The sequence below is a fragment of the Gelidibacter mesophilus DSM 14095 genome (assembly GCF_000423005.1).
Taxonomy (GTDB): domain Bacteria; phylum Bacteroidota; class Bacteroidia; order Flavobacteriales; family Flavobacteriaceae; genus Gelidibacter; species Gelidibacter mesophilus.
Genome location: NZ_AUHD01000004.1, coordinates 230687 through 447419 on the forward strand (window position 1 = coordinate 230687; position 216733 = coordinate 447419).

Annotated in this window: 181 protein-coding genes, 2 other RNA genes and 3 pseudogenes (1 of these 186 only partly in view); 85 read left to right on the forward strand and 101 right to left on the reverse strand. The window is 36.9% G+C overall.

All coding sequences use genetic code 11. From position 1 onward, the window contains the following. Positions 1 to 426, forward strand: the 3' portion of a protein-coding gene (locus G525_RS0104405; protein ID WP_035478991.1) for a glycoside hydrolase 5 family protein. It extends 912 nt beyond the left edge of the window; 426 of the gene's 1338 nt are visible here — the last part of the coding sequence; the start codon falls outside the window, past its left edge; its stop codon occupies positions 424 to 426. Between the two features lie 89 nt (positions 427 to 515). Here G525_RS0104405 and G525_RS20230 read toward each other — a convergent pair whose 3' ends face one another. From G525_RS20230 to G525_RS0104440, 8 genes are all read right to left on the reverse strand, one after another. Then, entirely contained in the window at positions 516 to 1649 is a 1134-nt protein-coding gene (locus tag G525_RS20230; RefSeq protein WP_051209792.1) for a TolB family protein, read from the reverse strand. A 65-nt stretch (positions 1650 to 1714) separates the two neighbouring features. After that, positions 1715 to 1966: a hypothetical protein gene (locus G525_RS21625; RefSeq protein ID WP_051209794.1), complete on the reverse strand. Its 252-nt coding sequence runs from the start codon at positions 1964 to 1966 to the stop codon at positions 1715 to 1717. Positions 1967 to 1993: 27 nt separating this feature from the next. Next, positions 1994 to 4240, reverse strand: a complete 2247-nt coding sequence (gene bglX, locus G525_RS0104415; RefSeq protein WP_245577732.1) for a beta-glucosidase BglX — start codon at positions 4238 to 4240, stop codon at positions 1994 to 1996. A 60-nt stretch (positions 4241 to 4300) separates the two neighbouring features. Beyond that, positions 4301 to 5668, reverse strand: coding sequence for a sialate O-acetylesterase (locus G525_RS0104420; RefSeq protein ID WP_027125078.1), 1368 nt, complete (start codon positions 5666 to 5668; stop codon positions 4301 to 4303). A gap of 3 nt (positions 5669 to 5671) precedes the next feature. Continuing rightward, positions 5672 to 6667 (reverse strand): L-glyceraldehyde 3-phosphate reductase, encoded by a 996-nt coding sequence (gene mgrA, locus G525_RS0104425; RefSeq protein WP_027125079.1) that lies wholly within the window; start codon positions 6665 to 6667, stop codon positions 5672 to 5674. Positions 6668 to 6669: 2 nt separating this feature from the next. Next, complete coding sequence (locus G525_RS20235; RefSeq protein WP_084647703.1) at positions 6670 to 7764, reverse strand: SGNH/GDSL hydrolase family protein; 1095 nt, start codon at positions 7762 to 7764, stop codon at positions 6670 to 6672. Positions 7765 to 7794: 30 nt separating this feature from the next. Then, positions 7795 to 8676: an AraC family transcriptional regulator gene (locus G525_RS0104435; RefSeq protein ID WP_027125080.1), complete on the reverse strand. Its 882-nt coding sequence runs from the start codon at positions 8674 to 8676 to the stop codon at positions 7795 to 7797. A gap of 17 nt (positions 8677 to 8693) precedes the next feature. Then, a complete protein-coding gene (locus tag G525_RS0104440) occupies positions 8694 to 9710 on the reverse strand; it encodes a glycoside hydrolase family 5 protein (protein ID WP_211222906.1) in 1017 nt (338 codons plus the stop codon). Between the two features lie 1224 nt (positions 9711 to 10934). Between G525_RS0104440 and G525_RS22000 the strand changes: the two are divergent. Further along, positions 10935 to 12048 (forward strand): annotated as a pseudogene (locus G525_RS22000) (IS4 family transposase). A gap of 665 nt (positions 12049 to 12713) precedes the next feature. On the opposite strand, the gene G525_RS22490 reads toward G525_RS22000, so the two are convergent. From G525_RS22490 to G525_RS0104510, 11 genes are all read right to left on the reverse strand, one after another. Continuing rightward, entirely contained in the window at positions 12714 to 13022 is a 309-nt protein-coding gene (locus G525_RS22490; protein WP_211222917.1) for a DUF2961 domain-containing protein, read from the reverse strand. Next, positions 12949 to 13866 (reverse strand): glycoside hydrolase family 172 protein, encoded by a 918-nt coding sequence (locus G525_RS20240; RefSeq protein WP_211222907.1) that lies wholly within the window; start codon positions 13864 to 13866, stop codon positions 12949 to 12951. The genes G525_RS22490 and G525_RS20240 overlap by 74 nt, the downstream gene beginning before the upstream one ends. A 137-nt stretch (positions 13867 to 14003) precedes the next feature. Beyond that, on the reverse strand, positions 14004 to 15005 hold the full coding sequence (locus G525_RS0104470) for a glycoside hydrolase family 43 protein (RefSeq protein ID WP_027125085.1): 1002 nt from the start codon (positions 15003 to 15005) through the stop codon (positions 14004 to 14006). A 15-nt stretch (positions 15006 to 15020) separates the two neighbouring features. Continuing rightward, positions 15021 to 16088 carry a glycoside hydrolase family 43 protein gene (locus G525_RS20245; RefSeq protein ID WP_051209798.1) on the reverse strand — a complete coding sequence of 356 codons (1068 nt, stop codon included), beginning with the start codon at positions 16086 to 16088 and terminating at the stop codon, positions 15021 to 15023. Between the two features lie 71 nt (positions 16089 to 16159). Beyond that, positions 16160 to 17344: an aldose epimerase family protein gene (locus tag G525_RS0104480; RefSeq protein ID WP_027125086.1), complete on the reverse strand. Its 1185-nt coding sequence runs from the start codon at positions 17342 to 17344 to the stop codon at positions 16160 to 16162. Positions 17345 to 17392: 48 nt separating this feature from the next. Continuing rightward, positions 17393 to 18427, reverse strand: a complete 1035-nt coding sequence (locus tag G525_RS0104485; RefSeq protein WP_157491882.1) for a glycoside hydrolase family 43 protein — start codon at positions 18425 to 18427, stop codon at positions 17393 to 17395. Positions 18428 to 18444: 17 nt separating this feature from the next. Further along, positions 18445 to 20250: a glycoside hydrolase family 2 protein gene (locus tag G525_RS0104490; RefSeq protein ID WP_027125088.1), complete on the reverse strand. Its 1806-nt coding sequence runs from the start codon at positions 20248 to 20250 to the stop codon at positions 18445 to 18447. A gap of 86 nt (positions 20251 to 20336) precedes the next feature. Continuing rightward, a complete protein-coding gene (locus G525_RS0104495) occupies positions 20337 to 21383 on the reverse strand; it encodes a glycoside hydrolase family 43 protein (protein WP_245577726.1) in 1047 nt (348 codons plus the stop codon). Between the two features lie 49 nt (positions 21384 to 21432). Next, positions 21433 to 22617 carry a cellulase family glycosylhydrolase gene (locus G525_RS0104500; protein WP_051209800.1) on the reverse strand — a complete coding sequence of 395 codons (1185 nt, stop codon included), beginning with the start codon at positions 22615 to 22617 and terminating at the stop codon, positions 21433 to 21435. 65 nt (positions 22618 to 22682) lie between these two features. Continuing rightward, complete coding sequence (locus G525_RS0104505) at positions 22683 to 24209, reverse strand: RagB/SusD family nutrient uptake outer membrane protein (protein WP_027125091.1); 1527 nt, start codon at positions 24207 to 24209, stop codon at positions 22683 to 22685. 20 nt (positions 24210 to 24229) lie between these two features. Beyond that, a complete protein-coding gene (locus tag G525_RS0104510; RefSeq protein ID WP_027125092.1) occupies positions 24230 to 27241 on the reverse strand; it encodes a SusC/RagA family TonB-linked outer membrane protein in 3012 nt (1003 codons plus the stop codon). 225 nt (positions 27242 to 27466) lie between these two features. Between G525_RS0104510 and G525_RS0104520 the strand changes: the two genes are divergently transcribed. Continuing rightward, the gene (locus G525_RS0104520) at positions 27467 to 31435 is read left to right on the forward strand and encodes a hybrid sensor histidine kinase/response regulator transcription factor (protein WP_027125093.1); all 3969 of its coding nucleotides are present in this window, start codon (positions 27467 to 27469) and stop codon (positions 31433 to 31435) included. 273 nt (positions 31436 to 31708) lie between these two features. On the opposite strand, the gene G525_RS0104525 is transcribed toward G525_RS0104520, so the two are convergent. Continuing rightward, on the reverse strand, positions 31709 to 32398 hold the full coding sequence (locus G525_RS0104525; RefSeq protein WP_027125094.1) for an SGNH/GDSL hydrolase family protein: 690 nt from the start codon (positions 32396 to 32398) through the stop codon (positions 31709 to 31711). A gap of 372 nt (positions 32399 to 32770) precedes the next feature. Further along, positions 32771 to 33043: an exodeoxyribonuclease VII large subunit gene (locus G525_RS22630; RefSeq protein ID WP_245577734.1), complete on the reverse strand. Its 273-nt coding sequence runs from the start codon at positions 33041 to 33043 to the stop codon at positions 32771 to 32773. Positions 33044 to 33309: 266 nt separating this feature from the next. Here G525_RS22630 and G525_RS0104535 point away from each other — a divergent pair, with 266 nt between their 5' ends. From G525_RS0104535 to G525_RS0104565, 6 genes are all read left to right on the forward strand, one after another. Then, the gene (locus G525_RS0104535; protein ID WP_027125096.1) at positions 33310 to 36390 is read left to right on the forward strand and encodes a SusC/RagA family TonB-linked outer membrane protein; all 3081 of its coding nucleotides are present in this window, start codon (positions 33310 to 33312) and stop codon (positions 36388 to 36390) included. A gap of 10 nt (positions 36391 to 36400) precedes the next feature. Further along, positions 36401 to 38020 (forward strand): RagB/SusD family nutrient uptake outer membrane protein, encoded by a 1620-nt coding sequence (locus G525_RS0104540; RefSeq protein ID WP_027125097.1) that lies wholly within the window; start codon positions 36401 to 36403, stop codon positions 38018 to 38020. An 11-nt stretch (positions 38021 to 38031) separates the two neighbouring features. Continuing rightward, complete coding sequence (locus G525_RS0104545) at positions 38032 to 38835, forward strand: discoidin domain-containing protein (RefSeq protein WP_027125098.1); 804 nt, start codon at positions 38032 to 38034, stop codon at positions 38833 to 38835. 242 nt (positions 38836 to 39077) lie between these two features. Further along, positions 39078 to 40058, forward strand: coding sequence for a glycoside hydrolase family 43 protein (locus G525_RS0104550; RefSeq protein ID WP_027125099.1), 981 nt, complete (start codon positions 39078 to 39080; stop codon positions 40056 to 40058). 36 nt (positions 40059 to 40094) lie between these two features. Then, positions 40095 to 42389, forward strand: a complete 2295-nt coding sequence (locus G525_RS0104555; protein WP_027125100.1) for a GH92 family glycosyl hydrolase — start codon at positions 40095 to 40097, stop codon at positions 42387 to 42389. 571 nt (positions 42390 to 42960) lie between these two features. After that, a complete protein-coding gene (locus G525_RS0104565; protein WP_027125102.1) occupies positions 42961 to 45306 on the forward strand; it encodes a GH92 family glycosyl hydrolase in 2346 nt (781 codons plus the stop codon). Between the two features lie 253 nt (positions 45307 to 45559). Here G525_RS0104565 and G525_RS0104570 read toward each other — a convergent pair whose 3' ends face one another. The 9 genes from G525_RS0104570 to G525_RS0104615 all read right to left on the reverse strand — a co-directional run bounded on the left by G525_RS0104570 (position 45560) and on the right by G525_RS0104615 (position 57673). Further along, positions 45560 to 46384, reverse strand: a complete 825-nt coding sequence (locus tag G525_RS0104570; protein WP_342662731.1) for an alpha/beta hydrolase — start codon at positions 46382 to 46384, stop codon at positions 45560 to 45562. Between the two features lie 30 nt (positions 46385 to 46414). Continuing rightward, positions 46415 to 48589 (reverse strand): GH92 family glycosyl hydrolase, encoded by a 2175-nt coding sequence (locus G525_RS0104575; protein WP_027125104.1) that lies wholly within the window; start codon positions 48587 to 48589, stop codon positions 46415 to 46417. 97 nt (positions 48590 to 48686) lie between these two features. Further along, complete coding sequence (locus G525_RS0104580) at positions 48687 to 50111, reverse strand: glycoside hydrolase family 125 protein (RefSeq protein ID WP_027125105.1); 1425 nt, start codon at positions 50109 to 50111, stop codon at positions 48687 to 48689. 452 nt (positions 50112 to 50563) lie between these two features. Further along, positions 50564 to 51586: a LacI family DNA-binding transcriptional regulator gene (locus tag G525_RS0104585; protein ID WP_027125106.1), complete on the reverse strand. Its 1023-nt coding sequence runs from the start codon at positions 51584 to 51586 to the stop codon at positions 50564 to 50566. An 810-nt stretch (positions 51587 to 52396) separates the two neighbouring features. After that, entirely contained in the window at positions 52397 to 53083 is a 687-nt protein-coding gene (locus G525_RS0104590; RefSeq protein ID WP_035478995.1) for an ABC transporter ATP-binding protein, read from the reverse strand. Continuing rightward, positions 53080 to 54624, reverse strand: a complete 1545-nt coding sequence (locus G525_RS0104595) for an ABC transporter permease/substrate-binding protein (RefSeq protein WP_027125108.1) — start codon at positions 54622 to 54624, stop codon at positions 53080 to 53082. Before G525_RS0104595 ends, G525_RS0104590 begins: the two co-directional genes overlap by 4 nt. A 1080-nt stretch (positions 54625 to 55704) precedes the next feature. Further along, complete coding sequence (locus tag G525_RS0104605) at positions 55705 to 56163, reverse strand: TspO/MBR family protein (RefSeq protein WP_027125109.1); 459 nt, start codon at positions 56161 to 56163, stop codon at positions 55705 to 55707. A 42-nt stretch (positions 56164 to 56205) separates the two neighbouring features. Next, complete coding sequence (locus tag G525_RS0104610; protein WP_027125110.1) at positions 56206 to 56430, reverse strand: hypothetical protein; 225 nt, start codon at positions 56428 to 56430, stop codon at positions 56206 to 56208. Positions 56431 to 56968: 538 nt separating this feature from the next. Next, the gene (locus G525_RS0104615) at positions 56969 to 57673 is read right to left on the reverse strand and encodes a hypothetical protein (protein ID WP_027125111.1); all 705 of its coding nucleotides are present in this window, start codon (positions 57671 to 57673) and stop codon (positions 56969 to 56971) included. A gap of 1134 nt (positions 57674 to 58807) precedes the next feature. On the opposite strand from G525_RS0104615, the gene G525_RS0104630 reads away from it, so the two are divergent. Beyond that, a complete protein-coding gene (locus G525_RS0104630; protein ID WP_027125112.1) occupies positions 58808 to 59362 on the forward strand; it encodes a DUF7010 family protein in 555 nt (184 codons plus the stop codon). 166 nt (positions 59363 to 59528) lie between these two features. Here G525_RS0104630 and G525_RS0104635 read toward each other — a convergent pair whose 3' ends face one another. Both G525_RS0104635 and G525_RS20255 read right to left on the reverse strand, forming a co-directional pair. Further along, positions 59529 to 59867: a hypothetical protein gene (locus G525_RS0104635; protein ID WP_027125113.1), complete on the reverse strand. Its 339-nt coding sequence runs from the start codon at positions 59865 to 59867 to the stop codon at positions 59529 to 59531. 416 nt (positions 59868 to 60283) lie between these two features. Further along, positions 60284 to 60697 carry a hypothetical protein gene (locus tag G525_RS20255; RefSeq protein ID WP_051209801.1) on the reverse strand — a complete coding sequence of 138 codons (414 nt, stop codon included), beginning with the start codon at positions 60695 to 60697 and terminating at the stop codon, positions 60284 to 60286. A gap of 406 nt (positions 60698 to 61103) precedes the next feature. Between G525_RS20255 and rpe the strand changes: the two genes are divergently transcribed. From rpe to pgi, 13 genes are all read left to right on the forward strand, one after another. Next, entirely contained in the window at positions 61104 to 61754 is a 651-nt protein-coding gene (gene rpe, locus G525_RS0104645; RefSeq protein ID WP_027125114.1) for a ribulose-phosphate 3-epimerase, read from the forward strand. 147 nt (positions 61755 to 61901) lie between these two features. Beyond that, on the forward strand, positions 61902 to 62930 hold the full coding sequence (locus G525_RS0104650; protein WP_035478998.1) for a class I fructose-bisphosphate aldolase: 1029 nt from the start codon (positions 61902 to 61904) through the stop codon (positions 62928 to 62930). A gap of 91 nt (positions 62931 to 63021) precedes the next feature. After that, on the forward strand, positions 63022 to 63333 hold the full coding sequence (locus G525_RS0104655) for a hypothetical protein (protein ID WP_035478999.1): 312 nt from the start codon (positions 63022 to 63024) through the stop codon (positions 63331 to 63333). Between the two features lie 219 nt (positions 63334 to 63552). Next, positions 63553 to 64845: an NAD(P)/FAD-dependent oxidoreductase gene (locus G525_RS20260; RefSeq protein WP_035479002.1), complete on the forward strand. Its 1293-nt coding sequence runs from the start codon at positions 63553 to 63555 to the stop codon at positions 64843 to 64845. Positions 64846 to 64858: 13 nt separating this feature from the next. Next, positions 64859 to 66868, forward strand: a complete 2010-nt coding sequence (gene tkt, locus G525_RS0104665) for a transketolase (protein WP_027125117.1) — start codon at positions 64859 to 64861, stop codon at positions 66866 to 66868. A gap of 212 nt (positions 66869 to 67080) precedes the next feature. Continuing rightward, entirely contained in the window at positions 67081 to 67548 is a 468-nt protein-coding gene (locus tag G525_RS0104670) for an RpiB/LacA/LacB family sugar-phosphate isomerase (protein WP_027125118.1), read from the forward strand. 332 nt (positions 67549 to 67880) lie between these two features. After that, positions 67881 to 68972 carry a transaldolase gene (gene tal / locus G525_RS0104680; protein ID WP_027125119.1) on the forward strand — a complete coding sequence of 364 codons (1092 nt, stop codon included), beginning with the start codon at positions 67881 to 67883 and terminating at the stop codon, positions 68970 to 68972. Positions 68973 to 68976: 4 nt separating this feature from the next. Continuing rightward, complete coding sequence (locus G525_RS22495) at positions 68977 to 69132, forward strand: hypothetical protein (protein ID WP_211222908.1); 156 nt, start codon at positions 68977 to 68979, stop codon at positions 69130 to 69132. A 3-nt stretch (positions 69133 to 69135) separates the two neighbouring features. Further along, on the forward strand, positions 69136 to 69597 hold the full coding sequence (locus tag G525_RS20265; RefSeq protein WP_211222909.1) for an HAD-IA family hydrolase: 462 nt from the start codon (positions 69136 to 69138) through the stop codon (positions 69595 to 69597). Between the two features lie 2 nt (positions 69598 to 69599). Beyond that, positions 69600 to 71024 carry an NADP-dependent phosphogluconate dehydrogenase gene (gndA, locus tag G525_RS0104690; RefSeq protein WP_211222910.1) on the forward strand — a complete coding sequence of 475 codons (1425 nt, stop codon included), beginning with the start codon at positions 69600 to 69602 and terminating at the stop codon, positions 71022 to 71024. 17 nt (positions 71025 to 71041) lie between these two features. After that, on the forward strand, positions 71042 to 72565 hold the full coding sequence (gene zwf / locus G525_RS0104695; RefSeq protein WP_027125121.1) for a glucose-6-phosphate dehydrogenase: 1524 nt from the start codon (positions 71042 to 71044) through the stop codon (positions 72563 to 72565). A 2-nt stretch (positions 72566 to 72567) separates the two neighbouring features. After that, positions 72568 to 73290: a 6-phosphogluconolactonase gene (gene pgl / locus G525_RS0104700; RefSeq protein ID WP_027125122.1), complete on the forward strand. Its 723-nt coding sequence runs from the start codon at positions 72568 to 72570 to the stop codon at positions 73288 to 73290. An 82-nt stretch (positions 73291 to 73372) separates the two neighbouring features. Further along, positions 73373 to 75025 carry a glucose-6-phosphate isomerase gene (gene pgi / locus G525_RS0104705; protein WP_027125123.1) on the forward strand — a complete coding sequence of 551 codons (1653 nt, stop codon included), beginning with the start codon at positions 73373 to 73375 and terminating at the stop codon, positions 75023 to 75025. A gap of 73 nt (positions 75026 to 75098) precedes the next feature. Here pgi and G525_RS0104710 read toward each other — a convergent pair whose 3' ends face one another. From G525_RS0104710 to G525_RS0104720, 3 genes are read right to left on the reverse strand one after another with little or no spacing between them, the layout of a single operon-like run. Then, positions 75099 to 76181 (reverse strand): glycoside hydrolase family 130 protein, encoded by a 1083-nt coding sequence (locus tag G525_RS0104710; RefSeq protein ID WP_027125124.1) that lies wholly within the window; start codon positions 76179 to 76181, stop codon positions 75099 to 75101. A 2-nt stretch (positions 76182 to 76183) separates the two neighbouring features. Next, on the reverse strand, positions 76184 to 76945 hold the full coding sequence (locus G525_RS0104715; protein ID WP_027125125.1) for an HAD-IIB family hydrolase: 762 nt from the start codon (positions 76943 to 76945) through the stop codon (positions 76184 to 76186). Then, positions 76942 to 77952, reverse strand: coding sequence for a type I phosphomannose isomerase catalytic subunit (locus G525_RS0104720; RefSeq protein ID WP_211222911.1), 1011 nt, complete (start codon positions 77950 to 77952; stop codon positions 76942 to 76944). Before G525_RS0104720 ends, G525_RS0104715 begins: the two co-directional genes overlap by 4 nt. A 464-nt stretch (positions 77953 to 78416) precedes the next feature. Here G525_RS0104720 and G525_RS0104730 point away from each other — a divergent pair, with 464 nt between their 5' ends. The 7 genes from G525_RS0104730 to G525_RS0104755 all read left to right on the forward strand — a co-directional run bounded on the left by G525_RS0104730 (position 78417) and on the right by G525_RS0104755 (position 84917). Further along, complete coding sequence (locus tag G525_RS0104730) at positions 78417 to 78977, forward strand: helix-turn-helix domain-containing protein (protein WP_211222912.1); 561 nt, start codon at positions 78417 to 78419, stop codon at positions 78975 to 78977. A gap of 221 nt (positions 78978 to 79198) precedes the next feature. Further along, complete coding sequence (locus tag G525_RS0104735; RefSeq protein ID WP_027125129.1) at positions 79199 to 79537, forward strand: cupin domain-containing protein; 339 nt, start codon at positions 79199 to 79201, stop codon at positions 79535 to 79537. 24 nt (positions 79538 to 79561) lie between these two features. After that, a complete protein-coding gene (locus tag G525_RS22500; RefSeq protein WP_211222913.1) occupies positions 79562 to 79942 on the forward strand; it encodes a PIG-L family deacetylase in 381 nt (126 codons plus the stop codon). Further along, the gene (locus G525_RS22505) at positions 79885 to 80217 is read left to right on the forward strand and encodes a hypothetical protein (protein ID WP_211222914.1); all 333 of its coding nucleotides are present in this window, start codon (positions 79885 to 79887) and stop codon (positions 80215 to 80217) included. The genes G525_RS22500 and G525_RS22505 overlap by 58 nt, the downstream gene beginning before the upstream one ends. Beyond that, on the forward strand, positions 80217 to 81359 hold the full coding sequence (locus G525_RS0104745; RefSeq protein ID WP_027125130.1) for a glycosyltransferase family 4 protein: 1143 nt from the start codon (positions 80217 to 80219) through the stop codon (positions 81357 to 81359). The genes G525_RS22505 and G525_RS0104745 overlap by 1 nt, the downstream gene beginning before the upstream one ends. 7 nt (positions 81360 to 81366) lie before the next feature. Further along, positions 81367 to 82563 carry a glycoside hydrolase 100 family protein gene (locus tag G525_RS0104750; protein ID WP_027125131.1) on the forward strand — a complete coding sequence of 399 codons (1197 nt, stop codon included), beginning with the start codon at positions 81367 to 81369 and terminating at the stop codon, positions 82561 to 82563. Between the two features lie 104 nt (positions 82564 to 82667). Then, complete coding sequence (locus G525_RS0104755) at positions 82668 to 84917, forward strand: glycosyltransferase family 4 protein (RefSeq protein ID WP_027125132.1); 2250 nt, start codon at positions 82668 to 82670, stop codon at positions 84915 to 84917. A gap of 225 nt (positions 84918 to 85142) precedes the next feature. Here G525_RS0104755 and G525_RS20275 read toward each other — a convergent pair whose 3' ends face one another. Further along, positions 85143 to 86321, reverse strand: coding sequence for a glycoside hydrolase family 130 protein (locus G525_RS20275; RefSeq protein ID WP_245577727.1), 1179 nt, complete (start codon positions 86319 to 86321; stop codon positions 85143 to 85145). Beyond that, the gene (locus tag G525_RS22640; protein ID WP_245577728.1) at positions 86312 to 86602 is read right to left on the reverse strand and encodes a hypothetical protein; all 291 of its coding nucleotides are present in this window, start codon (positions 86600 to 86602) and stop codon (positions 86312 to 86314) included. Before G525_RS22640 ends, G525_RS20275 begins: the two co-directional genes overlap by 10 nt. 510 nt (positions 86603 to 87112) lie before the next feature. Here G525_RS22640 and G525_RS0104765 point away from each other — a divergent pair. Continuing rightward, on the forward strand, positions 87113 to 88048 hold the full coding sequence (locus G525_RS0104765) for a transporter (RefSeq protein WP_245577729.1): 936 nt from the start codon (positions 87113 to 87115) through the stop codon (positions 88046 to 88048). Positions 88049 to 88144: 96 nt separating this feature from the next. On the opposite strand, the gene G525_RS0104770 is transcribed toward G525_RS0104765, so the two are convergent. The 5 genes from G525_RS0104770 to kdsB form a co-directional block, all read right to left on the reverse strand. Further along, positions 88145 to 90499: a patatin-like phospholipase family protein gene (locus tag G525_RS0104770; protein WP_035479008.1), complete on the reverse strand. Its 2355-nt coding sequence runs from the start codon at positions 90497 to 90499 to the stop codon at positions 88145 to 88147. Between the two features lie 831 nt (positions 90500 to 91330). Beyond that, positions 91331 to 91879: a 1-acyl-sn-glycerol-3-phosphate acyltransferase gene (locus tag G525_RS0104775; protein ID WP_027125135.1), complete on the reverse strand. Its 549-nt coding sequence runs from the start codon at positions 91877 to 91879 to the stop codon at positions 91331 to 91333. Between the two features lies 1 nt (position 91880). After that, positions 91881 to 92963: an iron-containing alcohol dehydrogenase family protein gene (locus tag G525_RS0104780; protein ID WP_035479012.1), complete on the reverse strand. Its 1083-nt coding sequence runs from the start codon at positions 92961 to 92963 to the stop codon at positions 91881 to 91883. After that, complete coding sequence (locus G525_RS0104785) at positions 92953 to 93687, reverse strand: HAD family hydrolase (protein WP_027125137.1); 735 nt, start codon at positions 93685 to 93687, stop codon at positions 92953 to 92955. Before G525_RS0104785 ends, G525_RS0104780 begins: the two co-directional genes overlap by 11 nt. Continuing rightward, entirely contained in the window at positions 93678 to 94406 is a 729-nt protein-coding gene (gene kdsB / locus G525_RS0104790; RefSeq protein WP_035479014.1) for a 3-deoxy-manno-octulosonate cytidylyltransferase, read from the reverse strand. Before kdsB ends, G525_RS0104785 begins: the two co-directional genes overlap by 10 nt. A 320-nt stretch (positions 94407 to 94726) precedes the next feature. Here kdsB and G525_RS0104795 point away from each other — a divergent pair, with 320 nt between their 5' ends. Continuing rightward, positions 94727 to 95485: a hypothetical protein gene (locus G525_RS0104795; RefSeq protein ID WP_027125139.1), complete on the forward strand. Its 759-nt coding sequence runs from the start codon at positions 94727 to 94729 to the stop codon at positions 95483 to 95485. Between the two features lie 158 nt (positions 95486 to 95643). On the opposite strand, the gene G525_RS0104800 is transcribed toward G525_RS0104795, so the two are convergent. Beyond that, entirely contained in the window at positions 95644 to 97068 is a 1425-nt protein-coding gene (locus G525_RS0104800; RefSeq protein ID WP_027125140.1) for an ATP-dependent DNA helicase, read from the reverse strand. Positions 97069 to 97271: 203 nt separating this feature from the next. On the opposite strand from G525_RS0104800, the gene G525_RS0104805 reads away from it, so the two are divergent. Genes G525_RS0104805 through rsmD form a run of 3 tightly spaced genes read left to right on the forward strand, consistent with a single transcriptional unit; the run spans position 97272 to position 99356 of the window. Further along, the gene (locus G525_RS0104805; protein WP_027125141.1) at positions 97272 to 97997 is read left to right on the forward strand and encodes a hypothetical protein; all 726 of its coding nucleotides are present in this window, start codon (positions 97272 to 97274) and stop codon (positions 97995 to 97997) included. Further along, positions 97948 to 98811, forward strand: coding sequence for a DUF3822 family protein (locus tag G525_RS0104810; protein WP_084647705.1), 864 nt, complete (start codon positions 97948 to 97950; stop codon positions 98809 to 98811). The genes G525_RS0104805 and G525_RS0104810 overlap by 50 nt, the downstream gene beginning before the upstream one ends. Continuing rightward, positions 98811 to 99356, forward strand: a complete 546-nt coding sequence (gene rsmD, locus G525_RS0104815) for a 16S rRNA (guanine(966)-N(2))-methyltransferase RsmD (RefSeq protein WP_027125143.1) — start codon at positions 98811 to 98813, stop codon at positions 99354 to 99356. Before G525_RS0104810 ends, rsmD begins: the two co-directional genes overlap by 1 nt. Positions 99357 to 99674: 318 nt before the next feature. Here the strand turns inward: rsmD and rnpB are convergent. Beyond that, positions 99675 to 100016: RNase P RNA component class A (gene rnpB, locus G525_RS21650), an RNA gene on the reverse strand. Positions 100017 to 100329: 313 nt separating this feature from the next. Here rnpB and dnaX point away from each other — a divergent pair. Genes dnaX through G525_RS0104830 form a run of 3 tightly spaced genes read left to right on the forward strand, consistent with a single transcriptional unit; the run spans position 100330 to position 103307 of the window. Then, positions 100330 to 102060 (forward strand): DNA polymerase III subunit gamma/tau, encoded by a 1731-nt coding sequence (gene dnaX, locus G525_RS0104820; protein WP_027125144.1) that lies wholly within the window; start codon positions 100330 to 100332, stop codon positions 102058 to 102060. A 50-nt stretch (positions 102061 to 102110) separates the two neighbouring features. After that, positions 102111 to 102671, forward strand: coding sequence for a hypothetical protein (locus tag G525_RS0104825; RefSeq protein ID WP_027125145.1), 561 nt, complete (start codon positions 102111 to 102113; stop codon positions 102669 to 102671). A 54-nt stretch (positions 102672 to 102725) separates the two neighbouring features. Beyond that, positions 102726 to 103307, forward strand: coding sequence for a MiaE family protein (locus G525_RS0104830; protein WP_027125146.1), 582 nt, complete (start codon positions 102726 to 102728; stop codon positions 103305 to 103307). Between the two features lie 89 nt (positions 103308 to 103396). Here the strand turns inward: G525_RS0104830 and G525_RS0104835 are convergent, their stop codons facing one another. From G525_RS0104835 to G525_RS0104850, 4 genes are all read right to left on the reverse strand, one after another. Next, the gene (locus G525_RS0104835; protein WP_027125147.1) at positions 103397 to 103924 is read right to left on the reverse strand and encodes an outer membrane beta-barrel protein; all 528 of its coding nucleotides are present in this window, start codon (positions 103922 to 103924) and stop codon (positions 103397 to 103399) included. A 93-nt stretch (positions 103925 to 104017) separates the two neighbouring features. Beyond that, the gene (locus G525_RS0104840; protein WP_027125148.1) at positions 104018 to 104926 is read right to left on the reverse strand and encodes a Ppx/GppA phosphatase family protein; all 909 of its coding nucleotides are present in this window, start codon (positions 104924 to 104926) and stop codon (positions 104018 to 104020) included. 3 nt (positions 104927 to 104929) lie between these two features. Further along, entirely contained in the window at positions 104930 to 106990 is a 2061-nt protein-coding gene (ppk1, locus tag G525_RS0104845) for a polyphosphate kinase 1 (RefSeq protein WP_027125149.1), read from the reverse strand. A gap of 140 nt (positions 106991 to 107130) precedes the next feature. After that, complete coding sequence (locus tag G525_RS0104850) at positions 107131 to 107616, reverse strand: SixA phosphatase family protein (protein WP_027125150.1); 486 nt, start codon at positions 107614 to 107616, stop codon at positions 107131 to 107133. 451 nt (positions 107617 to 108067) lie between these two features. On the opposite strand from G525_RS0104850, the gene G525_RS0104855 reads away from it, so the two are divergent. From G525_RS0104855 to G525_RS0104865, 3 genes are read left to right on the forward strand one after another with little or no spacing between them, the layout of a single operon-like run. Next, positions 108068 to 110965 carry a T9SS type B sorting domain-containing protein gene (locus G525_RS0104855; RefSeq protein WP_027125151.1) on the forward strand — a complete coding sequence of 966 codons (2898 nt, stop codon included), beginning with the start codon at positions 108068 to 108070 and terminating at the stop codon, positions 110963 to 110965. A gap of 10 nt (positions 110966 to 110975) precedes the next feature. After that, positions 110976 to 111893, forward strand: coding sequence for a PorP/SprF family type IX secretion system membrane protein (locus G525_RS0104860; RefSeq protein WP_027125152.1), 918 nt, complete (start codon positions 110976 to 110978; stop codon positions 111891 to 111893). Between the two features lie 11 nt (positions 111894 to 111904). After that, a complete protein-coding gene (locus G525_RS0104865; protein ID WP_027125153.1) occupies positions 111905 to 113812 on the forward strand; it encodes an OmpA family protein in 1908 nt (635 codons plus the stop codon). Between the two features lie 641 nt (positions 113813 to 114453). Here the strand turns inward: G525_RS0104865 and G525_RS0104870 are convergent. Both G525_RS0104870 and pdxH read right to left on the reverse strand, forming a co-directional pair. Then, the gene (locus G525_RS0104870) at positions 114454 to 114948 is read right to left on the reverse strand and encodes a CAP domain-containing protein (protein ID WP_027125154.1); all 495 of its coding nucleotides are present in this window, start codon (positions 114946 to 114948) and stop codon (positions 114454 to 114456) included. A gap of 401 nt (positions 114949 to 115349) precedes the next feature. Continuing rightward, positions 115350 to 115997: a pyridoxamine 5'-phosphate oxidase gene (gene pdxH, locus G525_RS0104875; RefSeq protein ID WP_027125155.1), complete on the reverse strand. Its 648-nt coding sequence runs from the start codon at positions 115995 to 115997 to the stop codon at positions 115350 to 115352. Positions 115998 to 116079: 82 nt separating this feature from the next. Here pdxH and G525_RS0104880 point away from each other — a divergent pair, with 82 nt between their 5' ends. Next, positions 116080 to 116499, forward strand: coding sequence for a hypothetical protein (locus G525_RS0104880; protein ID WP_027125156.1), 420 nt, complete (start codon positions 116080 to 116082; stop codon positions 116497 to 116499). Here the strand turns inward: G525_RS0104880 and G525_RS0104885 are convergent. The 5 genes from G525_RS0104885 to rpsA all read right to left on the reverse strand — a co-directional run bounded on the left by G525_RS0104885 (position 116486) and on the right by rpsA (position 121438). Then, positions 116486 to 117394: a ribonuclease Z gene (locus tag G525_RS0104885; protein WP_027125157.1), complete on the reverse strand. Its 909-nt coding sequence runs from the start codon at positions 117392 to 117394 to the stop codon at positions 116486 to 116488. The two genes, G525_RS0104880 and G525_RS0104885, sit on opposite strands and share 14 nt — an antisense overlap. Positions 117395 to 117448: 54 nt before the next feature. Further along, positions 117449 to 117781, reverse strand: a complete 333-nt coding sequence (locus G525_RS0104890; RefSeq protein WP_027125158.1) for a hypothetical protein — start codon at positions 117779 to 117781, stop codon at positions 117449 to 117451. 11 nt (positions 117782 to 117792) lie between these two features. Beyond that, on the reverse strand, positions 117793 to 118722 hold the full coding sequence (locus G525_RS0104895) for an aspartate carbamoyltransferase catalytic subunit (RefSeq protein WP_027125159.1): 930 nt from the start codon (positions 118720 to 118722) through the stop codon (positions 117793 to 117795). A gap of 133 nt (positions 118723 to 118855) precedes the next feature. After that, positions 118856 to 119395 carry a bifunctional pyr operon transcriptional regulator/uracil phosphoribosyltransferase PyrR gene (gene pyrR, locus G525_RS0104900; RefSeq protein ID WP_027125160.1) on the reverse strand — a complete coding sequence of 180 codons (540 nt, stop codon included), beginning with the start codon at positions 119393 to 119395 and terminating at the stop codon, positions 118856 to 118858. Positions 119396 to 119575: 180 nt separating this feature from the next. Further along, positions 119576 to 121438 (reverse strand): 30S ribosomal protein S1, encoded by a 1863-nt coding sequence (rpsA, locus tag G525_RS0104905; RefSeq protein WP_027125161.1) that lies wholly within the window; start codon positions 121436 to 121438, stop codon positions 119576 to 119578. A gap of 287 nt (positions 121439 to 121725) precedes the next feature. Between rpsA and G525_RS0104910 the strand changes: the two genes are divergently transcribed. Further along, a complete protein-coding gene (locus tag G525_RS0104910) occupies positions 121726 to 122103 on the forward strand; it encodes a LysM peptidoglycan-binding domain-containing protein (protein ID WP_211222915.1) in 378 nt (125 codons plus the stop codon). 195 nt (positions 122104 to 122298) lie between these two features. Here the strand turns inward: G525_RS0104910 and cmk are convergent, their stop codons facing one another. The 3 genes from cmk to lon all read right to left on the reverse strand — a co-directional run bounded on the left by cmk (position 122299) and on the right by lon (position 126611). Further along, the gene (gene cmk, locus G525_RS0104915; RefSeq protein ID WP_027125163.1) at positions 122299 to 122991 is read right to left on the reverse strand and encodes a (d)CMP kinase; all 693 of its coding nucleotides are present in this window, start codon (positions 122989 to 122991) and stop codon (positions 122299 to 122301) included. Positions 122992 to 123024: 33 nt separating this feature from the next. Beyond that, entirely contained in the window at positions 123025 to 124044 is a 1020-nt protein-coding gene (porQ, locus tag G525_RS0104920; protein WP_027125164.1) for a type IX secretion system protein PorQ, read from the reverse strand. Positions 124045 to 124160: 116 nt separating this feature from the next. Beyond that, on the reverse strand, positions 124161 to 126611 hold the full coding sequence (gene lon, locus G525_RS0104925; protein ID WP_027125165.1) for an endopeptidase La: 2451 nt from the start codon (positions 126609 to 126611) through the stop codon (positions 124161 to 124163). A gap of 321 nt (positions 126612 to 126932) precedes the next feature. Here lon and G525_RS20280 point away from each other — a divergent pair, with 321 nt between their 5' ends. The 6 genes from G525_RS20280 to G525_RS0104945 all read left to right on the forward strand — a co-directional run bounded on the left by G525_RS20280 (position 126933) and on the right by G525_RS0104945 (position 129907). After that, on the forward strand, positions 126933 to 127367 hold the full coding sequence (locus G525_RS20280) for an RNA polymerase sigma factor (RefSeq protein WP_425402514.1): 435 nt from the start codon (positions 126933 to 126935) through the stop codon (positions 127365 to 127367). After that, entirely contained in the window at positions 127325 to 127492 is a 168-nt protein-coding gene (locus G525_RS22880; RefSeq protein ID WP_425402515.1) for an RNA polymerase sigma factor, read from the forward strand. Before G525_RS20280 ends, G525_RS22880 begins: the two co-directional genes overlap by 43 nt. 11 nt (positions 127493 to 127503) lie before the next feature. Further along, positions 127504 to 128061 (forward strand): hypothetical protein, encoded by a 558-nt coding sequence (locus G525_RS0104935; protein ID WP_027125166.1) that lies wholly within the window; start codon positions 127504 to 127506, stop codon positions 128059 to 128061. 10 nt (positions 128062 to 128071) lie between these two features. Next, positions 128072 to 128485, forward strand: a complete 414-nt coding sequence (locus tag G525_RS22820) for a hypothetical protein (protein WP_342662733.1) — start codon at positions 128072 to 128074, stop codon at positions 128483 to 128485. An 89-nt stretch (positions 128486 to 128574) separates the two neighbouring features. Then, on the forward strand, positions 128575 to 129150 hold the full coding sequence (locus G525_RS22825; protein WP_342662734.1) for a DUF4097 family beta strand repeat-containing protein: 576 nt from the start codon (positions 128575 to 128577) through the stop codon (positions 129148 to 129150). Positions 129151 to 129193: 43 nt separating this feature from the next. After that, complete coding sequence (locus G525_RS0104945; protein ID WP_027125167.1) at positions 129194 to 129907, forward strand: head GIN domain-containing protein; 714 nt, start codon at positions 129194 to 129196, stop codon at positions 129905 to 129907. A gap of 118 nt (positions 129908 to 130025) precedes the next feature. Here the strand turns inward: G525_RS0104945 and G525_RS0104950 are convergent, their stop codons facing one another. The 4 genes and pseudogenes from G525_RS0104950 to glgB all read right to left on the reverse strand — a co-directional run. Beyond that, positions 130026 to 131402, reverse strand: a complete 1377-nt coding sequence (locus tag G525_RS0104950) for an MFS transporter (protein ID WP_027125168.1) — start codon at positions 131400 to 131402, stop codon at positions 130026 to 130028. Between the two features lie 159 nt (positions 131403 to 131561). Further along, positions 131562 to 132380 carry a M48 family metallopeptidase gene (locus G525_RS0104955; protein WP_027125169.1) on the reverse strand — a complete coding sequence of 273 codons (819 nt, stop codon included), beginning with the start codon at positions 132378 to 132380 and terminating at the stop codon, positions 131562 to 131564. A gap of 103 nt (positions 132381 to 132483) precedes the next feature. Next, complete coding sequence (locus G525_RS0104960) at positions 132484 to 134889, reverse strand: glycoside hydrolase family 31 protein (protein ID WP_027125170.1); 2406 nt, start codon at positions 134887 to 134889, stop codon at positions 132484 to 132486. A 543-nt stretch (positions 134890 to 135432) separates the two neighbouring features. Beyond that, positions 135433 to 137334 (reverse strand): annotated as a pseudogene (gene glgB, locus G525_RS20290) (1,4-alpha-glucan branching protein GlgB); the annotation flags it as partial. A gap of 185 nt (positions 137335 to 137519) precedes the next feature. Here glgB and msrB point away from each other — a divergent pair. From msrB to lpdA, 3 genes are all read left to right on the forward strand, one after another. Then, the gene (msrB, locus tag G525_RS0104970; RefSeq protein ID WP_027125171.1) at positions 137520 to 138008 is read left to right on the forward strand and encodes a peptide-methionine (R)-S-oxide reductase MsrB; all 489 of its coding nucleotides are present in this window, start codon (positions 137520 to 137522) and stop codon (positions 138006 to 138008) included. A gap of 102 nt (positions 138009 to 138110) precedes the next feature. Next, on the forward strand, positions 138111 to 138665 hold the full coding sequence (locus tag G525_RS0104975) for a DUF1572 family protein (RefSeq protein WP_027125172.1): 555 nt from the start codon (positions 138111 to 138113) through the stop codon (positions 138663 to 138665). A gap of 359 nt (positions 138666 to 139024) precedes the next feature. Further along, positions 139025 to 140401, forward strand: coding sequence for a dihydrolipoyl dehydrogenase (gene lpdA / locus G525_RS0104980; RefSeq protein WP_027125173.1), 1377 nt, complete (start codon positions 139025 to 139027; stop codon positions 140399 to 140401). A gap of 117 nt (positions 140402 to 140518) precedes the next feature. On the opposite strand, the gene G525_RS21630 is transcribed toward lpdA, so the two are convergent. The 4 genes from G525_RS21630 to G525_RS0105000 all read right to left on the reverse strand — a co-directional run bounded on the left by G525_RS21630 (position 140519) and on the right by G525_RS0105000 (position 142900). Then, on the reverse strand, positions 140519 to 141007 hold the full coding sequence (locus G525_RS21630) for a porin family protein (RefSeq protein ID WP_027125174.1): 489 nt from the start codon (positions 141005 to 141007) through the stop codon (positions 140519 to 140521). Then, positions 141004 to 141432 (reverse strand): type II 3-dehydroquinate dehydratase, encoded by a 429-nt coding sequence (gene aroQ / locus G525_RS0104990; protein ID WP_027125175.1) that lies wholly within the window; start codon positions 141430 to 141432, stop codon positions 141004 to 141006. The genes G525_RS21630 and aroQ overlap by 4 nt, the downstream gene beginning before the upstream one ends. 81 nt (positions 141433 to 141513) lie before the next feature. After that, positions 141514 to 142125, reverse strand: a complete 612-nt coding sequence (locus G525_RS0104995) for an outer membrane beta-barrel protein (RefSeq protein WP_027125176.1) — start codon at positions 142123 to 142125, stop codon at positions 141514 to 141516. 172 nt (positions 142126 to 142297) lie between these two features. Continuing rightward, the gene (locus G525_RS0105000; protein ID WP_027125177.1) at positions 142298 to 142900 is read right to left on the reverse strand and encodes a porin family protein; all 603 of its coding nucleotides are present in this window, start codon (positions 142898 to 142900) and stop codon (positions 142298 to 142300) included. A gap of 859 nt (positions 142901 to 143759) precedes the next feature. Between G525_RS0105000 and xerD the strand changes: the two genes are divergently transcribed. The 3 genes from xerD to G525_RS20300 all read left to right on the forward strand — a co-directional run bounded on the left by xerD (position 143760) and on the right by G525_RS20300 (position 147418). Next, complete coding sequence (xerD, locus tag G525_RS0105005) at positions 143760 to 144671, forward strand: site-specific tyrosine recombinase XerD (RefSeq protein ID WP_027125178.1); 912 nt, start codon at positions 143760 to 143762, stop codon at positions 144669 to 144671. A 93-nt stretch (positions 144672 to 144764) separates the two neighbouring features. After that, positions 144765 to 145928 (forward strand): sensor histidine kinase, encoded by a 1164-nt coding sequence (locus tag G525_RS0105010; protein WP_035479019.1) that lies wholly within the window; start codon positions 144765 to 144767, stop codon positions 145926 to 145928. A 347-nt stretch (positions 145929 to 146275) separates the two neighbouring features. Next, complete coding sequence (locus G525_RS20300) at positions 146276 to 147418, forward strand: sensor histidine kinase (protein WP_051209802.1); 1143 nt, start codon at positions 146276 to 146278, stop codon at positions 147416 to 147418. Positions 147419 to 147461: 43 nt separating this feature from the next. On the opposite strand, the gene rny is transcribed toward G525_RS20300, so the two are convergent. From rny to G525_RS0105030, 4 genes are all read right to left on the reverse strand, one after another. After that, positions 147462 to 149039, reverse strand: a complete 1578-nt coding sequence (gene rny / locus G525_RS0105020) for a ribonuclease Y (protein ID WP_027125180.1) — start codon at positions 149037 to 149039, stop codon at positions 147462 to 147464. 261 nt (positions 149040 to 149300) lie between these two features. Continuing rightward, a non-coding RNA gene (gene ssrS, locus G525_RS22005) (6S RNA) lies at positions 149301 to 149408 on the reverse strand. Positions 149409 to 149462: 54 nt separating this feature from the next. Next, complete coding sequence (locus tag G525_RS0105025; RefSeq protein ID WP_027125181.1) at positions 149463 to 149756, reverse strand: cell division protein ZapA; 294 nt, start codon at positions 149754 to 149756, stop codon at positions 149463 to 149465. A 17-nt stretch (positions 149757 to 149773) separates the two neighbouring features. After that, positions 149774 to 150064, reverse strand: a complete 291-nt coding sequence (locus G525_RS0105030) for a hypothetical protein (protein WP_027125182.1) — start codon at positions 150062 to 150064, stop codon at positions 149774 to 149776. Positions 150065 to 150407: 343 nt separating this feature from the next. Between G525_RS0105030 and G525_RS0105040 the strand changes: the two genes are divergently transcribed. Together G525_RS0105040 and G525_RS0105045 are read left to right on the forward strand one after the other, a co-directional pair. Continuing rightward, positions 150408 to 152093, forward strand: a complete 1686-nt coding sequence (locus tag G525_RS0105040; RefSeq protein WP_027125183.1) for a M23 family metallopeptidase — start codon at positions 150408 to 150410, stop codon at positions 152091 to 152093. A 42-nt stretch (positions 152094 to 152135) separates the two neighbouring features. Further along, a complete protein-coding gene (locus tag G525_RS0105045; RefSeq protein WP_027125184.1) occupies positions 152136 to 154568 on the forward strand; it encodes a TonB-dependent receptor in 2433 nt (810 codons plus the stop codon). Between the two features lie 175 nt (positions 154569 to 154743). Here G525_RS0105045 and G525_RS21635 read toward each other — a convergent pair whose 3' ends face one another. Genes G525_RS21635 through G525_RS0105055 form a run of 3 tightly spaced genes read right to left on the reverse strand, consistent with a single transcriptional unit; the run spans position 154744 to position 156485 of the window. Next, positions 154744 to 154971 (reverse strand): CHAP domain-containing protein, encoded by a 228-nt coding sequence (locus G525_RS21635; protein WP_051209803.1) that lies wholly within the window; start codon positions 154969 to 154971, stop codon positions 154744 to 154746. Positions 154972 to 154975: 4 nt separating this feature from the next. Continuing rightward, a complete protein-coding gene (locus tag G525_RS21640; RefSeq protein ID WP_051209804.1) occupies positions 154976 to 155329 on the reverse strand; it encodes a hypothetical protein in 354 nt (117 codons plus the stop codon). A 16-nt stretch (positions 155330 to 155345) separates the two neighbouring features. After that, a complete protein-coding gene (locus G525_RS0105055) occupies positions 155346 to 156485 on the reverse strand; it encodes a cysteine desulfurase family protein (RefSeq protein ID WP_027125185.1) in 1140 nt (379 codons plus the stop codon). 152 nt (positions 156486 to 156637) lie between these two features. Between G525_RS0105055 and G525_RS20310 the strand changes: the two genes are divergently transcribed. Further along, positions 156638 to 157564, forward strand: a complete 927-nt coding sequence (locus G525_RS20310; RefSeq protein WP_157491883.1) for a hypothetical protein — start codon at positions 156638 to 156640, stop codon at positions 157562 to 157564. A 195-nt stretch (positions 157565 to 157759) separates the two neighbouring features. Here the strand turns inward: G525_RS20310 and G525_RS0105065 are convergent, their stop codons facing one another. Together G525_RS0105065 and G525_RS0105070 are read right to left on the reverse strand one after the other, a co-directional pair. Further along, entirely contained in the window at positions 157760 to 158320 is a 561-nt protein-coding gene (locus G525_RS0105065; protein WP_027125186.1) for a Smr/MutS family protein, read from the reverse strand. Beyond that, the gene (locus G525_RS0105070) at positions 158317 to 158520 is read right to left on the reverse strand and encodes a hypothetical protein (RefSeq protein ID WP_027125187.1); all 204 of its coding nucleotides are present in this window, start codon (positions 158518 to 158520) and stop codon (positions 158317 to 158319) included. Before G525_RS0105070 ends, G525_RS0105065 begins: the two co-directional genes overlap by 4 nt. Positions 158521 to 158643: 123 nt before the next feature. Here G525_RS0105070 and G525_RS0105075 point away from each other — a divergent pair, with 123 nt between their 5' ends. Further along, complete coding sequence (locus tag G525_RS0105075; protein WP_027125188.1) at positions 158644 to 158943, forward strand: DUF2752 domain-containing protein; 300 nt, start codon at positions 158644 to 158646, stop codon at positions 158941 to 158943. 11 nt (positions 158944 to 158954) lie between these two features. Next, positions 158955 to 159290 carry a CCC motif membrane protein gene (locus tag G525_RS0105080; protein WP_027125189.1) on the forward strand — a complete coding sequence of 112 codons (336 nt, stop codon included), beginning with the start codon at positions 158955 to 158957 and terminating at the stop codon, positions 159288 to 159290. A gap of 67 nt (positions 159291 to 159357) precedes the next feature. On the opposite strand, the gene G525_RS0105085 is transcribed toward G525_RS0105080, so the two are convergent. Both G525_RS0105085 and rocD read right to left on the reverse strand, forming a co-directional pair. Further along, positions 159358 to 159804 carry a DUF5362 family protein gene (locus tag G525_RS0105085; RefSeq protein ID WP_027125190.1) on the reverse strand — a complete coding sequence of 149 codons (447 nt, stop codon included), beginning with the start codon at positions 159802 to 159804 and terminating at the stop codon, positions 159358 to 159360. A gap of 2 nt (positions 159805 to 159806) precedes the next feature. Beyond that, entirely contained in the window at positions 159807 to 161057 is a 1251-nt protein-coding gene (rocD, locus tag G525_RS0105090) for an ornithine--oxo-acid transaminase (protein WP_027125191.1), read from the reverse strand. A 315-nt stretch (positions 161058 to 161372) separates the two neighbouring features. Between rocD and rlmD the strand changes: the two genes are divergently transcribed. The 5 genes from rlmD to G525_RS0105115 all read left to right on the forward strand — a co-directional run bounded on the left by rlmD (position 161373) and on the right by G525_RS0105115 (position 166238). Next, positions 161373 to 162782 (forward strand): 23S rRNA (uracil(1939)-C(5))-methyltransferase RlmD, encoded by a 1410-nt coding sequence (gene rlmD, locus G525_RS0105095; RefSeq protein ID WP_027125192.1) that lies wholly within the window; start codon positions 161373 to 161375, stop codon positions 162780 to 162782. 55 nt (positions 162783 to 162837) lie between these two features. Continuing rightward, positions 162838 to 163374 (forward strand): DUF6452 family protein, encoded by a 537-nt coding sequence (locus G525_RS0105100; RefSeq protein ID WP_027125193.1) that lies wholly within the window; start codon positions 162838 to 162840, stop codon positions 163372 to 163374. Then, positions 163346 to 164092: a DUF6048 family protein gene (locus G525_RS0105105; RefSeq protein ID WP_157491884.1), complete on the forward strand. Its 747-nt coding sequence runs from the start codon at positions 163346 to 163348 to the stop codon at positions 164090 to 164092. Before G525_RS0105100 ends, G525_RS0105105 begins: the two co-directional genes overlap by 29 nt. Before the next feature lie 76 nt (positions 164093 to 164168). Continuing rightward, complete coding sequence (locus G525_RS0105110; RefSeq protein WP_027125195.1) at positions 164169 to 164693, forward strand: DinB family protein; 525 nt, start codon at positions 164169 to 164171, stop codon at positions 164691 to 164693. 51 nt (positions 164694 to 164744) lie between these two features. Next, on the forward strand, positions 164745 to 166238 hold the full coding sequence (locus tag G525_RS0105115; protein WP_027125196.1) for a carboxypeptidase-like regulatory domain-containing protein: 1494 nt from the start codon (positions 164745 to 164747) through the stop codon (positions 166236 to 166238). A gap of 145 nt (positions 166239 to 166383) precedes the next feature. Here G525_RS0105115 and G525_RS0105120 read toward each other — a convergent pair whose 3' ends face one another. Further along, the gene (locus tag G525_RS0105120; protein ID WP_027125197.1) at positions 166384 to 167541 is read right to left on the reverse strand and encodes a THUMP domain-containing class I SAM-dependent RNA methyltransferase; all 1158 of its coding nucleotides are present in this window, start codon (positions 167539 to 167541) and stop codon (positions 166384 to 166386) included. 57 nt (positions 167542 to 167598) lie between these two features. On the opposite strand from G525_RS0105120, the gene G525_RS0105125 reads away from it, so the two are divergent. From G525_RS0105125 to G525_RS0105140, 4 genes are all read left to right on the forward strand, one after another. Continuing rightward, complete coding sequence (locus tag G525_RS0105125; protein WP_027125198.1) at positions 167599 to 168330, forward strand: class I SAM-dependent methyltransferase; 732 nt, start codon at positions 167599 to 167601, stop codon at positions 168328 to 168330. Beyond that, entirely contained in the window at positions 168327 to 169001 is a 675-nt protein-coding gene (locus G525_RS0105130; RefSeq protein WP_027125199.1) for a ZIP family metal transporter, read from the forward strand. Before G525_RS0105125 ends, G525_RS0105130 begins: the two co-directional genes overlap by 4 nt. A gap of 38 nt (positions 169002 to 169039) precedes the next feature. Beyond that, positions 169040 to 169468 carry a DUF4268 domain-containing protein gene (locus G525_RS0105135; RefSeq protein WP_027125200.1) on the forward strand — a complete coding sequence of 143 codons (429 nt, stop codon included), beginning with the start codon at positions 169040 to 169042 and terminating at the stop codon, positions 169466 to 169468. Positions 169469 to 169625: 157 nt separating this feature from the next. Then, a complete protein-coding gene (locus tag G525_RS0105140; protein ID WP_027125201.1) occupies positions 169626 to 170438 on the forward strand; it encodes an amidohydrolase family protein in 813 nt (270 codons plus the stop codon). Positions 170439 to 170444: 6 nt separating this feature from the next. Here G525_RS0105140 and trhA read toward each other — a convergent pair whose 3' ends face one another. Then, positions 170445 to 171071, reverse strand: coding sequence for a PAQR family membrane homeostasis protein TrhA (gene trhA / locus G525_RS0105145; protein WP_027125202.1), 627 nt, complete (start codon positions 171069 to 171071; stop codon positions 170445 to 170447). Further along, positions 171071 to 171748: a DUF4294 domain-containing protein gene (locus G525_RS0105150; protein ID WP_027125203.1), complete on the reverse strand. Its 678-nt coding sequence runs from the start codon at positions 171746 to 171748 to the stop codon at positions 171071 to 171073. Before G525_RS0105150 ends, trhA begins: the two co-directional genes overlap by 1 nt. A gap of 100 nt (positions 171749 to 171848) precedes the next feature. Between G525_RS0105150 and G525_RS0105155 the strand changes: the two genes are divergently transcribed. From G525_RS0105155 to G525_RS0105195, 9 genes are all read left to right on the forward strand, one after another. Beyond that, positions 171849 to 172940 carry a M42 family metallopeptidase gene (locus tag G525_RS0105155; RefSeq protein ID WP_027125204.1) on the forward strand — a complete coding sequence of 364 codons (1092 nt, stop codon included), beginning with the start codon at positions 171849 to 171851 and terminating at the stop codon, positions 172938 to 172940. Then, the gene (locus G525_RS0105160) at positions 172940 to 174103 is read left to right on the forward strand and encodes an aminotransferase class V-fold PLP-dependent enzyme (protein WP_027125205.1); all 1164 of its coding nucleotides are present in this window, start codon (positions 172940 to 172942) and stop codon (positions 174101 to 174103) included. Before G525_RS0105155 ends, G525_RS0105160 begins: the two co-directional genes overlap by 1 nt. Then, positions 174100 to 174657, forward strand: a complete 558-nt coding sequence (locus G525_RS0105165; RefSeq protein WP_035479021.1) for an NUDIX hydrolase — start codon at positions 174100 to 174102, stop codon at positions 174655 to 174657. Before G525_RS0105160 ends, G525_RS0105165 begins: the two co-directional genes overlap by 4 nt. Before the next feature lie 10 nt (positions 174658 to 174667). Beyond that, a complete protein-coding gene (locus G525_RS0105170; RefSeq protein WP_027125207.1) occupies positions 174668 to 175354 on the forward strand; it encodes a PrsW family intramembrane metalloprotease in 687 nt (228 codons plus the stop codon). 51 nt (positions 175355 to 175405) lie between these two features. Further along, a complete protein-coding gene (locus G525_RS0105175; RefSeq protein WP_027125208.1) occupies positions 175406 to 177325 on the forward strand; it encodes a DUF294 nucleotidyltransferase-like domain-containing protein in 1920 nt (639 codons plus the stop codon). After that, positions 177325 to 177993, forward strand: coding sequence for a 3'-5' exonuclease (locus G525_RS0105180; protein ID WP_027125209.1), 669 nt, complete (start codon positions 177325 to 177327; stop codon positions 177991 to 177993). The genes G525_RS0105175 and G525_RS0105180 overlap by 1 nt, the downstream gene beginning before the upstream one ends. 48 nt (positions 177994 to 178041) lie before the next feature. Further along, the gene (locus tag G525_RS0105185; RefSeq protein ID WP_027125210.1) at positions 178042 to 178527 is read left to right on the forward strand and encodes an acyl-CoA carboxylase biotin carboxyl carrier protein subunit; all 486 of its coding nucleotides are present in this window, start codon (positions 178042 to 178044) and stop codon (positions 178525 to 178527) included. A gap of 172 nt (positions 178528 to 178699) precedes the next feature. Continuing rightward, entirely contained in the window at positions 178700 to 180145 is a 1446-nt protein-coding gene (accC, locus tag G525_RS0105190; protein ID WP_027125211.1) for an acetyl-CoA carboxylase biotin carboxylase subunit, read from the forward strand. A 131-nt stretch (positions 180146 to 180276) separates the two neighbouring features. Next, positions 180277 to 181818, forward strand: coding sequence for an acyl-CoA carboxylase subunit beta (locus G525_RS0105195; RefSeq protein ID WP_027125212.1), 1542 nt, complete (start codon positions 180277 to 180279; stop codon positions 181816 to 181818). 190 nt (positions 181819 to 182008) lie between these two features. Here G525_RS0105195 and G525_RS20315 read toward each other — a convergent pair whose 3' ends face one another. The 7 genes from G525_RS20315 to G525_RS0105230 form a co-directional block, all read right to left on the reverse strand. After that, entirely contained in the window at positions 182009 to 182827 is an 819-nt protein-coding gene (locus tag G525_RS20315; RefSeq protein ID WP_051209806.1) for an NYN domain-containing protein, read from the reverse strand. Between the two features lie 181 nt (positions 182828 to 183008). Continuing rightward, complete coding sequence (locus G525_RS0105205; protein WP_027125213.1) at positions 183009 to 183383, reverse strand: hypothetical protein; 375 nt, start codon at positions 183381 to 183383, stop codon at positions 183009 to 183011. Then, a complete protein-coding gene (locus G525_RS0105210; RefSeq protein WP_027125214.1) occupies positions 183383 to 183796 on the reverse strand; it encodes a GreA/GreB family elongation factor in 414 nt (137 codons plus the stop codon). Before G525_RS0105210 ends, G525_RS0105205 begins: the two co-directional genes overlap by 1 nt. 602 nt (positions 183797 to 184398) lie before the next feature. Beyond that, positions 184399 to 185724, reverse strand: a complete 1326-nt coding sequence (locus G525_RS0105215) for a sigma-54-dependent transcriptional regulator (protein ID WP_027125215.1) — start codon at positions 185722 to 185724, stop codon at positions 184399 to 184401. Positions 185725 to 185727: 3 nt separating this feature from the next. Then, on the reverse strand, positions 185728 to 186828 hold the full coding sequence (locus G525_RS0105220; RefSeq protein WP_027125216.1) for a sensor histidine kinase: 1101 nt from the start codon (positions 186826 to 186828) through the stop codon (positions 185728 to 185730). Positions 186829 to 186835: 7 nt separating this feature from the next. Beyond that, positions 186836 to 188743 (reverse strand): acetate--CoA ligase, encoded by a 1908-nt coding sequence (gene acs, locus G525_RS0105225; protein WP_027125217.1) that lies wholly within the window; start codon positions 188741 to 188743, stop codon positions 186836 to 186838. A gap of 155 nt (positions 188744 to 188898) precedes the next feature. Continuing rightward, positions 188899 to 190269 (reverse strand): alanine/glycine:cation symporter family protein, encoded by a 1371-nt coding sequence (locus tag G525_RS0105230; protein WP_027125218.1) that lies wholly within the window; start codon positions 190267 to 190269, stop codon positions 188899 to 188901. A gap of 143 nt (positions 190270 to 190412) precedes the next feature. Between G525_RS0105230 and G525_RS20320 the strand changes: the two genes are divergently transcribed. Further along, positions 190413 to 191537, forward strand: coding sequence for a heparan-alpha-glucosaminide N-acetyltransferase domain-containing protein (locus G525_RS20320; protein ID WP_084647708.1), 1125 nt, complete (start codon positions 190413 to 190415; stop codon positions 191535 to 191537). Here G525_RS20320 and G525_RS0105240 read toward each other — a convergent pair. The 3 genes from G525_RS0105240 to G525_RS0105250 all read right to left on the reverse strand — a co-directional run bounded on the left by G525_RS0105240 (position 191534) and on the right by G525_RS0105250 (position 194447). Beyond that, on the reverse strand, positions 191534 to 192487 hold the full coding sequence (locus G525_RS0105240; protein WP_027125219.1) for a phosphoribosylaminoimidazolesuccinocarboxamide synthase: 954 nt from the start codon (positions 192485 to 192487) through the stop codon (positions 191534 to 191536). The two genes, G525_RS20320 and G525_RS0105240, sit on opposite strands and share 4 nt — an antisense overlap. 277 nt (positions 192488 to 192764) lie before the next feature. Further along, positions 192765 to 193301: a hypothetical protein gene (locus tag G525_RS0105245; protein WP_027125220.1), complete on the reverse strand. Its 537-nt coding sequence runs from the start codon at positions 193299 to 193301 to the stop codon at positions 192765 to 192767. Positions 193302 to 193493: 192 nt separating this feature from the next. Further along, on the reverse strand, positions 193494 to 194447 hold the full coding sequence (locus G525_RS0105250) for a PhoH family protein (protein WP_027125221.1): 954 nt from the start codon (positions 194445 to 194447) through the stop codon (positions 193494 to 193496). Positions 194448 to 194659: 212 nt separating this feature from the next. Between G525_RS0105250 and G525_RS0105255 the strand changes: the two genes are divergently transcribed. The 6 genes from G525_RS0105255 to dnaN all read left to right on the forward strand — a co-directional run bounded on the left by G525_RS0105255 (position 194660) and on the right by dnaN (position 200256). Next, positions 194660 to 195493, forward strand: a complete 834-nt coding sequence (locus tag G525_RS0105255; RefSeq protein ID WP_027125222.1) for an SAM hydrolase/SAM-dependent halogenase family protein — start codon at positions 194660 to 194662, stop codon at positions 195491 to 195493. 118 nt (positions 195494 to 195611) lie between these two features. After that, positions 195612 to 195908, forward strand: a complete 297-nt coding sequence (locus G525_RS0105260; RefSeq protein WP_027125223.1) for a putative quinol monooxygenase — start codon at positions 195612 to 195614, stop codon at positions 195906 to 195908. A gap of 16 nt (positions 195909 to 195924) precedes the next feature. Then, positions 195925 to 196635 carry a gliding motility-associated ABC transporter permease subunit GldF gene (gldF, locus tag G525_RS0105265; protein ID WP_027125224.1) on the forward strand — a complete coding sequence of 237 codons (711 nt, stop codon included), beginning with the start codon at positions 195925 to 195927 and terminating at the stop codon, positions 196633 to 196635. A gap of 64 nt (positions 196636 to 196699) precedes the next feature. Next, positions 196700 to 197131, forward strand: coding sequence for a hypothetical protein (locus G525_RS0105270; RefSeq protein WP_245577730.1), 432 nt, complete (start codon positions 196700 to 196702; stop codon positions 197129 to 197131). Continuing rightward, a complete protein-coding gene (gene gldG, locus G525_RS0105275) occupies positions 197118 to 198788 on the forward strand; it encodes a gliding motility-associated ABC transporter substrate-binding protein GldG (protein ID WP_027125226.1) in 1671 nt (556 codons plus the stop codon). The genes G525_RS0105270 and gldG overlap by 14 nt, the downstream gene beginning before the upstream one ends. Positions 198789 to 199137: 349 nt before the next feature. Continuing rightward, positions 199138 to 200256: a DNA polymerase III subunit beta gene (gene dnaN / locus G525_RS0105280; protein WP_027125227.1), complete on the forward strand. Its 1119-nt coding sequence runs from the start codon at positions 199138 to 199140 to the stop codon at positions 200254 to 200256. Positions 200257 to 200588: 332 nt separating this feature from the next. Here dnaN and G525_RS0105285 read toward each other — a convergent pair whose 3' ends face one another. From G525_RS0105285 to G525_RS0105335, 11 genes and pseudogenes are all read right to left on the reverse strand, one after another. After that, the gene (locus tag G525_RS0105285) at positions 200589 to 200927 is read right to left on the reverse strand and encodes a DUF4870 domain-containing protein (RefSeq protein ID WP_027125228.1); all 339 of its coding nucleotides are present in this window, start codon (positions 200925 to 200927) and stop codon (positions 200589 to 200591) included. A 132-nt stretch (positions 200928 to 201059) separates the two neighbouring features. After that, entirely contained in the window at positions 201060 to 203348 is a 2289-nt protein-coding gene (locus tag G525_RS0105290) for a TonB-dependent receptor family protein (RefSeq protein ID WP_027125229.1), read from the reverse strand. Between the two features lie 6 nt (positions 203349 to 203354). Beyond that, complete coding sequence (locus tag G525_RS0105295; protein ID WP_027125230.1) at positions 203355 to 204647, reverse strand: PQQ-dependent sugar dehydrogenase; 1293 nt, start codon at positions 204645 to 204647, stop codon at positions 203355 to 203357. A 154-nt stretch (positions 204648 to 204801) separates the two neighbouring features. After that, positions 204802 to 205809, reverse strand: coding sequence for a LacI family DNA-binding transcriptional regulator (locus tag G525_RS0105300; RefSeq protein WP_027125231.1), 1008 nt, complete (start codon positions 205807 to 205809; stop codon positions 204802 to 204804). 153 nt (positions 205810 to 205962) lie between these two features. After that, complete coding sequence (locus G525_RS0105305) at positions 205963 to 206724, reverse strand: glycoside hydrolase family 16 protein (protein ID WP_027125232.1); 762 nt, start codon at positions 206722 to 206724, stop codon at positions 205963 to 205965. Further along, entirely contained in the window at positions 206721 to 209021 is a 2301-nt protein-coding gene (bglX, locus tag G525_RS0105310) for a beta-glucosidase BglX (protein WP_027125233.1), read from the reverse strand. Before bglX (G525_RS0105310) ends, G525_RS0105305 begins: the two co-directional genes overlap by 4 nt. Next, on the reverse strand, positions 209022 to 210665 hold the full coding sequence (locus G525_RS0105315) for a glycoside hydrolase family 16 protein (RefSeq protein ID WP_027125234.1): 1644 nt from the start codon (positions 210663 to 210665) through the stop codon (positions 209022 to 209024). Between the two features lie 17 nt (positions 210666 to 210682). Beyond that, the gene (locus G525_RS21645) at positions 210683 to 212758 is read right to left on the reverse strand and encodes a PKD domain-containing protein (protein ID WP_169514427.1); all 2076 of its coding nucleotides are present in this window, start codon (positions 212756 to 212758) and stop codon (positions 210683 to 210685) included. Positions 212759 to 212771: 13 nt separating this feature from the next. Further along, on the reverse strand, positions 212772 to 214271 hold the full coding sequence (locus tag G525_RS0105325; RefSeq protein ID WP_027125235.1) for a RagB/SusD family nutrient uptake outer membrane protein: 1500 nt from the start codon (positions 214269 to 214271) through the stop codon (positions 212772 to 212774). Positions 214272 to 214289: 18 nt separating this feature from the next. Continuing rightward, positions 214290 to 216377: pseudogene (locus G525_RS20330) on the reverse strand (SusC/RagA family TonB-linked outer membrane protein); the annotation flags it as partial. Positions 216378 to 216406: 29 nt separating this feature from the next. After that, positions 216407 to 216733, reverse strand: a 327-nt coding sequence (locus G525_RS0105335; protein ID WP_027125236.1) for a transposase, incomplete at its 5' end; no start/stop codon positions are given.

Sequence of the window (216733 nt, forward strand, 5' to 3'; positions counted from 1 at the left end):
GACATCAATAATGAAGCGGTTAGCACACAAGAATCCATAACGCAAGCCAATCTATATATGAATGAACATATCTTGGTGGCCCAAAGCCTTAAAAAACCAATTGTGATGTCAGAATTTGGGTTCCCTCGTGAAAAGGAGAGCCTTTTTCCTGAGTCTTCCATTGAAAATAGAAACACCTTTTACAAGGCTATATTTGAAAGGATTATAAAGAGCCAACAAAAGAAAACGCCTTTTGCCGGTTTAAATTTTTGGGGGTTCGCAGGCTTTGCCAAAACACATCCTGAAAACGGCAAGTGGTTCCATGGCGATGATTTTAGTGCAGATCCTCCACAAGAACCTCAAGGATTAAATTCTGTATTTGCCTCAGACCTTTCCACCTTATTACTTATAAAAGACACCAATAGTAAATTAATTTTATTTGAGTAGCCAAAAATCCCAGAATTAATTATCTATTCTGGGATTTTTATTTTGGGATTCCCCATTAAAACTGCCCTGTAGTTTTTGATGCTTTCATCTTAATCACTATTGGTTACAAAAGCAATTTGTTTGCTATTGTCATTCCAACTCGGGACATTTATCGTTCCCTGTCCGCCATAAATATAAGCGATTATTTTAGGCTCACCGCCTTGGGCAGGCATGATACGCAGGGTGCAGTGTTGATAAAAAGAATGTTCACCAAAACCTATGGTTGGCGGAAATGAAATAAAAACCACCCATTTACCATCAGGTGAAATGTGTGGAAACCAGTCTTTATAATGGGTATCAAAAGTCAGTTGCTCTGGACTGCCCCCATCTGATTTCATTCGCCATAACTGCATGTTGCCAGTCCGGTTGGAATTAAAATAAATATGTTTGCCATCCGGGGAGAATTCTGAACCATCATCCAAATCTTTAGTATCCGTTAATTGAAATTCCTCTCGCGTTTCAATATTTATTCCGTAAATATCGTATTTACCTTTTCGATAGGCCGTGTAAATCATGGTTTTATTATCCGGAGAAATGCCATGTAAATAGGAAACGCCCACACCATTTTTAGTGATCTTCTTTGGGAATTGATCGCCTTCAGGATTCATTATATAAATGGACGAGTCGCCCTGATCCTCTTGATTGTGATGACTTATGCCCAATAATTTCCCATCAAAGGAAAAAACATGGTCATTATTATTGTTTTGGGCAAAACCAGAAGCAATTTGACGGATCTGCTTATTTTCGAAGCTGTATTTATATAAAAATCCGTTAGAGTTGTAGACAAGTTCTTTACCCTGCTTTATCCAATTAGGGGCTTGTAAAGAATGAACTGAGGAAAACACTAATTTTCGATGCCCGTTTTCGATATCCATAATTTCCATCCGGCTCCCCAAATAATCCACATAGGGCGTAAACTTTTCGGCTGCAGGTTTTATGATCCTCACATTACTAAAAACAATGGTTTCTTTTAAATCAAGAGCTGCATTACATGCATATAACCCAACAAAAACCTCATTATGAAGTTGAACATCCTCAATTTCAATGCTTGTAAAAGGCCTGCCCAATGTTGCAGTGGACAGGCAATAAACGCCCTCTTTTCGTTCCAACTGAATCACATTGGGGGCAAGATCGGTTGAGGTTATTTGCTCAAAAGACGAATCGTCTTCACCTCCATAACTCAAGGTAGTTGATCCATCGCCTTGGATGCAGGCATTGACATGAGGCGAATAGGCGCTTAAACTATGTCTTACACTCCACCCAAACTCAAGGTTTGGACTAGGTCCGTTATTTTCAACCCTGACATGGCTCTTAAAATAAAGTTGCCTTTAATTGCTTTATATAAATAGTGGAATTGATCAGAAGTGGCCAGCAATTCGGCCTGCATTCCTGAAAAGGTATAAAACTGTGCTTCTTGATCATAGGAGGCAAATCCGTAGCTTTCAGGATTCCCAATCGTTATTTGATGCTCAAAGACCCCTAAGTCATTACTATAGACCATGATGAAAGATGTTAAATTCTAGGGAATTCATTTTAATTCAAAATCTGACTCCAACCTCGTGATAGAACTGCCCCCGACAAACACTTTAAAATCCCCAGGTTCTACGATGAATTTTCCGTCATTATTGTAATAACCGAGACTCTCATTGTTAAGCTTGAAGCGGATGCTTTTGGTTTCTCCGGCTTTAAGTTCCACCAATTCAAAGCCTTTAAGCTCTTTAACCGGCCTTGTAATACTTCCTACCAAATCCCTGATGTATAATTGCACAACTTCCTTTCCATCAACGGGGCTCGTGTTTTGGACCTGAACCGAAACAACAATATCTGCTCCGGTTTCAAACGAAGTTCCATCCATTTTCAAATCCGAATACTCAAATGTGGAATAACTCAACCCGTGCCCGAAGGGATACAAAGGTGTCTTTTCCACATCTATAAAGTGAGACCAAAATACATTGCCGTCCTTATCATCTGGTCTGCCCGTGTTTTTAAAATTGTAATAAATAGGTACTTGTCCAACATTCCTTGGGAAGGTCATTGGAAGTTTTCCACTCGGATTGTAATCGCCATATAACACTTGCGCTACCGCATTTCCGGTTTCAGTTCCCAATTGCCAAGCTTCCACAATGGCTGGAATATGGGCATCTGCCCATGAAATAGCTAGTGGACGCCCATTGTTCAAGACTAAGACAACATTGGGATTTACCTTAAAAACCGCTTCCAATAATTCCTGCTGCACCCCTGGCAATTGCAAATTGGTTCGGCTGCGTCCTTCACCTGTTTGGAAACCCTGTTCACCTAAAACCATAACGACAACATCGGCATTTTTTGCAACAGAAATAGCCTCTTCAAATCCGCTTTTGTCGGCGTCATTCACGACAACTTCCTGAATAAATTGTGCTTGGCCAACAAACACATCAGCCCCTTTGGCATACGTGAGTGAATTGCCGGAATAGTTTTGCATGCCTTCTAAAACGGAAACCGCTGTATCATCATCGGAGGCGATTCTCCAACTCCCTAACGGGCTCGATTTATCAGATGCCAAGGCACCAATCAAAGCAATTTTTTGGCCCTCCTTTTTAAGTGGTAATAGATTAGTGTCATTTTTTAATAGCACAATCGATTTTTTGGCCATATCCAATACCGCTTCATGATGTTTTGCATTTCCTATGGTTTCCTTTTCCCGAGCCTCATCACAATATTTGTAAGGATCATCAAACAATCCCAATTCATACTTCACTCTTAAAATTCGTCTGACGGCATCATCCAAAAGGGATTCCTCTACCACCCCATCTTTTACCAATTGCGCCAATGCCTCAATATAAACATTGCCTTCCATGTCCATATCTGATCCTGCTGTGACCGCTTTTTGTGCCGCCTCGCGTTTATCTCTGGCATGCCCCCAATTGATCATTTCATTTATGGACGCCCAATCAGAAACCACAAAACCGTCAAAACCCCATTCGCCTTTCAAAATATCCCTTTGCAAATAAGAACTTCCTGTTACGGGCACGCCATTCAATTCATTGAACGAATTCATGACGGTGCGAACACCGGCATTGACGGCGGCCTTAAAGGGTGGCAACACCACATTATGGAGTGTGGAAGCACCAATATCAACCGTATTATATTCTTTTCCTGATTCTGAAAAGCCATAGGCTGCAAAGTGTTTAGCGCACGCCGCAACGGTATGCACAGCAGATAGATCATCTCCTTGAAAACCATGTACACGGGCTTCAGCTATTCTACTGCCCAAAAAAGCATCTTCACCTGCGCCTTCCATGACGCGCCCCCAACGCGGATCACGCGAAATATCCATCATGGGTCCAAATGTCCAGTTAATCCCGGAGGCCGACGCTTCGGCAGCGGCAACACTAGCCGAATTTTTAATCGCTTCCAAGTCCCAACTTGCGGCTTCTGCCAACGGAATTGGGCTTAAAGTTTTATACCCATGGATGACATCAAAACCGATGATAAGCGGAATACCCAATCGCGTTTCTTCAACAGCAATTTTTTGGACGGCTCTCACTTGTTTTACACCTCTAACAGACAGCATGGAACCCACCCAACCTTTGCGTAAATGTTCATATTTTTTTTCAGCACTTCCACCTTCGGGAGCGGGTCCCGTGACATCCCAAAATCCATTATATTGATTCATTTGGCCTACCTTTTCCTCTACCGTCATTAACTGTAGCAGCGAATCGATTTTAAATTCTATCTCTGGATTGGTGTTTTTCATCATTTCTTGTTTTTGAGCACGAGCAACGGTCATTGTCATTGCCAACAGTATAAGGGATAACAGACCGTATTTTAAAGAGTTCATATGCGTGGGTTTTTATTATTCTGTCGTAAAGCTTGATGCGGGTAAATTGGCACAATTAAACACATTGGATTGTAAGGCATTTCCCCAGGCAAAGCGCACATATTTTGGGGTTTTCACCTTTTTTGAAGATATATGGATTTGTTCATCTTTTAATTTAGCTCTTGCTGGATAAAAAACACGGTCAGCCCCAGCAATTTCAAATAATGACACCTCTGTTTTTAAATAAAGCCCTTCTGAATCTGTAAAATGAAGTATGGCATTTTTACCTTCAAAATCTATAGTGCCAATTTCTGGACTTTCCACCACACCTTCAATGGATTTATAATGCTGTTTTAGAGCCAAATTGGCTAACCTTATGCCTACAGATTTTTTGTCCTTGGGATGAATATCGTCAACCGTAGAGATGTCAGAAATCACAACCAACCCTGTATTCTCCAAAATATGGCACACTTTACGTTGGGCATTTCTGATGTCAACACCTCCAAAATGTTTAAACCCATCATCATACGGGGCAATTTGCACAATATAAAAAGGGAACTCATCTTGCCAAAGCCTTCTCCACGACGTGATCAAAGCAGTAAGTGTTTGGTCATAGACTAACGAACCCACATTGGATTCGCCTTGATGCCAAAGTGCACCAGACATCGAAAAGCCAGACAAAGGATGGATCATGGCGTTATAAGCCTGGCCAGGCTTGGTTGGGCCCCATTTTGAAGGGGACAGCTTTTTTGCAGCACTCTCTAATACGGCATTATTTTGGATGGTATTTTCAGGCACCCATATTTCGGCCGGCGTTCCTCCCCAAGCAGAAACCAGTAATCCAACAGGAATACCTTTAGAGACTTCCTGTAACCGTTTGGCGAAAAAATAGGCTACGGCACTGGAGTTTTTCATTATTTCTGGAGTGCAAACCTCCCAAATGGCTGGTACATTTAATTGGGGAGACGTTGCAGTAAGTTTTGGAACGTTAAAAAATCGAATGTGGGGTTGCGTGGCCTTCTCAACCTCGTCCATGTTTTTTATGCCCCAACTGGCGGACATTTCCATATTGGATTGGCCAGAACAAAGCCATACTTCGCCAATTAAAACATCGTTTATAGTGATTAAATTGTTCCCTTCAATTGTAATGGAATAGGGCCCGCCATAGGTTGGGGTTTTTATCTTGAGTTCCCATTGTGCCAAATTACTGGCTGTTGTTTCATATACCCCCTCACTCCATGAAGGTTGAATCTTAATGGTTTCATTGGGATTTGCCCAACCCCAAAATTTAACCTCTCCATTTTGCTGCAACACCATATGGTCTGAAAAAACAGAAGGAAGCGTCACATTTGCAAAGGAACAATTAGCTATTATAAAAAACAAAAATAACAGAAGTCTAGCCATAATTTAGGTTTTTAAAATCGTTTCAATGGCTTCTAATTCAGACGTTGAAAAGTTTTTATTTTTTAAGGCGTCCAGATTTTCCAACAACTGTTTTTCACTACTTACACCTACCAAAACAGAAGTAATTCGGTCATCTTTTAATAACCAGGCCACAGCCATTTGGGCTAAACTCTGGTTGCGTTCTTTTGCAATAGCATTTAATTTATTAGCCTTTGCTATTGCAGCGTCCGTGACCTGATTTTCTTGTAAAAACCCTGTGCTTTTTGCTGCTCTAGAATCTTCGGGAATGCCTTGGAGATATTTATCGGTTAAAATGCCTTGTTCTAATGGAGAAAAGGGGATGCAACCAATCCCTTCATCTCCCAAAACGTCCAACAACCCATTTTCTACCCACCGGTCCATCATATTATAACGGGGTTGGTGAATTAAGCAGGGTGTGCCTAAGTCTTTTAATATTTTTGAAGCCTTTAAGGTGTCTTCTGCACTATAAGACGAGATCCCAACATACAAAGCCTTCCCCTGCTTTACAATTTGGTCCAAGGTTCCCATACTTTCTTCAAGCGGTGTATCTGGGTCAGGACGGTGATGGTAAAAAATATCAACATAGTCCAAACCCATGCGTTTCAAACTTTGGTCCAAACTGGCCATCAAGTATTTTCTTGAACCTAAATCGCCATAAGGCCCAGGCCACATGCCCCAACCTGCTTTGCTGGAAATTATCAATTCATCTCTGTGGGACGCAAAACTCTGCTTCAGGATTTTACCGAAATTTTCCTCAGCAGAACCCGGGGGAGGTCCGTAATTATTTGCCAAATCAAAGTGCGTGATCCCGTTATTAAAGGCGGTATGTAAAATGTCTTTGACTGTTTCAAACGTGTCGACATGGCCAAAGTTATGCCACAAACCCAATGAGATCTCTGGTAATTTTAAGCCGCTTCTGCCACATCTTCGGTAAGGCATGGTATCATATCTGTGTTCTGATGGTAGATAGTCTTTCATGGTTATTCTTTGTTCAATAAAGTATTAAAAGTGGGCAGTAATTGTTCTGCCATCATGTTGTTTTCTTCGGTGCTTGGATGGTAATTACAACCATTAACATATAAATGGTCAAATTCAAATAGTGTAATCTCCTTGTTTTTATCGGTTTTAAAATACGTTTGCACCTTTTTTAAACAGACTACCAAGGTCTCATTCTTATCCCCTTGAATCATCGGGCTATTCAGTAAAATAATTTTGGTGTCAGGGGAATGCGCATAAATGGTTTCTATAAAACGAATGTAATGCTCTGTATATTCTTCTGGATTAAAAGGTAAACGCGGTTTAAGACCATCGCCTTCAGACAGGTCATTAGTGCCTAAACAAATAGTGGTAATATCAGGATGAAATGAATAATCATAAGGCTTTGACATGTCCGTATTCAAATACAAATTGCCATACACTTGGGGCATAACGGGCTCTTCCAAATGTTCATCATTCCAGTTTCGGTACATTCCAATTCCGGACACTGAACTCAACATAAAGTCGGCGTTTAACAACGTAGCTATCCTTGCACCATAAGACAAATAAGCATTGTGGTGGTCTTGGTATTCGCCTTCATTGCAGGGCATATCGCTAGTGTCTGATAAAGCTGCACAAGTGATGGAATCACCAATAAATTCTACTTTTAAGGATTTTTCCCCTAGCGGGAGCAAAGCTTCGGCATCTATGCCATGAAATATAATCCTATCATTAAAGGCTTCCGTTGCCTTATAAATTCCGATGGTGTTTTGGTTGGAAGCCGGTAGTTTTAAACCTATTTTTTGAATGGAATCCCCTTCAATTTTATAACGTTTTCTATAGGTGCCATTCACCGTAATGACATAATAATTCCTCGCACTGGATGCTGTTTGGAGGTATATATTTAGGGAGTCTCCTTGGACATTAAATTGAACATAGGCCCCTGAACTAATTAAGGCTTTTGTGGAATCTGTTAAGAATTCATACCTGCCAGAGTACTTCAGCAATTCATGGGACGCATTAAAATTATGCAGGGATTGTTTGGTCTCTCTGGAAGTCAATAACATGAGCAAAATAGATAATATACTAAATTTTAACATTGGAAGTATTTGTTTTATTTGACCAACTCATTAAGAGGATTTTACAAATCTTTTTACCGATTTGAATTCTGATTTAAACTTACTTGGCGATGTGTTTTTTAATTTTTTGAAAAGCCGATTAAAATTGGCGATGTTGTTAAATCCGGACTTGTAGGCTATTTCCCCGACTGACATGTCTGTTTCAATAAGCAGCTCTGTGGCCTGACCTATTCTTTTATCGTTCATGTATTCTATAAATGTTTTTCCCGTACGTTTTTTTATAAATCTATTAAATGAGCTTTGGCTCATATTGACCAATGTCGAAATTTCCTTTAATGTAATTTTACGGGAATGGTTTTGTTTTATAAATTCCTGAACCTTTCTTATTCTATCGCTATTTTCATACTCGCTGTCCCTCACTACATTTTGTGATAGCAACCTTTGGCTTTTAGAATCTGCAAGTTCCTCAAGGAGTTTCACAAGTTTAATAAAGTCTGTAACGCCGTTTGTTGAAGTTAATCCTTTTATTCTGGGCAGGAGCTTCATTGCCGTATTTCCATCGAAAAGAATGCCATGTTTCGACTTATGAAACAGATCTTTTATAGGTGCGAAATTTTTTAACGACAATACTCGAGGGTTAAACAAGTCTTCATGAAACTGTATGGTTATTTCGTAAATATTTTCGCTTTTGCACTTATGCGTCTCCCAACCATGTTCCAAATTTGGCCCGACCAAAACCAATTCGATGTCGTCAATTTCTTCCATGGAGGTTCCCACTACACGTCTAACGCCTTTGCCATTAAGAATAAAATTCAGTTCATATTCTGGATGAAAATGAATAGGAAAGTCAAATTTTTGCTTGACTCTATCTATAATCAAAAAAACATCGTCTGATTTTAGTTGTGTTATTTCTCGGTTGATATTTTCGTTCATTTTGTTGACAATTAGCATTAATCATAGCTATAACCCTGCATTTTTTTCTTAAAATAAGTACCATGGCGGGAGGGCTTATAGGTCTCCCAATCTTCGATTAAACGAGGCGCCCACTCGGCATCAAACACCCAAATGACATATGAAATTTCGTGTTCATCAGCGTAATTGGTAATGGCATCGCCGTAAGATTCATCACTGATTACTGGCATGTGTGCCCCCACATCATCAGGGCCACTAAACCCAATTTCCGTAAGGATTACCGGATATGTCTCTTTGACAAAACCCCAATCTGCTGTCCATTGGGCTTCCCAAGGTTTTTCTCTTTTTTGTGGATAGGGATGGCTAACATAGCCAATACCTTCTGCGGCAATAGGGTCATTTAAAACAGGTGTCAAATCATAGGCCCAATTAAAACCGGCAACCAACGGAATTCCTTTACCCCCATTAGCCCGAATAATAGTGATCAGTTCCTCATTTATTGTTTTCCACTGCTCCCAAGTCAGGGTGCCCAAGGTATGGTTAAAAGTGGTGGGCTCGTTAAACAGTTCGTAGAAAGCCACCGTTGTATTATCTCCATATCTTACGGCAATGGTTCTCCAAAAATCATAGGTTTGCTTTAGGCTGGTATCATAAATGTCGTTATGGTACATTTCGGTTCGTAAATTGCCAATGCTATGCCAATCGATGATGATATATAAATCGAGCTCTGATGACCATGTTATCGCTTGGTCCAAAAGGTTTAGATAATTTTCTTTCCCGCGTCGTGTCCAGGCGGACGGATGCACCGGCAACCGAACAATATTGGCGCCCCATTTCTTGATTTCCTCAAAATAAGATTTGTTCCAATGCCCTTGGATTTCCAGTTTGTCCGGATCACTTGTGTTAAGTCCGCGAAAAATAACAGTTTCATTTTGTGCGCTCACAAAATCATTTCCCACGACGGAGATGCGTTGCTGTTCATTTTGAGCAGACATGGTAACGACAACCAAAATACATATACTCCACAAAAAAACCATCCTATTTTTAAAATACATTACTTCCTATTTTTTGACCCTAAGGCAAATTACTGAGACAAGTTATTGGTTTCAAGACAAATCTCGAAATAAAAAGAAGGATTTGATTAAATAGTAAATGAAATTGACAATTTTGTATGATAGCAGATGGACTCACCAATGCCTTAGCACTAAGGATCTGAGTTTTAGGGTACTTTATAATGCTACTTTGCGATCATTGATGGTGTTTAGAATTCCATTCAGCAAACCATTAGCCATTGTTCAGAGTACTAAAACGAACTGAAGTAAAATCAACCAGAAATAACAAAGGAACCAGTTAGACCTAATTTAGGACACGACCTTTTTAAAGTGTTGTATGCAGTCTATAGACAGTCTGGTTAATTGCTCTATTTGGGCATAGTTAAAATTCCCACTACTATCCCTTGTTATAAGTTTAGAACCTATCCCAACACAAGTCACGCCTGCATCAAACCAAGAGGTCAGGCTTTCTTTTGTAGGGGCACCCCCCCCAGTAGGCATGATGCTTGTCCAAGGACACGTAAATTCGGCTATGATAACCAAGTGAAATAGAAATCGTTCGAATATTGTTTTTTCGAAGATTTTGATAAATTTATTCGGATGAAGTACTATAATTCAAAGTAGGTGCGGAATTCGGTGAGTAAACATATATAATCATATACAACTATTTTATTATCAGTACGTTAAAACAAAACAAATAGTCCCTCTTTCTCCGCTAAAACCCTGATAATCAAATGATTACAGGGTTTTTTTATGTGAATTTCCGAAAGAATATAAAGTCAATGGTTCTGAACCCGTTGTCTCCACAACGTTTCCATTAAATCGCACCAAATACCGACATATTCCCGGTTGTTAACTTTTTTACATTAAATCAATCAAATTTAAATAATTTCAAAGATTAGGTGAGGGATTCGGTGCGTAAATTATGAGATGTATTTACTCACCGAATCGCGCTTAATATCAATTAAGAAATTATCGATTTCATTTGTAACTGGAAAAATAAATTGCGTTCAGCTTAATCATTAATGGCATTAAAACTTGAATAAATTAATATAAGCTTTTGGTGATGACATTTAAGAACAAGAGAACCAAGAATTATTGCTGCTGGTCCCAATAACAATATATGTATATGCAAATATTATTGTTAGTTTCACTACCATCCGAAAGTCTAAAATAAAAAGTGCCTGAGAATCCCTTATTTTTGTTTTGCGAAAAAAAAATAATTTTATGGGACTTTTCAGGCGAAACAAAAATAGTAAAAAACCAGTTATTCTACAAATTATTGACCTTCTTCCTCGATGGATGATTGAGTCTTGTGCTAAAACGCACAAGTCAGACAAGGGGTTTAGTAAATACAAGACTTACGACCAATTTGCTGCTTTAACTTACGGACAGCTAAATAAATGTTACACATTAAACGATATTTCCACTGGGATCGGGGTTAGTGAGACTTTTATTGCGGATTTAGGCTTAACTCAAAGTCCAGCAAGATCTACGATGAGTGATAGCCATAAAAAACGGGATTGGAAAGTATTTGAATCCTTGTACCACAAGATCTTAAATCATTATGAGTGGGTTTTGAAAAATGAATCTCAACGCCGTATTATTGCCGAAATTAAAGACCAGACCATAAAACTGATTGATAGCACCACGATCAGTCTATGTTTAAACATGTTTGATTGGGCAAAGTTTCGGACAGCAAAAGATGGATTAAAAATACATACCTGTTGGGATGACAATTTGCAGATTCCAGACCTGGCCAACATAACCGAAGCCAAAACACATGACCGTTATGGTATTGGTCAGTTGGTCTTTAAAAAAGGGACAATAGTTGTTGAAGATAGGGGCTATTTTGATTTTTCCTTAATGCTCACACGTATTCGTGCCGAAAATATTTCGTTACTCGAATCAAGATAACGAGCACCAATTAAGATTAGTACATGTTTACAGGCAAGATGAAAACAAGGTTATTGAAATAATAACCAATAATTTAGAATGGTCGGCCAGGACCATAGCTGACCTCTACAAAAAGAGATGGGACATAGAATTATTTTTCAAGGCAATGGAACAAAATCTACAAATAAAAACATTCTTAGGCACAAGTGAAAATGCGGTTAAACCGTAAATTTACATTGCTCTGATAAGTTATCTATTAATAGAATTGATTAATAAAACAATAGCAAAGAAGACCAAGTCCTTCTCTAGTTTGGTTGAAAAAATCAGAATCTGCCTAGTTTATTATCTAAGTCTAGATTATGTGTGCAATGAAATTGGAAATGGAGCTAAAAGAATAAGATCAGAACCGAAATTAGAATTCAGTTCTGACTTATTTTCAGCATAATTGAGTAATAACAATCTGTTTATAGGGGATGCCAATTGTTATTTGTGTTTTTGTCAAAACTTTCGGATAGCAATGATAAAAACTTATTGATTAATTAAAACATGCAATATCTCCAGCTAATTAGAGCAATTCTCACTACTTAATCATCCCGGTAAATGTTCGCGAAGAAGAAGAATAGGCACTAATAATTAACATACTTACTGCAAAAATTGATAAGCTTATAGAGGTGCGGAATTCGGTGCGTATAAACATCATCAGAATATTAAAGCTCTAATAATCCAATTGTTACGAAATAGAAGAAGTCCTTTTTTCATGGCTGAAATCGTTATTAAATGACGACAAAATTCAATAAACATTATGTTTTTATACTTTTTAAATTTTCTTCTACACCAATTAAAAGGTGTATAATTACAAATTAATGATACTAAATTCGGTGCGTAAATATTCAAATTTATTTCTCACCAATTGGCCTAGTTAGATTTAAAAGCAGTCCAAATAAGGTTAACATTAGAAAAATTAACTAGTTCATTATTAGTCATCATGCCAAATTTGTCATTTTCAAAGCTTGATGTGTTATTTAACATCTTTTTTGTATCTTACTTTCAGGTTACAATCATGAAAAAATCACAGTACAAAATTAAAACTTGCCTCATCCTTTAAATTTATTAGTTTACTTCTAAATCATTTTTTGAAGGTAATTTAGGAAATGTTGTATGAGGCTCAGTTTGATACCAATAGGCCACTGAACTGATATCCGATTTTTGCTGAAGGTAACGACCGTCACTTCTCCAACCCAAGTCTTGAATGCTTACCTTCAATTCTTTATTAAACCTTATAGGATCCTGAACATGCCACCTATACATTCCGAAACGTTGCTGTGAATTATAAAGCCCGTCCGGCTCAACAATTTGGTGGAGTCCTGCATAAGCTGTAGAATAACTCTCGTATTTTTTTCTTTTTATTTTCGAAATTATAGGATCCTAAAAAATAATCTTCGGTTCCTGTGCCTATAATGGTTGGAAATTTCTTGTCGCCTTCCATAAAGAATTTAATTTCTCCTTCGCCCCACCAACCTTTATTATTTACTTGCCACGCCATAAAGGTCCCGACGTACTGACCTTTTCCTTTTATACCATCAACCAAGGTATGCATAGCACCTTCAGTAGGATTGCTTCTTCTAAATTGGGCATGAAAGTAAGCAGCATCATCTGGGACAGAAAGTAGGCTATAATCTATTTGATAATAGAGAAACATTTCATGTGAGTCTATATTCTCCATTGTAATTCTACATTTTTTTCGAAAAGGCATTGGCCAGTATGAATTAAATGCACTTCCAGGGTTTACAGTTACTGGCAACGAATTTACAGGCGCATATTCTCCCCAACCCATTCCAAAAAAATCACCAACTGGTACTTCAATGGACGGCTCCTTTTCATCATCCCAATACATCCGAAGTATTGAAAAACGCCAATTTCCGGTTGGCGTCATCCAAATATGTTGGATAACTCCACTACCGTCAATTTCGGCCAAAGTAAAGGTTTGTCCAGCTTCTATTTTAACGGATGGGCTCACTTTCCACCCCTGTCCAAGTTCTCTTGCCGCATGACTACCCGTTCCATTTCCTAAATCAGCCATGCCGCCTTTTCCAACTTCTCCAGTAATGTTTTCGGGACTAATAGATCTAGTTTTAGCATCTGAAAGCAAGAAAATATTACTCAAATTAGGATTTAAACCACTATCACTTTGTGATTTTTGAGCGGTTGCTACCGAAAAGGCACAAAACCACAGAATACTCATAATAAAAGTTGATTTTTGCATAATATCTATTTTAAACAATTTAAATTTTTTGCCAAAGATTTATCCATTTGTATTATATCAGCATAAGCTATGGTTCCCCTACTATTCATATCGTCGAGATTTGAGAATCAAATTAGAACGCGATAAATCACAAAAACTCAGAACTTCAAAAAACGAAAAGATTTATTTCCAACTTCCAATTTATCGTGTTGGCTTTTTACATCCTTTTTAAACTCGATATCTAAAATTACAGTCTTTCTAGGATTTACCTTTTCGTTAGATAAATGTGTGTGCAGAACATATTGTAACCGACCATTTTTATTAAAAAAAATGTCACCATGACCGGTACCATTTTCTGACACTCTGTTTTTATGAAGAATTGGGTTAAATTTTGATTTTTCCCAAGGACCAAATGGACTTTTAGCTGTAGCGTAACCAACGGCATAATAAGGGTTTCTAAAGTCATTGGCCGAATAAATCAAATAATACAGCTCCTTATGTTTCAACACAGTTGGTCCTTCAACAACTGGCCAATTAGTAGCTGCAGTATTCTCCCAATTTAAATTTGCGGCAATGCATTCTTTTAAAGTTTCTTGTTTAATCTGAAGCAGGTCATCTTCCAGTTCTGCAACAAAAATGCGATTACCTTCCGTTAACCGTACGTGATATAAATATTTTTTCCCATCCGTATCAAAAAAGATAAACGGGTCAATTTGTTTAACATTAGCTTCTATAGGCTCTTTTTCAATACTTTTAAAAGGCCCCAAAAGATTATCACTTGTGGCCATTGCTATTTTTTCATCGGCAGTGTATGCCATGTAGAACTTATCACGATATTTGAACACTTGAGGTGCCCAAAATCCCTTTGTCCCAAAAGCATCTCCTCTTTGCAATGCCAATCCGTTGGACTTACCTATCGGACCATTCCATTTTTTTAAATCTTTGGAAGTATACACAATAAACCCCTCTCCAATGTCCTTCAGTGCCGCATCCGCTGTGCCATATAAGTAGTAGACTTCGTTGTGATAAAAGATTGTTGGATCAGCCAAATATATTTGATCTCGGTCTAAACTATGGTTTATATAACTAAATTGTTGTTCATTTATGGTACTACAACTAGTGGTTATACACAACACTAAAATTATATTTAAAACTTTCATATTAATCTTATTATGCTATCGTGTTATTGGGGCAACCTTAACATCTGTTGATGGTGAGTTCATCTCTATTTGTGGCCACCCATTTTTATAGATGATTTTATCCAGTAACATCACCCTTCCTTTGTTTTTGTTATTTACATCTATAGCGTGATAGAACATCCATTCCTGTTTAGCTGCATCTTTTATTATAGAATTATGTCCCGGCGCTATCCATGAATTATTTTTTTCCAAGATCACATTAGTTGGATTTCCTGTAACTTGTTTATGGCTCTCATAAGGTCCTGTTGCATGTTTAGAACGCGCGATCATGACTGCATAATGAGCACTATGCCCACAGCAATTATCTCCAGAATAATACATGTAATAATATCCGGATTCATTTGTAATAAAAACCCCTTCAATCAGATTTTCATAATTTTCAGGATCTCCACTCGTCAAGGGATGTATCAACTCTTTTGGTGATGAGCCTTCCTTAAAGGTCATGAGATCTTCGGCTAATTCTTGTACTTTTATCGCTTCAAAACCAGAACCCCAGAATAAAAATTTTTGATTATTATTGATATCATCCACCGCCATTGGATCAATATTAACAAATCCATCACCGCATAACAAGGGGGTCCCTTTATCAATAAATGGACCTTCAGGTGACTTTGAAGTTGCCACTCCTAAACATTTCCCCATAGTTTCATTATTCTCTCCAGAATAATATAAAAAGTATGTCTGTAACTTGTCATCATAAAGTACATCAGGTGCCCAAAAGTCTTTATATGCCCATGACGGTTTTTCCGGTAATGCATCACCTATAAACTCCCAATCAATTAAGTTTTTAGATCTTATTACTTGAATGTGAATGGCGTTACCATTCACCTTTGAATTTGTACCGTATCCGTAGTAAAAACCACCTGCAGCTTTGATAATTGTAGGATCCGGAAAATTTTGGTTGAAAACCGGATTTTTATAGGTACTTTGAATATTCTGTGTATCTAAAAGCTTATTTTTCTTAACTCCTTCAACTTGAGAATAACATCCTTGCACGGCGAAACCCCATAAAAATAATGTCAAACCATACAGTCCTAATTTCATTTTATTAAAATTTTAGGCATTTTCAGAATTTTATTATCTGTTTTGAACGACATCTATTGATGATCTTTATTCTACTTATTAATTGAAAATTTATAGACAGAAACTGTGTGATAGGTATCCTTTGGACTCAACATGATGGATGGAAACTGGGGATGATTGGGCGCGTCTGGAAAATGTTGCGTTTCTAATGCAAAGGCCGTTCTATAATCATCCTTGGCTCCAGATTTAAATGTATTTTTACTTTGCATAAAATTACCACTATAAAACTGGATTCCAGGCTCCTCAGTATAGACTTCCATTTTAATTTGCGACCTATCTCCGGTAATGGAACCTACATAATTCATCCCATTTTCCTTCGTACCCTTAAGCACAAAATTATGATCATATCCTTGACCGTTGGTTAATTGTTGGTTTATAGTTTCAATTCGGTCACCAATGGTATGCGGTGTGGTAAAATCGAAGGGCGTTCCTTTTACACTTTCTAACTTTCCTGTAGGAATCAAACCCGAATCTACCGGTGTGTATTTATCTGCATTGAATTGCACCACATGGTTTAAAATGGTGCCACTGCCCTCTCCATTCAAATTAAAAAACGCATGGTTTGTCAAATTAACAGGCGTAATTTCATCCGTTGTAGCCTCATATTCTATTTTAAGACCTTGGTCTGAAGTTGCATTATAAGTAACTTTAACCTTTAAATTCCCAGGAAATCCCATTTCCATATCCTGCGACGTATAGGTCAACTCTAATGTATGAGCATCAGTTTTTTCTGCATTCCATACAACATTATGGAATCCATCTGGTCCACCATGAAGCGTATTGTCTCCATTATTAGTAGGAATGTTATATTCTTTACCATTTAAAGTAAATTTACCTTTTGCAATGCGATTTCCAACTCTTCCTATGATTGCTCCAAAATAAGGTTCAGTCGATTCTTTGAACTTTTTGGCACTATCCAGTCCCACCACGACATCTGTAGAATTTCCATTTATATCATTTACCCATAACCCGACAATGCGTCCCCCATAATTGGTTATAGCCACTTTAATCCCGTCATTAGATATCCAGAACAATTTTGCTTCCTTTCCATCAATAGTTGAATTGAAGTATTGTTCATCCAGATTGTATGGTGCCGCTTCATTCTCACTTGTATTAGGTTCTGTTTTGAAGGTCGCTTTATCATTAGCAGCCTCTTTACAAGACAATTGAAAAAACAAAACAATAGTCAAAAGCATAAGAAATTTATTTTTTTTCATAACACTATAGTTAACATATTTGCACAAAAATTATAGAGCCCTGTTTTTTTATTCTGCAGGTATGTCCAATAATACCCCTTCCTTAGCTGGAATTCCAATTACAGGGAAGCCGTTTTCATCCCAACTAATCTTTTGCATTCGAGGCGATCTTTTCTCTCCACATCCATCACATGGATTCGAATTATCATGATATAATATCCAATCTTCTTCACCATTTGGTGATTTAAAAAATGAATTATGCCCAGGGGCAAAAACTTGGTTGGATTTAGATTGTTGAAATATTGGTTCTTTAGACTTTACCCATGAATCAGCATCTAATAAGGAGGTTCCCTCAAAGCTCAGAATACCCAAACTGTAATGATCTGTCCAACATCCGCTGGCAGAAAAAACTATAAAGATGCGATCTTTGTGTTCTAAAAACTGGGGACCTTCATTAACATTTACTTGGGGTGGATTTATGTCATCATGCAATGAGCCATGCAATTCCCAGGGATAGGTTGGTTTTGAAATTAATACGCGGTCCCCTTCAATTTCCAATGGGTTTTTCATTTTGGCAATGTATATATTTTGTTGACCATTTACGTCTCCTTCCCAACCTGACCAAATCATATAAAGTTGATTTTTATACGAAAACACATTGCCATCAATTGCCCATTTATCTGTTTCTGCCGCAATCTTACCTTTAAACTCAAAGGTACCTTTAAATGGGTCTTCTGAATTATTCTCTAAAACATACATTCGATGTGTATCATTATTACCATCATCTGCAGCAAAATATACATACCATTTATTGTTTATAAAATGAAATTCTGGAGCCCAAATATCATGGGAATACATGGTTCCTTTTGGAGCGGTCCATACCGTTTTTCTTTCTGCGTTTTTTAAATCAGCCAAGTTTTTTGTCTTCCACAGAACTAATTTATTTTGCATGGTATGGGTGTAGTAATAATAACCGTCGTGATAGGTACTATATGGATCAGCTCCTGAACTCAATATGGGATTACTGAATTGTTTTTGTGCTGATACAAATGAAATACCTACAACTAATAAATTTATACTTAAAATCCAAGCTCTGATTTTCATGTTTTTAAAATTAAGTCTTATTTAATTATACCAATAACTTCCTGATTTACCTTTTTCACTTTATCAATGTCCATTTTATCAACTTTTCTATCATAAGTCATAAAACCATTGACCTCACCCTCCACATCTGTCGTTTGTGTATAAACAGCTGCAGAAAACCCAACTTGTACCAACTTTTTTAGTTTATTGGCATATTTAACGTACTCTGAAGTAGTTTCTTCAGAATTTTTAAATTTTATATATCCCCAATTACCATCCTTATTCCATAAGTGTCCTTCTAAAGGCAGCCCAATGCCACCGTATTCGCCTAGAACAGTGACTCTATTCGCATCATACAAATACAGATTTGGTTCCGGATAATTATGTAAATCCAAAATGTCTCCAGTTTGGAAATGGTTACCACCACTTGCAGAATTTATAAGTCTACTAGGGTCATAAGCTTGGGTCCATTCTGTAATTTCCTCTGTTTTAAACTGACCCCAAGCTTCGTTAAATGGCACCCAAACTACAATACTCGGGTATGAATATAAATAGTCAATAATTTCCCTCCATTCCTTTCTATAAATAGCTTCAGATTTTACTGTGCGAACCAATTCGTTTCCGTTAAAATAATTATGCATTTGCCAAATGGGTTGTGTATCTCCACTTGGCATGTCTTGCCAAACTAGTATCCCAAGTTGATCACAATGCGTGTACCACCGTGCAGGTTCTACTTTAACATGTTTTCTGATCATATTAAACCCCAGCTCCTTTGTTTTAATGATATCGTATTTTAAGGCTTCATCCGTAGGGGCAGTATATAAACCATCTGGCCACCAGCCCTGATCGAGTGGTCCAAAATGGAAATAATCTTTATTATTCAACTGCATTCTGACAATTCCGTTTTCATCTCTTTTTTTAGAGATTTTTCTCATAGCAAAATAACTTTTAATGATATCGGAAGTTTTCCCATTGCTCACGATTTTCACTGTGCTGTTGTATAAGATAGGATTTTCGGGAGTCCATAATTTTGCGTCGGGTATTGGGATTTCTAACTTTTGGCCAACTGCAGCTTTCACGGTGGCAATTGTGGTGTTATTATCAAACACCTCCACCTCCAAAATATCGCCGTAAGCTGCTCCTTCAATCTGAGTTTCTAAGGTAAAAATACCCAAATCAATATCTGTAGTAGTTTTAAGATTGGTGACATATTTTTTGCTGACGGGCTCCAACCAAACAGTTTGCCATATGCCAGTTACCGGCGTATAATAGATCCCTTCTGGTTTTTTTACTTGTTTACCTCTTGGTTGTGGACCTTCATTTGTGGGGTCCCAGACCTTAACTATTAATTTTTGATTTTTATCTGTAATATAGGGTGTGATATCAAAAGAGAAAGGTGTATAGCCACCTTCATGGTGTCCAATTTTAACTCCGTTCAACCAAATCTCTGATCTCCAATCTACAGCACCAAAATGCAAAAGCACATTTTTACCACGCCAATTTGATGGAATGCTAAAATCGGTTTCATACCACAGTTCATTTTCCTCACCCACTTCTTTCATCACTCCCGATAAGCTCGATTCCACTGCAAACGGAACTAAGATTTTTCCATCATAAGATTTCGGCTTGGTTTGCCCTGCTTTTTGGATGGCGTAATTCCACAAACCATTTAGATTTTTCCAGTCATCGCGAACCATTATGGGGCGTGGATATTCTTGTAACACATTGTTTGGATCGAGGTTTTCGCCCCATTTTGTTTTAAGTTTATCCCCTTGTGGTTTCCATTGTGCGAAAGCGCCAATTCCTATTAAACTAATAAATACTACGAGTATATTTTTTTTCATAACTGTAATTTTAAGATCTCTAAAAAAATTCAAATTATCGAGAATTTAAAATTCTCGATAATTTGAAAAGCTAACTAACTCAAAATCTATTTCTTAGTTGTTGTTTCTTTTGTAATGCCAAATTTATTTACCAAATTGTCGTATTCTATTTTTGAGATTGTAATCATACACCCATGACGCACTTTTTCAGGCAAACTGTATTTATCCCAATCGCTATAAAAAGTATATCCTGATGCCTGGTACCAAGGTCCGTCTATATTATCTGCAATGGATAAACCATAAGAGACTCCAGGGTACTGTTCATAATACATATACCAAATCTTATCATTTGGAGAGGGAATCAACATTGGTGCCTCTCTAAAATTGGGACTGATTGGATCACCAGGCAGAGAATATGGTCCTAAAAGCGACGGTGCTTTTGAAATACGAATAGTTTTTCCTGTGGTCCAATACAAGGTTGGGTAAGTTTCATCCTTAATCACTGCATAATATGACTCTCCTACTTTTCTTATAAAAACATCAATGGTCCCCATGTCCCAATCAAACAAACGTTGAGGGGTTTCGTCAAATGATTTTAAATCATCAGATAAGACATATAATGTTCTTTGACTTGCCCAATAACGTTCAGGATCTTCTTTTGTTCCTTCCTTATGTGGCGTATGCCAGGTCATTATGAATTTTGACGAGTCTTCATCATAATACAATTTAGGTGCTCCAATTCTTTGTAAAGCTTCGCTATACCCAGGGGTACTTTTTAAATTTGGAGTGTAAACCGAATGCAGCTTCCAATTTATAAGATCTTTGGAGACCCAGATATTGATATCTGGCGACCCATCGTCGGTGTTACCCGCAATATAATAATCGCCATTAGGACCTTTGCAAATATCTGGGTGCCCTTTATACTCTTCGAATACCCGCTTTCCATTATTTAAAATTTCCCAATGTAACCCATCTAAGCTCACGGAGTAATATAGTTTTCCATAATCTCCGTGCATCATATGCGCAAATAAATAGGCTTCATTTATTGGTGATTCATCATTTGTTATTTGACCAGGCGGATCAGGCTGCTGCGGGTGCATACACAATGTAATGCACAATAAAAACATTACTAATAAATCTTGTTTTTTCATCATTAATAAATTTTCATACCACTTGGGTAGTGTATTCTTATATTATTACTTCTTATTTTGAGTTTCCTTCAGAAATTATATTTTTTATAAATTCAGTTTCTTCAGTGTTATAAGGTGTACCATCTTCTCTAAAAATATCATGAAACCATAGTTTAGGTTCGGCTGTATAAGTTTTTGTCCAACTATCCCAAGGGTATTTAGTCTGTGTTTTGCCATCTACAAAGCCCCAATTATACATTGCAATTTTGTGCTTTTTTGCAATTGGCAAAAATCCTTGGAAAGTACTTCCATTTGGACGTGCCATATATTCAGTACATAAAATTGGCTTGTTGTAGCGCTTCAACTCATTAATCCGATTCAAAAAATCTTCAGGCTTGTCATAATTATGAAACGAAATCACGTCTGATTGGCTCAGCTGCAATTTGAAGATTGGCTTCATCGTATCGTGATTACTCCAATCGCCAGCCCACACACCTGATGTCAATGGTTGTGAAGGGTTAGCTTCTCTAGCCCAGATAAACGTTTTCTCTAATAACTTATAAACCAAATCCACCTTATTAGGAAGCGACACCTTTTCATAGGAAGGTCCTGTCATATTATCTGGCTCGTTCCAAACATCCCAGCCCAGAATGCGATGGTCATCCTTAAATCGTGAAATAGTTTCCTTAACATATTTCTCTAAACGTGGCTCCTGTTTCTCATCTTGCAACGCTATTTGTCCTGGACTTTGAACCCACCCAGAATTATGAACATGAGGCTTAGGTTCTCGTTGCTTTCCTGTCTCTGGAAAAGGATCCCAGCAAGAATCAAATAGTACAAACAAAATATTGATATTATGTTTATCTGCAATCTGTAAAAAGGTCTCCATTCGTTCAAACAAGCCCTCTGGATCTTCTTTATGCAGTAAATCATGTAAATAAACACGCATTGTATTCATTCCCAAGCTTTCTGCCCAACCTAATTCTTCATCAATACGAGATGGGTTGAACGTATCAGCTTGCCACATTTCTAGTTGATTAATGGCTGTGCTTGGAGAATAATTAGCGCCAACCAACCATGGTAGCTTATCATACCATTCATTAGCTTCTGCAGAAGTCCATATGCTTCTGTTGACAAGGGCAGTATCTTCGGGCTCTTTATTAATTTCAGCGGCTTCTTTTTTTGAATTCGTATTGATACAACCGAAAAACAAACTAGCTAGGAATATAATTATGATATAACTATTTTTATTTATCATTATTAAAAATATTTAATTGTTTTGAAGAGTTTTCATCAGGTATAAACCTATTTAGATCACCTGTGTTAATATTCTGGATGTTGGTTCAAATTTGGATTATTCTCTACATCGACTTGAGGGATTGGCAATCGATGGTGCTTGCCCACTATGAAATTATTAAAATCGGGATCTCTTTCAGCTATTTTATCCACCTTGGTTTGATTATCCAAGTCTCCCCATCGTTTTAGGTCGCCCCAACGCACACTTTCTCCAGCGAGTTCTAAAACTCTTTCAATTTTCAAACGTTCCAAAAATTTATCTTTATCATTACCTATTTCTGGATAAGCAATGGATAGAGGCACCATATTGGCTCTTTCTCTAACCATATCAACATATTGATATGCCTCAGAAGTTTTGCCTTGTTCGTTTAAGACTTCAGCATATCGAAGTAAGATATCTGCGTATCTTATGAGGCGGTAATTTACTTGAGAAAAGTAGTCTTCATTATCTCGATAATAATCCCTTGCTCCTTTTCTAAACCAAGACTCTTTATCTCCCCATTGCCAATCTCTATTGTACACCTTATCTCCAAAGTCCTTATACAAGTCTGGGTAAAATAAGGTAGCTCTTAAACGAGAATCAATACCACCATTTTTGTCCTTTTCATTTTTAAAGGCATCCACTAACCAAAATCTTGCTCTTCCATCAGACCATCCAATTCCATTAGGGGCAAAAAATTGTGGTCGATTGGTAGATACGGCTGCGTCCGTACTTTCGCCAGTACCACCTTTTCTTTGATCGCCGTATTGAATTTCAAATACTGATTCACTGTTATTTTCATTAATATCCGTAAAATTATCTTTGTAATTATCAACCAAACTATATTTCGCGCCCTCTCCGGTAACTAAGAAATCTAGAGCTGTTTTAGCTTCATCCCATTTACGTTGTTGCATATATGTTTTAGCGAGCATGGCTTTGGCAGCCCCTTTATCTGGTCGACCAACATCGTTTGCCCCCCATGTTAGCGGTAAATCTGGAAACGCTTCATTTAAATCTTTCTCAATTTGTACCCAAACTTCTGATAGGGTGTTCTGTTGTGGTTTATCAAGCGGATCCGATGGTTCTAAAATAATTGGCACATCTTCCCATAAGAGAGCGGCGTAGTAATAATAAAATGCTCTGAAAAACTTAGCCTGTGCAATAATTGCTTTTTTATCGGCTTCATTTTGAAAATCAATATCCGGAACATTGGAGAGCACTTGATTACATCTAAAAATGGCTTTATAGGTATCCCTCCAAGTATTAACGTTACCTTCCCAAAAGTTATAATTTATATAATTAAAACGGGTCCAATCTGCCAATTCAATCCACGGACTATCACTATAGCCTTCATCAGAGGTTAAGTCTAGGCGAAAATACATCCATCGCGCCCAAGTTCCTTCTTTATAAAACATAGCGTAAATTGAATTTACACCTTGTTGCGCATCACTTTCAGTTGCCCAAAATTGGTCTGTGGTGAGAGCATTTGGGCTCGAAAGATCTAAGTCGTCGTGACAAGAAACTGTCCAAAATAAACTTATAACGACCGTCAGTACTATTGATATTTTTTTCATGATCTTATTTTAAATTTTTCTTAAAAACTAAATTCAACACCCAATGTATAGGTCTTCAGATTAGGAAATGCATCAATATCAGCTCCTCGTTGAAAAATATTGCCATTACTGAACTCAGGATCCAATCCGGTATACTTTGTAAAAGTTATTATGTTCTGGGCTGAGAAAGATAATCGAGCTCGGCTAAAGCCGATTTTTTCCATCAATTCTGTGGGAAGATTATAGCCAAAACCAATATATTTTAGTCGAATGAAACTCCCATCTTCTAAAAATCGATCACTATCTCCACGCGCATTAAGTGTTGTACCTCTTACTATTCTAGGGAAATCAGTATTAGGATTTTCTGGGGTCCATGGTCTTATTCCGGATCGGTAATTACTATCATCGTCAAAACGATCGACCACACTTCTAAAACCATTATAAACAGTCGCACCATGCGATGCAATCCAGTTCATGGAAAAATCAAAATTTTTATATTCTGCACCAAAATTGAAGCCCATTTCAAACTCTGGCCATGGACTACTTACAACTTCCTTATCTTCATTATTAATTTCCCCATCATCATTGATATCCTTGAAACGAATGTCTCCTGGCTGTGCGTTAGGCATAATGACAGATCCATCAGAACTTTTATAATCTAATATTTCCTGCTGGCTTTGAAATAACCCATCGGTTTGCAATACATACCACATCCCTACAGGCTGACCAGCTTCAGTTTTTGTGTTTCCTGAGAACGTGTCATTTTGATTATTACCTAATGAAATCAATTTATTATTCAACTTGGTAAAATTCAATGATGTATTGAAAGAAAAATCTCCATAGGATTTTCTATAAGACAAATCAAATTCAAAACCTCTATTCTCGATGGTAGCTGCGTTAGCAATAGGGTTTCCACCGTCATTCCCAGTAGTAAGTAATAACGGAAACCCGAATAATACATCTTCAGTTCGTGCAATGAAATAATCGGCAGCCAAGGTCAAGGAATTATCAAATAATCCTAAGTCAATCCCAATGTTAGTCTGTTTTAAACGTTCCCAAGTTAAATTAGGGTTAGATAAACGGACTTGTGTTGCAGATGGATATAAATCTTGACTGTTCCCTAATACAATAGCACCAAAGGTGTTTATAAATCCCTGCGATTCATAAGGACCTATATTACCACTACCTAATTCGCCATAGCTGGCTCGAAATTTCAAATCACTAATTGCCTCAACATTAAAGAATGATTCATTGCTAATTCTCCAACCTAAGGACACTGATGGGAAATTGCTCCATTTGTGATCATCACTGAAACGTGATGAACCATCCCTTCTTATTACAGCGTTCAGCAAATAACGATCATCATAATTATATTCCAAACGGGCCAAGTATGATATTAAACTGGATTCCTCTCTAAATCCTCCAACTTGCGGTTCAGAACCGCTATCTAAAACATCATAATATTCACCGGTTCCTGGATTAATCAATAGACCACGTTTTTGACCCCAGATTTGTTCATAAAAATCAGATTGATAAGTTTGTCCAACTAAAGCAGTTACATTATGATTACCAAATTCCTTTTTAAAATTTAAGGTGTTTTCTATAAGAATCAATTCATATCTTCCTTTATTTTGAAACGTTGAGCTATTGTCGTATGGTTGATTTAAAGTCCAATTGCCTAGTTTTCTTAAATTTTTATGGGTATCAAAACTCGAATTATAACCAAAATTGAATCGGTAGGTCAGCCAAGGACGAAACTCTAATTCAGACCATAGGTTGCCTCTAATTCTAAAGTTTTTGTTTTCGGTATCATTAAAATCCGCCAAAGCCAATGGATTCGTTCCAAAAGTATTTGCTACTCCTTGCTCACCATAACCATAACCTCCAGGATTTCTATCATCATAGACAGGAATTGTAGGAAATAGTCGGTACACATCTATTATTGGTGCGCCTGACATTTCATCCGTAACAGAATTGCTTATTGCTAGATTTTGTCCAATACTAAAAATCCCCTTTTTACCACTCGTATTTACTCGGAAAGAGATTCTATCAAACTCGGTCGAAACCACTGTTCCTTTATTACCAAAATAATTCCCCGACATAAAGTAACTAGAGTTCTCACCACCACCAGCAAAACTCACGTTATAGTCGCGTATGAGACCAGTATCGAAAACTTCATCTTGCCAATCTGTGTTGACATTCAAATTCAGTTTCGGTCTTTCTCTATTTCCATTATCATAAGCTTGAAATTGAAATTTCGCAAACTCATCAGTTTCCATTAAATTATATCGCGGCATACTGGTCACACTTGTTTTAGCAGAGACCGCAATTTGCAAAGGACCTTGTTTTCCTTGTTTGGTGGTGATTATAATCACACCATTTGCTGCCCTGGAACCATAAATAGCCGCAGCGGAGGCATCTTTTAAAACCTGAATAGACTCAATGTCGTTTGGATTAAAATCTCTATTAGCTGTAGTTATCAAACCGTCAATAACATATAGAGGATTCGCATTTTGAAGATTCTTCAAACCTCTGATTTCTATATTTGCTTCTTGTCCAGGACGACCGCCACCTCTGACCTTAACCCCTGTAACTAACCCTTGTAAGCCTTCGGCAATTGTGGTCACTTGTCGTTTTTGAATTTCTTCAGATTTCACCGTAGATATGGCTCCGGTTAAGTCCTTTCTTAATTGAGATCCATATCCGACCACGACGACCTCGTCAAGAGCAGCCAAATCTTCTTCTAAGGATATTGTTAAGTTGGTTTGACCATTTATCGGGACTTCGACCGATTTAAAACCCAGAAAACTTATTTGTAAGATCGCGTTTGATGGAGCGTTAAGGCTAAAATTTCCATCAATATCAGCTTCGGTTCCAATTGTTGTACCTTTTACCAAGATGCTGGTAAAAGGAATAGCACTTCCGTCATTAGCTGAAATAACTTTACCTTGTACAGTAATTTCATTTTGCGCAATAATTCCCTGTACAAATAACATACTACAGAACAATAAAATCAGTTCCTTTTTGAGTAAATTTTTAATTAGTGTCTTCATTTATTTTATTTTAAGGAATAATTTTGAGGATATAATTTGCTCTAAGAGCATATATCAAAGTAGCACATTTAAAATTATAGGATATATCCTTTTTTGTTTCAAAATATGCCGTAAATGTTGCAAAAATGTTAAAATTTATGAATAACCACCATAATTGCAACATTTTATATACTTATGACACAAAATGTATATTGTCGTTTGTGAAAATATTAATAGTTTCCCCTTATGAATTATTCCTTTACCAAAATTGTTTTGTACCTCCTTCTTTATTCCAATTTAACTTTTGGACAGGATTACTATTTTAAACATTATAAGGTAGAAAACGGGCTATCCAATAGTACTGTCCTTACCTCAACTGAAGATGAAGATGGATTTATGTGGTTTGGAACAAAGGACGGCTTGAACCGGTTTGATGGATATCGCTTTAAAGTTTATCGCAATGATCCTAAAAACCCTAATACTTTAGGCAGCAATTTTATTTCAGCCATGCATCAATATAGAGGAGCGCTATGGATAGGGACAGATAAAGGTTTATTTAAGTATCAAAAGGAATTTGATAATTTCATTCCGGTCAATGAAAAAATCAACGGTAGAATTGGTCCCATCCATAATGATGATGACGGTAATTTATGGTATGTTTCTGATCTTTCATTATACAAATACGATGTGGAAAAGAACAAGATTACTGCTTTCAACGAACAAAATTCATTTGAAACTGGTGCAATTACCACTACAGAGGATGGTGAGTTATGGGCATCTTCTTTTAATAAAATATATCGATATTCCAAAAGCGCTTCTTACTTTGAACCGATGGCATTAGAATTTTATGCAGCCAAAAGTCCATTGTTTATAATTACAACTATTTATGCATTAGACAACTCTACAATTTTAATTGGCACACAAGATCATGGCATTCTTTCGTATGACATACATAGAAAAACAGTTAGTCAACTCTCTATCAACACAACAGAACCGTTGCATGTTAGACAGTTCCAAAGGAGAGGGCTCCATGAGTTATGGATAGCATCGGAAATAGGCGTCATTATATATAATACGGCAACAAAAGAAACCGTTCATCTTCGTAAAAACTTTGATGATCCTTATTCTATTTCTGATAATGCCAGTTACTCAATAACTGTGGATAATACTAACGGCATATGGATTGGAACTTATTTTGGGGGTGTTAACTACTATCAACCGCAGTATACTCAGTTTAAAAAATACTTCCAAAAAAACAATGGCAATAGTATCAAAGGTGGAGCTGTTCGTGAAATTCACAAGGATGATTTTGGAAACATTTGGATTGGCACTGAAGACGCTGGAATAAATAAATACAATCCAAAAACAAATACGTTCACCAATTATACCGTTGATGGAACGAGAGATGGCTTATCTTACTATAATATTCACGGATTATTACCGAGAAAGAACGAACTATGGATAGGTACGTTTGAACATGGTCTAAATGTAATGGATATCCATACTGGTAAGATTGTCAAAAAATTCTCAATAGGAGCCCAAAGTGGGAATCTTAAAAGTAATTTTATTTTCAATTTTTATGAACTGCAAAATGGAAGGTTAATTGTCTTAACCTCTCGTGGAATATATTGGTATAATGAGGAAGAGGAATTGTTCTTTCCTTTAGATGGTTTTCCCGAAACTTTACATTATACTACTTTTCTGGAAGATTCGAATGGGGTTTATTGGGCAGGAACGTATCGCAGCGGACTCTATCAATTTAATCCTAAAACAAATAAACAAACAATATTCACCTATAATTCAAAGGTTTCGGAAAGCATAAGTAACAACTCAATAAATTCAATTTTTGAGAGTAATGCCCATATCATTCTAATAACGACAGAGAATGGTATCAATCTATTTGATAGGAAAACAAAAACGTTCAAAAAATTAAGTACAGAGATTGGACTTCCAAGTAATGTAAGCTATTCTATATTACAAGATAATAAAAACCAATTATGGATAACTACTTCCAAAGGATTAGTGAGATTTGAACCAAAGGATAGTAGCATAAAAGTGTTCACAACAGATAACGGTTTATTAAGCGATCAATTCAATTATAATTCAGCTTTTAAAGATACTGATGGTACTATGTACTTCGGAAACTTGGATGGAATGATTAGTTTTAATCCAGAAGAATTTACAACGTACAATTATGATACCCCGATATTTATTACTGGTTTACAGATTAACAATAATGATGTAAATGTCGGCTCTCAGGATTCTCCGTTGGACACCTCCATTGTTCTCACTAAAAACATTGAGCTTAAAAATAAAAATTCATCCTTTAACATTGAATTCGCTTCCTTATGTTATACAGCTCCTGAACTTACCGAGTATTGGTATAAACTTGAACCTAATAATGAAGACTGGATATTTTTGAACCACAACAATAAAGTGTTCTTCACAGAACTTCCAACTGGGAGATACTCTTTCAAAGTTAAGTCTTTAGATTCCAACGGAGTCTGGAGTAAGGAAGCCTCATTAGGAATTCGTATTCTTCCCCCCTTTTGGGCAAGTATTTATGCTTATTTTGCTTATTTCCTCATTTTTATGCTAGGTAGTTATATTTTGTTACGCTTTTATCATCACAAAAATGAACAGAAAAACTTACTCAATTTAGCTAGATTAAACAACGAAAAAGAAAAGGAAATCTATCAGGCGAAAATTGAATTTTTCACCAATATTGCACATGAAATTCGCACCCCCTTAACCCTAATAAAGCTCCCTTTAGATAATCTCCTCAAGAAGCAGTACACTTCGGCTGACATTCCTAAGGACCTTTCTATCATGGAGAAAAACACATCTCGTTTAATACATTTGGTAAACGAATTACTGGATTTTAGAAAGGCAGAAATGGAAGGGGTTAAACTTACGTTCATAGAAACCAACATTTCAAATTTAGTGCGAAACCTTAACACAAGGTTTAGTCAGAAAATAGAAGAAAATTGTTTAGAAATCACTTTAGATCTCGGTGATAATGATATTTACGCTTTTGTAGACAAGGAGACGTTAAGAAAAATTTTTGGTAATATTTTTGGCAACGCTGTGAAGTATGCAAAATCAAAAGTAATTGTAAGATTATTTCAAGATGAGATCAATTTTTATTTTACGGTCAAAAACGACGGAAATATTATCCCGGAACATTTACAGGATAAAATATTCGAACCCTTTTTCAGAATAATCAATGAAAAAAGCAGTATGGGAACAGGTATCGGTTTACCTTTATCACTTTCCTTAACAGAGCTACATAATGGCACTTTGGTTTTAGACAAATCAGATAAAACTTTAAACAGCTTCATTCTGACCTTACCAATACACCAAGAAAATGAATTCCACTCGTTTACAAATATTACTGACACACAAGAAGAGAAAACATCTAATGATATTGAAACTAGAGTAATTAAATCACAAATTTTGGTTGTTGAAGATAACAAGGAACTACTCAATCTTATTTGTAAAGAATTAAGCATTGATTTTAAAGTTTATAAAGCGTTAAATGGTGAAGAAGCTCTCAGCATAATTCAAAATAAAAATATTCACTTGGTGATTAGTGATATTACTATGCCCATCATGGATGGTATCACTTTATGTGAGAGACTCAAAACCAATATCGAAACCAGTCATATTCCGGTTATTTTACTCACCGCGAAAAGCACGCTGCAATCTAAAATATCTGGACTCGAATCGGGAGCAGATGCCTATATTTTCAAACCCTTTTCCATGGAACATGTGAAAGCACAAGTTGAAAATCTACTTTCTAATAGGAAAAATGTATTAAACTATTATTCAAGCTCTCCGCTAAGCTATTTGAAAAGTTTTGCGCATAACAAGTCAAACCAAGATTTTATTAACAAGTTGGATGCCATTATCTATGAAAATATTGAAGACACGAATCTCAGCGTTGAGTCTTTAGCCGAGATAATGAATATGAGCAGATCAACACTGTACAGAAAAATAAAAGACATTTCTGATTTAAGTCCAAATGAATTAATTAATACGGCACGACTTAAAAAAGCCATTGAATTATTAAACAATAACGAATATAAAGTTTATGAAATAGCCGAAATTGTAGGCTATAAGTCACAATCCAGTTTTGTCAGAAATTTCCAAAAGCAATTTGATATGACTCCATCTAAATTTAAAAACTCAGAGAATACATCGTCAATTATATAATAATTTGCCTCTTGGTTCAACTCTTGGTTGGTACGTATTAGAACGATATACCTGCGTAGGCAACATGATGAAACAGTGGTGTGACACCTCTCTTTTACGATTTATGGTCAGGATTCCTCGTTAACTGATGAAACAGTGGTGTGACACCTCTCTTTTACGATTTATGGTCAGGATTCCTCGTTAACAACGAAAGCTAGCAAGATGATAATTTTAAGATCCTTGCTTACAATGGGATTTCAAAAGTAAACGATTAACGCCACTACCTGTAAACAGCTATTTATTTTCTAGCGACTTCCTAATTCCCTCCTCAATAAGCGGCTCCATAATTAAATAACCATTTATATTTGGATGAATGCCGTCGTCACCTAATTCATCTTTCAGACCATTCGAACTGTTTGCCATGGGCGTAAAATAATCAACATAAACAATGTCATGATCATTGGCGTACTTTTTTATTAACGCATTTAATCTGACGACTTTTCCGGCAGGCTCCAATCCTTGTCTCCAAGGAAATTCAAAAGCTGGCAGAACAGAACATAAGACTACTTTTATGTTGTTTGCTTTCGCCAATTCAGCCATTGAAATTACATTATTAATAATCATTTTGATTGTAGAGGGTCCAGTGTTTTCAGCAATGTCATTCGTTCCTGCCAAAATAACCACCGCTACTGGATTCAAATCGATTACATCCTGCCTAAAGCGCAATAGCATTTGCGGGGTTGTTTGTCCTCCAATACCTCTATTGATGTAAGCATTATTCATAAAAAACTCGGGATGTTTTTTTCCCCATCCCTCGGTAATGGAATTACCCATAAAAACAATACGATGTTCATCTAGTTTGGGAGATGTTAATGCTGCATTTTCATTTTGGTATCTTTTTAAATTAGGCCAATCCTGTGCCTGAGATGTTGCAGTAACAATGCACAACAAAATTATGCTAAGAGAGCGTTTGTAAACTATCATAATTTTATATTCTTAATTTAAAAATGTTTTAGAATTTATGATTAATATTTCAAAAAATGATAATACAATCGCTATTATTTTATTACAATTCCTCTTGTTACTACTCTACGCCTCTCCTATACCCCCCACTTCCAAAATTAAAAAGTTATATTATTTTAAACAAGAAGACGGATAGCGCGTGGATAAAATATACTGGTTGTGGCAATGTAGAGCCTATCGGAAGGTAAGTACGGAACGGACATAAAGGGTATTGAGCGGAACTGGAAGCTCTTGTGATTGAACGAGATTTATTCTCTGTACAATCTATAACTGTAGTATCTGTTTCTTGACCAATTCCAGTAAATACAGCACTTTGCATTTGGTTGACTTGTTTTAATATTCCATAAGAATTAAAAACATCCAATCCATCTTTGAACCGCCTCCTCGAATTATAACAACGCAATCATACTTTTTGTGGTTTATTGTTTTAAGGCTATTAATAATGTCATTTTTACCTGTACTGTCCTGAACGGATTTTGAACAAACATCAATAATTAATTTATAACCATATTGATTTTTTAAAGTATTTATAACAAAATCTTGATAGCCTGCTGTATCCCTAGAAGCAATGAGCGCAATCTTTTTAATGACCAGAGGAATAGGCACCAACTTATTAAATTCGATAACTCCATACTTAACTTAAGATAAAGATCCTATAAAAATGATGTGCATTATTTGAATTTGGGAATTTTTAAAAAGGTCTTCATTCCATTTATGACTAACCAAAAAATTTCTTTAGACCATAAACTTAACTAACTCTTCATAATAAATTCTTAAAATTATTAACAAATTATTTGTGTAAACTAAATCGTTTTACTAGTTTAGGTTTTAAATTAACAAAGTGTTAACTCAAATAAAACATTTTAAGATTAATGAAAAAACAACTACCCTCAAAATGGATAAATTTGAATGACTTCATTTTTATCAAGCTTAAAATTGAAAAACGGCAGCTGACTCAAATACTTTTTCTACTTCTGTTGTGCCTGTGTTATCAATCTAACGCATTTGCATTATACCAGCAGGATGATCGTATAATTATTACTGGAATCGTAAAAACTGCTGATGACCTGCCCATTCTCGGGGCCAATGTAGTAGAGAAAAACACTCAAAATGGTACTACCACCGACTTTGACGGGAATTTTAGTCTTAGCGTTGCTTCAAAAAATTCTATATTAATGGTTTCCTACATCGGATTTAAAACAACAGAGGTTACTGTTGGCTCAAATACGTCAATTAACATAATTCTTGAAGAAGACGCACAAAGCTTGGATGAAGTGGTGCTTATTGGGTATGGTACCCAACAAAGAAAGGCAGTGTCTACAGCAGTGGCCAAAGTGGATGAAGAAGATTTTAATCAAGGGGTGGTGACAAATGCCATGGAACTAATTCAAGGTAAAGTTGCAGGTCTACAAATCACACGAGCTGGTGGCAACAACCCCAACTCTGGTGTATCCATCCAACTTAGAGGGGTTACATCCATTTCAGGTACGGGTTCGCCTTTAATTGTAATTGATGGTATTCCAGGTGGAAATTTGGATTTGCTACAGCAAAACGATATTGAATCGTTTGACGTACTTAAAGATGGGGCTGCGGCCGCCATTTATGGAACTAGGGGTACAAACGGTGTTATTTTGATAACGACCAAAAAGGGTATAAAAGGGCAAAATACATTTAACTATTCCACTTATCTCGCACGTGATTATGTAAATAGCAGACCAGACTTTTTGACTGCCGAAGAATTTCGTGCTCTTATCGCTGAAGGAAAAATTGGTGCTACTAATGATTTAGGAGCATCTACTGATATTTTTGATGAGTTGGTCAATAAATCTAACTTGACACAATATCATAATTTTGTAGCATCAGGCGGATCGGAATCCAGTAGTTTTAGAGCCTCTTTATATTATAGAAATGCCGAAGGTATTGCTTTGGAAAATGGACGTGAAGAATTTGGAATTCGTGGAAGTTTTAATTCCAGGGGATTAAACGATAGATTGACGTTTGCTTCCAGTGTTGCCGTAAACATTAACGATGCAAACCTTTTAGGTGGGGGACAATTTGGTATTGTTACCGACTGGAACCCTACGGCACCTATAATGGCCCCTTTTAGTAACAAAGAAGGAGAACTTCAAAACCCAGGACGGAACGGTTTTTATCAACCTGAAAATGGCTATAATCCCTTTTCAGAATATGCATTCCGCGAGAGTCAAAGAAAACAGTTAACTTTTTCTGGAGATGTAAAACTCGGATATGAGTTTATACCTGGCATGATCGGTTCAATATTTGCTTCCTACCAAAGAAATTCTTGGGACGATAGGGTTTATAGATCAACAAAAGATTGGAATCAACGATTTGAAAGTGAATACAAAGGAACGGGCTACGCTTTCAAAGGAAATCATTTAGATTTTACACAAACTATTGAACCTACCTTAAACTATTCCATAGCATTTGAAAAAAGTACCTTCGAACTTTTAGGGGGTTATAGCTACCAGTATGCTACAGAAGAAACTTACTCTATAGATATGAGCGGTTTTACTGGAGATGGCTTTAAAGATTGGAATTTAGGTGCAGGAAATGCCCGTACCGATATTACCCTTCCACGACCAAATGCTTCCAGTTTTAAACAAGATAACACTCTTATTGCTTATTTCACACGTCTTAGCTATAGTTATAATGACCGGTATTTTATCCAGGCCTCCATCAGGCATGAGGGTTCTTCAAAGTTTGGAAAGAATAATAAATGGGCAAATTTTCCTGCAATTTCCGGAGCATGGGCTATTTCTGACGAAACATTCATGGAAAATGTCACTTTTGTAAATAATCTCAAGATTAGACTTGGTTATGGGGTAACGGGTAACCAAGGTATTCCAAACTATCAGTCTATTGTAACTTTGGGTACAGGGGGCAAATATCCTGTTTTTCCAGAAGGAAGTAGTGGGGCCGTTTACTATCAAACTTATGGTCCCGTGAAAAACCCGAATCCCGATCTTAAATGGGAAACTAAAAAAGAATTTAATATCGGACTTGATTTTGGGTTATTTTCAAACAGATTAACTGGTGCCTTAGATATATACTCCAGAAAAACAGAAGACCTTCTTTTAAATTACGATGTGCCTCAGCCTCCATTTGTTCAACCCAGAATTTTTACCAATGTGGGCAATATCAGCAACAACGGAGTGGAGTTAGCATTAACTTATCGAGTGATCAACAACGACAATTTCTCATGGACTGCTGATTTTACTGGAAGCTATCAACAAAATGAATTGACAAAATTATCCAATCAAGTATTTAAGGTTACTGATATTCGGGGAGGTAACATCGGAAACCCAGGAAACTTGGGAGACGCCATTATTAACAAAGAAGGCGGTCCTATCGGAAACTTTGTTGGGAAACGCTTTGCAGGTTTTACCGTAGATGGCAAATGGTTGTTTCACAAAGCGGATGGCAGCATTGGTCGCGTGAGTGATATGGTCGATGCGGACAAAGCTATAATTGGTAATGGTTTGCCTAAATACTATGCGTCATTGACCAACACTTTTCAATACAAAGGTTTTGATTTAACGATTTTCTTAAGAGGAAAGTTCAAATACGATATTTTGAATACTGTGGATATATTTTATGGCAACCCTTTTACTTTGCCAGGGAACATACTTACATCGGCAGTAGGTCAGTATAGTGAAATTAATGAAGCAGCCCAATATTCAGATTATTACCTTGAAAATGGTGACTTTATAAAATTGGACAACGTAACTCTAGGGTATAATTTTAAGATGTCACAGAAAAGCCCATTTACTGGAATACGAATTTTTGCCAGTGGGAGAAACTTGGCAACCTTCACTGGCTACACCGGTAGAGACCCTGAAGTTCAGGACACTGGATTATATCCAGGCATAGATGATAGAAATTTTTATCCTCGTACCATAACTGTTACCGCAGGACTTAATATTAATTTTTAATTTTAATATAATGAAAAAGATAAATTTTATAAAAATTCATGTTCTTTTAGTACTGCTATTTAGTTTTGCATGTTCAGATTTAGAAGAAACAACCTATTCTGAATTATCAGCCAGCAACTTTTATAAAACTGAATTGGAACTGATACAAGCAAATTTAAGACCTTTTACCCACATGCAAGCCTGGTTGGCTTGGTCTGGACAAAGCGCCTACTATTATCATAGTGAACTTTCTGCCGATCAAACCGCCTGGCCACAAAAAGGAAGGCATGCTTATGACAATGGAGATCATATCCGTCAACATTACCACACTTGGACAGCTGATGAGAGTCGTTTAAACAACACGTGGGGCCTTATGTGGACCGGATTAGGATTTGTTAACTCTGCTATAGAGAACATTGAAGCTGTTGATCCTGCATCCATAGGGGTGACCCCAGAAAGATTAGCATCTATTGTTGCAGAGGCTAAAGTACTAAGAGCTTTCCATTACATGAAAATTATGGATATGTGGGGCAATGTCCCTATAGTTACAGAAGTTGGTATTCCTACCAACCCGGTTACGGCGACTCGGAATGAAGTTTTTGATTTTATTGAAAAGGAACTCCTTGAAAATGTTGAAAAACTACAACCTTTATCCCCGGAACTTATTGGCCGAATGTCGAGAGCTGTAGGATATTCTATGATGTCAGAATTATATTTGAACGCTGAAATATGGTCTGGTACCCCACGATGGGATGATGCAATTAAATATGCCGATAAAGTTATATCCGGTGAAGGTGGTTCTTTAACTGGTACTATGATATTGGATCAGGATCCTTTAGGACCTTATAATAACACCAACGATACCTCTCCAGAAAATATTTTTCAATTTCCATTTAGTAAAGTTAACGATTTTGGTTATGACTGGAGATCGTTTTACATGGGCTTTTCAAATATGAAAGCCGCCTTGAATGTCGATTTTTCCGGGAATAATGCATTCGTTGTGATTCCTACCGCATTTGATGCGTACAAAGAAAATGATATCCGTAAACAAGAATGGTTTTTATTTGGTCCGCAATATAAATTCGGCACTGATATTCCTATTTTGGGTTCTGAAGAGTATAACGGTAAACCTTTTATTTATGTGAATAACATTCGTAAAAACACACAAGGAGAGACCGGTGAAGGATCTATGACCAATGGGGAAGAAAACAGTGGCGCACGATTCCACAAATACCGATCTGGAGGAATAGATGATCCAAACTATTTAGAAGGTGATTACGTGGTTTACAGGTTAACTGAGCTACTATTCAATAAAGCGGAGGCATTAATGCGTAAAAACGGCGGTGCACCAAATCAAGAGGCCGTAGAATTGATCAATCAAAGTAAAGTACGTTATTTTTCAGAGGAAGATTGGCCTACGGAAATGTACACTATTACTACCCTTACTATGGATGAATTATTAGCGGAACGAGGTCGAGAATTTATTTTTGAAGGAAAAAGACGAATGGACCTAATTCGTTTTGGAAAATTTACTACAGGTACTTGGTGGGATTTTCAAGGAAACGGAGATAAAACAAGAACGCTCTACCCCATCCCTACCAGACAATTACAAGCGAACCCAAATCTTGTTCAAAACCCTGAATATAACTAAAAATATAAATTATGAAAACATATTTTTTTAAATTAAGAAACCTAACCGTATTGGCTATTCTTATTTCCTTCTTTTCATGTGATGGAAGACGTGATTTCCCGGACTTGCTAGAAACAGGAGTTAATCTTGATAAATATGATATCATTCTTTTGGTATCAGGACAAACCCAAGAAGTGAGAGCTACTTTTGTTCCCGATATAAATCCCAACAAGGAATATACTTGGGAAGTTGAAAATCCTAGTGTAGCCACATTAGTGGTTAATCCAGACCAATCGGTTTCATTAACTGCAACGGGTTCAGGTGAAACCATTTTACGGATTACATCTAAAGACAATAATTCTGTAACCGCAACCGCTCCCTTAAAAGTAATTTCAGCAGCTCCACTTGATATTACATCACAAGCTGCAATTACCGTTAATAAGGAAAATGGCAGTGGACCAAGTGGAAATGAAGGATCTCCTAAATTGGTGGATGGCGATATCAACACCAAATATTTAGCCGGTTATTCCGCACCGTTTTGGATCAATTTAGAATTTCCACAGCCGGTAGTGGCAGGTTATTATGCTCTAACTTCAGGCAATGATGCCCCAGACCGGGATCCGAAAAATTGGGAAATACAAGGTTCACTGGATGGCGAATCCTGGGAAACTTTGGACACCAGAACGGATTACCATTTTACTGACCGAAAGCAAACACGTGAATTCTACTTTTCTAACAATACTGCTTATACACATTATAGGTTTGACATTAAAAGTAACAATGGCGGGGGTCTGTTTCAAATGCAGGAATGGCGTTTGTTCAATTTGCCTGATTAAAGCTATATTCTCAAGGTTAAACAGGCCTTAAAATAAGGCCTGTTTTTATTAAAAATTTATTTTAATAAAAAAGCTATGTAGGACAGAAATATTTAAAATATTTTTTTAGCGCCATCATCAGATTATAATTATTAAACTACCTAAGACCAAATTATTTAGGGTTTGTTTTACTAACTATTGTGGAAGTTGACTAAATCGTTTTACTTAATTTATTGTTATCTTTAGTTCAAAATTATAACAAAATGAAAAAATCATTTATCGTCTTAATATTGACAAGTGTATTATGTTCTTGTGCCAGTACCAAAAAAAGCAGTAAACTCGCAGGCAACCCTATATTCCCTGGATGGTACGCAGACCCAGAAGGAATCATTTTTAACACCTATTGGATATTTCCGACCTATTCTGCAGCATATGAAAAACAAGTGTTTTTCGATGCATTTTCATCGAAAGATCTAACACATTGGAAAAAACACGAAAAAATTCTGGATACCTCCGCTATAAAATGGGCGCACAAAGCGATGTGGGCGCCGTCTATCATTAAAAAAGCAGATAAATATTTCTTGTTCTTCGGGGCAAATGATATTCAGTCTGACAACGAAATTGGTGGTATCGGCGTTGCAGTTGCGTACCGACCAGAAGGGCCCTATAAAGACCATTTAGGCAAACCTCTTATTGATAAATTCCATAATGGAGCACAACCCATTGATCAATTTGTTTTTAAGGATGTCGATGGCCAACACTATCTTTTTTATGGTGGCTGGAAACATTGCAATATTGCCAAACTAAACGATGATTTCTCTGGTTTCATCCCCTTTGAAGATGGGGTGAATTTTAAGGAAATTACGCCTGAAAACTATGTAGAAGGGCCTTTTATGTTTATTAAAGATGGAAAGTATTACTTCATGTGGTCCGAAGGCGGGTGGACGGGTCCAGACTATAGTGTATCCTATGCAATTGCAAATTCTCCCTTTGGACCTTTTAAACGAATGGGCAAAATCTTACAACAAGATTCTAGTATCGCCAATGGTGCAGGTCATCATTCTGTAATACATAAAAAAGATACTAATGATTATTATATCGTTTACCATAGAAGGCCATTATCGGATGGTACAACTAGAGACTCCAGGGAAACATGTATTGATAGGATGTATTTTAACGAAGACGGTACTATAAAGCCAGTAATTATGACCACAGAAGGCGTAGCATCAAATAAATTAAAATAGTTTAAATAAAACTTATCATAACCTTATAAAATACTCATGAAAAAAAGAATCCCAACTTTTATAGTTCTTATTGCAAGTTTACACTTTTCCATAGCCCAAACCCAACAATTAGCTCAGGTTGAGACTCCAGTAGACTGGGTAAACCCTCTAATGGGAACAGATTCTGATCCTGGCCTATCCAACGGAAATACCTATCCCTTAATAGCCATGCCATGGGGAATGAATTTTTGGACCCCTCAAACTGGTGACATGGGCAATGGATGGACTTACACCTATAACGCCCATAAAATAAAAGGCTTTAAACAAACCCATCAGCCGTCCCCTTGGATGAACGATTATGGACAATTCTCCATAATGCCCGTAACTGGAAAACTGCGTTTTAAGCAAGACGAACGTCAAAGTTGGTTTTCCCATAAAGCGGAAACGGTGACCCCCTATTACTATAGTGTTTATTTGGCAGATCATGATATTACAACAGAGATAACACCTACCGAAAGGGCCGCAAGGTTCCGGTTTACATTTCCAGAAACTGATGAAGCATCCATAGTTGTGGATGCTTTTGATAGAGGATCAAACGTAAAGATCATACCAGAGGAACAAAAAATCATAGGTTACACAACGCGGAATAGTGGCGGTGTTCCCAAGAATTTCAAGAATTATTTTGTCATTGAATTTGATATTCCTTTTGAAATTTCAAAAACCTATCACGATAGTATCCTAACCAATGCCTTAGAATCCACATCAAACCACGCCGGAGCCGTCATTGGTTTCAAAACACAAAAGGGACAGGTTGTGAATGCCCGAGTTGCCTCCTCTTTTATAAGTCACGAACAGGCGGAACGGAACTTAAAAGAGCTTGGAAACGATGATTTTGACCAATTAAAGCAAAAAGGAAAAGAAATATGGAATAAAGAATTGAGCAAAATAGAAATTGAGGGCGCTACCCCAAGCCAAATAGCTACTTTTTACTCCTGTTTGTACCGTTCATTGTTGTTCCCAAGAAAATTTTTTGAATATGATGCTTCTGGAGAAGTGGTTCATTATAGTCCATACAATGGTGAAGTACGCAAAGGCTATATGTTTACGGACACCGGATTCTGGGATACCTTTCGTTCTCTTTTCCCTTTTCTTAACTTAATGTATCCAACACTAAATGCCCAAATGCAAGAAGGACTTTCCAATGCTTATGATGAAAGTGGCTGGCTACCCGAATGGGCAAGCCCTGGTTTACGTAATATTATGGTTGGGAATAACTCAGCATCCGTGGTTGCCGATGCCTATTTAAAAAGCAATGGTGCTTATAAATATGATATAGAAAATTTATATAAGGCCTTAATCAACGGCGCTAACAACGAAGGTCCCTTGACCGCTGTTGGAAGAGCTGGGGCACCCTACTATATTAAATTAGGTTATGTGCCTTTCGATGTAGGTATTAATGAAACCGCTGCACGGACTCTAGAATATGCCTATAACGATTTTACTATTTATCAATTGGCAAAAGCTTTAAAAAAACCAAAAAAAGAAATTGAACTCTACAAAAAACGAAGTTTAAATTACAAGAACCTCTTTGACCCAGAGCACAAATTAATGCGCGGTAAAGATAGTTCAGGCGCATGGCGCACCCCTTTTAGCCCTTTCGATTGGGGTGGCGATTTTACCGAAGGCAACAGTTGGCATTATTCATGGTCCGTTTTTCACGACATGCAAGGTTTGATTGATCTAATGGGTGGCAAAGAAGCGTTTGTAAATCAATTAGATGAAGTCTTTGCACTCCCTCCTATTTTTGGAGATAAATATTACGGTGGGGTTATCCACGAAATACGTGAGATGCAAATTGCAAATATGGGACAGTACGCCCACGGCAACCAGCCCATCCAACACATGACGTATTTATATGATTACGCTGGTGCACCTTGGAAAACCCAATATTGGGTACGCGAAACCATGGACCGAATGTACACTCCTAATGCGGATGGCTATTGTGGTGATGAAGATAACGGACAAACCTCCGCGTGGTATGTATTCTCTGCTATGGGATTCTATCCCGTTGCACCTGCTACAGACCAGTATGTTATTGGAGCCCCCTTATTTAAGAAGACTACCGTTCATCTTGAAAACGGTAAAAAAGTCATCATCACAGCTGACGATAACAATGCCCAAAATCGCTACATAGATGGCATGACATTAAATGGTAAAAACTATTCAAAAAACTGGTTGAGCCATAAAGAACTGATGAAAGGCGCTGTTCTGGATTTTAAGATGTCCAACAAACCAAATAAAACCAGAGGGGTTTCCAAAGAGGATGTGCCTTATTCCCTTTCAAATGAATAGGAAATATTTATAAGAACCTTATGGATCCTGTGTTCCTTCTCTATTTTAAGAACAAAGGTTTTTATCATTTAAAATTAGTCTAACAGTGGTTTCTGTAACGCTCGATTGGCTGCCTGGTTTTGCTATTCGAAATAAATAAGTTGGTCTCCAATCTAGATATGACGCGATATACCTAAAAAGATGAAGTTAGGATCCACAGTTAATGAACAGAGCTTTAGAAAATACGACCAGAATTCTTTCGGTCCAGTAATAAAGTTAAAAGAACTCGTGAAAGATTACGAAGAGAGGAAAAGGAAGATTTATACTTTAGCAATATTAGCACTATCCAAACACTATACTGTTGCGAATCAAATCCTTCAAAAATAGTATACACGGGCATTAATTTAAGATCAATATAGAATCTAAATTATTACTGTTGTATAGGACATTTTTCGGTGGCTATAATGATCCAAATAACCATAATTCAAATAATGCTGACAACAATTTATTTTAGGAAAATAAAAGGGGGAAAAAAGCCATGGCTACTGCTCTGACTTCAATGCAGTATAGAATTAACCATAAATTATTTTATATGAAAAAATATATTTTTAAAACAGCCATTGCCCTCATAACTCTAGTTTTTTTTGATTGTAAAAACAACAGGACAAAAGAAACCCTTCCCAATAAAGAATTGAAGGACTTTGCCCAATATGTGGATCCTATGATTGGCACCGCCAAAATGGGCCATACTTACCCTGGTGCAACAGTTCCTTTTGGAAGTGTCCAATTAAGCCCCGATACAGATACCATTCCTTATGCAGTTAATGGTCGGTATAACCCAGAAGTTTATAAATATTGTGCTGGTTATCAGTATGAGGATAGTACTATAGTGGGTTTTAGCCATACCCATTTTAGCGGTACGGGACATTCCGATTTGGGCGATTTCCTGATTATGCCCACTACAGGAGATTTAAAATTAAACCCTGGAACGGAACAGGATCCAGATAGCGGGTACCGTTCCAAATTCTCCCACGCAGATGAAAGCGCATCTCCGGGCTATTACAGTGTAGTGCTAAAAGATTATGGCATCAAAGCTGAAATGACCGCTACCACTCGAGTGGGCATGCACCAATATACGTTCCAAGAAACCGACAACCCTCATGTTGTTTTCGATCTAATGCATGGCATTTATAATTATGATGAGAAAAACGTGTGGACTTTCGTTAGGGTAGAAAATGACACTTTGGTGACTGGCTACCGACAAACCCATGGCTGGGCAAGAACCAGAACTGTTTATTTTGCCATGTCCTTTAGTAAACCCATAACCAATTATGGATCTGCCAACTACGACAAAAAAACATACCACGGGTTTTGGCGTCGCTTTGATCAAGCAGATAATTTCCCTGAAATCGCGGGCGAAAAAATCAAGATGTATTTTGATTTCGATTTGAATAAAGACCAAAAACTCAACATCAAATTTGCAATTTCCCCGGTCAGTTCAGCCGGAGCACTTCAAAATATGAAAGAGGAAATTCCACATTGGGATTTTGAAGAAGTTAAAAACAATGCTCGATCACGTTGGAACACCGAACTTAACAAAATAGCCATTACTTCTGAGGACGATGAAGAAAAAATAAATTTCTATACCGCCATGTACCATGCCTTTTTAGGTCCAACGGTTTATATGGACACTGATAATAAATATAGAGGTTTGGACATGAACATTCACCCTGCGGAGGATTTCACAAATTACACCAGTTTTTCACTTTGGGACACCTATAGAGCGCTGCATCCCCTATTCAATATTTTACAACCTGAAAGAAATGCAAATATGATTAAATCAATGATAGCCCATCAAAAGCAAAGTGTGCACCACATGTTGCCAATTTGGTCACATTATGCCAATGAAAACTGGTGTATGATTGGATACCATAGTGTCTCCGTAATTGCAGATGCCATAGTTAAAGGCAATGTGGATTTTGATACAGAAGCCGCCTTAAATGCCTGTGTCCAAACCGCACGCACCCGCTATTTTGACGGTATTGGTTATTATATGGATATGGGCTATGTTCCTGAAGATAAAGATGGGTCCTCGGTGTCAAAAACCTTGGAATACGCCTATGACGACTGGGCCATTGCGCAAGCTGCCAAAAAGCTGGGGAAAAATGCTATTTATGAGGAATTTATAAGACGATCTGAAAATTACAAAAACGTTTATGATGCCAAATCAGGATTTATGCGCCCCCGATTAAGTGATGGTAGTTTCAAACCGGATTTTGATGCCTTAAATACCCATGGCCAAGGTTTTATTGAAGGAAATTCATGGAATTACAGTTTGTACGTGCCACATGATCCCGCAAGCATGATTGCTATGATGGGTGGAAAGGAACAATTTACCATGCGTTTAGATTCTTTATTTACCATGGAACTGCCTGACAAATATTTTGAGAATACAGAAGATATAACGCGTGAAGGTCTTATTGGAAATTATGTCCATGGCAATGAGCCATCCCACCATGTAGCCTATTTGTATAATTGGACAGACACTCCTTGGAAAACCCAAGATAAAATTAGAATGATCTTGGATTCCAAATATAAGACGGGAGCGGATGGCTTAAGTGGAAATGATGATTTTGGGCAAATGAGCGCTTGGTATATATTCAGTTCCTTAGGTTTTTATCCTGTAGCTCCAGGTTCAGTGGACTATTCCCTGGGAAGCCCTGCCATTTCCAATGCGGTCATAAATCTCGATAATGGAAATAGTTTTGAAGTGGTTGTTAAAAACCAATCACCTCAGAATGTATACGTGCAGAAAGTTGAACTGAACGGCAAGCCTTTGGCCAGGCCTCTCATAACCCATGGCGCTATAATGTCCGGAGGAAACTTAACATTTCACATGAGTAATAGACCTAATTTTGAATTATACCAAAACAATTAAACCTTATGTTAAAATGTAAAAATGGCCTTATGTAATGGATTTAAGGATCGACGTTTTGGGATATCGATAGGGATTATTTCCAGTTACAGAAAAGACCACTTAAACGGACGAATTGGCCTCTAAATTCCTATAGTACGGAACTCGATGGCATCATCAAAGTGGATACCCACACCAATTTCAACAACCGTTCCCCTTGAATTCAAAAAAATACAGTGTACCGAATGATGGATTCAAAGCTTTGAGGCGCTCAAGATTAATTTTTTATTTCACTGTGACTTCGAACAAAGTTCAGTAATAATGGATAAGCAGGTTCGGCCATGTTATGACCATAACCCTCCATTTCATTCAATTTAATATCTTGATGACCAGAGACTTTCATCATCCTATAGAAATAAGCATTCTCTTCATATCTGCCTAATATTTCCAATTCCCTATCGCCTGTTATCAATAACATGGGAGGTGCCTCTTTGCGCACATAATATAACGGTGCAAATTCATCTATAATGGGTTGTTCGCCTGGTATGCCTCGCTCTGAACGAATGGAAAAATGGGTAATGGTATGCCCACTGAAAGGCACCACTCCTGCAATGTTGTTGGCATCAATCCCGTGGTTTAATAACAGTGTCTTATTCATAACCGTCAATAGGGCCAAATAGCCCCCTGCAGAATGGCCCGAAACAAAAACAGCATCGGGATCACCACGGTATTTTTCTATGTTTTTTATAACCCAAGCAACAGCAGCGGCCGCATCAGATATGGACACCTCAGCCTGTATTTCAGAGCCCGCTAATCGGTAACCCACTCCTATAATCACGAAGCCTTGATTCTTGAGGCGCTCAGGGATTTCCCTTGCCCCACTTGTTAAACCACCGCCATGGAACCACATTATAACAGGTACATTTTCATTGGTTTTCGGATAGTAAATATCCAATAAACATTTTTCTTTTTGATAATCGGTTGCAACAGAATCTTCTGAAAAATAATAGAGGTCATTTTCCCTGGTATAACCATCAATTTGCGCGATCAGGGTTAGTGGAAAAAAGGCAAGTATAAAAACAATATAAACTTGTTGCATCATTTTGGTACATGTTGAATTTTTAAAAATATATTATTCTTTTAGGATGTCTATCACGCCTCCGGATTCAAAAAGATGATAAGGAATAATATAGTCCTCCAACTGGACGCTATTGACCTCGATGCCTTTCAATACCCTGGACTTTCCATCATGGGTAATCAGCAATTCCTTTCCATTATTCAGTTTCCATTTAACGGCATCAAAAATAGGGATGGTGACCACATACTCATTATTTGCTACCGACAATGGGTAGAGGCCCAATGCCGAAAAGACATACCAAGAAGACAATTCCCCGGCATCATCCATACCTGCTAGTGCTAGCTCATATTCGCCGACGCCATGATAATCCTTTAAAAGTTTATCAATAATTTTCTGGGATTTTTCTGGCTTATCAATAAAATAATATGAAAATGGGGCTTCATGATCGGGCTGATTGCCATGGCAATATTGTCCTAAAAACCCAGAAATATTTCGTGCAATATGTTTAGGGTTCCAAGGCAAGCTGAAAAGCGAATCCAACTTTTTCTCAAAAGGCTCATTTCCGCCATATAAATCCACCAGGCCCGGCATATCGTGTGGTACGTAAAACGATACTTGCCAACCGTTTGCTTCACGGTACATGTATTCATAATAAGGGTAAGTGGGATCAAAGGGCGTTACCCAATCTCCGTTTTTCAACCTTCCTCGCATAAAATTGGTCTTGGAATCAAAAACATTTTTATAATTTTTTGATCGCTTCATCAAGTCATCATGATGTTCAGTATCTCCCAATGATTTTGCCAATAATGCCAAAGCGTAATCATCATGTGCAAATTCCAAGGTTTTGGAAACACCGGCAGTTGTCACGGTTTCTGTTTTTGGATTCTTGACCACAGGCTCCGAAATGTATCCTTTTTCTATATATTCTTTGATATGGGGCCGTGTGCCCCCTTCTTTGTAAGCATTGTTCAAAAGCAGTTCATACGCCTTATCGACATTAAAGTTTTTAATTCCTTTAAAATAGGAACTTGCTATAAAAGGCGCTGCATGGTCTCCGTGAAAAAAAGTAGGCATAAAGCCTGTTATGTTTCCACGGTCTACCAACGACTGTATCACATCTCCCGTCACTTCTGGCTGGATCATCCCCAACAGCACCAGTTTATTGCGATAGGTATCCCACAAGGATGAAATGGTGTAATATTTGAATTTTTCAGTTCTTGTTTTACCTGCTTCGTTAGTGAACTGACCGTTCACATCGCTTCTGAGCGCAGGCCATAAAAATACCCGGTACAACGAACTGTAAAAAAGCATTTTTTCTTTTTCAGTGCCTCCGGAAACTTCAATTCGAGATAATATTTTATTCCATTCTTCAGCGCCATTTTTGTGTATCTCATCAAAATTACGATGACCGATTTCCTGCATGAGATTCTTTTTGGCATTGGCTTTACTTACAAATGACAAGCCAATTTTTAAAGTCACAGTGCTTTGGTTGTCTGCCTTTAAATGTACAATGGCATGACCCTCCTTTTCATCTTCAATAATTTCCAGAGTGTTTATGTCTTCAGATAGGATGGTATAAAAATAAATTTTATCTCTTCCCATATCTTGAACACCATCAAGTTCACGGGCGCTGATTTGGTTGATCTCCCACGACTCTACGCGATTGTTGGATTTAGAAAGATCAAAAAGTATTTTTTTATCCTTAGTGTTTTCAAAAGTATACTCATGGAAACCAGCTCTTAACGTAGATGTCAAACGCACCTCCACTTTATAATCTTCAAGAAACACCTGGTAGTATGCGGGAGATGCACTTTCGTTTTCATGTGAAAATCTGGATTTATAAGGGTATTTTTTGGCATTTGAAAGTGGCAAAATAGGAATATTACATAAATTCCAATGGCCTTTGTTGGTATGGGTAAAACCTAAAATTTCAGAATCTTCATATTGGTAGCCTGCACCTGTATGGTATTCGGTGATGGGGCTTAGTTGGATCATGGCATTGGGCAGCGATGCTCCCGGAAAGGTTAGTCCTGCCCATACCCGCCAATTTTCTGGTGGGGTATAGCCGATAAATGCCGGATCCGTGAGGGGCGCGGTCCCTAGAAACGGATTTACATAAGTTAATGGTTCTTTAAGGAATTCGTGCTTTTTTTCAGTTTGGGCATTGTTTTTAAAAGAAGACAATAAAACAATGACGAGTAATAGTGACAAGTTATGTATCTGTTGCATGTGATTGTTTTTAATTTCCTGCAAATTTTACTAACGAATGGAACGGACTATTGAGCATTAACATGTAACCTAGCCCTAGATTTCCTTATCAGGATATTTAGGTCAGCAATTCTGGTTGTTCCTTGTACGTCTTCCATAAAAACTCACCAAATAAGGTATTAGCCCAAGCAAACCATGATCTTGTAAAGTTTTTAGGATCATCTTTATGGAAGGTCTCATGCATAAAGCCTGTATCGCCATGGGTTGCTTTTAACATGGCAATGCATTCTTTTATTTCCTTGGGATTATCACTGGTCAACCCCCGCATGGTTATTGCCATAGGCCAAATCATATTTACACCCACATGTGGCCCTCCGATACCTTCTGCTGCCTTTCCTTTATAGAAAAACGGATTGTCCAAGGATAAGACAAATTCACGTGTGTTTTTATATACCAAATCGTTTTTATCGATAGCATCAAGATAGGGCAACGACAATAAACTAGGAACGTTGGCATCATCCATTAACAAATGGTTTCCGTAGCCATCAACTTCAAAAGCATAAATGTTACCGTATTTAGGATGGTTTACAATAGCGTAGTCCTGTAGTGCTTGCTTAACCTCTGCAGCCAATGCCCTTAATTCTTTGGACAAGGCGGCATCGCCTGTTAAACTATCAATCATCTCCGCTGCCTGGGTTAAGCTTACCACCGCAAAAAAATTAGAAGGGACCAAGAATGAAAATACCGTAGCGTCATCACTTGGCCTAAAGGCTGAACAAATCAATCCCACTGGTTTTACTGGATAACCATAACCTTTTAAAACTCTTGTATCCGTGCCATGAGGAGTAGTGCGCTGAAAATGATAAGGGTTAGAACCATTCTTTTCTTGTTGATCCTTAAATACTTTTAAAATGGCATTTATGGATTTTTGCCAGTCTGCATCAAAGGGTGACGTGTCTCCAGTGGTTTTCCAGTAATTGTAAGCCAATCGTATCGGGTAGCATAAGGAATCGATTTCATATTTACGTTCATGAACGCCGGGTAACATGTCTGTATGGTCTGTCGTCCATTCACCTTTTTTATTCGGATCATCATAAAACGCATTGGCATACGGATCTATAAGAATGTATTGGATTTGAGTATTTATAACCCCTGCAATTAAAGCCATAAGATCGTTATCTTTTTTTGCGAATGCCAGATAGGGCCACACTTGTGCAGAGCTATCCCGTAACCACATGGCATCGATATCGCCAGTGATGACATAAGTTTGTGATTTCCCATTTTTTCTGCTAAATGTTACCGTGGTATCCAAAGTATTTGGAAAACAATTGTTGAACAACCATGAGAGCTCTTCGTCCTTTACATTTTTTTGAAACTCCCTGATAGCATCTTCTATAACTTGGCTTACAAAATGCCTTTCTTTTTCATGAACCCGTATAACAGGAAAGCTCTTAAAAAGGCCAGTTGCCATAATATTTGTTGGAGCTATCATAGTCATTGCACCAAAAAGAGCTGTGTTCTGTATAAATTTTCTTCGTTCCATAGTTGATTTTGTTATAAATAATATTATTATAAAAGTTTAGCATTGTATTACTTTGTAGGAACCTCAATAGCAAAAGCCCTCTCGAATACACACGGAAGACATATTGACACCTTAGCTCAGCTGAAAATATCGGCCTACGAAACTAGTGTTATAAAAAGTAGTTGCGTCAAGTTTTAATAAAGCGACAACAGCTTCTTAATCAATAACCTTATAAACAGTGAAAGTGATTTTTCATGCATAAAGTAAATCGATTTACCAAATATATAAATAATATAATAAGACTTAAAAACTATTATCAAAAAGATAGCTGGATATTGTATGACTTGAGGGCTGTTCTCAATAAGCCACAACGTATTTTAACCTCAACGATCCATACATGAAGGAATGTTGTGTCCAATGAACATATTTTCTTATAATTGAGTATGGAAAATAAAAATCCATATCTAAATTAATTACCTAGATGAATCCCGGATTTTAAGACTAGTTTTTAAGGTAATTTTTTTAGGGTGCGTTTGCTTTTTGCCCTCTTTTATCAAACCGAGCATCAACCCCATTAAAGATTGTGCTATGTCGACATGTGGTTGGCTTATGGCAGTAATGGAGGGGGTATAAAATTCGAAAAATTCAAGGTCATCAAAAGACACGATCCCCAGATTTTTGGAATGATCAGGGAAATATTTTTTCATTACCCCGAGTCCGCTAATTGCTAAGTAATTTGTTGCGAAATAAAGAGCGTCTAATTGAGGGTTCTCTTCAATAAAATTTCTAATATCTTCTTCATCTTTCTTTCTAGTGGAAGAAACATCATTTAAAGGCACCTTTAATATAAGTTCTGTAAAACCATTAGTGTGTATTGCCTCTTTGTACCCATTAAGCCTGTCCAACATTTGGGTCTGTTCCAAATCTGTTGTAATAAATCCAATGTTTTTGAATTTATTAACGATAAGGTGCATTGTAGCATTAAAAGAAGCTTCTTTATTATCGACTATGATATGATTGCAATCTAAATCAGGAAAATACCGATCGAACAGAATTACAGGAATTTTCTCAACTATTAGTTCCTTAATTTTCGGCATTAATCCTGGGGAAGGTATTATTATATAGCCGTCTACTTTTATGTTTTTATATAAATTAATGAGTTCTATCGATTTGGTGTCGTTATTATCATTGGTACAAAAAATAACCTTATACCCTTTTTTATAGGCTAGACTTTCAATAATTGTGGCAAGTTTTGCAAAAAAATAGTAAAAATCCTCGACCATAAAAACGATGATCTTCGTTTTTCCCGTTCTTAAACCTTGGGCAAGTTGGCTGGGTTTATAATTTATTGATTCAGCGTAATTTAAAATTTTCTCCGTAACTACTTTAGAAATTCTTTTCTCTTCTGCTTTCCCGTTCAAAACAAAAGAAACGGTAGTAATAGACACTCCTATTTCTTTTGCGATATCCTTGATTGAGTAAGTTTTATTCTTCATTAGATTATTTTTCACCAAGTTTCATGATTGAAATGATTATTAAGTTAGTCAAACTTACAATTCTCTCCATTTAATATTTAGCATAAACTAATTAATTTCACTCAAATCTTGAGTGTAATAGTGGTTTTATTTTTTTTAACATCCAATTCAAACTTAACTTCAGGAATCCATCAAAAAGTATCTATCATATTACTTATTGCTTCTTCTTGATATTTCGGTTCTGAAAGATTCTTCCACCAATGGCATATGTTGTTACATCTGGATTCGCTGGAGAATATATCAAATATGTATCAATTACCAAAATTCTTAAGAGGTGCGTGATTCGGTGAGCTCACTTCATGAATAATTTATAATTACTTAATTATCAATGTATTAAATTTTTGAAAATAGTCCCTCTTTCTCCGCTGAAAAGCCCCGAAACACTAGTGTTTACGGGGCTTTGTTTTTGTGGGTAACTGTTGTTTTTAATCTTCCGCTTTATGCAAGAAAATAAAAATTCTAATTAATTTCTTTCCTATTTTCTATTCTTAATAATATAGAATAATAATGTAGAAACCGAAGTGTTTATGAAGTTTGTTATATGCTTGTTCAGGATTTCTTTTTGGGATCAATTTATTAATCCCTCTTTGTCAAATAAAATACTAATAGTCAATTAATTGTATTTTTTATGTGAATTTTTGAACTGATATAAAATCAATGATTATTAAAACCAACTGGACGGAAACTCCACATATATCAAGGAAATTTCATTTTTTAGGAATATTCCTACTGTCGCTCTCGATTACATATTCTCAATTGTCAATTTTCTTCTTACTCCGATGGAAACTCGTTAAGTGTTGACTTAATTTTTCCTGCATCCATGTGAATGATTCGGGTGGATAATCTTTCGGCTTCGTCGCTGTCATGAGTGACCATCACAAAAGTAGTATTCAGCTTTTGATGAATGTTTTTCACTAAAACTTGCAGGTTCATTCGCGTTTCAGCATCAAGTGCCGAAAAAGGCTCATCCATTAATACTATTTCCGGGTTGTGCGCAATGGCTCTGAGGATACCTACCCGCTGACGTTGTCCTCCACTTAGTGTGTCAGGAAATTTTTTTAAAATGCTACGGTCTAAGTTGACCAGTGGTAGAAGTTCGTTGATCCGCTCCTCACTATCTTTGGCGCCACCTTCAATCAGATTGAGGCAATAGCACATGTTTTGATAGGCTGTTAAATGAGGAAAAAGGGCTCCTTCCTGAAGCACATAACCCATTTTACGCCTCAGCTGATGCAATTCCCAATCAGCCATATTTTTGTTTAAAATTTCAATTTCTCCCTCGCGTCGTGGTAGCAGGCCATTGATTAATCTCAACAATGTTGACTTTCCACAACCACTTTTTCCAGTAAGGCAAATAAATTCGCCTTTATCAACAGAAAAAGAGATGTTATTCAGAACACTTTGTTCCCCGTAAGAAAAGCCCACATCAGTGAAACGTATGATTGTTAAATTGCTCATTTCTGTTGTTCTTTTAAGTGTTCGAGAAATAGTTTTGCCACTATCCGAGGATCCTTTTTTAGAACTTCCACTTCATAGTTCATATTGGTCATTGTTTCGGTACTTATCTTTTGATTCAGCTTCATCAGCAGCGGCTCTAATTGAGGAAACCGCTCAAGGATTTCTATTCTAGCAATAATTCCGGCCTCGTAACTTGGGAAATAGTTTTTGTTGTCGACTAATACTTTTAAATTCAGTGCTACAATCTTTCCATCCGTAGTAAAAGCATCAATGGCATTCACTTTGCCTTCTACAAGGGCATTATATCTCAAATTAATATCCATCTCGTGAATTGACGAAAAATTAAACCCATAAGTCTTCACTAGACCTTTGTAAGCATCGGAGCGTTCGAAAAAATCGAACTCTGCACCAAATTTAAAATGCTGACTATAACGCGCCAGATCTGAAAAATTCTGAATCTTAAATTTTTGAGCCAAGCTGTCAGGGATAGCCAAGGTGTAGGTGTTGTTAAAACCAAGTAATCCTAACCATTTTAGATTATAGTTTTCTTGATACTGTTTTTGTATAAGCGAAAACTCTACATGATTATCAGTTGGCAATGGCTCTTCCAGGACACTCATCCATCCAGTTCCGGTATACTCAACATACATGTCCACTTCTCCATTTGTCATTGCCGGATGTATATTTGTAGTTCCTCCACCAATACCAAATTTCCTGACGACTTGCAGGTCTGTTTCGTTTTCAATGAGCTGCGCTATTATTTCACCTAAAATGAATTGCTCGCTTGTTGGTTTTGAGGCTACAATTATTGTATTTACATTTTTCGACTGAAGTGGTCTGGTGTATGCCGTGGCGGCAATAAAAACAACAGCTAGCAATGCCATATTTATGTACACCACAAGCTTTTGTTTTTTCGAAGCATTTTTGCTTACTACTCTTACCAATCTATTTTCAAAAACCCCTACCCACTGGTCGCTCAAAACCGCTAATAACGATACCCCAAGTGATCCAGCAACAATCATGGGTGTATTCATTGTATTTAATCCTCTGAAGATAGCCTGTCCTAATCCTCCTGCTCCAATCAGTGCAGCCAAACCTGTTAGTGCCACCAGCATAACTGTTGTAATGCGTAAACCAGAGAGTATTGATGGTAGTGCCAGTGGAAAGTATATGTCTTTGAAAATCTGATATTTGGTAGCTCCCATTCCTTTGGCAGCTTCCACAATATCTGAACGTACTTCGCTCAAACCTGTAGATGTATTTCTTACCATAGGTAATAATCCATATAACACTAAAACGATTATAGCATTTTTAAGTCCAATACCCACCAAGGGGATTAATAAGCCAAACATGGCAATGGACGGAATGGTATAAAGAAAGTTTACTAACGGTAAAACAAATTTTCTTGATTTTGATGAATAGAACACCCAAATACCGAGTAAAATTCCAACGATCGTTGTTATGGCAAGTGCGCCAAACGAGATCAGAATATGCTCAGACAATAGCTGTAAAAAGTACTCTTTTCGTTCAAATATGATCATTGTTGTGTCATTCCTTTAGGATGTTGTAGAAGCCTCAAATTCAGTATAATTTTCACTTTCTTTTTTATCAGGCCTATTCTCTTTTTATAAAATTACAGAATTTACTCTAAGCGCCATCTATGGTGTGCTCTTGTTATAAAAAAGCTAAATCATTGGCATCAAATAATTTATAGGATGGCTCTCTAAAAATACCCATTTAAAACTCTCATCGCCGGTGTCCGAAAAGTGACTTGGTGCTTTTTCCTTATCAACTAGTCACCATCGGATTATTCTCCCTGTTTTTAATCATGACATGATAATCAGTGGTTGAGATGCAATTGATTGCTCTTTGTTTTAGACTTATTATAATCTATAATTTTTTTTATGTGCAAACAGAGTATTCCCAATCTTTCGAAATTCAAGAGAGATCTTATAAAAAACAATAATTTTATTGACGACATTAATTTTCCCTATTTCTTTTTTGTTATTTTAATATTGTCACCAGCCTCGCATTTTTCTATCCTTTAACACATTCTTCCATCTTTATGAATGGAAAAAAATGTGTTGACCAATATTCCGAACGGCAGTTCTATTCCAAATCCGATTCATCTCACGATTGAATTTAAAGACTATTATCATAAATTCCCGACTTTATTAAATGTTTTTTTAATGCAGCACTAAAACATAGCACATTGTAGGCATTTGCTTTCTAAAGAAACCCATAATTTGATACTTATTAGGTAGATTCTTATATAACAGGGATGAAACTAAAACCGCAATGGAGCGTATCTTAGATATCATTCAAGACTGTAATGCAAGAATTTTATAATCTATATTTGCTAGCCACGTCAAAGATCTGGAACAAGCCTACGTCTCCAAATGGCGTGGCTGTCGTTTTATTAAAATGGATTGCCATTTAAAGCAAACATTATCCTTCAAAAAAAGATTTATAAAGATCGCTTCAAAAGTTGTCATAAAAAATAGTCTTATGGATTTATCAAAAGAATTTACATTCATTTAAGTGTATTGCGTCTTGGGCCAATCATAAATCAATAACGTTTGATTTTATAAAAATTAATGTAACTTAAATGGCTAACCCTATTAGTTCTTTATAAGAATGTAGACGTTTAAAGATGTGGCAAAGATTAGCCAAAGAAAATAAGGCACCAATAAAAGCGATTTAGACTTCATATTTGTCCAGTAATAAAACATGATAAAACCAACGACTACAGCGAGACCAGCTATAAGAAACAACCCTGCTAAAATTTGTTGGTACTGGAAGAAGATAGGATTCCAAACAAGACTCAATATATAATATAGTATCAATAGGCCAATCAGGAGTTTTTTATTCTCTACCATAGGCCACAAATAAGACAGATAGATACTAAAACAAATAAGTATGAGGGTCCAAGCTATACCGATGACAAATCCTGGTGGAGTCCAAGGTGCCGTGGTCAACCCAGCATACCACTCAGACTTTGGTCCTTCTCCTCCCAATAAACGTCCAAGTCCGACAGAAGTAAAGTTTAGTATTAAGAATAAGGTAAGTCTATAAATCATTCTCCGCTATTTTTAAATGTCATTATTTGGAAGTGCTATTATTTAGTCTATAATTTCGTAGTCAATAGACAATTTTCGCAACGCTCGTAACGCAGATCCTGTTTCTTTATCTTCCACCTCGATGACCACGGTATCTCCATCTAAAAGTATTTCAGTCAGTTCAAACGATAAGGATTCATTAATGTTTGAGGAAACCTCTAAAAGACATTTAGTTATAGCCCTTCTATCGGATCTCAGGGCGTCACAGGACAATAAATTTATTTTCATAATATGAAATTATTTGAGCAAGATACGAAAGTTGAAATTTAATAGAATCCAGTTAAATTATACCTATACACTTCAGGTATTATTACAATTAACAAAAAAATTGCTTTTGTGGTAGTTAAAAGTTTGTGTATCAGTTCTAAGAATTTTCTAAACTAAATTTTTTTTTGACATAATAATCTGTACTCCCTTAACGTATTGACAAGCACACTTTGACGAACAAAAATTTCTTTTCTCTCTATCAAACGTTTAGCGCGCTATGGTTGGTTTGAAAGGAGTTTCCTTATGATTTAGGATATAGAATCTTGAAGCTAAAAAGAGTATAGTTGGCGGAGTTCTGTTGAACTAATAGCGTCCCATATAGGACCAAATTTACTCATATCCACAATGGATTCAGAATTAGGTAAGCAAAAAGGTAAAACTAACAGAATAATTTGATTAACAGTTTTTATAAAATAACCATCTTCCTTCTCTGTCAAAAAGCCCCGAAACTCTTGTGTTTACGGGGCTGTGTTTTTAGATTATCCCTTAGACAAAAAAATTAAGAAGCTTCTTGAGCAACCTCCGCTTTTTTCTTTTTCTTTTTATTCTTTTTAATCTGAGGTTCGGCAAGATCGTCCATCATTTGAAAAAATTTACCTGTATTGGTGACATAATTCTCTGATAGCGAATTATAATTATCCAACATTTCCTTTGATCCAAGGAGTGACGTCGCCATATAGGCATCATTGCTTAACGTTTCTTTAAACCAAGCTAATGTAAGTCCAGTTAATTGGACGTAATTACTTCTACTTTCCTGAAGTCGCGCCGGTGGATCTGCTATAAAATGTGCAACTATATCCACCATTCCAAAGATCTCAAAGGCTATAGCTAAAATGGGTCTATCCATAACTGCAAAAACCACAGAGGTTATAATCAACCCCAATCCCAAACAAAAAGAAAAAATATACATCCAGGTACTAATACTTTGCGCTCTTCTATTGGATTCCAATGTGTCATTTAATCCTAACTTCATATTCTTAATCAGTTCAAAAGTTTGATCGCCTGACTCTAATAATTTTTGCTGTTGCCTCATTTGAATTTCATTATTCCTATAAGCATTTTGGGCTATGTTGTCATTTATAGCTTTAATCTTTATAAGGTTGTCATCGGTAAGATTATATTTTTTAAAATATTCGAGATCTGGCTGAAGGTTAGGATCTTGTACGATTGCGTATAATTCGGCAATGAGGTTATTTGTTTCCATAGTTTAAGTTATTTAGTTTAATACCATAGCATCGGGGATAATGAAACATGTGAGCATGAAATCTTAAATCATGTGCTAAACTTCCTATTTCACTTTTCTACATCTAATTTTATGTATCACTTCAAAAGACACGACAAAAAGCGATTAATTTTAAAAAGGAGTAAGAATACGCTTATCTTCAAATTTCAAAAACATTAGGAAAGATTGAAAATCACTAAACCAATTCAGATGGAAATAGCGTCGAAAAACTTCCTGACATGGAGCGTCCTGCTTCTCATAGCACATATATTGTTCTATGGGCAACAATCACTGAGTCTGTCCAAGGTTATGCTGTTCAACTTGGTAAAATGGTGACCATGTTAGAGATTTTAAAAATTGTGTTACCCAAAATGTTTTCGATCTTTCTATGGAAGAAAGAGACTTTTTATTGGATGACAATGCCAATAGAATAGATGCCATGATATTTCAACTGGCGGCTCCTGAAAAAGATTAGTAAATGCATATCATGGCACATCAAGCGAATTATAAGGGACGCATGCGGTTAATATTAAAGCGTTGTGAAAATAAACAAGGTTTGATTTTATTCTGCCAGAAATACCTATTCAAACCAACACTTGCCTCCTTTCATTCCAATTTGTAAATTACCGGACGAAACAAGTATATTCATGATTCTCGTTTTCTATACCGTAGTATCCTAATTTTATATATTAATTTTTTTTATAATAGCAACTAATCCCTATGGCATATAATACTAAGTTAGCTGACAAAGTAAGAACTTACATATCAAATATTCATGGGCTAGAAATTGAAGAGAAACAAATGTTCGGTGGATTGGCTTTTATGGTCAATGGGAAAATGTGAATAAATATTGGCGAAAGCAGGTTAATGTGCCGCTTTGATCCTTCTCTTTCTGACGAAATATCCAAAAAAAATAGTTTCTTGCCAATGACAATGAAAGGCAGGCAATATAAAGGCTATTGTTATGTGGAACAAATAGGTTATCATAACAAAATAGACTTTGAATATTGGATAAACCTTTGCCTTGATTATAATGATAGCGAAAAAGCATCCAAGAGAAAATAGAAATCTGTACCTTAAGAAAATGCAGACTACATAATTTAAAAAAAGTACAAAATGAATCAGACCAAAAGATCACTCGAAGAACAACGTATTGAGTTTACAAATGGAAAATTTCTTGCGACACCTTTAGCTGGTGCAATCGCATGGTTACTAGTTGGAATTGCGGGACTTTTACTCCCAATGAAAACAACTGTTTGGGTCTTATTTATTGCCACAGGATGCATTGCCTACTTAGGTATGTTTATTTCTAAATATACCGGTGAAAATTTTTTGGACAAAAACAAACCTAAGAATGAATTTGACTCCTTGTTCTTTTTTACAGTTGGACAATCAATTTTGGTTTATGGCATTGCAATACCGTTTTTTATACTAGATTATTCATCCTTGCCACTAACTGTCGGTATTTTGACAGGCCTCATGTGGTTACCATTCTCTTGGATCATTAAACATTGGGTTGGGATTTTCCATTCGCTGACCAGAACTATACTTATTGTGTTACTTTGGTACAGTTTTCCAGACCACAGATTCGTAGCGATTCCGTTTGCGATAGTAGGTATCTATATTGTAACCCTCATCATCTTGAAGAACAGAAAAAGAGCAGATTCTTAAATATCTGACACTTAACGATGCTTTAAAACCTATAGAAATATTTCAGACCTGCCATAAACGATCCATGCAACGGATTTGCATGAAAAAAATAATGAAAACTTCAGGGATAGAGTCATCAAATGTGAAATTCAAAAACAAGTTCCCGATAACCATATTAAATCACTATTTATTTTTTGGTTCGCCACCCCCTAATTTCTTGACTTACAGCTTCTGGAGTTCTATTGGTGCGTTTTGCTATCCGACGGGGAACATCAGAAAACTCTCCGGCCTTATAGTTCACATCGGTATCGGTAAGCTTTGGATAGTGCTTTCGATAATCACTTTCAATAGCCTTCCAATGACTCTCGGCCTCTTGTTCTGGATCTTCATTCGGCTGATGTCTGTTCTGCCCGTAATCAACTTCTCCCTGAGCATCATTTGTACGTCTGTCCATGCGGTGATCATTATCCTGAAGACGTTCTGGATTACCTGTTATTTTTTTGTCTTTGTCGCTATTTGTGTCCATAATCTTAGATTAATATATTAATTACAATGATTTTTTTATTCGTAGGTTTAATTTCTTAATGAAAGTTACGGATGAATAAACAACAGAGTGAATCCTATAAAATAAAATATTAACACTATTGAGTATGTCAACTCATTGTTTCATCTAAAAGGTTTTTAAAAGTATTAAAAAACAAGGTCACAAAAAAAAAGACTCCTCTGTCGAACAGCCTCTTGGCTTTGCTTGAAATTCTTTATGATCTTCTTCGCCATAAATTTCTTTCAATTGTTTTTAATAAAATACTGCAATGGCTGCTCTGAAATCTTGAAACTTCACTAATATTTCAAGTATACTGCATATAAGTTTTAATGTCAAAAATTTCTGTCTCGGATATCAATTATAGCCACAATCACATGCAATGTATATCCTCAAGAATCTCAAATTACAGGAACTTCAATAGTCAAAAATTTATCTTCTCCATTTTCGTCCTCTCCCTGATAAAATTTAAAAATATAAGGTTCAGATTGTATGGCATGTACGGGAATTGAAAATGTTACTTCTCTAACGCTGTCGGTACAGGATATACCATCATCAACATGCGCGATAGGATAAACTAACCTTGCCGTTCCTTCATAGAAATAATCAAATTGACCATAGAAAAAATAACAACTGTTTGGCAATTCAATGGTAACATTGATGCGATAGGTCCGTCCATAAATAAATTCATTTGGAAGATCTGCGCTTTTAACCGCAGTATATTCTAAATGATAGTCGTGGTAATTATTGTCGTCGTCATTACTACAACCAACCAGTAAAAAAGCGACCATAAAAAAAGTCAGAAACTGTTTCATAATAATTGAATTTTAAGTTAAACCTGTCTAAAGTTAATCGATTTGAGGCAAAATTTTATAATTTATTTTTTAAAATCTCAAAAAAATAGATACGCATAAATATGAGTTTTTTAAAATTGAGCTTGTTTTATAAGAGGACAGAAATCCTCGCTTTAATCGAAAGTTTTGCAAACCAGTACTTCTTTAACATATTAAATAATAAGTTACTTGAAAACCAATAACCTTAGGATATGTGGGGATAAACCGTCGTGTTGACCACTTTTACTTTAAGGACCGAAGGTTTCTGATTCTTCACAAAAATTTCAAATCCAAGTCGACAGCATTGTTCTCTAAACACTACTTCATTTATGATAGATACCAGCAACCGGTATGCTCTTTTTTTTTATCTTGTACAAAACTATTCCAAATGTCAAAACTTATCGCTCCTTCAATTCTCTCAGGTAATTTTGCCCATCTGTCAAAAGACATTGAAATGCTCAACAAAAGCAATGCCGACAGCATTCATGTGGATATCATGGATGGCGTTTTTGTTCCCAATATATCCTTCGGTTTTCCAGTGCTCAAAGCAATAAAAAAACTGGCGTCAAAACCATTGGATGTCCATTTGATGATCATTCAACCAGAACGCTATATCAGTCGGTTTAAGGAGGCCGGTGCCGATACTTTAATCGTCCACTTTGAAGCTTGTAGACATTTACACAATACCATCCAAGCAATTAAACAAGAAGGAATGCTAGCAGGAGTCGCCATTAATCCACATACGCCTATCAACAATCTCGAAGCCATCATTAAGGATATTGATCAACTGCTAATCATGTCAGTCAATCCCGGTTTTGGAGGACAAAAGCTCATAGAGCACACCTATCGGAAAGTTGAACTTGCACGGGATTTAATTCAGAGAAGCCACGTGAAAACAATCATCGGACTCGATGGTGGCGTGAACTTAACCAATGCCCCACAGCTTATTGCAGCCGGAGCCGACTTATTGGTGTCTGGGAGTTATATTTTTCGATCTGACAACCCTTCCAAAACTATCTCTGATTTTAAGGCATTATAAAACTTACAAAAGCCTAACTACCTAAACATTCTTCTTTTAAAGTGAGAATAATGTAAGTTATCACTCGGATTATATAAATTTTATTGAGAATTGCTATTGTATCTTTAAGACGATATTCTCTCAAGAAACTATTGAATACAATTGGATATGACTAATTCGGAACTTCTAAAAAATACAATCGCGCAGATATTTGCCAATGGTAAAGGCATCCTTGCCATGGATGAAAGCACACCCACTATTGACAAACGTTTTTCGGTCAATGGAATTCCACAAAATGTAGAGATGCGACGCAACTATCGAGAACTCCTCGCGACAACACCGGGACTGAGTGAAAGTATTGGTGGTGCCATTTTATATGACGAAACTATCCGACAGCAAACCTCAGACGGCATTGCAATGGCTACGATGTTGATGAATTCGGGAATTATCCCAGGAATTAAAGTAGATATGGGCGCCAAACCGCTGGCTGGTTTTCCTAACGAAAAAATTACGGAGGGTTTGGATGGGCTGCGAGAGCGCTTGGTAGATTACAATTCCATGGGCGCTCGTTTTGCCAAATGGCGTGCAGTCATTACCATCGGAGATGGCATCCCAACAGATGCCTGCATCAACGCCAATTCTCATGCCTTGGCAAGATATGCTGCATTATGTCAGGAGGCAGGCTTGGTTCCTATTGTAGAGCCAGAAGTCTTGATGGATGGCAATCATTCAAGGCAGCGGTGTTATGACGTTACGGAGCAAGCATTAAAGTCCCTTTTTGAGGCATTGTACCACTTTCGCGTTGATCTTCAGAGCATTATTCTAAAACCTAATTTGGTAATGGCAGGAAAAGACAGTAGCCAAAAAGACAGTATCGCTGACGTTGCTAAGGCCACTGTAAACTGTTTTCTTTCATCGGTTCCTGCAGCTGTGCCGGCCATTGCATTTCTATCGGGTGGACAATCGCCAGAACAAGCATCTCAACATTTGAATGCTATAAATAAAAATTATAAGGACCGCCTTCCTTGGATAGTTGCTTTTTCTTTTGCAAGAGCCATTCAACACCCCTGTTTAGAAGCTTGGAAGGGACAGGAAGCTCATGTGGAAAAAGCGCAACAACTACTCTATCATCGGGCAAAACTAAGTGCTGCTGCAAGACGTGGAGCCTATAAATCAGCCATGGAAGACCATGGGTAATCTCAGATGCTTTTAGCAGTCCTAAAGGATTAATTTAAAATAAATAAAAGGGACCATGGACACTAAATAAATTAACGCCCTTCTGGGTAGCATGACCACGCTGTCAGAAGTGACAAATTTGCTGAATGAAAGAGGGTATACTAAAAATCTCAATTTAGAATCAACACATCTCGTTTGTGAGGGTACTGAGACAAAGCTATTTCCTGGCGAATTTATCGTAGATAAACATTATCGATTTGAAGGACCATCTGATCCTAGCGATGAGGCTATTGTTTTTGCAATTTCATCTTCAAAACACCATCTAAAAGGTATTTTGATAAATGGCTATGGGATTTCTAGCGAGGCTATTTCAGATGAAATGATACAGGCTTTGGATGAAAGGCATCAAGAATTCACCACTTAAAACAGGTTTAACTTCCAAAATAAAAACAGTTCGGGTGGGAATTCTGTAAATTATAGAGCAGTTTCTGTAAGCCATCTTGAAAATTAAAAAGTATCTTTAATATTCTTAAGTTAAGAATAACGCAGGTTTTTTATTGATCCAAAGGATTATAAAGAGATGGCTTCTCCATTTTAAGGATACTTCTATCTCATGTTATTCATAGCAGAATATACTTTTTAAATGGCGAAAATACCTAAAATCATCATTATTGGCGCAGGATTTGGTGGCGTCAAAATGGTTAAATCCCTATATAAGAAACCCGTAGAAGTGCTGTTGATCGATCGGAACAATTACCACAACTTTCAACCTTTAATGTACCAGGTAGCCACTGGAGGTTTGGAACCGGGAAATATAGGATATCCCGTAAGACGGATTTTCAGAAAGTATAAAAATGTCAGCTTTAGAATGGCAGAAGTTTTGAAAATAAACATCCGAAAAAATCAAATTTCAACCTCCATCGGAGATATGACTTATGATTATTTAGTGATGGCTTCAGGAAGCGAAAATAACTTTTTCAATTTTGAACCGGTTAAACACAAATTGCTAACCCTAAAATCTTTACCTGACGCCCTTCAAATTCGAAATTGGATTTTTCAGAATCTCGAGCGCGCCTTAGCTGAAAACGAAAAAGAATCTTTAGAAGAAATCATGAACATTGCCATTGTGGGAGGTGGACCGGCAGGCATTGAACTTGCAGGTGCATTGGCCGAAATGAAAAAACACCTCATCCCCAAAGAATTTCCGGAATTGGAACTGTCAAGGATGAGTCTAAATTTATATCAATCAGGACCAAAATTACTTGCGTCAATGTCAAAAGAAGCTTCTGAAAAAACACTCGAATATCTAAAAGAAATGGGGGTAAACGTCTTTCTCAATACTCGGGTTAGTGATTACAAAGACAATGCTATTGTGTTGGAAGACGGAAGCCAATTTATAACCAATACGGTTATATGGACTGCAGGTGTTAAAGGCGCCCTAATCGATGGTTTTCCAGAAGAAGCCATTCTACAAGGTAATCGTCTGTCAGTCAATGAATTTAATCAGGTGCTCGGGACTCAAAATATTTTCGCAATTGGAGATGTGTCGGCTCATTGTTCAAATGAATATCCAAAAGGACTGCCTATGCTTGCGCCAATTGCGCAACATCAAGGAAAGCTTTTGGCTAAGAATATTTTAAAACGTTTAAAGAATGAATCAATGCAACCTTTTGCATATACCAACAAAGGCGTTATGGCAACTATTGGAAGAAAAAAAGCCGTGGTGGATTTACCAAACTTCAAATTCCAAGGAGGTTTTGCCTGGTTGGTATGGATGTTCGTGCATGTATTTTCACTTGTTGGCTTCCGAGATAAAACCGTGACGTTAATCGATTGGGTGGTGAGTTATTTTAGCTACGACCAGCCTTTAGGAATGATTTTAAGATCAGGAGAATTTAAGCCTGATCCTGCTAAGAATGAAATTAAAGAAATATAAGAAGTAGCAACCCATGGAAAATAAAAACATCGTTCAAAAGCGCATTGATACTGTGAGAATTTTATCTGTCGATGCCGTTCAAAAAGCAAATTCGGGACATCCCGGCACACCAATGGCCCTATCACCATTAGGCCATTTGCTATGGTCGGAAACCATGCACTACAATCCCAAAAACCCTGATTGGGCAAATCGCGATCGGTTCATCCTTTCCTGCGGACACGCTTGCATGTTACAATACAGTTATTTGTATTTAAGTGGCTATGACGTCACCCTGAAAGACCTCAAAAATTTCAGACAGTTGCACAGCATTACCGCTGGCCATCCCGAATATGGTCTGATGCCCGGCATTGAAGTCACCACCGGTCCTTTGGGCCAAGGGTTTGCCAATGGTGTGGGCATGGCCATTGCGGAAAAATATATGGCAGCGCGCTACAATCAGCCCGATTTCAAAATATTTGATTATAAAATATATACCATTTGCAGCGATGGCGATCTTATGGAAGGGGTTGCTTCAGAAGCTGCCTCGCTTGCCGGACACCTCGGACTGGGCAATATGATCTATTATTACGACAGCAACCACATTACTATTGAAGGCGACACCGATCTCACTTATGATGAAGATGTAGCAAAGCGCTTTGAAGCCTATGGCTGGCACGTTCAGAAAGTTTCAGATGTCAACAATTTAGGGGCGCTTTCGAAAGCAACCAAAGCCGCGCAAAATGAAACCAAGCGTCCCTCATTAATTATTGTAAACAGTGTTATCGGATACGGGAGTCCTAATAAACATGGTACGGCGGCAGCCCACGGCTCACCTTTGGGTGAGGACGAAGTTCGTTTGGTCAAAGAAAATTTTGGAGTTGATCCAGATAAAAACTTTGTTGTTCCCGATGAGGTCCAAAACTTTTACCAAAAAGCAGCGAAGAAATCAGCAGAAAAAGAAAAAGAGTGGAACGAACTCTATAAAAATTATAAGAATCGCCACCCTGACCTTGCTGAGGAATACGAAACCATTACTTCAGGAAAACTTCCGGATGGCTGGGAAGCGCAACTTCCCACATTCAAAGCGGATGAAAACATGGCAACCAGGAAAGCATCTGGAAAAACCCTGAATGCCATCTCAAAATATTTACCGCAATTGATTGGTGGTTCAGCCGATTTAGCACCTTCTACCAATACGAACCTTGATGGTTACACATCCTTTTCCGCAAAACATCCCGACGGACGTAACTTTCATTTTGGCATTCGTGAACATGCTATGGGAGCCGTACTCAATGGGATGGCACTCAGTAAGTATCTCATCCCCTACGGTGCGACATTTTTGATTTTCTCTGACTATATGCGACCCCCATTACGATTGGCCGCCATTATGAATATCCGCCTGATTATGATCTTTACCCACGACAGTATTGGATTAGGCGAAGACGGCACCACCCACCAACCTGTCGAACAATTGATCGGGTTGCGCACGGTGCCAAACATGACCGTCATCCGTCCGGCAGATGCCAACGAAACCGCACAAGCGTGGCGCACAGCCATCCTGCATACTGACGGACCGGTAAGCATTGTGCTAACGCGTCAAACCATTCCCATCCTAGACCAGAAAAAATATACCAGTGCCAAAGCATTAGAGAAAGGCGCCTATATTCTTTCGGAGTCTGAAGGGAAACCAGATATTATATTGATTGCCACCGGTTCTGAAGTCCATTTGATATTGGAAGCCCAAGTCCAATTGAAAAAAATCAATATTCAAGCGCGGGTGGTGAGCATGCCCTGTTGGAATTTATTTGATAAACAAAGTGCTGCTTACCGTGAAAAGGTTTTACCAAAGGGCATTAGAAAACGATTGGCAGTAGAAGCAGGTTCGCCTGTGGGATGGTCAAAATATACAACCGATGATGGTGATGTGATCGGCATTGAGAAATTTGGAGAGTCAGCACCTGGTGATGAAGTCATGAAAGACTATGGTTTTTCTGTAGAAAATATTGTAAAACGAGCGAAGGCATTGCTTTCCAAGAATGAATAAACCGCTAAAAACGGTTTTTAATACAAACTAAAAGCAAGTTAAAGGCGTGAATTGTATTTAATGTAGGCACAATTTTAGGTAAAATAGATTTGTGAGAATTAGTGTAATTGGTGTTTAAAACAATTTGAAGCTAAGTCGCACAACAAATACCATACCCATCTATGTAGTCATAGTGTAAACATCTTGTGTTCTTTGCTGTTAAAAAAAACAAAATGCAAAAAAAATCACATAAAAAAATAGGAATCTGTGCCGATCACGGCGGATTTGAACTCAAAGAAGAAATAAAACCCTTTCTCCTTGAAAACCAATTCCTGCCCCTAGATTTTGGCGCCAAAGTATTGGACAATACCGATGATTACCCCGATTTCGTCATTCCTTTGGCCAAAGCAGTTGCCGCCGGAGAAGTTTTTCGAGGCATCGCCATTTGCGGAAGTGGTGTAGGCGCTTGCATAGCCGCCAACAAAGTCTCCGGGGTGAGAGCAGCATTGATTACCGATTATTTTTCGGCACATCAAGGCGTTGAAGATGATGATATGAACCTCATTTGCCTTGGGGGTCGCATTACTGGATATGCCAGTGCAGAAGAGTTTGTTATGACATTTTTAAATGCGAAATTCATCGGCGCCGAAAGACATGTCCGACGCTTGCGGAAAATTCAGAAATTGGTGGAGAGGGATTAAGGATTAGGGAGCAGGATTTGAGATTAACAATTGTTGATTTTTGATTAACGAATAACGGTCAACTCTATTCAGGCTTTAAAAAAAATAAATAGTATATCCGAAATCAATCCTATAAAATTGAGATTTCTGATTTAAAATCTGAATAGGCCTTGACCTTCACGATATCTACTAGGACTAAAAGGTGGCCTATTCTCAAATAATTAATCATTTGAGATTTTTTACTCACTTTAGGGTAGGGCAAACAAAAAATCGGCTTGTATTTCAAGTTTTTCATTCTTATGACTAAAAACGGATAAACAATATATAATAACAATAATAAATATTTCAACAATATGAACCCTTTAAATAAAATACAAGAACACGGTCAGAGCATTTGGCTTGATTTACTCGATCGCGACATTATGAATTCTGGCAAATTGCAAAGTCTAATTGACGATGACGACTTGCGCGGTTTGACCTCCAACCCTTCCATTTTTGAAAAAGCCATTAGCGGAAGCGATGATTATGATGACGACATTGCCAAGCTTTCAAAAAAGGAAGACAACAATTCAGCAATTTTTTTCGATATGGCGATTACTGATATTCAGCGCGCAGCGGATATTTTTAAGCCGGTATACGATAAAACAGAAGGGAAAGACGGCTTTGTAAGTTTAGAAGTTTCACCCTATTTGGCGTTGGATACTGACGGCACTATTGAGCAAGCACGTGACCTATGGAAAAGAGTGAATCGTAAAAATGTTATGATTAAGATTCCGGGAACCAAACAAGGACTACCAGCCATTCGCGAATGTCTTCGGGAAGGGATCAACATTAATGTGACGCTTCTTTTTGGGCTGCCACGCTATCGGGAAATCACCGAAGCTTTTATGGGCGGTCTTGAAGACCGACTTAAGGAAGGCCATTCTATAAAAGATGTCGCTTCTGTGGCGAGTTTCTTTCTGAGCCGAATTGATGTATTGGTCGATCCGATGTTGAAAGAAAAAGGTGCCAATCATCTCGTTGGAGAAATTGCTATTGCCTCGGCAAAAAAAGCCTATCAAATCTATCTCGACATGATTGCAAGCGATCGTTATAAAAAACTTGCCGCAAAAGGCGCACAAACCCAACGTGTGCTTTGGGCAAGTACCAGTGCCAAAGGCCCTTCGTTCAGTGACGTCAAATATGTAGAGCCATTAATTGGAAAAGATACCATTAACACCCTACCCATGGAAACCATCGATGCTTTTCGGGATCACGGAACAGTAGCCTATACGGTCACTGAAGACATTGAAGGTGCCAATAAATCCATGGAGGAATTAAAAAAATTAGATATTGATATCGATGCGATTACCCAAAAATTGGAAAACGAAGGGATAGAGAAATTCAACAAAGCCTACGAACAATTACTCAAAAGTATTGCCGATCAAAAACGTAAAAAAAGCTAAAGCAATGGTCGATTTTGAGGGCTCGAAAATAAGAGTGGTTTTTATGGATATCGGTGGCGTATTGCTTACCAATGGTTGGGGACATGAATCGCGTCAAAAAGCAGCAAAAGTCTTTGGATTTGATTATGAGGAGATGAACATCTTGCACCACTTCATTTAGAATGTGTTTGAGATTGGGAGTATTTCTTTAGATGAATATCTCGATACGGTACTCTTTAACCAATCGCGCGATTTCACGAAGGATGATTTCAAACAATTCATGTACGAACAATCCGTAGAACTTCCAGAAATGTTATCTTGGGTGAAATCATGGAAAAAGCAAACGTCATTGCCCATTTTCGCGCTAAATAACGAGAGTATGGAAATCAATGATTATCGTATAGAAAAATTCAAGCTCCATGACGTCTTTAATGGCTTTTTTTCATCCTGCTATCTTGGATTTCGAAAACCAGATCCTCGTATTTATCAAACAGCTTTGGAAATCACTCGGTTAAATCCAAAGGAATGTCTTTACTTTGATGATCGGCCCATGTTGGTCGATGCGGCTAAAAAGCAAGGCATCCATGCTATTCTTCATGAGGATTTTGAAAACACAAAACAGATTCTTGAAAATTTAAAAACATGATAATGAACACAGAACATAAAAACGCATTCGGAATGATTGGACTCGGCACCATGGGTTCCAATCTTTTACAAAACATTGCCGATCACGGTTATAAATGCGCAGGTTACGATATCAGCACTGATAAAGTCGCAGCACTCAATAAATTAAACCCTGAGGCCATTCAAGGTTTTACGGATATGAACGATTTTATCGATAGTCTGTCTTCGCCAAAAGTTGTCATGCTGCTCGTTCCTGCAGGTAAAATTGTCGATGGTGTTATTGAAGAACTTCTCGAGGTTCTTGAAAAAGGAGATATCATCATCGATGGTGGCAATTCACATTTCATCGACACCGATCGCCGGTTTAAGGATTTGGAGAAACAAGGCTATCATTTTATCGGAATGGGCGTATCGGGCGGTGAAGAAGGTGCACGTCGAGGCCCGAGTATGATGCCTGGAGGCGATCAAAATGCTTATGAAATTGTAAAACCCATTCTCACTAAGATTGCTGCGCAGGTCAAAGGCGATCCCACCGTTGCCTATATGGGAGAACGATCAGCCGGACATTTTGTAAAAATGGTGCACAATGGTATCGAATATGCCATAATGCAACTGATCTCTGAAACCTATGAAATTTTAAAAAATGGTTTACATATGAGACCTGACGCCATCCACACTATCTTTAAAGAATGGAACGAAGGCCGATTGCAATCCTATCTCATAGAAATTACCCGAGATATCCTTGCTTACAAAAAGAAGGGCTCAGACCATTTGTTACTTGATGATATCAAAGACGAGGCTAAATCAAAAGGCACGGGAAAATGGACGTCACAAGCCGCCATGGACCTCAATCTTCCCATCCCCATAATTGATATTGCCGTGTCCATGCGTGACCTTTCTAAGTACAAGAATTTACGCACCAAAGCTTCTAAACTGTATCCAGATTCTGAGGGCACTCACCCTTCACATAATAACGATGAACAAGTACACCAACTTGAACTTGCATTTTATTTCGCCATGGTCTCTGCCTACGCACAGGGCATGCATCTCCTCCACCGTGCCAATGAAGTTTATGACTATAAACTGAACCTCGATGTTATTGCGAAAATCTGGCGTGGTGGCTGTATTATTCGTTCAAAATTTTTGGAAGACATCTATGGAGCCTATCAAAATAACGCAAAATTGGAACACCTATTTATAGACAGCGCTATTCATCAAAATCTGCGAGAAAGCACTCAAGGAATTCGTTCCATCGTTTCAGAAGCTACCCAAAATGGAATTGCTGTACCAGCTTTCGCCGCTGCTTTAGGTTATTTTGACAATTTCAGAAATGAAAACATGCCAGCCAATCTTATTCAGGCGCAACGTGATTATTTTGGGTCGCACACCTATGAACTCAAAGGAAAAGAAGGTACTTTTCATACCGAATGGGAAGCTGGTAATTCATAAATTTTAAATAAACAAACATGGCAAAGACCTTAAACAAAAAAGCAAAATCTACAATTTTCATCATTTTTGGTGGTACGGGAGATCTGACCAAACGCAAAATAATGCCCGCACTTTACAATCTTTTTCTTGACGGCTGGTTGCCCGATGATTTTGCTATTGTGGGCAGTTCTTCAAGCAAAATGAGCGATGACAAATATAAAGAGGAACTCTTATCGGCCGTAAATCAATTTTCGCGTAACGGTAAAGCTAAAAAAGAAGACTGGGATAAATTCTCTGCCCATATTAGTTTTTTATCTGCAGATCTTACCGATCATTCTACCTTTAAAGGCTTTGGGACCGTGATTGAAAAATATAAAAAAGAATGGGAACAAACCCCCTCGATAATTTATTATTGTGCGGTGGCACCTCATTTTTTCTGTACTATTGCCGAAAACATCGCCAAAAGCAAACTCGAAAACGATCCTGAAACGACCCGTATTATTATAGAAAAACCTTTTGGAAATGATCTCGAATCGGCAAAAGGACTTAATAAAAGACTCCTCAGTATTTTTGATGAGACCCAAATTTACCGCATTGATCATTATTTGGGCAAGGAAGTTGTTCAAAACATCATGGCTTTTCGTTTTGCAAACTCCATAATGGAGCCTCTTTGGAACCGAAATCATGTGGAGCACGTTCAAATTTCAGTTACAGAACAACTTGGTGTAGGCAGTCGTGGCAAATATTTTGACAATGCCGGCGTGTTGCGTGATATGATTCAAAATCACCTGATGCAATTACTCTGTATTATTGCCATGGAACCCCCAATCAATTTTGACGCTGATGAAGTACGCGATCGAAAAGTTGATGTACTTAAAGCCATGCGGAAAATTGAACTTGGAAAAATAGAATCTATTTCAGCCCGAGGTCAATACAGCTCAGGATGGATAAAAGGAAAGGAAGTTTTAGGCTACAGAGATGAGAAAAATGTCGATCCAGAATCTAATACGGACACCTATGCTGCATTGAAACTCTATGTAGATAACTGGCGCTGGCAAGGCGTTCCATTTTATCTGAGAACAGGAAAGCGACTCTTTAAAAAGTCATCCATTATAACCATCCAATTTAAGGAAATCCCACACAATATTTTTACTTCTGAGGCATCGGGAGTACCCAAAAAGAATCGCTTGGTCATCAGTATTCAACCTGATATGTCCATTCGTTTTCAATTTCAGAGCAAGAAACCAGGTCTTGAAATGACTTTGAACACAGTGGATATTGCTTTTGATTATTTTGATAATAAAAAATCAGATTCGCCAGAAGCTTATGAAACCCTTCTCCTGGATGCCATTACTGGAGATCAAACGCTATTTATGCGCGCGGACCAAGTGGAAGCCGCCTGGGAACTGATAATGCCTATCCTTAATTATTGGGAAAACAATAATGATTCAAGTTTTCCAAATTATGCAGCCGATTCCTGGGGTCCCGAAAATGCCGAAGCTCTTATTGCAAAAGACGGCTACCATTGGTTTAACCTTCCAGAAAAAAATAAAAATAACTAATTATGAATGTAAAAGTATATGAAAACGCTGATGAATTGATAAAGGCTTTGGCACAATCCGTTTGTGATGCTGCTATCGCCTCAATTTCCGCTCGTGGACAGTTCAACTTTGTGTTATCAGGGGGAAGTTCACCACGAAAACTTTATAAATTATTAGCTTCTGATCCTTATAAAAAGCAAATCGATTGGGAGAATACCTATTTTTTCTTTGGTGATGAACGCTTTGTTCCAAAAGGAGACCCTCAAAGAAACTCACTCATGGCGAAAAAAGCATTATTTGACACATTGAAAATTCCAAAATCCAATATTTTTAAAGTTGACACTTCGGGCTCTCCTGAACAGTCTGCTCAAAAGTATGCGGAATCCATTGCCAATCATTTTCAACAAAAGCCCGTCGCATTCGATTTTCTACTTTTGGGAATTGGCGATAATGCGCACACCGCATCTCTATTTCCACATACGGAGGTATTGGAGGCAACCGAAGCGACCATCAAATCCGTATTTGTGAAAGAAGTGGATATGTATCGAATTACTATGACTGCCCCACTCATCAATCAGGCCAAGAATATTGCTTTTTTGGTATTTGGTAAGGATAAATCGGAGGCTGTGTTTCAAATTTTGGAAGACAAAGCAGGTTCGGTTCAGCAATATCCAGCGCGCTTGATCAATTCAGATGACCATAAGGTCGTTTGGTATTTGGATACGGCGGCGGCTTCAAGGTTGTGAAATTTTTAAGACCTAACAGGTTTTGGAAACCTGTTAGGTCTTAGCAATAAAACGAATTAGTAATTAATTAAGACATCAAAATATGTTCCCAAAAATAAATCCCACAGAAACCGCTGCTTGGAAAGCACTAATTGCTCATCAAAAAGAAATGAGTGAGGTCCAAATGAAAACCCTTTTCAAGAATGATCCTAAACGGTTTGAAGAAATGTCCATTAAATTTGGAGACATTCTCTTCGACTTTTCCAAAAATATTGTCACCGCTAAAACTCTTGACGAGCTGTTCCAATTGGCAGTGGATTGCAAGCTGAAAGAAGCACGGGAATCCATGTTTGCCGGCGAAAAGATCAACCAAACTGAAGATCGGGCAGTCATGCACACTGCGTTAAGAAGCTTTTCAGACCAACCGATGACGATTGATGGCGAAGACATTATGCCAGAAATTAGAGAGACCCGTCAAAAAATGAAAGCGTTTTGCAAGAACATCCACAGTGGTGCGTGGAAAGGTTATAGCGGCAAAAAAATCAAGAACATTGTCAACATCGGCATTGGCGGAAGTGATTTAGGTCCGGTTATGGTTACCGAAGCATTAAAACCCTATTGGATTGAAGGCATCAAAGCCCATTTCGTTTCCAATGTAGATGGCACTCAAATTGTAGAAACGTTAAAAGACCTAAACCCCGAGGAAACGCTCTTCACCATTGCATCTAAAACATTTACGACCCAAGAAACCATGACCAATGCGCACACCGCGCGGGATTGGTTTTTGAAATCTGCCAAGGATGAAAAATTGGTAGCCAAACATTTCGTCGCATTGTCAACAAACGAAGAAGGTGTCAAAGATTTTGGAATTGCTCCAGAAAACATGTTCGTGTTTTGGGATTGGGTAGGCGGACGATACAGTCTATGGAGCAGTATTGGGCTTTCAATTGCACTCACTATAGGCTACGACAATTTTGAAGAATTGCTCAAAGGGGCCGAATCTACAGATATCCATTTTAGATCCACTGATTTTAAGGAAAACATTCCGGTGATCATGGCACTTATTGGAATATGGTATACTAATTTCTTTGGCTCTGAAACCGAAGCTATTTTACCATATGACCAATACATGCACCGATTTCCTGCGTATTTTCAACAGGGCAATATGGAAAGCAATGGCAAGCATACTGATCGTAACGGAAATAATGTTACCTATAGCACCGGACCAGTGGTTTGGGGAGAACCAGGAACCAACGGGCAGCATGCTTTTTACCAATTGATCCATCAAGGCACGCATATAATTCCTTGTGATTTTATTGCGCCTGCCATTAGCCATAACCCAATTGGAAAGCATCATCCCATTTTGGTTTCTAATTTTTTCGCTCAGACGGAAGCACTTATGAACGGAAAAACTACCGATCAAGTTGCAGCGGAGTTAAAAGAAGATTCAATGGATAAGGCACAGAAAAAGCAATTAGTTCCATTTAAAGTCTTCAAGGGAAATAAACCTACCAATTCCTTCTTGATCAAAGAAATCACACCGTTTTCATTAGGAGCACTCATTGCACTTTACGAACATAAGATATTTGTGCAAGGTGTCATTTGGAATATTTTCAGCTTTGATCAATGGGGTGTGGAACTCGGCAAGCAATTAGCTAAAAAAGTCTTACCAGAACTGAGTAAAGATAAATCAGTCGAATCACATGATGGATCCACTAATGGGTTGATCAATGCTTATCAGCAATGGCGAAAATAGGTAAAATCATTTTCAAGGGTGTTATTTGCCGTTTACGTTAAATAGAATTGGATAGAATTTGCAATCAAATGATTTACTTTTTATCAGGCAATTCCTCTGGAATCAACATTTTAGCAACGCCTATCCTATTATCTGCCATACCATAGTACACATCAATGCGATTGGGTTGACCAATGTCATCTCTACGGTCTGTACCCGTTGGAAATACCACATTTCCGACGGTGCCGATACGTTCATTAGGCAAATCGGGAACCAAAATCGGTTCTTGAGATCTATAAATTACTTTTAAAGGATTCTTTTTAGAGAGAATCATGGCGCCCGCAGAATAATAAAAAGCAGGTTGATCTTTAGTGCAATCTTCATGTTTTTGCACGCCATGGTACACCAATAACCAACCATGTTTAGTCAAAACAGGTGGTGCGCCACCGCCTATTTTTAAATTTTCCCATGGATATTCTGGATGCGCCAAACAATGATGCGAGGTGAATCTAGCATTTTCCAATGAGGTATCTCTTCCTTTTTTTAGATTAAAATAGGAGATCCAGATACTTTCTCTAGGTAGATCACTTTTGTGAATATCATCATTTCTCACAATTTCTTCCGGTCGCGTTCCTGGAAACAACGGCCGATTTAACATGGCCAAAGACATATGGTGATGCGGACTCGGGAGATCAATTGGAAAAAAGCTTGCATCCTTATTATCAATCCCGTTAAAATCAACATCCTTATAAGGCGTATAACAAACGAGTCCCAAACGTTCCCAAGTGAAAAGATCTTTAGATCTGGCCATGGCAATCCGTGGTCCTTTTGGTCCATAAGCTGTGTATGTCATGATATAATGTGAAACACAATCAATATAGCTTATCCTTGGGTCTTCGCAACCTCCACCACCGTTCGGACGTTTTTCATAGTCCATTTTGGGTTCCAATGCCACACCCAAGCGGTCTACACCTACCGGATCACCAACATCATTAAATTTCACTCTGGCAATGCCAATTCTCGAATAGTTATTCTTGGAAACCAAACGCGGAAAAATATAAAGGTCGCCATCGTGACCACGGGCTACGGCGGGATTAAGCACACCCTCTACTTCCAATTCATTTCCAGCTTCGGGTTCCATAAGCGTACAAATTCTGTGTAGTTCTAAGGGCACCATCACTAATTGCTTTTTTTGGTTGCAGTTGTTAGCATTATTATAGTCTGAATGATGCTTTTAGTTTCTTCAGCATCCCTCACTTGGATAAAGTCCACCCCGGTCTTACGTGCTGGATAATCGTTGCCGCCTTCAAATAGCGCATCACCAATAAATAGCATTTCAGGAATTCCAAAACCCAAGATTTTCTCGAGTTTATGTATCCCATAAGCCTTATCAATTCCTGGCTTTACAATATCTATCGACGTTGTTCCGCCCATGCCAATTGAAAATTCTTGCAAAGATGTTTTAAGGCAAGCAACCACTTTTCTACGTTTTATAAAATCAGGATCCCAAACTTTCTTCTCTTCAAGAGGTGCCTGTTGTCCAAGAGCTGAAAAAGTAATTTGACTGCCACGATCTTCGATCTGTTCTCCCCAAGTTTGTTTTATGTCTAAATCAGAAGCCTCAAGAGCTTTATGCAAACTATCCCATATTTTCGCTTTTTCCTGATTGGTGAAATTTTCTGCATATAACTTTTCCCATTCATCTTGATATTGGTAAAATTTGGTACCACAAGTGGGTAAAATCGACAATTTCTTCAACAAAGTTTCTTTTGGAAGATGTTCCAAGACCTGTTTCTCAAATTGTGGCCAGTCGCCACCAGAAATAATTGCGACGTGAACCACACGGAGTAAACTTTTAAAAAGCACAGACATTTCTTTATCAATAGGCAATTTACTTTTGGCCAAAGTCCCGTCTAAATCAAAAATAATTAACTTTTTCATGACTTTTTACTAAGTTTCTTTTTTGGAACTGCGATTTGAAACATCTTGATTTCTGAACTTGGACGAAGTTCAAGTTCTCCAACCGTAGCAGGCAACAGCATGACTTCTCCTTTTGAAATTGAATACTCTTTTTTACCGTAATTCATTGTTGCGTTACCAACGATACAAACCAAAATGACCGGTTCACTTTTAAAGCCAACCTTAACGGGCGTGTCACTTTCAATGCGCCAAAATTTGAAATGTTCATTATCAAAAAGCAGTTCTGCGTTTTTAACTTCAGTACTTTCCTCAGGTTTTACCGGACCAATGTCGACCTGATTATAATCAATACAAGCCAACGCTTTTTCAACCTGAAGTTCTCTTGGTTTTCTTGTTTTGGGATCTTTCCGGTCCCAATCATAAAGTCGGAACGTCACATCGCTATTTTCCTGTACTTCAAAAACCACGGCACCGCCTAACGTATGAACGGTTCCTGAATGAATAAAAATAGCATCATCAACTTTAGGGATGAACCTATGAAGCTTCTCTGAAACCGAGTTATTGTTAATAACTTCCATCAAATCATCTTTGGTGGTTCCTTTTTTCAATCCTGAATACACAATACTGTCATCTGCAGTTTCCAGTACAACCCAGGCTTCAGTTTTCCCAGTATCACCTTGTGGGATATAATCAGTTTGGTGATCAGAAGGGTGCACTTGCACTGATAAAACTTCATGACAATCCAAAAATTTCAGCAAGAGCGGAAAACGATCGCCATGATACCCATTTTTTCCCATGATTTCGCTCGCATAGTTCTGCATCAATTCTGTAATTGTTTTTCCTTTTAATGCTCCATCAATAACTTTGCTCGCGTAATCCTTTCGATCACTCAATAGCCAAGCTTCCCCTATAGGCTCCTTTTTCGGGAGCGGTTTTGACAGTAAATGTTCCAATCGTCTTCCTCCCCATAATCGGTATTGATAAATGGGTTTAAATTTTAAAGGGTATAGAAAATCAGTCATCATCATATTTCATTTTAAAGATTATTATAACGTATTATTCCGAATTCCAAATAAATTGGGTTTTACAACGATTGATGCTTTGTTGACTCATGCTACAATTCTTATTTTAAGACTCCAATCGCTAGGTTGGGCTGGTCAAATTTTTTGGATTGCGAAAAGAATCGAGACAAATTCAAAGATGCAACTGAATACTCACTTTTATACTACATAAATGTTAGGAATCATTACATATTTCACAGATTCAGCACATCTTATCGAAATATGTGTATGACTTTCCATAAGCGAAATTGGTGAGCATCAACACTTAACTTGATAAAGCCATTATGTTTTTGATAAATTTTGTAATTTTAGTACAGTAAAATCTGGGAATTTAATAAGTATGAATTATTTTGAGTAAAGCCAAACTTTCAATTCAATTGGTGACAACTCTTTGAACAACACCAAAACAATCATTTAAAATACAGATATTCATGTTCTTATACGTTAAATACATGGTGAGTTTACGTTGCAAAATGGTTGTTCAACAAGAACTTGAAAAAATAGGATTACACTGTATAAAAGTAGATCTAGGAACCATTGAGATTAAAGAAACCATAACGGATCCCTTAAAAATTGAGCTCGGAAAAAATCTAAAAAGATATGGGCTTGAACTCCTTGATGATAGACGAAATATTCTGATTGAAAAAATCAAGGCGGTGATTATCGAAATGATTCATTATTCAAAAGACATGCCCAAGGTGAACTATTCCGATTATATCAGTGAAAAACTAGGATATGATTATACGTATTTGGCTAATACCTTTTCTGAAGTTAAGGGAATTACCATTCAACAGTATATTATCAATCATAAAATTGAACGCGTCAAAGAATTATTGCTTTATGAAGACTTAAACTTAACCGAAATACCTTACCAATTGCATTACAGCAGTGTTGCACATTTGTCCAATCAATTTAAAAAACTCACCGGTCTTGCACCCTCCTATTTTAAGTCGCTTAAGAACAAAAAGCTTAAGAATTTAGAGGATCTTTGATGCTCAAAGTCCTATTTTTTATTGATAATCTTCCAAATATAAAAAGTCTTATTTTAAATTTTACACGGCATTCCATGGCTATCTTTATGCCAATGTGGGAATTTTGCAATTCTTCATCTATCCGGTATAATACAATGTCTTTAATAATTTACGAATTTTAAAATGCTGGCTCATCTCCGTGAAACAACGTGTCAATACTCTCATTAATTAATCTACCAAAGATGGAAACTCCTGAAATTGAGAAATCAAAAATTTTTATCCTTATGGAAATGGATCACTATATACCTAAGGGGATATCCATGAAAACCATTCTCAATAAACCAACCGGAAATGTGAGCATTGTTTATATTGACAGCGGAGAGCAGCTTTCTGAAAACTTGTCGCGTTTTGATCACTTTATTCAAATTATAGAAGGAAAGGCTGAGGTCCAAATCGATGACAATTCTTTAAATCTTATCTCGGGCGAGTCCATTATCATTCCTGCTCATTCTAAAAACACCATTAAAGCCAATGAACGTTTCAAAATGATATCAACCATTATCAAAAGTGGTTATGAATAACCTCATCCAAAAAAATCGAAACGTATGGAACTCAATAAAAATAAGGCGGTAATAGTTGCCCATCCAGATGACGAAACGCTGTGGTGTGGCGGTGAGATTTTAAAACACCCAAAAGACCTTTGGTTCGTGGTGAGTTTATGCCGAAAAAATGATTCGGATCGGGCTCCAAAATTTAGAAGAATGCTTGCAAATTATAATGCAGAGGGTGTGATGGGCGATTTGGATGATGGTCCAGAACAAGTTCCGTTAAAATCAAAACAAGTAGAAGAGACGATTTTAGATTTGCTGCCAGAAAAAAAGTATGACCTTATTACACACATAGCCCTTTTGGGGAATACACAAAACATTTGCGCCATGAGGAAGTTGGTAAAGGCGTTATCACCTTATGGCACAAAAAAAAAATAACCACCAATTCACTTTGGCTTTTTGCATATGAAGATGGAAATAAGGCGTACCATCCGCGTGCCATAGAGAAGGCTGATTTTTGTGAAAAATTACCGTTAAGTATATGGCTTGAAAAATACCGGATTATCACAGAAATCTATGGTTTCGAAAAATCGGGGTTTGAGGCCAAATCCACTCCCGAAAAAGAGGCCTTTTGGCAATTTAAAGATGCGGAAATGGCCTTAAAATGGTTCAATCTAAAACGATCTAAAGAAAACATTATAAAACATGACTAATGAAAGTGCTTGTTCTTTATGATTATCCTCCTTCCCCTGGCGGTCTTGCGACGCAGGGAGACATGCTCTACAGAGGTTTGTTGGAGCTGGGGGTTGATGCACATGCAGTTCATTTTGAATCGGCTCAAGAGAAAGAATGGTATTACCGATGGTTTGAGCCCGATGTGGTGGTTGGGGTGGGCTATTGGGGCCATACGCCACATCTGATACTCCATCCGCAACGTTATGGAATTCTGGCCGTTCCTTGGCTGGTCGCAGATGGGTATATCGCCAATTATCAAGAAGTTTTAAACGAATTGCCACTGATCTTGGTTACCTCCAATTGGGTGAAAGAAATGTATGTGCGTGATGGCATCCATCCGGATAATATTGAAGTTCTTCCCGTAGGAATAGACACGGATGCTTTTACGCCTTTGGAGAAGAACAATCCAAAAATTGCTGCAGTTCGTGAATCTTTAGGCATTTCTCCAGATCAAGTTATGATTTTGACCGTGGGTGGTGATGCCTCATCTAAAGGCGCCCAAGAAGTCATGCAGGCCTTGGCCATTATAGATACTAAAGCCCCCGATTGGAGATACATTTGCAAAGTATGGCCCCAACCCCGAACTCTCGTCCAAAATATGATCGATCTGAAAATGGCCGAATCTCTTGGACTCGAAAAAAATATAACCTACGCCACCAATACAGTATCCCGAAATTTTATGCCCTATCTTATTGGGGCGTGCGATATTTATGCTGCGCCTTCACGCCTTGAAGGCTTCGGAATGCCACAAGTTGAGGCTGGTGCATGTGGCAAACCTGTTATTGGTATCAATGCTATGGGCATGTTGGACACTCTTATCCATAACAAAACCGCCCTTTTGGCGAATGTTGCTCAAAAAATAACCGTAAACGAAGTTATATTAGGTGAAGAATCGGGTTTTGAAAACAATAGAAAAATTCACTTCGATAGTCCCAGGACAGTAGATTACCGCGCCAATACACAAGATATCGCCAAGGATTTGCTTAAACTGATGGAAGATGAAAAACTCCGCATAAAAATGGGAGCCGCTGGACGTGCCCGCGCGGTAGAATATTTTGATTACAAAGTGGTCTCCAAAAAATTTCTCCAAATATTGCAAGAGCGATTAGGAATTAAATAGATTTTAAATGAATCCAGAAGATAAAAAATTAATCACCTCTGCAAAAAAGGCCGCCACTGACGTGCTTTTGCACAACGCCCATGGCACTGTCGCCGATTTACCACGCACGGCGGGATGGGGGTATCCGGAACCCTATACCAGAGATCTTCTGATATCCGTCTTAGGGATTGCAACTACAGGAAATAAGCAACTTTTGCAGAGTGTAAAAAATGTACTTCTGACCTTAGCAAGCAATCAGTCGGAACATGGGCAAATTCCATCGCTTGTTCACGATAAGCATAATTTAGGTTCAAGTGATACCACACCTCTTTTTTTGATGGCGGTTGGTATTTTCAGAACCCTACTTGATGATCCTCATTTTTTGGAAGCCGCTGTGGAAAACGCCGTTGTCTGGATGGCCTACCAGTGCCCCACCAATCATTATTTGATAGCGCAACAACCTACCAGCGATTGGCGCGATGAACAATGGGTGCTTGGGTACGGTCTTTATGTAAACACACTCACCTACTGTGGTCTTAGGTTTTTGAAAAAGGAAGGACTGGCCAAATATCTTGGAGATGCCATCGGGCAATTGACCTATGCTTCAGATACATCGCATAAATGCCCACATGAAGGACTTGCCATTTATGACCAACCGTATTTTGCCTTATGGTCTTATAAAGTATATAGCAGTAATCGGTTTGATTTATTGGGAAACAGTCTCGCCATTTTATCCGGTTTAGCTTCGACGGAAAAAGCCCAAGCCATGGTGAAATGGATAGAAAATGAGTGCCAAGCTATGAATCGCACGAAAAATTTAATATTGGATCTGACTCCTAATTTTTTTCCTTTTATCCTACCCGAAGATCCCGACTGGCTACCAAGATATAGCGATTTTAATAGACCTGGGGATTATCATAATGGCGGGATATGGCCGTTTATCAGTGGGTTTTATATTGCTGCGTTGGTTGCTGCGAAAGAATTTGATCTGGCCGAAAAGAAACTTTTAGCATTGACCCAGCTCATCAAGAAAGGTAGAAATAAATCGCTGCAATTCGGTTTTAACGAATGGTACAAAGCCCAAACCGGTGAGCCAATGGGCCAGGATTGGCAAACCTGGAGTGCATCAAATTATCTATATGCGGCTGCCTGTGTGCAAGAACGAAGTATACCTTTTTTTGATACAATACAATTAAATTCAAATCGACAAACAAATCCAATGTAAAACAGGTCAATATATTGAATTCCTCATTCGCCTGCTTATTGTTTAATTAGGATTAGTGCACACAAGAGAATAATAGAAAACAATAGTATAAAACCCTTACAAAAATGAAAATTGCTTTTGTAGCTACATATCCACCACGACAGTGCGGAATAGGCACATTTACACACAGTCTCGCTCATGCTATGAAAAACATAGGTGATGGCGAAAATGAAATCATCATAATAGCAATGACTGATAATCATGAAACCTATGCATTTCCTCCAGAGGTAAAACTAGTTATACACCAAGAACAGCAAACCGATTATCTAGCCGCTGCCGATTTTATTAACCGAAGCGGGGCCGACGTGTGTATTCTTGAACACGAATTTGGTATTTATGGTGGTCAGAGCGGCGTCTACATTTTACCACTTTTACATCGGTTACATATTCCGCTGATCTCAACGTTACATACCATTCTTGAAAATCCTTCTTATACAGAAAAAGCCATTTTACAACAGATCTGTAAAATGTCAGATAAATTGGTCGTCATGAGCCATAAGGCAATTGAATTTCTTAAAGATATTTATGAGGTCCCTACAGAAAAAATTACAAGGATTGAACATGGTGTTCCAGACTTTCATTTTGATAAAAAACAGTCGAGAAATGAACTGAAATTGGATGACAAGAAATTGCTTTTGACCTTTGGATTTGTTGGGCGCAACAAAGGTATTGAGACCGTAATAAAAGCCTTGCCACAAATTATTGAAAAGCATCCCGAGGTGTTTTATATGGTATTGGGAAAAACACATCCCAATGTACTTAGAAGTGCGGGTGAAGAATATAGGAGCTACCTCCAGATGCTCATCAAGAACTTAAAACTTGGTGAGCATGTTGTTTTGCTCAACGAATTTGTTGAAGAAAAAGAACTTTTTAAATACTTGGCGGCCTGCGATATTTATATTACCCCTTATATCAATGAAGCCCAAATTACCAGCGGGACACTCACGTACGCCATGGGGTCTGGTTGTGTGGTAGTCTCCACTCCTTATTGGCATGCGGCAGAATTACTTACAGAAAATAAAGGCTGTCTTTTTGATTTTAAAGATGAGGCTGGATTGGCAACGGTCTTAAACGAGTTGTTAGAGAAGCCCAATTTAATGAAAACCATTCAACAGAAAGCCATACAATATGGTCAGGATATTATCTGGCCAAAAATTGGAAAGAGCTATTACGATCTATCCAAATACCTGATGTTGGAGTTGTCTAAACCGAGACAAAAAAAAGAAACGGACATCGATCTTTTATTGTTGCCCCCATTTTCATTGGCGCATATTAAAAGACTTACGGACGATACCGGCATCATCCAGCACGCCAAGTTTGGGATTCCAAATCTAAAGGAAGGCTATTGTCTTGATGACAATGCCAGGGCACTTCTGATGGTTTGCATGGCTTACAAACAGAAAAAAAGCATGCTGGCTTTAGAGTTAATGCCGGTATATATGAGTTACATCCATTATTTGCAAAATACGGATGGCACTTTTCGGAATTTTCTGAGTTTCAATCGGAATTTTTTGGATCAAGTCGGTTCTGAGGATTCCTTTGAGAGGACTATCTGGGTATTGGGCTACCTAATGGGCCATGCACCAAATGACGCCTATTATCAAAGTGCACGTTTGATTTTCTTTAATGCTTCCCCTAATTTTGAAAAGCTCAAATCTATCCGAGGTATCGCCAACACCATTATTGGCATCTGTTACTATCTTAAAACAAATACGTCAGATGCTGAGATGAAAATGATTTTACTGCGACTGACGGACATCCTTGTTGCTCATTTCGAACAAAATCAATCAGAAAATTGGAATTGGTTCGAGTCACTCTTGGCCTATGACAACGGCATTTTGCCCCTTGCCTTGCTCCATGCTTCACAGACTCTAGAAAACAAAAAAGTAAAGAAGATTGCTTTTAAGGCGATGCAGTTTTTAACGTCCCACACACTTAAAGATGGGTATCTTTCAGTAATCGGGAACCGACAGTGGTATGTAAAAGACAAAGAACGCTCCATTTATGCACAACAGCCTATCGATGCCATGGCTATGGTGCTCATGTATCATCAGGCTTTTGTTATAACAGCGGAACGAGGATATTTGGAGAAATTGTTTACGTCTTTCATGTGGTTTTTAGGTGAAAATGATTTGCGCATGAGCCTTTATGATTTTGAAACGAAGGGTTGTTGCGATGGGTTTGAAGATTACGGTGTCAACCGAAATCAGGGTGCAGAAAGTTCACTGGCCTACCTTATCTCTCACCTTACGGTGCTTCAGGCTTATGAGGAGTCTTATCATGGGCAAGAATTAAAAGTTTTTACTGATTTGTAGATGGCAACAAACAACTGTAATAACTCAATACCCACTTAGACTGAGCGTCCGTCTCAATCATGTACTTTAAAACTATAAAAATTGTCCACTTGACATGAGTACATTGATTATGACGACTGGTGGCTAAAATTTATAGAAGTTAGCCTAACTTTATTACGATTGAAAAATTTTTAACCTTTAACGTGATAGATATTGAGTCAATTTTATTTTAAATGAAATCAACGGTCAATTTTCCATAGCCTCAAATAATGCTGTCATTTCCACTACAGCATATGTGGTAGAATAATCGGAAACTGCATAAGGCAAGATCAAATTATTGTTATGGATAACGGAGCCACAGGAATACACAACATTAGGCACATAGCCTTCCCTTTCGGTTTCTAAAGGCATAAGCAATGGTTCTTTGAGTCGGCCAATTTCTTTGGTCGGATCGTCTAAATCGAACAAGGAGGCCCCTATACAATACCGCCGCATTGGGCCTACCCCATGGGTAATAATCAACCAACCTTTTTCAGTCCAGATCGGAGATCCACAATTTCCCATTTTTGAAAATTCCCAAGGATATTTTGGCTGTTGTAAAAGAATTGGATCCGTCCAAAGCGTGTTTCTATCCGAAAACATAATGTAATTATTGATCCCATCCAATCGAGAAAGCATGGCATATTGGCCGTTGATCTTTTTAGGGAAAAGTGCCAAGTTTTTACCCATAGCACCTTTACCGTGCAAAGGCATGATCCGAAAGGTGTAAAAATCTTCAGTAGACAGGAACTTAGGTAAGATGGTGTGGCCATTATACGCAGTATAAGTAGCATAATAGGTAATGCTGCCGTCATCGTCAGTAAACTGAACAAAACGCGCATCTTCTATGCCTCCGCTCTCTGATTCTGAAACCGGATAAATGACCCGTTCACTGATATCAGAATCGCGTTCAAATTCTATGTCATAATAAGAATCCACCAGCCAAGTGATTTCTTCAAGAGCTACCCGTTTATCAATACTAATATCCGCATCCTTTAAAATATGATTTACCGAATTTTTCAAGGTAAAATACTCAAAATGGTCTGGTAAGTTTTCTACTATCACCTTTGAATATTTATCTGGAATTTCCATCTCCTTCATTTTTTTTACAAAACGGCCCTTATGATATAGTTTTTTATGAGATACATCTGCGGTGTCCATGGAATTACCGATCTTCATTAAATGAAGATTATTATGTATATCAAGAATTGCCCTTCTAAATACAATTGATGAAATATGTCCTTCACCCGTAGCCCTGAAAGAAATAATAACGCGCATTTCACCTTTCTCCAAATAGGTCTGATCACTGTCAGGAATGATGGAGGGATTAAAAAAAGCTGTCGATTCCATGGAGTATTCCATAGTAAGATAAGAACCTATAAGCATTTTCCGGTCCACAGAAATCGCATCAAGTTGACCTCCATCTGGTCAATTAAACCTCTAACATTTTCGCAATGTCTTTTAAATAATTTAGTGATGTTACGATGTCTTGCAGAAAACTCCCGCAATGTTTGCTGTAAAGCAACGTGAACCTCGTTTTCAGTCATACCAAATACCAGTGATAGCATATTCTTTGTACCTTGATCGCCATTCATAAAATAGCGGGCAATAACCCTGCTAGAATCGGGTAGAAATTTCAATTCTTTTCGTGTTACAGGAACTCTCATTTTATTCAATTATATAGGTAATTTACGATTAATTCAGGAAAATTATTCTGTTTTCAGGGAATAATTTGCGCTGAAACAAGTAATAATTCCCTGTCCTCATCTAAAATAAAAACGTCTCTAAAGCACTACAAAGTCTTAAATCTAAAAGTCTAAAGAGTGCATAGCGGTTGAAATTGGATAAATATATTAGTGTCCGACCATTCCAACTTTGATATTGCGATGTCCTATAAATGGTCATTTAAAAAGATTAACTAGTATAAGTATAAATGCGCCGCATTAAACAAAGTCGATTTAATTCTTGCACCGGATTTTTTCATGCTTCTTAACTTTTGAAATCAAGATGCATTGAAACTTTAAACTATACAAACTAGAAAAGAAAAGACAAAACTTAAAAAGTTTACCCCTAAGCTCATAACCCATCGTTTCAGCAAATATTTTACTTATTTTAACTCTTATACACTTGCAATTTTTATATTTGTTTGAGGTTAATTTTCCAAACCTAAGTAGTTCATGATCAAATATCTTTATATTCTTCAGGCTGTAATCTTAAAAATAGGATTTTTAATAGCTATATTAATTCACGCCAATAGTTTTTCGCAGGATATAGAACCTAGACGATGGACCTCTATGCCTATAGGGACAAATGCTGTTGGTTTTGGTTACAGTCATGTTTTTGGAAATATCGATGTGGATCCTGTGCTACAGTTAAAGGATGGCAGCGTAATGGTAAATTCCATTGCTGTTCAATATGTCCGCCCATTTAGAATTGGTAATAGACAAGCACGAATTGACGTTCAAATTCCCTACTCTTTTGCGAAATGGGAAGGTATTCTTAACGGAGAGGACAGAGAAGTCTCTCGAAATGGCTTTGCCGATCCAAGAATTCGCCTTTCTCTTAACTTTATTGGGCCTAAAGCCATGAGCCCTAAAGAAATGCAGGCTTTTAGGAAGGAAAACCCTAGCTATACCACGTTCGGGGCCTCAATTGCGGTTAATTTACCCATAGGACAATACGATGGTGATAAGTTATTGAATATAGGTACTAATAGCGTTGTTATCAGACCTCAAATAGGAATGGTACATATTTGGGGAACTTGGTCTTATGAATTATCGACTTCTGTATTTTTCTATACCAATAATACTGATTATTATGTAAATAAAACGAAGGAACAGAATCCGCTTTTTGCAATGCAAACACATTTGACCAAAGAATTCAAGCACAGAATTTGGACAACCATAAGTTTTGGTTATGGTTTAGGCGGCCATTCTATTGTGAATAGACAATCGAAAAATGATGAGAGAGGAAATTTGTTAGGTGGACTTTCAGCAGGAATGCCTATATATAAAAAGCAATCTTTAAAAATAGGCTACGGAACGACTCTTACTGTAAAGGATATTGGCGCCACTACGAATGGTTTTTCAGTTGGTTGGTCTAGCATTTTCTAGTTCTCTGTCAGGGTCTTCGATTTTCGGTCTTCAGTATTATACTTAAAATTATCAACTCTGGATAAATTGCTTCAGTTATACTAACCAAGTTTTAGGCTAGTTTGATCGGCCCATGTGAAATCCAATACCTATAAAAAAACGAACTTTATCGATATGATTGACCCATGAAACATCAAAATTAATTGGTCCCAAAAGTGAGTTATAGGAAAAGGTTGAACCAGCCGAAATCAGAATACTAGAGTCGATGGAATCAGACCATTTTCCATTTGCAGACAAGGCATCATCCAAATACTCTCTGAAATCACCAAAACCCAGTGAAGCGATATTAAAATGAGGTGTTATATAAATATTGTTCAGCAAATTATATTGCAACCCCAAATTTAACTTTACGAATTGACTCACACCAATTTCCTCCTCTTTCAGGCCTGGGAAAATATAGTAATTATTTCTTGGTGTACCAATATGGCCTCCCAAAAAATATTTTGAGTTTAAGGCAAGTTCAGAAAACAGATCGTCAGTTCCACTTTTTTCATCCTCTAAAAAGAAGTGTCCAGAAACCCCGATAATTGAGGTCAAACGATTTGAAAGTGGAAATCTTTTTTCAAAATCGGCTCCCAATCGTGTAAACCCATTGGTAGCACCGTTGTAGTTGATTGTTGGGTCTCCTAAAATTTTCAGTTTTAAATTTCCGATTAAAGACCTTCCAAAAAACCCCTTGATTATTTCACCGTCGGTGGCAAAAAACACTTTGTCCATCGTGTTGGAATTAAATTGAGCGTAAAGTTCAACATCGTAATTATCATAATTGCTAAATTGAAACGTATCAGTATTTAAAGTGGGGTTGACCGCAGGTTTGATATGGGTATTATGATATTTCAAACCAAAACCCACATAGCTTCTCAAGGCACTCAAATTCAAATTTATCTGATTATCAAAAGCATGGTACCTATTCTTGATATTATCAACATATTGTCCTCTCAAAAAAACTTTTTGTTTAAGCTGATGTCCGTACAATTCGGTGCGCCACCACCAATTCCGATACTCCCCAAAATTCTTTTGATATTGCACACGTAGTTTTGGCTGCTCGGCAATATCTACCGTGATCAAAAAACGGGAAGCATCACCCATGATGTTTCTGCCCGTATAATTTGCGATGATCCCAACGCCATTATAGCCATCATAATGAAGCGCTCCCTTGACGCGATGGGTGGACCGTTCAACGCCGTAAATTTCTAGAGTTTCAGAATCATCAATAATATCAAGATTATAGGTCATTTGTTTAAATATGGTTGTGCCCATAGCCCTATTTACCCCTTCTATCACGTCTTCTATGGTGGATGGGGTCTTTGTTTTTATATTGGCACGCGCTTTAACCAAACCGAGGTTCGCATCACTAATGCCATTAAACGTAACAGAATCGATTATAAATTTATCTTTAAGTGAAGGTAGGACAACTTTGCGCTGTTCAAATTGATTTAGCACCACAGCCAATGCAGTTAAAGTATCCCTTTGTTCTTGGGTGGCCGTCTTTCCTTCCTCATATATGGAAAGCGCATCCTTAAAATCGCCTGTGGAATAAGTTAAGTGTCCGCCATGATCAATCAAAATATCACACAGCGCTCTATTTTCAGGCCGCTTGATATTGCTGCTGAGCATGGTACTTTGAAAAATCAGGGATTGGAGATTTTCGAGGTTTTGTTTGGTTAAGGTGGGAGCCCCCACATCACTACCAATGATGATATCTGCACCCAATCTTTTTGCAACATCCGTTGGGAAATTATTTAATAGTCCGCCATCTACCAGCAAGGTCTCCTCGTGAGATACGGGTTGAAAAACACCGGGTATGGACATACTTGCCCGCATTGCCAGCGCCAAAGAACCATTATCCAATACCAACTCTTTCCCATTGACAATATCAGTAGCGATGGCCCTGAAGGGAATAGGCAATTCATTAAAATCATTGATATCATAAACTGGATAAGTGAGCATGGTTATAAACTCTCTCAGGTTTTGATCGTTCAACAAGGCATTCCCTAGTTCTACTTTATCCTTAGACCAATCCAATTCAACAATATAGCGATTAAACTCTGCCTTTTCTTCAACGCCCACATCCCGTAAAGAAACACCACCGCCCATTAACTTATCCCATTGGGCTTTTTTCACAATATTGACAATACTGTCACCAGAATACCCCGAAGCATATAAAGCACCTACAATGCTCCCCATACTATTGCCAACGATCAAGTCTGGAACGATACCTAAGGAATCCAACAATTGCAAGGTTGGAAGATGCGCAATGCCTTTTGCTCCGCCTCCACTAAGAACCAAAGCAACTTTTGGCTTTTTTTCTAACGGTTTGAGTGATTTAGTTGCAATCGTGTCTTGAGCGTGAACCGTACTTAGCGCAAATAAACAACAGAGGCCGACAAATAGTAATATTATTTTTCTCATAGCAATTGAAACTGAACTAGTATAGAATGATGAAGTTTAGCACATTAAATCATAATAGGAAGCATGTCCAACATCTCTAATACTGTCATTGACTGGTATAGTACATTATTGAGATTATAAAAGTAGTAAAACTAAACCGGCATTGACCATCATAGACTTTAATTCTATCTGTATTAATTTAAGCTTCTATAAATTAAAACTTCGGCAAATTATCATATTCGAAAGGCTGTGATGCGGTTTCATTATTACCTACACTGTTTTTTCCTCTTAGCTTTTTAACGGTATATTGAAAATAATTAAACGGATTAAGACCAAAATTTAGGAAAGAATCAAAATCACCTCAATAACCAACATAAACAAAAGGCCAACAATTTCTCGTTGGCCTTCCACTTTCTCATAGCAATGATTTCACAATCAAAAGAAAGTTAGTAATATTTGATTAATAGCTTTAGTCAATTAATTATTGACTTCACTAATGTATACGCAATTTTTAGAGATACGGTTTTATTATTTATTGATATAAGCATTATTTTATTTTATCAAATTCAAATAATTAAAAAAACAAAACACATACATCTGAAAATAAGTTTTTTAAAATAAAAAGCTATCATTTTAGAGATAGCTTTTTAAGTCACAAATTATACTAATGTTTCTCTTTAGGGACAAAAAAAAGGTTACTGGATGTTTCATTAGACAACTGCAGCACTCACAAACCAAATTGTATGGCGACATAGTTTGATACTTTGGCCCTAAAGCAAATGCGACCTTCATGGCATAAGAAACTAATATTTAAATTAGAAACCAACTACTCTTTTTGTCATAAATTAATGACTAAGAATACAATACTTTTTTTCCTTTGACTCCTTCAAAAAAGCTCCGCATAAATTTAAAATCAGCCTCTATATCTTCAGTTGTAAAGAAAGGTTCTGAAATTCTGTTTTGCTTGTTTTCAAAATCGAAGGTAAACATTATAATGGGCACATTTCCTTTTTTAGCAATATAGTAAAACCCAGTTTTCCATTCTTCCACTTTCTTCCGGGTGCCTTCAGGAGACAATGCCAATCTGAATTCATCTCTGTTTTCAAATAATTTGGCAATGGCCTCAACTTTGTTTTGCCCAGGACGTCTATCTAGCGGGGAGCCACCAATAGCCTTAAAATAATAACTAAAGGGCCATTTAAAAAGTTCCTTTTTAGCCACAAAATTTGATTTAATACCAATCACGCTCCGCATTAAAAGAGCAATGTAAAAATCTTGCCAACTCGTATGAGGGGCACCAATGATCACGGCTTTTTTAATACTATTTTTAGACATCGTGACATTTCCTGCCAGCTTCCAACCTAAAATTTTAGAATATATAAATTTTGCTAACAACCCCATATTACATTTTTTCGTAGAGGCTTCTTAATTTTTCTCTAGTGGCCGTTTGCTTCCAATTTTTACCAAGAGCATTTTCCCATAATGGCTCCAATCCTAAAGCTACATCAATCATAATATCAAATTGATAATCTTCAAGATGCGAACAGATACCTTTTGGAATTGTAATCTCGTGAATTTCTTTCATCTTTTTAAATAAAGCCACGCCTTCTGGATAAAATTCTTCCAAATGATCAAACACAATGCAATTGCCTACGCCGTGCTTTGTACCTAAAAGATACCCCAATCCATAGCTCAATGCATGCGCTACCCCCACTTGGGAATAAGCAATGCTCATCCCACCGTGCCATGATGCCATCATCAATTTATCTTGCATTTCTTCTTCCTTATTATTTCCATCAACAAAAATATCGACACATAATTCATAGGCTTTCTCCCCATAACTCTGGCTAAATGCATTCAAAAAAGTACCTTGCAATGATTCCACACAATGGATATAACAGTCCATTCCTGTATAAAACCATTGGTCTTTTGGAACGCCTTTTGTCAATTCCGGATCTAAAATAACTTGATCAAATGGTGTGTAATCCGAATTGATACCCAACTTCCTTTCAGGACCTGTCAATACGGTTGTTCTTGAAACTTCCGCTCCTGTGCCTGAAATAGTAGGTACGCCAACGTGATAGATGGCTGGGGATTTTACGAGATCCCAACCTTGATAATTCTTTGATTCCCCAGAATTGGTCAACATTATGGATACAGCTTTGGCCAAGTCCAAAAGTGTACCTCCCCCAATTCCAATAATTCCTGAAGGCCTGTCTTTATGCTTTAAGATAATCTTTTCAACTAAGGCATCTACTTGCGATGTTGTAGGCTCTTCATTGGCAGAGATAAAAATCAATTCATCTTCATAGCCTAAAGAAATTCTTGAAGTCAGCCAAGCATTACCCTTGAAAACATCATCCACCAAATAAATAAAGGGTGCTTTTTCATTTAATCGTTTTGGTGCGATAATATCGCTTAATTGATTGAAACTGCCTCGTCCAAAAACTACCCTGGACACCATAGGAAAATTTTTATAAGTCATTTTTTTGAGTTTTTAATCTTTTGTTCAGAATTGGAAGCACCTCCAATAAACTATGTATGGTATTAAATTTTTGATGTTCAGGTTTACTGGGAACAACCTGTTCATGGATCCAAGTGGTATGGAAAGGTACATGAATTGCCTGCGCTTTAATGTTGATTAAAGGCAATATATCTGATTTTAACGAGTTTCCGATCATTAAAAACTCAGAAGGTTTAATATCTAAATGATTTAACAAATTGGAATAATTAGCTTCCTGTTTATCGCTGACCACTTCTATGTGATGAAAATACTTCAACAATCCAGATTTCTCCAACTTCCGTTCTTGATCTAACAAATCACCCTTGGTCACAACAATCAATCGGTAATCTTGGGATAATGTTTTAAGCACTTCCTCCACGCCATCCAAAAGCTCGACAGGTTTATTGAGCATAGCCTTCCCCAGGTTCAATATGGCGGCAATGGTTTCATTACCGATAGAATTATTGGAAAGTTCTAAGGCAATCTCTACCATCGAAAGAATAAATCCTTTAATGCCGTAGCCATACAGAGGTAAATTCTCTATTTGTCGTTTAAATAGCTCCTGATCAATCTTATTTGCCGTTTCATAGGCGGCCATCAGTTTTGAAAATTCAAGTTCAGCATCCCTGAAATAGGTCTCATTGACCCATAATGTATCATCGGCATCAAAACCGATGACCTTAATATTGGTGTAATCTATTTCCATAATCGTTTTGCACGTTCCAAATCTTCAGGCGTGTCAATTTCCACACCTTCTACATGGGTTTCTATCATTTTAATTCGTTTTCCATATTCCAAATAACGAATACATTCTATCTTCTCAGAAGCTTCTAGGAATTGCATTGGTAAATTATAAAAATCAAGAAGTGCCTGTTTTCTAAAAGCATAGATTCCTTTATGTTTAAAATAGCGTGCTCCTGACTCTTTATCACGTGGAAATGGGATTGGACTTCTCGAGAAATAGAGCGCGAAATTATTCTGATCTACAATAACTTTTACCGTATTCGGGTTACTTATTTCGTCCCAGTCGTGAATTTCCACCATTAAAGATGCCAAATCAATTTCTTTTTTATGATCATTCTTAAAAGCATCCAATACTTTCTCCAAACTTTCGCGTTCAGTAAAAGGTTCATCACCTTGCACATTCACTACGATATCAACGTCTAAGTTTTGAACAGCTTCAGCAATGCGATCGCTTCCTGACTCATGTTCCTTTGAACTCATGATGGCCTTACCCCCATTGTTGACAATTTCATCATGAATGATACTACTATCCGTCACTACATAGACATCGTCAAAAAGATTAGTGGCCAGAGTAGCTTCATAGGTTCTAAGAATAACAGTTTTTCCCGCAAGGTCCTGCATTAATTTACCAGGGAACCTTGAAGCTTTGTAGCGTGCCGGAATCATTGAAATTATCTTCATAGGGCTTTGTTTATTTCTATTCAAAAATAAAGCTTTTTAAAGTATTTCGTGGTTTGGAATGTTTAATCTTTTTATTAAGTTCAAATTATGCTCATAAAATATCAAAAGCCACTTCTAGATGCTCTTTTTCACTTCACTTATAAGATCAACCTATTTCAAACTTCAGATTATTTCAGGGGCATGGTCTTTTTGAGCAGTTTAAAATAATTAGTCATTGTAATTTCAATAGTGCTGATTATTTTTGCCTACAATGCGCAATTCAATTATCTTTCTGTAATTGAGCAAATAATTGTAATTTTTAAAATTAAAATTTTAATAGGATGAAAAGTAAAGTCATTAATATGTTCGGAGAGAACCAAGGTCAGCAAGAGAGCGGAAAATATTCTAGTTTATTAGAGACGTTTATTTCACCTTTTTCTCAGGCCTTTACTGATACAGAATATGCTGAAGAGGTTTTTGAATTTGCCATAAATGCGTGGAATTTCGGAAATATGAAGACGATCATGCCGGTAGAGGAATTTCAAGAGACGATTAATGCCATTAATGATCAGGATAACCTGGATAGTGTTCTATTACAGAAAATGATTGATTATAAGACATCCAAATTCAAAAAACACACCAACTTTATCGTTGATTTTGAGCTGAAAGAAACCAAAAATGGCCCAGTTTTATCTGTTGTTACGCAAACTGAAGAAGCGTATTTAACTGAGGTGATTCATTCTATGGAAAATGATAGTTCAGTCGAAGATTTTGAAGAAAACTTTATTAATCGCAGTGCCATAATTCTAAAACCAAAACAACCTTTATGTGATTGGCTCAACAATTTGCATCCCGATGAAGATTTTGAACTAGCATTTCTCGACCTCAATATTTATCTAATTGATGATGACATTGAGGATATTGAACAGTGGTTAAGTAAAAAATTTGATAAGTTCTTTACGCTGGAATTAAAAGCTTGGAGTGCCAATAAAAAGGAATGGCCTAAAAAACGAACATTTGAAATATTTAAACTTTGGTTTGATTTTGAGGTCTCGCAAATGATTTATGATACTGAAAAAAGACCTGTTTTGAAATATTAATCATATATGTGCAATCCCCTAAGAAAACTTTTGAGTTGGCAATTGATCTCACCGGTTATTCATTTTGATATGCGCTCACAATATTAAGAAACTCAAATACACTGAATTCAAAAATCGTTCATAGTTTAGTAGTCGCTCATTATGGTTTTCGGATTATTTCACGAAACAAAAAACTCTTCAGGAAATCCTATTAAATACAACTTTCCTTTTGCTCGCGTAATGGCGGTATATAGCCACCTCAAATAATCCTTATCAATGCCGTTGGGTATATAAGGATGTTCCACAAAAACAGTGTCCCATTGACCACCTTGCGATTTATGACAAGTGATTGCATAAGAAAACTTGACCTGTAAGGCATTGAAATGCTTGTTATTCTTAATTTTAAGGAACTTCTTATAATTTGAAGTTTCATATTCGTAATCCTTTTGAACTTCTAAATACAATTTATTGGATTCTTCGTAAGGCAATGAAGGTGATTCTGCCTCAATGGTATCCAAAAGCAATACGGTTTCAAAAGGTTCCATTTTTGGATAATCCACCATTTTTACTTTCACTTCAGCAAATCGGAATCCGTATAAATCCTGGATGCTGAAAATTTCCAAAACCTGAACAATATCACCATTGGCTATAAATCCTGCTTCCGAAGTTGGTTTTACCCAAAAATAATTATTTTTCACAACCATTAGAAAATCACCCACGGTAATTTCATTTTCATTATTTAAAATGCGTTCTCTAATTTGTTTGTTATATAAATTTGCCCGTTTATTACTTCTAACAATAATGGCGGTCTCTTCATGACCCTGATATGAATACCCATCATTTATAGCGTCCATAATCTCATAGCCATCAACTAATCTCACAATATCTGAATAACCTTTAAGGTTGAACTTAAAAGATTCATAGAACTCACCTTCCAATACTTCGCGTAAATTGGTGGCGTTCATCAAAATTCCAGAATCTTGATCTTGTCTTACCACTTCATCCAACTCCATGGAAATGACATTTTTATTATAATTTAGATTAAGTTGAATGCTATCCAACGCAGGACTTAAATCTGATTTTACAGGTGGCAACTGTGCTTTATCGCCAATGAGTAACAACTTGCAATTGTGGCCTGAATAAACATATTGCATTAAATCATCCAAAAGTGATCCGTTTTCAAAAAGTTTCGAATCAGAAGGCGCATCAGGTATCATGGAGGCTTCATCAACTATAAATATGGTATTTCTGTGTTTATTGGGCTGCATCACAAATTTAACGCCACCACCCTTATCTTTTTTTGGGAAATAAATTTTTTTATGGATTGTAAATGCTTCCTTTCCTGAGTAATTGGAAATTACTTTTGCCGCTCTTCCTGTGGGTGCCATTAATACGGCACTTTTTTTAACATGCCACAAATTGGAAACTAAGGTGCCGATGATGCTTGTTTTTCCGGTTCCAGCAAAGCCTTTAAGAAGATATAATTGATTGGAATTGGTGTCTAAAGCGAAATTCGCAAGCTGATCGAGGACAATATTTTGTTTTAATGTAGGTTCAAAAGGAAATTTTTGTTTTAAATGCTTATAAAATTCGGAGGCGTTCATTTGAGGAGGAATCATTTTCTAAAAGCGGAAAGATAGGGTTTATATAGAATTGTTGTAACTTTAGGAGACTATTTTTGATTGAAATAAATAAATTATGGCAAATAGATTTTTAAATTTCATCATTTTTACTAGGTTTGGTTTTCGTGAATAAAAAAAAATTGTAGATTTGCGTAAGACCAATTATAAAAATAAACTCACAAACTATGCTAACAGTAATTCTTGCTATTGTAATTGTTATCCTTCTTACGATTGGAATCGTCTGGGTGATTGACAAATTTGTTCCAAAAAACTTTAAGCCTATTTTACACATTTTACTTTGGGCAGTTATTGCTTTTCTTGGCTACTCCACCTTCATGTCAGTTTATGGAGAGATTCAATTCAATGAACTTAAAGAAAAACGCTATGCGATTGTTATTGAAAAGCTAAAAGATATTAGAGATGCTGAATTGGCATACAAACAAGTCAACGGAAAGTTTACAGATAGCTTTGAAACTTTAATTTCATTTGTTGACAATGGTAAATACACTATAGTACAGCGTAAAGATTCTTCTATTGTTGATGTTGAAATGACAAAACGATTTGGTGGTGTGACGATGATGAAAGATATTGTTATTGTAGATACTTTAGGTTTTGTTCCAGTGAAAGATTCCTTATTTGGTGCTGACACAAGATATAAGACTATGATGAATGTTCCTGTAGGAAAATCAGGAGCGAAATTTGATCTAAAAGCAGGCATGTTAGATAATATTCCAGTATTTGAGGCAAGCGTTGATAAAGCAATTATTCTTGATGGAGAGGATAACAACCTAATCTCTAAAGAAAAACAAGTAGTTTCTGTGGATGGTGTTAATGGTCCTAAACTTATGGTAGGTTCTATGGATGAGGTTAAAACCATTGGTAACTGGCCTAAAAATTATTCAACTGATTAATAAATTGGAATCAAATCCTTTAAACAGAATGTCCATTCAAATTAGTTTGAGTGGACTTTCTTTTTGTATCCTTAGCAGTTCTGAGTCCAGGATCGTTTATTTGAAACGTGTTGACTTCAAAAACAAACGGACACCGGAAGCGGTGTTGGTGGAATTACAGAACCATATTTCTAACGAACCATTGCTTTCTCAGCCATTTGAAACCGTGTTAGTATTATTTCAAAATGAGCTTTCCAATGTTGTCCCTGAAGAATTTTTTGAAGAAGAAAATGCAGCAGACTATTTAAAGTACAGCTCAAAAATCATCAAAACAGATTTTATCTCACACGATAAAATAGAAGCCAACAATAGCATAAATGTATTTGTTCCTTATATGAACATTAACAACTATCTGTTTGAGCTTTATGGTGAATTTGAGTACAAACACGCTTCTACCATTTTGTTGGAACGTGCCTTATCAGACATCAGAAACAGAGAGAAAGATAAGATTTATTTGAATGTTGAACCTTTCCATTTTGAAATGGTGGTGGTCAAAAAAGGGCAACTTCAACTTTACAACACCTTTGAATATTACACCAAAGAAGATTTTATCTACTTCATTCTTTTCGCTATTGAACAACTCAAATTAAATCCTGAGACCGTGATAGTTAAATTGACCGGACATATTCTCAAGAATGATCCGCTGTGGCAAATTCTTTATACGTATATCAGATATGTTGAATTTGATCGGCCATCAAAAGAGTATAGCTATGACGCCTTGGAAAATCCTCTACAAAAGCATCAATACACCCTTATTTTAAACAGTTTTAACTAATGCGAATCATCTCAGGCCAATATAAAGGAAGACGCATCAACGCGCCAAAAAAACTACCAGTACGTCCAACGACTGATATGGCTAAGGAAGCACTCTTCAATATTTTAAATAACAGCTTTTATTTTGATGAAATCTCAGTACTGGATCTATTTGCCGGCACGGGCAGTATAAGTTATGAATTTGCTTCGAGAGGCACGGAAAACATAACGTGTGTAGATGAAGATTTTGGTTGTATTAAGTTTATCAATAAAACTGCTGAAGAATTTGAAATGAACATCAGTACCATTAAAAGTGATATTTTTAAATTCTTGGAAAACACCAAACTTCAATCGACAGTAATTTTTGCCGATCCGCCTTATAATTTCAGTTTGGAGCAATTTTCTAAAATCCCTGAATTGGTGTTTCAAAATAGTCTTTTAGAAAGTGGCGGTATTCTTATTGTGGAACATGCCAAGCAAACTGATTTATCACATTTGGAATATTATAGCTACCAAAAAGATTATGGCGGCAGTGTGTTCAGTTTTTTTGAATTAAAAGAAGACTAAAATCTCTCAGAGTCGCAAAGACACAAAGTTCTGTTGAAGTCCTTTTCAAATTTGTGGACTATAGATTGTGTGGACTTTTCTCCATTCAGAAGTTTCCTTAATGAGAAAACTTTAGCATAAACAGACAAATCAGAATATCACATTAAAAGTGTGGTGAATTCAACCAGCAACTACATTGTGCATCGCTCTTGTATTTTGTACTTTGATCCCGCTAAAAAGCAGGATTAGTTCAATTAGCATATTACAATGTGCCTATAGCCTATGGAATGGGTTGCACTAAATAAACAAAGCTCCTTGAAAAATTCCAAAGAGCCTGTTTAAATAAGTAAATCTATAAGCCGAATTCTGTACCACGCCTTGGCATGGCCCTTATCATTTATCTGAGCGTACTGTTACCAGCACACTTTAGCTGCCTACCCTCCAACAATCGAGCGTGCCGCCCTCCCGCCTGCCACCATCTGTTAAATACAAACGGCGGACAAGCAAACATTGGTATACATGACATTGCACCACATAGAGTTTACCTGGTTTCACTACAGCATGACCTGTACATTCTTTCTGTTGCACTTTTCCTGATCTCACGACCGATGGCCATTAACCATTATGTTGCACTATGGTGTTCGGACTTTCCTCCAAATCTTCGCAAAAGCAAGGATCTCATAAAAGAATCTTTCAATCCAAATTATAAGATGTCCATCAAGTTGAACATTCAGCGATAAGGCGATTTACTTAAATGCAAAATTAGTGTAAAGTTAGAAGTGAATAAAGATATATGCAGGTAAAATTCGTCAATTATGAAAAATTCAACTTTTCAATGACTTTAAGTGCTTAAGGCACTTTTCACTCCCTACTCCTATTTGTTAATAACTAATGCTAAAATCACCACATGTCATTCCTTTATTAGCACCGAATTTTTAACTTTGTTACTTCAAGATGTGCATGACAGATGCGCAATTGAATTCAACAAAAAACAATGGAACATTTCGTCGTATCGGCACGCAAATACAGACCACAGACCTTTAAGGATGTTGTGGGCCAGCAGGCCATTACCAATACGTTGCTGAATGCCATTGAACATCATCATTTAGCCCAAGCTTTATTATTTACAGGGCCGCGTGGGGTTGGTAAAACCACCTGTGCACGTATTTTGGCCAAAATGATCAACAGCGACGGGACCGAAAAAGAAGATGAAGATTTCGCTTTCAATATTTTTGAATTGGATGCCGCATCAAATAACTCTGTAGATGATATCAGAAACTTAACTGATCAGGTTAGGATTCCACCCCAAGTAGGAAAATACAAAGTTTATATTATTGATGAGGTGCACATGCTCTCTCAGGCGGCATTCAATGCCTTTCTAAAGACTTTGGAAGAGCCACCAAAACATTGTATTTTTATTTTAGCCACTACTGAGAAGCATAAAATCATTCCTACAATCTTATCGCGTTGTCAGATCTTTGATTTTAAACGTATAACAGTTAAAGACGCTAAGAATTATTTAAAATACATTGCGGAAGAACAAGGTATTGAGGCCGAAGATGATGCCCTTCATATCATTGCTCAAAAAGCAGATGGCGCCATGCGTGATGCCCTGTCTATTTTTGATAGAGTGGTTAGTTTTTCTGGTAAAAATTTGACAAGACAGGCCGTTACAGAGAATTTAAATGTACTGGATTACGAAACATATTTTATAAGTACCGATTATATTTTAGAGAATAAAATCCCGGAATTACTCATTCAATTTAATGACACCTTATCAAAAGGATTTGACGGGCACCATTATGTTGCCGGATTGGCGTCGCATTTTAGGGACTTAATGGTCTGCAAAAATGAAAAGACCGTTGAACTTCTTGAAGTGGGTGAAGACACCCAAATAAAATATATGGAACAGTGCCGAAAGACCTCCTATGAATTTCTGATGAAGGGCATTGCACTGGCCAACGATTGTGATCTCAAATTTAAAAGCAGTAAAAATCAACGCTTACTCGTTGAACTCACCTTAATGCAGCTTGCCTCTATCACTTTTGATGGAGAAAAAAAAAATAGCAAACATTACATAATTCCTGCTTCTTATTTTAAAAACAAAGGAATTACCCCAGTACCAGTAGCACTTCCAAAGAAAGAGAAAATAGAACCTACAATTGTTGCTGAATTTACTGAACAAAAGTCGGAGCTAAAAAAACCGCAAGCATCCAGTGAATATGCCCAAAAGATAATTCCTAAAATTGGTTTAAAACCAGATCCACAACGCACCTCAGGACTTTCTTTAAAAAGTATCAGGGCTAAAAAAGAACATCTCATCAAGCAGATGGAGGTGGTCATTGATCCCAACGATTTACCAAAGGAAGAATTTACCGCGGAGGCTTTCCAATTAGCTTGGTCAAATTACATCAAAACCTTACAAGATAAAGGAGAAAAGATCATGATCTCGATTTTGGAAATGAACACACCTCGCTTAAATGGCACCGAAATTCATGTAGAATTTCCAAATGAATCTCTCAAAATAGAACTGGAACGTGCCCAATTTCCATTAATGGAATACCTCAGAAAAGCAGTTAGGAATTTTGAACTAACTTTGCATGTCCACGTGAATGAAGAGGTTGCAAAGAAATACGCCTTTACGCCCATGGAAAAATACCAGAAATTAAAAGAAAAGAACCCCAATATTGAACTCTTGAAGAAAACCTTTGGGCTGGACCTTTAATCAGGAAAAGAAAAGCTTAAGAATCTTTAGGTTCAAAAATGAAAAGACTTATGAAAATCTCAATTTTATTGGTTGCTTTAATTTCAATTGTTTGTTTGAGTTGTGACGGCAGACAAACCAAAAAAGAGGCTTTAGAACGGGCTGTTTCCGAATTTAATTTAAAGAGCACGCCGTTAGAGCTGGCTACCTTTCATCCAAAAGGTTATGTTGAAATAGTAACGGACACTATTATTGGAAACGGCATCAATGTCCATATCAAAAATTATTCACTGTTAGCGGAGCAGATATTGGTATCCAACAGTACAGAAGACAGTTCCAAAAATGCAAGTTATCAACGAGTGTTCGAATCTGAAATAACCATTTCATCAGCTTTCAAGGATATTTTTAGTACTCATATTTCCGCAAGACAGTTTAAGGCCTTTGATAAGGATCAGTTTTGGGATCACGCCACCTTACAACACACTTGGGTAAACCAGGAGCTTTCAACCGATAACCTTATTAGATTAGATATTTCCTTCATCAACCCAAAAAACAAAACTTATAAGTTGTACAGAATGTCCATTGATAATTTCGGTCAACAAACACTGAACTTAGTAGAAGAGCAGAGTTAAAATTATTGAGATTATACCTCTCATCTTCTACATCAAAAAAAAAATTAAACACAAATGCTCGGACTTAAATTACCTACAGACCCACGTTGGGTCAATATTGTTGAAAAAAACATTGAAGACATACTCACGGATCATGCCTATTGCGAGCAAAAAGCGACAAGCACAGCTATTTCTCTGATTGTTAGTTTTCCTGAATATACAGAGTTAGTTCAAGAAATGGTTGCCTTGGTGAAAGAGGAAATCAGCCATTTCAAAATGGTGCATGACAAAATTCTCGAAAACGGGTGGTTACTTGGCAGAGACCGGAAGGATGATTATGTAATTCAGCTGTTAACCTTTTTCCCTAAGGGTGGAAGCAGAACCACACAATTGGTCCATAGGCTGCTCTATGCTGCATTAATTGAAGCGAGAAGCTGTGAACGTTTTCGTTTGCTTTCAGAAGAATTGGAGGATAAGGAATTGGCTGAATTCTATAGAAAGTTAATGGTCAGTGAAGCTAACCATTATACAATGTTTTTAGGCTTTGCAAGACAGTATGGCGACCGTAAGGAAGTAGACATCAAATGGAATGAACTGCTGGAATTTGAAGCGCAAATCATGAAAGATTTAAGTAAAAAAGAGACCATACATGGTTAAATAAGGGCCTTTTAATTAAGATAAGATGATAACTCATAAAAAAAGCTCCAAAATTTGAAGCTTTTTTTTATAGGATATTTTAAACGCTATTAGAGCCTGTAAGTAAAACCAAACTGCATGACGCCTTGTCTGGCTTCAAGGTTCATATCGTCATCAAAGACGTTTGAAATTCCGTATAAATAACGGAAATCAACACCAATCTCGTCAGTTATCATATACTCTGCAAATCCAACGCCTGAAAATACAAAATTTTTAAATCCGTCATTCTCTTTATGAATTTTCAAACCTACTTGTGGACCAACGCCAACTTTGAATCCACCAAAAATATTGTAGTTCAATATCACAGGTAAGTTCAAATAATCAGTTTTATAGTATTGCAAATTTGCACCTTCTGGAGAATATTGCAATTCTGTCATAACCGCTAAAGTTTCCGTAAAACCGTAGTCTACAAAAGCTCCAAAAACAAAACCATTTCTGTGCGGATTTGGACGAATGCCGTCGGTTTCATAGTCCATATTGGAGACATTGGTCGCAAAATGCACTCCGTATTTAATGTCTTGAGAAAATGAGTAGGTAGTCATACCTACAAAAAGTAGAAGGGTAAATATTTTTTTCATAATTCGTGATTTGAGGCTGTCAAGATATATTGAAAATTAGTATTACAGGTAAAAATTAGATATGTAACAGAAAAAAGAAGATAAACGGCTAACTTATACCAAGTTTACACTTGAAACCGTTCCAAAATAGACACTTTTGACAATACCATCTGACAACCCGATTTTTGGAACATAAATGTATTTTGCATCGCTCCATTTCATTGCTGAAAGATATATTCTAGTAGCTGGAATGATCACATCGGCCCTATCTTGATTGAGATCCAATTCTGTAATACGCTCTTCATAGCTGTAGGTTTGAAGCATATTATAATAGGAAGTCAAATAGAAATAAGTTAACGGTTTTCCTGCAGCTTTTCCTGAAATCTTGAATATTTTGTTAATGTTTCCACCCGAACCAAGAAGATTCATCTTTTCAAAATCTTTAGTATTCTGTTTTATCCAAGTTTCTAATTCCAACCATACTTCTTTTGGAACAATGTCGTTCAACAACCTTACTGTACCAATTTTAAATGATTTTGAAGCCGTTGTCACCCCTTCATGAATGACTGAGAACTCAGTACTCCCTCCACCAACATCAACATACAAGTAAGTTTTACTCCTATCGATAAAACTATTCAAATCAGTAGCGGCTATAATAGCGGCTTCCTCTTCCCCATCGATAACATCAATCTTTATCTTAGTTTGTTTTTTTATGAGCTTTACAATGTCGGTGCCATTTTCTGCTTCACGCATTGCTGAAGTTGCACACGCTTTATAAGCCACAACCTTATGGGATCTCATCAGCAACTTGAAAGCATTCATGGTGTCTACCAAGCGTAATTCATTCTCTTTGGAAATTGTTTGATTCAAAAACACATCCGCCCCCAAACGGATGGGTACACGCACCAATGAGCTTTTTTTGAAAAGCGTGGGCTTTCCTTTTTGCTCAATGATATTTGAAATAAGCAACCGTACAGCATTGGATCCAATGTCAATAGCAGCATATTTTTTTATGGTCAGCATAATTTAATTTTCAAGTTTATTGACATAATAATCATAGATAGCAAATTGCGACCTAACTTTTGGCAAATCATTACGTCTGTATTTATTTTCATGATTGCCACATAGCAAGCGGGCTTTCACATTGTCATTCCAGGCGATTTCAAAAACGTCCAATAGTTCATTCTTGATATCCTTGTCATAAATTGGGCAAGTGACTTCCACTCTATTTTCAATATTTCTTGACATCCAATCTGCAGAAGAAATAAAAACTTTGGGGTCATCATTATTGCAAAACACCAATAATCGGGTATGTTCCAAAAATTTATCGATAATACTAATAACTTCTATATTTTCACTCATGCCTTGAATGCCTGGAACCAAACAGCAAATACCTCTCACAATCATTTGGATCTTTACGCCTGCCCTACTAGCTTCATAAAGTTTATCTACCATCATATAACTAGAAATACTATTGAGTTTCAGTTTTATGAAAGCTGGTTTTCCGTTCTTAACATTTTCAATTTCGGTATCAATAAGCTTGAACAGTTTCGTTTTGGTATAATGTGGCGAAACAATAATATGTTTATATCTAAAAATTTTGTAATTGGTTTCAAAAAAGTCAAAAACCTTGACCACATCCTTTAAAATTTTTTGATCGGAGGTAAATAAGGTATAATCTGTATAAAGTTTAGCTGTGGACTCATTAAAATTACCAGTGCTCAAAAATCCATAGCGTTTGATCTTATTGTTTTCTTCCCGTTCTATAACGCACATTTTGCTGTGCACCTTGAGACCTTTAACTCCAAAAAGAAGATTGATCCCATCAGTTTCCATTTGTTCGGCGTAATCAATATTGGCTTGTTCGTCAAAACGCGCCTGTAATTCAATGGCCACAGTCACTTTTTTACCGTTTTTAGCGGCATTGATTAACGAACTTGCCACATGTGAAATTTGTGCCAATCGATAAATGGTAATCTTAATGTTTTTTACTTTAGGATCGAGTGCCGCTTCCCGTAAGAATTTTACAACATAAGAAAAAGTTTGATACGGCGTGTGCAGTAAATAATCCTTTTTGGCGATATTGTTAAAGATGCTCGTCTCTAAGCTTAAGCCTTTTATTGGTAAGGGTTTTATTTTACCATACAGTAAATCGGTTCTCCCCAAACTAGGAAAATCCATGTAATCCCTCCTGTTATGGTAACGCCCACCCGGAATTACACTGTCTTTGGAATCAATGCCCATCATGTTCATCAGCAACTGCAAGGTTTCAACATCAATGGTTTTATCGTAAACAAATCTAACAGGCTCACCTATTTGTCGATGTTTAACACTATCAGAAATTTTCTCAATAAAACTTTTACTCAAGTCACTCTCAAAGTCCAATTCGCCATCACGCGTGATTTTGATCATGTGTGCCGAAATCGATTCATACTCAAAAATATTAAAAATATCATTTAAGCAGTACCGCAATAAATCGTCCAACATGATGATATAGTTGTTGTCGTCTTTTTTTGGAAGGACCACAAATCGATCCATTGACTTGGGAATTTCAATAAGTGCAAACTGTTTTTGTTGGTTTTTAAGGACCATTTTTACGGCGAGATATGCTGCATGGTCTTTTAAGGTTGGCAATTTCACCTTGTCACTCAAAACGATGGTCACCAAAGCAGGACTGACATACTGAATAAAATAATTTTTTATAAAACGATGTTGTTTTTCGTCAATTTGTGTTTCATTGACGATATGGATATTTTCAACTTCCAAACGCTTATGTATAGTAGCCAAAATATCGAGACTATCACTTTGTTGTTTAATGACTATTAGTGTAATAATTTCCAATAATTCGCTTGCTGAAATTCCTCCCAATTCACTTTTACCTGTTTTTCCGGCTTCATCAATGCGTTTGACGGTGGCATAGCGCACCTTAAAAAATTCATCGAGATTATTTGAGAAAATCCCCAAAAACCGAAGACGTTCAATGAGTGGTACGGTTTCATCTTCTGCCTCTTGCAGAACACGTTCGTTAAACTGTAACCAGCTCAATTCTCTATTGATGTAGGTATTGGATTTTATATCTGAAACCATTAAGTGCGGACTGAATTTAATCTATGACAAATATATTCTAATTATAAAATAAAGATACTTCACAAGATATAATTATTTGTTAAGGATAGTCGCATTATCTAAAAAAATTTCAGATCTATCTCTTTTAAAAATGAGGTATTTTATTTAAAATCTTTAGGTTTTAAGATGACTTTTGTTTTGCCTCGAATCAAGTCCTTCCATTGGGAAATTTCAAAATCGATCATAACCAAACCGGAAGTTGGTAAATTATCTACAGAGATGTCTCCTAAAGTATTAGCAAGGGTAGTGAACGCGTAATTATGTCCAAAAATCATCACTTTTCCCAAGGAATTGTCTAACGATTTTATAAAACGTAATACTTTATCGCCACCAAAATCATAAAGCTTTTCGTCAATGGTCAATAAATCGATCTCTAAATCAAGATTATCCATAAATATTTGACAAGTTGTTCTTGCTCTGTTTGCAGAACTAGAGTAAATGGCATCAGGAATAAAATTATAAGTTCCAAATGCGTTCGATACCAAAGTGGCGTCCGTAAAACCTCTCCTGCTTAAAGGACGGTTTAAATCACTGACCTCATAATCCCAAGATGATTTTGCATGTCTAACAAATACTATTGATTTCATAATTTTATTCGATTAAGTGTAATTTTTATCGACTAAGTGTTGTGTATATTGAAATAAAAGTTTAATGTTGTGTTAAATTTATAAAGTTTTTTTTTAACTAACTAAAACCTGAGCACTATGATTGCAAAACTTTTAATACGTATTTAATAAATACCTTACATAATAAACACAGTCGTTTAAATCTTTAAATTACCGTTAAAGTGTGCAGCCATGTCCATTTAACGATTATTTTAGTGAGTTATCACTTTTATTTGATTTGACAATTAAATCGATCGTTCTTTGTTGGAAGCTATTAATTAATTATGACCCCAAATCAATATAATTTCTTAATTCAATACGAATTAGTTTATCCTATTATCTTCCCTCAAGTAAATTTACTGTTTAAAAATTGTATTTTCCATCTTTTGATGATGGTCAATGTATTAAGATTTTAATTCCCAATCGTAACGACATGAAAAAAATTACCTCTCCTATTCTACTAAAATTAAATTTAGTATTGGTTTTTCTTTTATTTGCAAATGTGCTTGATACAAGTGGACAGACCACAGCAGCGCCTTCCTCGCCCACTATAGAAGATAGTAGGTCTCAAATAAACAAAACCTCTCCATTTTATGATGTTGTCATAAATGAAAACAAACCTGTGAATCATCGTTCTTTGCTGAAGTCTGCTGCATTGGACGCGCCTTTTGATTGTGCCGATGGATTGGCTTTTATTCTGACGAATACAGGAACCAGTCAAGATAATTATGTAACTGGTTTGCACACTTTAAATTTAGCCACGAACGTCCAAAATTTGGTGAAGTATCCTTTGGTAGAGGAGGCATCTCCATCGCGATTCATAAACGCAATTGGCTATAACATTATGGACAATTTCTTATATGGCTTACTTCAAAACACCAACAAAATAGCAAAAATTGATACTGCAGGTGAGATTCAATATTTTGACATCACCGGCTCTTTTACTCCTGGTTACTATAGTTCAGGAGATATGGACACCACCGGAACTCTTTATTTATATAATGGAATAAGGTTTGTAGCAGTAAATCTTGATCCATCCAATCCAAATTTCTTAGAGGCTGTTAATTTATTGACCTATTCAGCTCCTGTCAACGATTTAGCATATAACACCATGGATAATAGCTTGTATATGGTTACCAGTACAAAGTCTCCAAAATTGTTACGTTATGATTTAACTGCAAATACAGTGACAGACTTGGGTGTGATTTCAGGCTTAGAAGCTGAGACCACAAGTTCTTTTGGTACCTCTTTTATGGATAGTATGGGGAATTTGTTCATTGCCAATAATAGTTCAGGTAGAACATACAAAATTGCCTCTCCAAATACAGGAGGTACTACTGCAACATTTTATAGTTCAGCAATGGATGGACTTCAACCTGGAGATGGTGCGCGTTGTCAAAATGAAATTACCTTTCCTGTAACCAATGATGATTTAATTTGTATTACTGAAGGTACTGAAACAATAATTGATGTAATGGCCAATGATGGCGAAGGCTCGTATGCTTTAGATCCAAGTTCAATTGAACTTATTGATCCTGCTACCACTTTACCAGTAAGTTCAGTAACAATTAGCGGTCAAGGTACATTTACAGTTGATGGAACTGGAATGGTAACTTTTGTTCCTGCGGACACTTTTACTGAAACTTCGGTGCAATACACAATTAGAGATGTACTTACAAATCTTTCTCAACCCGCTACAATAACAGTTTATCTTAATACGACAGAAGCACCAACTGCCGAGGCTTTACAATCTTTTTGTGCCTCATCTAACCCAACAATTGCTGATTTATCTGTAATTGGAAACACTATTCGTTGGTACGATAGCGAAACAAGCACAACAGTATTGAGTGCAACTACAGCATTGGTTGATAATAAAACCTATTATGCTACTCAAACTAATGAAAATGGCTGTGAGAGTATTAAAAGACTTGAAGTAACAGTTAAGATAAATGAAGATGTGACACTTGTAAGTCCGGAAACGGCTACATGTAATGAAGATAGAACCAGCTATACTGTTGAAGCTACATTTAAGGGAACTGCGCCGTTTACTGTCACAGGATCTGGAACCCCAGGAACATGGACTGACAATATGGATGGAACACATTCTTGGAGATCTAACGCCATTGCCTCTAATATAGACTACTCTTTTGAAGTTGTAGATTCCAATGCATGTAACACTGTTGTTTTAAGTGCTACTGCTCCACTGTGCTGTACGTTTGAAGTAGAATGTCCAACGTTTGCAGAGACTGCTGTAGAGTGCTATAGTGAATTACCAAGTGCTACATCTTACACTGTTGAAGAGTTTGAAGCTTTAGGAAATGCTGACGGACGTATTGATTCATCATGTGGTATTGTTCAAATCACGGCATCAAACAGTAGTGACAATGGCTCATGTTCACAAACTGTAACACGTACCTACACTATAACCCATTATGAGGATACCAATAACAATGGTGTTCTTGATGGTGATGAAACTACCATTCTTAATGTGAAAGAATGTATCCAAAATATTAGTGTGGCAGATGTCACGGCGCCAAACTTGGTAACTGACTATGAAGCTGTAATCGACATTACTTGTGATAGTATTCCTGCAATTCCAGAATTAGTATTTGAAGATGCATGCTCAAGTAATATGCAAGTTAATTTTGATGAAACTTCCACAGGTACAGAGGGTAGTTCTCAATATGTTGTAACAAGAACTTGGACGGTTTCTGATTCGTGTGCCAATGAGGCAGTTTACACGCAAATCATCAATGTGACCAATGCGGCTCAAATTACAGCAACAGATACAGAGCTTTGTAATGATGATAATTTCAATTTTGATCTCTTTGACTTACTCAGTGGATCTTATGATGATAGCGGCACATGGAGTGTTGTTGCAGGTAATGCAACTATAGATGGCAGCTTATTTAATCCTTATCAATTGGATTTAGGTACTTACACTTTCAAATATACTTTATCTGATGATTACTGTACTTCTGAAACTTTAGTAAATATTGAATTAAATGACGACTGTGTAACCTTACCATGTGGAATTGATGATGTTGTTATTTCTAAAGCAGTAACAACCTATCTTGATGGCAAGAATGATTTCTTTTCGGTCACTGGTATTGAATCTTGTGGATTTACCATTGAAGTTCAAATATTCAACCGTTGGGGCGCCAAGATTTTTGAGTCCAACAACTACCAAAACAATTGGAATGGCTCTTCATCAAAAGCATCTGTTGGAAGTTCAAAATATGTGCCAACAGGAACCTATTACTATGTCGTTAACTTAAAAAATAGTGGATTAAAACCTTTTGCAGGACCAATCTACGTTGCAACCAAATAAATTTTAACCTATGAAATTTGTAAAACTTAATATTATCGTTTTCATACTGTTCTCAAGCTGGGTAGGATTTGCTCAACAGCTACCCCAGTTTACGCAGTATATGTACAACACCATTTCCATCAATCCCGCATATGCAGGTAGTAGAGAAACATTGAGTATAGTAGGACTTCACAGAAGTCAATGGGTTGGTCTCGAAGGAGCTCCAACTACCCAAACACTATCCATACATGCGCCGCTTCGCAATGAAAAAATTGGATTGGGAATGTCCTTTATTAATGATGAACTAGGATATCAAAATTTTCAATATATCTATGGCGATTTTTCCTATACGATTCAAACAGGAGAAAAAAGCAAATTGGCATTAGGTTTAAAAGCTGGTTTTACGGGCTTTAGTCTTGACTCTGATTTTAGAGAAGCTGAATTTAATGATCCAGTGGTCTATGGTTTTGAAAACCGATGGAAACCAAATATGGGTGCAGGTGCTTATTGGCATTCAGAAAGATGGTACCTAGGTCTTTCTGCGCCAAGACTACTGAATACGGATTATAATGGTGAAGAGGAATTTGAAGCTTTAGAGGCAATTAGTTATTATTTCACCGGGGGTTATGTATTTGACCTTGGTGGATCAACCAAATTCAAACCTGCATTCTTGCTAAAAGCAACTAATGGTGCACCATTATCACTAGACTTAACGGCAAACTTCTTATTCAATGAAAAGTTTTGGCTCGGTGGGGCCTATAGAATAGATGAAAGAACATCTTCCCTTGGTGCCATTGTTGATTTTCAAGTGTCTAAACAGTTACGAATTGGTTACGCCTATGAATATCCATTCTCTGACCTTAGACCATACACAAGTGGCACTCATGAAGTGTTGCTGATGTTTGAAATCTTTAAAAGTAAACGTATTAAATCGCCTCGATACTTCTAAAACCTATAACTATGAAAACAAAATTATTTATATTCTTTCTCGCGTTTAGCAGCACGTTCATGGTGGCTCAAAAAAAGCTGGCAGATAAATTCTTTGAAAATTTTGCCTATGTAAAAGCCACTGAACTCTATGAAGAAGCAGTAAAAAAAGGTGATAGCAGTGAACACGTATTAACCCGTTTGGGCGATTGTTATTATAACAATTCCAGATCAAAGGAAGCCGCATTTTGGTACGGTAAGGCGGTCAACAAATATGATAAAGTCAATCCTGAATACATTTTTAAATATATCCAGAGTTTAAGAAGTATTAAAGATTATCAAAAAGCTGATAAATGGTTAGTGAAGTTTAAAAATATCCAAGGTGGCGACAGTCGGGTAAAAGACTTTGATGCCAACAATCTTGACCTTTATGAAGATTTAGCCTCCACTGAAGACCTCATTGTAACTATTGAAAATATGCCTTTCAATACCCAATATTCTGATTTTGGCAGTTATGTATTTGGGGATCAGCTCTATTTTGCTTCTGCAAGAGACACTGTTGTGAAAAAAAGATATGGCTGGAATGCAGAACCATTCTTAGATATATATTTTGTAACAGTAACCGAGAGTGAAGGCAAAAAGGAATTTACTGGAGCTGATTTTATAAACTCTTCAAAAATTAACACACCGTACCACGAAGCTTCAATAGCTATGACCAATGACGGACAGACGATGTATTTTACAAGAGATAATGTCAACCGCAGAAATAAATTGGGATATGACCGCAAAGGAACGTCCCACTTAAAATTATACAAAGCGTCTTTAGATAATGGGAATTGGAATAATGTGGTTGAATTGCCATTTAATGATGATTATTTTTCTAATGGCCATCCTGCTTTGAGCCCTGATAATAAACAGTTGTTTTTTGTATCGGATCGTGAAGGTGGTTTTGGACAGACGGATATTTATGTTGTCGATATTTTAGAAGATGGCAAATATAGCGAACCAAGAAACCTAGGTCCTAAAGTGAATACGGAAGGACGCGAGATGTTTCCTTTTGTAGCAAATGATAACACGTTTTATTTTTCTTCGGATGGTTATTTGAATTTAGGGCTACTGGATATTTATAAGTCTAAAATTTTAACAGACGCCAACGCTGAACCTGAAAATCTTGGTGCCCCATATAACAGTGGCTATGATGATTTTGCGTTCTTTTTAAAAGATGACAGTAAAAAAGGTTACTTCTCATCTAACCGTCCGGGCGGAAAAGGAAGTGATGATATTTATGCCTTTAATGCTGAACCTTGTAAACAAATCATTCAAGGTATAGCTAGAAATAGTAAAACTAATGAAGTTCTTGCGAATGTGGAAGTTCAATTAATCAACACAAACGGTAAAATTATTGCAACGGAAATAACATCCGCAACTGGCGCTTATGTTTTTGAAGCTGATTGTGATAAGAGCTTTACGCTCTTGGGAAGTAAGAAAGATTACAAGAACGCTATCACAGCAATAGTAACCAATTTAGAAAATGGCAAAGTCAATATCGCTGATCTTTACTTAATACCATTAATTGAAGACAACCAAATTGTCATCAACCCTATTTTCTTCGATTTTGATAAATGGAATATTAGAACAGATGCTGAATATGAATTGGAAAACATTGTGGATGTCATGAGAGAACACCCTGGTATGGTCATCAAAATCGAATCGCATACAGATAGTAGGGGAAGCGACAATTACAATATGAAATTATCGGACAGAAGAGCAAAATCTACAAGAGATTATATTTTGTCAAGAGGAATTACTGCGGATCGAATTGAGAGCGCAATTGGCTATGGTGAAACACAGTTGCTGAACAAATGTGCAAACGGTGTAAAATGTACCGCAGAAGAGCATCAATTGAACAGAAGATCATACTTCTATATATTGAAGGATTAATTTTAACGAAATTTATTCAAAAAAGCAGACTAGAGTCTGCTTTTTTTTTGTTTATATTTAAAAAAACTAAGATCTATATTTATTTCTGAAATTTCTGAGATTAAATTAAAGCGGTTAATAGTAGCCTTCATTTAAATACAAATGGTTATAAATGCAGGATGACTTATACATTAAATCCATATCGCCTTCGTATGCTTTTGAGTATATATGAACTAATTTATTAGAATCTGGGACTTGATGATAAAATGCTCGAAAGATGCTCAGATAAAACATCACAGTGAGATTAGTGCATCATGTTAACTCTTAAAGCATGGTAGACCCCTAATTTATGCTATAAACCGATGATATTTTCTGATGATTGATGAGTCAACAAAGAAACGTTTAGACGTTAAATTTAGGAGTTGAATAGCGCACTTTCGTAGGTCATTGATGTACGTGTGCATCTTTATTTATATAACGTTCAGACAATTCTAAATTTTGAGAACTTGTGTACAAGGACTATAAGCTCTTCATTATAGATGAAAATCTCAAATTTTGTTTGATTGTCACTAAATGCACTATTTAAAATATTACTATACAAAAAAGTCGCTCCTAAAAGCGACCTCTTCGAACAACTAACAATTTCAAAACTCAATTCTTGATTAACGTTTTATAAAAATATTTGTAAAGTACCATTTACCTTCAGAATTTTGCTCTGCCGAAATATCAAAATCGGTAAAATCACCTTCAATATTTGCTTTATGACCCGGACTGCTCAACCATGCATTAACTACCGATTCGGCCGAATTATAAGCATAGGCTACATTTTCTGTAACTTTAATAGCCGAAGCATTTTTAACTAAACTCGATTTACGTTGAAAAAAATAATCGTGGCTTACTTTATTTATAGATACCATATAATCAGTATGGGTATAGGCTACAGATTTAATGATCTTTAAATTGTTTAATGGGGTCAAGTTCACTCCTATTCTGTAATTATTGATCAACTCTAAAATTTCTACTTCAATGACCTTAGCCGGTGGCGCCTTCTCCATTAGAGAACTTTCAAAATTATCTTCTTGCAAATCTTCAGAAGAACAGGAAAAAGTGAACATGGCTAGTAAAACCATCATTGGCAGGTAGGTAGATAATTTCATAAGTAGGTTAATTCGATTTGGTACCGCTAAATTAGAAGAACAACCGAAAGAAACTGTTAAGGAAATGTTAAAATCGATGAAATACGTGTAGTTTGTCGGTTTTATATGTAAATCATCGATGAAATACAACCTTACTCAAGAATTTCAGGTTACTTAGCGATGAAACCTATCCTTTTGTCGATTTGATTACAATTTAGACAAGAAGATAGTTGAAGTTTTAAGTAAGAAAAGATACGGTTCCTTCAAACCATCGGACAGCTATAAACATCTACTATCCAAATACTGAATTAATTCTCTAAGGAAACTACTGCTTCCTAGTTCTGAGGTCATTGTCGAACGAGGAAACCTTTATGGACCTAAGTCTTTATATAAGATAAATAATCAACTGGTAGCCGCTCTAATCAAGGTGACAATCGCTCCATAACCCAATTAAATTCTTCGGTTAACCTAAATCTTATTCTGTCGTGCAACCTGTTTGGGCGTCCTTGCCAAAACTCAATTGAAATAGGTTTTACAATAAAACCTCCCCAATGTTCTGGTCTGGGAATCTCTTTGTTTTCAAATTTTCTCTCCAAATGGTGCAATTCTTCCTCCAACACTTCTCTATTTGCAACGACGTCACTCTGATGGGAGACCAACGCCCCTAATTGACTTCCTCGTGGTCGCGATTCAAAATAACCATCACTTAAGTTTGGAGATATTTTTTCAGCACTACCTTTTATGATAATTTGTCGTTCTGCCTTTGGCCAAAAAAACGATAAGCAAACTTTTGGATTAGCCATAATGGCCTTGCCTTTTTCACTTTGATAATTGGTGTAAAATATGAAGCCTTCATGCGTATATTTTTTGAGTAGCACGACTCTGCTTTTTGGGAAACCATCCAAACCAAGCGTTGAGATTGTCATGGCATTAGTCTCACCTTCATCAAAATTTGCATCGACTTCATAAAACCATTTTTGAAAAACCTCCATCGGATTATCACTAATGTTCGCTTCGATTAATGCTTGCTTTTCGTATGATTTTCGGTAATTCCCTAAATCTGTATCCATTACAAATGTCTTAAATGTTAAAATCTTACTATTTTTTTATTAGTAATCAAATTCTCATAAATTTAGGCATAATTTGTCTTAAATGCGATTTCAAGAAAGTAAATATTTTAACTTATTAGAGCATTCAAAAATAGAATTTTCATTTGGTGATTTATATTTCTTTGAGAACTTTATCCTCTCAGAATTACATGAAGGCATACACTTTGATTGGGATAAAATTCTGGAAGTTATTGGAGCAACTTTAGATTATTATAGTGGCGAATTCGAGATTGCTTACATTTCAAATCGCGTTAATTCCTACTCCACTGATCCACAATTATGGCAAAGATTCCATCAGGAATTCAACTTCATCAGCGCTATTGCGACCGTCACCTACAATGATTTTGGGTACATCAATGCATCAATTGAGAAACAATTTGCAAAAATAAGTCTGAAGCGGTGTGATCATTTAGAAGAGGCCTTGACCTGGGTGAAACATCTTAGGGAATTTAGTCAAAATTGAAATGCAGCCCATCCTTTGCCAATTTAACGGGTTTAAAAATCGTCTGCGCTTCTAATTTAAAAGCGTTCAAGTCTTCATACCGCGTTGAATAATGACCTAAAATCAAAGTTTTTACATTTGCTTTTTTCGCAATGAGTGCCGCTTCTTTTGCAGTAGAATGTTTGGTTTTTGGTGCCAAATGCGCGTGTTTATCCAAAAAAGTAGATTCATGATATAAGACATCTACATTTTTTATAATTGAAACAATATCTTCTTTATACGCAGTATCACTACAAAAGGCATAGCTTTTAGGAGGGTTTGGGGGCAAAGTTACTTTTTTATGGTCGATAAGGATCCCATCATTATTCAGTACATCATGGCCCTGTTTCAATTTGTTGTAATAAGCCACGTCAATATTAGCTTCTAAAACGGAAGGGAGGTGTAAATGTCGTTCGCCTTCTTTCTCCTTAAACAAAAATCCATTCGTATAAATACGATGATCTAAAGGTATGGTCCATACCGCTACCTTGTCATCTTCAAAAATAAGTTCTGAGGTATTAGAAGTTAATTCATGGAAATAAAGTGGGTAGTTGGTCCACGAATCAGCCAACTTCATCTGTAAGGTGATGACTTCCTTCAAACCTTTCGGACAATGGATATGTAATTCGGTTTCTCTGGTCAATAACCGGAATGTGGAAATCAATCCAACCAACCCGAAGAAGTGATCGCCATGTAAATGGGATATGAAAATGTGTTTTATTCTGGAAAACTTGATTTTGTTGCGGCGTAATTCCACCTGAGAACCTTCGCCACAATCAATCATAAATAAATGGTTATTGATTTCCAAAACCTGTGAGGTTGGATTGGTATCTTTACGTGGCGTGGCACTGAAGCAGCCAAGAATTGTAAGTTTCATTTTTATAGTTTAGAAGTCAGGAGTTTTATAGTTTAGCATCTAAACCTTAAATTTTTAAATTCCAAGATCCCGTTCCATTTCTTCCATTTCAATGACGTCATAGGCTTCTTTTAAGGTTGGCACCACAACAATTTCATCCGGCATGTCGTCTAGATTTGCTTGACTTGAAACGATAACAAATGAATGTTTTGCCCGACGATGCCTGTTTGAAACTTCCAAAAACTCCACAATGTCCTGCAAACCAATTTGTTTTAAAACAGATAAATTAATGATGACATTATCATTTTCGAATCTTGGATAGGTTGCCTGAAGTTTTTTAACCAATTCAATAATGGTGCTTTTTTCTTGTGTAATGATGGTTGTGTTGTTCTCTTTATCAAAAATCATAATCGTTGGGTTTAGTGTTTAATCTTAGAAGCTAATAAATATATAACAGCCATCCTAATTGCAACGCCATTTTGAACTTGATCCAATATAATGGCTTGTTTGGAATCGGCCACATCACTCGTGATTTCTACACCCCGATTAATAGGTCCTGGGTGCATTATTGTGATTTCCTTATCGAGAGAATTCAGCAAAGCCTTATTGACACCATATTGTTGTGTATATTCTCTCGTAGATGGAAAATAGGTCATATCCATTCGCTCATTCTGCACCCGAAGCATATTGGCAACATCACACCATTGGAGTGCTTTTTTTAGATTGGTCTCCACCTTCACGCCTAGTTTATCTATATATTTTGGCAATAAGGTTTTTGGTCCGCACACCATCACGTTGGCCCCTTGTAGCTGTAGCGCAAAAATATTGGAAAGAGCCACACGACTGTGCAAAATATCGCCTACAATAACCACATTTTTACCTTGTACCTTACCCAGACGCTCTCTAATAGAGTAACTGTCCAATAAAGCTTGTGTTGGGTGTTCATGAGCGCCATCTCCAGCATTAATAATACTTGCGTTAACATGTTGGGATAGGAATACACTAGCTCCGGGATTTGGATGGCGCATGACCACCATATCTACTTTCATGGCAAGTATATTGTTGACAGTGTCAATTAAAGTTTCTCCTTTTTTTACTGAAGATTGTGATGCCGAAAAGTTAATGACGTCTGCAGAAAGCCGCTTCTCTGCTAGTTCAAAAGATAATTTGGTACGTGTGGAATTTTCAAAAAATAAGTTAGCAATAGTAATATCTCTTAATGAAGGTACTTTTTTTATGGGTCTGTTAATGACTTCCTTAAAATGATCTGCAGTTTCAAAAATCAGTTGAATATCCTGTGAATTTAGATATTTTATTCCCAATAAGTGATTGACACTTAATTCGCTCATTGTCGGTATTATTTATTATTTATTCCTATTCGTTATTCTTAAGGAACTCAATTAAAAACAAAAGCCACGATCACCTTCTCCCTGTTTTCTGAAGTTTTCCTATCTCTTAAAAACAATTGTTCGCTATCCATATTTAGCTTTTGACTAAATAAACGGCATCTTCCCCACCGTGTTCTACCCAATTTACCTTTACCTTTTCTTCGTTAATAGCATCTACCTGCCGTCCTCTATAATTGGGTTGGATTGGTAAATGTCTGCTGAATCTTCTATCTATTAAGGTCAGTAACTCAATTTCGTTGGGTCTACCAAAAGATTGAATGGCGGTCAATGCGGCACGAATACTTCTTCCCGTATAGAGCACATCATCAATAAAGACAATGTTCTTATCCTCAACTATAAAATTAATTTCTGTGGTATTTGCTTCCAATGGTTTTTCACCACGACGGAAATCGTCTCTAAAAAAAGTGATGTCCAAGTGTCCTAATTGAATGTGTTTTATCTTATAATCGTTCTTCAATATTTGAGCTAATCGATTGGCCAAGAATTTCCCTCTTGGTTGCAGACCTATTAGAACGGTATTGGTAAAGTCGTTATGTTTTTCAATCAGTTGACAAGCCAATCGATGAAGAATGATGTTGATCTCTTTTGCGTTAAGTAGAACTTTTTGGCTCATAGTTTTCCAAACGTATTTGGTTTACAAATTTAGGATAAAAATTCTTGTGGGCAATGGTTTTATGATCATAAGACTCAAAGTACGCCCGTATAAAATAAAAAAGCCTTCAACATAAGTTGAAGGCTTTGATTATTAGATTAAAACTGAAATTCATAAGATTCCTGCCTTCGCAGAAATTAATTATTTCTTCCCGTCCATTTTATCTTTAAGAGCTTGTAAAGCATCATTGGCATCACCGAGAGTTGGTTTTGACTCTGCTGCAGAAGCTTCCGCTTTAGCAACAGCCGCTTTTACGTTAGCAATCTCTTCTTGTTTAAAGATAGCAGTATGAGAAGCAACAACACGTTTGAACTCTTTATTGAACTCAATAATCTTGAATTCAGCAGTGTCACCTTTTTTCAATTTCTTACCATCTTCCATTTCTAAATGACGTGACGGTACGAATGCAACGATATCTTCGTTAAATTCAACTGTTGCACCTTTATCTACCATTTCAGAAATTTCTGCTTTGTGCGTCGTTCCAAGAGCAAATTCAGTTTCGTATTTATCCCAAGGATTGTCAGTGGTTTGTTTGTGACCTAAACTTAATTTACGTCCTTCAACATCTAATTCCAATACCACAACATCTAAGTTATCACCTACGTTACAGAACTCACTTGGATGCTTGATTTTCTTAGTCCAAGATAGATCGGAGATATAAATCAATCCGTCAATACCTTCTTCCAATTCAACAAACACACCAAAGTTTGTGAAGTTACGTACAATACCTGTGTGCTTAGAGCCTACTGGGTATTTACTAGTAATATCAGTCCATGGATCTGGAGTCAATTGTTTGATTCCCAATGACATTTTACGGTCTTCTCTATCAAGAGTTAAAATAACCGCTTCAATTTCATCACCTACGTTTACGAAATCTTGAGCAGATCGTAAATGCGTTGACCAAGACATTTCACTTACGTGAACCAAGCCTTCAACACCTTCTTCTACTTCAATAAATGCACCGTAGTCAGCAATAACAACCACTTTTCCTTTGACTTTGTCGCCAACTTTTACAGTGTCGCCTAAAGCTTCCCAAGGATGCTTGCTCAATTGTTTTAAACCTAATTGGATTCTTGATTTATCTTCATCAAAATCAAGGATTACTACATTAAGTTTTTGATCCAATTCAACAATTTCGTTTGGATGGTTGATACGTGACCAAGAAAGATCAGTAATATGAACCAATCCATCAACACCACCAAGATCGATAAAGACACCGTAAGACGTAATGTTTTTCACAACACCTTCCAATACTTGTCCTTTTTCTAATTGGCTGATGATTTCTTTTTTCTGCTCTTCAATATCGGCTTCAATAAGCGCTTTATGAGAAACCACAATGTTTTTGAATTCGTGGTTGATTTTCACAACTTTAAATTCCATTGTTTTATTAACGTATTGATCGTAATCTCTAATAGGTTTCACATCAATTTGAGAACCTGGCAAGAATGCTTCAATACCAAATACGTCAACGATCATCCCACCTTTAGTACGACATTTAACAAAACCATTTACAATTTCGCCAGTGTCATGTGCATTGTTTACACGATCCCACGCTTTGATTACTCTAGCTTTACGATGAGATAATACCAACTGTCCGTTAGCGTCTTCACGTACATCTATTAATACTTCTACTTTATCACCAACTTTTAAATTCGGGTTGTAACGGAACTCGTTAAGAGAGATTACACCTTCCGATTTTGCGTTGATATCAATAATAGCATCACGATCAGTAATATGGATCACTACACCTTCAACAACTTCATCGTCTAGGGTATCCACGAAATTTTCTGATACTAATTTTTCAAATTCCTGAAGTTTTTTGTCATCTACTTGCTCAATACCTTCTTCGTAATTGTGCCAGTTGAAATCTGCTAGGAATTTTTCAGGGTTTGCTTGTGCTTCTGATACTTTAGGAGCTGTTTTTTCAGTAGTTTGAGTGTTTACTGCTGTTTCTGTTGCTTCCGTAGTTTCTACTTCGGCTTGATTTGTTTCTTTTTCAGACATTTGCTGAATACTAGTTTGTATTCTGAGTGTTTTTGGAAGTTTTATGCGATCAACACACAGAAGTGTTATTTGCTTTTTTCTTTTATTCCTTTTATCTTCCACGGGTACCGCTAAAAGGAGTGCAAAAATACAATATTATTTTCTGATTTACAAATTATTTACTGAACTATAATTGAGACCTCTAACCGCTGATTTGGATCCGTTAAACATTGATAGCGATAGCGTTACTATTTAAGATAATATTTCAATATATTTACATTTACATTAATTTATAAAAAATAATTATCATGGTAAAATCTAAGTATCAAAGTGTTTTAGATCTCGGAAAGGAACTAAATATTCAAAATGGCGATGTTTCTGAAGAAAATGGGGTCTTAAAGATTAAGGGCACTGCAAAAAATCAGTATGAAAAAAATCTACTTTGGGATAAAATAAAGGCAGTTGGTGGTGAAAATCCTTCAGACATCAAAGCAGACATTAAAGTGGCCGACACTTCTGTCTTTGCAAGACACACAGTAAAATCAGGAGAAACCCTTGGCAAAATAGCCAAGCAGTATTATGGTGATGCATCCAAATACCAAAAGATCTTTAAAGCAAATTCTGACATCCTGAAAAACCCTGACCTTATCCATCCCGATCAAGAACTTATTATACCAAATGAATAAATCATCCGCGCTATAGCATTATCAAAAACGACCTGTTGGGTCGTTTTTTTATGCTAAATGAATTAGACCTTCGGAACGACAATTTTTAGGCAAAAAAATAATTTGTTCTAGAAAGAACTTAATAAATTAGAATCCGTCCTAGAACAGCTATGAAAGTTTATAATATCTTTGAATTCGAAACTTAGGACTTTAATTTTATTCGTGCTCAATCGCATTTTTTGCCAAAGCATAGAGCTTCTCAAACTGTACTGTCAATGATAGGTTAGAATTATCAATTTCTATGGCATCATCAGCCTTCATTAAAGGTGAATCTTCTCTTGTAGAATCAATTAAATCTCGCGATTCAACATTTTTTAAGACGTCTTCATAGCTCACATCGTCATTTCTTTCAAGCAGTTCTTTATAGCGTCTTTTGGCTCTCGTTTCTGCGGAAGCAGTCATAAAAAACTTTAATTCAGCTTCTGGAAAAACCACCGTTCCAATATCGCGACCATCCATTACAACACCTTTCTCCTGCCCCATTTGCTGTTGTTGCAAGACCAACATACGTCTTACTTCTGAAATTTCAGCGACTTGACTTACCGATTGCGAGACCTCCAAAGTCCGGATCTCATTTTCAACATTTACACCATTCAAATACATTTCAGCAAATCCTAATGTGTCATTGTACTTAAAACTGAGTTTAATAGCACCTAAGTTGGCAATCAACTTTTCAACATCAAAATAATCCTTAGATATCATTTGATTCTGCATGGCATATAAGGTCACTGCTCTATACATAGCACCAGAATCCACATAGACATACCCTAAAACTCTGGCCAATTGTTTGGCAACCGTACTTTTTCCTGTTGATGAAAAACCGTCAATGGCAATAGTAATCTTCTTCATATTTATTCTATCTATAGACCCAAATCTTCTAAATTATCTCAAATCTATTTGGAGTCCAAAAAAATTAGTATTTGATGCGCCCGAATAACGTGCATGGGTGTAACTAAATCGCATTTTATTGAGCTTAATTCCCATCCCGAACGAAAGTCCTGAAAAGTTCCGTTCGTCGACAATCCGTAGCTCTTCTGCTCGTCTAAAATTATAACCAAATCGGAGACTAAAACCACGATCAGGAAAAAGTTCTGCGCCAATGATCGTATGTCGCATCACTTCGTTTAAAAAACCTATTTTTTCTTGGGTTTGGTTACCATCCAAATCTGTTGTTGCCCTTGCCGGATTAGAAAAATTAATGGGCCATTGTTGTAAATTATCAAATGTTAAATGCCATCTTAGCGGCACATGTTGTAAGGTTTGAGAAAGTCCAAAATTGACTTCGAGTGGCAGTTTTTCATTAAGACCCGCATAGGTTGTAAATTGAGTTCCAAAATTTCTAACGGTCAACGCCGCATGGAAATCAAGATCTTCATTAATATAAATTACCCCTATATCAATGGCACCACCAATCGAATTGTAGCGTTCTAGTTTTGATGTTATCAATTTTGCGCTCGCCCCTACATAAAAATCAGAATGGGGAATTTTAAACGAATAACCAAAAGACAAAGCGGCTTCATTCCCTGTAAAGGTTCCGGTAGGCATGCCACTCTCATCATAACCATCAAATTCTCCATAATTAATATAGGTCATCCCAACATGAAATGTTTGCACATGCCGGTCCCAGGTATAGGCATAAGCGCCCGTGCCATAACTGATACCCCCCAAATAACTGGAATAATTTAATGCCAATTGATTGTCCATTTCAGGATTTATAGTTGCAGGATTGTATAAAGCTCCTGTAACATCGTAATCAAAATTGGTGATCACCTTTCCTCCCAACGCCGCCTGACGCGGAGAAGAGACAAGATTTAAAAATTGATAGGTAGATGCGCCACCTAGTTGCGCGAAAACTGTGATGTTCGAAACGATAAAGAATAAAACAGTAATCCTCTTGGTCATAGAATGGCAAAAGTAGTATTTCTTACTTAAAACGCTAATATGATTATTTTATTTGTGAATCAAAAAAAACGGCAACAAATTGTTACCGTTTAATTGACAAAATAGTAAATGTCTTATTATAATGCTTTTGCATTCTTGACTTTCTGATCGGTTAAGGCGTATTTTAAAACATCACTCATATCCGTAACATAATGAAAGGTTAAGCCTTTCAAATACTCAGGTTTAATTTCCTCAATATCGCGTCTGTTATCCTCGCAAAGTAGAATTTCCTTAATGCGCGCGCGTTTCGCAGCTAAAATTTTCTCCTTTATCCCTCCCACTGGCAATACCTTACCTCTTAAGGTAATTTCACCCGTCATCGCTAAATTGTTTTTGACTTTTCGCTGTGTGAATAATGACACCAAAGACGTTAACATCGTGACACCTGCACTCGGACCATCCTTTGGAGTTGCTCCTTCCGGCACGTGAATATGCACATTGTATTTCTCAAAAACATTGGGATCAATGCCAAATTCTTCAGCGTTAGACTTTATATATTCCATGGCAATTGTTGCGGATTCCTTCATAACCGTTCCGAGATTACCCGTAATGGTTAAAGTACCTTTTCCTTTTGAGAGTATGGATTCAATAAATAAAATATCACCTCCCACTCTGGTCCAAGCCAACCCTGTAACTACGCCTGCAACATTATTATTTTCATATTTGTCACGTTCCATTCTTGGAGAGCCCAATACTTCCAAAACATCTTCATTGGAGACCTTTTTGTTATATTCCTCTTCCATCGCAATGTTTTTGGCAGCGAAACGCACCATTTTAGCTAATTGTTTCTCGAGTCCTCTGACGCCAGATTCTCTTGTATAACCTTCAACGATTTTTTCTAATTGTGGTTTGGCAATTTTCAGATCTTTATCTGTTAAACCATGTTCCTTAATTTGTTTTGGCAAGAGATGACGTTTGGCAATTTCTACCTTTTCTTCAATGGTATAACCCGTGACATCAATAATTTCCATACGGTCCAATAGTGCTGGCTGAATGGTGCTCAAGCTATTTGCCGTGGCAATGAACATGACTTTAGAAAGGTCAAAGCCCATTTCAAGAAAGTTGTCATGGAACTCAGCATTCTGTTCCGGATCCAAAACTTCCAACATCGCAGAAGAAGGATCTCCTTGATGACTGTTGGATAACTTATCAATTTCATCTAAAACAAATACCGGATTAGAAGTCCCTGCTTTTTTCAAACTTTGAAGAATTCTTCCTGGCATTGCACCGATATAGGTTTTTCTATGTCCACGAATTTCTGCTTCATCACGTAATCCACCTAAAGACATCCTGACATATTCACGACCTAAAGCTTCAGCTACCGATTTCCCCAAAGAGGTCTTCCCTACTCCTGGAGGGCCGTATAGACAAAGAATAGGCGATTTCATGTCATTACGTAGCTTTAAAACTGCCAAATATTCGATAATTCTCCTCTTCACATCGTCGAGTCCGTAATGGTCACGATCCAAGATGCGTTTTGCTCTCTTCAAATCGAATTTATCCTTGCTAAACTCATTCCAGGGTAATTCAAGGAAAAGATCCAAATAATTTCTCTGAATGGAGTATTCTGCCACTTGCGGATTCATGCGTTGCAGCTTCATCAACTCCTTTTGAAAATGATTATCAACTTTCTCATTCCATTTTTTGGATTTCGAACGTTCTTTCATTTCATCAATCTCTTCATCGTAAGAAACCCCACCCAATTCTTCCTGGATGGTCTTCATTTGTTGATGTAGGAAATATTCACGTTGCTGCTGGTTCATATCACTTTGAACCTTGGATTGGATGTCGTTTTTAAGTTCCATCTTTTGGAATTCAACGTTCATGAATTTTAAGGTAGCCAATGCACGCTCCTTCAAATCATTGATTTCCAACAATTTCTGCTTTTCTTCAACAGAAAGATTCATGTTTGACGACACGAAATTTACTAAAAATGAGTTACTTTCAATATTCTTGATGGCAAAACTAGCTTCCGATGGAATATTTGGGCTTTCCTTTATAATTTGAAGTGCTAAATCCTTAATGGATTCTATAATAGCAGAAAATTCCTCGTTATCTTCAGCAGGTTTAGCCTCGGCAACATCTTTAACTGTTGCTGTGATATACGGCTCCTCTGTCATGACCTGGTCAATTTCAAAGCGCTTTTTTCCTTGAATAATAATGGTTGTATTACCATCAGGCATTTTAAGAACACGAAGAATACGCGCAACAGTACCTGTTTTGAAAACATCTTTTCCTTCCGGATCTTCTATACTTCCATCTTTTTGAGAAACCACTCCAATAACTTTGCTGCCTTTATTGGCATCATTGATCAGTTTAATGGATTTATCCCTTCCAGCTGTAATTGGAATAACCACCCCCGGAAATAAAACCGTATTCCGTAAAGGTAAAATGGATAAAGTAGCCGGTAATTCTTCGTTGTTTATTTGCTCTTCGTCTTCAGGTGTCATCAATGGAATTAACTCGGAGTTTTCATCAAACTCCTGAAATGACAAACTGTCAAGACTTAAAAATTTAGATTCTTTCATATTATATTAAAGGTCATTATGTCATAACATTGACATAATGTTGTTTCTTTGGGTGTTAAGACAATAAATTAACCGCTAGTAATCAAGAGGTTAACATATCAATTCTTGATATTGAATAGATATCTTTCCAATAGTTATGCCATAGTTCTGATATGTATTTAAAGTTCAAAGTTAAAAGCTCAGGGTTAAGCTTGAATTTGAATTTGAAATCGCATCTGGAATTTGCCTGCCTACAGGCAGACAGATTATTTGGATCCTTTTTTATCTAAAAGTGTAACAAAGTTTAATTAATTATATCTTTATAATAAACCCATTGTTTTATTGACACCCAACCAACAACATATCAGTATTTTACTTGAGCAGTGCAAAAGTGGCAATCAACATGCACAAATGGAGGTTTATAACCGATATTTTAAGGCCATGTACAATACAAGCTTGAGAATTGTAAAGGATAATTTCTCGGCAGAGGATATTATGCAAGATTCTTTTTTGACGGCTTTTTCAAAGCTCGAAACCCTTAAAGACTTTTCAATGTTCGGGCCGTGGTTAAAGCGAATTGTGGTGAATAATAGCATCAGTTATTATCATAAAAATTCAAAATACAATGAGGTCCGGTTAGATGATGTTCTTTATACAGTTGAAGATTCACAAGGAATAGTTGAAGACTACGAATGGACCACGATTAAGGCTGCCCAAATAGTGGAATGCATGAAATGCCTAAAAGAAAACTATCAGTTAGCGTTACCTTATTTCTAATTGAAGGTTATGATTATGAAGAAATAAGTAAAATTATGAATATCTCTTATGCCAATTGTAGAACGATAATCTCTAGAGCGAAAGACAGCCTTAGGCAAAAATTAAATCCGACGGTTGGATTTTAAAAAATGAAAACATGAAAACAGACGAAATTGATAAACTTTTTAGGAATATAGATGGTGATTTTGATTTGGAAGCACCAAACGAAGGCCATAAAGCACGCTTTTTGGAGAAGCTGAAACACAACCAAATCCATAGACCTAAAGAAAATTCAAAAAACGCGTTTTTAAAACCTCTCCTAGCAATTGCCGCATCGATAATTATATGTTTTGGGATGTTTGTCTTTTTACAAAATAAACCTGAAGCCAGTGGATTGGCAAGTGTATCACAAGAATTTTCGCAAACACAAGAATTTTTCTCAACCGCCATTTCTTCTGAATTAAAAAAATTAGATGCACAAAGAAGCCCAGAAAACGAAGTTCTTGTGGCAGATGCCTTGAAACAAATTGATGTGTTAGAAACAAATTATGAAAGACTGAAAATCGATTTAAAAGAAAGTGGCAATGATAAACGTGTGATTTATGCCATGATCAGTAATTTCCAAAGCCGGATTGACATTTTGGAAAACGTTTTAAAAACAATTGAAGACATCAATCAACTCAAACAATCAAAACAAAATCAATCAATACTTTAAAATCAACGCTATGAAAATCAGACTATATCATCTCACAATATTCTTGCTCCTTTCGCATTTTACAGTTGCTGCAAGCGATTGGAATGGCAAACATACCAAAGAAAAGACCATTAAAAAAGAATTCTCCGTAAACCGTGATGCTTTGTTAAAAATTCAAAATAGTTATGGAAACATTAATATCATTACCTATTCTGGGAACACGGTCAGTATTGAGGTTAACATCAAAACCAACGGTAATGATTTAGACAAAGTAGAAGAAAAACTGAATACTATAAATGTTAACTTTCAAGCCTCTTCCAGCATGGTTTCAGCAAAAACCATATTTGGTAAAAGTAAGTCTGGTAGCTGGTGGAACTGGGGCAGTAACAACAACATCAATATGGAGATCAATTATTTGATAAAATTACCAATAGTGTTGATTTAAGCAATAATTACGGTAGTATCAATTTAGATCGGTTAGATGGGCATGCCAAAATAAACTGTGATTATGGAAAGATCACTACCAAGGAATTGATGGCCGACAATAATTCTATCTCCTTTGATTATACCAATAACAGTTATTTTAAATATATAAAGAGTGGAAAAATAAATGCGGATTACAGTAGCTTTACAGTCGGAAAAACCAAAAATTTGGACATTCATGCGGATTACACCAAATCAGTAGTAGAAATAGCTGAAGACATCACTTACACATGCGATTACGGATCCATAACCATTGAAAAAGCAAACTATATTAAAGGAAACAGCAATTATTTGACGGCACGTTTTGGCGAAGTTTATAAAAATATACAAGTGACTTCTGACTATGGCTCCATAAAAATTGATAGAATGACTGCCAATGCTGGAAACGTCACCATCGATTCAGACTACACAGGCGTCACCATAGGTTATGATTCTGACTACCAATTTAACTTTGATATTAATCTGGAATATGCGTCACTTAGGGGTGATGAAGACTTTCAGATTTCCAAGAAGAAAATAGAATCGTCAGACAAATACTATATAGGCCATTATGGGAATCCTAATACCAAAAACCTTATTAAAATCACGTCTGACTATGGAAGTGTGACCTTTAAAAAAATTAATTAATAAAATCCCCCGACATCTCGAAAACATCTAAAAATAAATCACTATGAAAAACTCAATTTTATTAGTTGCTGCACTATTGATCATCAGTACCATCCAAGCACAAAAGAAAATTAAAGGAAATGGGCAAATAACCGCCATTACGCGATCAACTTCAGACTATGATGCAGTAAAATTTGCTGGTTCATTTGACTATGTTCTCGTTTCAGGAAAAGAAGGGGAAATTGAAATTGAAGGCGAAGAAAATCTATTGCAATACATTATTACCGAAGTCAAAAATGGAACATTAAGTGTTACAACCCAAAATAAAATCAGTTTACAGCCCTCTAGAAATCAAACTATCACGATAACGGTTCCTTTTGAGAAAATCAGTGCGGTATCTCTTGCCGGTTCAGGTGATGTCTGGAATGAAAATCCTATCTCAGCAACTCATTTCAAGGCCGCAATAGCAGGTTCAGGGGATGTGAAATTAGAGGTCACTGCAACTTCAATAGATGCCACTGTTACCGGGTCTGGTGATTTGGATTTAAAAGGCCAAACAAACAGTTTAAAAGCTAGCGTTACAGGCTCTGGCGATTATAATGGTTTTAACCTTATTGCCAATGACGTGGAAGTTTCGTTAAATGGCTCTGGAGATGCGGAAGTCGTTTGTAATGGAAGTTTAATAGCACGGGTTTCTGGATCTGGCGATATTAAGTACAGAGGCAATCCTAAAACTGAAGATTCAAAAGTTGCGGGCTCAGGAAGCATAAGTAATTGATAAAACAAATCTGTTTTCAATTTATTATAACCTTTTCTTACTATTTTATAAACAATTATAATGGAGATTATTGGAGCCCTTTTTTCATAAGAACACACACCGGTAATTTATAAAGAAACTACTCTGTTCTTGGCACTCTAAACAATAATATAATACCAATCAAAAAGAATATAAAAAGGAACAAAATGGCGTTTCGCATACTTCCTGATATTTGGTCAATAGTCGCAAAAATGACCATACCAATGACGATTCCAATTTTTTCTGCGACGTCATAAAAACTAAAGTATGACGTGGTGTCCTTAGTTTCCGGTAAAAATTTTGAATAGGTCGATCGGGCTAAAGATTGGATACCGCCCATCACAAATCCAACAAAACCGGCAGCGATGTAAAAATCCGTGGGGGTGATCATAAAGTAGGCGTAAAAACAAAGGCCCATCCATATAAAATTCACCACAATCAGCGTTTTTATATTCCCAAATTTCGCAGAAGCTCTAGAAGTTAAAATAGCACCTACTACGGCCACTAATTGAATAATCAAAATGCTCACGATTAAGCCCATGGTTTTGTCACTGCTATCTGCCCAGGCAATTTCTTCTTCACCAAAATAAACCGCCACCAACATAATGGTCTGTACTGCCATACTAAAAACAAAAAAGGCAGCGAGATAGCGCTTCAGCCTTAAATTGGCTGTCAATGCTTTCCACACCTTTTTTAGCTCTTTAAAACCATTGAAAACAATAGCTCTAGTGACTTTATGTCCGTTGGATACGCCTTTAGGCAAAATATAAAAGGTGTATTGACTGAAAAGAATCCACCAAAGTCCTACTGTTATAAACGCCACCCTCATAGCCTCCAGTGATGCTTTATTTCTGGCTGCTTCTAAGGCTGTTTCAATTTCAATCTCGTTTCCGGTTGCCAAAATATCTGGTGCGATATCAATATAAAATCCGAAAAACTGAGGATTCATCACCATGGCTAAATTAAAGAGTAGCAGAAGAACACTCCCTATATACCCCAAAGAGAAACCCTTAGCACTAATTTTGTCCTGTTGCTCAGGAAATGCGATATCAGGAAGATAGGAGTTATAGAATACCAAACTGCCCCAATAGCCAATCAACCCCATAAAATAGAACAGTAAACTCAAGTGGATGTGTTCTAAATTGAACCAATATAATCCTATGCATCCCAAGCCACCCACATAGCAGAAAAACTTCATAAAACTCTTCTTATTACCTACATAATCGGCAATACCCGATAAAATTGGCGAGGTGACGGCAACAATTAAAAAAGTAAATGCGGTAACAAATGTAATGAGTGCCGTGCTTTTAAATTCAAAACCAAAGGCACTGACTATTTTAACTTCAGAAATAAACAATGCAGAATAAAATATGGGAAAAATGGAAGAGGCAATGGTGAGCGTGTAAACAGAATTTGCCCAATCATAAAATGCCCAAGCATTTAATAATTTCTTGCTTCCCTTTTTGTGGAGCTTCATTGATGGTAATTTAGTTGCTTCCTATTGGTATCTCAATAAATCAAGCCGGTATGATCAAAAGCAAATGTAACAGAAATTGGAAATAAAAAAGCTGTTCTCTCCAAAATATGGTTACGAACAGCTTTTAAAAATAGATATTAATTTTAAAATAAGGATGGATTAGCTCTTAAATGTGGTCACTCCAAATTTTCTAGCTTCTGCTCTGGCCTTATCAGCTTGTGCTTCAATATTTCTGATCCGTGTTTCATTGGCAGGATGGGTACTTAAAAACTCCGGTGGCGATTCACCCCCACTTTGCGCATTCATGCGCCTCCATAAATTGGCAGCTTCTAAAGGCTCATATCCAGCAATAGCCATTAAAATAAGGCCTATTTCATCGGCCTGAGATTCATGACTTCTGCTAAAAGGAAGCATTACGCCTACTTGAGACCCCACACCATAAGCTTGGTTAAATAGATTTAAGGTCTCTGGATTACTGATCACGACATTTCCGGCCACAGCACCCAATTGTTGTAACATTCCCGCACTCATACGCTGCTGACCATGATTCGCGAGTGCGTGGGATACTTCATGCCCCATGATGGCAGCTAATCCGGCTTCATCTTGAGAAACTGGCAAAATACCTGTATAGACTACTATCTTACCGCCTGGCATACACCATGCATTGACCGTTTTATCATCAACCAAATTATATTCCCATTGGTAATCTTTTAGATAACCTTGATATCCGTTGGCATCTAACCAGCGTTCAGCGGCTACGGCTATTTTTTGACCAACACGCTTTACCATATCAGCATCCTTTGTTCCCCTAACCACCTTATTCTCTGTTAGAAACTCATCATATTGTGCAAATGCAGTAGGAAAAAGTTGTGAATTTGGAACAAGAGCTAAGGTGTTATTTCCGGTGAACGGATTTGTAGCACATGATAAAAAAAGAGCAACCGTTCCTGTCGCTATTATCGCATTCTTATAATTCATTTTTTATTTTTTTAATTTGGGCTTAAAATTACAAAAACCATTCCCTATTTGATTAACTCAAAAAGAAATAGTTTTTGTTTTATGCGAACTGTAAACGAAGTTCCTATTTTCCAAAAATGTGCAACTCCGAAAAGCCTTTGTCAATGACCATGGTGTTGTCACCATTCATTTTGACTTCGCTTAAAGGAATTTCCACATTATCAATCTGTATTTTACCCACAGAAAAAGGAAGTCCATGAAGCTTTATCTTAAAACTTAGATAGTTTGCATCATACTTACCTTCTTTATGTTGCTGAATAATAAGTTCGTCAGTTTTTCCAGTCAACTTAAACGTTCTCAAACTATAACGTCCTTTGGTATAATCATAACCATCATGTGCATCATCAAATAATGTCGAGACCTCCTTTCCTTCCTTGTAATAGACTTCAAGCGTCACTTCTTCAATTTCTTTTTCACCAACATATTGTTGAATCGGAAATTTCGGAATTATGGCTCCAGCTTTAACAAAAATAGGAATGGTTTCAATATCCGCATCAACCCACATTTCTTTTCCACCAGACACAAGTTGATCTGTCCAATAGTTAAACCATTCGCCTCGAGGCACAAACATACGTCTACCCCGAGCGTTAGGCTCTAAAATAGGGCACACCAAAATCTGGTCTCCAAAGATAAATTCATCAGACCGGTAATGGGTATGCACATCGTCCTGATCAAATAAAACTAATGATTTAAGCATTGGAATGCCCTCATCTACATATTTCCAAAAAGAAGTGTACAAATAAGGCAATAATTCATAGCGCAGTTCAATAAACTTGCGCACAATATCAGTCACATCTTCATCAAATGTCCATGGCTCCTGATTGCCATGATCTCCTGATGAATGCACTCGGCAGAACGGATGGAAAATTCCTAATTGAATCCATCTTGCAAACAATTCTCCTTGAGGTTGTTCCGCAAAACCACCAATATCACTACCCGCAAAAGAGAATCCAGACATCGCCATACGTTGTGCTTGGATATTGGCAATCCATAAATGTTCCCAAGTAGCCACGTTGTCACCCGTCCAGGTAGAGCAATACCGTTGTGTTCCTGAATACGCAGCACGCGTAATTACGAAGGGACGTTTTGGATAGGCAAATTTCTTGACCCCTTGATAGGTCGCTCTCGCCATTTGCATGCCGTAGACATTATGGGCTTTTCTGTGGCTACATCGGTTACCGTCATATTCGTGTCTAACGTCATCCGGAAAGGTCTTGTTAGGCACTTCCATAACGGCAGGCTCGTTCATATCATTCCATACGCCTTTAACTCCAATATCTTCAATGAGTTCCCTGAATAAATCAGCCCACCAATCCCGTACTTTGCCATTTGTGAAATCAGGGAAATGACATTCTCCCGGCCACACCTTTCCTTTCATTAAAGGTCCATCTGCCCGCTTACAGAAATAGTCGTTATCTAATGCTTCCTTATAAACCCAATAATCTTTATCTATTTTAATCCCTGGATCAATAATCACGACCGTTTTAAATCCGTCGTCAAGTAATTCCTTGACCATACGCTTGGGGTCAGGGAAATGGTTTTTGTCCCAAGTAAAACATCTAAAGCCATCCATATAATCAATGTCCAAATAAATAGCGTCACAAGGAATTTTTAATTCTCTAAATTTTGAAGTGATTTCCTTAACATTAGATTCTGGATAATAACTCCATTTACATTGGTGAAAACCCAATGCCCATAGAGGTGGCAATTGCTGAGGTTTACCGGTTAAATCGGTATAATTGGCAACCACATCTTCCATTTTAGGACCATAGATGAAATAATAATTCATTTCACCGCCTTGCGCCCAAAAACTGGTGACATTTCGTCTTTCTTGAGAAAAATCAAAATAAGTTCTAAAACTGTTGTCAAAGAAAACCCCGTAGGCCTTTTTATTATGCAACCCGGTGTAAAAAGGAATGGCTTTATAAATAGGATCCGTTCCTCTGCCATAAGCATAACTGTCCGTAACCCAGTTTTCAAAGCGTTTGCCTTTCAGATTGAGTTCCACAGGTTTATCACCAAGGCCATAATAGCTCTCGCCATCATGAGAGGTTTTACTCATCTTCACGATGTTTCCACCATATTCATAGCTTTCCTCCCAATGGAAGCCCAATTCATCTTCATTAATGAGTTTATGATCTTTAGCGTCAAAAATATGGACTTTCATATCATTCTTCCTGATATGGCAGATAAGCTTTGACGTTGTCACCTTATATGATTCCGCCTCTTCTTCAATTTCTAATTGGTTGTATCCTGTACTTGCGTGTTTTGTAATAGCATAAGAAAAATCCCTTTCAAAAGTTCCAGTGGTTGCGTATCTAAAACGAATCACACTATCTCTCAAAATGGTCATTTTTAATACCACACCATTTTCGGCGGTAAATAAAAGAGTATCAACATCCTTTTTATAGGCAACTATTTTTGAAGGGAATAAATTCCCCTTTTGTTCTAATTCAGTATTTATAATCATAATTTGGTATTAAACTCCACAAACAAACATATAAGTTTACGAATATAAAATTTAAGTTAATAGTATTTATCAACTATAACGTTTGAGTTTGGTATAATTAATTAATTAAACTAACAATTATCTGTTCTTGTCAATTTTCTTTGGAGTTAACTCTGGCTGAGTGCTTTTTGAAGTATTTTGAGTTGGTTTAATCTTAGCCGGTTTCTTCGCAGATTTTTCAGGAGATTTGATCTTATTTTTTGTATCTATAGTTTTAATGGGATCTTCAATCTTAGAAATCAAAATCGGTTGGATTGATTTTGGTACAGTTTCACTTACATTCTTTTTAGTAGACTTATCTCTTGAAGGTTTTGGAGATTTGATTTTGGTTTCTCTTTTTCCTCCTGGCGTCGATTGAGATTCAGGCTTATCCATGTCCTTAAGCAAAATTTTTGCTTTATGTGGTTTCAAATCTTCTTTTCTATTTGATTTTTTAGAGGTTTTAGACTTCTTCTCTTTTGTCGCTTCAAGAGACTTTTTTTTAGAGGACTTAGCAAATTCTATATACTTTAAAACAACTACCCCAAGTGGAGGGATTATAATACTTGCAGAATGGTTCCGATTGTGTAAGTCGTCCTTTTTAGTCGAAATCAATTTGTTCTGAAACTCTCCAGTTCCGTTGTACCTTTTTGAATCACTGTTGAATATTTCCTGTAATTTTCCTTTATGAGACACACCAATATCATAGTTGATCATTGGTGTTGGGGTCATATTACACGCTACTATGACGTCATTTTCGGAATTTTTCCCTTTTCTTATAAACACCAAAACAGAGTTTTTGTGATCGTCATAAGCAATCCATTCAAAGCCTTCACCAGAAAATTGTTGCTCGTATAAGGCTGGTTCAGATTGATATAAACCGTTTAAATCGATGATCAGGTTTTGAATTCCTAGGTGAAATTCAGAATCTAACAAATGCCAATCCAAACTTGCTCTAAAATTCCATTCGTTTATCTGTCCAAACTCACAACCCATAAAAAGCAATTTGCCTCCAGGATGTGTAAACATATAACTGTACAACAACCTCAGATTGGCAAAACGTTGCCATTCATCTCCGGGCATCCTACCTAAAATAGAGCGTTTGCCATACACAACTTCGTCATGGCTTAATGGCAACATGAAGTTTTCAGAAAAGGCATATGTCATTGAAAAGGTCAAATCATTTTGATGGTACTGACGATAAATGGGCGGTTTGCCAAAGTATTCCAGTGAATCATGCATCCACCCCATCATCCATTTCATTCCAAATCCGAGACCACCAGAAAATGTTGGTGATGACACCATCGGGAATGCAGTGGATTCTTCAGCAATATTCTGCACATCGGGGTAATTGGAATAAACGGCTTCATTCATCTCCTTAATAAAGGCCACTGCCTCTAAATTCTCTCTTCCTCCATACATGTTTGGCTCCCAGTCACCTTCATTTCTAGAATAATCCAAGTACAACATTGAGGCTACGGCATCTACACGCAACCCATCCGCATGGAATTGGTCTAACCAAAAAAGTGCATTACTAATTAAAAAGGATTTTACCTCGTTGCGTCCATAATTAAAAATTAAGCTTTTCCAATCGTGGTGATAACCTTTACGTCTATCAGGATGCTCATATAAACAGGACCCGTCAAAATACCCCAGTCCGTGGGCATCCTCTGGAAAATGCGAAGGCACCCAATCCAATAGAACGCCAATGTCATTTTTATGAAGCGTATCTACTAGAAATTTGAATTCTTCGGGATAACCAAAGCGAGAGGTTGGTGCAAAATAACCTGTAATCTGATAGCCCCAGCTTGGATCATATGGAAATTCCATTATAGGCATGAGCTCCACATGGGTAAATTTCATTTTTTTCACATAAGCTACCAAATCATCAGCCAACTCAACGTAAGACATGAATCTATCTTCAGTTTCATGACGTTTCCAAGAGCTCAAATGTACTTCGTAGACAGAATAAGGCGCATCTAAGGCGTTATTCTTTTTACGTTTGGACATCCAATTCCCATCCTTCCATTTATAGTCATCCTCCCAAATAATTGAGGCTGTTTGTGGCGGATGTTCCGAACGGCGGGCATAAGGATCAGCCTTTTCTGTTTTGATATTATTATGGTGGCTTGTGATTTTATATTTGTACATATTTCCTAGACCCACATTAGAGATGAATCCTTCCCATACCCCACTTTTATCCCATCTCACATTGAGTTCGTGCGCGCCTTCCTTCCATCCATTGAAATCTCCCACCACAGAAACCTTTTTTGCACTTGGTGCCCATACGGCAAAATAAGTACCCTTACTCCCATCCAGTTCCATGATGTGGGACCCAAACTTTTCATAAAGCCTAAAATGTTTTCCTGCTAGAAATAGATTGATATCAAAATCGGTAAAAAGACTATAAGGCTTAACGTGTGCCATATTCTAAGTTTAAGAGGGTTAAAAAGTGTTAATTTAATTTAAAATAAAATCCTAAAGTACTAAAATTACGTAGACAAAGTAACAAGAAACGCATATTTAAAATCCTTGTGATTATCTTAACGCTTTAAGGAGAAAGGAATTCTAACCGCTTCCGACTTAAAATTAAATCCACAAATTAGACCATTATGAAAACACTCCCATTAATACTTTTATTGAGCCTTCTTATGAGTTGCAACAGTTCTGCCCAAAAAAAAGAGGGTAAAACACAAAAAAAAGAATTTAAAGTCACAAAGACTGATGCCGAATGGAAAGCTGAGCTCACTGCAGCACAATATAACGTCCTTCGTAAAGCAGGCACTGAACGCGCCTTCTCCAGTCCTTTAAACAACAATCACGACGTTGGAACTTATGTATGCGCTGCATGTAAAACCCCTTTATACAGAAGTGAGCATAAATTTGACTCTGGAACGGGGTGGCCCAGTTTTGACCGGGTTATCGAAGGCAACGTGGCCTTTAGTACTGATACTAAAATAGGATACCTACGCAATGAAGAGCATTGTGCCACCTGCGGCGGTCATTTGGGCCATGTATTTGACGACGGACCAAGAAAAACGACTGGAAAACGCCATTGTATCAATGGGGATGCCTTAGAATTTGTTCCTGACATTAAGTAAATATATTTCAATGTTGTAAATTCCAAGGGTTATTTAACAATTGGAATTTGAAATTTGGGATTTAGTGCTTTTTGATTTGATTTTAATACTTAACTTTATTGTATGGATAACCAACTTTTAACTGGAGTTATAAAGCAGTTTCAGTATTACAAAACTGCGGGCGACAAAATTTTAGCGCAGCTTAGCTTTGAAGACATGAACTTTTCCCCAAACGACGAGTCTAATAATATTTCTACCATCGTGAAGCATATGGTGGGAAACATGATGAGCCGTTGGACAAATTTTTTATATGAAGATGGTGAAAAAGTATGGCGCCAACGTGAGCAGGAATTTGAAAGTTCTTACACAGATAAAGATGAGGTTTTGGCCGCTTGGGAAAAAGGATGGGCGTATGTCTTCAATGCCATCTCTCCACTTCATGAAAGTGACCTAAATAAGATAATCTACATTAGAAACGAAGAACATACGGCAGCAGAAGCAATATTTAGACAATTGGGACATTACGCCTACCACATTGGACAAATGGCTTATATTGGAAAATTTCTTAAAGCCGATCAATGGATTTCTTTATCTATTGCAAAAGGAAAGTCCGTTTCTTATAACAAGAATAAATTCAATCAAGATAAAGGCGAGCATCCTTTTACGGATCAGGTTTAAATAAAGCGCTACTATTGAATGTTGTGCTCTTGACCTTAATATCGCATTCAACAGAAAAAGACAGCTCAATCAACACATAATCAATAGTGGACACCATTTAAATCAATGCACTTCTTTTTTTTCGATTTAACCGTCTTCACTCTATACAAATAACTCTTAATAAGTGTTCGAATTTTTGATTTTTGTAATTTGTGATTTAAAATATACTTTTTGTACCTTCGTAGCTTAAAATCTTGATTAAAAATTTCTCGGGATTCTAGCCTTGGCAAATATAATTGTTGCTATTGAAAGAACGAAATGCATACATGCGTTCTTAACTTTTTAATTTCACTTAAATATTAATTCAAAAATATAATCGCGTGAGTAAATACGATATCATTGTTCTTGGAAGTGGTCCTGGAGGCTACGTAACTGCTATTAGAGCATCACAATTAGGGTTTAAAACTGCTATTGTTGAAAAGGAAAGCCTTGGCGGTGTTTGTTTAAATTGGGGCTGTATCCCAACAAAGGCCTTATTGAAATCGGCAGAGGTTTTTGAATATCTTAAACATGCTGAAAATTATGGACTTTCTGTAAAGGATGCCGATAAAGATTTCAGCGCCGTTGTAAAACGCAGCCGCGACGTAGCTGGAGGCATGAGCAAAGGTGTTCAGTTTTTGCTGAAGAAAAATAAAATTGATGTTATTGAAGGTTTTGGGAAACTAAAAACAGGAAAGAAGATTGACGTTGATGGTAAAGAATATAGTGCAGATCATATCATTATTGCCACCGGTGCACGTTCAAGAGAATTGCCAAGCTTAAAACAAGATGGCAAAAAAGTGATTGGCTATAGAGAAGCCATGATTTTAAAAGAGCAACCTAAAAAGATGATTGTCGTAGGGTCTGGCGCCATTGGTGTGGAATTCGCATATTTCTACAATTCTATGGGAACTGATGTGACCATTGTTGAATTTTTACCAAACGTTGTTCCGGTTGAAGACGAAGAAGTCTCCAAACAATTGGAAAAATCGTTTAAGAAAAGTGGTATTAAGATCATGACCTCTTCTGAAGTGACTAAAGTTGATACTTCTGGAAATGGGGTTGTTGCCACTGTAAAAACTGCAAAAGGCGAAGAAACCCTTGAAGCAGACATTATTCTTTCAGCGGTAGGCATCAAATCAAATATTGAAAACATTGGTTTGGAAGATGTAGGCATTGCTGTTGACAAAGATAAAATTTTGGTCAATAATTTTTATCAAACCAATATTCCTGGATATTATGCCATTGGTGACGTAACTCCAGGACAAGCTTTAGCACACGTCGCTTCCGCGGAAGGAATTTTATGCGTTGAAAAAATTGCGGGACAAAATGTAGAGGCATTAGATTATGGCAATATTCCTGGGTGTACATACGCCACACCAGAAATAGCTAGTGTTGGGATGACTGAAAAACAAGCTAAAGAAAAAGGATACGATATAAAAGTGGGTAAATTTCCATTCTCAGCCTCAGGTAAAGCCAGTGCCTCTGGAGCTACAGATGGTTTTGTGAAAGTAATCTTTGATGCCAAATATGGCGAATGGTTAGGTTGCCATATGATTGGTTCTGGAGTAACTGATATGATTGCTGAAGCAGTGTTGGGACGTAAATTGGAAACTACAGGACATGAAGTTTTAAAAACAGTACATCCTCACCCAACAATGAGTGAAGCTGTTATGGAAGCTGTTGCGGCCGCTTATGGAGAAGTGATTCATTTGTAAAAGCCCCTCCTAGTCTCCCTGAAGGGGAGGAACTACTCATAAAATAAAAAAGCGATTCAAAATTATGAATCGCTTTTTTATTGGAATTTGAAAATTATATATTTTTTGGTGCTTTATCTATAGCTTAAGTCCCAATCCAAAAAACAACCCGTGTGGTGCCAATTCATCTATACCCAAAGCAAATTTAATATGGCCGTCTAAATTTGAAGTAATATCATAGCTCGTACTTATGTCAGCACCAATTTTCACTTTACTTGTGAAAAAATCAATAAAATAGCTCACACTTGGGCCTGCCATTAAATACAATCTATTGGCCACTTCATATTTTGCATAAATAGGAACATTTAAAAAATCAAAATCGCCCACTGAGATATATAAAACTTCAGGCTGGAGACTCAAATAATCATCAATGGGAAACTCCATAAATAGGCCAGCATAAAACCCAGTTTCATTAGTCGAATAAGAGCCAAATTCCTGCATGTCCACATTAAAAAATGTCTTGTTCAAACCGCCTTTAACACCAACTTTAATATTAAGATCCTGTGCATTTACACTTATTGCAGCAACTATAAAACATAGGACCACCCCTATCCTTTTACAAATCATAGCGCATCATTCAAAAAACTTTGGATAGCCAACTCATAACTTTGCAAACCAAAACCAACAATTACACCTTTTGCATTTGGTGCTATATAGGACTGATGTCTAAAATCTTCCCGGGCAAAGGTATTTGAAATATGAACTTCAACTACTGGTGTTGTGATCGCTTTTACAGCATCACCAATACCTACAGACGTGTGCGTGTAAGCTGCTGCATTTAAAACAATGCCGTCATAACTAAAACCGACCTCCTGAATTTTTGAAATCAATTCACCTTCAATATTGGATTGAAAATGGTCAATCTCAATGTTATGATATTTTGCTTTTATAGCATCTAAAAACTCTACTAAAGAGAGACTTCCATACAAATCAGGTTCTCTTGTTCCCAATAAATTCAAATTCGGGCCATTAATGATGATCAGTTTTTTCATAAGATAAAAGTATTAAAAATTGAGACATAAAAAAACCACCAAGGATGTTGGTGGTTTTATATTAAAAAATGGTAGTTAAACCTATAGTTTAAATAATAATCCAAATTGTGCCGTGTCAAAAAAGTTATTGAACACATTGATGTTGCCATTAAAACCAGAAACGGCTTCCCCACCATCAACTTTCGCAGATGAATATGAAACCACGTCAGCAAGGCCAAATGAGATCGCGATAGTCTCGGTTACAAAATAGTTGATCCCTAAATTAAGACCTACTCCAAACCCATCGGCTTTGATATCCGCAATTTTATCTTTACTTGACACATAACCTACACCTAACTCTGTATAGGTTTTGAAACGTTTACCTAAATCCAAGAAGTAATAGCGTGCAAAAATGCCAGCTCCAAACGATTTATTATCGCCTGTATCAATTCCGGCAACTTCTCTTGTGGCAGTGTTAAAAGCACCTTCTACTCCAACCGCAAAATCTTCCGTTATAAAATATCCTACTCTAGGATTAATAGAGAACCCACTAGTTTTCGTATCCGTGTTTTTGTCTTTTGTTGTGTTAAATCCAAGACCACCTTCAAGCATTATATCACTTTCATCAAAACCATAACTAGTTTCCACTTCTTGCGCATTGACCTGTGATAATCCAAAAACTGCAACTGCAGTCATAATCATTAATTTTTTCATTTGTTTTTAATTTTAAATTCTTATTAAATTTGAGGCTGCAAAAGTACTTCGGTTTTCTTATTATAAAAAATTAAAAACCCTGTATTTACTGTTGTTTTCAGCTATTATTTGCATATAAAAACCGAAGCTTTTGACTTCGGTTTCTATGTGACTGATAGTGTTTAAGTTGCTATTAGAAAGAATAACCAACTCCAAATTGCCAAACTGAATTTTTGGCGTCGATATTTTCTAAAAGAGTGTCATCTTTAAAAATTTTGGTCAAACCGAGATTATATCTTGCAGAAACAGATAATCCATTATCAAATTTATAACCTGCACCTAATGCTAAGTCCGTATTAAAGTTTTTGATATAAGAATCATCGATCTCAATTTCACCTCCATCTGCTCCTAGCTTATAATCGATTTCTTCCTTTACCTTAAAGCCAAATTGAGGACCTGCTTCCGCATACAATCCTTTAACCAGATAAACCTTGGCGAGTAAAGGAACTTGGATATAATCTAATTGGTATTCAACTTCATTGTCCAATCCTGCAAAGCCTTGTCCTGAATACAATACTTCTGGCTGAAACGAGAAACGCTCGCTAATTGGGAGTTCCATAAATACTCCTAAATGAAAGCTAGTTAATAGTTCAGAATCATTAACATCATCGCCAGTTACATTAGAAAGGTTGACACCTCCCTTTACTCCAAATTGTGGGCCGGTATCATCTGATTGTGCATAAATTGTAGTGGCGCTTAAAAGTGCAACCGTTGTTGCTAAAATTAAATTTTTCATGAGATTTGTTTTTTAAATTGAGGGTAAAGATAAGTAGTCATTATCTTACGTTTTTCAAGATTAACAGAATTTAACGAGGAGCTATTATTTTTAACATTTCCTTGTATTACTGGTCTCAGATCATATTTCAATGTCGATAAGGGTATGCGATAATCATTCTATATATGGTTAATGTATTCGAATTCTGTTTTATGGAAACCTAAATAACTTCTTCCCCTAAACACATCTCTTTAAGGAACAGAAATTTACATTCTATTTAAATCAACTGCTTTCAAACTTGGAAATATCAAAAATAATTTTCACCTATCACGTCAAAAGCAAAATACCGTTAAAATTCTAAGTTGAATTATGCTGAGGGAGCAATTTTAATGAAATTGGCAATTGGTTAAAAAATTAACATCGACTTATCAAATTACAGGTTGGATATCGTCAACATTTTCAAATAAGAACTATTTAGTCACTTTGAATATTTATTCGTGGGCTAACAAATGGTTAAATGATGTAGTTGAAATACATGTCAGATTTTTTCAGATGCTAACACTACTATTAACATATGAGTGTTAATATTTTGATCCTCAAAATGTTAATCGTCTAAGTTATTAACAATTATAGGGTATCTGTATACTGATAACTATCAAATATCCTACGAATGTTGGATTATTCGAAGTTTCCAATGCTGCTACATATCATAGAGGCTAAAAATTACAGAAATAATGACAATGCCATAAATTTGAGGAAAGAATTGAAATATAAGGATTTCATGTCACAGTTTTATTCGGTATTTACTTCTAAAATATTATCATTGTATAATGAATTTTACATCGAAATTTTCCTCTTAACACCAAAAAAAACGTTAGTAATGACATGGCATGATGCTCTTAACGATTACCAACTCTATTTAAAGATTGAACGTGGTTTGTCACAAAATTCCATTTCCAACTATAGCTACGACATACAGAAATTGGTCCACTACTTACAAGTAAACCAAATGGCTATTTCTCCAGTGGACATTGATTATATGACCATACAGACTTTTATTTATGAGACCTCCAAAAAAGTCAATGCGAGATCTCAAGCACGAATTATATCTGGACTGCGAAGCTTTTTCGGGTATTTAATTTTTGAAGATTACAGAAAAATAAATCCTTTAGACCATATAGAATCTCCAAAAATTGGACGAAAACTTCCGGACACGCTAAGTATAGAAGACATTGACAAGCTTATAAGTGCCATTGATCTCACCAAGCAATATAATGGCTACAGCATTGGAGAGCGTGACCGAACGATCCTAGAAACCCTCTACAGCTGTGGATTGCGCGTTAGTGAGTTGACCAACCTTAAAATATCAGACCTGTTTTTTGATGAAGGTTTTATAAAAGTCACCGGTAAAGGCGATAAACAACGCTTTGTGCCCATCGGAAATTCTACCCAAAAATATATAACCCTTTATAAAGATGAAGTACGCTCAAAAATAAAAGTTCAAAAAGAAGATAAAGACACCTTGTTCTTAAATCATAGAGGAAAACAACTTACGAGAGCGATGATCTTTACAATCATCAAACGACTTGCTGAAAAGATAAATTTGAACAAAACCATATCACCTCATACTTTCAGACACTCTTTCGCCACTCATTTATTAGAGAATGGAGCCGATTTAAGAGCCATTCAACTTATGCTAGGACATGAAAGTATCACGACTACAGAAATCTACATGCATGTGGATAGATCACACCTCAAACACGTCCTAAACACTTTTCATCCAAGAAAATAACGCATTTCATCGAATTTATTATCGTTTTATCGATTCTATAACTGTGATTAGATATATTTAAGGCTACAATACCTCCCAATCTAATCAATAATAATGATACCTCTACACAAAGCGACAGCTGAAGTTGAACAGAAAGAACAGCTAGATATTTATAAATATAAATATGCTCTTGACAATTCGCGTATAGGCATGTGGGAGTGGAATATGCAAGAAAGTAAAGTCTACCTCTCTAATGAATCCAAGAAAATTTTTGGTTACGACGTTGATGAAATGGATTTGCTCAAAATAGATTGGAAACAGCGGATCCACCCTGATGATCTGGAACAGATTCAACATTCCATAAAAAATTACATTCTGAACAAAACCAAAGAATACAGAAGTGAACACCGTATTATTAGTAAAGATGGCACCTACAAGTGGGTCTTGGACTCCGGAAAGATCATAGCGTATGACAAGCATAGAGTTCCTTCAAAATTCATAGGCACATCCATTGATATCACTCAAAGAAAGGAGGATGAAGAACGATTAAGGCAAGATTTGAGCGTCATCACGAACCAAAATAAGAAACTTACCAATTTCGCGCATATCGTAACCCACAACCTGAAGGAACATGCAGGTAATTTTGAAAGCCTTCTTGGTTTCTATTTAGAATCTACAGATGAAGAAAGCAAAGATGAAATGATTCAACACCTGATCACGGTTTCAGATTCATTGACAAAAACGATAAGCAGTTTAAAAGATATTGTTGCCAGCCAATCTCATACGAAAATTGACATTGCCCCATTAAATTTCAACAAATACGTAAATAAGGTTATCGAATTTCTACAATTTGAAATTGCTAAAAAAGATGTGATTATTAACAATAAGGTCAGCGATGATCTTGTACTTTTCAGCAATGAAACCTATTTGGAAAGCATTATCTTAAATCTAGCTTCCAACGCATTAAAATATTCACATCCAGAAAGGCAGCCTATCGTTACGATAGGTGTCAAAAAAACCAAAACTGGAATTAAAATTACACTTGAAGATAATGGCGTTGGAATTGATCTTGAGAAACATGGCCATGAAATGTTTAATCTCTATAAAACTTTTCATGGTAATAATAACGCTGAGGGCATTGGACTTTATATTACCAAAAATCAAATTGAGGATTTAGGTGGCATAATTGAGGTTCAGAGTGTTGTTGGTGAAGGAACGACCTTTATTGTGACTATTGATAAGAAAAAAAATAATCTGGCTTATCATAAAAACGCATAATCTAACCTCTATTCTACCTGTTTAATATCTTTATTCCATCCTTAATATTTCAGACCACTTGTAGTGCTGTTCAAGACCGCAATTTTATCGAGCGCTCTACTATTTTATCCTGTCAAATTTTAAATAATTAGGATAAAAAGGCGCGTTTTATTGACTAAATGATTCGTTATTTCCAAAATCAATGAAATTATATGCGTATCTGCGGAAAAAACATTTTTAAAGTCGTAAAAAATACCTTAACTTCACTTGTACATCCCCCTAAGTATAAAAATCTTATAGCATTAAACTAAGTTTTACCCTTCAGTAAGGTGAAAACCACCTTCGTTTTTTTAACTTAAGCAAGAGCTATGGCTTCACTCAGATCGGGATCACATCAATTAAACTTAAATTCAACTTTTGTGGACGACCTCAAATGGCAATTGGCTCTAGAATATTCAGGCATTGGCATGTGGGAATTTGATGCCGTTTTAGACCGTGTTTATTTTTCAGAAGGTTCAAAGAAAATCATTGGTGTTTCAGACCCGTTTTTTGGTTCAGCTGTCAATGCGTGGAATGAACGCGTGCACCCCGATGATCAAGAGGTTTATTATAAAGATTTTCAAGATCATTTAAAGGGATTAAAGCCAATGTATGAAAATGAACATCGCGTAAGGTGTGAAGATGGTACCTACAGATGGATTAGAGACAGGGGCAAGATTGTTGAATGGGATTCAGACAATCAACCAAAGAGAATTATTGGCACCCATACGGATATTACGACACAAAAATTAAATGAAAAGAAGATCAACGATGCTTTAATTATTGTAACAGAACATAATAATAAGCTTAAAAGCTTTGCCCATATCGTAACACATAACCTCAAACAACATACGTCAAATTTTGAGAGTTTACTCGAGTTTTATGATCAGACTGAAGGCCCAGGAGAAAAAGAGGAAATCATGGAGCATTTAAAATCACTCTCTCATTCCTTGACAAAAACAATAGTCAATCTTCATGATGTCGTCCATGTTCAAAACAATAAATCCAAACAGGTAAAAAAGATTTATATTGGTAAAGAAATAGATTGTATTCTGAAATTACTAGACCTGGTAATAACCGAAAACAGAGCTACAATCCATAATAATATAAATAAAAAGATATTTCTTTATTATAACTATTCTTACTTTGAAAGCATCATCCAAAATCTGCTTTCAAATGCAATTAAATATAAACATCCCGATAGAGATCCTGTAATTTCTATTGATTGTATCTACGACAAAAAACAGTATAAACTCATTGTTTCTGATAATGGGATAGGTATTGACTTAAAAAAATATAAAAAGGACGTCTTCGAACTTTACAAAACGTTCCATCACAATGAGGATGCGGAAGGTGTTGGTCTTTATCTGATTAAAAATCAGATTGAAAGTTTTGGAGGTCGTATAACTGTGGATAGCACAGTTGGTGAAGGAACGACTTTTACGATTTACGTTAAAAACAATAAAGCCTGACCAAGGTCAGACTTCATTGTTTAATATTTGTTCACAAAAACACTTATTTTGCAATATTTACGGCTCTAGTTTCTCGTATCACTGTTACTTTTACCTGTCCCGGATAAGTCATATCGGTTTGAATTTTTTGAGAGATCTCAAAAGATAGATTGGCCGCTTGTTCATCAGAAACACGATCACTTTCTACCATTACTCTTAATTCTCGACCTGCTTGGATGGCATAGGCTTTATTGACACCATTAAACCCAAAAGCAACATCTTCCAAATCTTTTAAACGTTGGATATAAGAATCTAATACCTGACGTCTTGCACCTGGTCTCGCACCAGAAATCGCATCACAGACTTGAACGATTGGCGCTAACAAAGTAGACATTTCAATTTCATCATGATGGGCACCAATGGCATTACAAACTTCTGGTTTTTCACCATATTTTTCAGCCCATTGCATTCCAAGAATAGCATGCGGCGTTTCCATGTCTGCTTCTGAATCTGGCACTTTTCCAATATCATGGAGCAATCCGGCGCGTTTCGCAATTTTAGGATTTAAGCCCAATTCAGCAGCCATCACACCACAAAGTTTAGCTACTTCACGTGAATGCTGCAATAAGTTTTGACCATAAGAAGAGCGGTACTTCATACGCCCAACCAATTTTATCAATTCAGGATGCAATCCATGAATACCTAAATCAATAATTGTACGCTTACCAACTTCAATGATCTCCTGCTCTATTTGCTTTTGCGTCTTTTGGACCACTTCTTCAATTTTTGCCGGATGAATTCTTCCATCAGTAACCAATTTATGAAGCGATAAACGCGCTACTTCGCGTCTTACAGAGTCAAAACAAGATAAGATAATAGCTTCCGGGGTATCATCCACAATAATCTCCACCCCTGTCGCAGCTTCGATGGCCCGAATATTTCTACCTTCTCTACCTATAATTCGCCCTTTCACATCATCTGATTCAATATTAAAAACTGAAACACAATTATCAATAGCTTCTTCAGTACCTATACGCTGAATGGTATTGATAATTATTTTCTTGGCGTCCTGTTGTGCGGTAAGTTTGGCTTCTTCCATAGTATCCTGAATGTAAGCCATGGCATCTGCCTTAGCTTCATTTTTAAGAGACTCTATGAGCTGTGATTTTGCTTCTTCAGCAGATAATGCAGAAATTACCTCAAGTTGCTTAATTTGGCTCTTATGAGCCTTTTCAACTTCTTCTTTCTTTTTCTCCAAAAACTCTAATCTAAAATCGTAGTCCTTGATTTTTTCCTCTATTTCTTGAGATAACTTTTTGTTCTTGGACAATTCATTGGACACCTGAGATTCTTTGTCTCGCGTTCGCTTTTCAGCCTCAGCTATTTTTTTATCACGGGATAAAATTATTTTCTCATGTTCAGATTTTAGTTCAATAAATTTTTCTTTAGCTTGTAAAAGCTTGTCTTTTTTAATAGTTTCTCCTTCTGAGTTTGCTATCTTTAAAATGGAATTAGACTCTTCCTTAGCATTCTTAATAATATTTGAAGCATTGTTTTTCTCCAATGTCTTTGCGACAATATATCCGAGTATTATCCCTAATACTACGCCACCAACAATTAGTAAAATTGTATTCGTATCCATGTTCAGTTTAGTTTAAAAAATTTGAAATAATTCAAATATCCCGTAAAATTGGGAATTTTGCAGTGCTAAATCTCTATTAAAAAACTTAACAACTGTAATAGTTCCCAAAAAAGGGAGTAATCAATATTGTAAACCTTCAAAAAAAGGTTTAGATAATAGTAATAGATCATTCTAAAAATCGGCATTTAAAAAGATATACAGATCTTAAAAAAGTCTGACTATATCACAAAAAAAAGCCTACATCAGTTTCGAATTTTGTATAAACCCCTTAAAAACAAGTTTAGGGCTAACAAGCTGATCAAAAATCTGCTCGAAGGCAGCTCGATTTTACAACTTAAACTCACCCTTTTTAAAGAATTAACGTTGAGTTTATCAAATATAAATAACTAATGTAGGCAGTAACCTATTTTATTTTAAAGAACGTTAAGAGCTTAAATGTGAATGAAGAAGATCGTCTAAAGCGGTTAATCTATTTTTGACATCTTCACTAACATTGTCTTTATCTATCATTTTTTGTTCCACTTGAGATGCAAACTGCAAGGCACACATTGCCAAAACATCTTGTTTGTCCCTCACGGAATAATTCTGCTCAAATTGACCGATCATAGTTTCAATTTTCTTGGCGGCTTTTCGCAATCCTTCTTCCTGATCTGGTGCAATCGTTAACGGATACACCCTGTTGGCTATGGATAGCTTAATTTTTAGCTGTTCTGACATTAAATACTATACTTACATTATTCAGACAATTGTGCAATACAATAATCTATATCTCTTATTAATGTATTAATCTTGAGCTTTGTCTCTCGTTTATTTTCATCACTGCCCAACATTGAATTTGCAATTTTGAGGGCTTCATATTTTTCAATCCATGAACTCAATGCCTCCTGTTGCTGAATAATCTTTTGCTGATAATTAGCCAATTCTTCAGAAAGCTTCGCATTGGTTTGTTTTAAAACCTCTTGCTTATGTAAAACTTTGCTGATTTTATTCTCTAGAGAATCAACAATATCTTCAACTTTACTCATTTACAAATTTCAATACTGATGAAACAAAGTTACTATACCTAAATAGAAATCACAATTGTTTTATCATAAATTTTGAAAATTTTTAAACGGGTATTCCTAAATCACTTACAATCCTTAAACTTAACCAAGGATTACATCTTTTTAGAATCGGTAATCTTTTAAGGCCATAAAAAGTGTTGGTTGTACTTCATGTTGAAATTGCATACTGTTCTTGTGGGCAATTTACTTTTTGAGCAGCTTATTTTGGGCACCGTAAGTGACATTAATAAGGCGTAACTTTAAATACCCTTATCTTTAGGCGCTTTACGTACTTTTTAATATTTTTAGCCTTTCAAACCTCGCTATGAAATTATTATCTATTACCCTATTTATCACCACTTTTGCGTTTTCTCAAGTAGAATATCCCAAAGATTATTTTAGAAGCCCGTTGGATATTCCAATAATCCCTTCAGGTACTTTTGCTGAACTAAGAACGAATCATTTCCATTCAGGAATGGACATAAAAACCCAACAAAGGGAAGGTCTCAATGTTTATACTGTTGCTGAAGGCTATATAAGTCGTATTAAAGTTTCTCATTATGGCTATGGAAAGGTAATTTATGTGACGCATCCCAATGGCTACACTAGCGTTTATGGCCACCTATCTAGTTATGCACCCATTATAGAAGCCTATGTCAAGGCCAAACAATACCAAAATGAATCTTACGAAGTAGAAATGACTCCGGCCGTAGATGAGTTAAAGGTCAATGCTGATGAAATTATTGCATATTCTGGTAATACGGGGAGTTCTGGCGGACCTCATTTGCACTTTGAAATTAGGGATCAACAGGAACGAACCATCAACCCCTTACTTTTTGGTCTTGAAATCCAGGATAAGAAAACGCCTTTCGTTTCAGGAGTATACGCCTACACAAAAGATGACAACTCATTTATAAATGGTAAAAAAGGAAGGGTTGAACTGCGTCTCATCCCCAACAAAAACAAAGATTACAATGTAGAAAGTATTGAAGCTTATGGTACAATTGGATTTGGCATTATCAGTTATGATCAGCAGGATCTAGCGGTCAATCAAAACGGCATCAATGGGTTGGAAACATTCTTTAATGGGCAACGAAAATTTGAAATGGATTTTAACCGATTTGCTTTTAATGAAACAAGACATATCAATCGATTTCTTGATTATGAATACTATAAATCAAAAAAAAGCCGCATCCAAAAGTTATTTGTGGAAAAAGGTAATGTGCTAAGCCTTTATAAAAATCTTGATAATGATGGCTATGTCAAAATTATAGACAGTACCGCATCGGTTTATAAAATTAGAATAACCGATTTTCATGGCAATGAATCTTGGGTCACCATTCCGATCAATGGAAAAACAATCTCAAAAACTCCTACAGAAATTGATTCTAAAGACAAAATTTATATTTTCTCAGAACAACCCACCAATTTGAATGAGAAAAATGTCAAAGTTTACTTTCCTGCCAACAGCTTCTATGAAGATACATTTATCAACTTTAAAGTGAGTAACGATACACTTTATCTACACAAGGATATTATTCCACTTCAAAAAAATGTCAAAATCCAATATGATGTCAGCAATTATAAAGATGCAGAAAAAGATAAACTTTATATCGCAGAATTAATCGGTTACAAAAACTACCCGAGTTATCTCCATACAAAAAGTCAGAACAATATATTGTCAGCTTCCTCGAATGCTCTAGGGACTTATGCGTTAGTTATGGACACGCAGGGGCCTAAAATTTCAGCAATCAATTTTCAGAATGGAAAATGGTTGAGCAATTTTCGTTACCTTAAATTTAAAATCACTGATGATCTTTCGGGCATCAGTAATTATAGGGCCACCATTAATGGCAAGTGGATTTTAATGGAATATGAATATAAGACAAACACCTTAACATTTGATTTTAACGATAATGTGGTGTCAGATACCAAGAATGAATTGAAACTTATTGTAACCGACAATGTGGGAAATAGTTCTACATTTGAAGCTACATTTTTTAGAAAATAAAACAGCAACCCTTTGAAACAACATGTTCACCTCTTGCGCGCCATGCTTTTTTTTCTACCTTTTTTAGGCTGGTCGCAAACCGCAACCATCAAGGGTATTATTCTAGACGATGCCAACTTACCAATTTCCAATGTCAGCATTATCTCGGATAACTCAGGAACTACAACCAATGAAAACGGTTTTTACGAGTTAAAAGTTGCCATTAACACAGATATTATTGTAGAGTTTACCCATATTTCGTACAAACGTGTGGTGGCCAAATTCAATCTTAAAAATGGACAAGATATAGAATTCAACCCGGTGATGAATATCAATGTTGAGCAAATTGCTACCGTGGTTATTAACGGAAATCAACGGCAATCTGAATCGGGCATTACCACCATTGCGCCTGCCATGATTCGCAACATTAAAGGCGCACAACCCGGCGTGGAAAATATTTTAAAAACCTTACCTGGAGTCAACATCTCCAATGAGTTGAGCACGCAATATTCAGTACGAGGTGGCAATTTTGACGAAAACTTGGTTTATGTTAATGACATTGAAGTTTATAGACCGTTTTTAGTGCGATCTGGACAGCAAGAAGGCCTGAGTTTTGTAAATTCTGATTTAGTCCAAAACGTCGATTTTTCAGCAGGTGGATTTCAAGCAAAATACGGCGACAAACTATCATCGGTTTTAGATATCACCTACAGGAATCCGATAAAATTTGGTATGAATGCTGACATCTCATTAATGGGTGGCAGCGTATCTGCGGAAGCGGTAACAAAAGACTCAAAATTATCAGGTATTATTGGGATGAGATACCGAGACAATAGTTTAGTATTGAATTCCCTAGAAACGGAAGGCATAGTAAAACCGATATTTGCTGATGTTCAAACTTATCTGACCTATAGGTTTACTGATAAATTTGAAGTTAACTTTTTGGGTAACATTTCCAGCAACACCTATGATTTTCAACCACAGAATCGACAAACCAATTTTGGAACCATAGCGAATCCGATGGCATTATTGGTCTATTATGATGGTCAGGAAAAAGATGCTTACAAAACTTATTTTGGAGCTCTTAAGGCGAATTATTTTGCGAGTGACGACCTGACCTTAAAACTGATTGCTTCAACATATCACACCACAGAAGAAGAATATTTTGATATTTTGGCGCAATACCGATTGGGTGAAGTGAACAGTAATATAGGTGATGAGAATCTCGGTGACGTTGAATTTAGCGAAGGTATCGGTGCACAACTGACACACGCCAGAAACGATCTGGATGCCCTAATTACCAACATTGAGCATAAAGGCGATTATCAGTTGGACGATAATACCTTTGAGTGGTCCATTAAGTACACCCATGAAGATGTTCGGGACCGATTGGTGGAATGGGAAGTCATCGACTCTGCCGGATTTTCAATTAATCCACCCAAATCAGATGCCTTTAATGACCAACCGTACCAGCCTTATCAAGGCCCTTTAGTCGCTTTTCAAAATGTTCGTGCCACCAATTATGTACAAATTGACCGAATTCAGGCCTATGCACAATGGAGCAGGCGTTCAGAATTAGGAAATAATGAGGTGTTTTACAATTTTGGAGTAAGAGCGCATAATTGGACCGTAAATGGGGACGGTATAGAAAGCACTACTCAAACCGTTTTTAGTCCAAGAGCGCAATTTGCCATTAAACCTGATTGGGATAAAGACATGCTGTTCCGGATTGCCGGTGGCGTTTATTACCAACCTCCTTTTTATAGAGAGCTCAGGGATTCTTCAGGAGTCGTCAGGCCTGATGTGAAGGCCCAAAAATCAATGCATCTTATTTTGGCCAATGAATACAGTTTTAAAATGTGGGACCGCCCTTTTAAATTGGTATCTGAAGCTTATTACAAGCATTTGACAGATGTTAATCCGTACACCTTAGAAAATGTAAGAATCAGATATCGCGCCACCAATAACGCCAAGGCTTATGCCTATGGTTTTGATTTTAGATTGAACGGCGAATTTGTTCCAGGTACAGAGTCATGGTTTAGTTTTGGGTATTTAAAAACCGAGGAAAACATTGAAGACCGCGGCTATATTGCAAGACCTACCGACCAACGTTTGAAATTTGGCATATTGTTTCAGGACTATGTGCCCAATATCCAGGAGTTAAAAGTGTACTTAAATTTAGTTTATAACACTGGGGTTCCGGGAGGCTCTCCTAGTTATGCTGATCCTTATGACTACCAAAACCGATTGCGGGACTATAAGCGCGCCGATGTAGGATTCTCCTATGCCATTGTTAGCGGAGAGAAAACCTACAAAGCCAAATGGAAAAATGCATTTAAAGAGTTGACCATTGGTGTGGAAGTCTTTAATATGTTTGATGTTCAAAACTCTATCACAAATACATGGGTAAGGGACGTTTATAGCAAACGCCAATATGCCATTCCTAATTATTTGAGTCCGCGCGTATTTAATGTGCGAATGTCTATGAGATTCTAGGACTATCTTACTTGACCCACTTTTCTCTTTCTTATTTCTCTCAGAGGCGCGGAGGCACAGCGTGGTTGAAATCTATATTTTTTAGATCGACTCAATTTGTAATTCAATATAAAATTTGTATTGATCAATTAAAACCAGTGTTATGAGGGTTTTACCTATCAATCTATTTTTTCAACTATCCCAAAACATGAGAGTCCTCAATAGTCCATTCGTTATTTTTAAACCGCAGTTTGAAATTCTCCCAAGACTCTTTCCCAACATTTTGTTGAACAATTTCAATGGAGTTTTCATTCACTTCTAAAATTATAGAGACATGTCCAAATCGATTAAAAATGGTGTCGTCAAAAACAACCAAATCGTTAACCTCAGGTTTTAATTGACTTCCATTAATATCCTGAATCAAATCTCTAGCTTTGTTTTTTATGATTATCGTTTAAAGTACGATTAAAAAAATCTTTGGCGTGCCCATAACTTACTGGCATTTCATGATTTAAACAGGACACATAATAATGTTTAACGAATTCTACACTTTGCCATTTTAATCCCAGATTATAACCGTCTTTGCTTAAGTATCTGCCAGACATGTTGGTCATACTATTATTGTAAAATACATACACATTATTAAAGACCTTTAAGATGTCCACTATTTGTGTTGCATCATAATGTCTTGGGGCCGATTTTTCTTGAATTTGATTTGCTGGCAAAACCACCTGAATATTATTGTGCTCTCTTTTGCAAGAGACCAAAATATAGGCAATCAATAGATAAGAGCCGTTTTTAAACGAATTCCTTTAATGCATTAATGACGTAATCTACCTCGTCCTTAGTATTAAAACATGACAACGAAAATCTAACGGAAGGTTTTAAGAGATTCTCCGTACATAATATTTCAGAAAGCACATGCGAATTTTGATTGCTCCCACTTTGACACGCAGAACCCTTAGAACAGGCAATTCCTTTCAAATCCAATTGAAAATGAAGCATCCCACCTTTTTCAGGAGCCACAGGCAAACACACATTGATCAAAGTGTAAGTGCTTTCATCAAGGTTGCCGCAATTTCCATTAAACATCATTTTTGGAGATAATGCTTTCAACTTCCCAATAAAATAGGTTTTAAGTTCTAAAATCTGCAAGCGCTCTTTCTCCAAATGAGCATAACTCAATTTCAAAGCTTTCTCCATTCCTACAATATTATGGATAGACTCAGTACCGGCACGAAAACCTCGCTCCTGCTCTCCTCCAAAAATTGATGCTTTTATTCCAGATCCCTTTCTGATAAAAGCAAAACCAACACCTTTTGGACCATGGAATTTATGAGCACTCGCTGCTAAAAAATCAAGAGGAATATCCTGTAAGTCCAATTTGTAATGTCCTACAGATTGCACCGTATCACTATGGAATAGCGTGTGGTTAGCCTTACAAAGATCTGCTGCTTTTTTGAGATCTAATTTATTGCCTATCTCATTATTGATATGCATGAGACTGACCAATTTCTTGTTGGGAGATTGCAATAACTGTTCTAGATCGTTAAAATCCACCATTCCATTTTCATGTAATTTCACGTACGTAATGGAAATATCATATTGCTTTTGAAGATGCTCGACGGTATGTAAAACCGCATGATGCTCCAATTTACTGGTAATAATTTCAGTGACGTCCAAATCTCTCACGGCACTCAATAAAACCAGATTATCGGCTTCCGTACCGCCCGCTGTAAACACAATTTCTGACGCATGGACATTAAAAAATGAAGCAATAGATTTTCGAGAGGTTTCCATCAGTGATTTTGCAGAACGCCCAATACTATGTGTTGAAGAAGCATTGCCATACTGCGTGCGCATCACTTCAGTCATACGATCAACCACGCCATCTCTTATGGCTGTTGTTGCTGCATTATCAAAATAAACGTTTTTCATTTTTAAAATTTCTGTTTAATCCATCATTTCGAAAGCTCTTTCAACTCTTAAAATTAGCTTTCAATCCGCAAAAGTACTGCAAATAAAATTATTTTGAAGATGAGACGTTATAAATTGGCAAATGCCTTATTTTTGCTCTTAAATTGATTGGAATGCGAAAATTACTTTATTTTTTATGTCTATGTTTATTGGTTTCTGCATGTGATGATGGTGACATCATTGAAGTAGAATTGGATTTTGATAGAACGTTGGAGATATGTAATTTAGATCCTACAGTTTATTTCTTGTTCGATACAAAAACAGACCCGTCGGAGTCTTTAAGTCTCATTTTTCCTAATAATTCCACAACAAGTCTCATTTTTAATCCTCCCACAAACAATTACGAAAGTACATTAACTATAAATGGAACCAATACGAAATTCAATTATAGAACCTATGATGGCAATCCTACAAATTTAATATGCAATCTCTTACCTGATGCCAACACAAATATTCTTAATGATTATGCGGCTACATCAGGTACAGTCTATGTGATAACAACTTATGTTGATGATGACGATGATGGAATTCCAAGCAATATAGAAGATGCGAATCTCGATGGTGATAACGATCCTGCAACCAACCCGACAGATTCAGACGGCGATGGCATTCCAGACTACTTAGATGCTGATGACGATAATGACAACGTTTTGACTAAAGACGAAAAGCACAATTATACTGAAGCTGATGGTCTCTCAAAAGCCCAAGATACAGATGGTGATGGCATTCCAGATTATTTGGATGAGGATGACGATGGTGACGGCGTTTTAACGCGACATGAAGATGAGAATATGAACGGGAACCCTATGGATGACCGTGATGAAAGTTCTCCTACGCCAACCATTGCAAGATACCTTGATGCCGTAGCTAAAGATTCTTTTGATTACGATAAGCTAAATAAAAACCAATTCAGACGCACGTTCACTATCAAATTTTACATCAGCAATGTGAATTTAGATATTATCAGTTTAACTGAACTTGATTTTGGAACCTTTAAATACAGCGTCATTAAAGAGAGTGAAATTAAAGATGCCAAATAGGAAACACTTAATGCTTTCCTTGTAGTGTTATGATCATAAACTCCCAAATTAAAAGCACCAAATTCCATTTTGACAAGGGCCACTAAACTATCTGGTGCTTATATTTATACGGGTAAGTGGATTATTAACAGATAAATCCGTGATTATCTCAAAATCAATATTAATTATCAGCGTTCAATTAAAATCGAACGAAATTTATTGCGGTACATTCTGATAGATATAAACCTCCATGGCTCCCAATCCATATTTTTGAAAATCGGCAGCATAGAATTTGACGTTATCATAACGTCCAAAAAGTGTTTCCAATTCCATTTTTAAAACACCCTCTCCAACGCCGTGGATAAACACAATTTTTTGGACGCGCTTATTGATTGCAAATTCCAATTGTTTCTTTGCGGTATCCAGTTGAAGCGTCAACATATCATAATTAGATAAATGACGTTCGTTTTTTGTGAGATTATGGATGTGCAAATCGACTTCCATTGCCGGTTGGTTGCGCTCCTTAGGTTTTACCTTTACAGACTTTCGTTTGGTATTCTGTTCCTTTTCTGACATAACTTCATTAATGGAATGTTCAGAAAAAATATTAGATTTCAAGGTATCCCTTTCTTCCAATTTAAGCAATTCATGAACTTGAAAATCGAGAAGAAAACCATCTTCCGTTTCAATAAAAACCGTCTTTCCCTCAATTTTCGCAACCGTTCCAGAAATAGCTTCATCCAAAACAGCAACTTTATTTCCTACTTCTAAACTCATAGCTTCTCGTCTTTATCATTGGAAGTTTCTCGGTCATTTTTACTAGGAATTCTTTTTGAAATACGATACACTCCAATCATTAAAATCATGATTCCTCCTATGAGCACATATTGGTTTTGATCCATTCCAGCTTTGGCGTAAATGGCAACAAATCCACCAACGATTATTAATAAAAGATTGATTACTCTTGACATGTTCATAGAATAGCTGTTTTTACTGTAAACCACGAAATTAAACATTTAGATTCAAAACGGCATTGGTTTCCGGCAAATCTAAGCTTTAAAAATCTGTTTGATAATTCCTTTCTTTTTATACATTTGTGTATGACCTTTATTAAGCTCTTTAAACCAGAAGATTTCATGATGCCTTGTCTTAATAAGGAACTCTTTGGCATTGAATGTTTGGGCTGTGGTATACAACGTGCCACCATCTTAATGTTTCAAGGAGATTTTGTATTGGCTTTTAAAATGTATCCCGCTATTTATACGCTATTTTTATTGGCACTTTTTCTTATATTTAACCTGTTTATCAAATTCAAATACGATTATAGCATCAAGATGGGCTTGATCATCTTAAACGTCAGTATTGTAGTCATCAGTTATCTAATCAAAATAATCAACTAAAAACCAATCAAATGGAAAAACAACAATTACCTAATGCAACGCTTATTTTAGTCTTCGGAATTTTATCAATAGTTACCTGTTGTTGCTATGGTATTATTGGTTTACCCTTGGGTATCATCGCTGTGGTTCTAGCCAATAAAGCCACTGCTGTTTATGCTGCAGATCCAGAATTATACACAGGGTTCCAAAATGTAAAAACAGGAAGAATTCTTGCTATTATTGGGATTGCCTTGAATGGTATTTACCTAATTTACGCTATATGGTTGTTCTCAACGATTGGATATGACGGCATACAGCAAATGCAGGAAGAAATCATGAGAGGGTTCAATGAAGGAAATGCACAATAATCTAATAATGAAAAAAGGCGGTTAAATATGAGTTAGCCGCCTTTTTTATGGATTATTTTGAAATAATTTACATTATTCCACCAATCAGTGCAGAAACAAAAACCAATACATATAAACTGATTATGGCAATGGCAAAAATGCCAACAAACTTATAATGCGATTTCAAGTTTGAAAACGCCGCGGTCAAAGTGTCATTATTGTTGGAACTAAGCGCACTTTTCATTTTTCGTGAGAAATTAAAAAGATACAGCACAGGAAAAAAGTAAACTAATGCTATGACAATATAAATAAATCCAAAATAGGACATATCCACACCCAAGCCTTCATACGGATTTCCTCCTGGCATAAGTCCCATGAACAAACTAAAGAAGATACCGCCAAGAATCATCAAGCCGATCCCCACAAACCCTAAAATTGATAAAAAATAAGTCCACGAAGACGTTTCTTTTAAATACCCTAAGATTACCGGTGGAAGATTCAACTCAAAAGTTTCAAAAGCAGATTTTTGTTCCATAATTACGAATTGGTTTCAAATTGTTTTAATGTACTTATAATAATATTGACACAGTCTAAAAGTTGTTTCTCATTGATCACCAACGGCGGGGCAAAACGAATAATGTTGCCATGTGTTGGTTTAGCCAAAAGCCCATTGTCACGCAAAGCCAGACAGATGTTCCAGGCAGTATCGCTATCTTCACTATCATTAATTACAATAGCATTCAATAAGCCTTTCCCTCTTACCAATTTTGCAATGGAACTGTTTTTTATATACCCATTCAACTCACTTCTAAAAATTTGTCCCAAGCGCTCTGCATTTTCCGCCAAATCTTCATCTTTAATCACTTCTAGAGCAGCCATGGCTACTGCAGCCGCCACCGGATTTCCGCCAAAGGTACTGCCATGATTACCCGGTTGAATGACATTCATTACTGCATTTGCAGCCAATACCGCACTCACGGGATAGGCGCCCCCACTTAAAGCCTTTCCTAAAATTAGGATATCTGGCTTAACGTTTTCATGATCAACCGCCAAAAGTTTGCCCGTTCTACCAATTCCAGTTTGCACTTCATCTGCAATAAACAAAACATTGTACTTTACACATAAGGCTTTTGCTTGTAACAAATATCCTTCACTGGGCACATAGACACCAGCCTCACCTTGAATAGGTTCCACTAAAAATCCTGCAACATTTGGATTGCTTTTTAAAGTGGTTTCCAATGCCTGCAAATTATCATACTCAATTTTTATAAAACCCTCCGTGAAAGGTCCAAAATGTTTACGAGCCACTGGATCATTGGAAAATGAAATGATCGTGGTGGTCCTACCGTGGAAATTGTTTTCACATACTATAATCTCAGCTTCATGATTGGCAATGCCTTTCACTTCATAAGCCCATTTTCGACAAATTTTTAAGGCCGTTTCTACAGCTTCGGCACCTGTGTTCATGGGCAATACTTTATCAAATCCAAAGTATTTGGTAACATATGCTTCAAATACTCCTAAGATATCGTTATGAAATGCACGCGACGTTAAGGTTAAAGTCTGTGCTTGCGCCACCATAGCGGCGATGATCTTAGGGTGGCAATGCCCTTGGTTGACAGCGGAATAGGCAGAAAGAAAATCATAATATTGTTTTCCTTCAACATCCCAAACATGCACACCTTCTCCTTTACTCAGTACTACCGGTAGCGGATGGTAATTATGTGCACCATACTTGTTTTCTAAATCGATCGCTTCTTGCGATGTTAATTGGTCTAAAACAGCCATTTTAATAAGAATTTAAGGTTTATGTCTTAAAAGACATTGCTTGACAGCTTCTCAACAGCAAACATTCATAATTAAATCTCGCTAAGCGAGTAAAATAACCATTCCTTCTATACCTTTATTCTTTCGATAGTGTTCGAAAAAGCAGCGTGGGAGAGAAATCATCCCTAAGGGTTCGCAAATTAGCAAATAATTAAACCTCCAAAAAATTTTATAGGCGATTTTACAACATCGAAAGTGAAATATTATTTCAAATAATACTTACAAAATCGCAATTTCTAATTCGCAAATCGCAATTGGTTTCACTATTTTTGCGCCATGGGAAGACGAAATAAAAAACAAATCTTTGAGAATATTCTAGTACTTGATGCTGGTGCTAAAGGAAAATCTGTAGCGAAGTCACCTGATGGTGCAGTAATCTTTTTACAAAATGTAGTTCCGGGAGATGTGGTTGACGTAGAAACTTTTAAAAAACGTAAATCATATTATGAAGGCAATGCTATTAAATTCCATGAATATTCTGATAAACGTACCGAACCAAGATGTCAGCATTTTGGAGTTTGCGGTGGCTGTAAATGGCAGGATATGGCTTATGAATACCAGTTGTTCTATAAGCAAAAGGAAGTTGAGAATAACCTCAAACGTATTGGTCATCTAGAACTTCCCGAAATTACACCAATTTTAGGGTCTGCTAAAGATTATTTTTATAGAAATAAAATGGAGTTTTCTTTTAGTGATAGCCGCTGGTTGACTTTAGAAGAAATTCGTTCTGATGTGGAATTGGACGATAAAAATGCACTTGGTTTCCATATCCCTGGAATGTGGGATAAAATTCTTGATATTGAAAAATGCTGGTTACAGGCAGATCCGTCCAATGCCATTAGAAATTCAGTTAAGGATTTTGCGGTAAAACATGGCATGGCGTTTTTTAATACACGTAACCAAACCGGCTTTTTAAGAACCATGATGCTACGCACGTCATCCACCGGTGATATTATGGTACTTTTTCAATTTTTTAAGGAAGATAAGGCCAATCGTATTTTGCTAATGGATTATATCGCCGAAAAGTTCCCTGAAATTACCTCCTTGCAATATGTCATCAACGGAAAAGCAAATGATACGATTTACGATCAGGAAGTGATTTGTTATAAAGGAGAGGATCATATTTTTGAAGAAATGGAAGGCTTGAAATTTAAAATCAATGCTAAATCTTTCTATCAAACCAATTCTGACCAAGCTTATGAACTTTATAAAATAACCCGAGACTTCGCAGATTTAAAAGGCGATGAAATGGTTTATGATTTATATACAGGCACCGGAACAATTGCGCAATTTGTTGCTAAAAATGCAAAGAAAGTGATTGGCGTTGAATCCGTAGCTGATGCCATAACCGCTGCCAAAGAAAATGCACAATTAAATGGTATTGACAACGTTGAGTTTTATGTGGGGGATATGAAAAACGTTTTTAATGCAGATTTCATTACCCAACATGGTCATCCCGATGTGATTATTACCGATCCTCCTCGTGACGGAATGCATAAAGATGTGGTGCAACAACTCTTAAATATCGCCCCTAAAAAAGTGGTATACGTTAGCTGCAACAGTGCAACGCAGGCTAGAGATTTAGAGATGATGGATGCAATGTATAAAGTCACAAAAGTGCAACCGGTTGATATGTTCCCACAAACACATCATGTAGAAAATGTTGTACTTTTGGAAAAAAGATGAGCGGATTGAAGACTGAGGACGAAAGATTGAAATTTAAACGAGAAACTATAGCAACTTGAAACAGAACACCTTCAACAAGTATATAAAAATTTTATTCTCTTTGGCAGTTATTGCCGGTTTATGGAGTTGTGAGCGGGATGATATTTGTGCCTCAACTACGCCAACAACGCCACATTTAATTGTTCGCTTTTATAACATCAATAATAGAAGCGAACTTAAAACGGTACGACGCATGAATGTGACTGCAGAAGACAATCCAAATTATATCCTTAACGACAAAACTGTGGATTCACTCGTATTGCCTTTAAGAGTGGATGCCTTGGACAATGTAAACACCTCCCGATTTGTTCTTACCAGAGACCAAGATTATGCAACCGATTCTATTCCAACAACGGCTGCAAACGCTGATATCATTGAAATAAATTACACTCCTGAACTCATTTATGTATCGCGGGCCTGTGGCTACAAAAGCATCTTTAACAACCTTAGCGCAATTCGTGAGACAGATGCGATCAACTGGATCATAGATATTGAAGTTATAAATACCACCATAAACAATGAAGATGCAGCGCATATCAATATTTATCACTAATCTGGTTCTTTTGTTGGTGTTGCCCCTATCAACATTTGCTCAAGAAAATCAAGATATTATAAAAGATCCTGTTAATGATACCATTATTGTTAAACAAAAGTATGGCTTGCGCTTGGGTGGCGATGTTGGCAAATTAGTTCGTTCTTTTATAGATGATGATTATAAGGGATTTGAAATTTCAGGAGATTATCGGCTTACTCAAAAACTATATTTCGCAGGCGAATTAGGCACTGAAGAACGGTCCATGAAAAATGACTATTTGGACGTGACCGCCACAGGCAGCTACTTCAAAGCTGGAATAGACTATAATATGTACAGAAATTGGCTTGATATGGAGAATCTCATCTATACAGGATTAAGGGTCGGCGCGAGTACATTTAGCCAAAACCTGAACAGTTACAAGGTTTATACAACTGATCAATATTACGACACGCCTTTTATGTCTTCAGATTTACAGGAATATAAAGGTTTATCTGCGGTTTGGATAGAATTCGTTGTGGGTATTAAAGCAGAAATTGTCACCAATTTATTTATAGGCATCAATGCACAACTCAAAGGTCTTGTCGCAGAGGATGAACCGTATAATTTTGAAAACTTATTCATTCCCGGCTTTAACAGAACTTTCGACAGTGGCCGATTTGGGTTCGGATTTGGGTACAATGTCTCCTATTTGATTCCTATATTTAAGAAAAACAAAAAAATTACAGTCGAAGATTAATTTCTGACAAATACATTAATTCCCACAATCATTTTATAAATTAATTTGCTTAACTTTTGCATCGAATTACTACCCTATGCATAAAGATGAGATTGCCGATTTAATAGAAGAAAAACATGACCTTCTTCTCAATTGGCTGAAAGAACAAGATGATGATAAATGGCTATTGGGTCCTGAAGGAAAATGGACTACAGGCCAACAAGCCTTACATCTCCTGCAAAGCATCAAACCTTTAAATGATGTGTTGAGTATGCCCCGTTTTTTTTTCAAATATGTTTTTGGGAAAAATAATCGCGATATACATAATTATGACACCATTGTCCACAGTTATCAGGAAGCACTGACAACCACTAATAATTTCACTTTTAAGGCTTCCAAAAACATGAAAATTCCTAAAATCAAGGACAAAACCTATATTTTAAACCGGCTTCAAGTAGAAAGCAAAAAGCTACAATACAAGACCAGAAGAATATCAGATAAAAATTTGGACACCTTGGTCCTGCCACACCCCTTAATGGGAAAAATTCCTATTCGTGAAATTTTAATGTGGACTGCTTATCATGTAGAGCACCACACAAAAATACTTCAAGAAAAGTATTGATTTCCTGTCACAAATAGAATCCATTGACGTCTTATTAGAAAACTACCATCAATGTGGCTTGCAATTGCTTTTTTCTTCCCATTACTTTTACGAGCTACGAATCAACTATTTTCGCAACAGTTAAAAGGACAGATTGTTGATGCCATATCAAACGAACCTATCGCTTTTGCTACTGTGCAATTTAGTGATAGCAAAGGCGTGGTTTCTAATATAGAAGGTTTCTTTAAAATTCCATCGGAACATCTAAATCCTGAGTCTATTTTGTCGATTTCATTTATGGGTTATGAAACTCAGAAATTGACCATCCAAAGGCTTCAAGACAACAAGTATATCATCAAACTCGCTGAGGCTACCAATCAATTAAACACCGTATACATAACTAACAAAGTGCCAAATGTTGACAGTATTATGACCAGGGTTAACAGAAAATTGGCTGAGAATTATAATTTTTCTGATGTTCAATACACCCTTTTCACAAGACATACCACTTATTTTAAAGCGGACAAGCTTAAAGTAGATATTGATAAATCGTCTGGTTTCAACAAAAAACAGCTGGAAGCTTCCAATACGCAATTTGGGGCGCTCACCAATCATATAATAAATAATCCTCCTACACGAATGTTCATTGACATGCTTTCAGAAGTCTATCTCAAATCAGATTATAAAGGGAAAATGGAAGTAAAAAAGGCGACCAAATTAGAAGATACCAAAAACAATTTATCTCTTGATGCCATTCAGTCGAAAGTGAGCGGAATCGTCCTGCAACATTTGGATACTACCCAAACCTACAAAGTAAAAACAGGGTGGTTTACAGTGGAAGATTCCTTGTCATTGAAAAAAGATAAGTCCGCTGAAAACACATCTGAAGACAACAGTTTTGCTAGTATCAAATATAAACATATCAACACCATCCAAGACCATCTTTTTAATCCAGAATCACCTCTCGATTTCGTTTTGAATCCTAAGCTTTATAATTATCAGTTGACCAATATATCTAGCATTGACCATCATTTAGTATATATCATCACTTTTCAACCCAAAAAAAGCCGTGCTAAATTTCAAGGAACCCTCTACATCAATGATGAAGATTATGCCATTTTAAAATTGGATTACGCCTATGCAGAAAATAAAACAGGCCAGAAATTAAATTTAAAGTTTTTGCTGGGTGTCAAATATGTTGAAAAGACAAACACCGGAACGGTCATTTATAAAAAAAATGACGAACGTCATAATTATTATCCCTACTACATCAATCATGAGTCGAGAAATTATGTTTATGCGCACCGACCATTTAAATTCACTGAAAATAGCAAAATCATAAAAAACAAAGTAGCTTTTGACATTACAATAGAGGGCACAATTGTGGAAAAAAAAGAACTGATAAGTCTAGGCTATACTCCTTTTAACAACACCACGTTTAATGCGATTACTGAAGTCAAGAACATAGATTATTTAGAGCTCAAACGGTACGATCCATCAATTTGGCAAGGTTATAATATCATGGAACCTTTGGAGGAATTAAAGAAATTTAAGATTGAAGACTGAAAACGAAATAGTCACAATTCTTAATGACTCTAAATCAAAATTGACCATCGGATAAAATTAGAACAAAAAAAATCTCAGATTAATAGTTGACCTGAGATTTGATATTTATTAAACTAGAAGAGCAAGCACTAAAGAAAATTATGATTTAATCCATATACTTCCCCTTTTTACTTCCTTCATACATCACATACTTTACCAATCTTGCTTCCAATTTAGCATTGACCAGATGGATTTTTCGAGAAGGCCTTAATCCTACATGTTTTAAAGCTTCAAGATTTGAGGTGATAAACCATGCGTCCGTACCCGGATAATTTTGTTTTAAGGTATCGCCAATACTTTTATAAAAGGATTCCATTTCAATATCCAAACGTTCACCATACGGCGGATTGAAAACCATGTGCAATTTCTCATCCCCCGCTTTTTGGGTTTTAAAGAAATCCTCATGCCGGACTTCAATAAAATCTTCCAACTTTGCATTTTTGATATTTTCATTCGCTTTGGCAACAGCACTCGGCGATTTGTCATAGCCAATAATTCTATGATGGAAATCTCTGGTTTTACCTAATAGTGATTCCTCAATTTTCTCAAACAAATCTACATCCCAATCCTGCCAACGTTCAAATGCAAATTCCTTACGCATCAAATTTGGAGGGATATTACAAGCAATCATGGCGGCTTCGGCCAAAATTGTCCCACTCCCACACATCGGATCCATAAAATCAGTTTGACCATCCCAACCAGATAACATGATTAATCCCGCAGCTAATACTTCGTTAATTGGCGCAATGTTAGTGGCGGTTTTATAGCCGCGTTTATGCAATGAATCTCCAGAAGTATCCAAAGAGATATTACACATATTTCTATCAATATGCACATTGATTTTCAAATCAGGAAACTTCAGATCTACATTTGGCCGTTCACCAACCGTATCCCTGAATTTATCCACCACAGCATCTTTTGTTTTTTGGGCTATATAAAGGGAATGCGTAAACAAATGTGAGTGCACGGTAGCATCAACAGCCATTGTTCCGGTGGGTTTAAGGTATTGCTCCCAGTCCATTTTATAGACTTGATCGTACAAATCCTTTTCGTTGTTGATCCTAAAACTATGGACGGGTTTTAAAATTTTGATGGCCGTACGAAGCGCCAAATTTGCCTTGTACATAAAACCTTTGTCACCTACAAAACTCACATTTCTAACCCCAGTCTTCACTTCTTTAGCTCCCAATTGGGTCAACTCCGTAGCAAGCAAATCTTCAAAACCAAATAAGGTTTTGGCCACCATATTAAAATTATTATCCATTATTCTCGTCCTATAGATTACAAAAATAAAGTATTTTTGCAGTCAGACGAATTTATAATGATAAAAGACATAACACAGTGGTACGCTTCATGGTTTGACACCCCATATTATCACATACTTTATAAAGATAGAGATCATTCTGAAGCACATCAATTCATGGATAATTTGACCCAGTACTTGAACCTTCCGGAGGAAGGCAAAATACTCGATCTTGCCTGTGGAAAAGGACGGCACTCCATATACCTCAATTCTTTAGGTTATGACGTCACAGGCGTCGATCTATCAGAAAACAGCATTGCTTACGCCAAAAAACATGAAAATGAAAAGCTTCATTTTGAAGTGCACGACATGTGTAAACCCTATAATCAAAAATTTGATGCCGTATTTAATCTGTTCACCAGTTTTGGATATTTTGACAAAACGGAAGACAACTTAAACACCATTAAAGCCATTAAGGAAGATTTAAACGAATTTGGCTTTGGAGCTATCGATTTTATGAACGCTGATTTTGTGATTGAAAATTTAGTTCCTGAAGATGTAAAAACAATTGATGGCATAGATTTTCATCAGAAACGATATGTTGAAGATGGCCATATTATTAAGGATATTAGTTTTTCAGATAAAGGAGTAGATTACAACTTTCAAGAGCGTGTAAAAGCGAAGACCTTAGCCGATTTTGAAATGTTATTTGAACAGGCTGGTGTGTACTTGTTGGATGTTTTTGGCGATTATAAGTTGCGAAAATTCCACAAAGCAACTTCTCAACGCTTAATCATGATCTTTAAATGAAACAATATTTTCTTCCATTTATAGCCGTCATTATAGGTGTTTTATTGGTGATGGTTTTTAAGCATAAAAAATCCAATTACACCAAATTGCTCCTATCCTTTAGCGGGGCGTTTTTATTGGCTTTAACTCTTTTTGATTTGTTGCCTGAGGTTTATGAACATTTGGATGCCAAACAAACTGGTTTGTTCATCATGCTAGGGATTCTTATGCAGATTTTATTGGAATTTTTCTCTAAAGGCGCTGAGCATGGTCATGTGCACATCCATAAAGATGAAACAGGTTTTCCTTGGGTACTGTTCATCAGTTTATGTATTCATAGCTTCTTAGAAGGTTTTCCAATCCATCAACATAATGATATGGTCTATGGCGTGCTCATTCATAAAATCCCGGTTGCTGCATTGATTACAACTTATTTGGTGGAATCTAAATTTACAACCCGTCAAATTGTTGGTTTTTTGGTAACATTTGCAATTATGACCCCTTTCGGAACATTAGTTTCTAATACGGTTCCATTTGTTGGTGACTATTTATTTTTTATTAATGCTGTTGTAATTGGGATCTTCTTTCATATATCGACCGTTATTCTTTTTGAAAGCAATGAAAACCATAGGTTCAACCTTTCAAAACTAGTACTTATTGCTCTAGGGATTTTGGTAGCTTATTTGATTTAAAGAAGAGACCGATTATTGATGATTGATGATTGAAAAACATGTTTAGCAAAGAAGACTCAAGAAAATTAAGAGAAGAATTTTGGATCAGTTTTGGCAAATCGTTTCCTAGAAAGTGGATTTTATATGATACCAAACTCAAAGGTTTTGCCTTTAAATTTCACTTTGACACCAAATCGGCCTTGGTAACTTTAGATCTTGAAGATGATTTGGAAAACAGAATCAAATTTTGGGATAAGCTCCAATCGCTAAAAACTATTCTAACAGATGAATTTCTACCAGAAGTCATTTTTGAAGAGGAATATTTTCTAGAAAACGGAAAAGAAATTTCTAGGATTTATGTGCTCTTAGATCAAAAAGTATCCATTCATAATAAAAACACGTGGAGGGATGTCATGGAGTTTTTTGTTGAGAAGATGACTTTGTTTGAAGCGTTTTTCGAAGATTATCAGGCTTTCATTGATTCGTAATTTAACGATTCTCAATACCCAGTTACAACCGAAAATTGATAAGGTTAATTTTGAGTTAGATTTAAAAACTCTAGTGTATGCAGTTTTTTCAACACCTGACTTGCCCATCTCTAAGATTTTATCGATATTGTTAACATACACTAAAACCTAGTAAAATATGATTATTGACGTCCATACCCACATTAATAACTACCATGAAGATCGTGTTGTTTCCATTGAGGATAGTCTCGACCTTTTAACAAAAACCATGGCGGAGAATAAAGTAGATTATTCACTGGTATTGTCGTCCTACAAAGTAAATGAACACAGACCTAGCACCACAAAAGTAGTGGAGGCCATAAGCAATAGAAACAATCTTGGCGTGGTTGCTGGTGTAAGTTATTTGAATTATAATTATAGAGATTTACGTGAGCTCAGTGAGTTTCTTGATGCCGGACTTATTAAAGGCCTGAAATTCTATCCAGGTTATGAACCTTTTTACCCAAATGATATCAGGTTTAAAGTGATGTATGATATGGCCATTGAGTTTGATGTTCCGGTGATGTTCCATTCTGGAGACACCTACGCTCCTACTGGGAAAATCAAATACTCCCATCCCATTCACCTCGATGACCTAGCTGTAGATTATCCCGATTTAAAAATTGTGATCTGCCATGTGGGAAATCCGTGGATTAAGGATTGTATGGAGGTTGTTTATAAGAACAAAAACGTGCATGCTGATATTTCCGGTTTGGTTTTAGGCGATTTCTCAGATAAGTTTGAACGCTATATGAAAAAGGAAATCGAAGAAATGATTATTTATGCAGGCGATCCCAAATATCTCTTATATGGCACAGATTGGCCTATCAGCAATATGAAATCCTATCTCAAGTTCATGGATCAATTGGAGTTGGACGATGATAAGAAAGAGTTGATTATGTGGAAGAATGCCGCCGATCTCTTTAAAATTGATGTCAGCAAATTGAAATAAGCAAGACTACAGAATATACAAGAAAATCATCAAATAATGGCAAATTGCACCTCCCAGCACGAATAAATGCCATATAACATGATTATAAGGGATTTTATGCACGGCATAAAAAATGATTCCGATGGTATAAAATGCACCTCCTGCAATAAACAAAACCAGACCATTGGGCCCAATCAACTCTGAGAGGTTTGTAAAATCAAAAATAATCAACCAGCCCATCACCAGATATAATAATGTTGAAACCACCTCAAATTTTCCGGTGAAGAACAATTTGAGAATGAGTCCGAAACCCGCTATCGCCCACACACTCCAAAATAATGGCCATCCCAAACTATTATTGAGCGCAATTAAAGTAACTGGCGTATAAGTTCCCGCAATTAAAAGATAAATGCTAATATGGTCTATAATCCTAAAATAGTGTTTTCGTTTTTCGCCCGATACAGAATGGTAAATAGCAGATGCCGAAAATAAAATAATTATAGAAATACCGTAGACAAGTACGGCAAATAAGCTCCAGTCGGCTTTATGTTCTTTATAACTGACCAATAATACTAAGCCTGCAATTCCTAAAATAGCACCAAAGCCATGGGTCCAAGCGTTTAATTTTTCTTCAAATTCTGATTGGATGCGCATTATTGTTTTATGGATTTAACGGCCCACTTATCAGTAAGCTCAAAATAATCGATTGGAAACGCAGATTTTTGACGTTCCAATTGGCGACTCTGAAAAGCACGTTCCAAGATATCTTCAATTTGATAATCTTCACTGACATCTAAAGGATTAAACTCTGCTTTCAATGAAATATCAAAAACCCGTGCCGTATTATTAAACCAAAATGCGCGCCAACCACTCCGCAATTCCTGTATCAATTGGAAGGTTGTTTTTCCTGTTTGTCTGTGAATTAATTTAACCAAAATCTGGCCTTCTGTACGCGTGAGCTTTTTAAGTTCAGCCGAAAATTCCTCCTCAATGTACTTTTGGATAATTTTAGAATATCTACGCTTATCACTTTTACGATCCAAAGTTTCCAAACGCTGATTAAGATCAACTAAACGTTCAGCCGCCAATTTCGCATAGGGATACACTTTTATGGTTTTTCTTTTTAAAATCAAATAACGAATTCGATCTTCTTTGCTATCAAATTTCAATCTGTTGAGCACAACCACAGCATCTAAATCTATGATGGACACCGGAATAGAATCGCCATCAATATAATAATATTCCACAGCAGTCGAATCTTGCTCTACAGGCTCAACTTGAGCGAGCAGTAAAAAGGGTAAAAAAATAAATATGTAGGTAATCAACTTCATTGGTGCAATAGCGCTAAAATCATTCCAAAATTAAGAATTTACATATGCAATAACCTTAAAATCCTATTAATATTATTAATTTTAGAGAAAATATTTACCCATGGCAAAAAAGAACATTTTAGACAATAAATCATTGGAGTTTTTAGAAAACTATTTAAATAATGCATCCCCTACAGGATACGAATGGACCGGACAGAAATTATGGATGGACTATCTTAAACCTTATGTAGATGAATTTATTACAGATACTTACGGCACCGCAGTTGGTGTCATCAATCCAGACGCTAAATATAAAGTAGTCATTGAAGGGCATGCTGATGAAATCTCGTGGTATGTCAATTATATTACAGATAATGGCCTCATATACGTGATTAGAAATGGTGGCAGCGACCACCAAATCGCGCCTAGTAAAATTGTAAATATCCATACCAAAAATGGGATTGTAAAAGGTGTTTTTGGATGGCCAGCAATACACACGCGTGACAAATCAAAAGAAGAAACGCCTAAAATTGAAAATATCACCATTGATGTTGGCGCCAAGAACAAGGAGGAAGTTGAGAAAATGGGCGTTCATGTGGGATGTGTCATTACGTATCCAGATACCTTCCACATTTTAAATAACGATAAATTTGTTTGTCGTGCACTCGACAACCGAATTGGCGGCTTTATGATTGCCCAAGTTGCGCGATTGTTGCACGAAAATAAAAAGAAATTGCCTTTCGGATTATATATCACAAACTCCGTTCAGGAAGAAATTGGATTGCGCGGTGCTGAAATGATTGCAGAACGCATCAAACCAAACGTAGCGATTGTTACTGATGTGACACATGACACTACAACACCTATGATCGACAAGAAAAAAGAAGGCCACTTAGAGCTAGGTTTAGGACCCGTTGTGGCCTATGCTCCTGCCGTTCAACAAAAATTAAGAGATTTAATTACAGAAACTGCCGAAGCCCATAAAATTCCATTCCAACGTTCGGCGTGCTCTAGAGCTACCGGTACGGATACGGACGCCTTTGCTTACAGTGGTATGGGTGTGGCAAGTGCTTTGATTTCATTGCCATTGCGATACATGCACACCACAGTGGAAATGGTTCATAGGGATGATGTGGAAAACGTGATCAAATTAATATATGAATCTCTCTTGACCATTAAGGAAAACGACACATTCAGTTATTTTGATAAATAATGGACACATCACTACAAAAGGATTTGTTTGATGTTCCAGAAGACATCTGCTATTTAAACACGGCGAGTTTATCGCCGTCGTTTAAAGCAGTGGAAACCGCTGGAATTGAAGCGGTACTTCAAAAGAGCAGACCCTATCTCATTCCATATTCTGATTTCTTTGAACCTGTTATCGAGTTAAAGAAAAGATTTGCTAAAATAATAGAAACAGATGATTATGAGCGAATTGCAAGCATTCCTTCGGTGTCTTACGGCATTGCTGCGGCAGCAAAAAACATCACCTTGAAACCAGGAGATACAGTGGTAGTCATGCAGGAACAATTCCCCAGCAATTATTATTCTTGGAAGAAATTAACCGACACCTATCAAGCACATCTAAAGATAGTTGAAGCGCCAAAAACAAAATCCATGAGTGGAAACTTATGGAATGAAGCTATTTTAGAAGCTATTGATGATGCCACTGCGGTAGTTGCCATGGGACATATTCATTGGTCTAGTGGCGCCTTGTTCGACTTAAAAGCAATTAGGGCAAAAACAAAACAACACAAGGCGTTGCTGATCATTGATGGCAGCCAATCTGTTGGCGCCTTACCTTTTTCAGTGAATGAAATCCAACCTGATGCTTTGATTTGTGCCGGCTACAAATGGCTTTTCGGTCCTTATGGCTGCGGCTATGCCTATTTTGGATCTTATTTTGATCAGGGCGAACCTTTGGAAGAAAATTGGACCAATCGCCGGGACAGCCATATCCTACCAGATTTAACCCAATACCAATCACAATACAAACCTGTCGCCAACAGATATATGATGGGAGAAAGCGGCAGCTTTATCCATGTAAAAATGCAATTGGAAGCTTTAAGGCAAGTTATTGCTTGGACACCTAAAGCAGTTCAGGAGCATTGTAAGAAAATTTCGGCAAACGCTGTTAACGATTTGCGGAATCTAGGCTGTGCTATTGAAGATGACAACCATAGAAGCCACCATCTTTTCGGGCTCAAATTACCTGAAACCGTTGATATTAAATCATTTAAACAAGCACTTTATAAAAACAACATATTCGTTTCATTCAGAGGTGTTTACGTACGACTATCTTGTCATTTTTTTAATACTGATAAAGATTTTGAGAAATTTGTCGACTGTTTAAAATCACAGATACGCTTATGAAGCAGGAAGAAAATATCGCTGTTTTAAATGCAGATGGCTCACCTACCGGTGTAACCTGTTTAAAATCTGAAATTCATAAAAAAGGCTATTATCATGATACCGCCCATGTCTGGCTTTATAATGACCATGCCGAAATATTATTGGCACAACGCGCGGCTTCGAAAACTATCTATCCTTTATTATGGGATGTTTCAGTAGCTGGGCATGTTGATGCCGGTGAAACCATTACACAGGCAGCCATCAGGGAAACCAAAGAAGAAATTGGTATTGAAATCCGCGAAAATGACTTAGATAAAATTGGCGTTTATGACTGTTTTCAAAGCTATACAAATGGCATAGTCGACAATGAGTTTCACCATACCTTTGTTATGAAAACTGGTCTCAAGTTAAGTGATCTCAAAATAGATAAAAATGAGGTGGGACAGGTGAAGTTTGTGAGTATTCCTGAGTTTCGTAACCTTTTGAAAGAAAGTGATTTTAACGGGCATTTTATTAAAAATAATACGCCATATTATCTTGAGGTTATTGAAGCCATCACACATAGACTACACTAATTAACGAGATATGACCTTATTCTTGCTTGCCATCGCTCCTGTATTCATTGTCATTTTTTATATTTTTATAAATGACAAATATGAAAAAGAACCGAAAAGACTGCTTGTTCAGAATTTTCTGCTGGGCGCTATTGTCAGCATTATCATTACCACCCTGCTTTATGTCATTATAGAAATTCCGCTTCCTTTAAAAAACCATGAAAGTGTTTTTGAACAATTTATCAAAGCGTTTTTTGTGGTGGGTCTGACCGAGGAATTCAGCAAGTATATCATCATCCGCTATTATTCCCAACCTCATGAAGAATATAACGAACCTTATGACGGAATCGTTTATGCTGTTATGGTTTCTATGGGCTTTGCGGCCACTGAAAATATTATGTATGTGCTTCAGGGCGGAATGGAAATAGCCATAATTAGGGCTTTTACAGCCGTTCCTGCACATGCTACCTTCGCAATCCTTATGGGCTACTTTATGGGGAAAGCGAAATTCTCAAATAATAGAGTCATTTTAAATTTGACTGGACTTTTCCTTGCCGTTCTGTTTCATGGTGCTTATGATTTTTTCCTGTTCATTGATTTTATTCCAGGAATCTGGATAGGTGCTTTTATCTCTCTTCTGATTGGAATTGTATTGGCGCGCAAGGCCATCAGAAAACACCAGCTCAATTCGCATTTCAATATTCACAAAGAGCGCTGAAATAATGAGTGTTTCGGCTCAATTGCAGTTTATTTGCTTAATTTTATCGGAATGAAAAATACCATTGCTGAACGAATTTCAGATTTTATAAAGAACTTCCCTCCTTTTGACCAACTTTCAAAAGGAGATTTATACGCCATTACCAAGGAAGTCACTATCACCTACCTCGAGAAGGACAAAAATGTTTATGTTGAAGGTGAAGTCCCTCACGACAGGTTCTACATGATCCATAAAGGCGCCATTGCACTCAAAAAAGTTATCAATTCAAAACAGGAAACGATAGATCGTTTAGATGAAGGTGATATTTTTGGCCTCAGGCCGCTTTTTGCCAAAGAAAATTATGCAACGGATGCGGTCACCGAAGAAGAAAGCATCCTCTACAGCATTCCTTTGGCTACTTTTAAGCCTTTGATCAGCCAAAACAAGGATATTGTGGACTTTCTCATTGAAAGCTTTGCTTCCAATACTGAAAATCCGTTTTCAAAAGAATTGCATGGCACTTTGATTGATCATCGTTTGGATCTTGTTGCAAATGACAAGGAACTTTTTGAACTGCAGCCTGTGCGCTATACCAAAAAAGTAATTACTGCCAAAGGAGAGACCAAAATAAAGGACATTGGACAACTCATGAAGCGACACCGCATTGGATCCATCATCATAGAAAATGATCATGTTCCAGTTGGGATTGTAACAGATGCCGATTTACGAAATAAGGTCATCACTGGAGAACATACCATTGAAGACAGTGCAAGCCAGATTATGAGCACACCTGTTTTGTGCTATCCCAAAAGCGTGTCTATTAGCCAGGCACAGCTCACCATGATGAAACACCATGTGAGCCACTTATGTGTTACAGAAGATGGTACACCAAACTCAAAAATCATAGGTGTTATTTCTCAACAGGACATCACTGTGATGCGCGGCAGCAATCCAACGGTTTTAATGAAAGCCATTAAGCGTTCCAAGTCCACTAAAGAATTAAAGCATATTCGCAAAAGAATCATGGTGCTTCTGGAGGGTTTCATGGAACAAAATATTCCATTGACCCAAACCAGTAAAATAATTTTTGAATTGAACGATGCCACCGTTAAGCGCATTATTGAGCGATGCATTCAAAAAATGGACAGACAACCTCCTGTCAGTTTTGCTTGGATGTCTTTTGGCAGCCAAGGCCGTAAGGAGCAATTGCTGCATACGGATCAGGATAATGGGATTGTTTTTGAAAGTGTCAAAGAAAATGAACTGGAAGCGGTCAGGGATTATTTCATGTTGCTTGCAAAGAAAATCAATAAGCGATTGAATGCCATTGGCTTTGATTTTTGTCCCGCAGACATTATGGCAAAAAATCCAAAGTGGTGTTTGGGTTTGGATGAATGGAAACAACAATTCAATCAATGGACGTCGAATACGGGAAATGACGAAATACTCCTGTCTTCTATTTTTTTCGACTTTGATATTACCTATGGCGATGCCAATCTCACAAACCACCTGTCTGAGCACATCTTTGAAATCACAAAAAACAATCACTTGTTTTTGTCAAAACTAGCAGCCAGCGCTCTAAGAAGCGCTTCTCCCCTAGGTTTTTTTAGGCAGTTTTTAGTAGAGCAGGATGGGGCGTATAAAGATTTTTTTGATATTAAAAAACGGGCTATCATGCCAATTTCGGATGCTGGCCGTCTTTTTGCACTTTCCAATCACATTAAAAACATAAATAATACAGCGGAAAGGTTTGAGAGAATGGCTGAGCTATTCCCTGAGGACAAAGAATTTTACCTATCCTGTTCCTACACTTCCAAAGCACTGCTCAAATTCCGTACAAAACAGGGCCTGCTCCATAATGATGACGGTCGGTTTATCGAATTATCAGCATTGACAAAAGAAGAAAAAATGAAATTAAAACGCTGCTTCAAAACCATAGCAAAGGTTCAGGAATTGATCAAACTGAAGTATAACGTCAATAACTTTATGTGATGCTTTGGAACTTCAAAAAGAAACAATATCCAGACTATTGGAAAACATACCTTCATCACTTTGAAAAAAAGGAGAAAAAGAAATTAAATACCTCACGATTTGTGTCCTTGGATACGGAAACCACTGGATTTGATTTTTATATAGACCGCATGTTGTCCATTGGCGCGGTATCTATAATTGAGAATAGAATCACAGTGGCAGATGCCTTCGAAATTTATTTGGAACAATCTCATTTTAATCCCGAAACTGTTCATATTCATGGAATTCTGCAACATGGGTTTAAAAAAAAGATTTCGGAAGAAGAAGCCATACAGCAATTTCTGATCTATATAGAAGATGCGGTGTTAATTGCCCATCATGCCGCCTTTGACATTAAGATGATTAACCAAGCCCTAAACCGAATGGGCTTGCCCAATTTAAAAAATAAGGTCATTGACACCATGGACCTCTATGCAAACACAAGAATTAAGTCGAATTTTATTGATAACCGCATTCGCTATTCTCTTGATGACATTGCGGAAGCCTATGCCATTAATTTAGAAGATCGGCATACAGCATCTGGCGATGCCCTAATTGCCGCATTTATATTTTTAAAGACAACAACGATCCTCAAGAAATCAAAAACTTTTAAGTTGGAAGATTATTTTCTAAAATCAAATAGATTTTAATATGCTTTCTAAAATTCGTAACTTTTCGACCACTTATGATAAAACCCTATGGACACACACTATCAAGTAATACTTAATGGCGCTCAGGAACTTTCAGTTTCCAAGGACGACCTAAATTCTTTGGATGCCATACAGACATCTCATTTAAAATACCACATACTTCAGAATGCCAAATCTTACCGCGCAGAAATCACAGACCGTAATTTCAACGAAAAAACATATAAAGTAAAAATCAACAACACCACTTACAATGTAAACATTCACAATGATTTAGATCAACTTATAAAAGATTTAGGCTTCGAGATTGGCAGCTCTAAAAAAGTTGATAAAATTTTTGCTCCAATGCCTGGATTAATTCTTGAGATATCCATTAAAGTTGGTGACACAGTTAAGGAAAACGATCCGCTATTAATTCTTGAAGCCATGAAAATGGAAAATGTGATCAGTTCACCCAGAGAAGGAATTATCAAGTTCATTTCCGCTTTAAAAGGAGATGCGGTTGACAAAAACCAGTTATTGATTGAGTTTGAGTAGATCCTTGTGATTACAGAAAACAGATCAATAAAGTTTAAAAATTCTTAAAAAAGTGACGAAAAATTAATAGTAATAGTAATAGATTCGTGAATTTGAGGCAAAAACCAGATACCTGCTTTGGCAGGCATTAGTTATATCTCCGCCTTCGCGGAAATAAAAAATAAATTTTTTAATGAAAAAAATACTAGTTGCAAATCGAGGGGAAATTGCCATCCGTGTGATGAAAACCGCAAAAAAAATGGGCATTAAAACTGTCGCCATCTATTCTACCGCAGACAGAGAATCTCCTCACGTACGATATGCCGATGAAGCGGTACTTATTGGAGAAGGTCCTTCCAACCAATCTTACCTCTTAGGTGATAAAATCATTCAAGTTGCCAAAAATTTAAATGTTGATGCCATCCATCCGGGCTATGGATTCTTAAGTGAGAATGCTGATTTTGCAGAAGCTTGCGAAGCCAACGACATTATTTTTATAGGTCCAAAATCAGAAGCCATCAAAATAATGGGCAGTAAGCTAGCTGCGAAAGAAGCCGTAAAACATTATGATATCCCAATGGTACCTGGTATTGACCAAGCCATTACCGATGTTGTTAAAGCTAAGAAAATCGCCCAAGACATTGGTTTTCCTATACTAATCAAAGCCTCTGCCGGCGGTGGTGGAAAAGGAATGCGCGTTGTTGAAAAGGAATCTGAATTGGAATCCCAAATGACGCGTGCTATTAGTGAAGCGACTTCAGCATTTGGCGACGGCTCCGTGTTTATTGAGAAATATGTGAGCTCACCGCGTCATATTGAAATCCAGGTTATGGCTGACACTCATGGTAATATTATCCATCTCTTTGAACGTGAATGCAGTATTCAGCGCCGCCATCAAAAGGTGGTTGAAGAGGCCCCGTCATCTGTTCTAACACCAGAACTGCGTTTTAAAATGGGAGAAGCCGCCGTAAAAGTCGCAAAAGCTTGTGACTATGTCGGTGCTGGAACAGTAGAATTTCTTTTGGACGAACACCTAAATTTCTATTTTTTGGAAATGAATACACGCTTGCAAGTTGAACATCCCGTAACGGAGCTCATCACCAATACTGACTTGGTGGAGCTACAGATCCGAGTGGCCCGTGGCGAAGTCCTAGCCATCAAACAGGGGGATTTAAACATTAAAGGCCATGCTCTGGAACTTCGTGTTTACGCAGAAGATCCGTTGAACGATTTCCTACCTAGTGTGGGTCATTTGGATGTATACCAATTACCGGAAGGGAAAAACATTCGTGTAGATAATGGTTTTGAAGAAGGAATGGATATTCCAATTTATTACGATCCAATGCTTGCTAAATTAATTACTTACGGTGAAACAAGAGCTGAAGCCATTGAAGAAATGTTGAATGCCATCAGTAATTATCACATTGAAGGGATTGAATCAACGCTACCTTTTGGAACCTTTGTTTGTGAGCATGACGCTTTCAGGTCGGGAGATTTCAATACACACTTTTTGAAGAAATACTATTCTGCGGACAAAATAAATGCACAAAATAAAGAAGAAGCACATTTGGCAGCTGTGATTGCAGTCAAGCAATATTTAGAAGATCAGAAGATATTGAGAGTGCCGGAAGGAAACTGAAGCTACCATTTAAATAGCAGTTGAAGTCAAAATTGAAGCTACAATACAGAGACAGAGTTACACAAGGCTCTATAAAAAAATAAGAAGACAATTGATAGAGAATCTTGGCGTCTCTGCTAACATACAAATATATGGAATCAAAAATAAAAGATCTTAACGATAAACTTGCCTTAGCCCATCTGGGAGGCGGACAGGACCGAATTGACAAACAGCATGAAAAAAAGAAACTGACTGCAAGAGAACGCGTCCTATATTTACTAGATGACGGTTCTTTTGAAGAGATTGGCGCCTTGGTTACCCACCGCACCAAAGATTTTGGCATGGATAAACAACAATTTTATGGCGATGGTGTCGTCACTGGCTATGGCACTGTACACGGGAAACTGATTTATGTTTTTGCACAGGATTTTACGGTATTTGGAGGGTCGTTGTCGGAAACACATGCAGAGAAAATCTGTAAGGTCATGGATCTGGCGGTAAAAGTTGGTGCCCCTATTATTGGATTGAACGATTCAGGCGGCGCCAGGATTCAAGAAGGAGTGCGCAGTTTGGGTGGTTATGCCGATATTTTCTATCGCAATGTACAGGCTTCAGGCGTGATTCCGCAAATCTCTGCCATTATGGGACCTTGCGCCGGTGGCGCTGTTTATAGCCCGGCCATGACAGATTTCACCATTATGGTACAAGATACGAGTTATATGTTTGTAACAGGACCAAACGTAGTGAAAACCGTGACCAATGAGAGCGTCACTTCAGAAGAGTTGGGAGGTGCCAGTACGCACTCTACTAAATCTGGTGTGGCCCATATTACGGCCACCAATGATGTGGAATGTTTGGAAGACATTAAAAGACTCATCAGTTATTTACCTCAAAATAACACCGAAACTACACCTCTTTTGCCGTATGACTTGAAAGATGAAGTCCGAGATGAGCTTTCTGCTATCATTCCTGACAACGCCAATAAGCCTTATGACATGCATAGCGTGATCAACGGCATTATTGATATTGATTCTTTCTATGAAATCCATAAGGATTATGCCGAGAACATTGTGGTCGGATTTGCCAGATTAGGTGGTAGAAGCGTTGGGATAGTCGCCAATCAGCCGATGTATTTGGCTGGTGTTCTGGATGTTGACAGCTCAAAGAAAGCAGCACGTTTTGTTCGTTTTTGTGATTGTTTCAATATTCCCTTACTGGTTTTAGAGGATGTTCCAGGTTTTTTACCCGGAACTGACCAAGAATGGCGTGGCATCATTTTACACGGGGCTAAACTACTGTATGCCTTTAGCGAAGCCACTGTGCCAAGAGTGACCGTTATTACTCGTAAAGCTTATGGAGGCGCCTATGATGTGATGAATTCCAAACATATAGGAGCCGATATGAATTTTGCCTGGCCAAGCGCAGAAATTGCGGTAATGGGCGCCAAAGGTGCTGCAGAAATTATCTTTAAAAAAGAAATCAATAAAGCTGAGGACAAGGAGGCGAAGTGGAAAGAAAAAGAAGCGGAATACGCACATCATTTTGCCAACCCGTACAGTGCTGCTGAACGTGGATTTATTGACGAAGTCATTTTACCTAAAGACACCAGACGGAAATTGATCAAGGCTTTTGCCATGCTGAAAGACAAAAAAGAAAATGGACCAAAAAGAAAGCATGGGAATATTCCTTTGTAAAAGTTTTTAAGTATTCAACGTAAATGTTATAACGGTTCAAGTCTAAGCTAATATTAAACAAAAAATTAAAATGAGTATTATTTCCCAATATTAGGCAAATAATACTCATTTTTTTATTGATCTCTAAATTGGTTTCGGAGCAGTGTAAATTTACTCGTCACTAAATTATTTAGTATTGCTTCAGAAAAGATTATAGTTTAGAAATTAATTTCTTCTTACCGTTTGATTGTTTTTTCTGCTTTGGTTTTGAACTCGGTTTAGGTTTTGGCTGATTCTCTTTTAATCTCACATAAATCAATTTAAAATGACCTTTAGAGTCTTCACGTCGGTCAATTTCGAAATCTTTTATGGATTTAATCAATGGTGTCAATTTCTGAAAGCCATAATTACGAGAATCAAAATTAGGCTGTTTCTTCTGCAGTAAACTGCCTACATCTCCTAAAAATGCCCATCCATCATCATCAGCAACATCATCAATGGTAGTCGAAATAAACTTGATATCTTTTGCTGTGATCTTATCAATATCGCTATCAGTTGACTTCGATTTTTCGCTGGAAGCACTAGGTTCCTCCAAACTTTGGTTCTTCAAAATTTCAATATAGATAAACTTATCACAGGCCACAATAAACGGATTAGGTGTTTTCTTTTCGCCAATGCCATAAACTTTCATTCCTGCTTCACGTAATCGAGTTGCCAAGCGTGTAAAATCACTGTCACTTGATACCAAGCAAAAACCATCCACTTTTTCCGAATAAAGAATGTCCATAGCATCAATAATCATGGCAGAATCCGTAGCATTTTTACCAACAGTATACCCATATTGCTGAATTGGGGTGATGGCATTTTCCAACAACAAATTCTTCCATTTAGAAAGGTGCGGCTTTGTCCAATCGCCATAAATTCTTTTAATAGTGGGGTTTCCATATTTGGCAATTTCTTCCATCATCTCTTTTACATGGGCTGAAGGAATATTATCGCCATCTATTAGCACTGCAAGTTTAGTATCCATTTAAGGGGAATTATTTTAAATTTCTGAAGTTATTTAAGGCTAAAGATAGTATTTAATTATAGGAAAATAATGGTAGTCACTCTTTTTTAAGAGTTCTATAACGAAAAAGAAAACCACAGTCAATAGAGACTATGGCTTCTTCTTAATCCAAATTTAATTCTATCCAAGTACGAGAAAGATACTAAAGAAGTAATCTTTGATACACTTTATCTTTAACAGACCGGTATTGATCCACACATTCTTGATATTTTTCAAATACTTGATCATGCTGATGCATATAGAATTGGTCACATTCCAACTCATCACATTCGCGCACATTGTTCAATAAGTTTCTGTAGGTATAGAACTCATTTAATAGATGAATGTTTTCATTGACATCATCTAACAATTCATCACGTAAATTTTTATCTCCAATTTTATTTGAAGCTATTGTTGCAAGTCGCTCCGCTTCATCATTCATAGCTTCCAAATGCGCAATCCAGGTATGAAGCTCGCGATGCATATGTCTTTTGACGATTTCGTCATCTGTCTCATTTGCGTAGCTGAAGGGTTCCATTAGACAATATTTAATTTTGTTATATTATTTTGCTTCACATCCAAAAGTGTTATATCCTTATCACCGCCAGGGAAAGTCCAACTAATACTATCATTTTTGGCATATCCCATTACAGCGGCACCCATTGGCAGCAACAATGAAATCTTTTTTTGGGAATTATTGCTTTCCGCAGGTAATACTACCTGAAAGGTATAGGACCAACCATCCTTTGTAGCAATTGTAATTTCCGAATTGATTCTTACAACATCATCAGGCATTTTGTCATCATCCAAAATCTCAGCGCTTTCCATCTCCTTTGCGAATTTGGTCAATGATACTTTTTGGGTTGAATCTTTATAATCATTCGTAAGGTTCAACAAACGTTTGATTGCCACATACTCTTTCTTTTCCAATATTAAATTACCATATTTCATGTTTACTCAATTTTTTAAATTTATAAAAATATTATGCTATATATATTATACTGTACTGATTATAGCAAATAAGTACGCTGCTTTTCGCAGATTACTGTTTTTGTATTGAGAAAGCTCTATTTTAAGTCTTTCATCATATTGATACACAAGATTATAGGATTATAAAGAACAGATTTCTTCTTGAAAACATACTTTTCAAAATCCTTTCTGGCTTTTATAAACCTACAAATTAATTTAAACGAGTGCTTTGTTATTTCCAGAGGTAGAGAAACCCTTGGCATCTTTAATTATAGAATCAAAAATAACATTGTGCCCTTTAGTTATTGAATATTCACTACACGACCAAATGAAACTTTTATCATTAGTTAAACTGCAATATATGAGATGCTCACACGATCCACACAGGCTGTTTTCTAAAGCGTTCATAATTAAAAGTTTTAAGCTTAACTATTAAAGCAATAGACGTGCCATTAAACCCCATTAAAGCAAACAATAAACAATGTGCTGATTATCAGATTTTTATACTAATTAGAGTAAAACATAAATTCTTTAAAGTGATACCATTGTCCTCACTGGAGAATTTTTACCCAGCCTAGATTGCTCTATTTAATTTTATCGCGAAGGGTTTTACGGTCAATTTGAAGAATCTCTGCTGCTTTCGATTTATTATTATTGGTAGCTTCCAAAACATTGAGGATATGCCGTTTTTCCACTTCTTTTAGAGAAAGATTGAGATCTTGCTTTGGAAATTCGATTTGATACTTTAGATAATTTGGTAAATTATCAATTTCCACGTGTTTGTCACACATAATTACAGCACGTTGGACACTGTTCTCCAATTCTCTGATATTACCTGGCCAATCATAGCGTTGCAGCGCCATTAACGCCTCATCTGAAATTTGTACAATGTGATCCTTATACTCTACCCCATATTTAAAAAGAAACTTTTCCACCAATAATGGAATATCTGTTTTTCGATCTCTTAATGGCGGCACTTCTATTTGAACAACGGTGAGCCTATAATATAAGTCCTCCCTAAAACGCCCGTTTTTAATAAGTTCCTGCAAATCCAGATTGGTTGCCGCGATAACCCTAACATCTATCTTTTCTGCTTTTTGCGAACCAAGTTTCATCACCTCTTTTTCCTGAAGCACTCTAAGCAAGCTGAGCTGCGTTGATAGTGCCGCATTTCCAATTTCATCCAAAAAAAGTGTTCCTTTATTGGCCGCTTGAAAAAATCCGCTTCTATTGTCATTGGCCCCCGTAAAGGCACCTTTGGTATACCCAAACAACTCCGCTTCCAATAAACCTTCTGGGATAGCCCCACAATTGACTGCCACAAAAGGTGCGGCAGAAAATTTACCCATATAATGAATTGCTCTTGACACTAATTCCTTACCTGTTCCACTTTCGCCCTTTATCAATACTGTCGCCCTATTATCCTTTACTCGGTCAATGATATTAAACACGTTCTGAATGGCGTCTGATTCTCCAATCAATTCTCCAAATATGGCTTTGCGTTGGTGAGGAATCTTGGTTATGGATTTTGATTTTTGCCGCAAGACTAATGATTTCTGCACCGCACTTTTAAGTTCTTCTTTTGTAAATGGTTTAATTAAATAATCCATGGCACCCGATTTCATTGCTTTTAAAGCGCCGTCTATGGAAGGGAAACCAGTTACTGCCAATTTGGGAATTTCCGGAAAATGCTCAGAAACATATTTGACCAACTCCAGCCCATCAACACCGGGCATTTGAAGATCAGTGATCAATAAATCAATAGTTCGATCCTGTAAAATGGCGATGGCCTCCTTTACGGAAATAGCCTTATAGGTATGGTAATTTAAAGAATGCAAATGCCTTTGGATAAGCTCCAGAATATGGACATCATCATCAACAATTAATATGTTTTCCTGCTCCAATGGCATAAATTATAATTTTGGGAAATTCAATGTAAAGATAGTTCCCTTTGGTATATTGGCCTCATGTTTTATAGTTCCTTTATGGGATTTAATAATTCCATGCACGACGCTCAAACCCAATCCAGAGCCATCACCAACTGGTTTTGTGGTGTAAAACGGATTAAAGATAAATTCAGAAATATCTTTTGAGATGCCGTGTCCTTCGTCCTTTATGATTAAAACCACGTCCCTTTCATAATTAAAAACTTCAATTGAAACAAAACCATTCTGTGGAGAAAAATAAATGGCATTGATCACTAAATTGAAAATTACTTGTGTAAATTGAATAGCATCTACCCTCAAATAAATAGCTTCATCACTCAGGCTCAAAAGATGGTTGAGATCCTTTTTTCCGAAACTTGGTCTTAAGAGGTTGATCGCATCTGTGATGATTGGACAAATATTGACCAGTTCCATTTGCTGTGGCATTTCACAGGAGAAAAACATCAATTTTTTCACTACCTCTCTTGAAAAAATAGCGCTGTGCATTATTTTATCCAAATCCTGCAAAGCTTCCTTGTCGTTAACAAAACGCTCTTTCAACAATTCCGAAAATCCCAAAATATTAGCCAATGGCGTATTTAGTTCATGGGCAATCCCTGCGGTGATTTCACCTAGGATAGCAAGCCTATCTGCGCGTTCCATCCGTCTTTTGGTGATTTCCTCTTTGTCAATAATTTCCTTTCGCTCAATTAGGTTGCCAAGTTCTGAAGCAATGATTCGGACCAACTGTTTTTCTTCTTCCAAGAAAACAATTTCATTATATTTTGACTTCGGATAGCCTATTTTAATGGAGCCATAAGGTTTATTGAATACTTTAATAGCCGCCAAAATAAACACAAGTTCTTGAGAATCTTCTCCTGCCTGAATCAACTCATCCCCAAGTTTCAGTTCTACGAAAGCCTCATTACTATAAAGAATGGACTCCTTTAAGCTTAAGGCAATGGCTTTAAAAGTAGGTTCTAAATCAAAAAGGTTGCAATTGGCAATATAGGAACTCACATTATAAAGACATGTGAGCTCCTTAATCCGTTCCTTTAACTTGTCTTCGGTTGAAACGACTCTGCCCATCTTTTCTTTAAAGCCTTTGGTCTATAATATCTTTCACCACTTCTGGATTTAACAATGTACTTGTATCTCCTAGATTTGACATATCATTTTCTGCGATTTTTCGTAGTATACGTCGCATAATCTTGCCGCTTCTTGTTTTTGGCAAAGCTTCCGTAAATTGTATTTTATCGAGTTTGGCAATCGGTCCAATACGTTCGGAAATCAACTGATTGATTTCCTTACGCAAATTCTCATGAACCCTGCTCTCACCAGTTTCTTTCAAAGTTACGTAACCATATAGAGCGTTTCCTTTAATATCATGCGGAAATCCTACAATAGCACTTTCAGATACTGCCGGATGTTCGTTAATCGCATCTTCCAATGGCCCCGTTCCAAGATTATGTCCGGATACAATCACGACATCATCCACCCGTCCGGTGATTCTATAATACCCAACTTCATCCCTTAAAGCACCATCCCCCGTAAAATACATATTTTCATAGGTCGAGAAATAAGTTTCTTTATAACGCTGATGATTGTTCCAGATGGTACGCGCCATTCCTGGCCAAGGGAATTTAATACACAAACGTCCTTCCACTTGGTTGCCCTTTAATTCTTCACCATTTTCATTTACAATAGCAGGTTGCACGCCTAAAAACGGCAACGTAGCGTAAGTTGGTTTTGTTGGGGTTACGTAAGGTAGTGGTGAAATCATGATGCCGCCAGTTTCAGTTTGCCACCACGTATCAACAATAGGGTTTTTACCTTTTCCAATAATATCATTGTACCAGTGCCATGCTTCTTCATTAATTGGCTCACCCACAGATCCCAAAACTTTTATAGACGAGAGATCAACGTTTTCAACAAAGGAAAGATTTTGTTTCGCCAAAGCACGGATGGCTGTTGGTGCCGTATAAAATTGATTTATTTTATGTTTTTCAATAATTTTCCAAAATCTTCCAAAATCCGGATATTGAGGGACACCTTCAAACATTACCGTAGTCGCACCATTAGCCAAGGGTCCGTAAACAATATAGCTATGACCCGTAATCCAGCCAATATCTGCGGTACACCAATACACATCATTTTCTTTGTATTGAAAAACGTTCTTAAAGGTATAGGCGGTGTAAACCATATATCCGGCCGTGGTATGAACCATACCTTTTGGCTTTCCTGTAGATCCTGAAGTGTATAATATAAATAGTGGATCTTCGGCATCCATGAGTTCTGCTTTACAATCTGACGATGCCTTATCCATTAAGGGCTGTAACCATACATCACGCTTTTCAACCATTGTCACATCGGCATTGGTACGCTTTACCACCAACACTTTATCAACAAGTTCACAATCTTGGAGCGCTTCATCTACAATACCTTTTAAATCAATACTTTTATTACCTCTAAAAGAACCATCTGCGGTAATTACCATTTTACAATCGCTATCAATAATCCTTGTGGATACGGCCTTAGCTGAAAAACCAGCAAAAACAACATTATGGATCGCACCAATACGCGCACAGGCCATTAAGGTTATGGCCAGTTCTGGAATCATAGGTAGATATACACAAACACGATCTCCTTTTTTTATACCCTGATCTTTCAGTACGTTGGCCATTTTACAAACGCGCTCATGAAGCTGGGTATAAGTGATGTGTTGAGCTTCTTCCGCTGGGTCATTTGGCTCAAAAATAATGGCCGTCTTGTCGCCTCGATTGATCAAATGCCTGTCAAGGCAATTTTCTGTAATATTGAGTTTTGCACCTTCAAACCATTTAATCTGTGGTGTACTAAAATCCCAACTGAGCACATTATTCCATTTTTTACGCCATAAAAAATGCTCTTCTGCTATTTCCTCCCAAAAATTTTCAGGCTCACGAATTGACTTTCTATAAACTTGGTAATATTCTTCAAGGTTTTTAATACTGTAATTACTCATAATGTATGTGGTCTTTTTTGTGGAATTGATCAGTTATTTTCTAGGCTCGCTAAATAAGTTAACCTACAGTTCATTTTCAAAAATATCAATAAATTTTAATAGTTGCTAAATATTTCACCCTACTATTTGGGCGCTCAATTTCTTTTACATTCATTTCACAGATGCATTCTCTGTGCATAAGCTTTAATTTCTTTGATTACTTTAGGCGCCAATATAATTGTCGCCGTCATTGTTGGAATGGCCATCAAGGCAAAAGTTCCATCAATAAGATTAAGCATCATGCTTAAAGGGGTTAAGGCTCCTAGTAAAATACTGGCGATATAAAAATAATTATAGTAGTGTTTGTTATGGGCACCGAATAAAAACGACATGCATTTTGAGCCATAATAAGAATAGGTAAATAATGACGAAATACTAAAGGTGGAAATACAGATCAATAACAAATAATTTCCATAAACAGGAATAGCATCATTAAAGGCTGCGGCCGTCAAACTCACACCGTTGGCTTCACTTGTTTGCCACACACCCGTTACCAAAATGGCAAGAGCTGTTAACGTACATACGACCAGCGTATCAATGGCTGGCCCTAGCATAGCTACCAATCCTTCTCTAACTGGCTCATTTGTTTTTGAAGCACCATGCGCCATTGGAGCGGTACCTATTCCCGCTTCATTTGAAAATGCGCCTCTTCTCACTCCCAACAAGATCAATCCACCTACAACACCTCCCAAAAATGAATCTCCTTTAAAATTATTGGCCGCAAAGGCATCCGTAAACATTAACGATAAATATTTCGGCACCTCCTCAATATAAACACCAAGAATAATTAACACCAGCACAAAATAGAGCAACACCATGGATGGCACTAATTTTTCCGCCGTTTTACTAATTCTGTCCAGACCCCCTAATATTACCACTGCTGTAATGGCAACCAATATGAGCCCAATTATAAAATTGGAGGTATCTGTCACAACCACTCCATTTGGTTCCAATAAAATAAAATTTATCGCTTGTTTTAATTGGTTGACATTAAAAACTGGCAAAGCCCCTACCAAGCCGCAAATACTGAAAAACACAGCCAATGGTTTCCAAGATTTTCCCAAACCTTCCATGATAAAATACATAGGACCACCTTGAACATCCCCATTACTGTCTTTTCCTCTAAACATAATGGCCAGAGCACAGGTGAAAAACTTCGTAGACATCCCAATTATGGCACTGATCCACATCCAAAACATAGCTCCAGGACCGCCAATATGGATTGCAACGGCTACACCGGCAATATTACCCATCCCTATTGTAGAAGCCAAAGCGGTGGAAAGGGCCTGAAAATGAGTGATTTCACCAATAGCATTAGGGTCATCGTACTTCCCTCTCAATACATTTATGGCATGAAAAAAATATCGGAAAGGTAAAAATCTTGAGCGTACCAAGAGGTATAAACCACCTCCTATTAAAATGATCAATAACGGCAAACCCCAAGCGTAGTCAGCAAACGATTGAAAAAGCGAATCTAATGTCTTCATGTTTTGGTTTTGATTAGCGATTTTAAAGATATAGTTTTCGATTTAAAAAGCTCAAGAATGTGCTCTAAAAAATAAGGATTAGACTTAAAAGTTATTAATTTTGAATTTTAACATTATATTTACATTTACTAGCCAAAACCTCATTGAAAGCAAACCGACTTTATTTTATTGATGCCGTTAGGGCATTTGCTATTTTGATGATGTTGCAAGGTCATTTTGTGGATACGCTTTTGAATCCTATTTACCGTGACGATTCCTATCCAGCTTATACGGTATGGTCTTATTTTAGAGGAATTACTGCACCAACTTTTTTCACTATTTCAGGTTTAGTTTTTCTTTATTTACTGTTAAAGGCACATGCTAAAGGAAGTGACAAGCAGCGCTTGCGAAAAGGGGCCACCCGGGGTGCTATGTTAATTGTTATTGGTTATGCCCTTCGGATTCCTTTTTTCTCATGGTTAAAAGGAAGTTTTGATACTTATTTTTTGGTCATAGATGTCCTGCAGTGTATTGGACTCTCCCTATTATTATTGATTGGTCTATATTTGCTTTGCAGAAGAAACAGCTATGTACTGTCAGTTGTTTTACTGAGCATTGGCTGTCTTATTTTTATAACTGAACCTTTATATCGGGACCTGACCTTAGAAAATGTGCCTCTGGTTTTTTCCAATTACCTGAGCAAAGCCAATGGCTCTGTTTTTACGATGTTGCCTTGGTTTGGCTATGTAGCGTTTGGCGGGTTTTTCGCCACGCTGTTTTATAGAAATTCGCAAAAAAAGTATTTTAAGCAGATTACCGTAACCGCTTTTTTTGTTTTAGGAAGTCTCCTACTTTTTTATTCCACTGTCATATTACAAAAACTATTTGATTTTACAAATATTGAATTATTTGAACGTTCCGCAAACTACAATTATCTCTTTTTAAGATTAGGAAACGTGCTCTTGTATTTTGCTTTTTTCTATATGCTGGAACGCTTTATGAAGCAATCTATAGTAACGCGAATAGGAGAATCTACTTTAAATATTTACATCGTACACTTTATTATTATCTACGGAAGTTTTACAGGTATTGGCTTAAAGCATTTTTATTATAAATCTCTGGAACCTTGGGAAGCTGTTTTTGGTGCTTTGGCTTTTATTGTAGTGGTATGCCTCATTGTGTTCCATATTGGAAAAACAAATGCCTTTATATATAAGTATCTAACTAAAGCATTTCATTTGATAAAAAAACCAAAGGCTCCTGCAAATGAAACTAATGAGAGTGATTAAATTCGCGCCTCTAAAAAGCGTTCCACATTATTTTTAATGCGTTGTTGAATTTGGCTGACATCCGCTTTAACAAAAGGCTCTCCCATAATATTCTCATAAAGTTCTATATAGCGATCAGAAACCGTTTTAATATAATCATCACTCATGTCAGGCACCACTTGTCCTTCCTGTCCCTGAAATCCGTTAGAAATCAACCATTGGCGTACAAATTCCTTTGACAGTTGTTTTTGTGACTCCCCATTGTCCTGGCGGTCTTGATAACCTTTGGCATAAAAATAACGTGAAGAATCTGGCGTATGGATTTCATCAATCAATACTATTTTTCCGTCCTTTGTTTTCCCAAACTCATATTTTGTATCCACCAAAATAAGACCTCTACTGGCTGCAATTTCTGAGCCCCTTTGAAAAAGTTTCCTAGTATAATCTTCTAAAACCAAATAATCCGCTTCATTTACAATACTACGTTTTAAAATCTCCTCTCTAGAGATATCCTCGTCATGGTCCCCCATCTCTGCTTTTGTTGCAGGGGTAATAATAGGATCAGGAAATTTATCATTTTCTTTCATTCCTTCAGGAAGTGTTACGCCACACAACATTCGTTTCCCCAATTTATATTCTCGGGCGGCATGACCCGCCATATACCCACGAATCACCATTTCAACCTTAAAAGGTTCACATAGATGTCCTACGGCCACATTAGGATCTGGTGTTGCAATGAGCCAATTAGGAACTAAATCTTGGGTCTGTGCCATGAAGTTAGTTGCAATTTGATTGAGGATTTGTCCTTTATAAGGAATTCCCTTAGGCATCACAACATCAAAAGCACTCAGTCGGTCCGTTGCAATCATGACCAATAGCTCGTCATTTATATTATAAACCTCCCTTACCTTACCTTTATAAAAACTTTTCTGGTTTGGAAAATTGAAATTAGTAGTTGTAATGGTATTCATGATCTTAGAGATTTAACAATTAATGAGATTACAAAAGTAAGGCTATTGGCAGAAAAATCACAAAAAAAAAGAGCAGTAAAAACTGCTCTTTGTAATCTTATTTTTTTGATGACCTATCGCTATTCAAGAGAAATAGCTATTTAATTTGAACACTTTATTTGGTTCGACGTAGAGTATCGGGGAATTAAAATCTTAATTCCCGTTCACAAGCGCGTTTATTTCAACTATAACCTTTTAATACGTTGCATCCCAACTTCTAAAATTTGAGTTTCACTGATTAAAATCTCAAATTGTAGGTTGCGCCAATTCCAAGCACCTGAATATCAACATCGTTGTCAGCAAATGTATTTTGATAATAGGCAAAGAAATTCCAATCGCGATTGTGATAGCCTATTTGGGGGTTTACATAAAGACCACCGTCATTATCATCAACATTGGTCAAAAAACCATAACCAAAGTCAACTCCAACAAACAGTCCTTTTGGTTTGAAATAATATCTCGCAAAAGCAGCCGCTGGAATAATTCCAAAGTCGTCCACTACATGATTGCCAATTATATGGTCAACATCACTCTTACCAAACATATGGCTATATCCTGTAGCCAATCCAATACCAAAATTAGGCGTCACCAAATACTGGGCCTTCAAATCCAATCCTAGCGAAAACGTAGAGGCATCATCCATATCGCCCACCGGCAGTCCTGCATTCACACCAACTTTTAACCATGAATTCTTTGAGGTCACATTAACCTCGTGATTTTGGGCAAATGTTGTCCCAACGATACATAATGTCAATAACAAAACAATCTTTTTCATTCTTTTAAATAGGTTTTAAATTAAGTAGATCTATTAGTCAAAATGTGTACCACTTCTAAGTTTTTGAGTGGTAATTTTTTGTTCTAAAACGCAATGGATTGACATTGAAATTATTATTAGGAATGACACCACTGCATTGTTGACATGTCGCTCCTGACAAGTCAAAGCAACTTAAGATCTCTTTAAATTTTCCTATTCTCTAGTTTCAATTTCCTTGTAGGCTTCAATGATTTTTTTAACCAATTTATGACGGATGACATCTTTTTCATCCAAGAACACCATGCCAACGCCTTCTACATTTTTTAGGATTAAAATCGCTTCTTTTAATCCAGACGTCGTACGACGTGGCAAATCAATCTGCCCAGGATCTCCAGTCAGTAAAAACTTAGCGTTTTTACCCATTCTGGTCAAGAACATTTTCATTTGGTTATGGGTCGTATTTTGTCCTTCATCCAAAATAACAAAGGCATTATCTAATGTACGTCCGCGCATAAATGCCAATGGCGCAATTTGGATGGTTCCATTTTCAATAAATTGGGCTAATTTCTCAGCAGGAATCATATCCCTCAAGGCATCATATAAGGGTTGCATATAGGGGTCCAACTTCTCTTTTAGGTCACCCGGAAGAAAGCCTAAATTCTCACCAGCTTCAACGGCCGGTCGTGTTAGGATAATGCGTTTGACTTCTTTGTTTTTTAAAGCTTTTACGGCTAATGCTACGCCTGTGTAAGTCTTGCCGGTCCCAGCCGGACCAATAGCAAAGACCATATCGTTCTGTCGCATACTTTCAACCAATTTCCGTTGGTTGACGGTCTGTGCTTTAATTATTTTACCTCCTACACCGTGGATAATGACTTCACTACTCTTTTCTGAAGTTGAATATTCTTCGCTGTCTACACTTGTCAACACCCTTTCAATAGAGTTTTCGTCAAGTTTATTGTATTTAGCAAAATGCGTCGTCAACATGGTCACCCGTTTATCAAATTCTTCCAACAAATCTTCATCGCCATAAGCTTTAATCTTATTTCCTCTAGCTACGATTTTTAATTTTGGAAAATATTTTTTAAGGAGCTCAATATTAGCATTTTGGTCTCCGAAAAACTCTTTTGGTGTAATTTCTTCTAATTCTATTATAAGTTCATTCAAAAGCTACAGGATTTAATATATTAATCTCTTAAGTTTTACTAGTTTTGTGTGGGCAAAAAAACGAGCATATTTTTCTCGTTCCCATACAAATCTAACTGAAATATTTTATAATAAGTTTTATCAAAACATTAATTATATAAATTCTTTTCAACAGATTAGAGAAAGCAAGGATACCGTAGAAATCAACTAAAAAAAAGAACAGAAAAAAGTACATGGCAATCATAACATTAACCACTGATTTTGGAGAAAAAGATCATTTTGTTGGCGCCATAAAAGGTGCAATTTATACAGAACTCGAAGATGTAAAGATTGTTGATATCTCTCACGCCATTTCACCTTTTAATGTTTCTGAAGCTGCTTATATTATTCAAAACGCCTACGCGAGTTTTCCAAAAGGCTCAATCCATGTCATAGGAATTGACTCGGAATTAAATGCAGAAAACAAACATATTGCCGTAAAATTGGACGATCATTATTTCATTTGTGCCAATAATGGGATAATGAGCATGATCTGCAATGAAATTGCACCCCAAAAAATTGTGGAAATCAATATCCATGACAAATTAGATACTAATTTCCCTGTTTTAGATGTTTTTGTCAGAGTGGCCTGTCACATTGCCCGCGGAGGCACCTTAGAAGTTATTGGGAAAGTCATTACACATATTAAGCCCATAAAAAACTTGATTCCTTTTGTCAATGATGATCAATCCCAAATTATTGGCAGCATCATTTATATTGATAATTATGGCAATGTCATCACAAATATTCGCAAAAAATTCTTTGAACAAATCCAAAAAGGACGTTCATTTGAAATTTCAGCACGGAATTATAAGTTCAAGATTATTTATAAAAGATACAGTGATATCGTCAATTTTGAGATTCCAGAAGAACAACGTCAGGATGAAGGTCGAGGGTTAGTGGTCTTTAATTCCTCTAATTATTTAGAAATTGCCATTTATAAAAGTGACCTTGCCACGGTTGGAAGTGCATCCAGTTTAATGGGATTACAAATGCGGGACACCGTTACGGTTAATTTTTTTAAATGACGAAAGGGAAGTCTGATGACCGATGAACCATGACGGAAGACTGAAGATTGATGACTGCCTCCCCTTTTAGAGCTTTTGCGAACGTGGGAAAACTTAGAATTAGCTAAAAATAAAATAAATGTTTGTAAGAATCGTAAAAATGAGTTTTGAACCTTCAAAAGTTGAAGATTTTCTAAGCTATTTTGAAACTAAAAAACAGTTGATCAGAAATTTTGAAGGCTGTGAGTTTTTAGAACTTTACCAAGACAAGACGAACACCAATATATTTTTCACTTATAGTTATTGGAGAGCAGCATCAGATTTGGAAAGTTATCGAAACTCTGCTCTTTTCAAGGAAGTTTGGGAAGTAACCAAGCAATCCTTTAACGACAAACCAGAAGCATGGAGTGTCGACAAATTGGTGTCACTTAAATAATTTACATTAGAGATCTATGTTTGCAATACTTAAGAAAGAAATCAATTCCTTTTTTGCCTCACCCATTGGATATTTGGTGATTGCCTTGTTTTTAGTGCTCAACGGACTTTTCATTTGGCTGTTTAAAGGGGATTTCAATATTTTGGAAAGTGGTTTTGCTGATATGACGCCCTTCTTTCTATTGGCGCCATGGATTCTTGTGTTTTTAGTGCCTGCGGTAACCATGCGAAGTTTCTCGGATGAAAAAAAACAAGGCACTTTGGAATTATTGGTGACCAAACCCATTTCGCATTTGCAAATTGTATTGGGCAAATATGTTGGCGCTTTGTTATTGATCGTCTTCACGCTGTTGCCAAGCTTACTTTATATTTTAGCTCTTGATGATCTTAAAATGGATACCAACATTCTGGATTTTGGAAGCATTGTTGGTTCTTATCTTGGATTGTTCTTTTTGGTAGCAGCATATACGGCTATCGGACTATTTGCCTCTACACTTTCTGACAATCAAATTGTAGCATTTATAGGAGCTGTTTTTATGTGCTTTTTCTTTTATTTTGGGTTTGAAGGCCTTTCAGGTTTAAGCTCTTTGCCGCTAGAGCAATTTGGAATGGAAGCGCATTACAACAGTATAAGTAGAGGCGTTTTAGACACTAGGGATTTATTATATTTTATAAGTATTTCAATTTTCTTTATTGCAATGACACAATTCAACATTCAAAAAAAATAATATGATTATAACACCTCTCTTAGTTATTTTTCTGGTGATCGTTTTTACGTTAACCTTTCTATTTGTGAAAACCATAGACGACCGCAAATGGATCACTATTCCGCTCAGTCTTATTTTGACGCCCTTTCTTTATTTCTATGCCTTCTATCCCTTACTGAATATTTTTAGCAGTTACCATCATCAAAAATATTTCGATTCCGAATTATGGCATAAAGAGCCTAGCTTCCGTTATGAAATGTACGATAATATACAAGAAACCGATACCTTCATAGGAAAATCCAAAGCCACCATGAAAGATCTTTTAGGAACTAGGGAGTGGCTGACCTGGGATGATGCCAAGGATGATTTTGATGAGAACCGTTGGAATTATGGGATTGGGATTTTACCCGGAGCATTTAATAGTAAATCAGAAGCCATAGAAGTCGTTTTTAAGGATGATAAAGTGATTAAGGTAAACACGCTTCAAGTAACTCTAAAGACGAATGATAAAAAATAAATCGAACCTTGTAAAAATCGTTGTCCTTTTAGTCTTGCTATTCGCATTAAATTGGGTAGGCACTAAGGTTTACAAACGTTTTGATCTCACTCAGGACCAACGCTACACATTATCACAATCCGCTCTACAGATTGTTGAAAATGTAAAGTCGCCGTTAATTGTTGATGTCTTTTTAGACGGTGATTTCCCTCCAGAGTTCAGGCGGTTGAGAAATGAAACCCAACAACTATTGGAGGAATTTGCTTTAGACAATAATCAAATTAAATTTAATTTCATTAATCCCCTAGAGGATGAAAACGCACGCGATCGCAATATTGACCAATTGATAGAACGTGGTTTGGATCCGATGCAATTAACCGTTAATAACAACGGAAAAACCTCTCAAGAATTGATTTTCCCTTGGGCTTTGGCCAGTTATAACGATCAGACGGTTAAAATTTCATTGATCAAAAACAAAATCGGTTCCACCCAACAGGAACTCATAAGCAATTCCATTCAACATTTGGAATATGCATTTTCTGAAGGTTTTCAAAAGTTAGTGACCCCAAAAAGTAAAAAGATTGCCATATTAAAAGGGAATGGAGAACTTGAAGATAAATACTTGGCTGATTTCCTGAAAACCATTAAAGAGCATTATTTTCTTGCGCCATTTACCTTAGATAGTGTGGCCGCCAACCCGCAGTCCACCTTGAAGAAACTCAATGATTTTGATCTTATTATTGCGGCCAAACCCACTGAAATTTTTACGGAGGAAGAAAAATTGGTATTGGATCAATATACAATGCACGGCGGCAAAAGTCTCTGGCTCACCGAAAGCATTTTGATGGACAAAGACAGTCTTTTTAATGATGCAAGCCGAGGGATTGCCATTATGAACGATCTCAACCTGAACGATTTTTTCTTTAAGTATGGCGTCCGAATCAATCCTGTAATTGTCAATGACCTTTATTCTGCTCCTATAACTATTGCTATGGGCCAAGGCAGCGACGCTCAGTTTCAACCCTTAAAATGGCCCTATTCTCCTTTGGCAGCGGGAAACCCTAATCATCCTATTACAAGCAATTTGAATTTAGTGAAATTTGATTTCGCCAGTCAAATCGACACCTTAAAAAGCAGCACTAAAAAAACAATTCTTTTGCAGAGTTCAAAACTCACCAAACTGGAAGGCGTTCCAAAAGAAATTGCCTTGGAGATTGTCACTCAAGATCAAGATCCTTCAACCTATACCCAAGGACCGCAAAACTTAGCCGTATTGCTGGAAGGGGAATTTACATCAGCATATAAGGACAGAATCAAACCTTTTAAGTCTGCTGAAAATAGGGACCAAAGCGCGCACACAAAGATGATTGTCATTGCTGACGGTGATATTATAAGGAATGATGTTTTCAAAAATCAGCCACAAGAACTTGGTTTTGACCGATGGACAGGGCAAAGTTTTGGTAATAAGGAGTTTTTATTAAACGCCGTCAATTATCTTTTGAGTGATGATGGTTTGTTGGATGTCAGAACCAAATCAATAAACATTGCCTTTTTGGATGAACAGAAAATAGTAAAAAGCAGAACACAATGGCAACTTATAAAAATTGCGCTACCGCTTTTGATTTTGGTGCTTTTTGGTTTTCTTTTTAATTATATCCGCCGTAGAAAGTACACTTAAATTTAGTTTTTTGTGCTAACAATCACTTTTTGGCTTTCTTTAAAGTCTCATCGGATATTAGAGTAATGGTATTCCAACGTCATTTTTACAGATTCAAAATAATCAAAAAAATTGGAATTTTGAGGATGGCTTTTTAAGATTATAATTTGTCTGGTTTGAGACTTTAAATTAAAGTTCTAAGCTATCCCAAAAAGAGTCAAATCGGAAATTCCTAAGCAAGTGAAAGCGGATATTTTCAGAATAAACATACGCCCAAACTGTTAATAAAATTGTATAACTAAGGTTCACTAGTGTCAGTTTATTCAAATATCTTTGCTCTGTCTAATTAATATACAAAATAAACATATACATGAAGTTTATCGTATCTAGTACCTATTTGCTCAAACAATTACAAGTATTGGGAGGTGTCATCAACAACTCAAACACCTTACCAATTTTGGATAATTTTTTGTTTGAACTGAATGATTCGCAACTTACCGTTTCTGCTAGTGATTTAGAAACTACAATGTCATCAATAATTGATGTTGAAAGTACAAGTACAGGCAGCATTGCTTTGCCTGCACGATTATTATTGGACACCCTTAAAACATTTCCTGAACAACCTTTGACCTTTGTTGTTGAAGATAACAACACGGTTGAAATCAGTTCTAATCATGGAAAATATGCCTTGGCCTATGCTGATGGGAATGAATTCCCGAAGGCTGTGGCTTTAGAAAATCCTAGCACCACAACGGTCATGGGAGATATCTTGGCAACTGCCATTAGCAAGACAATATTTGCTGCTGGAAATGACGATTTACGCCCAGTAATGAGCGGTGTGTTTTTTCAGTTTTCTACTGAAGGACTCACCTTTGTTGCTACCGATGCGCACAAATTAGTAAAATACACGCGTGAGGATGTTACTGCTGATCAAGTGGCTGAATTTATTATGCCCAAGAAACCTTTAAATCTTTTGAAAGGAATTTTAGCAGGCAATGATGACGCTGTGACCATTGAATACAATGATTCCAATGCGAAATTCACCTTCGAAAACTCAGTGTTGATCTGTCGATTGATTGATGGGAAATATCCAAATTACGAAGCCGTGATCCCAAAAGAAAATCCTAATAAATTAACGATTGATAGAACGCAATTCTTAAATTCTGTAAGACGTGTTAGCATTTTCTCAAATAAAACAACACACCAAATACGTTTGAAAATAGCTGGTGCTGAATTGAACATATCTGCTGAAGATATTGACTATAGCAATAAAGCGGAAGAGCGTTTGACTTGCGATTACCAAGGCGACGATATGCAAATAGGATTTAACTCGCGTTTCCTGACTGAAATGCTGAACAACCTTGGCTCCAATGACGTGCAGTTGGAAATGAGCTTGCCAAATAGAGCTGGAATCCTAACACCAATTGATGATTTGGATGAAGGCGAACAAGTCACCATGCTGGTGATGCCTGTAATGTTAAACAACTAACCAATTCCTGCGAAGGCATGAACATTGTTGTTTAATAGAACTATATATTCTTAAAAACTAAAGAACGCCTACCGTAAGCAAGTAGGCGTTTTTATGTATATGAAATTAAAACAGCCCATTATAATTTATTAAAACAAACTACCCAGAATCCAACGACTTGACTAGGGGTGTTAACACGATATTCTCACCTCCGTGAGAATTCTTAGTCCTGCGAATACAGGAATCTCGTATTATAACAAACCTAATTTTTATTAAACCTAAAAACGCCAACTTTTAAAAAAGTTGGCGTTTATGATTTGTTATTTTTTCAGAGATTCCTACCTCCGAGGCAATTAAGAAATAAAATTAAATGAGAATGGATAACTTGGAGTTTCTCCGTTGCTGGCTTTGATAGCATTTATCACAGGGAGCACAATGGAAACAAGCCCTAAAATAATAAATCCTAATATTCCCAGTCCAAATAATAAAATCAACGGAATGCAAATCACAAAATAAACAATGAGACTTAGCTGAAAGTTAATGATGTTTTTTCCATGGGCATCCATTTGATACACTTTTTCTTTCTGGGTCACCCAAAGTACTAACGGAAGAATCAAACTTCCGAAACCTGTTGCTAAAGTAATCAATTGGCTCAAATGGGTTATGACGATCAATGTTCTATCCTCTCTCATGGTAGTGATGTGTTTTAGTGTTAATAAATAGTGTTCATCAAAAAACCACTCTTAAAGACTAAATGGCCATACAGTTCTTGGTGGTGATTGATGTAACTATATGACGATCAATGACCAGAAATGTTACAACTTCTAAAAATGATAGCTAAGTTTGACGCCACCATAGTAATTTCGAGGATTTCCAGGATAGTAATATCTTGGTTCAGAATTATTAAAACCAGTCGCATTGATTAGAATGGATGATGCATATTTAGTGTCCGCCAAGTTGTTGATTCCAAAATTCACCTTAAAATCCAAATTTTCAACAAGCTGAATAACATAGTCAAACTTTAGATTTAGAAGATTATAGGCATCACTGTATAAACTATTGGAATCGTTCATCGGCATTTCGCCAACATAGAAGTGATTTAAAAAGAAAGAAAATTTCTTATAGTTTAAAGCTACTCCTGAAGCCAGAGATATATCTGGAACCCCAGTGAGTTGGTTCCCTGAAAAATCATTATCCCCATCAATAAATTCTTTAAACTCATGCCAATTAAAGGAGGCATTAAAGAATGGTGCTACCCAAAATGAGTCTGTCACATGAAGTTTAAAATCGGTTGAAACCTCTAATCCATTGTGCAACGTTCGTCCTGCATTTCTGCCAATATATTGATCATCTCCCACCCTTTCTGCTACCAATAGATCCTTAATGTCCATCAAATAATAAGAGGCCATGATATGCCACTTTCTTTTGAAAAAATAAGCTTCACTTCCTATTTCATAATTATACCCCTTTTCTGGTCCAATTTCAGGATTAATAACACCTTCGGGAGTCAGAGTCTCTTCCAAACTCGGATAATTAAAACCGTAACTTACATTCGCAAAAACAGTTTGATGCGCATTAAATTGATAGGACAGATTAAGATTTGGAGCTATCATATCATCAAAATTTCTTGAGATATCCCTTGTGGCATCTTCAGTATTCAATTGGTCATAAAAATGGTAGACCGTGTTGTTGTAATTCATTCCAACTTGAAGTGTAACCTTTTCTATCACAGGTAATGTTAAATTAGTGAAAAGATTCACCTGGCCTCTATTTTCGCGATTATCACTTAATAAGGCACCTTCTAGACTTCCGTTTCCATTATTTTCAGCATAGCGGTTTTCAATAGTTTTCCATTGGTACACATCCTTATAAAGTTCCGTGCCAAAATTCCAAATGGCATTTTTACCCAAGAACTCAAAGCTGTTGGCAAAAACTGATCGCAAGCCATATCCGTTAGTAAATTCATCCAGAATATTAAAAGGTCGTGGCTCATAGTGGTCAACATAAGAATAAAACAGACTCGTACTGTTTTCAAAAGTTGAAGAAAACTTGTGGGTCATATTGAGACCTAGTAGATTTTGTTTATCCAATTCGTATCCTTTAGCCTTTGACCACGTAAAAGCGGCTTTTTCAGGGTTTTCATCATAGTCTGTTCTACCAATTGAACTCGGTATTTGCGCATTATAATTTGTATGATTGACCACTATTGAAAGTTGAGTTTTATCACTCAGCCTATAACTCGAATTCAAGAAGTATGAATTTCTATTATACTGACTATTGTCACGATAGCCATCCATTTCCAAATGGTCATAGTTAAAATGAACAGTGATTTTCTCATCCGAAAAATTGAAAGATGTACTATTTTTAAACAACCCAAAGGAACCAACAGTCGCATTATTATTTACAAAATAACCTTCTGATTTCGCCTTTTTAGAGTTTAGAAGTAGGGTCCCACCTAAATTACTACCGTACAAACTACTTTTTGGACCTTTAATAACTTCTATGGACTCTAAATCTTCAGGGTCATAGATGTCCAAAGCAGTTTCTCCCACACCATTTGTAATCGGAATTCCATCAAAATAAGCTTTAATTTTATTGGTTCCGTATAACGTGCGCGATCCTACACCTCTAATTGTAATTCGGTTTGTATTTATTGCACCACTTTGAATATATACCCCCGAAATTTTGTTTAGAGCATCTACAACTGCAACTGGACTTTGTTGTTCAAGCTCTTGCGCTGAAACACTGGTTGCCGGTAAAATGATCCCACTTTTATTTTCAAGTGATGCCTTGACCAAAACAGGATTGAGCGTTTCGGTTTGTACGCCTTCATACATTAGAAATTTTTGATTCCCTTTAGAAAACATAAAATTTTCAGTTTGAAAATCTGGGTGTTTCAGAATGATATTTAACGGAAGATCAAAATCTTTTGGAAGCACAAAAACGCCACGGCTATCTGTTTTTGAAATCAGCTGATTCTTAAACATTACAGAAACCCCAGAAATGGGGATGCCATTTTCAGATTCAACAATTCCTTTCAATTCTTGTGCTTGGAGCATATTAAAAAAAACGGTCATGGAAATCATAACCGTTTTTAGGTGTATAAACCTCATCTTTATCTATTTCGCCTGATAACTAACTTTCCAAATGGCGTTACCGGAATCATCATTAACCAACAAATCTCCTTGTGGGCTAACCGTAACCGCCACTGGGCGACCATAGACTTCTGTACCAGACTTATCCGCAATAAAACCGGTCAAAAAATCTTCAGCCGGTTTTGGCGCTCCATTCTCAAAAGGAATAAATACCACCTTATATCCAGAAAGTACGGAACGGTTCCATGACCCGTGCTGACCAACAAATGCACCGTTTCTATATTTTTCAGGAAATGCTGTGGCATCATAAAATGTAAATCCTAACGAGGCCGTGTGCGGACCTAAAGGCACATCTGGAACAATTGCATTTGCAACCAGCTCTGGTGCTTTTCCTTCTAATCTAGGATCTTCAATCTGACCAAAATAAGAATAAGGCCAGCCATAAAACCCTCCTTCTTTGACACTTGTGGCATAATCAGGCACCAATTCATCACCAAGTTCATCACGTTCATTGATCGCTGACCATAACTCACCATTTGCAGGGTTCCAATCCATTCCTACCGGATTTCTCAAACCGCTAGCATAAATTTTCTCATCTGAACCGTCTAAATTAACCACCAAAATATTAGCACGACGTATTTCTTCTTCCATGCCGTGCTCTGCAACATTGCTGGCAGAACCTACAGAAATATAAATTTTATTTCTTTCTTTATTGGTAATAATATTTCGTGTCCAATGGTTGTTATAACCGCCGGCAGGTAATTCTACTATTTTCTTGCCCTCTACATCCTTCATTGAGGTCTGATTCTTTTTGTAGGGATATTTATAAAGTCCGTCAGTATTGGCAACATAAAAGAAATTGTCAATGATCAACATCCCGAATGGCTGATGCAAATCTTCAAGAAAAGTTTCCCGAACCTCAAAATTACCGTCATTATCCAAATCACGTAATACAGTTATTTTTCCGCCATCTTTTCCTGTGGAGGCTTCACTCACAAATAAATCGCCGTTAGGTGCAAAATAAGACCATCTGGGATTATCAAAACCATCAGCGTATTTGGTAACCACAAAACCTTCGGGCGCTTGAGGTAAGGTATTTTCTGGCCAATCCACCATTTTGTTGACATTGGCGACAGATTCTGTGGCATAGGGTGCAGCCAACTCTAGTTCACCTACAGCGGTCATCACCACACTTCCAGAATGAGTTTTTTCTTTTTGCTCTTTATTGATCTCATCCATCTTCTTTTCTGTTTTCGATTTACATGAGACGATAAACACGAGACTTAGTACTACAAATATTTGAATAAAGTTTTTCATTGGATTTTGGTTTTTTATAAATTTAAGCAACAGCTAGGCATTAAAATAATATTTTCTGGTTTAAATAGTTTATCAGATAGTTAAATTCTATATCTTATATCAATTAACTAAACTTTTTCTAATCAGATTTTAGATGTCATTAATGAAAAAAAATCTATTTGGTGGTTCCTCTCAATACCAACTTCGTTCTAATTGTTTTAGTCACAGGGTCCGTTTTGGCTTTTCGCTCCAAGCGATCGATCATAAGTTGTACGGAAGTCTTGCCAATATCAAAAGTATGCTGTGAAATGGTAGATAATTTTGGGTCTGTGAAGACGAGTACGTTATCATCAGAAAATCCAATGATGGATAGTTCTTCCGGAACTTTATAGCCTTTGTTTAATGCTTTGTGCAAGGCAATCACTCCCGATATATTATCTATGGACAAAATACCATCAACTTTTTTATTTGAAAGGAATAAGTTGTCAACGATTTTTTCTACGTCGGCCTCCTTACCAATATGAATGACGATTGGCTCGTTCTTATAATTGACTTCTTCTTCCAAAGCTTTGAGATACCCGTTGATTCTAAGTTTTCCAACACTTAACTCTTCAATATCACTGATGAGGACAATGTGTTGCCGCCCTTCTTGTAGTAAATGTTTGGTAGCTTCATAAGCCGCTCCAAAATCATCTATAATAACCTTATCACATTCCAAATGATCTGCAACGCGGTCAAATAACACCATAGGAATCCCTTTGTCTAAAAGTTTTGAAATATGCTCTGTTTTGTTTTTAATTTGTGTCTCTTCTGCGATGGACATGATGAACCCGTCAACACTACCGTTTGAAAGCAATTGCAGACTGCTTTCTTCCTTCACTAATAATTCATTTGAAACACAGGTGATAATATTATAACCTTGTTTTGAAGCTTCCATCTCAATAGCATAAAGAGCTTTTGCAAAAAAATGATTGAGGACATTGGGGATAATTACACCCAAGGTATTAGTTCTATTGCTCTTTAAACTCAAAGCCATTTTATTGGGCTGGTAATTAAGGTGTTTTGCCAATTCCTGAACCCGCAGAATAGTATCTTTACTAATCTCTTCGCTATTATGCAAGGCTTTAGAAACCGTTGAAACGGATACATTTAATTGTTCTGCTAATTGTTTGAGCGTCACCATGGCTTTTTAAAATTAAAAAAGAGTATACTTTTATAAAAGTACACTCTTTATTTCTAATACAATATGGTTGCTTAATTTTTTAACAACTTTATAGAATTCAACTTGTATTTGGCGAGTTTTCTTGCAGAATACAGCCTTCGCCGAAATTGTTCTTTAGTTCTTAAATATTCTCACATAATCAATACTAAATTCTTGAGGGAAAATGGCATCATCAACTTCCGGCCCTCCAAAATTTCCACCCACGGCAAGATTGAGCAAGAGATAGAATGGCTTATCAAATGGCCAAGTGCTTTCATCTTTAACTTCTGGAGAAAACGTATAGACTAAAACCTCATCAATATAAAACTTAATAAAGTCTTTTGTCCAATGACATTTGTAAATATGAAAACCGTCTTCCACAGTTTCTATTGTAGTGATTTTGGTGTTTATTGACTGACCGTTGCTGTCGGGCGTATGTAAGGTGGTGTGAATTTCGTGAGGATTCTTGCCTACATATTCCATAATATCAATTTCACCAGATTTAGGCCAGCCTACTTCTGAAATATCATTGCCCAACATCCATATAGCTGGCCAAATGCCTTCACCTGTAGCCAATTTTGCCCGTACTTCAATCGTGCCATATTGAAATTCTATATTCTCTTTAGTGTTTATTTTTCCAGAGGTATAATTGGTTCCATCGAAACTGGCAGTGAGCACAAGATGCCCATCTTTTACTTCGACATTTTTCTTAGAATAAATTTGACGTTCGTTATTTCCCCATCCGCAAAGATCAGGACAGCCATCACCAAGTTCATAATTCCAAATGGCTTCATTTAATTGATTGCCCTCAAAATGTTCCTCCAAGATAAGTTCTTGCGATTGCACAGTATTAAAAAACGCGAATGAAACCATACATATGGCGTTGATTAGTTTCATTTTAATTCGAATTTAGAAGTTAATGTGGCACTAGAACTGCCACCAACAAAAACACCGAAACTCCCAGGCTCTACAATGAACTTTCCGTTATTATCATAGAAACCCAATTCAGCTTTCGATAATTTAAATTTTATGATCTTGGATTCCTTCGGATTCAGTTCTACTAGTTCAAATCCTTTCAATTCTCGAACAGGTCTCGTGACACTTGCAAATTCATCCCTCAAATATAATTGTGCGACTTCCTTTCCCTTAAGTATACCTGTATTAGTCAATTTGACAGATACGTTAACCTCATCGTTTGAAACTACCTCAACTTTAAGGTCACTATAACCGAAAGAAGTATAACTTAAACCATATCCAAAAGGATATAAGGGCGCGTTACTGACGTCCGTGTAATGTGACCAAAAGACCTCACTCTGACCAGGATTCAACGGTCTCCCTGTACTTTTGTGGTTGTAGTAAATTGGGACTTGTCCTACGTTTTTCGGAAAGGTCATCGGCAATTTGCCACTTGGGTTGTAATCACCATAAAGTACCTGCGCAATAGCGTGTCCACTTTGTGTGCCCAAATGCCATCCTTCTACAATTGCTGGGATGTGTTCATCTGCCCATTCGATCGTTAATGGTCTCCCGTTATTGAGAACCAAGACAATGTTTTTGTTAGCTTTATAAACCGTTTCCAATAACTCTTGCTGAACACCGGTAAGTCCAATTTCTGAGCGACTTCTGCCTTCTCCGGAATGCAGACCATGTTCTCCCAAAACCATCACCACAACATCTGCATTTTTTGCCGCAGTGACAGCTGAAGAAAATCCGCTTTTATCCGATACATTGATCGTCAACTCTTTAGGAAACACAGTTTCTCCTATCACCACATCAGCACCTTTTTCATAAGTTAAAGTATTGCCTTTATAGGCTTGCATGCCTTCCAAAACTGTTACTGCGGTCTCATCATCAGCGGCAATACGCCAACTTCCCAACGGACTTGTTTTATCGTTGGCCAATGCCCCAATTAGTGCAATCTTTTGACCTTCTTTTTTTAATGGCAGTAAATTGTTTTCATTCTTTAATAGGACAATCGACTTTTTCGCCATCTCTAAGACGGCATCCTGACTTCTTTGACTTCCTATAACTTCCTTTTCAACAGTTTCATTTAAATATTTATACGGATCATCAAAAAGTCCAAGTTCATATTTGACCCTTAAAATTCGCTTTACCGCATCGTCAATCAAGCTTACATCAACACGTCCTTCATCTACCAGACTTGCTAATTCATTAATATACGCGTAAGATTCCATATCCATATCCGCTCCAGCATTTATAGCAAACTCTGTTGCTTGGCGACGGCTTTTGGCATATCGGTGCGCGATCATCTCATTAATGGAACCCCAATCGGTGACCATAAAACCATCAAAATTCCAATCGCCCTTTAAAATATCACGTTGTAAAAAAGCACTCCCAGTTGCAGGAATACCATTCAATTCATTAAATGCATTCATAAATGTTCTCACCCCTGCTTCTTTTGCGGCTTTAAAGGGAGGTAAAAGCACATTGTATAAAGTTGAAGTACCTACATCTACGGTGTTGTAGTCTCTACCCGACTCCGCAAATCCATAACCCACAAAATGCTTTGCACAGGCTGCAATCGTATTGGCCAACGTCAAATCATCACCTTGAAAACCTTCAACTCTAGCAACGGCTATTAAAGACGCTAAATACGGATCTTCTCCCGCACCTTCCATGACACGTCCCCATCTCGCATCACGAGAAATATCGACCATTGGCGCAAAAGTCCAGTTGATACCAGAGGCAGCAGCTTCTTCCGCCGCAACTTGTGCGGATAATTTTATGGCTTCCAAATCCCAACTTGCAGCTTCTGCAAGTGGAATTGGACTGATGGTTTTATAACCATGGATGACATCAAAACCAATGATTAACGGTATGCCCAAACGGGTTTCTTCAACCGCTATTTTTTGAACTTCCCTCACTTCTTTGACACCTCTTACATTAAGCATGGAACCTACCCAACCTTTTTTAAGATGCTCATACTTATTGGCAGCATCGCCTTCAGCAGGTACCGGGCCCGTCACATCCCAAAAACCATTGTACTGGTTCATTTGACCAATCTTTTCTTCTAAAGTCATTCTTGCCAAAAGCGCATCCACTTTCAGTCCGATAGAGTCTACTTCCTTTGTGTAAACCGTAATGTGTTCACTACTGTTAGCGTTGGCTTCTCCACAAGAAACCAACACCGCCAGCAGGCTGCTACTAATTATTATAATTAAAAACTTCTTCATTTATTGGTATACTTTTACATAATCAATTTCTAATGTCGATGCCGTAAAATCAGGATCGATTGCGCCACCAAAATTACCGCCCATGGCGACATTCAGGATCAAAAAGAAATCTGCGTTGAAAGGTGTGTCAGGGGTGTTTGGAAACGTATGATACACTTTATCATCAACTAAAAATTTGATAGACTCTGGTGTCCATTCTAAACTATAGATATGGAATTCAGTTGAAGCCGTAGGAACGATAGTAGTTTTTCCAACGCCGTTGCCACCGGAATTACCGGGAAAGTGCAAGGTAGAATGTATGGTATTTTGATTGTTGCCAACATGCTCCATGATATCAATCTCACCAGAGGCAGGCCATACATCCGTTTGATAATTTTGTCCCAACATCCAAATGGCTGGCCAGGTGCCTCCTCCTGAAGGAAGTTTAGCTCTAACCTCTACTCTACCGTAGGTAAATGCAAAGATGCCATCTGTTTTTATTCTTGAAGAAGTGTAACCACCGTTCTCAGCCTTGGCAGTAATCTTTAAAATGCCATCTTCAATGTTGACATTATCAGAACTATTTGTATAGGTCTGGGATTCCGCATTACCCCAACCATTATCGCCTGTACCTAGATCATAAGTCCACTTGGACGGATCTGGTGCACCATCAACATCAAAGGTATCTTCCCAGATCAAGTCATTATAGATGGTGCTGAACTCTTCATCCTCATTTGGTTCTTCTGAGGTTATAATAAACCACCAACTAAAATCGCCGTTACCATCTACTGTGGTCAAAAGCAATTCATTTGGTACAGATCGCTCAAATATTTTGTATTGATGTGATCCCCCGGTATAGTATCCAATAAAACCAACTCCAGATAGCGTAATGGTTTCTGATCCGCCTGGTGCACTTATTTGCCAATTTTCAGTATAATCGTTATAAGGATAGTTGAATACATCATCGCCATCTACGGTGCCACCTCCAGGACCGCCTAATTCGTCAATAAAATTATTACGACCAAAGACGGTACCGCTTGTATCAGTGGTAGAATCATCGTTAGTGTTATTGGTAATGTGGGTAAAGGTTCCATCACTATTAAAAATATAGCGATCGTCGTACATGCCTACGCCCGCTTTTTCCTCTGGGCTGGCACCGTACCATTCGGCTGGAATATTGCCACCAACCGGACCAAGTCCAAAATGACCTGCTTTTTCTGATTTGATACGCCAGGTTTTACTTCCATCACCGTATAAAATATCCAACAAATCCGCTGGAGGAGTATAGTCAACAAATACCTCGACCGCTATGGTGGTTGAGGTGGAAATTCCACCAGTTCCATAGGCCATGGCCACAACCTGATAAGTGAATATCCCAGAATTTGGACTTGTGAATGGAATGGCTGCAAAGCCACTTGGTGTTAGTTGCTGACTTTCTGGAGCGATAAATTTATAGGTCAATGCGTTATTGGCACTGGCTGTAAAATTAACTACGCCACTCCCATCTCCATACGGATGATCAGCATCGGCTCCCACGATTTCTGCGACTACTTGCAGGTTTGAAGGTGCGATGAGCTCACCTATTACGGCATCATCTTCTTGACAACTGACTACCATGACGGCAGTAAGAAGTAAAAAGGTATATACATATTTTAGATTTTTCATACTACGGTTTTTTTCTTCTAATTATGAAAATAAAGATTATCGATATAAACGGTTGCACCTGAGGACTCAAAGAGCAATTGTGTCAATCCTGAAAGATCAGTGGTGAAATTTGACAAAGATATTTCTACACTAACCCAGCTACCATTGACCACAGTCGAAACGAATTCAATATCTTCATTTAATGGGCCATCACCTTGATTGGTATTGACCAATTTCAATCCCAATGACGTTGCATCAGGAGACCAATAGTCAAAATGCACGTGGGTCATAGCGGAGAGATCTGTAGGTGTGTCATAACTGGTCACAATACCTGAATAGTTTAATTGTTCGTATTTCCAGGTAGTGTTACCATCAATCGCCACTTCAGTCAATTGTGTTGTTTGAGACCAATCGGGGTTCAGTTCGCTGATGCCAACTGTGGTATAAGCATCGCTGTAAATTGAAATTACATTGGATGCCGGTACTGTTGGTGTTGGCGCTGCTACTTCAGGTGCGGTTGGTGCTATATTTCCTTTATAAAAATACAGGTTATCTATATAAACGGTCGCTCCTGAGGACTCAAAGAGCAATTGTGTAATTGCTGAGCGATCCATTGAAAAATCTGACAAAGGAAGTTCTACACTTACCCAGCTGCCATTGACCACATTTGACACGTATTGTATGTCTTCTTTTAACGGGTCTCCATCACCATAACCGGTATTGACCAATTTTAATCCTAAAGCAGTTGCATCAGGAGACCAATAATTAAAATGTACATGGGTCATTCCAGATACATCTGTTGGATTGTCATAACTGGTCACGATACCTGTATAATTCAATTGTTCGTATTTCCAGGTAGTGTTACCATCAATAATCACTTCTGTCAATACCGTTGTTTGTGACCAATCTGGGTTCAGTTCGCTGATGCCCACACCAGTATAAGCGTCACTGTAAATTGAAATTACATCGGAGGCCGGTAACGTTGGCGCTGGCGCCGCTGCTTGAGGTGCTGATGCATCTGAAGAATCCTTATAAAAATAGAGGTTGTCAATGAATATGGTTCCTCCAGCAGGGGTTCCGTCAAATTTAATTTGATGGATGTCATACATGGAAAGTCCTTGACTGGTAAACTCAGATAGTGGGATGTCGTAACTGTTCCACTGACCTGCTACGAGATCCTTGTGAACCAATTTCTCGCCACTATCGATACTTATTGGAGAAATATCAAAGGCCATATTTTCGTTGGCGGTCCAAACATCTATATGTAAAAATTCCATCTGAGCGGCGTCTGCGGCAGCACCAAGCTCAACGCCTTGGTAATTTAAATTTCCGTATTGGATGATATGATCTCCATCGATTTCAATTTGATTGTAAGTTGTTGATTGATTCCAGTTCGGATAAAAGTTTGTGCCCGTAATATTTTCATAAGCATCACTGAATATTGAAATGACATCAGTTGCCGCTCTATTGGGCTGCGTTGGTGCGGCCTGTATAGGTTGCAGAATTTCAACCACGTCAAATTCTTCAGTATATGATGTCGTTTCAACCGCTGCACTGAACGCTGTAACCGTTATGGTGTAAGTGCCAGCGTCTTGATAAGTGTAAATGGTGGTCTCATCAATATTTGACATTACAGGATCACTGCCATCACCAAAATCGACGTTATAGCTCAAGGCGAAATCTGCGGAAGCAGTCACATTGACGGTTTTGGATTTAGTGCCATCATTTTCAATTATGACCATTAAATTTTCAGGTGCATTAAACGAAACCTCTATCTCTTGATTTACTGTAGTTGAAAGCCCATTAAGCCCATTGGCAGTAATTATTACTGTGTACGTACCTTCTTCATAAATGTGATTCAAACTTTTACCAGTAGGCACCACTCCAGACGGATCTGAGTTATCTCCAAAATCCACGTTAAAGGAAACTGCACCTTCGCCTGTTGGAATAAGAGTTACTGCTCCAGTATTATCTTGGCTGACAGTCACTGTAGCTGATACGTTCGATGGCGGCGCAATATTCTCTACAAAACTGATATCCACATCATCTTGTGAACAACTGAAAATTGCTAACACTATAAGACTTAAACTAAAAATATATTTTACTGTTTTCATGTCATCTATTTTTTTAGTATCCGGCATTCTGAGTCAAACCAGAAATATCTATTTCTCTTTGAGGAATTGGAAAAACTCCTTGTGTTGCGGCATTATAACCAAGCGGACCTAAAACATCGGCAGCTTGGCCCGTTCTTACTAAATCGAAAAAACGATCGCCTTCCATTCCTAGCTCCAAACGTCTTTCATTCCAAATTGCCTGAACCGTTGCAGTCACTCTGTGATCTTCATCACCGAAAGCCCTATCCCTAACCCTGTCTAAATAGATTTGAGCCAATGCTTGGTTAGCAGAGGATGATCTTAAGTTTGCTTCTGCGGCCATTAACAACACATCCGAATAGCGGATGGTACGTTGGTTGTTTTCGTAGTTCAATTCAGGCTGCCCGCTGGTCTGCCCTTTTCGTGGCAAATACTTTTTATTATATAAACCTGTATTTTTAAAAGGTGCTACCTGATAGGTAACATTTAAATTAGGGTTATTAGTTGCATAGGCCTCTACATCAAAAGTGGTCGCGTCTTTTCTTTGATCGCCGTCTTCATATGCTGCTGCCAAATCTTGTGTTGGTAAATTTGTACTCCAACCAGAGTTATAAGGCATTTCTGAGGTGCCATTGAAACCTCTAACTCCTCCTTGTTGAACAGCAAAATTACCCTGCCCTCTAGTTATACCGCCCCAGTTATAATAAGGCTGTCCATTAGAGTATTGAACTTCGTAAACAGATTCTGGACCATTTTCACCTGACAATAAGAAAATATCATCAAAATTTGCTACTAAGCTAAATGGACCATCCACAACATTTTTAAGTACTGGAACCGCTTCGTCAAATTTGTCTTGATATATATACACTTTTCCCAATAAGGCTTGTGCTGCATATTTGGTAATTCGCCCTTGTTGTGCTTGCGAAGTTGGCAACACACTAATAGCTTGGATCAAATCTCTTTCCATTTGTGCATACACTTCAGCTTTAGGAGATCTTTGTAAAGTGCCAAAATCTGAAAGGCCTAATTTATGATCGGTAAACAAGACCACATCACCAAACATTTTAACCAGATTGAAATAATAAAAGGCTCTTAAAAAATGAATTTCTCCAAAAAGTGCTTCCTTCCCTTCAAAATCAACCGTATTACCCAACATGTTGGCATCTTTATAACCTATTAGATAATTAGTTCTGTTAACGCCTTCATAAGCTGACAACCATAAATCTTGTAATGTACTATTGTTGGTTAATATCTTATAATCATCTATTTGCTGAAACGCCACCACATCCGATGCATTTTCTCCACCTGCAACTGCATTATCTGAAGCCACATCCCCAACGACAATTACTTGATTCAACCATTGAGTTGGTGAATAACAGCTTACCGCCATGGCCTGATAATCTGCTTCTGATTGCAAATAATCTACTTCTGTAACTTGGTACTCATCATGTGGATCAAAATCAACCACATCTGAGCAACCCCAAAAGATTGAAAGTATGGTGATTAAGCCTATACTATTTTTTATATTTTTCATACTACTTTTTTTTAGATGTTAAAACTTAAGGTCTAAACCAATTAAAAATGTTCTTGCTTGCGGATAAGCGCCTCTATCTATACCTGTATCTAAAATACCTCCAGATATTTCAGGATCATAGCCTGTATATTCCGTAAGTGTCAATAGATTTTTCGCTTGAGCATATATACGAACTTGGCTAAATCCTGCATTTACGCTTGCTGGTAGGGTATAACCTAAAATCAAACTTTTAATTTTGATAAAACTCCCGTCTTCAACATACCTATCAGAGGGTCTAATATTACTGTTCGTATCCGCAAACGTGTATCTTGGATTAGCCGCATCATTGGTGGTGCCTTCTCCGGTCCATCTATTTAAAATACTTCTATCCTTGTTAGTAAACTGTGCATTACGTTCGTAGGCTCGGTAAATATCATTTCCTACTGATGCATAAGTAAATATGTTTAAATCGAAGTTTTTATAATCAAAACCTAAATTCCAACCGATATTGAATTTTGGAAACGGATCTCCAATTTTCGTTTTATCTTCATCGTTGATAATGCCATCATTATTCATATCCACAAACCGAATATCACCCGGCTGCGCTCCTGGTTGTGTGGCATGTGCGTCAATTTCTGATTGGTTTTGAAATAAACCATTCGTTTGATATCCGTAAAAGTAACCCGGGGTAAAGCCCTTTTCAAAGCGAGTCGCCATTTGACTTTGACCATTAAAATAAGATCCACCTGCTATAAATGCAGTACCGTCTTTATTTGTTTCGGTCACTAAATTTTTTGATCCTGTAAAATTAACTGAAGTATTGAACCCAAAGTTTCCAGCCCCACTGTTTCTATACCCTATAGTTAAGTCGATACCTTTACTTTCTGTGCTTCCAATGTTAGATTTTACAGGTTCGGAAGTTCCTGCATACAATGGCGGTGCATCTGTAAACAATAAGCCATCAACAGATTTATTAAAGTAATCCACAGCTAAGGAGAGATTGTTAAACAAAGTTGCATCAAAACCAATATTGTATTGCGTCTGCTCTTCCCAGCTTAAAAATGGGTTATTGAATGAATTGACAGTTGCCCCAGAAACAAATTCAGTTCCGAAGGTATAACCATTGCTATTCGCGGTTGAATTATAACTCGGGCCACCAATGGTGATACTAACATACTGCGGGTCTACGTTTTCGTTTCCTACAGTACCATAACTTCCTCTGAGTTTTAGGAAATTTATAGCGTCCACATTAAAGAAATCCTCGTTAGTTATAACCCAGCCTAAAGAGCCTGCATAAAAGTTTGCGAACTTATTATCTTTACCAAAAGCAATAGATCCATCGCGCCGTGCAGAAAACGAGGCTAAGTACTTATTGTTAAAGTCGTAATTAACCCTACTAAAGTAAGATAGGTTTCTGCGTTCTAAATTCTGACTACTATAGCCTGTATAAGCATTTGTATTTAATTTAGTATTGACACCTGTAGCGGCACTAATATCTGCCCAAGCCCAAGAATTGTCCCTAATATCCTGTCTGGTAGTACCCATTTCATCTCCTGTGGATTGACTTCTAGAGATCCCCAAAACAATGTCAAAATTATGTTGATCATTTAAAGTAAACTCGTAATTCGCAAAAGTTTCTAGTGTATAACTAAAATTAGAATTTTTTCTTTCGGTGACACTGTTGTGAAACGATGGAATTATAGTTGTGGTACCATCGCCATTATCAACCTCCTGAGTCTTCACAGTACCATCAGGATTGTAATCACTAGACACATTGTTAGGTCCATAATATGCTAATGGCGAGAAACTTTTACTTGTCTGATCCCATTTGGTATAACCGAAACGTGAGGTTATTTTAAGGTTATCCAAAATATCATATTGCAACTCAAATTTACCATATAACTTATCGCCATTGCTTTCGTTATGAGTGTCTTCCAACCTCTGCACCGGATTAAAAATTTCAGACAATAACAAGTTACTATAGCCATATGTTGCAAAATCATTAGGATCTGTATGGTATGGAGATACTGTTGGATCAAAATTTATAGCGTTACCAAGGATCGAATTAAACGAATTCTCCGCAATGGTTTGACTTTTAATGTTTGCATAACTTGTATTGACTATAAATTTTAATTTAGATGTTTAGAGGTCAGTAGTTAGTTGCTTATTAATTCTGTCTGATATATTTTGTCTCTTTGCACCATTTTCACAATAAGATTGTTGAATATTGTGGCTTTGCTCTGTGAGCGGTTTATTCTAAAACAAAACTCATTAAAATACCTGTTTAGATTGTCAGGACTTACCCAGGAATAGGTTGTTCTTATCCAAGATTTGACCTGGTGTATCATTGTATGGAGCGCTTTAAAATTTAATCCCTTGTTACTTTCTATTTGTTTGATGTTGTAGGCTTTTGCAATGGGCCTGTAACCTCTCCATTTATCCGTTGTAACATTGGCTTCCCGGCTTATATGGTCGACAAAGAT

Coding starts and splice junctions, on each gene's coding strand:
- G525_RS21625 (WP_051209794.1), bottom strand. CDS start 1,966: ATGGTCTATAGTAATGACTTAGGGGTCTTTGAGCATCAAATAACGATT.
- bglX (WP_245577732.1), bottom strand. CDS start 4,240: ATGACAATGACCGTTGCTCGTGCTCAAAAACAAGAAATGATGAAAAAC.
- G525_RS0104420 (WP_027125078.1), bottom strand. CDS start 5,668: ATGGCTAGACTTCTGTTATTTTTGTTTTTTATAATAGCTAATTGTTCC.
- mgrA (WP_027125079.1), bottom strand. CDS start 6,667: ATGAAAGACTATCTACCATCAGAACACAGATATGATACCATGCCTTAC.
- G525_RS20235 (WP_084647703.1), bottom strand. CDS start 7,764: ATGTTAAAATTTAGTATATTATCTATTTTGCTCATGTTATTGACTTCC.
- G525_RS0104435 (WP_027125080.1), bottom strand. CDS start 8,676: ATGAACGAAAATATCAACCGAGAAATAACACAACTAAAATCAGACGAT.
- G525_RS0104440 (WP_211222906.1), bottom strand. CDS start 9,710: ATGTATTTTAAAAATAGGATGGTTTTTTTGTGGAGTATATGTATTTTG.
- G525_RS20240 (WP_211222907.1), bottom strand. CDS start 13,866: ATGCAAAAATCAACTTTTATTATGAGTATTCTGTGGTTTTGTGCCTTT.
- G525_RS0104470 (WP_027125085.1), bottom strand. CDS start 15,005: ATGAAAGTTTTAAATATAATTTTAGTGTTGTGTATAACCACTAGTTGT.
- G525_RS20245 (WP_051209798.1), bottom strand. CDS start 16,088: ATGAAATTAGGACTGTATGGTTTGACATTATTTTTATGGGGTTTCGCC.
- G525_RS0104480 (WP_027125086.1), bottom strand. CDS start 17,344: ATGAAAAAAAATAAATTTCTTATGCTTTTGACTATTGTTTTGTTTTTT.
- G525_RS0104485 (WP_157491882.1), bottom strand. CDS start 18,427: ATGAAAATCAGAGCTTGGATTTTAAGTATAAATTTATTAGTTGTAGGT.
- G525_RS0104490 (WP_027125088.1), bottom strand. CDS start 20,250: ATGAAAAAAAATATACTCGTAGTATTTATTAGTTTAATAGGAATTGGC.
- G525_RS0104495 (WP_245577726.1), bottom strand. CDS start 21,383: ATGATGAAAAAACAAGATTTATTAGTAATGTTTTTATTGTGCATTACA.
- G525_RS0104500 (WP_051209800.1), bottom strand. CDS start 22,617: ATGATAAATAAAAATAGTTATATCATAATTATATTCCTAGCTAGTTTG.
- G525_RS0104505 (WP_027125091.1), bottom strand. CDS start 24,209: ATGAAAAAAATATCAATAGTACTGACGGTCGTTATAAGTTTATTTTGG.
- G525_RS0104510 (WP_027125092.1), bottom strand. CDS start 27,241: ATGAAGACACTAATTAAAAATTTACTCAAAAAGGAACTGATTTTATTG.
- G525_RS0104520 (WP_027125093.1), top strand. CDS start 27,467: ATGAATTATTCCTTTACCAAAATTGTTTTGTACCTCCTTCTTTATTCC.
- G525_RS0104525 (WP_027125094.1), bottom strand. CDS start 32,398: ATGATAGTTTACAAACGCTCTCTTAGCATAATTTTGTTGTGCATTGTT.
- G525_RS0104535 (WP_027125096.1), top strand. CDS start 33,310: ATGAAAAAACAACTACCCTCAAAATGGATAAATTTGAATGACTTCATT.
- G525_RS0104540 (WP_027125097.1), top strand. CDS start 36,401: ATGAAAAAGATAAATTTTATAAAAATTCATGTTCTTTTAGTACTGCTA.
- G525_RS0104545 (WP_027125098.1), top strand. CDS start 38,032: ATGAAAACATATTTTTTTAAATTAAGAAACCTAACCGTATTGGCTATT.
- G525_RS0104550 (WP_027125099.1), top strand. CDS start 39,078: ATGAAAAAATCATTTATCGTCTTAATATTGACAAGTGTATTATGTTCT.
- G525_RS0104555 (WP_027125100.1), top strand. CDS start 40,095: ATGAAAAAAAGAATCCCAACTTTTATAGTTCTTATTGCAAGTTTACAC.
- G525_RS0104565 (WP_027125102.1), top strand. CDS start 42,961: ATGAAAAAATATATTTTTAAAACAGCCATTGCCCTCATAACTCTAGTT.
- G525_RS0104570 (WP_342662731.1), bottom strand. CDS start 46,384: ATGATGCAACAAGTTTATATTGTTTTTATACTTGCCTTTTTTCCACTA.
- G525_RS0104575 (WP_027125104.1), bottom strand. CDS start 48,589: ATGCAACAGATACATAACTTGTCACTATTACTCGTCATTGTTTTATTG.
- G525_RS0104580 (WP_027125105.1), bottom strand. CDS start 50,111: ATGGAACGAAGAAAATTTATACAGAACACAGCTCTTTTTGGTGCAATG.
- G525_RS0104585 (WP_027125106.1), bottom strand. CDS start 51,586: ATGAAGAATAAAACTTACTCAATCAAGGATATCGCAAAAGAAATAGGA.
- G525_RS0104590 (WP_035478995.1), bottom strand. CDS start 53,083: ATGAGCAATTTAACAATCATACGTTTCACTGATGTGGGCTTTTCTTAC.
- G525_RS0104595 (WP_027125108.1), bottom strand. CDS start 54,624: ATGATCATATTTGAACGAAAAGAGTACTTTTTACAGCTATTGTCTGAG.
- G525_RS0104605 (WP_027125109.1), bottom strand. CDS start 56,163: ATGATTTATAGACTTACCTTATTCTTAATACTAAACTTTACTTCTGTC.
- G525_RS0104610 (WP_027125110.1), bottom strand. CDS start 56,430: ATGAAAATAAATTTATTGTCCTGTGACGCCCTGAGATCCGATAGAAGG.
- G525_RS0104615 (WP_027125111.1), bottom strand. CDS start 57,673: ATGGAAACAAATAACCTCATTGCCGAATTATACGCAATCGTACAAGAT.
- G525_RS0104630 (WP_027125112.1), top strand. CDS start 58,808: ATGAATCAGACCAAAAGATCACTCGAAGAACAACGTATTGAGTTTACA.
- G525_RS0104635 (WP_027125113.1), bottom strand. CDS start 59,867: ATGGACACAAATAGCGACAAAGACAAAAAAATAACAGGTAATCCAGAA.
- G525_RS20255 (WP_051209801.1), bottom strand. CDS start 60,697: ATGAAACAGTTTCTGACTTTTTTTATGGTCGCTTTTTTACTGGTTGGT.
- rpe (WP_027125114.1), top strand. CDS start 61,104: ATGTCAAAACTTATCGCTCCTTCAATTCTCTCAGGTAATTTTGCCCAT.
- G525_RS0104650 (WP_035478998.1), top strand. CDS start 61,902: ATGACTAATTCGGAACTTCTAAAAAATACAATCGCGCAGATATTTGCC.
- G525_RS0104655 (WP_035478999.1), top strand. CDS start 63,022: ATGACCACGCTGTCAGAAGTGACAAATTTGCTGAATGAAAGAGGGTAT.
- G525_RS20260 (WP_035479002.1), top strand. CDS start 63,553: ATGGCGAAAATACCTAAAATCATCATTATTGGCGCAGGATTTGGTGGC.
- tkt (WP_027125117.1), top strand. CDS start 64,859: ATGGAAAATAAAAACATCGTTCAAAAGCGCATTGATACTGTGAGAATT.
- G525_RS0104670 (WP_027125118.1), top strand. CDS start 67,081: ATGCAAAAAAAATCACATAAAAAAATAGGAATCTGTGCCGATCACGGC.
- tal (WP_027125119.1), top strand. CDS start 67,881: ATGAACCCTTTAAATAAAATACAAGAACACGGTCAGAGCATTTGGCTT.
- G525_RS22495 (WP_211222908.1), top strand. CDS start 68,977: ATGGTCGATTTTGAGGGCTCGAAAATAAGAGTGGTTTTTATGGATATC.
- gndA (WP_211222910.1), top strand. CDS start 69,600: ATGAACACAGAACATAAAAACGCATTCGGAATGATTGGACTCGGCACC.
- zwf (WP_027125121.1), top strand. CDS start 71,042: ATGGCAAAGACCTTAAACAAAAAAGCAAAATCTACAATTTTCATCATT.
- pgl (WP_027125122.1), top strand. CDS start 72,568: ATGAATGTAAAAGTATATGAAAACGCTGATGAATTGATAAAGGCTTTG.
- pgi (WP_027125123.1), top strand. CDS start 73,373: ATGTTCCCAAAAATAAATCCCACAGAAACCGCTGCTTGGAAAGCACTA.
- G525_RS0104710 (WP_027125124.1), bottom strand. CDS start 76,181: ATGGTGCCCTTAGAACTACACAGAATTTGTACGCTTATGGAACCCGAA.
- G525_RS0104715 (WP_027125125.1), bottom strand. CDS start 76,945: ATGAAAAAGTTAATTATTTTTGATTTAGACGGGACTTTGGCCAAAAGT.
- G525_RS0104720 (WP_211222911.1), bottom strand. CDS start 77,952: ATGATGATGACTGATTTTCTATACCCTTTAAAATTTAAACCCATTTAT.
- G525_RS0104730 (WP_211222912.1), top strand. CDS start 78,417: ATGTTCTTATACGTTAAATACATGGTGAGTTTACGTTGCAAAATGGTT.
- G525_RS0104735 (WP_027125129.1), top strand. CDS start 79,199: ATGGAAACTCCTGAAATTGAGAAATCAAAAATTTTTATCCTTATGGAA.
- G525_RS22500 (WP_211222913.1), top strand. CDS start 79,562: ATGGAACTCAATAAAAATAAGGCGGTAATAGTTGCCCATCCAGATGAC.
- G525_RS0104745 (WP_027125130.1), top strand. CDS start 80,217: ATGAAAGTGCTTGTTCTTTATGATTATCCTCCTTCCCCTGGCGGTCTT.
- G525_RS0104750 (WP_027125131.1), top strand. CDS start 81,367: ATGAATCCAGAAGATAAAAAATTAATCACCTCTGCAAAAAAGGCCGCC.
- G525_RS0104755 (WP_027125132.1), top strand. CDS start 82,668: ATGAAAATTGCTTTTGTAGCTACATATCCACCACGACAGTGCGGAATA.
- G525_RS20275 (WP_245577727.1), bottom strand. CDS start 86,321: ATGCTTATAGGTTCTTATCTTACTATGGAATACTCCATGGAATCGACA.
- G525_RS22640 (WP_245577728.1), bottom strand. CDS start 86,602: ATGAGAGTTCCTGTAACACGAAAAGAATTGAAATTTCTACCCGATTCT.
- G525_RS0104765 (WP_245577729.1), top strand. CDS start 87,113: ATGATCAAATATCTTTATATTCTTCAGGCTGTAATCTTAAAAATAGGA.
- G525_RS0104770 (WP_035479008.1), bottom strand. CDS start 90,499: ATGAGAAAAATAATATTACTATTTGTCGGCCTCTGTTGTTTATTTGCG.
- G525_RS0104775 (WP_027125135.1), bottom strand. CDS start 91,879: ATGGGGTTGTTAGCAAAATTTATATATTCTAAAATTTTAGGTTGGAAG.
- G525_RS0104780 (WP_035479012.1), bottom strand. CDS start 92,963: ATGACTTATAAAAATTTTCCTATGGTGTCCAGGGTAGTTTTTGGACGA.
- G525_RS0104785 (WP_027125137.1), bottom strand. CDS start 93,687: ATGGAAATAGATTACACCAATATTAAGGTCATCGGTTTTGATGCCGAT.
- kdsB (WP_035479014.1), bottom strand. CDS start 94,406: ATGAAGATAATTTCAATGATTCCGGCACGCTACAAAGCTTCAAGGTTC.
- G525_RS0104795 (WP_027125139.1), top strand. CDS start 94,727: ATGAAAAGTAAAGTCATTAATATGTTCGGAGAGAACCAAGGTCAGCAA.
- G525_RS0104800 (WP_027125140.1), bottom strand. CDS start 97,068: ATGAACGCCTCCGAATTTTATAAGCATTTAAAACAAAAATTTCCTTTT.
- G525_RS0104805 (WP_027125141.1), top strand. CDS start 97,272: ATGCTAACAGTAATTCTTGCTATTGTAATTGTTATCCTTCTTACGATT.
- G525_RS0104810 (WP_084647705.1), top strand. CDS start 97,948: ATGAGGTTAAAACCATTGGTAACTGGCCTAAAAATTATTCAACTGATT.
- rsmD (WP_027125143.1), top strand. CDS start 98,811: ATGCGAATCATCTCAGGCCAATATAAAGGAAGACGCATCAACGCGCCA.
- dnaX (WP_027125144.1), top strand. CDS start 100,330: ATGGAACATTTCGTCGTATCGGCACGCAAATACAGACCACAGACCTTT.
- G525_RS0104825 (WP_027125145.1), top strand. CDS start 102,111: ATGAAAATCTCAATTTTATTGGTTGCTTTAATTTCAATTGTTTGTTTG.
- G525_RS0104830 (WP_027125146.1), top strand. CDS start 102,726: ATGCTCGGACTTAAATTACCTACAGACCCACGTTGGGTCAATATTGTT.
- G525_RS0104835 (WP_027125147.1), bottom strand. CDS start 103,924: ATGAAAAAAATATTTACCCTTCTACTTTTTGTAGGTATGACTACCTAC.
- G525_RS0104840 (WP_027125148.1), bottom strand. CDS start 104,926: ATGCTGACCATAAAAAAATATGCTGCTATTGACATTGGATCCAATGCT.
- ppk1 (WP_027125149.1), bottom strand. CDS start 106,990: ATGGTTTCAGATATAAAATCCAATACCTACATCAATAGAGAATTGAGC.
- G525_RS0104850 (WP_027125150.1), bottom strand. CDS start 107,616: ATGAAATCAATAGTATTTGTTAGACATGCAAAATCATCTTGGGATTAT.
- G525_RS0104855 (WP_027125151.1), top strand. CDS start 108,068: ATGAAAAAAATTACCTCTCCTATTCTACTAAAATTAAATTTAGTATTG.
- G525_RS0104860 (WP_027125152.1), top strand. CDS start 110,976: ATGAAATTTGTAAAACTTAATATTATCGTTTTCATACTGTTCTCAAGC.
- G525_RS0104865 (WP_027125153.1), top strand. CDS start 111,905: ATGAAAACAAAATTATTTATATTCTTTCTCGCGTTTAGCAGCACGTTC.
- G525_RS0104870 (WP_027125154.1), bottom strand. CDS start 114,948: ATGAAATTATCTACCTACCTGCCAATGATGGTTTTACTAGCCATGTTC.
- pdxH (WP_027125155.1), bottom strand. CDS start 115,997: ATGGATACAGATTTAGGGAATTACCGAAAATCATACGAAAAGCAAGCA.
- G525_RS0104880 (WP_027125156.1), top strand. CDS start 116,080: ATGCGATTTCAAGAAAGTAAATATTTTAACTTATTAGAGCATTCAAAA.
- G525_RS0104885 (WP_027125157.1), bottom strand. CDS start 117,394: ATGAAACTTACAATTCTTGGCTGCTTCAGTGCCACGCCACGTAAAGAT.
- G525_RS0104890 (WP_027125158.1), bottom strand. CDS start 117,781: ATGATTTTTGATAAAGAGAACAACACAACCATCATTACACAAGAAAAA.
- G525_RS0104895 (WP_027125159.1), bottom strand. CDS start 118,722: ATGAGCGAATTAAGTGTCAATCACTTATTGGGAATAAAATATCTAAAT.
- pyrR (WP_027125160.1), bottom strand. CDS start 119,395: ATGAGCCAAAAAGTTCTACTTAACGCAAAAGAGATCAACATCATTCTT.
- rpsA (WP_027125161.1), bottom strand. CDS start 121,438: ATGTCTGAAAAAGAAACAAATCAAGCCGAAGTAGAAACTACGGAAGCA.
- G525_RS0104910 (WP_211222915.1), top strand. CDS start 121,726: ATGGTAAAATCTAAGTATCAAAGTGTTTTAGATCTCGGAAAGGAACTA.
- cmk (WP_027125163.1), bottom strand. CDS start 122,991: ATGAAGAAGATTACTATTGCCATTGACGGTTTTTCATCAACAGGAAAA.
- porQ (WP_027125164.1), bottom strand. CDS start 124,044: ATGACCAAGAGGATTACTGTTTTATTCTTTATCGTTTCGAACATCACA.
- lon (WP_027125165.1), bottom strand. CDS start 126,611: ATGAAAGAATCTAAATTTTTAAGTCTTGACAGTTTGTCATTTCAGGAG.
- G525_RS22880 (WP_425402515.1), top strand. CDS start 127,325: ATGCCTAAAAGAAAACTATCAGTTAGCGTTACCTTATTTCTAATTGAA.
- G525_RS0104935 (WP_027125166.1), top strand. CDS start 127,504: ATGAAAACAGACGAAATTGATAAACTTTTTAGGAATATAGATGGTGAT.
- G525_RS22820 (WP_342662733.1), top strand. CDS start 128,072: ATGAAAATCAGACTATATCATCTCACAATATTCTTGCTCCTTTCGCAT.
- G525_RS22825 (WP_342662734.1), top strand. CDS start 128,575: ATGGCCGACAATAATTCTATCTCCTTTGATTATACCAATAACAGTTAT.
- G525_RS0104945 (WP_027125167.1), top strand. CDS start 129,194: ATGAAAAACTCAATTTTATTAGTTGCTGCACTATTGATCATCAGTACC.
- G525_RS0104950 (WP_027125168.1), bottom strand. CDS start 131,402: ATGAAGCTCCACAAAAAGGGAAGCAAGAAATTATTAAATGCTTGGGCA.
- G525_RS0104955 (WP_027125169.1), bottom strand. CDS start 132,380: ATGAATTATAAGAATGCGATAATAGCGACAGGAACGGTTGCTCTTTTT.
- G525_RS0104960 (WP_027125170.1), bottom strand. CDS start 134,889: ATGATTATAAATACTGAATTAGAACAAAAGGGGAATTTATTCCCTTCA.
- msrB (WP_027125171.1), top strand. CDS start 137,520: ATGAAAACACTCCCATTAATACTTTTATTGAGCCTTCTTATGAGTTGC.
- G525_RS0104975 (WP_027125172.1), top strand. CDS start 138,111: ATGGATAACCAACTTTTAACTGGAGTTATAAAGCAGTTTCAGTATTAC.
- G525_RS21630 (WP_027125174.1), bottom strand. CDS start 141,007: ATGATTTGTAAAAGGATAGGGGTGGTCCTATGTTTTATAGTTGCTGCA.
- aroQ (WP_027125175.1), bottom strand. CDS start 141,432: ATGAAAAAACTGATCATCATTAATGGCCCGAATTTGAATTTATTGGGA.
- G525_RS0104995 (WP_027125176.1), bottom strand. CDS start 142,125: ATGAAAAAATTAATGATTATGACTGCAGTTGCAGTTTTTGGATTATCA.
- G525_RS0105000 (WP_027125177.1), bottom strand. CDS start 142,900: ATGAAAAATTTAATTTTAGCAACAACGGTTGCACTTTTAAGCGCCACT.
- xerD (WP_027125178.1), top strand. CDS start 143,760: ATGACATGGCATGATGCTCTTAACGATTACCAACTCTATTTAAAGATT.
- G525_RS0105010 (WP_035479019.1), top strand. CDS start 144,765: ATGATACCTCTACACAAAGCGACAGCTGAAGTTGAACAGAAAGAACAG.
- G525_RS20300 (WP_051209802.1), top strand. CDS start 146,276: ATGGCTTCACTCAGATCGGGATCACATCAATTAAACTTAAATTCAACT.
- rny (WP_027125180.1), bottom strand. CDS start 149,039: ATGGATACGAATACAATTTTACTAATTGTTGGTGGCGTAGTATTAGGG.
- G525_RS0105025 (WP_027125181.1), bottom strand. CDS start 149,756: ATGTCAGAACAGCTAAAAATTAAGCTATCCATAGCCAACAGGGTGTAT.
- G525_RS0105030 (WP_027125182.1), bottom strand. CDS start 150,064: ATGAGTAAAGTTGAAGATATTGTTGATTCTCTAGAGAATAAAATCAGC.
- G525_RS0105040 (WP_027125183.1), top strand. CDS start 150,408: ATGAAATTATTATCTATTACCCTATTTATCACCACTTTTGCGTTTTCT.
- G525_RS0105045 (WP_027125184.1), top strand. CDS start 152,136: ATGCTTTTTTTTCTACCTTTTTTAGGCTGGTCGCAAACCGCAACCATC.
- G525_RS0105055 (WP_027125185.1), bottom strand. CDS start 156,485: ATGAAAAACGTTTATTTTGATAATGCAGCAACAACAGCCATAAGAGAT.
- G525_RS20310 (WP_157491883.1), top strand. CDS start 156,638: ATGCGAAAATTACTTTATTTTTTATGTCTATGTTTATTGGTTTCTGCA.
- G525_RS0105065 (WP_027125186.1), bottom strand. CDS start 158,320: ATGAGTTTAGAAGTAGGAAATAAAGTTGCTGTTTTGGATGAAGCTATT.
- G525_RS0105070 (WP_027125187.1), bottom strand. CDS start 158,520: ATGAACATGTCAAGAGTAATCAATCTTTTATTAATAATCGTTGGTGGA.
- G525_RS0105075 (WP_027125188.1), top strand. CDS start 158,644: ATGACCTTTATTAAGCTCTTTAAACCAGAAGATTTCATGATGCCTTGT.
- G525_RS0105080 (WP_027125189.1), top strand. CDS start 158,955: ATGGAAAAACAACAATTACCTAATGCAACGCTTATTTTAGTCTTCGGA.
- G525_RS0105085 (WP_027125190.1), bottom strand. CDS start 159,804: ATGGAACAAAAATCTGCTTTTGAAACTTTTGAGTTGAATCTTCCACCG.
- rocD (WP_027125191.1), bottom strand. CDS start 161,057: ATGGCTGTTTTAGACCAATTAACATCGCAAGAAGCGATCGATTTAGAA.
- rlmD (WP_027125192.1), top strand. CDS start 161,373: ATGGGAAGACGAAATAAAAAACAAATCTTTGAGAATATTCTAGTACTT.
- G525_RS0105105 (WP_157491884.1), top strand. CDS start 163,346: ATGCAGCGCATATCAATATTTATCACTAATCTGGTTCTTTTGTTGGTG.
- G525_RS0105110 (WP_027125195.1), top strand. CDS start 164,169: ATGCATAAAGATGAGATTGCCGATTTAATAGAAGAAAAACATGACCTT.
- G525_RS0105115 (WP_027125196.1), top strand. CDS start 164,745: ATGTGGCTTGCAATTGCTTTTTTCTTCCCATTACTTTTACGAGCTACG.
- G525_RS0105120 (WP_027125197.1), bottom strand. CDS start 167,541: ATGGATAATAATTTTAATATGGTGGCCAAAACCTTATTTGGTTTTGAA.
- G525_RS0105125 (WP_027125198.1), top strand. CDS start 167,599: ATGATAAAAGACATAACACAGTGGTACGCTTCATGGTTTGACACCCCA.
- G525_RS0105130 (WP_027125199.1), top strand. CDS start 168,327: ATGAAACAATATTTTCTTCCATTTATAGCCGTCATTATAGGTGTTTTA.
- G525_RS0105135 (WP_027125200.1), top strand. CDS start 169,040: ATGTTTAGCAAAGAAGACTCAAGAAAATTAAGAGAAGAATTTTGGATC.
- G525_RS0105140 (WP_027125201.1), top strand. CDS start 169,626: ATGATTATTGACGTCCATACCCACATTAATAACTACCATGAAGATCGT.
- trhA (WP_027125202.1), bottom strand. CDS start 171,071: ATGCGCATCCAATCAGAATTTGAAGAAAAATTAAACGCTTGGACCCAT.
- G525_RS0105150 (WP_027125203.1), bottom strand. CDS start 171,748: ATGAAGTTGATTACCTACATATTTATTTTTTTACCCTTTTTACTGCTC.
- G525_RS0105155 (WP_027125204.1), top strand. CDS start 171,849: ATGGCAAAAAAGAACATTTTAGACAATAAATCATTGGAGTTTTTAGAA.
- G525_RS0105160 (WP_027125205.1), top strand. CDS start 172,940: ATGGACACATCACTACAAAAGGATTTGTTTGATGTTCCAGAAGACATC.
- G525_RS0105165 (WP_035479021.1), top strand. CDS start 174,100: ATGAAGCAGGAAGAAAATATCGCTGTTTTAAATGCAGATGGCTCACCT.
- G525_RS0105170 (WP_027125207.1), top strand. CDS start 174,668: ATGACCTTATTCTTGCTTGCCATCGCTCCTGTATTCATTGTCATTTTT.
- G525_RS0105175 (WP_027125208.1), top strand. CDS start 175,406: ATGAAAAATACCATTGCTGAACGAATTTCAGATTTTATAAAGAACTTC.
- G525_RS0105180 (WP_027125209.1), top strand. CDS start 177,325: ATGCTTTGGAACTTCAAAAAGAAACAATATCCAGACTATTGGAAAACA.
- G525_RS0105185 (WP_027125210.1), top strand. CDS start 178,042: ATGGACACACACTATCAAGTAATACTTAATGGCGCTCAGGAACTTTCA.
- accC (WP_027125211.1), top strand. CDS start 178,700: ATGAAAAAAATACTAGTTGCAAATCGAGGGGAAATTGCCATCCGTGTG.
- G525_RS0105195 (WP_027125212.1), top strand. CDS start 180,277: ATGGAATCAAAAATAAAAGATCTTAACGATAAACTTGCCTTAGCCCAT.
- G525_RS20315 (WP_051209806.1), bottom strand. CDS start 182,827: ATGGATACTAAACTTGCAGTGCTAATAGATGGCGATAATATTCCTTCA.
- G525_RS0105205 (WP_027125213.1), bottom strand. CDS start 183,383: ATGGAACCCTTCAGCTACGCAAATGAGACAGATGACGAAATCGTCAAA.
- G525_RS0105210 (WP_027125214.1), bottom strand. CDS start 183,796: ATGAAATATGGTAATTTAATATTGGAAAAGAAAGAGTATGTGGCAATC.
- G525_RS0105215 (WP_027125215.1), bottom strand. CDS start 185,724: ATGCCATTGGAGCAGGAAAACATATTAATTGTTGATGATGATGTCCAT.
- G525_RS0105220 (WP_027125216.1), bottom strand. CDS start 186,828: ATGGGCAGAGTCGTTTCAACCGAAGACAAGTTAAAGGAACGGATTAAG.
- acs (WP_027125217.1), bottom strand. CDS start 188,743: ATGAGTAATTACAGTATTAAAAACCTTGAAGAATATTACCAAGTTTAT.
- G525_RS0105230 (WP_027125218.1), bottom strand. CDS start 190,269: ATGAAGACATTAGATTCGCTTTTTCAATCGTTTGCTGACTACGCTTGG.
- G525_RS0105240 (WP_027125219.1), bottom strand. CDS start 192,487: ATGAATACCATTACAACTACTAATTTCAATTTTCCAAACCAGAAAAGT.
- G525_RS0105245 (WP_027125220.1), bottom strand. CDS start 193,301: ATGAAAAAGATTGTTTTGTTATTGACATTATGTATCGTTGGGACAACA.
- G525_RS0105255 (WP_027125222.1), top strand. CDS start 194,660: ATGGCAATCATAACATTAACCACTGATTTTGGAGAAAAAGATCATTTT.
- G525_RS0105260 (WP_027125223.1), top strand. CDS start 195,612: ATGTTTGTAAGAATCGTAAAAATGAGTTTTGAACCTTCAAAAGTTGAA.
- gldF (WP_027125224.1), top strand. CDS start 195,925: ATGTTTGCAATACTTAAGAAAGAAATCAATTCCTTTTTTGCCTCACCC.
- gldG (WP_027125226.1), top strand. CDS start 197,118: ATGATAAAAAATAAATCGAACCTTGTAAAAATCGTTGTCCTTTTAGTC.
- dnaN (WP_027125227.1), top strand. CDS start 199,138: ATGAAGTTTATCGTATCTAGTACCTATTTGCTCAAACAATTACAAGTA.
- G525_RS0105285 (WP_027125228.1), bottom strand. CDS start 200,927: ATGAGAGAGGATAGAACATTGATCGTCATAACCCATTTGAGCCAATTG.
- G525_RS0105290 (WP_027125229.1), bottom strand. CDS start 203,348: ATGAGGTTTATACACCTAAAAACGGTTATGATTTCCATGACCGTTTTT.
- G525_RS0105295 (WP_027125230.1), bottom strand. CDS start 204,647: ATGAAAAACTTTATTCAAATATTTGTAGTACTAAGTCTCGTGTTTATC.
- G525_RS0105300 (WP_027125231.1), bottom strand. CDS start 205,809: ATGGTGACGCTCAAACAATTAGCAGAACAATTAAATGTATCCGTTTCA.
- G525_RS0105305 (WP_027125232.1), bottom strand. CDS start 206,724: ATGAAACTAATCAACGCCATATGTATGGTTTCATTCGCGTTTTTTAAT.
- bglX (WP_027125233.1), bottom strand. CDS start 209,021: ATGAAGAAGTTTTTAATTATAATAATTAGTAGCAGCCTGCTGGCGGTG.
- G525_RS0105315 (WP_027125234.1), bottom strand. CDS start 210,665: ATGAAAAATCTAAAATATGTATATACCTTTTTACTTCTTACTGCCGTC.
- G525_RS21645 (WP_169514427.1), bottom strand. CDS start 212,758: ATGAAAACAGTAAAATATATTTTTAGTTTAAGTCTTATAGTGTTAGCA.
- G525_RS0105325 (WP_027125235.1), bottom strand. CDS start 214,271: ATGAAAAATATAAAAAATAGTATAGGCTTAATCACCATACTTTCAATC.